Raw genomic sequence first — 230,686 nt, forward strand, 5'->3', positions numbered from 1 at the left:
GAATATATCGCAAAGCTATCGAGATGGCGCATATGAGACCTATCTTGAATATTATAATGGGACAAGGAGAATATCTCCAGATGAGGTCGTAGAGAGTGCCCTGAATGCACATTGTAAGTCTATTTCATATACATACACCGACCCGGCCGCCTTTTTCGACTATAGCATAGACGTAATGGTGCTTGCGCATAAAAACGGTTTAAAAAATGTATTTGTCACAAACGGCTATTATACGGAGGAGTCGGTCAATATGACAAAAGGGCTTTTAGATGCCGCGAATATAGATATAAAATTTTTTAACGACGATAGTTATAGAAGAATATGCGGCGGAAGGCTCGAGCCCGTACTGGAAGCGGTAAGGATGTTTCATGAAAATGGCGTACACCTTGAGCTGACTACGCTGCTTATAGACGGATATAATGACGCTTCGGCAGAAATTAGAGGTATAGCGGATTTTATCGTATCAATAGACCCAAATCTGCCGTGGCATATTTCAAGATTTTTTCCGCTTTATAAAATGAAGGACGGGCAGGTTACTCGGGGTGAAAATATTATAGAGGCATATAATGTAGGTAAGACTGCCGGGCTTAAGTATGTCTATGCGGGAAATGTTAAATTGGATAAATATGAAAATACTTATTGTCCGTCATGCAAAAGGCTTTTAATAAAAAGAGACGGATATAGTATCTCGGAAAATAATATTGTCTCAGATAACTGTAAATTTTGCGGATATAAAATTTACGGAGTATTTTAATTTTCATTATTAGCGAACTGCCTTGCCCTTACAGGTGAGGCTTTTTGGTTCGTTTTGTATCGCATATTATCATCTGCCTTGCAAAAGGGGAATTCTCGGCAATGTTTGTTAAAATTTCCTTGAATTAAGATACGGCAATATTATATAATCATACAAGCTGTTCGTTTGTTTGGGGGATCGTCTAGCGGCAGGATCTGGGACTCTGACTCCCATTACGGAGGTTCGAATCCTCCTCCCCCAGCCATTCATCGGAAAGGGGCAATAAGATACGTTTGAATTATAGGAAATATGATGATAAATCATGCTTCTCCTTGAATATATTTAATATCGTAATCCATACACCATTTGGCTTTTTCTAATTCTTTTCCGATATAGGCGGCATGAGTTAGTTCAGAAATTAATTCTTTTTCTACTATTGTTGAATAAATTGAAGGAACATCGCCCCCCTCAATAACATTTAATAATTCATTGTGGTAATTGTAAAATTCAACCGTTATCATTTTATTTGCAAACGAAGGTATTATTACGAAGTACCCCTTTTTGTCTAATTTTATCCTTTTCGGTTTTTTTGCAATTATTTTTTCTATAGGGGATGGACTAAAAATCCTATCGGTTATTTCGGGTGGTCTGGAGTTTTTAAAATCTTTTAAAAGTTCGCTTATTTTAAGTGCAATCGCGGCGGCATCCTCGCAGCCGATCATATTTATAACTTTAACCTGTTTTCTAAAAAGTTCTACCTCTTCGTAAGTTACGTTTTTAAGAATCGGTTTTTTACCGTTCGAACCGATTATTCTCATATTCTTGTCTACGCTATTTTTATATAAAGATATGAGTGTCTGACCGCTGCAATGTCCTTCGGATTCCCTTCCCGACACTATTAGATAATGCAGTGTGGAATTAGTTATAGTATTTTTTATAATTTTATCTATCCCGATATTTTCAGTCTCTGTTTTTCCGATAATACAAAGTCCTTTCGGTTTTAATTTTGACAATTCGCTGTATAAATCTAAGCTGGCAAGAGTAGATACCGCAACCGGACACCCTTCTCCGTCACAAAAGGCGCTATACTCGCCGGGAGAAACCGGCCATGAATCTAAGAATTCTAAGGAATCATGGTTGCCGCTGTCGTTCTCAGAATCGTTCCTAATTAAATATATGACGGCATCGGCTATAAAATTAGCAGCCACGGCGGGATAGCAGTGTTTACAGCCGAGGCATGAATACTCGACCGGTTTCAGCTCTAATTTTAATTTTTTTACCTCGTCCGATAACTTACGTGCTAAGCCGTTAGGGGTTTCGTTTTCTATTATCTTAAGATTTTCGATAACATCGTCTAACCCGTAAACCATGCATCCGCATTTCTTACATTTTTTTAATTTTATAGCGCTGAAAAGTTCATTTCTAATTTTATCATATAATTTTTCTGTTTCCAAAGTGCGCCGTGTGTCCATAAAATAAAGGATTGCCGATATTAATCAGACTAAATATTCTATGAGTTCTATCATAATGCCATTAGGGTCGTTAAGAAAAGCAATTTTCATACTTTTGTCCATGGAATAAAAGGGTTCTTTTGAAAAAGTCACCCCGTTCTCCTTAATGCTTTTCGCATCCCTATCTATATCATCCGTCATGAAAGCAAAATGGGCGAAAGAGTTTTCGCATTGGGCAAGCCGTTTCGGATTATCCTCCGCTATAAGTTCTATTTCAAAGCCGGTAGTAATATCCTTCAGGAAAACCAACGTAGTCCTATGAGCCTCTATATATCTCTTTTCACGCACTATCAGTCCAAAGACCTTGACATAAAAATCTATAGATTTGCTCAAATTTCCGGTTCTTATTGCAGAGTGAATAAATTTCATTTAACCGCCTTTTAATCAAATATAAAAATAGTATCGATGTCGCTTTCGTGTCTTATTTCATCAACCGGCTCTTTTTTACTTTTTCCCGCATACAGCTTGTTTGCGGCATTAATTACCAGACCGTTTTTTTCGCCGATATTTTTGTAAGCGTGAACTATACCGGGAGGAACTATAAGTGCGGCAGGTGTATTTTCTCCAAGAAACAGCACGGTTTTATGAAGATAAGTAGGCGAGTCTTTTCTATTGTCCCATAATATAATTTTAAAGTCAGACGGCCCCAGGAAACAAAAATAATCCGTTTGGCAGGTATGCTCGTGAGGTCCCCTTTTGATATTCGGCATGGTAAGAGATATGTATGCCATTTCAGGAAAGGCAGATTTATCTATCTCGTCGTTTCTATAAAGCTCGGCAAGCCAGCCCCTTTCGTCGACATGCTTTTTAATGTGCCTAATAAATACATCGTTAATTTCGGCTATTTTGAAACTAAAATCCATTTAAATTTGATTTATTTACATTAAATTATTTTGGTGAAACAATTAAATAAAAACATTATTGGGTTACAGTATATGCTATTGAATTTTTAATTTCAAGCGAACGAACAAGAGCGAAGAGGATCGGGTTCGGAATATAGTCTTAGAACATCAAACACAAAAATTTTACGAATAATGATATAATTACAAATTAATAGCCGATAATTATTTACTGGAAATTAAGACATGAAGAGAAGAAGGGGCTTTACCCTGGTCGAAATGATAATGGTGATTATTCTTCTGGGAGTTTTAGGTATTCTCGGGACGACAGGTCTTAATTCGGCGGTTTCGGGGGATAGGGGCATGTATGAGAAACAGCTTCAATCCGCGATCAGGTATGCCCAAAATTATGCAATGAGCCATTTTACGTATACCGCCGTCGTATTTTCCGTTTCGGGATCAAATCCTTCCTGCGTTCTGGGTGGTAGTGGCGCAAGCTATTCCGGTTATGCCGTGTGTGCCTGCAATCCTGCCACAGATAAACCCGAACCGCTTCCAAACCCGCTGGCGCAAACGACGGATAATTTTTACGTTGCCATGAATTACGGCATAAATTATAAAATAAGTACCGACTATAATTATATTGCTTTTAATTCCGCAGGGGAACCGGGGACATTCGGCAAGGATATATGCTCTGATTTTACGCCGTCCGATAAAACGATACATTCATCTTTCGGTGTTTCGTCGTCCAATTTAACCTTTTATATCTATCCGATAACCGGCCTTGTGAGCTATAACGGGAATTTGCAGTAGTTTTTATTATATTAAAAAGGTTCACAAATTAATCTACGAATGGTATAATGAGCAAAATAATTTTTAAAAATACTAAGGAGGGATTTAATCTATGAAAAGCCTTAAAAACCTTAAAATTTTAGCACTTCGGATTTCTTTATCTATTCTTGCTATTTCCTTGATTATACCCGTTTTTTCAGGTATATCTTTTGCCAAATTCTATTGTCCGCTTGGATATTCTTATAACTCAAAAATACATCTTTGCGTCGGAAAGAAGGGCTTGAAAGGGTACAACGCTATTCCTTCCACTAAAATAAACGTGGTTAAAGAAAAAAACCGTACCTATACATGTCCGAACGGATATGTATATTCAAAGAAAATGCAACTTTGCGAAGGTACGGGGCATTTTAAGGGAAACACCGCTCAGCCGACCGTTGAACCTATTGTGCAAAAGTAATCTATAATTTAAAAAAAATAGGAAAAAATCAAAATTAACAACGCCAAAGCGTTAAAAATAAATGAATATTATTGCGATATTGAGGTCGAAAGAGATGTTCGGCATTTTAAAGCCGTATCTTCCAGGACATAATATTGCTCATTATACCGATAAAAAAGATTTTCTGGATGATATCAAAGATGCCGGTCATAAAAATTTATCGGTTTTAGCGGATGATTTAATATTAATCGTTAATGCGGGAATAGAGATCGATAAAGACGTTTTGTCGTTTGCCGGGATCAAGCTGATTCAGCAGTTCGGTGTCGGCTATGAGAATGTTGATATAGATTATGCTTCTGAAAAAGGGATACCCGTATTTAATACCCCGACGGCAGGAACATATAACGCCGTTTCCGTTGCGGAACTTACTCTATTTTTTATTATTGCACTTGCGAGGGATTATAACGGTTGTATAAATGCTATTAATCACGGCGTTGCCAATCAGCCGATGGGTAGCAGCATCTTCGGGAAGAAATTCGGAATTGTCGGGCTCGGCGGGGTGGGGCTTGAAATCGTCAGATTATTAAAAGTCACAGGAGGCGAGATTTACGGTCTAAAGCATAACAAGCCCGCAGACGATTATGCCAAAAACCTCGGAATTAAGTTTGCAGGAACGATAGATAACGATTTTAAATATATGTTATCGCTTGTGGATTATGTTATTCTTGCCGTTCCTTTAGAAAAAAATACGGAAAATCTCATTAACGATGAAACCGTGGACTTGATGAAGACCGGCTCGTACATTATAAATACCGGAAGAGCGGGATTGATTAAAAAAAGCTCTCTTATAAATGGATTAAAAAGCGGTAAAATAAAAGGGGCGGGTCTTGACGTGTATTGGAAAGAACCCGTACATATAAGCGATGAAATATTTCATTTTAACGTTATTGCTACGCCGCATATAGGCGGAGCGACGTATGAATCTATCGGAGATATTTCGCGCATGTGTGCCGAAAATATAACCGGCTGGCTTGAAAAAGGGGATTTAACAAACTGCGTGAATAAGGATTTAATTACAAAAAACTAAATGGGATTATTATGGATTACAAAGATTCGTTGAACCTTCCGAAGACCGATTTTCCGATGAAGGCAAATTTAAAAGTTACCGAAGAAAAACTTCTTAAAGAGTGGGGAGAAAGCGAACTCTACAAAAATATTTATGAACATACGAAGAATAGTAAAAAGAAATTTATTCTTCACGACGGACCGCCGTATGCAAATGGTCATATTCACATAGGGACGGCTTTAAACAAGATTTTAAAAGATATAATAGTTCGGTTTAAATTAATGTCCGGATTTCATGTTCCGTTTATACCGGGGTGGGATTGTCACGGGCTTCCGATAGAACATAACGTAGATAAGACTTTAGAATCCAAAGATTCTATTGCTAAAAACGAAAAGAGAAAGCTGTGTCGCAAATATGCCGCCAAGTTTGTGGATATTCAGAGGGCTGAATTTAAGAGATTGGGAAGTATCGGAAGATATGACAGCCCTTATCTTACCATGGACTATTCCTATGAGGCGAATACAGTCAGGAAATTAGCTGATTTCGTCAAGAACGGAGGGCTTTATAAGGCAAATAAGCCTATATATTGGTGTTCATCCTGTAAAACCGCACTTGCGGAGGCAGAAGTAGAATATGCCGAAAGGGTATCCCCTTCGGTTTATATAAAATTTAGAATTAAATCCGATTTAAATAATATTATTGATTGTACCGAAATAGGCGATAAGGATATTTTTGCCGTAATCTGGACGACGACACCATGGACTATTCCGTCGAACCTTGCGATTTCGTTAAACCCCGACTTCGAATATTATTTTATAGATAACGGAAAGGATATTTTTATTCTTGAAGAAAGTCTTTCCAAAGAATTAATGGAAAAATTCGGGTATCAAGATTACAAGGTCGTAGCAAAAACGCAGGGTAAAAATTTAGAAAATAAAATTGCCGCTCACCCATTTATAGAGAGGGATTCTATTTTAATATTAGGCTCTCATGTCAAGAAAGATACCGGAACCGGGCTTGTTCATACGGCTCCGGGCCATGGGGACGACGATTATGCCGTAGGGCTTAAATATAATCTTCCGGCCTATGCTCCGGTTAACGATGAAGGCAGGTTTCTGAATGACGTAGATACTTTTGCGGGGATGCACGTATTTGAAGCTAATCCTTATGTGATCGAAAAGCTTAAAGACGTCGGGGCGCTGATTTTAGAAGGAAAAATAGAACATTCATATCCTCACTGCTGGCGGTGTAGCAGACCCGTTATTTTGAGGTCGACCAAACAATGGTTTATTTCTATGGATATAAATTCTTTGAGGGACAAATCCCTTAAAGAATTGGAAAACGTCAGGTGGATTCCTAAATGGGGCATAGATAGGATTTCGGGTATGCTTGAAACGAGGCCTGATTGGTGTGTCTCAAGACAGAGATCGTGGGGTGTTCCAATAACGGCATTTTGCTGCAAAAATTGCGGAGAAGCATTTATAGATTATGATATTTTTCTTAAAATAGCCAACGAATTTGAAAAATACGGAGCGGATTTATGGTTTGAAAAACCGGTAGATTATTTTTTAAATTTAAGTGAAAAAGAGGTTAAATGCAAAAAGTGCGGTTCGAAAGAATTTGAAAAGGAAGAGGATATACTTGACGTATGGTTTGACAGCGGAGTCAGTTATTTCTGCGTGTTGAAAAGCGATGAGGAAGTAAAAGATATCGGTTTTCCGGCAGATTTATACCTTGAGGGTTCGGATCAGCATAGAGGCTGGTTTCATTCAAGTCTTCTGATAGGAGTAGGAACAGATGACGGCGCACCCTATAAAACCGTTCTCACGCATGGATTTGTTGTCGATAGTTCCGGTAAAAAGATGTCTAAGTCGTTGGGTAACGTTATAAGCCCCGATGAAATTATAAACAAATATGGAGCCGATATATTAAGATTATGGGTTGCATCTGAGGATTATAGAAACGACATGAGGATATCTACCGAGATATTGCAGAGGCTTTCGGAGGGATACAGAAAGATAAGAAATACACTGCGTTTTATGCTTGGCAATCTATATGATTTCGATGAGAATATAAATTCGATTAAATACGAAAATATTGCAGAATTGGATAAATATGCGTTGCACAGATTGACATTGCTCTCTCAGAATATTTTAAAATATTACGAAAATTATGATTTTCATCAGGTATACCATGGCATATACAAGTTTCTTATTGAATTTTCTTCTTTCTATATTGATATCGTTAAAGATACGCTCTATACGGAAGGGAAGGATTCGATTAAAAGAAGGGCCGTTCAAACCGTGATGCATTTTGCTTTAAATATTTTTATAAAGTTCCTGTCCCCAATAATACCGTTCAGTACATCGGAAGCATGGGGATACTTCAAAAAGGGAGAAAAGCGGGAAAATATTTTTTTTGAAAAATTTGACGAACCTGATGAAAATTTAGTTAATTTTGATATTGAAGAAAAATTCGATAGATTGATAGGCATAAGGGGCATTGTTTTATCCGCGCTTGAAAAGGCAAGGAATGATAAGATTATAGGCAGTTCGCTTGAAGCTATGGTCATTTTAAACGCGAACAGCAGGGATTATGACTTATTGAGCGGGTTAGACGGCGAAGATTTAAAGGATTTGCTCATAGTATCTGGTGTCGTCTTGCAAAAAAACAGTACGCTGAATGTAGATATTACGGAAGCGGCAGTAGAAAAAGCAGGCGGAGAAAAATGCGCAAGGTGTTGGAAATATGATGTCAGCGTAGGGAGCCATTCCGATTATACAGATGTATGTGATAGGTGCAGCGGCGTGCTTGCAAATTCTCATGCAATATAAGATATAATTAATATAACGATAATACTTGATTATGAAAAAAAAGATAATTGCCGCAAATTTTAAAATGAATAAAACAAATCGAGATATAGAGGAATATTTCAATACTTTTGTGAACAACATGAATGAATTTAAAGGCAAAGGTCTTTTTGAGAATATAGGTTTAAATTCAGAAGCCGTTTTTGCTACTCCGTGTACCTCGCTTTGTGAATCTTATAAAATTATAAAGCCTTACGGAGACTTCATAAAACTTTCCGCCCAGGATATTTATTTTGAAAAGAATGGGGCATATACCGGAGAAATTTCCATAGATATGATTAAGGACTGTGGTTGCGAATATGCAATAGTTGGACATTCTGAAAGACGCCGGATTTTTAATGAAACCGATGAAACGATAGCAAAAAAAATGAGCGCTGTTTATAGTAGCGAAGGGGTAACTCCAATATTATGTGTCGGGGAAAACAAAGAGGTGAGAGAAAAAGATATGCAGTACGATTTTGTGAAAAAGCAACTGAAAACCGACCTTGAGCCGCTAAAAGCAAAAAGCGGAAAAGTTTATTCTTTAATAATCGCCTATGAGCCCGTCTGGGCAATCGGAACGGATCTGCCGATCAGACCGGAAGACGGCGATAAGATGCATAGGTTTATATACGATTATGTTCGTTCAAATTACGAGGTTGATGAATTAAGAATTATATACGGCGGTAGCGTTAAGGAATCAAATATAAAAGAGTTGATGGATGAGCCCTATATAAACGGCGTATTAGTGGGCGGAGCAAGTTTAGACCCCTCCGTTTTTTTAAATATCGTCAGACTCTCCAACGCTTAATGTTTGCGGGATATGTTATTTAACAAAAAAAATAAAAGGGAGGTATCCAAATGAAGTATGTCATTCAGTTCACAAACGGAACGATAATGCCGGGTCTTTTAATTAACGTGATTAAAAACATAAGCGCAATTGACGAAACGGAAGAGGTAAACGTCGTAATGTTCGGTCCCTCCGTCGTTTCGTTTCTTCACCATTCTAAGCTTAAAGAACAGTTAAAAGCCGTTATTACGAATAAGGTAAATGTTTTTGTTTGCCGTAACGCGATGAATATGTTTGAACTTAAGGATGGGGATATTCCGGATTATGCCCGGGTAGTTCCCGCCGGTGTGGAAAAAATCGCCAAACTTTCCAAGGAAGGCTGTACCTATATAGCCCTATAAAATTAAGTCAAATTATTTATTTATGAATAGACCCGTGCAACCCCCAAAGGGTACGAGAGATTTTCTACCGGAAGAAATGTTATTGAGAGGAAGGGTTATTGAGACCCTGAGGGAGTGCTTTGCGCTTTACGGTTTTATCGAGATAGATTCTCCGGTTTTTGAATATTTTGAGCTTCTTTCAAGGAAATGCGGCAGTGAAATAGAAAAAGAGATATATACTTTCGATGATAAGGCTAAAAGAAAGTTGGGATTAAGGTTTGAGTTTACTTCTCCGCTGGGAAGGTATTATGCGGCTAATCGCAGCAGACTTGTCAAGCCGTTCAAAAGATACGTAATCGGCAAAGTCTATAGATACGAAAATACGCAGGCGGGAAGATATAGGGAGTTTTATCAGGCGGACGCCGACATAATAGGCTCTTATTCGATGAACGTAGAGCTTGAACTGTTAAATTTAGCAATTTTTACCTTGTCTAAATTAGGATTCGGTGATTACGAAATTTTTATCAACGACAGAAAGATACTCGACGGAATTGTTAATGCCGCAGGAATCGGAGAAGATAAAAAAGACGCAGCACTTCGCGCGGTAGATAAAATGGCAAAAATAGGGGGACAAGGGGTAATAAAGGAGTTCGAGGAAAACGGTATAGCAGAGGATAGTTATAAGTCTTTTATGGAATTTATTGAATTAGATAAAGACCTGAGTGATATGGAAAAACTATCTGCTTTAGGCGGACGCATTAACGCCGCTGTTAAGGACGAATTTATTAAAAATAAAGCCGTAGAAGGAATAGATGAACTTTTATCAATACTGAAAAATGCAGAAGCAATAGGCTTAGACTTTATAACGTATGACCCTCTTTTAGTCAGGGGGCTTGGGTATTACACGGGGCCTATTTTTGAAATCAAATCTAAAGATGTAAGTATCGGCAGTTTCGCCGCCGGCGGAAGATACGATAATTTAGTCGAATTATACGGCGCCCGTCCGGAAGGCGCTTGCGGGATATCCTTTGGCGTAGAAAGAATAATAGATATCATAAAGGAGAGGGATGGAAAAACACTTAAGTCGCAGGCTTCCCCCATAAAATTATATGTTATTTATTTAAGCGAAGACGAACGGTCGTATGCTTATAGGAATGCCGAAGCACTTCGTTTAAACGGAATAAATACCGAATTATGCATCTCTAGCCGGCCCAATATCGGAAAAGAGATAAAATATGCCGATAAAAAAGGGATAGAATATGTTGCCGTAATAGGTGAAAAAGAAGCCTTTGAAAGAAAACTTACACTAAAAAACTTAAAAACGAGGGAGGAAAGGTTTTTGACCGTAGAAGAAACCGTCAAATTATTTAATAACGACAGGTAAGATAATGCCAGCTTTTATACATATGTGTCGGCAAATAATTGCATAAAATTCGTGTTTCGGTATACCGGCGGCAAAACTAATTTCATAACAAAAGGGTTAAAATCAGGGAGGCAAAAAATGTCTATGCATATAAAAACGATTTTTTTAGATATCGGGAGCGTATTGCTTACTAACGGATGGGATAGAAAATCAAGAAAACTTGCCTTAGAAAAATTCAATTTGAGCAGCGAAGATTTTGAACCGAGACATGAAGATATATTTGCCTTATACGAAGAAGGTAATGTTACATTAGATTATTACCTTGATAAAACCGTATTTTACAAAGAACGTCCTTTTTCCGTAGATGAGTTTAAAGCCTTTATGTTTGTCCAGTCTCGACCGTATCCGAAAATGATAGACCTGTTTACCCGTCTGAAGGATAAATATAAATTTAAATTGGTTTCGGTTAATAATGAAGGTTTTGAGTTGTCGGTCTACAGGGTAGACAAATTTTCTCTCGACACATTATTTGATTTTTTCATAACATCATGTTTCGTCCACATAAGAAAACCGGATAAAAGCATTTTCAAACTCGCTTTGAATTTATCTTATACAAAACCGGAAGAATCCATTTTTATAGACGATAGAACTTTTAACGTGGAAACGGCGATCAACCTTGGGTTCAATGCCTTTAGACACATTGACTACGAATCTACGAAAGAGGAACTCTCACGGTTCGGATTTAGCGGTTAATTGACTTTCTTTAAAAAATGGTTTACAATTAGCCATAGACTATTATTTATAAAAAGCTTATTGCCGTTTATTTTCCGCCAACGTAGTTTGTTTTTGCCGTTTACTAAGAAAACATTACCGTAATTTTATGAAAAAATTTAATAAAGTATTAATAGCCAACAGAGGAGAGATTGCTTCAAGGATAATAAGGGCATGCAAAGAGTTAGATATTAAAACCGTTGCAATCTATTCCGAAGCCGACAGTCATGCTTTGCACGTGAAAAAAGCCGACGAAGCATATCTCGTGGGACCGGGTCCCATATCTGGCTATCTCAACATTAATAGAATCGTAGATTTAGCAATTAATGCCGGTGCAGATGCCATACATCCCGGGTATGGATTTTTATCCGAAAATCCTAAATTTTCAGATGTTTGCGAGAAAAGAGGCATAATATTTATTGGTCCGTCGCATAAAACTATTGCGATGATGGGAGATAAAATAGAGTCTAAAAGGCTGATGCGGTCTGTCGGCGTTCCTGTAGTTGAGGGCTCCGAAAATGGTGTGGAATCTGAAGAGGAAGCAATTTCGATCTCGGAAAAGATAGGTTATCCGGTTATGATTAAGGCCTCTGCAGGCGGGGGAGGGAAAGGTATAAGAATTTGTTTCAATAATGACGAATTAATTAAAGGATTTTTCTTATCTCGTTCGGAGGCAGAAAAATCATTCGGCAATCCGGAAGTTTTTATAGAAAAATATATTGAAAGGCCTCATCACATAGAGTTTCAAATACTTGCCGATAATTATGGGAACATTATACATCTCGGCGAAAGAGATTGCTCTATTCAAAGAAGGCATCAAAAACTTATTGAAATAGCCCCGTCTCTCATTTTGAACGACGAACTTCGCAAAAAAATGGGTGAATCTTCGATTAAGGCGGCTAAGGCGTGCAATTACAGTAATGCGGGGACGATAGAATATATCGTCGATAAGAACGGCAATTACTATTTTATGGAGATGAATACCAGAATACAGGTAGAGCATTCCGTGACCGAAATTGTTACCGGGGTCGATATCGTGGGAGAGCAGATTCAGATAGCTATGGGTAAAAAGCTTGACATTAAGCAGGAAGACGTTTCAATGAGGGGGTATGCCATAGAGTGTCGGATAAATGCTGAAAACCCAAGAAAAGGTTTCGTCCCGAATACCGGCAGAATAACCGCTTATTATTCGCCGGGCGGTATAGGTGTCAGGATAGACGGCGCGGTTTATAAGGACTATGTTATTCAGCCGTTTTACGATTCAATGATTGCAAAGCTGACCGTTGGAGGAAGAACTTGGGAAGAAACGGTTAGAAGGGCGCGAAGAGCGTTGGACGAGTTTGTAATAAAAGGTATTAAAACTACGATTCCTTTTCATCTTAAAATAGTTCGGGACGAAGACTTTATCAAGGGTAATTTCGACACGCACTTTGTAGATGAGAGGTTGTATTTAAGAGATTATAAATTACAAAGAGATCCGTTTGATAAAATACTTGCAATTTCTGCGTCTATTGCTACCTATTACGGGATTTAGACACGGGTCCAATGAAGTTTGTTTAGTGCACACATAAAGTAAGTAATTTAATCATTATGGGTATATACATGGAAGAAAAAAAACATATTGGAAAAGTAGGCATAATGGAAACGGTTTTAAGGGATGCCCATCAATCTCTCTTGGCTACAAGGATGACTACCCCTGATATTCTTGGGATAGCGCATGTTTTGGATGATATAGGGTTCTGGTCGTTAGAGGTATGGGGGGGGGCAACGTTTGATTCATGCCTAAGATTTTTGAGGGAAGACCCGTGGGAAAGACTCAAGAGAATCAGAAAGGTTTACAAGAATTCAAGGCTGCAGATGCTTTTGAGAGGGCAGAACCTTGTAGGATACAGGCATTATGCGGATGATGTGGTAGAAAAATTTGTTTCTCTAAGCGCCGACAACGGAATAGATGTTTTTAGGATATTCGATTCCCTAAATGATTTTAGGAATATTAGAAAAGCGGTAGAAATTGCAAAGAAGAAAAAGAAGACGGTTGAAACGACAATTTGCTATACCACGAGTCCGGTTCATACAAACGAACTTTTTACCGACATGGCGGCAGAACTTGAAGAAATGGGTTCGGATATTATTTGCATAAAAGATATGGCGGGGCTTCTGTCTCCCAACAATGCTTATAATCTTGTATCAATGATAAAGAAAAGAGTTAGCGTCCCCATCCACGTTCATTCTCATTCTACCAGCGGTTTTGCTTCAATGTCTTTACTAAAGGCGGTAGAAGCCGGAGCAGATATCATTGATACTGCGATTTCCTCAATGTCTTGCGGGACATCTCATCCTCCTACCGAGTCGATGGTTTTTGCCCTATCAGAGATGGGTTACGACATTAACCTTGATTTGGAAAAATTAAAGGAAGTTGCGGATTATTTTAGAGAGGTTCGTAAAAAATATCGTTCTTTGGAAAGTGAATATACGAGTATCAATGCCGATATTATCGTAACTCAGGTTCCCGGCGGCATGATGTCCAACTTGGCAAGCCAGCTCAAAGAACAAAATGCATTAGATAGGATGGGCGAGGTTTTATATGAAGTTCCGCAGGTAAGAGAGGATTTCGGCTTTCCTCCGCTTGTTACGCCCACCTCTCAAATCGTCGGGACGCAGGCGGCCCTTAACGTCATTACGCGTGAAAAATATAAAGTAGTGACAAGCGAAACTAAAAATTATCTCAAGGGTCATTATGGCAAACCACCGGCACCCATCAATAAAGATGTACAAAAATCCGTGTTGGGCGGAGAGGATGTCATCAAAGTAAGGCCGGCAGATCTTATTGCGCCCGAGCTCTCCAACGAATATGAAGAAATTGAGAAATACAGCATATCTGATGAAGACATTATTACTTATGTCCTGTTTCCGAATGTTGCATTAGAATTTTTTAGGGATAGAAAGGAAGATAAACTTCCGGATTACTCTAAGCCTACAAAGAAGGGATTCGTTTTGCAGGATTCTCTGCCGCAGGAATTAAAGAAAGATGGCGGGCTTGCGCCAAGTGAGTTTAACGTAACCGTTCACGGCGAAAGCTATAGAATAAAGATTGCGGGCGTAGGGCATAAATCTGATCAAAAAAGGCCTTTTTTCTTAAACGTAGACGGAATATTGGAAGAGGTTATTATAGAATCTCTTACGGAGATAGTTCCCAGCGCGGGAGGAGAAATAGTCGGAGAAAGCATTGCAAGGTCTAAAAGACCGTCCCCCAAGAGAGAAGGGGATGTTTATGCCCCGATGCCGGGTAGGATTACTAAAATTATGACTAAGAAGGGCGACTCTGTAAAGACGGGTGATACAATTTTGATTGTTGAGGCTATGAAGATGGAAAACGAAATTCATACCCCTATTGACGGCATAATCAAAGAAATATATGTAAAAGAAGGGGATAGTGTCAATCCGGACGAAACTTTAATCTACGTAAAGGCGTGTGATACGTAATAAATATGTTTGCAGGATTACTGTTTCCGCAGGATGCGTTTGCCTTTTACGGTTTATGGTGTGCGTGATATAGTGAAACCGCCGAAGAGCTTTGCCGCTATGCGTGATAAAAAAGGGAGGTGAAAGCGATTTGATCAGAGAACCTGTTGCAATGGGTTATTTTTACCCGGAAGGTTTAAGCAATATAAGAAATTTGCTTAATTCCTTTAACGTTGTCCCGGCAAAAGAAAAAATAGATGCTTTCGGCATAATATCGCCGCATGCCGGTTATGTATACTCCGGAAAGACTGCTTACACCGGATATTCAAGGATTAACGTAAAAAATAATATTATCATTATAGGTCCGAATCACACGGGTATGGGTGCCGATTATTCGGTAATGGGTGAGGGTAAGTATGGTTTTAGAGACTTTAATATTTCCGTTAATTCCGAGCTGGCGGATGCCATAATAAAGGATAAAGGCAGTCCGTTTGCCTATGATGAGATTGCCCATACAAAAGAACACTCCGTCGAAGTGCAAATACCGCTCTTGTATAATTTTAAAAAAGATTTTTCTATAGTTCCTATCATAGTCTCTTTTATGAGATACAGCGATGCATTAAATGCTTCTGCGGCAATATTTAACGCAATAAAAGGGTTAGATCTGTTAAACGATGTTTTAATAGTTGCAAGTTCGGATATGACTCATTATGAACCTGCGGAGTCCGCCAGATTTAAAGACGATATAGCCATTAAGGAAATTTTGGATTTAAATCCCTCCGGTTTATACGACAAGGTGAGAGAATATAAAATTTCCATGTGCGGCTTCATTCCGGCGGCTATAATGCTTAATGTTGCCAAAATGGCGGACCGTACTAATGCAAGGCTGATAGAATATACTAATTCAGGGGAAGTTACAGGAGATTATACGAGCGTCGTTGGATATTCTTCTATCGTCGTGTATTAAATTATTTTATAACGATACGGTGAAATAAATGAACAATAACAATGAAGTGAGGACAAGATTTGCTCCGAGTCCGACGGGGTATTTGCATATCGGAGGGGTGAGGACGGCACTCTTTAACTATGTTTATGCAAAACATTTTGGTGGAAAGTTTTTTTTAAGGATTGAAGATACCGACTTGGACCGCTCTCGGAAGGAGTTTGATGTTGATATATTAGACAGCCTTAAATGGCTTTCGATTACTCCGGACGAAGATGCCGTTTATCAATCCAATCGGCTTGAAATTTATAAATCTTATGCGGATAGGCTGTTGAAAGAGGGCAAGGCTTATTTATGCTTTTGTTCTAAAGAACTTATAGAAGAAGATAGGGACAGGTTTACATCTGAAGGGAAAAGGCCTATGTATTCAGGCAGATGCAGGAATTTAAAGCCTGAGGAAAAAGATTATTTCATGCCTCATGTTATAAGATTTAAAGCGGAAAAAGGGGAAGGTCTCAAGACCGGTTTTAAGGACTTGGCGAGAGGCCGGTTTATCAACTTCAATAATAATGAAATAGACGACTTTGTAATCGTTCGCGGAGACGGTATTCCTACGTATAATTTTGCCGTCGTTATAGACGATGCCCTTATGGGAATAACACATATTATAAGGGGCGACGACCACGTAAGCAATACCCCCAAGCAGATAATGCTTTATAATGCGATGGGGTTTAATATCCCGGAGTTTGCGCATGTCTCAATGATACTCGGTTCGGACGGGAAAAGGCTCTCTAAGAGGCATGGCGCCGCCTCCGTAAATCAGTATAAAAAAGACGGATTTTTGCCGGAGGCTCTAAACAATTATTTGATAAGGCTTGGGTGGTCGCATGGAAATGATGAAATATTTTATATGAATGATATGATAAGATATTTTGATTTAAAAAATATAAGCAAGTCTGCCGCGGTATTTAATACTGAAAAGCTTTTATGGTTGAATTCCCGTCATATAAAATCTAAAGACCCCTTTGCATTGATAGACCTGACAAACGACATACGAGATGTTTCCCAAAAACCTTTAATTAAAGATATAAGAACCGTTGCGCTTGTAGAATCCCTTAAATCCAGGATTAAAACGCTTGTAGAACTCAGGCAAAAGTTAGACTTTTTTGTAAACGAATCCATCGAATATAAAAGCGAAATCTTGAATGAATTTACTTTTGATGAAAATAGCCTTATTTTCTTAAAAGCATTTAAGGGTTTTCTGAATGGATTAAATTCTAAAATTTTTGAACGCAATGTCGATTTGAGCAAAAAAAATGAAGCCCTCGAAATGCTAAAGAATTCCGTAGAATCTATAAAGGGAGAGTTTGGCGATTTTTTATATAGAAACAACTGGACTATGAAGGAAAAAGCGACGCCAATAAGATTGGCCCTTACGGGAGAAAAGATAAGTCCGCCGTTATACGAGGTTATATTTGCTGTCGGAAAAGAGAGATGCATCCAAAGGGTAGATAAATTTTGCGATTACATAGATATTAAACGTTAATGAACTAAAGTTATCTTAAATTTAAAATGCCTCTAAAAATATGTGGTATAGATGAAGCAGGCAGGGGTTGTCTTGCCGGTCCGGTAGTTTCGGCGGCAATAATAATCGATAAAGATAAAATTCCTTCCGGCGTTAAGGACTCAAAACAATTAACGGAGGCAAGAAGAAACGAATATTATAAAATACTCGTTTCGGAAGCCGTTTCTTATTCCGTCGGCATTGCATCTCACATAGAAATAGATAAAATTAATATTTTAAGAGCGGCTATGCTTTCTATGCAAAGGGCTTTTGATGGTTTATCCGTTAAACCGGATATAGCAATTATAGATGGTCCGACCATACCGGAGGGTTTGAATGATATTTCCGGATTAAAGGCTATTTCGGTTATTAAAGGGGACGACAGGGTTAAGGTGGTTTCTTGTGCTTCCGTAATAGCCAAGGTGTGCAGGGATAAAATGATGGTTTCGTTAGACGAAAAATACCCCTGGTACGGTTTTAAAAAACATAAAGGTTATGCAACCTTAGAGCACAAAAAAAATCTAATGAAATATGGATTAAGTGAAATTCACAGGAAAACTTTTAAATTTTAATATGCATAACCTGTAAAAAATGAATAAATATAGTAAAATCAGCGGCAAATCTTCAAATAAAGCTAAAGGAGATAGGGGAGAGATAATAGCTGCCGGGTTTTTAGAAAAAATCGGATATAAGATTATAAAAACAAAATTTGGAAAAGGACGCGGTGAAATAGATATTATCGCGGAAAGTGAAAGCGGAGTGCTGAATTTTATAGGAGTCAAAACAAGATTTGGAAGCAAATTCGGAAAACAGTATGAATCGGCAGATAAAAAGAAAATCATAGACGCATCTAATTTTTTTTTGATTAATTCCAATATCGACAGAGAAAAAAGACTCATAAATTACGGTATTATTTCTATAGAATATATAGAGTGCAATTCAATCAAACTAATTTTTTTTGAAAATATATTTGAATAATGAATTCCATAAAAACACTGCTTGCACAGACAAGTCCGGTAGTCGGGGATTTAAAGAAAAATATAGAGAATCATCTTGATATTGTTTCAAAAGCAAAAGATGAGGGGGCAAGCCTCGTCGTTTTTCCGGAACTCTCTTTAACCGGTTATTTTTTAAAAGACAGCGTTTACGATATCGGTATAAATATTAATAACCGCGAAGACGCATCGGTATTGGAGCCTATTTTTAAGGCGAGCATGGACCTGAATATATCCATTATTGCCGGTTTTATCGAAAAGGACGAGGATTATAATTTTTACAACTCTTCTCTCTGCGTTGCAGACGGCAAAATTATACATGTTCATAGAAAAGTTTATCTGCCTACATATGGAATGTTCGAAGAGTCGAGATATTTTAAACCGGGCGGAGAATTTGGCGTTTTTGACATAGGCGGTATTAAAATCTCCGTTTTAACATGTGAAGATGCTTGGCATCTTTCGTCGTCTTATATAGCCGTTAATAAGGGTGCGCATGTTATTATAGTAAATTCCGCTTCTCCGACAAGGGGCATCGTGAAAGGGATAGATAGGTTTAGCTCGATAAATATGTGGGAGGAATTGCTTTCGGTAATTGCTTTTTATTATAAAAGTTACGTAATATACGTTAATAGGGTAGGTTATGAAGACGGTATCGGATTTTCGGGCGGTTCATGTGTATTCAATCCTTCCGGAGAAATGGAACGGATAATGGATTATCTTGAAGAGGGAACGATGAAAGTCGAAATAAATTTAGATGTTTTAAATATTGAAAGATTTAAAACACCCCTGATAAGAGATGAAAATTTAAATTTGACCATGAAAGAGATCGAGGGTATCTTAAATGAAAAAAGAACTTCCTGAAATAGACGAGCATAATTTCCCTATTATCTTTAAACATCTTGCTTATTTTATAAAAGATGAGGTCTTGAAAACCGGGATAAATAAGGTCGTATTGGGGCTTTCAGGCGGTATAGACTCCGCCGTGGCCTGTTATTTAGCCTCCGCCGCCCTTGGAAAAGATAATGTTGCTGCCCTGCTTATGCCGTATAAGAGCAGTTCCGAGGCAAGCTTGAAAGATGCGTTGAAGGTAGTGGATGAACTTGGAATTAATTATTATACGGTTGATATCACAAAGCAGATAGATGATTATTTTTTGGCAGAAAAAAACGATACTTCCTTAGGCGATATCAATGTCAGGATGGGAAACAAGATGGCGAGGGAAAGAATGTCCGTTTTATATGATTATTCATATAGATTAAAATCTTTGGTTTTGGGAACGAGCAATAAATCGGAATTACTCCTGGGTTACGGTACGATTTACGGTGATATGGCGTCGGCCTTAAATCCCATCGGAGATATTTATAAAACTCAGATATATCGGCTTGCAAAACATCTGAGGGTCCCGGAAAGCATAATAAAGAAACCGCCTTCAGCGGATTTATGGGCTGAGCAGTCGGATGAAGCCGAATTAGGTTTTTCTTACGAACTTGCCGACGGCATAATGTACCTTTTGATAGATAAGATGTATAAGCCGAAAGTTATCGTATCGTTAGGTTATGATGAAAATCTTGTAAATAAAATATACCGCAAAATAAAAAAATCTCAATATAAAAGGCGGATGCCTTTAATAGCCAAAATATCGGAACGAACTATAAATATAGATTTCAGATATTTAAGAGATTGGTCTTAATCGGATGTCCGCTTTATACGTTGTTGCCACTCCCATAGGGAATCTTGAGGATATTACTATAAGGGCGCTTAAAGTAATGAGACGGGTAAATCTTATAGCCTGCGAAGATACGAGAAAAACAAGAATATTGACCTCGCATTATCACATAAAAACACGCTTGATTGCTTATCACGAATATAATAAGAGAAAGGCGGCAGACGGCATTATTGCTAATATAAAAAAGGGAAAAGACATCGCATTGGTGAGCGAAGCCGGAACCCCTTTAGTATCCGATCCGGGTTCATATTTGGTGAGATTATGCGTGGAACAAAGCGTTAAAGTCATTCCTATACCCGGTGCATCAAGCGCTTTGAGCGCCCTGTCGGCGTCCGGTCTTGACGTTGCCAGGTTTACGTTTGTAGGGTTTTTGCCGAAAAAGAGAGGCAAGAGAAAAAAATTTCTTGCCAAGCTTAAAGAGGAAGAAAGGGTTTTTATCGTGTTCGAACCCGCAAGAAGCGTCGAAAAATTGCTTGAAGACGTCACGGAGATATTTGGAAACGTAAAAATTTGCTATGCTAAAGAGCTTACTAAAATTTACGAATTTATAAAAACCCAAGATATAGAAATGCTAAAGGATGAAATTAAAAACTCTCCCGAATTATTAAGGGGAGAAATAACGCTGCTTATAGAACCCCTTCAATAAGGTCTCGTCTCGGCGGTTTATCGAATAACCTTAAAATCTTTAAAGTTCGACAGATTTTCCTGTTCATAAAGTTTGACTTCATTTACTATAGAATGAGGCGGTCCCGCATGAACTGCGAAAACCATTTCTTTTATCAGGTCTTCTTCTCCCTCTAAAAAAACCTCTACATGACCGTCGGCGGTATTCCTGACATAACCCTTTATGCCCACTCTATCTGCTTCAAGTTTGGTAAAATTTCTGAAATTAACCCCTTGGACGATACCTTTTATTACAGCTTTATATGATTTTACAGCCATTGTCTGTCGGTATAAGTTAATATTGTTATTTGGCGTATGTATTCAAATCTAATCTCTTTATTTTGGCTTCCTTACCCTTTTTCTTTCTTAAATAATACAGTTTTGCTCTCCTTACTTTTCCGCGATAAAGTAATTCTATTTTATCGATTAGGGGCGAATTAATTAAGAAAATTTTTTCTACGCCTACGCCGTAAGAATTTTTTCTCACGGTAAAAGAAGAGCGCAAGCCGCCGGCTTTTTTTGCTATAACCACGCCTTCAAAAACCTGAATCCTTTCTTTGTCTCCTTCTTTTATTTTTTGGTGCACCTTTACGGTATCTCCCGGTTTAAACGTCGGAATATCTGTTTTTAGAGATAAATTTTCAATTCTTTCAATGATATTCATTTAAGTCTCCTTTCGTATTTATTTTATATTTATAGCAAAAACTAAACCTGTTCCGTTTTTTTGTTAAGTAAGTCCAATCTGTTCTCTGCCGTTTTTTTTAAAGCCTCATCCATTCTCCATCCGCTAATTAATTTATGGTTTCCGCTAAGAAGAACATCCGGAACGGCATAGTCTTTTACGACCGTCGGTTTCGTATATTGAGGGTATTCCAACATTTTTTCAATATCCCCGGAAAGGCTTTCCTCTTTTAACGATTCTGAATTTCCGAGAAATCCCTTAAAGTAACGGCTTACTGTTTCTACTAAAATAATAGAGGCGATCTCTCCGCCGGATAAAATATAGTTACCTATAGATATTTCCATTCCGTTTATAATATCCGGCACTCTTGCATCTATCCCTTCATATCTTCCGCAAATTATTATAATATGGTCACAATCGGAAAAATCACGTGCTATTTTTGAGTTCAGCAGCCTCCCCGAAGCCGACATTATTACGGTAATGGTTTTATCACCTTTAAGTTTGCAATCATTCAAATCGCGTCTATCGTATTCGTTTATAGAATACTCGTATGCCTTGATAATCGGTTCTGCCATTAAAAGCTGCCCCGCACCCCCTCCGTAAATCTTGCCGTCTACCCTCCCGTGCCTGTCTTCTGAAAAATTTCTCGGATTAATAATATTTATTCGGATAAGACCGTTTTTAACGGCCCTTCCGATAAGTCCGACCTTGAGAAACGAATCAAAATATTCGGGCATAATCGAAATTATATCAATAACTTTTGCATTCCGGACCGCCTTGCTCTCATCGTTCATATTTTGTAGTCTTCTTCATTTTTTACGTTTATCTCTAAACTTTTTATATCTATGGATTTGATATTATTTTCAGTCATAGGGATCAAATAGATGTCTTTATCCGACGTAATTCCTACAACATCGGTTTCGCCGGAGTAAATTTCCGAAACGATTCCGATATTTTTACCGATTTCGTTGTAACAGTCTAATCCGATTAAATCGGAAATCAAATACTCGTCTTTATCGACGATAATGTCGGTTTTTTTTATGAATATCGGAACTCTTTTGAACTTTTCAGCTTCCTCTATAGAATTAACATCGCAGATTTTAATAAGATATCCCTTATTTACCGGTCTTATTTTTTCGATGTCTATAAATGAGTAACAGTCGGTTTTTTTTATAAATAAAGAAACATTCAACCCTATTGCATCCGTTAGGGGATTATAAGGAATAAACAGAAGCTCGCCATGAATTCCATGTGGTTTTGCAAATTCCCCAATACTTATATAGCCGTCTGTATAATTATCGCCGTTTTCACGGTTGTCGTTCATTTTCCTTGTTTTTTGACCAAAGACATAACGGTATCGCTGGGTTTTGCCCCCAGACTTATCCACTTGTCGAATTTATCTTTATTAATAGTAAATTGATTAGTGCTTGAGCATGGATTATACACGCCCAATATCTCAATAAACTTTTTTTGAACCGCTTTTTCTTTTGAAGCCGCTACAATTCTGTAAACAGGTTTTTTGTGAGAACCTACTCTTGTAAGCCTAATTGCTACCGTCACTTGAAATCTCCCTTGTTAAATATGTTTTTAATATTATTTATATTTTTTAAAGAACCCGATTTATTCTTTTTAAATGCTTTCATCATTTTTTTAACCTCTTCGAACTTATTTATAAATATATTGACGTCGTTTACCGCCGTTCCGCTTCCCGTTGCAATTCTTTTCCTTCTACCGCCGTTAAGAATGCCCGGGTTTATACGCTCTTTTTCGGTCATGGAGTTTATTATTGCCTTAATTTTCGATATTTCCTTTTCTGCTAACTCGGGATTAAATTTATCTTTTATTTTGGAAAAACCCGGAATCATTCCTGCTATTTTAGTAATGCCGCCTATTTTAGACATCATTTTAAGCTGTTCCGCAAAATCTTTTACGGTAAAGTTTTTTTTATTGAGAGAATTCTCGATAGATTGAGCGGATTTCTCGTCTATGGATTCCTGCGCTTTTTCTATCAAGCCAAGAATATCTCCCATGCCGAGTATCCTATCGGCAATTCTATCGCCGTAAAAAACCTCAAAATCGCTTAATTTTTCACCTACTCCGATAAATTTTATCGGTTTATTCACTGTTTTTTTAATAGACAGTGCCGCTCCGCCTCTTGAATCTCCATCAACCTTAGTTAAGATAATGCCTGAAATATTCAGTGCATCGTTAAAAGCCTTTGCTACCGTGACGGCGCTTTGACCCAGCATAGAATCTGCAACGAATAAAATTTCTTGTGGATTAAACTTATTGTTAAGCGATTTAAGCTCGTTCATAAGCGGTTCGTCGATTTCAAGCCTTCCTGCCGTATCGACTATCACCGTGTCGTAAGCCTGTTTTTTGGCAATGTTTAATGCGTTTTGCAGAATATTTTCCGGATTTTGCATAACTTTTCCGTTTTCTTCGGATGGTTCGTAAACGGGTATATTAATACTTGCGCCTATTTTTTTTAACTGCAGTATTGCGGCAGGTCTGTAAACATCTGCCGGAACCAAATAAACCTTGCGTTTCATTCTGTGCAGGTATAATGCAAGCTTGCCTGCGGTAGTAGTCTTACCGGAGCCCTGGAGCCCTATAAGCATAATAATTACAGGCGGTTTAGCCTTAATATTAAGGGGTTCGTTGTCGCCCAATAGAACGACCATCTCGTCTCTTATTATTTTTATTATCTGCTGGGCAGGGTTCAAGCTGTCGGCAACCTTTTCGCCTATAGCTTTATTTTTTACGTTCTCAATAAATTCTTTTACGGTAAGGTAGTTTACATCGGCTTCCAATAAAGATAGTTTTATTTCTTTAAGGCTACCTTCAATATTTTTCTCGGATAGCTTTCCGTAACCCCTAAGGTTTTTAAATACTCTTTCGAGTTTTGAACTTAGTCCGTCAAACATTTTGATATTTTATATGAGTTTAAATACAAATAACGTAATAATATTAAGAGTGTTATTTTATTATTTTTCGGAAAATATGTCAAGCCCGCGGAATACTCCTGAAATTGCCCGTAGAATCAGGTATTAACAGCTATATTGGTATCGGCACGCCCCGATTCTTCTCTTCGGATCTTATTTGGTAAAGATAAAAAGGCTTTAATAAGAATAAACCACCCCGCATAGATTAAAATTAAACCCAGGCCAAAAAATATGATTCCTACTGCACCCCAGAACATAAAACTTCCTGCCAATTTAAAAAATTTGTTGTTTGTATGAAGTGCAATTAAAACAAAACTTTTTTTATAAAAACTAGAGCCGATTATTATAAAGGGATAAATTATTAGGAAGCCGATTATTGCGGATATATACGATTTGAATTCAAAAAACTTAGGAAAGAAGATAAGGACGATCGCTACCCCAAAAAAAATTCCCGAAATTTCTATAATAAACCCCGTGAAAAATTTATGAAATATAGATTTGTCTCTTAAAATCTTTCCGGTTTTATATATAGCTATAAAAAATAATATACCGCCTATAGAATTGAATATATCGCTAAAATAAGGTATTACACCCAGAAAGATTAATATGCTTCCCGCAACTCCCAAAACCTTCAATGTTTTTAATGAATCCATAGGAATTATACAAAAACGTATTTGCCGCTCAATTTAAATCTCAAGTCGAATGCGGGTCGGTTAAACTTTCTTTAAAGTTTATGTATTAGCGTGATATAGCGAATCTTTTATTGAGAATAATCTTGCCATATGTCGACGTTGTTTGTCAAGTTAGCATAAAATAAATTCCTATTTTTGCCACACCTTATTCGATATATTCTTTTGCGTTATGCGGATATATGAGGATTAAAGAATATTCTATTATATTAATATATTAATATACTAATATTCAGGTAAAATAAAGGTTTTCATAATAAATATATATTTTATTTTTATAATTTTTTAATAATAAATTTTTATATTGACATACATAATCGTAATATGTTAAACTTTAATTAAATTAGACTAAACGGTTTACATTTTAGGTGCAGATAAAAATTTTGTAATCACATTTGAATAAGGGGCGGATAGATGAAAAAAATTAAATGGAAAAAAGTTTTTTTATTTGCGTTGATAGTGCCTTTTATTTTCGGCGCGGTTATTTTCAGCAGGTTATGGATGAGCAACTCCATCAAATCACATGTCGCTGTCAGCCGTAAAGCCCAGTCTAAAAGTCTTTCGTTAGGTCTTATTTCCGGCAAAGTTCTAAAGGGCTTTAAGACTCCCGTTGCCAACGCTTGCGGACTTGCGCCCTCAAGCTGCGTCGAATGTCATAGCGGGGGCATAGCGGAAAAGGATCTCGGGCCGATACATCATGTTCATCGTCCGGTGCGCAATATAAGTTGTATTACCTGTCATAAAGGGAATCATTTTGCAATCGCGAAAGGTATGGCGCATGCCAATTTGATAGCCGATCCCCTTAAGACTCCTAAGTTCTCGTGCGAAGCATGTCATACGTCCGATCTTTCGCAAATAGTTAAAAAAGCCGAATCTGAAGACAAGGCGTTTTACGCGGCGCATCCAAATGCCCCGAAACTTAAGGGTTGATTAGATGTTTTTTTGATAAATGTTGCAATGTACGTTAGAGATATCGATGATTAAAATCTAAGGGAGGGTTTTGTCGTGTCAAATAATAGTTCTTGCAGTGTTGGGGCCATGCAGGCTCCTAAAATTAAAAAGTTTCCGGTGGGCTTGATAACATTAGTGGTTTTAAGCATCATCGGCTCGGTAATGATGTATGACATTCACCATGTGTTTATATATCTTCTCGCTTATTACTGGTTTGGGTTAATATTCGGATTATTTCTTCAATACGGCCATTTTTGCATGGCGTCCGCTGTTCGCGACATATTCGCCGTTAAAGTCGTGAGAGTTGCTGCGGGGCTGATGATCGCTATAATAGTTTACGGTATCATTTCGGCAATAGTTACTGGATTCGACTTTCTTACTTTTTCGCCTAATCCATTCGCCGTCAGCGAATTAATCGGCGGGGCGATATTCGGGTTTGGTATTGTTTTTGCCGGGGGTTGTTCATCGGGTACGCTATACAAATCCGGAGAAGGGAACATGACTTCGTGGATAGTCCTTTTCAATTTGGCATTGTCGCAGATCGTGTTCGCGGCAACCAGTTTTGGTTTTTTGAATTATTTTATTCCTAAAGCATGGAAGGTGGCCGCTATTCAACAGGGAATACCCAAGGAATATTTACACACCTGGTACGACTACTTTATGGCCGGTTATGTTTTTACGCATAAAGGCTATACGATAGCGGATCTACTCAATTTTCACAATATATGGGCAAATGTTTTTATCAGCAATACTTTTATTAACGTTTTTATCCCGTGTGTAATTATTCTTATCGTAATATATTATTTGTATCATAGAAAACATTACATACATGAGAACAAATTTACGTCAAAAAATATAGGGTTTAAGAATGAGTTAAAAGGAATGTGGTCAATGCTCGTACAGGCTAAAAAGACCGTGTATGGCGGTATCGGTCTTGGAGTTTTTGCGGGACTCAATATGTTTGTGCTGAGCGATCTTCGCAAAGTATATCATTTTGTAAATTTTGGGCAGGTACTTGAGAGATTAGGTTATACCCATGGAATAGCACTTCAAGGCGTATTTGACCCGGGTTACTGGTATATTGCAACTCAGGAGGCTCAAGGACTGGCATGGGTGTTTCAAAAATTAGGGTGGAATTTGATGAATAACATGACCTTCGGTTTTGTAAACGGAATTCCAAACCCCTTGCTTAACCCCCCTCTGTTAATGTCTTTCGGAACGATTATCGGTGCGGCCATCATGGCGATTTCCTTTAAAGAATTCAGCTGGAAAATTCCAAATCTCGAAACAATCGCTTTTGCAACATTTGGCGGTTGGTTCATGGGCATCGGTGTGAGAATAGGGTTAGGATGTAATATCGGAGCATTCTTTGTTCCCGTCGTTAACGGAGACCCAAGCGGCTGGCTTTATTTTGTCGGTATGATAATAGGAAGTTATTTTGCGGTTAAAGTAATCGGTAAATGGATTAATTATAAGAGCGCCAAAGAGTTGAAAGAGTTGGATAATATAGAAGGTTTTATGTAATTATGCAACGGTGAGATAAAAATTATGAGCGAGGTCTTACGAAAACAATCCGAATATGTTTATGTGCTTGATTGCAGAAAGATGAGCGAAAAAAGAACGCAGGTATATGTTAAAAATGCGATAGGTAAACTCAAAGGCGGATTTCATTTAAAGGTGGTGGTAAAAGGCCCGTCGTGTGACGAGTGTTTCGGTATTACGGGATTGTGCGAAGTCGAAAAAAAATGTGAATTACTAAGCGTTACCGACGAGAAAGGAATATATACATACGAGATTCTCAAGGAATAAGTAAGGAATAAAACTAAATTAAAAGGGGGGATATAAACTATTATGGCGGTAAAATTCGAAAAAATAGACGATAACAACTATGTGTTAGATGTTACGGGTTATGTTTGTCCCGTTCCTCAAATGTATGCTAAAAAAGTTTTAGAAAAGATAAACAAGGGTGATCATGTAAATATTAAAATAAGCAATCCCTCCTCTCACGAGAGCATACTGCAAATGTGCAAAAACGAAGATCATTCCGTCGCAAATGAGATATTGGAGAAGGGCATTTATATTATTGAGGTCGTAAAGTGAGAATATCACGAATTTTGCATTATAATATGGGGGGTTCCATATGCACATCGGCGTAGTAATAACCGACGATAGATATATGAATAACGCGATAAACTTATTAAAAACAGCATCTTTAAAGGGTTTTGAGACTGAATGTTTTTTGACGGACAGGGGTATTTTGCTGTTGAACTCTGCTGATTTTATCGATTTAATAGATCAGATTTATTGCAAAGTTTCAATTTGCGAACATTCTATTGATAGGTTGGGGGAAACTAAAAATATCGAAAAATTCAAAGATAAGACGGTCATAGGCGGACAATATCAGGATGCCGAATTGGTTAACCGCTCAGATAAGGTAATCGTATTTTAAATTCATATAATTCTACGATAAAACTAAGGATAAATTATGGAAAATAAAGAGCCGAAACATATATTGGTAATATCGCAATTTAAAAAATACGAAGGGTTGAGAATGGCGAACGGTTTAATGTTATTGGACGACAGAGTAAGGGTAGTTGTCATTGGTGATTTGGAAAAAAACGAAAATATAAATATTCAGCTTGAGACTATCGAGTTCTGTGAAATCCCCTTGCAATACGTAAATCCCGATAGTGATTCTGATTTAAATAATTTAACCGATGAAGTACAAAATGCGGATGTGGTGTATATATTATGAGTAAAAAATTTTTGTTTTTATATGTTGATAGTCCAGAGATTGAGAGAGATAATGTCATGCATAAGGTTGCCGAAAATTTAAAAAAAAGAGGTTTGGAAGTTAAAGAGATTATAAAAAATAATGACGAAAGTATGATTTTAGATGAGATTTTATGGAGCGACGTTCCTATCGTTGTTAAAGGTTTGTGAGAGCGTTAACGTAAGTAATTGAACTTAATTTTTAATTCAGGAGAAAAGTGACATGAAAAAGTTAAAAATTTTAATAATTGCCTTTGCGGTAATGTTTTTATGGGTGGGTAGCATTTACGCCCTTAATGTTCCGAAGAATCATTTAGTCTCGCCGCACTGGGTTTATAACCATATACATAATAAGAATATGGTTATAGTAGATATAAGGGCTCCAAAAGCCTATGCATCCGGACATATCCCCGGGGCGGTAGACATACCGTTTCCTTCTATAATGCAGGATTATGTTGGTATCAAGGTTCTCGGAAATATTGCAAGTCCGCAAAGAATGACTGATATTTATAGGCATGCCGGTATAACCGATCGCAGCATAATCGTTTTCACCGGGGGCGGCTTATCCGAATTTCCGCTCGGTTACAGCAGTGAAACCAGGGCGCTATGGACGGCGTGGTTTTACGGATTAAGAAACACGGCGATATTAAACGGAGGATTAGCAAGGTGGATGTACGACAAGCTGCCTATTACCGTTAAACCTTCGCATCCTACGGAAAGTAATTTTAAAATCGCCGATATTAATTTGCATTCGCGTGCTCCGTATCAACGCATATGGAAATATTTAGAGACCAACGATGCCGTTTTGATAGATGCCCGCCCCTCGGCATGGTATGAGGGGATAGACCACGATAAGAGGTTCGTGAAGCACGGACACATACCTGGGGCAATCAATGTTCCGTTTAAAAGGTTTGAAAAAATGAATAAAGCAGGTTATTATGAATTTGTAACTCCTGCGGAAGCAAGGGCTGTGATGATAAAGGCAGGGGTAAGTTTTAGAAAGCCGGTAATTACCTATTGTAATACGGGATACTGGGCGAGCCTTGACTGGTTTGTAACTAAATTTTTGATCGGCAAAAACGATGTAGCCGACTATAACGGTTCATGGACGCAATATTCCAGGCTTCCCAACGCTCCCATAGTTGATTTACATATACATAATTATAAAAAATAAATAAGAGGGCAAAACCGTATGAAAAAGATTTTTTTGACCGCATTTTTGTTTTTGGCAGTATTTTTAGGTTTTAATATCAGCGGAGCGAATGCAAGTATGCCTACTAATGCATGTGCTATGAGCAAAACAAAAAAAACGCGGAATATGAAGAGATTTTTTAGGATGCATTCGTTAAACTTTAGATTTAATTTCTACATATTTCATCCGGGTCCTTTTTGGGTTTACAAGAATGCCAAGGTTTTAAAGTTAACGCCGGTGCAAGTTTTGCAGGAGAAGATGCTTGCAAAGGAGATGATGAATGATACGAAACAAGGCATCAAGACACTTAAGAAGGCGATACTCGGGTATAGAACCGCGTCTATGCAGAAAAATCCAAGTATAAAAGAATCAATAAGCCGCGTCAAAGCAGTAGGAGAGGCAGAAACATATCTCGGATACGTGATGATACCCTCCCATATTAAAGCATATAGATTGCTTGACCCGTCTCAAAGGATGATGTATTTAAAACTTGCAAAAATTAAGGCGGCAAAAATGCGGAAAATGATTCATTGAAAAATAAAGGTAAAGAGGGGGATTAGTTAATACGCCCCCTCTTTTATCGAAGAGGTATTCTTACCCGTTTTCTCCAGAGTAAATATTTACTGCCCTTGTCCTCTTTTAATGCCTTCAAAAAAATAATCCTTATGATTTTAGGCAACTGTTTCATCTTTAAGTATGCCTCGAAGAACCGCGTATAGTGAGATTCCGGTTTAACGGTGATCCATGCCTTTAAATATTTAGAGCCGTTAAGCAATGGATAATCATATATCAACATACCGGTTTGAAAAGGTTTTAACCGTGTGTCGAAATATTGTTTTTTTAAATTTAAACTTACACTCCAGCCTATTACATAATGTTTGACCGATTTACCTATAATGTTTCCGTCTACTTTCTCCTGCGCTATATTTAAAATTACCTTGGGCGTAGTATATGTGGGAAAATCATGTCCCACCCCGGAATTTGTTATGCTCAAAATCGTATTTACTCTGCCTGAATAAATTTTAACCCTTGTAAGACGTATGGTTATAGCTTTTAATATGAAATCTTTGTTGTAAATACTTTTAAAAGCCATTGAACCGCGCGGAGTATGACAAGTCTCACATGAAATACCTTTTTTTGCATAGATACTCTTTTTCCATTCGTAGTAGGTATTTTCGAATAATTTTCCCTTAAGCCTTCTATTATCCTGGGGAAGTTGATGACATTTTATGCAAAAGTAGGAACTTAAAAAGGCTTTAGAGGAAACAAATCCCCTGTGGGCAATCTTTCCTTCTTTAACATATTTTGCGACCGGAGGACCGAATCTGCGTAAGTATCTGACGTGGCAGGAAGAGCAGCTAACACTTGAGGCGCCGTTTTCCATTGGTATTTTTAAGGCATTCAGCGCTATAACCTTTGCCCTTTCTTCTTTCGTGCCGTTTTGCAGAATTTTCTTTTCTTTTGCACTCGGTCCTTTATATTCGGCAGGGTGCAGCACGTAATATCCGGCAACCGGCGAATGGCAGCTCAGGCAGCTAAGTACCCACGGTCTCCAGTGTTTTGATGTCATCTTTTTCAATAAAAGCTGTCCTATTACGCCGGCATCCATTGAATGTGCCATTCTTGATTTTTTCCATTCCGTATATTGTCTATAATGGCACGCCATGCAGGAAGAAGATGAAAGAGATTTTTGAATCTTCGGCCGGATAGGGAGCGGGTTCCCTTCATTAATAGGGGTTTTCCAATATGCGTCTAAAAATTTATGCGTGTTTTTATTTTTGGAAAGATTTTTTAAATATGAATATTTTTTATTAACCTTATTGGTTTTTGTTTTTGCACAGGCTGTTAGAGCAAAAAAGGAAACAAGCAGGACTAAAACTAAGGCTATCGGCAGATATAATTTTTTTTCTTTATGCATAAAAATAAGATGAAAAAATTAGTTGTCGGAAATAGATTTCAAATAGTTTATCATAGAATCGAAACAATTCCTTAATTTTTTCTTATCATGAGAGGATTTTGCCGCAAGAATGCATCCCTCCATTGAGGCTACCAAAAAATCGGCTACCTTCTCCGGATTGAAGTTAGCATTTAAAATCCCAAGCCTCAATGATTTATCTAAGGCTTTTCTAATATAAGACGACCACATTTTAAGGATGGAATCGGTCTTTTTGGAAAATTCAATATCTACTGAAGAAAATTCTACGATAAGATTGCCCAAAGGGCATCCGGTGGATGAATAATGATTACCTTTTTTATCGTAAGACATATTAATTTTTTTTATTATATTTTTAACCGGGTCCTCGCCTTTATGAACATTGCGCCAAACCGTAAGAAATTCCTCTTTTATTATTTCATCGATAATCGCCTTCGCAATATCTCTTTTTGATGCAAAATAGTAGTAAAAGGAGCCCTTAGATACACCTGCTTCATTTAAAATATCGTCTATCGTAGTACCCTTGTATCCTTTGTTTAGTATAAGGAGATAACTTTTTTTTATTATTCTGTTCCTTATGCTGTCGTTATTGGCCATAATCAATATACCAAAATTTAGGATGTTCAAAATTTTGCATTAATCTGATATATTAAAATAATATTTAATACATTAAATATTATTAAATCAAACTTTTTTGTTTTTGTAAATATAAATATGTGAATCTTTGTTTGCAACCGGTGTGAACAAAGATTCCAATAAATGTTACCCGAAACCGAAAAATATAAATCCCTGTTAAGTCTCTATATGTCTTATTAAAAACGTTAATAGCTCTATTTTACTATAAGATCTGATAAATTTCTTACGAAGAGGCTCCTGTCCGTTACAATTTCGTTATTAGCGGCATGTTTTTTGCAAACATCTAAGGTTGTCAAGGAATTATTATGCAGAGACATAAGGGAATATCGGTATATTAGAATATTTGAATAGTTTAATATGTATTAAAATAAAATTTTTATAAAAAATGAATAATTTTTCTTGACAATAGCGTTTAATGTATGATAATTTTTAACTTAAAGTTCATGATTTAGAGAGTAGGGATATCAATTATCTGAGTCAGAGTTTTTAACTTTCAGAAAAATTTAATTTAATATGGAGGTAAAGATGAGAAAAAATTTTTTAGCGCTGGCATTGTTTGTATTTGCAATTGCCGGTTTTTTAGCACTAGCGGCGACTTCGCCGTCTTTTGCCGCCTCGCAGGCAAATAAAGCGGGGGTCAGCTTTTCACTTAGCGGGCAATATGTCGGTAAACTTCTTTGGGCGCAGAATCAGGCTCAGGTATTTTCAAACAGTTCGAAGAGCGCGACACGCAACACCTTTCAGACCCTTCTTCAGAGGGTAAGATTAAACTCAAAGATTAGCTATGACAAGCTTTCCCACGGTATGCCGCTTGCCATGCTTGCCGTTCAAGTCGATTTAACCAATGCCTATAACGGAGTTACTAACGGTTTAGGGAGTAACGGCTGGTATGCCCTTGGCGGAACACCTGCACCTTTGGGTTTTGATCATGATTTTAATACATTCGGCTTAAGACTGGCTTATCTTAGGGTTATAACGCCGATAGGTGCTATTATGGTAGGTCGTATGCCCGTCAAATTCGGTCTCGGGATAGCGGTTAACACGGATGCCGACGGTTTGGGTGATTTTATGCCCATAGGCAATATAGGTATATTTGCGGGAGTATTATTCGGTTCCGAGGTAAGCACCTATAACGCACCGCAAGGTAAAAGTAAAGGCGGCAATAATGTATATAATGTTGGAATTTATCCTCCCACAGGTGAAGGTTATACGCACATGCAGGTAGGTACTATACCGGTAATAGAGGTTATGACCTTGAAGCCTATCAATAACATAAGTTACAGTGCATGGTTAAGCGAGGCGCATTTAAACCAATTCAAAGCGCAACTTTCTTATATAACTAAAATCAGTGGCGTTAAAGTTTATAGCCCGACAAGCACTATAAGTTCCTATTATCCGACGGCAAATATTACATTCGGCGGATTATCGGCAACGTATTCAAAGGCCGGAACAAAATTGGCGGGTGAGGTTGATTACTTTCAGGGCAGGATTATTGCGTCAAATCAGGCAATAGATACCGGTTTACCTCTATCTCGTTTTTTGCCCGTGTCTCCGTCAGGTAGCGATCAATACGACGCGGTAAATGCTTACGACTTGTACTTAACCGGCTCCAAAATGCTGTCGACACCTGTTTTTCCCGTGTCTGTAGGATTTAAATTCGGTATCGGAGCTCCTATTGCGATTGGTCATTATAACTTCACGTATTACTCGCAGATACAGCACACCAGAACGTTATTCGGTAACGTAATAGGTTCTAACTGGCAGGCAATTCAGATTAAAGCTCCCGGTGAGAGTTACATATACGGTCCTCCGCTTGGTACTAATTTAGCGAATAAGTATGGAATTATGGCAGATGCCCAGGAATTTCTTCCCTCCGGCAACACGTTGCAGGAATCATTGATTTACGCTGCATGGTTGCAGGATTCTTTAAACGGAGCGCAGGAATTCGGCGGTAAGGCTATCGGAACGGAGTTTGATATTAATTTTACCCATCACTTTACGAAAACGCTTGCATGGCAGGCATGGGGCGGTTACGTATGGACTGGAAACGGCGTAGAATCGGAGACTTCTACCTCTGCAAAACCTTTTGCAGGTGCCGAACATAAAGACATTACGGCATTAGGAAGCGCCTTTATATGGAACTTCTGATTTCTATAATGATTTAAGTACTAAAAATTAAGATGCCCCGAGGATATTCAAATATCTCCGGGGCATTTTTTATTCTGTTATGATAAGATCGTTATAATGAGGAACTTTATCAAAAATTTGAGTATAAAATGGAAAGTACTGCTTAGTGCATTCGCTATTTTTTTCTTTATGGCATTTATAAGTGACGGGGTATTTCTTTTTACTATATACAGAACATTGTCTTATAGGAATTATTTAAAAAACGAACGATGGGCTAATGTTTTGGCTTCGGAAATAGGTTATCTTTATCATTTGGGTAAAACTAAATTTGTTAAGCAATATTTATATTCCAATATAAATAATTATGGAATGGTGGAAGGCGTTTGGTTATATAATAATAAGAAAGAGTTAATAGTCGTTAAGAAAAATATTTTAATAAATGATTTTCAACATATTTTTTGTATAAGAAAGAACAGTAACAGAACTGGATTTCTTTTTGGATTATTCAATAATCTAAAGAATTTAGCTACGAGGTTTACGCTGTTAGGAAGTTACCATCATAGGCATAAATCCTACGAAGAATATTCTGTTTTGACTAAAAATCTCCAATATAACGGTAAGAATTTGGGTTTTGTTGCTATTAAATTTAACATAAAAAAGGAGATGAAAATTACCGATAGTCGTGTTTTTTGGGTCGGAGTCAGATTTTTAACGATAGCGGTTGTATTTATTATACTGGGACTTCTTATGTTTTATATAATGACGATTTTTCTGATGAAGCCGTTATCGGAAATAAAAGAAAATATAGAAAAAATAAAGAACGGCGATTACAAAATAATCTTTAAGAATAGGTCTAACGATGAGATAGGAGACGTGATAAACGCTATTGATTTAATGGCGCGGGCCATAGAGGACTATACAAAAAAAATAGATTCTGTAAATAAGGAAAAGGGCGAATTGAACTGTATGGCGGTTATGGGAGAAATGTCGGCGCATATTGCCCATGAAGTAAAAAATACGACATATATTATTTCGTCCGCAAACACTTATATAGCCAATGAATCGGAAAATAAAATTGTTTTAGAGCTTACGAATATTATAGACAAAGAGGTAAAAAGACTAAACAGAATGACCATGGATTTTTTAAGCTTTACAAGACAAAGGGATCCGGAGCTGACGACGATAGACATAAATAAATTGATAAACGAATCCTTGAGGGTATCGGAACTTGAATTATCCGGTTTAAACATAAAATTAATCAAAGATTTAACAGGTGACGATGTCGTTTTAATAAAAGGAGATCCTGAATTATTAAAACAGGTTATTCTCAACTTGATAGTAAATGCAATAGACTCAATTTGTATGCCGAACGTGTCAAAAAACGGGGTAATAGAAGTGCGGACGAGGGTTAAAGACGGTTTTGTAAATGTAGAAATCAGTAATAACGGATGTCCTATATTAAAAGAAAACTTAAACAAAATATTTCAACCTTTTTTTACGACTAAAAATACGGGTTCCGGTCTCGGTCTTCCGATATCCCTGCGCATAATGAAACTGCACAATGGAACGATAAATGTCTGCGGAGATGAAAACAGAACGGTTTTTACGCTTGTAATACCATTATTACGGCTACTTTAACGTAAATATTATTTTAAAAACGGGTAATCCATATTGATTAAAATCTTATTGGTGGATGACGAAAAAAATATTCTAAGAGTCGTAAGCTTAAATCTGATTAAGCGGGGATTTTTAGTAGATACGGCTATTAGTGCAGAGCAGGGATTTAATCTGTTTCTGAAAAACAGATACGATATAATTTTATGCGATTTAAAATTAGAGGGAATGAACGGGATAGAATTACTTTCTAAGGTCAGAAATTTTGATAAACGAGTTATATTTATAATAATTACGGCGTTTGGCAGTATTGAGCAGGCGGTTTACGCTATCAAAATGGGGGCTAACGATTTTATTTCTAAGCCGGTAGACATAGAGGGTCTTTCCGAAAATTTAAAGGTAATATTAAATAAAAATAAAGGCGAAAAACTTGACAACTCGGAATCGGAAAATGAAGAATCGGATTATATATCAAAAATTAAGGAAAATTTCATATTTGAAAGCCCCGTATTGGCAGAAATTTTACATGAGGCCTATTTGGCCGCCGAATTTAAGTCTAACATTTTAATAACCGGCGAAACGGGTACCGGAAAAGAGCTTGTCGCAAGAATAATGCACGATCTTTCCGGCAGAAGGGGGGAGTTTGTTCCGATAAATTGTAGCGCAGTGCCCATCGACCTTATGGAAAACGAATTTTTTGGGCATGAGAAGGGGTCTTTTACCGGTGCAATTTCAAGGCAAATAGGCAAATTTGAAACGGCTGAAGGTGGGACGCTTTTTTTAGACGAGATAGGGGATATGCCTCTATTTATGCAGGCAAAATTACTAAGGGTAATACAGGATAAAGAATTTTCGAGAATCGGTTCAAATGAAAAAATCAAACTTAATGCAAGAATCATTTGTGCCACTAACATAGAGCTTGAAAGAGCCGTTATAGAGAAAAAGTTCAGGGAAGACCTTTTTTATAGGATAAACGTACTTCATTTTAAGATTCCGCGCCTAAGAGAAAGAAAAGAGGATATAGCCCCGCTTGCAAATTTCTTTGTTAAAAAATATGGCAAGCTCAATAAAAAAAATATAAAATCTATTTCGGAAGAGGCAATTAAGATATTAATGGATTATGCGTTTCCGGGCAATATAAGGGAGCTTGAGAATTTTATCGAACGAGCCGTCATTGTTTCTCCTTATGACGTGTTGGAACCGTCAAGCCTTCCTAAAACAATAACATCCGGGCGGCTTGAAAACAAGGATGATGAAAACATAATCAGCTTAACGTCGGACAACTTGAGGCTTGAGGATGTGGAAATATACGTAATCAAAAATGCACTTGAAAAAAATGATTACAATCAGACCAAATCAGCGATTACACTTGGTATATCCAGGAAGCAGCTTATAACAAAAATGAAGAAGTATAATCTTTTCGGATAAATATAAAATTGTCCGTTTTTGGACAGCCGTCTGTCTGTTTTTGTCCTTTACCGTTTTATCCACACCTGACATACCCCTCTCATCAGCATAATAATTTTTTGCATTCATAAAGTAAATACCCTATATATGCGATTATTGCCCCATATTAAAAGAGATATGGAGACAATGTAATTGTTATCCAATATACGGCATGAACGTTGCACTTATAAGAATTATTCAAAATAAATAATAAAACTTTCATAATGGGGAGGAAAAAGTATGAGTAAACGGTTGAACGTAACGAGGAGAGATTTTATTAAAAAAACGGCGATTGTCACGGCCATCACCGTAGGTGCAGGTTCAATTATGAGTATTCCAAGAGATTCTTTTGCTAAAAAAATAACGCACAGGCTTCCTCCTATTGTTTTAAGCAATGTTGAAACCGTTAACGGCAAAAAAGTGAAATGGATCGATCATCCGACAAAAGAAGAAAAATTATTTATTCCAAGAGTCCGTCTTCCGTTAATTGCCCAGAACGGAGCCTTTGTTCCGATAACGATAGAAGTAGGAAACCCGCAAACTGATAAATTATACTTAAAAACTTTTTATATTTACGATCTTAACAATCCGTTTCCCCGTGCCGCTTCGTTTGACTTAACCCCGGGAAACGGCACAGCCTTTATTAAAACAAGGATTAAATTGCAACAGGAATCGTATGTCCAGGTTTTAGCGGAATATTCTAACGGCGATGTTTACGGCTATAAAAGAAAAATTAAGGTTACACTCGGCGGCTGTTAGGGAATATAAGTCGAACAGAGTTAATTTCATATATAGTCATATAACCAAAATAGGAGCATAATCATGAAAATAGGGACTATTTTAGTCAGGGTGCCTGGCAGCGTAGAGAAGGGAAAGATTTTTAAGGTGATGTCGTTGACTCATCATCCGATGGATACCGGTCTTAGAAAAAATAAAAAAACAGGTAAAATTATCCCTGAATGGATAATAAATAAGGTTGATATATATTATGACAAAAGGCTGATTACCAGATGCAATTACGGAATAGCGGTATCGGCTAATCCTTTTTTAGTTTTTGACGTAAGAGCCGGAAATAAAACGGCGCCTTTAGATTTTGTAATGTACGATACTAAAGGGAACATTTACAAGAAATCGGTTTCCATAAACGTTGCTTGACTTTCTGCCATAAGAGAGCAGAATAGTTGCCGATATTCATTAATAAATATTAAAAGTATAAAAGGAGATATTAAATATTATGTCCGGTGAATTATCCAGGAGAGACTTTTTGAAAACATCGTCAGTTCTTGCGGCTGGGGTTGCGATAAACCCTGTGAACCTTTTGAAATTTAAATCGGTAGGCAATTTGACTATCACATGGAATTCCGATTCTCATGCCCATTTAAAACCTACTTTATATATGGAGCCTTCCGTAAACATAGGCTGTAACAGCATGAACGGCAAACCGGGGCATTTAGTCGGAGACTCGTTTAATCTTTATTACGATATCAACCCAAAATCCGCTATGGGGTATTTTTGCTCATGCGTTGATTTTGTAAATTTAAACAAACGGTATGGTTATATGGGTGGCTATGCCCATATGGCATCTATTTTTAATAAGATAAAAGCCGAAAGATACAATAAGACCATACAACTCGATACGGGAGATTCATGGCAGGGTACGGGGATAGCACTTCTTACTAAAGGCATGGCGGTAGTGAATACTCAAAATGCCATGGGTTATGACGCCATGACGGGACATTGGGAGTTTACTTACGGCAAGAAGCAGCTCTTATCCAATATTAAAAAATTGAAGTTTCCGTTTATAGCTCAAAATGTCAAGGATTCGACATGGGGTAATCTTATATTCAAGCCTTATATAATAAAAGAGGTAAACGGCTTACGGGTAGGCATAATAGGTCAGGCTTTTCCGTACGTTCCGTTGGCTCACCCCGCCCATTTTGTCGAGAACTGGACTTTCGGCATAGACACCTATCATGCGCAGAAAATGGTAAATGAACTTAAAAATAAAGAAAAGGTAGATTTAGTCGTCGTTCTTTCGCATAACGGTCTTGAGGCAGATAGGAAGTTCGCGGCTTTAATTAACGGTATAGACTTAATAATAGGCGGGCATACCCATGATATACTCCCCGCTCCCGATATTATCAACAACACCATTATATGTCAGGCGGGCACGCACGGTAAGTTTATAGGAAAGATTGATTTAAACGTCAAGAATAAAAGAATAGTAGATTACGATCATAAATTAATACCTATTGTTACAAACTGGATTAAGCCCGATAAAGAAATACAAAGGATAATTGACGAGGAACATGCCCCCTATAATGACGTGCTTAATGAAAAATTGGGGATTGCCGAATCTTTGATTTATAGAAGGGCGACTTTTGTTTGTCCCGTTGATAGCCTCGCTGAACAAGCGTTTACGGAGCTATTTAATATGCCGTTATTTTTTGCTCCAGGTTGGCGTTGGGGGGAAACGCTTATTCCCGGTTCCGATATCACTATGGAAAATATTTACGGTTGGTACGGTACGACCTATCCGGAGGTTTATAAGACCAGATTGACAGGAAGACAGCTGTTATTTTCTCAATTAAGCGTTTTAAGCGATGTTTTTGCAAAAGACCCGTATTTACAAATGGGGGGCGACGCGACGCGCGTTTCCAATTCAAAACTTCATTTACTGCTGAACGAGTCGCTGAATAAGAGAATCAAAACATGGAAAATCAACGGAAAACCCTTGGATTTAGATAAAAAGTATTGGGCGGTATCAACCGGTATAAAAATGCAAAATATGAATACCGACAATAAAGGATTAACAAAATATAAGGCTTATGACGTTATAGCCGATTATGTTAGAAAACATGGAAATATTAAACCAGCGAAAACAGAAGTCGTAACATATAGGCATTCAAGGACGGCAGGTTAAGATTGTATATGAAATATACGGGATATTATAAACTATAAAAAGACGGGGGGCGAGGCGTTATCATGAAGATTAAAATTTTATTTATATTTGCCATATTAGGGATACTTGTTTCAACGGGTTTTCCGGTTAATTCGCATGCAAAGGGAAGGATTATAAACGTTTATAAATACTTCTCGCACCATCCGCTGAAAGAGATATATGTCGTAACCAGCTCTAATCCTAAAGAATGGGCATTAACGTTATCCGATGTTTCAAATGCGATAATATTGTCAAATCCGCATTTTATAAATTTAAAGATAGACGTAGTCGCGTATGCCCCCGGGGGAATGCGGTTTTTGATGAAAAAGTATGATAAGAAAAATTACCCGACGATTCAGAGCCTGCATGCTTACGGAGTGAAGTTTATCGCATGCTATAACACGATGAAGACGCTCCATATAAAACCTAAACAATTGTTCAATTTTGTGAAAATAGCTTATCCCGGAGCGGTTTTCTACATAGCCATGAAAGAAAGGGAAGGGTTTAGTTATATTAAAACCAACTAGGGTAATATATAAATAAATATTGGAGGTATTGAGATGCAGAAGAATAATAGTACACACTATGTAGGGCTCTTTGCTTTATTGCTTACTTTTGCCGTCGTTCCGATGCTTTATGGTGTTAATAATGCGTTTGCCGGACAACCTAAAAATTTTATGCAGGGTGTTAAATTGGGTAAAAAATATTATAAAACTCCGCTGGGGGCAAACGGTAAATCATGCGAAACCTGTCATACAATTGCCGATATTACGGGTAAAGGGGTAATAGGTTCGTTAGTCCCGATTCCTCCGTTCCCTGTCACTTACTATCCAAAATTTAAAAAAGCGAACGTATATTCAAATGAAAAAATTCCCTACTCAATACAAGACCAGTTGAGGCACTGTATACTGAGAGGAGAAGACGGCTTCAAATACGGTCCTCATTCAAAATATGTCGAATACTTATATCTTTATCTTGCATATATATCTAACGGACATGAAGTTAACGTTCCCATAAAGAAAAAAAGTTGAATAAAAAATAAAAGAAACTTATAAAAAACCGGAGGGATTAAAATGAAAAAGAACATATTGTTTTTATCGATAATTGCAGTGTTTGCTTTAATCATCGCATCTTTGTCGTCCTACGGCAACAATGCTTATGCGTTAAAGTACGGCCCATCTTCTTACAGTTCTTATCCTGCCTATTACAATACTCACCGATTACCGCCGCCTGCGTTTTTTAAGCATAAGGTCTTTAAAATGGTTGTAGAGGTTGATTCTGCCAATCCCAAAGTATGGAGGCAGACAATAAACAATGTTAGAAACGTTATGGCGACATTCGGAGATAACCCGTTTAAATATAGTATAGAGATTGTCGTATTCGGTCCGGGATTAAAACTTTTTATGAAAAAATTCGATAAAAAAAATGAGCCTATATTGCAAAGTTTAGCGGTCTACGGCTTGATGTTAAGGGCCTGTCATAATACTATGTTACATTTTCACGCAACGACCGAGTCGTTATTTCCTTTTGTAAAGGTCGTGCCTGCAGGCGTAGTCGAGATCGTAAGAAGGGAGACGCAGGGTTATTCCTTTTTAAAACCGTAATTTATATGGAATAACAATTACTTTGGCATAGTTTCTTCCCTACCAAGGGGAAGAAACTATGCTCTTATATACCGTTTTCGCAGATTAAATCGATACATATTCGTTTTGATTAAGCGGGCGATGATAACCGGAAGTGATCACATGTCGGGATGAAGGAAAAGAATGGCCTGTCAGTTTTTGTGCGGTATAAGGCTGCGCTATTATGGTGCAATGAATAACTGTGATATAATATCCTAAAAAATGGAGGTTTATTTATTTATGGATATAGGTACTTTTTTTGCGCCCAATGTTTCTCTTATAGTTGCATTCTTGGCAGGGCTCTTTTCGTTTCTTTCCCCATGTGTTTTTCCTTTAATACCCTCTTACCTGTCTTATGTGTCGGGCATGTCGGTGGATGAACTTACCGCATCTAAAACGACGCGGTTAAAGTTGACTGCAATTAAGCATTCTTTGATGTTTATTCTCGGTTTTACGCTCGTATTTGTTCTGCTCGGCGTGTTTTCAAGCGCAGTGGGAAGTCTGCTGCATTCTATATGGCTCATGAGAGTATCGGGCATCTTTATTATCCTTATGGGATTGTTTATACTGGGGGCATTTAACAAAATAAAATTTTTATCTTTTTTGTCTTCCGACGCAAATTTTAATTTAAAAAATAGACCGGTGGGATTAATCGGTTCGGTTTTAGTGGGTATTGTATTTGCCGCCGCATGGACGCCGTGTATAGGCCCTATACTTGCTTCAATATTATTTATTGCCTCTACTATGCATAACGCAAGCGAGGGGGGTGTGCTATTGTTCGTGTATGCTATGGGTCTTGCCGTTCCATTTTTAGCGGCGTCTTTTTCTTTGAACATTTTTCTATCTACATCTAAAAAGCTTCGACCGTTCATAAAGATTATTTCCGTTATAGGGGGTATTATCTTGATTATTGCGGGAATACTCATATTTTTTAATTATCTTGCGGTGATTTCTTTATATTTCGGAAACACTTTTCGTTACAACATTCCGTATAACGGATAATTTATAAATTTAATCGTAAATTGAGATAAAATAATAATATGCAAAAATTAAAATCATCCATAATACTTTCAATCGCCTTAATCGTTATATTTTCGATATTCGTATTTCCCGAAATATCTCTCGCTAAATCTAAGAAGGCTCCTAATTTTAGCTTGAAAGTGCTGAATCCTGATCTTTCGGGTTATAAGAATATAGACTTAAGATCTTTAGAGGGGAAGACCGTAATTATAAATTTTTGGGCGACATGGTGTCCTCCGTGCAGGGAGGAAATACCTCATTTTGTAAGTTTTTATAATAAAAATAAATCAAAAAAACTTGTGATAATAGGTATAAACGTAAACGTTACAACGGAAGGAGTGAGGGCATTTACGCATCAATATAAAATGGATTATCCGGTGGTTCACGCAACAAGTGAAGTATTGAGAGAGTATGGCGGCATAAAAGAAATTCCGCAAACCTTTTTTGTCTCTGAAAGCGGTATAATCGTGTTTCACTGGAAGGGCTATATGTATAAGGAGGTGCTAAATATCGTTTCGCAGCGCCTTATGCGAATGAGAATGATGAAGATTATGAAAATGATGAAAAAATAAAAGACGGGTTTATATTATTTTATTGTGATTTTTTGAAATGCCGGTGCGGGTGAGTAACAAAAAATAGCCCCCTCCATTATCCGTTTGTTGTGATATAATACTTTAAACAGTGTTTTAAAATATAAAAAATGGAGATAAAAATGAAAAAAGTTATTTTGGTGATAACAGCGGTTTTTTTGCTTTTTGGAATGACGCTGACGGGTAATGCTTATGCAATGGCTTACGGCAAGATTAATGTTGCCGGCATACAAAATGCCTGCGGTAAAAAGCAATCCTCAACTATGCAAAATACCGAAAGCACGAAGCAATCCTCGATGATACAAAATGCTTGTGGTAAGAAGAAATCTCCAAATATGCAGAATGCCAAGAGTAAGAAGAAATCTCCAAATATGCAGAATGCCAAGAGTAAGAAGAAATCCTCGATGATGCAAAATGCCTGCGGCAAACAAATTAAATAATCCGATTATTTATACACGGCGGACGGCACCTCGGTCAATTACTGATGATCGTATAGGTGGTATGTTTTTTAGATAAAATATTTAAGCCGAGGTTTGACATGGATATAAATTTAAGGGGTAAAAGGGCTTTGATAACGGGAGCGAGTTCCGGACTCGGCGAAGTTATTGCTAAAGAATTTGCCGCCTGCGGTGCAAAAATAGGTCTTAATTATCACTCGCATCCCGATGCAGCCGAAAAAATCGCGTCGGATATTAGAAATAATGGTTCCGAGGTTATTATTTTGCAATCCGATGTTTCAGACAGGAAATCGGTTGAAGCCATGGTGAATGACTTTGTAAAGAAATGGGGCGGGATTGATATTCTTGTCAATAATGCGGGGATAGATGGCACTCGCGCCCTCGTATGGGAGTCCGATATCTCGGAGTGGGAAAGGGTGGTTAAAATTAATCTATTCGGTCCGTTTTATTGTGCAAGGGAAGTCTTGAAGCATATGGTCAATCAAAAAAGCGGCGTAATTTTAAATGTAACTTCCGTTCACGAAAATATTCCATGGGCAGGATATAGCTCGTATACCGTTGCGAAAGCAGGGTTGTCAATGCTGACAAAAACCATGGCACAGGAGGTAGGCTCTTTAGGGATACGAATAATATCGTTAGCTCCCGGAGCTATTAAAACTCCTATTAACAAAAGTGTTTGGGAAAACCCTGAAACGTTTGCCGATCTTATCGAAAAAATACCGCTTGGAAGATTGGGCGAAAGAGAAGAAGTCGCAAAAACTGCCGCTTTTTTAGTTTCTGATGGCGCGTCTTATATAACCGGCAGCACTTTATTTGTTGACGGTGCAATGATAGACTATTCCAATTTTACACGCGGAGGTTAATCATGCACATTATATTCGGGAGATATTAAAATGCTTGAAGCAATTTGCGCTCCAGGATGGCCCGGCATTCCGGGGCGGTGGACAAGTGCCGATAAAAGCGGTGTAGGAACGGCTCTAAACGGGAGTCCGGTATGGTTTACCGTTTCTCACGGTATATTGAACGAGGTCTATTATCCCGGAATGGATGAAGCCGCTATTCGTGATCTTGGATTTATTATTACCGAAGACGGCGGGTTCTTTTCGGAAGAAAAGCGTCATGCGGGGCATTCATCTAATCTTATTTATGACGGCGTGCCGGCTTATCATATTGAAAGTGCATGTTTGAATGGGCGATATGAAATTGAAAAAGATATTATTTGCGACCCGGATAGGCCGGTCGTATTACTAAGAGTAAAATTTGTTGCTCTTAAACCCGGCAACTATAGACTTTTTACGATTTTAGCGTCTCATATCGGAAATCATGGAGCGGGAAATACCGCATGGATCGATAGCTACAAGGGAACGGCAGGGCTTTTTGCATTAAGGCGTCAAACTTCCCTCTGCCTTATGAGCGATATCGGTTTTAAGAATAGTTCTGTAGGTTTTGTCGGATATTCCGACGGATGGCAGGATCTAAAACGTAATAGTCGTCTTTCGTCTATTTACACGAGAGCTGAAAACGGTAATGTTGCGCTTATTGGTGAAATAGATCTAAAAAAAGGCGGTGAATTTGTCTTAGCTTTAGGATTTAGTCGTAATTTTACCGAGGCGGGACACCAAGCAAGGGCTTCGCTCGACGAGGGTTTTGGGCAGCTTTTGAAGTCTTATTCCGAACCATGGAAAGCATGGTTGAAAACATTAATTCCTTCCGGTAAAAGAAAATTATTCGCAACAAGTGCCATGGTCATACGAGTTCATAGGTCTAAAGACGTTCCGGGCGCGATTCTTGCAAGTCTCGCGGTGCCTTGGGGGTTTTCTAAGGGAGACGACGACTTAGGCGGCTATCACCTGGTATGGCCGCGCGATATGGTTGAAGCCGCCGGAGGGCTTCTTGCCGCAGGCAGCAAAAGCGAAATCAGGAAATCCCTTATATACCTTGAAGCAACTCAGGAAAACGACGGACATTGGCTTCAAAATATGTGGATTGACGGAACCTCTTACTGGCACGGAATTCAAATGGACGAAACAGCATTGCCCGTTATACTTTTCGACCTTGCCCGCAGGGAGGAAGCGCTTTTAGACGAAGATATAGGTCGTTTCTGGCATATGCTAAAAAAGGCATTAAAATATATAGTTCAGAACGGTCCGGTTACACAGCAGGATAGGTGGGAAGAAGACGGAGGCTATACCCCCTTTACGCTTGCCGCAGAGATATCGGCGCTTATTATCGGCGCCGAACTGGCTGAATTAGCCGGAGACGGAAGCATAGCTCCTTATTTACGGGAAACTGCCGACGCGTGGTATTCGTCTATCGATAGGTGGCTTTATATTAAAAACGGAGAATTTTCGGACAGAATTGGAGTCGACGGTTATTACGTGAGGGTTACTCCTCCCGATTTTGAAGAGGGGGATAATTTTGTGCCTATAAAAAACCGCCCTCCTTCAAGCAGCCATAAGCCCGCTTCCGCTGTAATATGTACCGACGCGTTATCCTTTGTCCGTTTTGGGTTGCGGGAAGCAAAGGATATTAGGATGCTTAATACATTAAAGGTTATTGACGGCATACTCAAAACGGAAACCCCTTCAGGTTCGTGCTGGCACCGGTATAACGGAGACGGTTACGGCGAACATTCCGACGGCAGTCCTTTTGACGGAACGGGTATCGGCAGAATCTGGCCTTTATTGACGGGAGAAAGGGCACATTACGATATAGCCGCGGGTAACCTTGGTGGTGCTGAAAAACTGCTTAAAACAATGGAGAATTTGGCTAATGACGGCGGCTTACTGTCCGAGCAGATATGGGACGCTGCCGATATTCCCGAAAGATCCCTTTTCTTCGGTCGGCCTTCCGGTTCGGCGACGCCTTTAGTTTGGGCGCATGCCGAATATTTAAAGCTTGTCCGTTCAATTACGGAAGAAAAAGTATTTGACACCCCTCCTCAAACTGTCGAACGGTATCTCAAGGATAAAACGGTATCGAATATTGTACAATGGCGGTTTAATCATAAAATACGTTCTTTAGAATCCGGCAAGACATTGCGTATCGAAGCCTTATCCCCTGCAATTATTCATTGGAGTTTTAATGGATGGCAAGATATTAACGATACTGAAACCCGTGAAACCGACCTTGGGGTTTACTATGTGGATTTGCCTTCTTCCGATATAGATAGAGGCGGCGAAATAACATTCACGTTTTACTGGCAATTAGCAGCCAGGTGGGAAGGAATAGATTTTAACGTGCGTATAATATAAAAATAATTTAAAGCTTTCCAAAATTTTTTCTGTAATTAATAGCTTCCGAAAGTGTATCCTTGTCGATGTATTCGAGGTCTGAGCCTATGGGTATCCCCCTTGCTAAAGCAGTGATATGAATATTATAGGGAGATAATATTTTTTGTATATAAATAGATGTGGCTTCCCCATTGGAATTAGGGTTTAAGGCGAGAATTATTTCTTCAAAATTGCCGTTTTCCACCCTATTGACGAGTTCTTTAATCTTAATATCTGAGGGAGTAGTTCCCTCTAACGGATTTATTACGCCGTGCAATACGTGGTAATGTCCGTTGTATTTACCGCTTTTTTCAAATACGTATATTATTTCAGGATTTTCCACTACACACAGCAACTTGGGATTACGGGACGAGCTTAGGCATATCGGACAAAGATCTTCCTCGCTTAAATTGAAACAATCCCTGCAAAGCTTAATATTGTGTTTTGCCTCTTTTATGGCTTCTGCAAGGCTATACGCGACCGATTCATCCTGAGACAATATATAAAAAGCAAGCCTTCTCGCTGACCTTTCACCTATTCCCGGGAGCTTTTTAAACGCCGATACTATATCTTTAATATGGTTGGATCGGTTTATAGACATAATTATAGATAACGGGTAAGTTAAAACATGCCCGGCAGGTTAAGTCCTCCGGTTAATTTTGACATTTCGCCTGAAACCATGTCCTTTGATTTAGTAAGGACCTCGTTGATAGATGCGACTATAAGGTCTTGAAGCATTTCTATGTCTTCCGGATCGACTACCGCTTTATCTATTTTTATTTCAATAAGTTCTTGTTTTCCGTTAACCCTTGCCGTAACCATACCGCCTCCGGAACTGGACTCGACAATTTTGGAACCTAATTCTTCCTGCATTTTAAGCATATCGGATTGAAGCCTTTGGGCCTGTTTTAACATTCCCGCCATATTTTTCGGCATTTCGTTATTCCTCCAAATTTTTTTGATTTAATGTATATATTCTATATTTTTTTAAAAAAAATAACAAGATAACCTGAAATTTTTTAACGAATTTTATTTTTTATCTATCCTTTCTATACTATTTCCGAATATTTCCTTTATGTTGTTTATGGCAGCGGATTCCGTGATATTTATCTTGTCGTCGTCATTTTGTTCGTTCAGCTTTTCATCGGTTTTAGAAAAATGTTCAAATAACTCCTTCTGCTCGCGAGGTATGTCGGGGCTGTGCACAATTTCATTTTTATTGTTATTTAAATTTTTAAAATCGGGGGAGGTGAATGTTCCCCCGGCTGTTTTGGGATTATTTTTATGGGTGATAAATTTATCAAGCCTGTTTATGAGTTCGTCAACACTATGTTTCGACGGAATATCCAAAAGTTTGAATATAGTAAGTTCCAGCATTAACAAGGGCGATGAAACCCTTTGATATTTAATATCGGCATTAAGCATAATGTCCATCATGTCTAAGAGCTCTTCGGTCGATTTTTGTTCGGCAAAGGGTATAAGCGCATTAATCTCTTCACTCGTCAAATCGTAAACCAAGTCTTTATATTTTAATTTTATTATTAAAATGTTTCTTATATAGAATGCCGCCTGCTTCATAAACTGTCTAATGTCTGTTCCGGAGTCGTATATTTCTTTTGCGGTTTTTACCGAGTTTTCGTAATCTTTTTGAAAAATAGCCTTGATGAGATTGAATATTATCGTCTTGGTCGTCAATCCGAGCACCGGCGATACGTCTTCTTTTATATTTTTTCCATAATATGATATTACGGTATCAAATACGGAGAGAGAATCCCTCAGTGAACCGTCGGCTAACGAGGCAATAATCATGAGGTTTTCGTCGGTGATAAAAACTCCTTCAGCGGTAGATACTTTTTTCAACCTATCGTAAATAATCTTAGCCGGTATTCTTTTAAAATTGAACCTCTGACACCTTGAAAGAATAGTCTCCGGAACCTTATGAATTTCAGTGGTCGCAAAGATAAACTTTGCATGAACCGGCGGCTCTTCAAGGGTTTTTAAAAGGGCGTTAAAGGCACTGTTGGAAAGCATATGAACTTCATCTATTATATATATCTTAAATTTAGAACTTTGCGGAGAATATATTATATTTTCCTTTAAATCTCTAATGGAATCTACTCCAGTATTAGATGCACCGTCTATCTCCATTACATCGACGGAATTTCCGTTTTGAATCTGAACGCAGGCGGGACAAATTCCACACGGATTAATCGTAGGGCCGTTTACGCAGTTAACTGATTTTGCAAGTATTCTTGCGATGGAAGTTTTTCCCACGCCCCTTGTTCCTGAAAATATGTAGGCATGTGAAACTCTATCGTTGATTACGGCATTTTTAAGCGTTTGAATTATGGAATCCTGACCGATAACTTCATCAAAAATTTTCGGTCTATATTTTCGCGCCAATACTTGATACATTTCTTTATTATAGCACAAGATAACTTTAATTTTACAAGTAAAGTTGATTTTTATATAAAAAATTGCTAAACTTTATAATCTATGCAAAAATCTAAATATGTTGATAATTTTACCGGTTTGAACTCAAATAATTTCCCTAAAAAATATGACTATCCAACGGTAGAAAAAAAAATAGCGCAATACTGGGAAGATAACGGAATTTATAAATTTGAACACGGAGCCGACAGCGGCAAAATTTATGCGGTGGATACGCCGCCGCCTTATGTTTCATCCGCGCATCTTCACGTCGGTCACGTTATGAGTTATTCTCAGGCGGAATTTATTATTAGATATAAGAGAATGAAGGGCTTTAACATTTTTTATCCGATGGGATTCGACGATAACGGTCTTCCTACGGAACGATATGTAGAGAAAAAATATAAGATAAATAAGTCCAAGATAACAAGGGAAGATTTTATCGATTTGTGCTTAAAAGAGACTAAAGCGGGTATCGAAACATATAAGTCTCTATGGAAATCCGCAGGAATTAGCGCAGATTATGGGTTGTCGTATTCGACTATAGACGAAAGAAGCAGAAAGACCTCGCAAAAATCCTTTTTGGCTCTTTATAACAAAGGGCTTATAGAAAAACGTAATGAGCCTATATTATGGTGTCCTAAATGCCGAACCTCGCTTGCACAGGCGGATGTCTTAATAGAGGAATCCGGCGGTGTTTTATATGATATAGAGTTTAATTCAATGTCGGGTAAAAGTCTTACAATATCTACTACGCGTCCGGAATTGCTCGGAGGGTGCGTCGCAATTTATGCTAATCCCGCAGATGAAAGGTACGAGTCATTAAGAGATGTCCGTATCAAAATTCCTTTATACGATAGAGATGTTTCGGTTAGATATGACGAATCGGTAGATATGAATTACGGAACCGGGCTCATGATGGTCTGTACGTGGGGAGATGCCTCTGACGTAATAAAGTGGAAAGAGGATAAACTTGACACCTTTATGATACTGGATGGAGCCGGAAGATTGAACGAACTATCCGGTAATTATAGCGGACTAAACGTTAAAGATGCGAAAAAGGCTATAGTGAGCGACTTACGGGGGTTGTCTCTGATAAAGGGAGAAAAACCTCTCGTGCATTACGTAGGCGTCCATGATAGGTGTGAAACACCGATAGAGTTTATCCTTGCGAAGCAATGGTTTGTGAAGATATTAGAGAATAAAGAAAGGTTTATAAATGCCGGCAATACTATGAAATGGCATCCCGAGTTTATGAAAACGAGGTACGACGAATGGATTAATAATTTAAAATGGGACTGGAACATTTCAAGACAGAGATTTTACGGTGTCCCTTTCCCTGTTTGGTATTGTTCCGATTGCGGAGAGGCTATCGTTGCAGATGAAGCCTCCATCCCCGTCGATCCCGTTACTAATCCGCCGCACATTGATAAATGTCCTAAATGCGGAGGAAAAGAGTTTAGACCGGAAACCGATGTTATGGATACATGGATGACATCCTCAATGACTCCGTTTATAAATACTTCCTGGGCTTACGGTCGGGATGCGGATAACGGTCTATTTAACAAGGTTTATCCGATGAGCTTGCGTCCGCAGGCTCAGGAGATTATCCGTACGTGGCTGTTTTATACGGTCGTAAAGTCCATTTATCATACCGATGCCGTTCCTTTTGAAAATATTATGATAAGCGGATGGGGTTTGGATAGAAACGGTAAAAAAATGTCCAAGAGTCAGGGAAATTTTGTAGATCCGGAAAATATTATAGCAAAATATTCTGCAGACGCTTTAAGATATTGGGCTTCCAAGGCAGGATTAGGGCAGGATTTACGCTTTAACGAAGAAGACGTTGTAAACGGCAGGAGGCTTTTAATAAAAATATGGAATGCTGCGAGATTCCTCATCACGAATGTTCACCCCGGATTTAATCCGCATGAAAAAAACATAACAGAGATTAAGATGGGTCAAGTGGATAAATGGATAATAACGGAGCTTGAAAACACCCTGAAGATTTGCGAAACGGATATGGAATCCTATAATTATTCATCAAGTTTGCGGACCGCAACAGATTTTTTTTATAATATGTATTGTGATAACTACTTAGAAATCATAAAAAATATTTTCTGGGAAGAAGACGGGAAAAATGATGATAGGAAAAATACGGTATTAAATGTTATGTATTTTGTTTCGCTGAATGCGCTAAAGATCTTTGCGCCGTTTCTGCCTTTTATCACGGAAGAATTATATTTATCTTTTTATAAAAACTTTGAGAACGATAAGAGTATCCATTTATCCGCTTGGCCGGAGTTTGATAAAGAGCTCATTTTCGACGACTCGGTAAAAATCGCCGGTATTTTATTAAATATTTTGGATGCCTCGAGAAAATTAAGAACCGGATTAAACCTTCATCAAAATCATAGAGCGAGCAAACTTTTAATTAAAACTCTGAATCCGGATTATATTGAAGTTATAAACGAAATATCGGGCGATATTATGTCTGCGGCGAGAGTTAGGCGCATTGTATTTTCAGATAAGGCAGATTTTAAAACCGGAGATGGCGCTCTTTTTATATCGATAGAAAAATGAAATTGACATTTTATAAAATTTAATTTAATAATATAGCATATAATTTAAAAAAAAGGAGAGATGCTTATATGGCAAATCCAAAAAAGAGACATTCAAAATGCAGAAGGGATAAAAGGAGGACACATGATAGGCTTACGCCGGTGAATTATTCGAAATGTCCGAACTGTGGAGAGCCGATTCTTCCGCATAGAATGTGCCCTAACTGCAAGACCTATAAGGGTAGGCAGATTATAGCCCTTAAAACGTCGGAAAAGTCTTGATTCATTACAATAATGCCGGCTTTTATCGCAATTGGAGAGACTATAAATGATTAGAATAGCTCTGGACGGTTTTGGTTCGGATAGGGCACCGGAATCTGAGATTATGGGGGCAATAGCCGCTGCAGAATCTAGTAAAGACTTAGAGATAATAATAACCGGGGACAAAACTATCTTAAAAAATGCCATAAATGCGGTTAAAAAGAATAATCGCAGGGTATCAGGAATTAAAATAGTGCATGCTTCGGAACGAATTACCATGGAGGATTCTCCTTCCTCTATAGTAAGGAATAAAAAAAATTCTTCATTACGTGTTGCTTATGAACTTGTTCAGAATAAAGAAGCGGATGCCGTCATCAGTGCCGGCAACAGCGGAGCGTCTTTAGCGATAGCGATGCTTGTTTTTAAGCGTATTAAAGGCATAGATAGACCTGCAATAGCTACGGTTATGCCTTCAGTCGGAGGTTATACGGTTTTAATTGATGCAGGTGCAAATGTCGATGTCAAGCCTCATCATCTTGCACAATTTGCCATAATGGGGGCAGAGTACACAGCATTTATGAAGGATATAAAAAATCCTAAAATAGGCATACTAAGTAACGGTGAAGAGTCTTCTAAAGGCAACGAGCTTACGAGAGAGGCTTATAAGATTATACAAAATACCGATTTAAATTTCTACGGGTATGTTGAAGGCAGAGAAATATTTAACGGAAGGGTAGATGTAGTGGTCTGCGATGGATTTACCGGCAATGTTATCTTAAAGGCATCCGAATCATTAGCGGAAATGATATTCAATTTGCTAAGAGAGGAAATAAATAAAAACTTCATGGCAAAGATAGGTTTTTTTATGGCAAAAAAATCATTAAAAAAATTTAAAAAGCTCGTCGACCATAACGAATACGGGGGAGCGCCGCTTCTCGGTGTTAATGGTGCCGCATTTATAGCCCACGGCGGCGCAAGCGCAAGAGCGGTAACGAGCGCTATTTTAGTTGCAAAACATTTTGTTGAAAAAGGGATAAATTCCAATATAGGTTGTAAAATAGAAGCTAATGCGAATAATATAAGTCATTAACACCGATAAGATATCGGCAAATAATTAATATAGAGGCGAAGGTTTAAAAAATTGGTATATTCTAAAATTATAGGGATAGGGTCTTTTGTTCCGGAAAAGGTGCTTACAAATGAGGAACTTTCTTCTATCGTGAATACGTCCGACGAATGGATTACTTCGCGGACGGGCATAAGGGAAAGGCACATTGCCGAGTCAGGTTTGACGACATCCGATATAGCCGCGGCCGCGGCAAAAGAAGCGATTAAGCTTTCCGGTTTAAATCTTGCAGATATAGAACTTATATTGGTGGGGACGGTTACGCCGGACATGGCATTTCCATCTACCTCGTGTATAGTGCAGGGAAAACTGGGGCTTACAAACGCAGCGGCCTTTGACGTGAGCGCCGGATGTAGCGGCTTTATTTATTCGCTATCCATTGCCGACAGTTTTATTAAATCCGGAAAATATAAAAACATATTAGTGATAGGCGTAGATTTACTTTCCCGAATTACTGATTATACGGATAGATCGACATGCGTATTATTTGGAGACGGCGGGGGTGCAGTAGTATTAACCGCAAATTTCGAAAATGATAGGGGTGTTTTATCGACACATTTGCATTCGGAAGGCGGGCATAACGATATCCTTGCGCTTCAGGCGGGCGGTTCGTTCATGCCTACGAGCCTCGAAACCCTGTCGAATCATGAACATTACATAAAAATGAAGGGTTCCGAACTTTTTAGATATGCAGTTAATTATCTTAAGGCGGTGGCGGAGGAAGCGATAAATTTTAATGGTTTAACGCCCGGAGATATTGATTTATTTGTTCCTCATCAGGCAAATATCAGAATCATAGAGGCTACGGCAAAAAAATTACATTTTCCTATGGAAAAAGTCTTCGTTAATTTGGAAAGATACGGAAATACCTCAAGCGGCTCAATACCTATTGCCCTTGACGAAGCGTATAAGTCGGGTCGCTTAAAGGAAGGACAACTTGTCTTGATAGATGCTATCGGTGCAGGGTTGACATGGGCATCTTCTATAATAAGATGGTAAATTTATATTTTTTATGGAGAAGATAAAATGATAAAAACCTCTATATGCGATAAGATTGGGATAAAATATCCTATTTTTCAGGGCGGCATGGCGTGGGCATCTGATTATGCCCTTGCAAGTGCCGTTTCTAACGTCGGAGGTCTCGGCATAATAGGTGCCGGACAGATGTCGCCGGAATTACTTGTTCGGGAAATTAAAAAAGCCAAAGAGAATACGGATAAGCCTTTCGGAGTCAATATTATACTTTATTTAACTTATATAGACGAGCTCGTAGACGCCATTATACATGAAGGTGTTTCCGTCGTCACGACCGGCGCAGGCAATGCGGGTACTTACATAAAGAAATTTCACGACGCGAATATAAAGGTAATTCCGGTTGTTCCTTCTACCGCTCTTGCAAAAAGAATGGAGAGGGCCGGTGCGGATGCTTTGATTGCGGAAGGGATGGAATCCGGAGGACATATAGGCGAGCTTACCACTATGGTAATAGTACCGCAGGTAGTTAACAGCGTTAACATACCGGTTATAGCCGCAGGGGGTATTGCGGACTACAGGGGATTCGTAGCGGCCTTATGTCTGGGCGCAAGCGGCATTCAGATGGGTACGAGATTTCTTGCAACTAAGGAATGTCATATACATCAAAACTGGAAAGATATGGTAATAAAGGCATCGGACAGAGATGCCGTCGTTACGGGAAGGCCGACTGGACACCCCGTCAGAGTATTGAAAAACAGGCTTGCAAAAATGTTTCTTGAATTAGAAGGCAAATGCTCTCCCCTTGCCGAATATGAAAAATTGGGAATGGGAAGTTTAAAGGCTGCTTCAATAGACGGCAACATCGAAATGGGTTCTTTTATGAGCGGTCAGATTGCGGGGATGATAAAAGAAGAAAAAACGGTAAAAGAGGTTATAGAGGAAATAGTTAGTGATGCAGAAGATTTAATTAGCGATATGTCTAAATTTATAAAAGGATAAATATAAATGGAAACTGAAAGGTTGATTGATTCCAATATTGCGTTTATTTTTCCCGGACAGGGTTCTCAGCATGTAGGTATGGGCAGGGATATTTTTGAGAATTTCGGGGAAGCGAGGCATGTATTGGAGGAATCTTCGGATACTTTGGGCATCAACATGAAAAAATTGATACTCGGAGACGACGAAGGAGCGCTTAATATGACCGAAAACACTCAACCGGCTATTTTAACCGTGAGCATGGCTATGCTTGCCGTAATGCGGAAAGAATACGACATTAAACCGGTTTGTACCGCGGGTCACAGTCTCGGTGAGTACGGTGCCAATGTTTTTGCCGGTTCCGTAGATTTTTATCATGCGCTTTTAATCACGAAAAAAAGGGGTTTTTTCATGCAAAATGCCTGCCCTCCTCTCTTTGGCAAAATGGCGGCCATAATAGGGCTTGACAAAAATATCATAAAATCTGTTCTAAGCGACATCAATGGTTCTGAGGATAAAGACGGCATATTTACGGCAAATTTTAATTCTCCCATTCAAATCGTTATATCCGGTTTATCCTTGCTTGTCGATGAAGCATGTGCTCTCTTAAAAGAGAAAGGGGCTAAAAGGATCGCAATTTTACCGGTAAGTGCTCCGTTTCATACGCCTTTTATGGAGGAAGCTAAAAAAAATCTATCGGACTATATGAATGGAGATTGGTTTTCGGATGCAAATTGCGAAATATTTTCAAATGTTACTTCATTAAATTATTCTGAAAAAAATGATGTAATTAATTTTCTCTTGGAACAAATGACTTCTCCGGTAAGGTGGAGCGAGTCTGTCTTGAATATGATAAAATCGTTTAATGTGAAAACTTTCATCGAGATCGGTCCGTCAAATGTTTTGAGCGGTCTAATAAAAAGAATAGATAAAAACACCGGTTCGTTTTCCGTTAATTCCGTCTCGACATTAAAGGAATTGGAGAAAAAATTGCCGATTAACAGTCGGTAAACATTTTAATTTTAATTATTTTATTAAGTTAAGTAAGCTTATGTCTTATTGTATAGATTTAACCGGCATCACGGTGCTTGTTACGGGTGGATATGCGGGAATAGGGCTTTCCATAGTCAAGACTCAGCTTTCGGCAGGGGCAAGGGTTATAATTCTCGGCAAATCTCATGATAAATTTTTGGCTGTTCGGGATGAAGTCAAGGCAATATCGGATAATTTCGACTTTTACGAGCTTGATATTAGAAATTCTAAGCAGGTAGCCGACATTATTCAAAGAATTGCGGTAAAAGAGTCTAAAATAGGTATTCTTGTTAATAATGCCGGTATTGTTAAAGATTCGCTTTTAATAAGAATGAGCGATGAAGACTGGCTTGACGTAATTGATGTCAACCTAAACGGTTTGTTTTATATTACTAAAAATGTTTTAAAATATATGGTAAGAGCTAAAGGCGGAAGAATAATAAATATAGCATCCGTAATCGGCAAAACGGGAAATGTCGGTCAGGCGAATTACGCCGCATCTAAGGCGGGGATAATTGCTTTTACCAAATCGATTGCCAAGGAATATGCGACGAGGGGGATACTCGTAAATGCCGTAGCTCCGGGTTTTATAAAGTCGTTTATGACGGACAAATTACCGGGGGATATAAAGGACGGAATAATAAAGACCATTCCCTTAAACCGTATTGGGGAATCCTCAGACGTTTCTAATACGGTGCTTTTTTTATCGTCGGTTTTATCCGAATATATTACCGGTTCCGTTATTGACGTAAACGGCGGAATGTTTATGTAACACATGCAGTTTAATTTTTAAATTCAAATTAAATAGGAAGGGGGGTGAAAATAGATGTCCGTAGAAAAAAAGGTTAAGGAAATAATCGTAGAGCAGCTCGGGGTTACACCCAGCGAGGTTGTGGATGAGGCTTCATTCGTTGAAGATCTGGGTGCCGATTCTTTAGATACCGTAGAATTGGTTATGGCATTCGAAGAGGAGTTTGGAATAGAAATATCTGACGAAGATGCAGAGAAAATAAAGACGGTAAATGATGCCGTATCATATATGGATGAACATACAAAATAGTTTAATATTATATCGGGTTTTTTTATTATGGCGAAAATTGATTGTAATAGAAGAGTCGTAATTACCGGGCTTTCTATAATTTCAGCGCTGGGCAATGATGTGCAGACCTGCTGGAACGGAATGAAAAATGGCGAAAGCGGTATAAGCTGTATTACCAGATTCGACACAGAAGGGTATGCTACCAAAATAGCGGGGGAGGTAAAGAACTTTGATCCGGAAAGGTTTATAGAGAAAAAAGAAGTCAAAAAAATGGATAGATTCATACATTATGCCCTTGCCGGATCCAAAATGGCATTGGATATGTCCGGGCTTAAGATTGCAAATGCCAATGCACATAGGGTGGGTGTTTGGATAGGGGCCGGAATAGGGGGTCTTACGACTATCGAAAAGTATCACACTATGCTTTTAAAAGGGGGACCTAAAAAGATTTCTCCTTTTTTTATACCCATGCTTTTGATAAATCTTGCGCCGGGGCAGGTTTCTATAATGACCGGTGCCAAAGGTCCCAATGCAAGCACCGTTTCCGCTTGTTCTACCGGAACCAATTCTATCGGGGATGCATATAGGATAATTGCAAGGGGTGATGCCGATGCTATGATAGCGGGAGGAACCGAATCTACGATAACGCCGCTTTGTATTTCAGGGTTTAATGCGATGAAGGCATTGTCGACGAAAAACGACGAACCGTCAAAGGCTTCAAGTCCGTTCGATAAAAATAGGGACGGTTTTGTGGTAGGCGAAGGGGCAGGTATAGTTGTTATGGAGGAGGCAAACTCCGCAATAGATAGAGGTGCGGAAATTATTGCTGAAGTGATAGGTTACGGCGTATCTTCAGATGCTTATCATCTCTCTACTCCCGCTCCTGATGCCGAGGGTGCATACTATAGCATGAAGAATGCAATAGATGACGGCGGCTTAACGCCGGACGATATAGACTATATAAATGCGCACGGAACATCAACCTACTACAATGATTTAAACGAAACTAAAGCCATTAAACAACTTTTTAAGGAAAAAGCTAAAAAACTTAAGATTAGTTCTATTAAATCCATGATAGGTCATGCGCTTGGCGCTGCCGGAGGGATAGAAGCGGTTGCTACTGCATTAACGGTAAGTACGGGGATAATACCCCCTACTATAAACTTGAATAACCCGGATGAAGAATGCGACTTGGACTATGTTCCTAACGTTATGCAAAAAGCGGATATAAGATATGCGATATCTAATTCTTTCGGATTTGGCGGAACTAATGCTACGTTAGTTTTTAAAAAATGGGAGGGTTAATATAAAATGATATTTTTAGGTTCGGACCATGCCGGTTTCGAGTTGAAGGAGTTTATAAAAAGCTTTCTTGAGAAAAAAGGCTTAAAATATCTTGATGCTGGAACAAACTCCTTAAAGAGTGTCGATTATCCGGATTATGCACTTAAGGTGGCAAAAAAGTTAATGGAGGATAGCGATAAAAGTTCTTTCGGCATACTTGTATGCGGAACTGGTATCGGTATGGAGATAGCCGCAAATAAAGTAACCGGTATTAGAGCGGCATTGGTTCACGATGAATATACGGCGGAAGTCGCCAAGAGACACAACAATGCGAATATTTTGACTTTGGGTGGCAGGACTACGACGCCTACCGAGGCGGAAAGGTTTATAGACAAGTTTATGTCGTTCGAGTATGAAGGCGGAAGGCATGGCAACAGAATTTCTAAAATTACTTTCATAGAAAAATTAGAATGTTAAAGATATGATATGTATGTTGCGGTATAAAATTAAACTTAAACTTTCAGGTAAAATAAATTGAATTGTAAAGATTTAAAGGATTTTGACGACGACATTTATAGTTTTATAGATGGAGAAATTAACAGGCAGAGGCATTCGATAGAACTTATAGCCTCCGAAAACTTTGTTTCTAAAGCGGTGATGCAGGCGCAGGGTTCTGTTCTAACCAATAAGTATGCCGAAGGATATCCTAAAAAGAGGTATTACGGTGGATGCAATTACATAGACGGTGTTGAACAGATTGCGATAGACAGGGTTAAAAAAATATTTAAAGCGGAATATGCAAACGTCCAGCCTCATTCCGGTTCGCAGGCGAATATGGCCATTTTTTACGCCTTTTTAAAACCGGGGGATACCGTTCTTGGTATGGATTTATCGCACGGCGGTCATTTAACGCATGGAAGTTCCGTGAATTTTTCCGGAAAATATTTTAATATCATACCGTACGGCGTAAATAAATCTACGGAGACGATAGACTACGACAAGCTTAGAAAATTAGCATTAGATAATAAGCCAAAGATGATAATAGCGGGTGCCAGTGCTTATCCGAGAATTATAGATTTCAAAAAATTTAGGGATATTGCAGATGAAGCAGGGTGTTATCTTATGGTCGATATGGCACACATAGCAGGACTTGTGGCGGTGGGTCTACACCCAAGCCCCGTTCCGTTTGCCGATTTCGTTACTACTACTACTCATAAAACTTTGAGGGGGCCAAGGGGAGGAGTTATTTTGGCTAAAGCCAAGTATGGAAAGGCTTTGAACTCCGCCATATTTCCGGGAATTCAGGGAGGACCGCTTGAACATGTAATAGCTGCAAAGGCTGTTGCCTTTAAAGAGGCTTTAAGCGAGGAATTTAAAGATTATCAAAGGCAGGTTGTTTTTAATGCCGCCGCTCTTGCAAATACGCTTAAGAATAACGGATTATCATTAGTATCCGGTGGTACGGATAATCATCTTATGCTTATCGATTTCAGAAAATCAGAAATGACGGGTAAACAGGCGGAAGCGCTTTTGGACGAGGCGGGTATTACCGTCAATAAGAATAAAATTCCGTTTGACGAAAGATTGCCATTCGTGACAAGCGGGATAAGGATAGGAACTCCTGCCGTCACTACGAGAGGCATGAAAGAAGGAGAAATGGTAAAAATAGGCGAACTGATAGCCGAAATTATTCAAAATTCCGATAACGAAACGATTAAAAATAACGTAAAAAAAGAAGTTCAAATGTTATGCGATAGGTTTCCTCTTTATGAAAATATTTGAACTATTTTATATTTTGTATTGCATATGAGGTGTCCATTCTGTTCCAACGATAACGACAAGGTTATTGATTCAAGAGTGTCTAAGGACGGTAAATCGACAAGACGGAAAAGGATGTGCAATGTTTGTGGCAATAGGTTTTCTACGGTAGAAACAGTCGTTGTTTTATCTCCCTTAATAGTTAAAAAGGATGGAAGAAGGGAGTCGTTTGACAGGCAGAAAATATTAAACGGCATTATAAAGGCTTGCGAAAAGAGACCTGTTCCATATTACGGTATCGAAGAAATGGTGCAATCCGTCGAGAGATGGATTGACGAAATAAATTTGAAGGAAATAAAGAGCGAAGATATAGGAAAATTTGTTCTTAACAAATTGAAAAGCCTTGATGCAATAAGCTATATCCGCTTCGCCTCTGTCTATCTCTCCTTTAAAGATATAAATGAACTTTACGAAAATGTCTCCGAACTCATCAGAAAGCAGTCTTAACGGCGAAAGTAAAAGTATAGACAAGTATTTTATTGCTAAGGCACTGAGTCTTGCAAAAAAAGCCCATGGGTTAACGTCTCCTAATCCCCTCGTAGGTGCCGTCGTAGTTAAAGATGGGACAATTATAGGAGCCGGATATCATAAAAAAGCGGGGTTGCCCCATGCCGAAATATCGGCGTTAAAAAAAGCGGGTTCAAATGCGAGGGGTGCTACGCTGTACGTAAATTTGGAACCGTGTAGCCACTTCGGCAAAACACCCCCATGTATTTATAAAATTAAAGAATGCGGAATAAAAAGGGTAGTTGCGGCGATTAGCGATCCGAATCCCTTGGTATCGGGAAAAGGCTTAGATTATTTGCACAATAATGGCATTGAGACGGTTTGCGGAGTTTTAGAGGAAAAAGCCAAAAAACTCAACGAGGTTTTTTTAAAATATATAGCGAGTGGTTCCCCCTTTGTCACTATCAAAGAGGCATTGACCTTAGACGGTAAAATCGGATATAGAAACGATAAGGGTAAATCTTATATTTCGTCGGAAAAATCGCTTGAATATACTCATGGCTTAAGATTTCTCAATGATGGGATAATGGTTTCCGCAAAAACCGTAATAAAAGATGACCCTATGTTGGACATTCGTTTAAATAGAAGGGGTATAAAAAATAAGCTTTTAAATAAAAGGTATACTAAAATAATATTAGATGCGGATTTATCCATACCTTTAAATTCAAGAATTTTTGATACATACGGCGATATTTTAATATTTGCTTCTATTGAATACGATAAAGAAAAGAGCGTAAAAAGATTGCTTTTAAAAGAAAAAGGTGCAATTATATGCGATGTATATTATAATAGCACAAGTATAGAGGGCAAAAGATTCTTAAATTTACGAGAAGTCTTTAAAAGATGCGGCGAGCTTAAAATAACGAGCATCTTTGTAGAAGCGGGGCCGATTCTTTTTAATTCTTTAATTCGCGAAAAACTTTTCGATAAGCTGGTAATTAATATGATGCCGTATATTTTGGGATACGAAAAGGGTCTCGGTTTGTTTGAATCTTTATCTTTAAGAGATAAAGATATGTTGAAATTTAAAGATTTAAGCGTTAAGAATATAAACGACGAACTGTTTTTATCTTATTATCCTGAAGTGTAAATAAATTGAATCATAATTTTCATTGCTTATGTTTAGCGGCATAATAAAAGAAAAGGGGACCGTTAAATTTATAAATAACGGTGTTCTATCGATAGTCGCCGAAATTGCGGGAAAAAATGCATATATCGGGCAAAGCATAGCCGTGAACGGCTTATGTCTTACCGTAAAAAAAATTAATTACCCCGTTTTGTTCTTTGACTTTACGCCGGAGACTTATCGTTCTTCTGCTCTAAAATATTTAAGAATAAGTGAAAAAGTCAATATAGAATCGGCTCTTTCCGTCGGTTCCGATATATCGGGGCATTTCGTGCTTGGGCATGTAGACGGAATAGGCAGAATAGTCGTTAAAAAACGGGTTGGTAATTCTATCGTAGTGGGTATAAAAATAGTTGATTCTATAGACGGAGATATTGACAAATATATAATAAAAAAGGGTTCTATCAGTGTTGACGGTATAAGTTTAACCGTAAATGAGCTTAAAGGGGATATATTTTTTGTAAGCGTAATTCCATTGACCTATGACGAGACAAATCTGAAATTTAAGGCAATCTATGATTATGTAAATCTTGAATCCGACATAATCGAAAAGACGGTTGCTATACGCATGAACGATAAAGCGGGTCTATATAGTAATAAAGGAGAGAAAATCAAAGGTAGTTTAACTTATGAATTTTTAGTGGAAAATGGTTTTAAATAGCATAAAGATAAAAAAATAATTTAAGAAGGTGAAAAATATTATGTACTTAGCAACGGTAGAAGAAGCTGCAAATGATATAAAAAACGGCAAGGCGATAATCCTTGTCGATGACGAGGACAGAGAAAACGAAGGGGATTTGGTTGTCGCCGCAGAGCATGTAACACCGGAAATAATCAATTTTATGACAAAATACGCAAGGGGATTGATTTGTTTAACGTTAACCGAGGAAAAAGCCGATAGTTTGGACTTGCCGCCTATGGTTGCAAATAACGAGTCTAAGTTTACTACGGCGTTTACCGTATCCATTGAAGCAAAAGAGGGCGTTACCACGGGTATATCCGCTCATGACAGAGCAAAAACCATACTGACGGCAATAAAAGATGATGCTACGCCGGATGATTTAGTCAGACCCGGACATATTTTTCCTTTGCGGGGAAAAACCGGCGGGGTCTTGACAAGAACGGGCCAGACCGAAGGTTCTATAGATATAGCGCGAATCAGCGGATTAAAACCGTACGGAGTTATATGCGAAATCATGAAGGACGACGGAACCATGGCAAGAATGCCCGATTTAATAGAATTTTCAAAAAAATTCAATGTAAAAATATTAACTGTTAAGGATTTAATAAACTATAGGCTTAAGCATGAAAAACATGTCAAAAGGCTTGTGGAGTCAGTAATCCCTACGGAATTCGGTAAGTTTAAGATTATGGTATATTCCAACGATATTGATTTTGAAGAGCATGTAGCTATCGTAAAAGGAGAAATCAACAGCGAGGAACCGATTCTTGTCAGGGTCCATTCTCAGTGTCTTACCGGAGATACATTCGGTTCTATAAGGTGCGATTGCGGAAATCAGCTAAGGACTGCCATGTTAATGATAGATAAAGAAGGCAAGGGTGTTATCCTTTATTTAATGCAGGAAGGCAGGGGCATAGGGCTTGTAAATAAATTAAAAGCATATAATCTTCAGGACGAAGGGTATGATACGGTTGAAGCGAATGAAAAACTGGGATTTAGGGCGGATTTAAGAGAATATGGAGTCGGAGCTCAGATCCTGGTAGATTTGGGTGTAGGTAAAATGCGTCTTATGACCAATAATCCAAAAAAAATAATCGGGCTTGAAGGTTACGGGCTTAGCGTAGTAGAGAGGGTTCCGATAGAGATATGTCCGAATGAAATCAATAAGCACTACCTTAAAACTAAAAAAGAAAAATTGGGCCATATACTAAAGATAAAATAGTAAAATTAAATTAGTAGGGGTATAAAGATGAACAATTTTCATTTAGTAGAGGGCGAACTTAAAGCTGCAGGTTTTAAATTCGGTATCGTCATATCAAGGTTTAATGATTTTATTAACGGCAAGCTTTTAGATGGTGCGTTAGATTTTTTAAAAAGAGCCGGCGCAAACGAGGACGACATATCGGTCATTAAAGTTCCTGGTGCATTTGAGCTTCCTATGGCTGTAAAGATGCTGCTGGATACGAAAAGATTTGATGCGGCGATTTGCCTTGGAACGCTTATAAGGGGTGAAACTACACATTTTGACCTTCTTTCTGCGCAGGTTACTAAATTAATATCGGAGCTTTCTATTCATTATAATATACCGGTAAGTTATGGAATTATAACGGCAGAATCTATTGAGCAGGCGATATCAAGGGCAGGTACGAAGATGGGAAACAAGGGTTTTGACGCCGCAATGTCCGCCGTTGAAATGGCAAACCTTTACGTAAAAATCAGAAATGTTTAAATATGAGAAATATACGGAGTTTAGGTTAACCTAATTTTATGACTAAAAGAAGAAAGGCGAGGGAGCTTGCTTTGCAGTTTTTATATGAGACGGATGGAGATATAAGCGATTTAGATTATAAAATGAGGAGTTTTTATAATTGTTTTGCTTCAGAGAGTCTTATGAGAGACGGGTTTGTAAAATCTAAAGAGAGTTTGAGCGGCGAAAAAGACATGGAACAGATCTTCGGCTTTTTCTCCGATATTTCACGCGGCTCATTATCTAATTTGGATAGAATAAATGATATTATTAAGGTTGTATCTAAAAACTGGACGATAGATAGGATGTCTCGTGTAGATAGGAATATTCTCAGAATGTCCGTTTATGAGATTTTGTTCCATCCGGAAATTCCTAATAATGTAATTATTAACGAAGCTATAGAAATAGCAAAAAAATTTGGGAACGATGAGTCGCCCTCTTTTATCAATGGTATTTTAGATGCGGCAATCAAGGTTGTTTAAACGAATAATCGTAAGGAGTTTAAAATGGAGACAGGGTCGGTTTTAAATTGCAGAACCGCTACTCTCGATATAAGAGGCCTTTGCTGAGGACCACCGGTATGGGCGGTCGTCCGTAAGCTTAAAGGATTAAATCAAGGCGACGTTTTAACGGTTGTTTCGGATAAGGATTCTTTGTTAAACGATATTCCTGCATTATGTTCGCTTGTTAACGTGAGATTAATAGACGTTATCGAGTTAAAAGACCTTTACATATTTTTCATTAAAAATAAGAAATGGGAGGAAATACTTTGACGAGGAAGAGAAATAGAATGTCCGATGAGCCCAGGAGTATGTCGATAACTCCTGCATATATGAAATATGCGGAGGGGTCGTGTTTAATCGAGGTTGGGGATACAAGGGTTATCTGTACCGCATCCGTCGATTATAAGGTGCCCCCCTTCCTTAAAGATAAAGGAGAGGGATGGTTGACTGCCGAATACTCCATGCTTCCCCGGTCCGTGCGAAACAGAATACCGAGGGATTCGACAAAGGGAAAGGTTAACGGAAGGGCGCAGGAAATACAGAGACTAATAGGCAGGTCGCTAAGATCTGCTGCTAATTTTTCTGATTTTCCTAACATAACCGTAGTAATTGATTGCGACGTTATAAGCGCCGATGGCGGAACGAGAACGGCTTCAATAACCGGGTCATATGTTGCGGCTTATCTGGCGTTTTTAAATCTTATTAAAAAGGGTGAGATCGAAAAGATGCCCTTTTACGACTCCGTTGCCGCCGTTAGTATAGGCATAGTAAACGGAGAAATCTTGCTTGACCTTGATTATTCGGAGGACTCCGTTGCCGAATTGGATTTTAATTTTGTCTTAACGGGTTTAGGAAAGATAATAGAAATACAGGGGTGTGCGGAAAAGACTCCGATTCAATTTGATGTATTAACTAAGCTTTACGATATCTCTAAGACTGCCGTATCAAAAATCACGAGTCTGCAAAACGAGACAATTAACGGTATAACGTAATTTTAAGGAATAAACGGCAAGCCATCATTATTTCTCGCAGACGTATATAGCGTAACGAATTGAGCTGTGCCGTTAATAAAATATTCCGTTTGCGAACCAAAGAGTTTTCCTTCACGAAAATTGAACTCTAAAAAAGGATTGCGGTTTACCCAGTAAATAGTTTGTGTTCCGTGGAGAGAACCGTTAATGTAATTTAGCTCGAAATGTTTGTTCCCGTTTTTAAACCATCCCTCCGATTTTCCGTTTAATCTACCGTCTAAATTAAGCCTGTATATCGACTTTATTTTAGTTCTTTCTTTGTCATAATAATTTATAATCTCTTTTGTTCCAGCGGTATAATTAACGTTTACAGAGATAAAAGCAGAGGCGTCGGAATTAGTTAAGGAGTTGATATTGAACATCGCATAGCCCGCCGTTTTTTTGGATTTTTTTAGTCTGATATATTCGCACATTATAACTTTCTCAGCACAAAATTGTCAAGAAGTATAGGACAAGAAGCATTTCCGACTTAAATTTGCGGGTCAAAATATAATGTGATATAATTTTTTGATGGTTGATATATTGATAGCTACTGGAAATTCGCATAAATTTCGAGAAATTAAATCTATAATGGGTGATTTCGCAGAATTAAACATTGTCTGCCTGGATAAGAGTTTTCAGATAGAAATAGTCGAGGACGGGGAGACCTACGAAGAGAACGCTAAAATTAAAACGGAAGGCTATATAAAATTTTTAGATGAAAACCCAGGATTGAAGTCGGAACTTAATTTGAGTTATATAGTAAGCGAGGATTCAGGGTTAGAAGTAGACTGTTTAAATGGAACCCCGGGTATTTTTACGGCAAGATATGCCGGAGAGAACGCTTCAGACACCGATAATATCAATGCATTGCTTAATGCAATAAAATCTAAAAAAAATTGTATGCAAAATAGGCATGCTAAATTTGTTTGTTTAACTTGTATGTACGATGTAAAAAAACATTCATTTCACTATTTCAGGGGAGAACTAAACGGTTTAATAGATAAAGAAGTAAGCGGGGCAAAGGGTTTTGGTTACGACCCTATATTTTTTGTTCCCGAATTTAATAAAACCGTTGCGCAGATTGATGCTTCGGAAAAAAATAAAATATCCCACAGGTCGATTGCCTTTAGGAGACTTGCGGAAACGATAAAAGAAAGCGGTCCAGCCTATGAATCAAAAACTTATAAAAGAATTTGAAAAACTGTTGGGAAAAAACCGAGTTTTATCCGAAACAGAAGAACTTTTATGCTATTCCTATGATGCCACGTCAAAAGAATTTATGCCGGATGTTGTAGTCTTTCCGCTTAATTCAAATGAGATTTCAAGCATCGTCAAACTGTGTTTGCAGTATGATACTCCCATTGTCGGAAGGGGCTCGGGGAGCGGGTTTTCCGGCGGCAGTTTACCCTTAAAGGGCGGGGTCGTGGTTTCATTTACGAAAATGAACCGTATTTTGGAATTAGACGAAGAAAATATGTTTGTAACAGTTGAACCCGGCATTATAAATGCGGACCTGAAATTTTATCTTGCGGATAAAGGTTATTTCTATCCGCCCGATCCGGCAAGTTATGAATTTTCCACAATAGGCGGCAATGTCGCCGAATGTTCCGGCGGGCCCCGCGCCCTTAAATACGGTGTTACAAAAGATTATGTCGTTGACATCGAGATCGTTACCGGGGAGGGCGAGATAATAAATAGCGGTTCTAAGGCAATTAAAGATGTTTCAGGATATAATATTACTCAGCTAATGGTCGGATCTGAAGGGACACTCGGTCTTTTTTCTAAGATTACGCTCAGATTCTTATTAAAGATCGGGGGTAGTTCGTTGATTCTCGTGTCGTTCGACGACACGGATAAAGGTGTTAAAGCGGCGATATCCTTGTTGAAACTCAGAAACAGGCCGTCAATGCTGGAATTTATGGATAAATTCTCCATAGAATCCGTGAGGAATTATTTTAAAAGTAACATAATAAAAATAGACGGGACTCTTTTGTTTATAGTAGAAGCCGACGGTTCCGAGTCGGATGTCGAAAAATCGGTTGCCGAGTATTCAAGGGTGCTGAAAGAATTCTCGCCGATTTCTCTATTTATCGCAAACGATGAAGGAGAAAAAAGGGTTATAATGGAGGCAAGAAAGGCAATTTCTCCATCCTTGCGAAGATACGGCAGCCTTAAGATAAATAACGATATAGCGGTTCCAATAGGTAAAATCAAAAATATGCTTTTTTATTTAGAGGGTATTGCGAAAAAATACGATATTCCGATAATAAATTTCGGCCATTTCGGAGACGGCAATATTCATGTAAACATTATGTTGGATAAAGAGAACGACGATATGATCAAAAAGGGAGAGGAAGCAAAACGCGATATCTTAAAAAAGGTCGTTGAATTGGGCGGAAGTTTATCCGGAGAACATGGGATAGGATTAGAAAAAAAGGAGTTTATGAAATTAAGATATAACACTTACCATATGGATATTTTGAAAAATATAAAAAAGGCATTCGACCCCCAAAATATAATCAATCCCGGAAAAATATTTTAAAATATTTTTCTTATCTAAAAATACCGTGCCCGCCCCTATTCCTAAATTATTTTTTCAGTCCGATAAATATTTATAAAAGGAGTTTTTATTGGAAAACGAAGATAAAAGTTACCTTAATTGTGTTCACTGCGGCAAATGCTTGCCTGTTTGTCCAACGTACAATATCGGCTTAAACGAGTTTTTTAGCCCGAGGGGAAGGATTAGGATAATTTCAGCCTTTAACGATAGAGTTTTACCGCTAAAGGCTTCAAAGGTTAAAGAGACCGTTTCCGCCTGCCTTTTGTGCGAGAGATGCGTTAAAATTTGCCCGAACAATGTTGAAACAGGTAGTCTGATAATAAACGAAAAGACTCGATTAAATAGATTTAAAGGCAATAAACTTTCTTTTGACAGGATAGCGTTGACAGTACTGAAAAATAAAAGAAAAGTTCTATTAAGGTCTGCGTTAGAATTATTAAATATGCCAATAATAGAACGTTTAAAAAAAAGATATACTCCGAAGCCGGACGAAAAACCATTTATCGGCATTGAGGATTTATACTTCAAGTCTAAAAACGGAAATGATTTAAAACCGGTAGGCTATTTTAGCGGCTGTGTATTTGACAGCATATATTCCGGGATATCTGTCGATACGGTATCGTCTTTAGTAGAAAACGGGGTTTCGGTTTTCGTTCCGCAGATGCAGGGTTGTTGCGGGTTGCCTTTTATATCGAGCGGAGATATCGGTTCGTTTAAAGACCTTGCGCTAAATAATGCCAATGCCTTTAAAAATAAGGATATAGATCATATAATCACTTCTTGCGCATCCTGCTCCTACTCTATAAATAATCTTTATCCCCTATATTTTAATAAAAACGATGAGGGTTATGGGGAAATTATGAACTTTTCCAAAAAATTGCTTAATATATGGTCGTTTTTTAAGATATTGGAGAAGAAGGGTATCGACATGATAAAAATGGGGCGTTTAAAAGAGGAAACCGATGCAGTATTCCATATCCCGTGCCACCTTTTAAACTCCCCTGGATTTCAACCCTCTTCCTATAACGAAATGTTAATCGGTGAGGCGGGATTTATTGCCGATAAAATTAATGGTTTAAAATTGAAGTCGTTGAAACATAACTATTGCTGCGGTAACGGAGGTATGTTCAACATAAGGCACTACGGCTTGTCTAAAAAGATTACGGGGAGAAAGTTTGAGGAGATTAAAGAAGCATCTCCCCAAACCATATTGACGTCGTGTTCCGGCTGTATTTTTTCCTTGAGTGATCAAAAAGGAATTTTAAAGGAAAAACAAGTCATGCCGGTTGATCACCTTATAAGTATTTATGCCCGAAGCCTGAGGAATTTAAAAGATTAAGGACGGATTTGCAAGCATAGTCGCGGCGTTGCTCACCTTTTCTATCTCAACCGGAAGTGTTCCGGCAAATTCTCCGTCGCATTGGTAGAATATGTTTTTATTTTGCTCGGGTTTTGAAGCCGAGACCGATATAATATCGGTCTTCAAATAAAAATCGGCATCATCGGCATGTATTCGATGAAAGCATAACGATTTTAATATAGAAAAAATTACGTCTATAGTGCCGCTTACATCACTAATTAATCTTATGTCGAACTTGTCGCTCAAAGGGGAGTTTTTCGGAAATATTTTAAATGGTCCGCCGTAATGCATTATGTTGGATACTATAATCTGTTTCACGCCGTAGTATTCCCGGAACAGTTCATGCCCGTCTAATGTTTTGTCTGTTGAATTTTTAATGATTTTCACATTTAGGTGAATATCCGGAAATTTGTAATTTCCGGATATTTTAATTATATTGAATATGTAATTCAGATATTTTATCGTATTATTGTACATTCTTTTTTTATTAATCCTTATTTTTTCTTCGATGTTTTTTACGATAAATGCGTCGAGACCTATTCCGGTCATGGCAAGAAAATATCTTCCGTTAGCCTTTCCGAGATTGACCTTGACCGGTTCATATTTATTTAATATTTCATTCAACGCCCCCTTTAATGAACGGGGAGTTTTGTTCTCTAACGCAAAAAGGTTAACCGTTCCCATAGGTAAATGGGCTATAGGGATCTCCGTGAAGGCAAAATGATTTATCACATGATTTAGACTTCCGTCGCCTGCCGCAACGAATATGGCGTCAAAGCAAGATGCGAACTTTTTATCTATATCGTCGGTTATCATATTCAGTGTCTTACTTTCAATCCCCTTGTTTTTTAAAAAACTTATAATAAATGACAGCCTTTTTTCGGAAAAACGCCCCGATTTTGGGTTGTAAACAATCAGAATTTTTTTTAAGCTGTATGGTTTAGATTTCATTAACTTTAGATTTTATTAAATATTGAAAATAAATTCAATAACCGAAAATAAAATTGACGCAGAAATGTGATAGGGGGGAGGGGTTGCCGTAAGCCCTTAATTTATCGATATATTCTTTTAATGAGCGCCCGTATTGATTTTTATTATCTCTAAATTGCGTAAAACTTGATACCTGGTACCGAATCTATTCTCTATTTTTATTACTTCTTACTTGTTTTATTGACTTTGTTAAGTTGTTATAGTATAAAAATATATGATATAATTAGTGAAGAATAAATAAAATTAGATCGCTAAATTGTGTGAATATGCGGAGGCTTTATGCACCACACCAACCCAAGTATTTTAGATAAAAAGGTTTACATACCTTACATGACGGATACGGCTTACGGCTTAAGCGCTGCATTCAGAAGATGCGGGGTAGATTCCGAGGTTATGGATGAACCCAACAAATCAACTCTTGATTTCGGACTTAAATTTACTAACGGCAATGAATGCATGCCCTGTTTCGTGACTACCGGCGATATTGTTAAGGTTATTGAGAAACCGGGTTTCGATGCTAAAAAATCTGTATTTTTTATGCCTACATCACCTGGTCCGTGCAAATTCGGTCAGTATAACAGGCTTCACGAGTTAGTGTTGAATAATATGGGCTATAAAGAGGTTGAATTTTTAGTGCCGAGCGCTCAAAAATCCTATACGGATTTTGTGGGGGATAAGGCGACTCTTTTTAGAAAAGCAGCCTGGGGGGGTTGTGTTACCATAGATACTTTAGAAAAAGCGCTTTATAGGGTCAGACCTTATGAGTTAAATAAGGGAGACACTGTTGCGGTTTATAAAGAATGCATTAAGTCAGTAGTAGATGCATTAGAAAATGGGAAGGATATTTATGATACCATGGGAATGTGCGCCAAAAAGTTTGAAAAAATCCCCAGGAAAGACGAAAACAAACCCATTATAGGCATTGTCGGCGAAATATTTTTAAGATTAAATAAATTTACTAATAATTTAACCATAGAAAAAATAGAATCTCTCGGCGGGGAAGTTTCCGTTGTTCCGGCTTATAAGTGGATAACGTTTACTACTCATGAATATGCGGTCAGGGCTTTTAGGAATAAGAAAGTAAAGGATATTTTTTTGAGTTTTCTTGTAAATTTTTATCAGAAAAAGGATGAATCAAATATATTCAAACCCTTCAAGAGTTTGCTTAGAAACCACAAAGAGACCAATATAAAAGATATACTTTCCTATTCTAAGAAATATTTAGATTTATCTCTTGGCGGGGAAGCAATTTTAACCGTTGGCGAGTCGATCGATTTTGCAAAAAAGGGTTGTTCAGGTGTCGTCAGTATTCATCCGTTTCATTGTATGCCGGGTTCGATAGTTCAAACCATTTCTAAAAGATTCAAGGAGGACCTCGGTAACTTTCCTTGGATAAATTTATGGTTTGACGGGCAGGAAAGCACAAGTCTAATGCTGAGATTAGAGGCATTTATGCATCAGGCGAAGCAGCGGATGGAGGCAAAGAATGTCCTTTAGGAGACTGCGTAGTCATTATATTGCTATACTTGCCGGAATATTTCTCGTATCTTTTTCTGTTTTTTTCTCATTTTGGCAGCCGTACGCATATGCCGGTTATACGGGAATAAGTAAAAGCGGGTCGATTATCGAGCGTCTTTTCAGCAAACTTAAGCCGAGTATCGTGCATATTAAGGTACTGGGGGTTACAAGGCTTAAAAACGGCGCTTTAATGCCGGAAGAAGACATAGGGACCGGATTTTTCATAAATAAAAACGGAGATATACTCACTAATTTTCATGTTGTCGGAAATGCCGGCAAGATCTATATAAGCTTCTTGAAGTATAAAAACATACCGGCAAATGTAGTAGGAACCGATCCTACATCGGATATAGCGGTTATTCATATCGATCCGAACGGAAAAGTCATAAATCCCGTAATTTTAGGGAATTCTGACAATTTAGAGGTTGGAGAGAGGGTTATGGCGATAGGTAATCCTTACGACCTTTATCAAACCGTCACTACGGGAATTATCAGCGGTCTCAAAAGGTCGCTTTTCCTTCCTTCCGCTAGGTTTTATAGAAATATAATACAGACCGATGCGGCAATTAATTTCGGTAACTCCGGAGGACCGTTAGTGGACTACAACGGTGAAGTTATCGGTATAAATACCGCAAAACTTGCAGATCATGCTCAGAATATCGGCTTTGCCATCCCTATAAATCTTGCAAAAAAGGATATTCCGGAACTTATACGATATGGAAGAGTGATAAAACCTTGGCTCGGTATAGAGGCGATAAAGCTAACCGGAAGTCTCTCCGTTCTTTTAGGCATTAAATATGTTAAGAGAGGGCTTTTAATAGAAAAGGTCTTCCCCAAAAGTCCGGCTTTCAGGTCGGGTCTCAGAGCAGGTAGCAGAATAATCGCGATGAAAAATATTACCTACATAGTGGGCGGAGACATCATAACAAGAATAAATGGCAACAAGGTATATTCGTTTTCTCGTCTTGAAGAGCTTATCAATACATTTACGCCGGGACAAATTATTGTTCTTAAGATTCATAGGGGTAAAACGATCAAATTTGTTAAAATAAGATTGACCGGCATGCCTTAAATTAAATTCAGTTATAAGGATTGTACGCTATGTTTTTAACCGAGAAGAAGGATTTAAAAGAGATAGACGAAGCATTAAATAAATATAAAAAGATTGGAATCGTAGGTTGCGCTTCCTGTGCTTCCGTTTGCTTGACGGGCGGGAGTAGGGAAGTTAAAGAAATGGAGAGGCATTTAACGGCCTCTGAAAAGGAGGTTACATTCACTATCTCCATAGACGAGCCTTGCGATAAAAGGGTTCTGAGGGAGGATATTCGTTTCGTAGAGGATGAAATGGACGATACCGAAGCCGTAGTGGTTTTGTCATGTGGTACGGGCGTTCAAACTATAGGCGAATTTGTAGGAAAAAAGGTTATATCCGGTACCGACAGCAGGTATATTGCCCAAACGGAGCATATAGGTAAATATAATGCCTTGTGCAGCGGATGCGATGAATGCAGGCTTAATTTTACCGGTGGCGTATGCACTATTACACTATGCCCAAAGGGCTTGCTAAACGGTCCCTGCGAGGGACATAACGGTGTTCATTGCGAGGTCTATGAGGATAGTGAATGCGTATTTATGAAGTCGTATAAATTGCTGTCTGAATATTCGGAAGAAGAAAATTTGAATCGGGTATTTGCCCCGAGAGATTACGGCTTATTATTAAAACAAATAAAAATATAAGTACTATTATTTATACCAACTCTTATGAGAATAATACCGCAGATAGAAACCCCCGCAAGTGAAAGCTATGCGAGTTTTGAAGAAAGTTTAATCAAAATAATAAACGGAATGAAAAAGTCCGGTCTAAGCGGGCTTGGCAGGCCGGAGGGTTTGCCTTCGGTAGTTTTGGAACAGAATTTTGGAATAAACACCTTAATATTGTGTAAAGATTTGAAGGATAGATATGAAAATCTCAATACGGCGTATGCATTTAATATGAGGGATAAGAATAGAATATCTATAGTATCCGATCTCATGACCCTCAAGCGGATAGGCGTTAAGGATATCATTGTTTCGGAGGGTTTGCACCCCTTAAAAACGATGTTTAAGTCCGCCAAGCCTGTTTACGATATAGATGTTTTTGGTTTGGCTTTGATACTAAAGAGGGATTTTATGAATAGTCTGCACGGCGTCGACGGTCTTGATTTTTTTAATCTTGGGGTAGTCATAGGGGCGTCCGCTCTTGCCGATGGACTGAAGGCCAAGAAACTTATCAAGACGGGCGTGGATAGGCTGATAGTAAGTTATGCCGGCGAAAATCCGGATGTGAATATGATTAACTACATCAAATCTGAGAATAAGGAAGTTTTTTTATACATTAGAGAGTCGGATATAAAATATCCGTTGGATGATTTTATAAAAAGTAATGAGGATTTGAATATAGACGGAATTATAGTAAAAGTCGTAAGCGAAAAGTCGAATATATTTACGCAATATTTTGAAAAAAACGGGATATGAATAAAAGCAATTTATTTATTGACGGAACCGCCGGCGATAAGGGCATAATGCTTGGAAATGAGGCCATAGCTCGCGGGGCATTAGAGGCAGGCGTTGGTTATGCTTCTATGTATCCGGGTACTCCTGCGTCGGAAATTATCGCAGCACTTGACAAAAATAAAGGAAATATAAAAGATTTATATACGGAATTTAGCTTAAATGAGCATATTTCTCTTCACGGCGCCGTGGGGGCTTCATGGTCCGGCGTGAGGGCGCTTTGTGCCATGAAAAACGTAGGGCTTAACGTTGCGAGCGAGCCTGCACAATTTTTATCCTATACCGGTGTGAAGGCCGGTCTTGTCATCGCTGTAGGGTCGGATCCCGGTGCAACGAGCAGTTCAAATGAACAGGATGACAGATGGTACAGCATGCATACTTACATGCCCATAATGGAGCCGTCGAATATTCAAGAGGCAAAGGATTTTACGAGGGACGCTTTCGATATATCGGAAGAGTTTTCTTTCGGAATCGTATTGATAGCCTCATCAAGGTTATGCCATAACGCGGGGGTACTTTATTTCGGAGATTTGAGGGATAGAAACATTAGCGGAAATTTCACAAAAGACCCCGAAAATTACCTGAACCTTTTTAATATGGCAGTAAAAAACCATGCTAAGTATTTAAATCGAAATGAGCTGTTAAAGAATTATCTTGCGGAATCCCGTTTTAATAAAATTATTAATGAAAATTCGTCAAAAATCGGTTTTATATCCTCCGGCGTCATTTATGCTCATTTAATGGAAGCTATGGATGTTCTAAATATTTATGACCATAGGATATTAAAATTAGGCTTCACTTTTCCGATATCGAATGAACTTTTAAATAATTTTTTTGACGGACTTGACGAGGTTGTAATTGTTGAAGAAGCAGAGGGTTTTTTAGAGTTTCAGATTAAGAAAATAGCTTATGAGCTGGGTTTTAAGGGTGTAATTCATGGTAAGGATATATTTAAGCAGACGGGTGAGCTAACCTTAGACGACGTTATATCCGGTGTAGGTAAATTTTTGAAAAAACCCCTTCCTGTTTTTTTTGATTTTGCCGTTAAAAGAGATAAAGAATTGCAGGAGATACTGCCTCCAAGATCGGGAACATTTTGTATAGGGTGCTCTCATCGAGCTGCATTTTATTCTATTCTTAAAGCGGCAGGTTTTTCAAATACCGAAGCAAAAGAAAGGGATGTAGTTATAGCCGGAGATATCGGGTGCTATACCCTCGGTCTTCTGCCGCCGTATAATGCGATGGATTTTCTTACCTGTATGAATGCCGGTTTAGGAATCGGTCAGGCAATAAGTATTTTTGATAAAAAGAAAAAGATTATAGCGCTTGTCGGCGATTCAACTTTTTACCATTCCGGCATACCTGTTTTGCTTAATGCCGTTCAAAATGGTGCAAATATTCTCTATATTATTTTTGATAACAGCTGGACCGCTATGACCGGGCACCAAAAAACGCCTTCCACTCAAAGGGATGTGGACGGCACACCTTATCCCAATCCGTTAAATTTGAAGGAATTAATAAAATCTTTGGGAGTAACTTATATTAAAAGTCTTGACCCTAATAGCGTAAAAAGGTTTGCTTCGCAGGTAAAAAGTGCATTGAAGGAACAGGGAGTTAAGGTACTGATCGCCAAAAGAGAATGTATTCTTCAAGAGATTAGAAGAAATAAGCTTTTAAAGAAAAAGGACACGGCGACTGTGAAAGCCCCCTCATCCTTTTATGAGATTCAAAAATTAAGATGTGTAAAATGCGACGAGTGTTTTGTAGAACTTGCATGCCCGGCCATTATTCTTAAAAAAGATGAGGGTGAAAGCAGGGAATATTATTATATTGACCCCGTTTCTTGCGTAAAATGCGGAGTCTGTTACGAGGTGTGCCCCAACAGTGCTATACGTAAAGTAGAATTTGCTTTAAAATCGAATTTAAGTAAAAAAATAAGCGGAAAAGAAGTTAACGGATTATTAGGGATTAATGCCTAAATGAAGAGATTTAATATTGCAATAATAGGTCTTGGCGGTCAGGGTATTATAACGATGGGAACGGTGCTGAAGAATGCGGCGTTGAATTCGGATTCGCAGGACGTATCCGGCTCGGAAAGAAGAGGGGGAGCGCAACGTGAAGGTTATGTCGAGACATTTGTTAAATATATTTTTTATGAGAACGAGTCGGAGCCTAATGATTCAAAAAGAAATATGCATTCCCCGATGATAGAGGCGGGCGGAGCGAATGTCTTGATATCTTTGGAACCAATAGAAACACTGAGGGGAGCGCGCTATCTGAACGAGAACTCGATCGTAATTTTTAACGAAAGGCCTTACATTCCTGTAAGCGTCAGGATGGGGCAGGCTTCATACCCTGATATTTCCTTTATAGTAGCAGAACTTAAAAAGATCACCAAAAATATATTTTTTTATGATTTGGATAAAATTTCTACCGATAATTTCAACTCGCTTACCCAAAGAAATATAATTGCCTTAGGTATCTTGTTTGCAAAGACGGATATTCCTATATCTCCGAAAACGATAGAGAATATTTTATTGGAGGGTAAAAGCGCCGACAATAATTTAAAGGCTTTTAATTTGGGATTGAGTTTTTGAATATCTATGATTATATGTTAACAAACGGCATAGACGATGATGGTTCGGAGATAGAACGGTTTCTTAAAGACGTTAAGTCTTTTATATCCCGCTATAAGGGATATTTTACCGTGATGTCCGTCGTATCTAACAAAAGGTTTTTGCCCGATTTAGAATCGTTTAGGATAAATAATAAAATGATAAATAAAAATAAGGCTGATTCAAGAACGGAGAGATTGATGGATTTAAATGAATCCGATGTAAACGGCTGTATAAAATGCGAACTGAATAAAACGAGAAAAAATATAGTTTTTGGAGAAGGCGACCCGGAAAGCAGATTGATGTTTATAGGAGAAGCCCCCGGCGCCGAGGAAGACAATACGGGAAGACCGTTTGTGGGCAGAGCGGGACGGCTTTTAACAAAAATCATAGAATCCATAGACATGAAGAGGGAAGATGTTTATATAGCAAATATAATTAAATGCAGGCCTCCGGAAAATAGAAATCCGCTAAAGGATGAGATAGCCGCATGTGCCCCCTTCTTAAGAGAGCAAATAACCATAATTAAACCAAAAATAATTTGCACCCTCGGCAAATTTTCTACGGAATTTATTATAGGAACGGATAAGGGAACTATATCAGCAGTAAGGGGTAAGGAGTTTGATTATAACGGCATTACCGTCATACCGACATATCACCCCTCTTATTTGTTAAGAAATCAGAGCGCTAAAAGGCAAGCCTGGGAAGATATGAAAAAAATAAGAAATTTATGCTCTAAAATTTGAATTTATGGTCTATTTTGCCGATATCTTAATATTTTTTGCTTTTATATTCGTTGTTGTAGATTTTTTTGCAATGAGTTACGGCATTTTTACTGCTTCAGGGGCTATTTTTTTTATCATAGGCTCGATACTCCTCTTCTATGTCATGCCTAACGTCCCCGGTTTTTTTGTAAGAATCGTCCTGCCGACCTATGTCACCCTGACGATATTCGTATCGGTTTCAGCTTATCTCGGATATAGGGCGCATATGTTAAGGGCAAAAGTAGGCATGACCGCTCTGTTAAATGAAGTCGGAGAGGTCACCCGAGATATCAAACCGGAGGGTGAAGGGAAAGTGCTTGTTAACGGTGAACTATGGACCGCTTTTTCCGATTATGAAATACTAAAGAATTCAAAGGTGATAATAACAGATGCAGATAATAGGTTAAGGCTTAAGGTTAAGCCTTTCAAAAATAATATATAATATGCAACGATTAAGAATTTTTTAATCGTTCAATCTGGAGGTTATATGAGTTTCGATGCCGTTTTTTTTGCTATTATAATAATTGTCGCGATTATTATAATTTTAAATGCTGTGAGAGTAATAAAAGAATACGATAGAGCCGTCATTTTTAGAATGGGTAGGGCGTTTAAGGTTAAGGGTCCGGGTATGATACTCTTGTGGCCTATTATCGATAGAATGACAAAGGTGACGTTAAGGATAATTACCCTTGATGTTCAGCCTCAGGATGTCATTACGAAGGATAACGTAACGCTTAAAATTAGTGCGGTGGTATATTACAAAATTGTCGATCCGCTGAATGCGATAGTTAAGGTTGAGGACTTTAATTATGCGGTATCGCAGCTTGCTCAAACTACCTTAAGGAGCGTATGCGGCGAGGGAGAACTCGACAAGCTTTTGTCGGAAAGAGAAAACATTAATATGGAAATTCAGGATATATTAGATAAGCATACCGGTCCATGGGGTGTTAAGGTCACCGTGGTAGAACTTAAACAGATAGATCTTCCGCAAGATATGCAAAGGGCAATGGCGAGACAGGCAGAGGCAGAAAGGGATAGGAGAGCGAAAATAATTAACGCCGATGGTGAATTCCAGGCATCTCAACGCTTAAGTGACGCAGCAAAAATTATAGCGGAAAATCCTATGGCGCTTCAACTTCGCTATCTGCAAACATTAAATGAAATTTCCTCTACAAATAATACCACGATGATAATACCAGTTCCTTTAGACGTTATAAGGGAAGTAGGAAAAAGTATGGCAGGTAATCCCGTTGGCAGTGTTGATTCAGTACCTAAATAGCGGTATAATACATAGTTGAGCATATAAAATAATTAAACCTTGAAAAAATAGGGGGTGCAAAAAATGGAATTAGGAATGATCGGATTGGGCAAAATGGGAATGAATATGGTTTTTAGACTTCTCGAAGGCGGGCACAGGGTGGTAGTTTTTAACAGAACTATCTCTAAAGAAAAAAATGTGATTAATAAAGGCGCCATAGGGTCGAATTCCGTTAAAGAATTAATAGAAAAACTTGCACCTCCAAGGGTTATATGGCTAATGGTTCCGAGTGGAGAACCCACCGACGATATGCTAAATGAGGTATTAAAATATGTCCGGGAAAACGATGTAATAATAGATGGAGGCAACTCATACTATAAAGATTCCGTTAGAAGATACGAAACCTGCAGCAAAAAAGGAGCCAAATTTTTGGATTGTGGGACAAGCGGCGGTATCTGGGGATTAAAAGAGGGTTATTGCGTTATGATCGGGGGTGATGATGATGCATTCGATCGGTGCGAGCCTATTTTTAAAACGCTTGCGCCTAAAGACGGCTATTTGCATACGGGAAAATACGGGTCGGGACATTTTGTAAAAATGGTTCACAACGCTATAGAATATGGAATGATGGAGGCTTATGCGGAAGGATTTGAAATAATGAAGACTTCCGATTTTGACGTTGATTTAGAAAAGGTTGCTTTTCTCTGGGACCATTCATCCGTTATTCGTTCATGGCTTTTGGAGCTTGCCTATAATGCGCTCAAGGGCGATCCGGAGCTTGACAACTTAAAGCCCATAGTAGATGATTCCGGCGAAGGAAGATGGACGCTTAAGGAGGCGATAGATAGAGCGGTTCCTGCCCCGGTTATAGCCGATGCGGTGTTTATGAGGTTCAGGTCGAGACAGGAAAACTCGTTTGCCGCAAGGATGTTAGCCGCATTAAGGCATCAGTTCGGCGGACACCCGATTCATAAGTAAATTTTATTTAATGTTCGCATTATATAATAAGTAATAAGAGGTAACCGAAATGTTTATCGATGTAAGTATGGATATAGAAGGCGGCATGCTTCACTGGCCGGCCGATCCCGGCGTTACGGTCAAGCACTTCTCGAATATTAAAAACGGGGATAGTGCCAATAATAGTGAAATTACCTGCGGGACGCATACCGGAACTCACATAGATGCCCCGCATCATTTTGTAGAAAGCGGAATAGGGATAGATAAGCTGAATATAAATACGTTAATAGGGCGATGCAGGGTTATAGAAGTTGGTAATTCCGTAAAAGTGATATCTAAAGAATTTCTTTTGCCTTACGATATAAAAGCGGGTGAGAGAGTGCTTTTTAAGACTAAGAATTCTTCATGGATAAGCAATAAAGATAATAATTTTCATCAGGATTATGTTTACGTCGGCGCGGATGCGGCATCTTATTTAGTTGATAACGATATAGCCTTAGTCGGCATCGATTATCTTTCCATAGAGGGTTATCATATAGGTCATGATACGCATAAAACGCTTTTGGGCGCCGGGGTTGTTGTAATAGAGGGTTTAAATCTTTTCAACGTCAAGCCGGGCGAGTATAACTTGATTGCTCTTCCGATTAAGATTAAAAATTCCGACGGGGCTCCGTCAAGGGTAATTTTAGAAAAATCTTAAAAAAAGGAGGGTAAGATGGGGGAATTAGATCCTTCTATCATTGTTATATTCGGTGCAAGCGGGGATTTGGCACATATTAAAATATTTCCGGCATTATATGCTTTGTGGAGCGAAGGTTTTTTTCCGGATAGTTTTTTTATTATAGGATTTGCCAGAACGGGAATGGACGATGAAACTTTTCGTAAAACGATTTTAGATGCTTTAAACGTAAATTGTAGAAAAAAACCCGTGAACGAAAATGATTTTCTTAATTTTTCTAAGCATATATTCTATCTGAAATCAAAATATGACGATAAAGCCAGTTATGAAAAGTTGGGTAAATTTGTTGAAGCTAAGGCATTAGAGTATAAGATACCGAAGAATATAGTCTATTATCTTTCTATCCCCCCGAGTATTTATGTTAACGTGATAGACGGGATTAAGAATGCAAACCTCACTGCCGATAATTTTAAAAAGGGCGGGTTTTCAAAGCTTGTTGTAGAAAAGCCTTTCGGATATGATTATGATAGCGCAAAAAGCTTAAACAGCGAAATTCTTTCCGTGTTTAAAGAAAAAGAGGTTTATAGGATAGACCATTATCTCGGGAAAGAAACCGTTCAGAATATATTTGCTTTCAGATTTGCCAACGCTATTTTTGAGCCTATTTGGAACAATAAATATATAGATCATATTCAGATATCCGCGTTGGAGTCTATAGGAGTGGGTTCCAGGTCGGGATATTTCGACGAATCCGGTGTTATAAGAGATATGATGCAGAATCATATGATGCAGCTGTTATCAGCCGTTGCCATAGAACCTCCGGCTATTTTCGATGCCGACGATATACGAAACGAAAAAGCGAAGTTATTGAAAAGCATAAGACCTTACAGTCTAAACGATGTAAAAAATTTTGTGATTAGAGGGCAGTACGATAGGGGAGAAGTCTGCAATAAACCGGTGGTTAGTTATAAGGAAGAGGCGGGGATGCCTAAGGATACGATTACCGATACTTATGTTGCGTTAAAACTTTTCATAGATAATTATAGATGGGCAGGGGTACCTTTTTATTTGAGATCGGGTAAACGATTGAAAAAACATAAGACCGAGATAGTCGTTTATTTTAAAAAACTACCTTATAGCCTTTACGGAAGAGACGGTGTAGAAAAGATTAAACAAAATTCCATAATCATTACCATTCAGCCAAATGAGGGGATTGTAATAAATTTCGGTGCTAAGATGCCTGGTTTTGAAATGGATATAGAGCCGGTAAGTATGGTATTTAATTATAAGTCTTCATTCAAATTATCTCCTCCCGATGCATATGAGAGGCTAATTTACGATATAATCATAGGCGACCAGACGCTCTTTGCAAGATACGACAGCACGCTGATAGCATGGCAATTTATTACGTCCATAATAAATGGATGGCGTAAAATAGATACGCCGGCATTTCCAAACTACGAAGCCAACTCTTGGGGACCAAAAAAAGCGGATAGACTAATTAACGCCGACGGCAGAGTTTGGAACAATAACTGAAAACTAAATCTTTATTTTATATTTCCTTTTTAGCCGCATTATATAAATCCTGAGGCGATAGCCCCGCTAATTTGTATAGCTCATTTGATTTTCCGGAAGAATTGTAGGATGTGGCGCCTAATTTTCTGAATTTTACGTTAATACCGTTTTCGGCAATAAGGGTTCCTATAGCGGTGCCTACTCCGGTTTTTACGTTATGGTCTTCTATCGTGATTATAAGACCGGTTTTTGCAGCCGACTTTAAATCTTCTACGTCGATGTCGCTAGGACAAGAGATATTGACAAGCGTCGGGTTTATGCCGTCTTTCTTAAGCATTTCAAATCCTTTTAACGCATGAGTAAGCATATTTCCGGTTGATATAATCGTCAAATCGTTTCCTTTCCTCACGGTGTCCATTTTTCCGTATTTGAATTCATAATTTTCGCCAAAAAAGGGCTGGCCCTCTTCATTTAAAATAACCGGAATAACCGACCTTCCCATTATCAAAACAAAATTGCCCTTATGAGAGGCAATGTATCTCACCGCTTTATCCGTTTGATTGGGGTCTGCCGGAATCATGACTTTGAATCCGAATGTAGAATTAATAATACCGAAATAGTCTATGCACTGATGAGTTTTTCCGTCTTCCCCCACGTCTATGCCGCAATGAGTACACACCACTTTCAGGTTCGAATTATTTATGTCGTTTAGCCGTTGCTGGTTGTAAACTTCATCTACTCCAAAAACCCCGAAATCGGCAAAAAACGTGAGTATGCTTTCGGATGATAATGCCCCGGATATCACGGCAGTATTATGTTCCTCTATACCGGATTCAAAAAAATTATCCGAAAATTCTTTTCTAAAAGCGCCGGTCTTGACCGATCCCTCAAGATCGCAATCAAAAACTGCAAAGGGTATATGCTGCGAATCGGTTTTTTTCTCATAATTTTTTGCTATGTCAAAAAGGGCGTTGCCGAACGCGGAGCGGTTGTCTGTGTTTTTATCCCTTGTGTAGATTATATTTCTGTTATCCGGTTCTAAAGCAAAGCGTTTATCGGTTCTTTTATTCAACGATTTTATTGGTTTATTCAGCTTTTTTTCGTTTATGAGTTCATCTATATCGTCTCGTTCGCCGAGTTCGTTTAGGGCTTTTTTACAATCTTCCGTGTTTAAAGTAGAGCCATGATATTTGGCCTGATTTTCCATAAACGAAACGCCCTTGCCCATAATCGTATTTGCGATAATGACGACCGGAGAATTTACAGTATGAGCTTTTTTTACTGCGGAATATATTTCATTAAAGTCATGGCCATCTATTTCTATAGCATGAAATCCGTCGGCTTCGAAATTTCCCTTTATGTTATCCGGCATTACTTCGGATGTTTTGCCGCCTATTTGTAATCCGTTTTTATCTACTATCACGGTTAAATTATTTAATTTATATTTTACCGCAAACCTTCTCGCTTCTCCTATTTGACCCTTTGCCTGTTCCCCATCTCCCATAACGCAGTAAATGTTATAATCAAGTTTATTTAAACGGGAGTTTAATGCAAATCCGCAGGCTGCGGAGAGTCCTTGTCCGAGATTTCCGGTGTTCCATTCTATCCCCGGCACCGATTTTTCCACATGGCCTTCGAATGGAGAGCCCGCCGTCCTAAAGTTCAATACGGCATCTTTTATGTCAAAAAATCCGTAATTTCCGAGGGCGGAGTATACTCCCGGAGTCGTATGCCCGTGGCTTATAACGATCCTATCTCTTTCGGGATTAAAAGGATCGGAGGGATATACGTTGCAAAATCCGTACAAAATAGCATAAATATCGATAGAGGACATAGAGCCCCCGGGATGCCCCGAAGTCGCAAGGGTGGTCATTCTCAATATATCGCCCCGGCATTTTTTAGTAAAACTTTTCAGAAATTCTATTTCTTCTTCCGTAAGACTGTTTCTGTCGAATGTCCTTTTGATATTCATAATATTAATTTCCTCCTGCATTATTATATATTTAATTGTGTTGCAATAACCGAAATGACGGTTATATGTTTCTTGAAATATTTTTGATAGAATCGAGAAGTTTATCATAGGAATTTTCAAAAGATTTTACGCCGTCTTCTTGCAATTTTTCGCCCACTTCATCTAAATCTATTCCTAATTCGGACAGTTCGGCTATTATCTTGTTTGAATTTTCAAGTTCTTGCGATACAGTATCCGGAGATAATTTGCCATGGTCCGCAATATGTTCGATTGTTTCATCGGGGAGCGTGCTTACGGTATTCCTGCCTATTAACGGTTCGACATATTTTAAGTCGTAATATGAAGGGTCTTTCGTACTTGTGCTGGCAAACAAAAGACGTTGCCTGGTAGCACCTTCCGCTTTCAAGGTTGTGAATTCGGCACCGCTAAAAGTTTCTTTATATTTATTAAAAATTATCTTGGAATTAGCAACGGCAGCCTTTCCTCTTAAATTTATGATCTTTTCTTTTTTTGCGGATGAGGCGTCCGTGCCGGTTATTAATTCATTCAGCAGTTTATCTACATACGTATCTACCCTACTGATGAAAATGCTTGCAACCGAGTGAATATCCCTTAAATTCAAGCCGGACTCAAGAGCCTTTTTGAGCCCCCCGATGTATGCATTTGAAACCGCTATATAGTGGTTACGTGAAAACATCAGTGTTGCGTTTACGTTTATGCCCTGGGATATAAGGGCGGAAATAACCTCAAGTCCCTCATTGGTGGCAGGTATTTTTATAAGTACGTTTTTTTCGTCTATGAGAGAAAATATTCTCTGTGCCTCGCTTATTGACGTAGAAACGTTTGTAGCAATATTCGGCGCAACTTCAATGCTGACAAATCCGTCTCGGCCACCGGATTTTTCATAAACCGGTTTAAGAAGAAGGGCTGTAGATTTTATATCATCTCTAGTGATTGCATCGTATATTTGAAAGGGTGTTAAGTTTTTTTGCAAAAGGCTTTTAATTGCTTCGGGATAGCCGCATTTTTCGGAGTTAATAGCTTTTTCGAATATTGAAGGGTTGGATGTTATTCCCGTTATTACGCCATTTTGGATCAATTTTTCAAGCTCGCCCGAATTTATCATACATCTCGAAATATTATCCAACCATGGGCTTTGGCCGTAAAATGTTAATTTTTTGAATTGCCCGCTTTTTGATGCGATAAAATCAATTTTCATTTTTTCGCCTCCCGCAAATTTTTTATTTTCTATTAACTGCAAAATATAGCATTTATCAAAAAATTATATCATAAAAATTGTCTCATTGTAAGTGGACATAAGTAGATTTTCGTGATAGAATTTTCATAATTTAATTGAAAATAACGATAACGCATGTGGCGGAACTAAAGAAATGAGCTATAGAAATTCAAATGTATGGAATGCTTTTTTGAGGATTTACGTGGGCTTGCTTTTTCTTTATGAGGTTCATTTTAAGTTGACCCCGGCTTTTTTTACGAATCTTCGTGGAAAACTATTATTTTTTGCTAATCATGGTCACTTGTGGTTTTATAATACCTTTTTAACTCATTTTGCCGTTCCTAACTCATTTTTGTTTGCCTTATTAATAATTATGGGAGAACTATTCGCCGGCATTTTTTTAACAGCGGGTTTTATTACTAAGGCTGCGGCACTTGTAGGGTTATTTTTGAATTTAAATTACTTATTTGCCATGTACTGGATCAGCCCGTCGGAATTAGGGATTAATCTCACTTTGATTATATGCGAATTGGTTATAATATTTACTGATTCGGGAAAAACGCTGGGTATTGACGCATTGTTTTGAATAAAATAAAGACGAAAAATAAAAATATATTTAAATTTAAGTCAAATTCTGATAAAATATAATAGTTAAAGGCAATATGTTCTTTTAATTTACGGTGGATGTAGCTCAGCCGGTAGAGCCCCGGATTGTGACTCCGGTGGTCGCAGGTTCAAACCCTGTCATCCACCCCATTTAAAGACGCAGTGTTAAGCCTTCTTAGAGATTTTTCTATTGACTGTAATACTTATCAAAATATAAAAATTTCTGCATGAGATATAGGATACATCTCACAAAATCTGGCAATCGGCACTAAAAACTAATTTTATCGGGTTTTTAATTTTATTCTGTCAGTTTGCCTTAATTCGTATTTTATAGCCATCATGCCCTATACCTCATAATTGTTTTTAACTTTACTATCTTATAGAAATTTTAATAAGAAATGACGTGAGGGAACGAATAAATTATTCCTTAGAAACCTGAGATAATTTATTATGCAAAATACACGAATAAACGTAAAAAAAATATTGACAAATAAACGAATATTTTGTTAATATTAAAGTTTCTAAACTTACAACAAGTTTTTTGGTATTATTTTGGATTTTGTAGGCTGGCGTAGCTCAATGGCAGAGCAGCTGATTTGTAATCAGCAGGTTGCGGGTTCGATTCCCATCGCCAGCTCCATAATAAAGGAAAAGCGGAGAGGTGCCCGAGTGGCTAAAGGGAACAGACTGTAAATCTGTCGACGCGAGTCTACGGAGGTTCGAATCCTCCCCTCTCCACCATGATTATGGCTTTATATAGTTTTTAATGCGGGAATAGCTCAGTTGGCTAGAGCGTCAGCCTTCCAAGCTGAGGGTCGCGGGTTCGAATCCCGTTTCCCGCTCCAAATTTTATCAATACGATGCCCATGTGGCTCAGTGGTAGAGCACTTCCTTGGTAAGGAAGAGGTCATCGGTTCGATCCCGATCATGGGCTCCATGTTATGGATTGTTGTATAAAAATATAAAAATGATTAATGTTTATCAGGAGGAGACTAAATGTCCAAAGAGAAATTTGACAGATCGAAGCCTCATATCAATATAGGCACAATCGGTCATGTCGATCATGGCAAAACAACGTTAACCGCCGCCATCACGAAGGTTCTTTCTAAGACGGGACAGGCTACCTTTAAGTCGTACGACCAGATAGACAATGCCCCGGAAGAAAAGGAAAGGGGTATTACGATAGCGACGTCTCATGTGGAATATACGACCAAAAAAAGGCATTATGCCCATGTGGATTGCCCGGGTCATGCCGACTATGTAAAAAATATGATAACCGGTGCCGCACAGATGGACGGAGCCATACTCGTAGTTTCCGCTGCAGACGGACCTATGCCTCAGACCCGCGAGCATATTCTTCTTGCCCGTCAGGTCGGAGTTCCTTATATAGTAGTATTTTTGAACAAAGTCGATATGGTCGACGATCCGGAGCTTTTAGAACTAGTAGAGCTTGAAGTAAGAGAGCTCTTAACCTCCTATAATTTTCCGGGGGATGATATTCCCATAATAAGCGGTTCCGCTCTTAAAGCCCTTGAAGCCGAAGACGATAACGAATGGACGCAGAAGATAATGGATCTCATGAACGCCATCGACGAATACATACCCGTTCCGAAAAGGGATATCGATAAACCCTTTCTTATGCCCGTAGAAGACGTATTTTCTATATCCGGCAGGGGAACGGTTGCTACCGGCAGAGTGGAGAGGGGCATAGCAAAGGTAGGGGATGAAGTGGAGTTAGTCGGAATGCTTTCCGCCACATCCAAGACCGTCATAACCGGTATAGAAATGTTCAGAAAACTCTTAGACGAGGGTCGTGCCGGAGACAATATAGGCGTTCTTTTAAGGGGTAAAAAGCGCGAAGAGATAGAAAGGGGTATGGTTTTAGCCAAACCCGGTTCCATTACTCCGCATAAAAAGTTTAAGGTTGAAGCCTATATATTGACCAAGGAAGAGGGTGGTCGTCACACTCCGTTCTTTAGCGGTTATCGTCCGCAGTTTTATTTTAGGACTACCGATGTTACCGGGGTCTGCACGCTGCCCGAGGGCGTAGAAATGGTAATGCCCGGAGACAACGTCGCAATGTCTGTGCAGCTTATTATTCCGATAGCTGCGGAAAAAGAGCTTAGGTTTGCTATAAGAGAAGGCGGACACACAGTAGGCGCCGGCGTCATAACCGAGGTTGTGGAATAATTCAATAATTAACTAACATGGAAACAAAAGGGGCAATTATATAAATAATGAGAGAAATAATAACATTGGCATGCGGTGAATGCAAACGAAGGAACTATACGACTACTAAAAATAAAAAACTTTCTTCGGAGAAGTTATCTGTGAAAAAATATTGTAGGTTCTGTAGAACTCATACGATTCACAAGGAAACGAAGTAAAAAATGAACTAATCGTAAATTTATAAATAGGCCAGTAGCTCCAACGGCTAGAGCATCGGACTCCAAATCCGAGTGTTGGGGGTTCGAATCCCTCCTGGCCTGCCAACATAACGTATAAGTAATTTAAATTAGGAAAATATTATTTTGGGACACTCAAAAATGAATGGTAATTCTGTTTCCGGGTTCATAAAAAAAACAAAACAATATTTGTACGAAGTAAAAGCGGAACTCGGTAAAATTGTGTGGCCGGAAAAGGATAGGGCGACAAAAACTACATATGTGGTGGTTATTTTTATAATACTTGTCACTACTTTTCTCGGTCTCGTAGATATTCTTTTTTCTAAAATGTTTTCTTATGTATTTCATATTTAATAATTTAATATATTTAATAAACCTAAAATAAACTTAATGGACAATAAAGAAGAACAAGAAAAAATAGATGAAAATCTTAAATCCGGCTTAGACATTACCCCGGATGATCCCATTGATGAAGATTCGGAAGAAATTCCTAAAAAATGGTATGCGGTTCATACATATTCCGGATTTGAGGATAATGTCAAACTTGCGCTTGAAGAAAGGATAGTTACAAGCGGGTCTAAAAAATATTTCGGAGAAATCATCGTTCCTAAGGAGGATGTATTCGAAAAAGGCGCAAAAGGCGGCAAAAAGAAGGTTAAAAGAAAATTCTTCCCCGGTTATATTTTTGTCAAAATGAATGTAAATACGGATTCATGGCATTTGCTCAAGGGAACACCAAAGGTTACAGGATTTGTGGGTAATCAGCTAAATCCCGTTTCGGTCGACGAATCGGAAATGGAAAAGATTGTTGCACAAATAACGGAAGGAGTTAAGAGACCGAAAGCCAAGATAGAATTCTCCAAGGGTGATACCGTTAAAATTACCGAGGGACCGTTTTCCGGTTTCAACGGGGTGATAGGCGATATAAGACCGGATAAAAGCAAGCTTGAAGTTCTTGTTTCCATATTCGGTAGGGCTACACCCGTAGAGTTGGATTTCACGCAGGTTGAGAGAAATTAAATAATAATGGAAATAGGATAAAATAGGGGATAGACATTATGGCGGTAAAAAAAATTCAGGCTATAGTAAAATTACAGATTACGGGTGGAAAAGCCAATCCCGCTCCGCCTGTCGGTCCTGCTTTGGGCCAACGCGGTGTCAATATAATGGAATTTTGTAAGCAGTTCAATGAAAAAACAAAATCTCAAGAAGGGACGATTATACCTGTCGTTCTTACCGTATATACGGATAGGTCATTCGATTTTGTCTTAAAAACACCGCCGGCTTCGGTTTTACTTAAACAAGCTGCGGGAGTAGATAAAGGGTCTAGTCAGCCGAATAAAAATAAAGTTGCCACATTGAACAGATCAAAAATAATGGAGGTTGCAAAGGTTAAAATGCCGGATCTCAACACAGATGAAATTGAGTCGGCTATGAGGATTATAGAAGGGACCGCCAAAAGTATAGGCATAGATATTACTGAATAGAAGATGGGGGGTATAAATATGAAAAAGAGGGGTAAAAAATATATGAATGCAGTGAAAAAGGCGGATGTCGCCAATAAATATTATTCGATAGATGAAGCCTTTGATATTATTATTGATTCTCATCATGTAAAATTTGATGAATGCGTAGATGTTGCAATGAATTTAGGGATCGATGTCAAAAAAAACGACCAACAGGTTAGGGGATCGGTATTGCTTCCCCACGGGACCGGCAAGTCGGTCAAGATTCTTGTTTTTGCAAAGGGCGAAAAAGAGCGCGAGGCATTAAACGCCGGTGCGGATTATGTCGGACAGGAAGATATGATTGCAAAGGTGCAGCAGGGCTTTATGGATTTTAACAGGGTTGTCGCGACTCCGGATATTATGTCTATCGTCGGTAAGCTTGGTAAAATATTGGGACCCAGAGGTTTGATGCCTAACCCCAAAGTGGGAACGGTTACTTTTGACGTCGGCAGGGCGGTAAAGGAGCTAAAAGCGGGTAAGATAGAGTTTAAGGCCGAGAAAAACGGGATTTTGCATGCATCGATAGGTAAGGTTTCTTTCGGTTCTTCTAAGCTTAAGGATAATTTTATAGCCCTGTTGGAAACTATAAACAGATTGAAGCCGTCTTCAAGCAAGGGTATATATGTAAGAAAGGTTTCCATGTCTTCCACAATGGGCTTCGGCGTCGCTTTAGACACGCTTAAGTTGAGGAATAACATGGTATAACAAAAAATATTATATTAAGTAAATTTAATATTGTCTATGACGGCAGGTTTATAAATCCTGTTTAGACGAATAGAGCTTTTTAACGACCCGGATCTGATTTTTTAAATTGCTCTTATTATGCCGTATTGACGTATTAGGAAAAATTTAAAAGAAAGGAGGGGAGATAAAATTGAAAAAAGACAGAAAGAACAAAGAGATTGAATTATTGAAAAATAATCTGGAGAGTAAGCAGAGTATTTTTATCAGCAAATATCAGGGATTAGGCGTTGAAAAATTCAGTCTTTTAAGAAAGGAAATCCGCAATAGCGGGGGTCAGCTCAAGGTATTTAAGAACACGCTGAGCAAGATAGCCTTTAGACAGACGCATCTGGAACCTTTGTCGGAATATCTTAACGAACCTAATTTTATAGTTTTTACCGACGATCCGCTTGCTTGTTCGAAAGTACTTTCTAAGTTTGCGCAGAAAAATCCTGAAAATATTGAAATTAAAGTAGGGTATTATCAAGCCGTTTTAGACAAAACGGCAATTATTGCTCTTGCCGCTTTACCTTTCAAAGATGTTTTAATAGGAAGGTTCATATCTGTCATCAGGTCACCTGAAATTCGCATGGTTTTTGCTTTAAAAATGCCTGTCTTAAGGTTGGTAAGGACTTTGCGTGCAGTAGAAGATGCTAAAAAAACGGCTGTCTAAATTCAAATTAATTAATTTTAAACGTTTGTAATATTATATCGGAGGAAAAATAATGGCTATAAGTAAAGATGATGTTCTAAACTATATTGAAAATGTTTCCGTAATAGAATTAAACGATCTTGTTAAATTAATAGAAGAAAAATTTGATGTTAAGGCAGATCAGTTTGCCGCGGCGGCGCCCGCGGGAGGAGTTTCTGCAGCTGTTGCTCCGCAGGTTGAGGAAAAAACCGAATTTGATGTCATTCTTTCCGGTGCAGGTGCAAATAAAATTCAAACCATTAAAGTTGTAAGAGAGCTTACGAGTTTGGGATTGAAGGAAGCAAAAGACTTAGTTGACAGTGCCCCTAAGGCGGTAAAGACCGGCATTAGCAAAGAAGATGCCCAAAAGATTAAAGCAAAGCTTGAAGAAGTCGGCGCCGGCGTCGAAATTAAATAAAAAAAATATCATATTTAAGTAAGAAATGCGGGAGTTGAAAGCTAAATGGCAAAAGCAAAATTAGAATTAAATTTAGAAGATAACATGCCCATAATCATAAGGAAAGATTTTTCCAAAATTAAGCAGGTTATTAATATTCCGAATCTTTTGGAAGTTCAGATGAGATCATACAAGAGGTTCTTGCAAAAAGGCTTGCCTCGAGATAAAAGGCTCAATAACGGACTTGAAGGGGTATTTAAATCTGTTTTTCCGATAGAGGGTGCAGGCAAAAATTTTTCTTTGGAATTTAAGGGTTATACCATCGGCGAACCAAAATACAGCATGTTTGAATGTAAGCAAAAAAGTCTTACATACAGCGCGTCGCTTAAGGTTCTTTTCGACCTTATCACATTTGAACCCAATATTGATATGGATGAAAAAGATTCACAAAGAGATATAAAAGATATAAAAGAACAAGAAATATATTTCGGCGAAATTCCGTTAATGACCCCGAACGGTTCTTTTATTATAAATGGCATAGAAAGAGTTATCGTGAATCAGTTGCAAAGGTCCCCCGGAGTTTTTTACGACAATGACAAGGTAAGAAGCCACGCTCAGGGTAAGCCTTTTTACACGGCCAGAATTATACCGTATAGAGGGTCATGGCTCGACTTTGAATTTGACCAGAGAGATATGGTTTTCGTTAGAATAGATAGAAAAAGGAAATTTCCGGTTACTATACTGCTTAAAGCTGCAGGGTATTCCAGGGATGATATTCTTGAAAGTTTTTATAAGACGGAAGTGTTTAAAATCGAGGACAGAAAATATTTTCGGAAAATTCCCAAAGATTTTCTCGTCTTTACGAGGGCATACAGGGACATCGTAAATCCTGAAACCAATGAAGTTTTGGTTAAAAAAAACAAGAGGATTACAAAGCATCTTGCGAGCAAACTTGAGGATGCCGGAATAGAATTTTTATCATGTGACGAGTCGAATATTATAGGAAAATATCTTAAAACGGATGTGCTTAGTTATGACGGCAAAGAGGTCATCGGTAAATCCGTGCAGCCTGTTACGCAGGCTCTTTTAGAGATATTTTATAATTCCGGAGTGAAGGAGTTTTCCGTTTATTTTATAGATAACGTAAACGTTTCTTCATCGATCCTGGAAACGATTTTGGCGGACAAGGTTAACACTAAAGAAGAGGCTATTATAGATATATACAAAAGGATGAGACCGGGTGAGCCGCCTAATCCCGCTTCTGCAGAATCCCACTTCGAAAATATGTTTTTTAACTCTGAAAGGTACGACTTATCCGAAGTAGGCAGGCTTAAAATAAACAATAAATTAAACTTGAATAAAAGTCTTGAAGACAGAGTATTATCTCCGGACGATATCCTAAGTGTTTTACAATATTTGATGGAACTTAAAGACGGAAGAGGTTCGATAGACGATATTGATCACCTTGGCAACAGAAGAGTCAAATCCGTCGGAGAGCTTTTGGAAAATCAGTTCAGAATCGGACTCGTGAGGATGGAAAGGGCTATAAAAGAAAGAATGACCACACAAAAATTGGATTCATTAATGCCCAATGATTTAGTCAATCCTAAGCCGGTAAATTCCCTGATAAAGGAGTTTTTTGGGAGAAGCCAGTTATCGCAGTTTATGGATCAGACTAATCCCCTTTCCGAAGTTACACATAAAAGACGTCTTTCCGCTCTTGGACCGGGAGGTCTTACAAGAGAAAGAGCCGGGTTTGAAGTGAGAGACGTTCATCCTACTCATTACGGTAGGATATGTCCGATAGAGACGCCGGAAGGTCCGAATATCGGTCTTATTTCCTCTCTAGCTTCTTATGCAAGGGTTAGTGAATATGGTTTCATAGAGACACCATACAGAAGGGTTAAGATGAACGAAGGCGGTGCTATAGTGACGAACGAAGTTGATTTTTTAACCGCCATGGAAGAAGAAAAGTATGTAATAGCTCAGGCTAATGCGGAAATAGATAAAAACGGCTATATTAAATATAAGTTGATTCCGGTGAGGAGAAGCGGAGAAATGGTAATGGCTTATCCGGACGAAGTGAACTATATAGACGTCTCTCCGATGCAGTTAGTATCTATTGCTACCTCGTTGATTCCTTTTTTGGAAAACGATGATGCAAATCGTGCCCTTATGGGATCCAACATGCAAAGGCAGGCAGTGCCTTTATTAATGCCGGATCCGCCTCTTATAGGCACCGGCATAGAAAGGATTACGGCTAAAGATTCCGGCGTTTGCATTTCAGCAACTCAAGCCGGAGTTGTAACCTATGTCGATTCCGCTAAAATCGTTATTACTTCCGATTTAGATGCCGAAAACGACGTAAAGGCAGGCGCCCTTACTGAGTGTTTTTATGATCTTATTAAATTTCAAAGGTCTAATCAAAATACATGTTTAAATCAGAGACCGTTAGTAAAAACGGGTCAAAAAGTTGTTGCCGGTCAAGTCATAGCGGATGGGGCATCTACAAAAGACGGGGAATTGGCCCTTGGACATAACGTTATGGTCGCATTTATGCCGTGGAACGGTTATAACTTTGAGGATTCCATACTGATAAGCGAAAGATTATTACACGAGGATGCGTTTACGTCTATTCATATAGAAGAGTTTGAAGCGGCATGCAGGGAAACAAAATCTGGCAAGGAGGAAATTACCGCTGATATTCCCAATATAAGCGAGGATGCATTAAAGAATCTTGACGAGAACGGGATTATCAGAATAGGTGCCGAGGTTCATGCGCAAGATATATTAATAGGAAAAGTTACGCCGAAAGGGGAAACGGTTCTTACTCCGGAAGAGAAACTTTTAAGGGCGATATTCGGAGAGAAGGCCAAAGAGGTAAAGGATACATCCTTGAGGGTGCCTCCCGGTGTTTCCGGCGTTGTCGTCGATATAAGAATTTTTTCAAGGAAAGGCATAGAAAAAGATTTCAGGGAAAAGGAGATAGAGGATGGCGAGGTAACTAATCTCATTAGGGAGTCGGAGGATAAGCAGCGGACCATTCTCAATAATGCGCTTAAAAAAATAAGACATCTGATAGTAAATAAAAAATGTGGAGCAAATGTAACTTTATCTTCCGGGCATAAACCCGTTTACATTAAAAAGGGCGATGTACTGAACGATAATATCGTTTCTAAGCTTAACAGAGACGACATATTTAGTATAGAGTTAGAAGGAAATACCAAAAGTATATACGACAAGTTGAAAAAAATAGACGACGAATCGATGGAAGATGCCGATTTGATGAAGTCCTATTATGAGGATAGAGTGGATAGGATACAGAGGGGCGACGAACTCCCCCCCGGTGTTCTTAAGACTATAAAGGTTTATATAGCTATTAAAAGAAGACTGTCAGTTGGGGATAAAATGGCGGGCAGACACGGCAACAAAGGCGTCGTATCCAGAATACTTCCGGTCAACGATATGCCGTTTATGCAAGACGGAAGAATAGTCGATATGGTACTGAATCCCCTCGGTGTTCCGTCCAGAATGAATGTCGGCCAGGTACTCGAAGTGCATTTAGGCTGGGCAGCACATAATATGGGTGTCCAAATAAGTAAGATTATGGAAGAAAATTTTGGTAGCAAAGCGATGAGGAAAAAACTGCTTGAAATATTTAACGAGCCTACTATAGTTAAATTTATTAATAAATTAAACGACGACGAGGTTATAGAATTTGCAAAGAAGTACAAGAAGGGTGTTTATATGTCAACGCCTGTTTTTGACGGAGCAAAAGAGAATGATATAAAAAATTGTCTTAAAATGTCGGGTGTAGAGGAAACCGGTCAGGTTACGCTTTATGACGGAAGAACGGGTGAACCCTTTGATAGAAAAGTTACCGTTGGGATAATGTATATGCTTAAACTTCATCATTTAGTCGATGATAAAATACACGCAAGGTCAACCGGCCCGTATTCGCTGGTAACTCAGCAGCCGTTAGGCGGTAAGGCGCAATTTGGAGGACAGAGGCTCGGAGAAATGGAAGTGTGGGCAATGGAAGCTTATGGAGCGGCACATACCCTTCAGGAATTTCTTACCGTTAAATCGGATGATTCCATTGGAAGGACAAGGATGTACGAATCTATCGTAAAAGGGGATACCACATTTAAAGTCGGTTTGCCGGAGTCGTTTAACGTCCTCATTAAAGAATTACAAAGTCTTTGCCTTAACGTAGAACTGTTAAAGGAGGGAGAGAATGCTGTTTGATAAAAATATATTTAGCAAGGATAAAGATATAGACGATAAATCTACCGTTAGTTTGAGCAACATTTCGGAAAACGAAAAAAAGTTGCCTACCGTTGCGGAAGAAAATGAACCGAATTTTAAAAAATTATTTAAGGGTATGAATAAGGGTGATTTTTTTACCAACGATAGAGAAGATACAAGAGACTCGCTCGGTTTTAGTTCCATAAAATTAGGAATAGCATCTCCTGATGTAATCAGAAAATGGTCTCATGGTGAGGTTAAGAAGCCGGAAACTATTAATTATAGAACGTTAAAACCTGAAAGAGGCGGGCTTTTTTGCGCTAGGATTTTTGGACCTATTAAGGATTACGAATGTAACTGTGGAAAATATAAAAGAATGAAGCATCGCGGCATAGTATGTGAAAAATGCGGCGTTGAAGTCATTTCGTCCAAGGTAAGGAGAGAGCGGCTTGGACATATCGAGCTTGCTTCGCCGGTGGCACACATATGGTTTTTTAAAAGCCTTCCGTCAAGAATAGGAAGTATTCTTAATATGACCCTTAAGGATATCGAAAGGATTTTATATTTTGAAGCCTATGTCATTATAGAGCCGGGAGACGCATCAAAAATAGGCCTAAAATATAAGGATTTATTAAGCGAAGAAAATTATCAAAAAATTCAAAAAGAAGGGTATGATTTTAAGGCAGGAATCGGTGCCGAGGCGTTGAAAGAATTGCTTAAGGGTATTGACGTGGAGTCGTTGTCTAAAAGTCTTAAGGAAAGTATAGTGAGTTTGCCTAACGGCATTAAAAAGAAAAAATTAGCGAAGCAACTGAAATTGATAGAGGCATTTAGGACATCTGGAAATAGGCCGGAGTGGATGATATTAGACGTTATTCCGGTAATTCCGCCGGATTTGCGCCCTTTGGTTCCGCTTGAGGGGGGCAGATTTGCCAGTTCGGATCTAAACGATTTATACAGAAGGGTTATAAATAGAAATAATAGATTAAAAAAGCTCATGGAACTTTCTGCTCCAGAAATAATAATTAAAAATGAAAAGAGAATGCTCCAGGAAGCAGTCGATGCACTATTCGATAACGGCAGACGCGGACGCGTCATAATGGGTTCGAATAAGAGACCGCTTAAATCTTTAAGCGATATGTTAAAGGGTAAAACAGGTAGATTTAGGCTTAACCTGCTGGGGAAAAGAGTGGATTATTCCGGAAGGTCGGTTATAGTTGTCGGTCCGGAATTAAAACTGCACCAGTGCGGTTTACCGAAGAAAATGGCCATAGAACTTTTTAAGCCCTTTATATTTAATAAATTATTACAAAGAGGCATAACGGATACCCTTAAGACTACAAAAAAGCTGGTCGACAGGGAGGCTCCGGAAGTTTTTGACGTTTTAGAGGATGTAATCAAGGAGCATCCAATTATGTTAAATAGGGCACCTACGTTGCATAGACTTGGAATTCAGGCGTTTGAGCCTATATTAGTCGAGGGAAAAGCCATACATCTGCATCCATTGGTATGCGCCGCATTTAATGCCGATTTTGACGGAGATCAAATGGCGGTGCATCTTCCGCTTTCCATAGAGGCACAGGTAGAAGCGAGGGTACTTATGATGGCGACCAATAATATACTTTCCCCCGCAAGCGGTAAACCTATCATAGTTCCGTCTCAGGATATAGTGCTTGGTTTGTACTATATGACCAGAGAAGTGCCCTTTGTCGAAGGGGAGGATAAGATATTTTCGGATCCTGATGAGGTTAAGTATGCTTACGATAACAGACGTGCAAGTTTGCATGCTCGTATTAAAGTCAGGATTAACGGTAAAATCGAGACGACGACGGTTGGAAGGGTTATTCTTTATGAAATAATACCCGATGAGATAGATTTTGCTCTTATAAATACTGTAATGTCGAAAAAGGAGATTACAAACTTAATAGATTATGCTTTTAGAATTTGCGGTCCCAAAAAGACTGTTATACTTGCGGATAAGTTAAAAACTATCGGTTACGAATATTCTACCAAATCAGGCATATCCATCTGCATAAGCGATATGGAGGTACCTGCCGAGAAAGGTGAGATTATTAAGGAAGCAACGGAAAGGATTGAAGAAATAGAGAATAACTATAAGGAAGGGCTGATAACGAACGGCGAAAGATACAACAAGGTTGTTGATACATGGGCGAACGTAACCGATGAGATAAGTAAGGTCATGATGAATAAATTAGGGGAGCAGGAATATTTAGACAGTAAAACGAATAAGACATTACGCGGAAAAAGTCTTAATTCTATTTTTATCATGGCGGATTCCGGTTCAAGGGGATCTGAAACGCAAATAAGACAGCTTGCCGGAATGAGAGGGCTGATGGCTAAGCCTTCCGGCGAAATTATTGAAACGCCCATAATAGCAAATTTTAGAGAAGGACTGACGGTTTTGCAGTATTTCATATCTACTCACGGAGCGAGAAAAGGGCTGGCGGATACCGCCCTAAAAACAGCTAACTCCGGATATTTGACGAGAAGATTAGTGGATGTTTCGCAAGATAATATTATAACCGAAGAAGATTGTAATACAATGGACGGAATAACAGTCTCAACCTTAGTGGAAAGCGGAGAAACAATAGAGCCTATTGAAGAGAGAATATTAGGCAGGGTCGCTTTGGATGATATAGTCGACCCATTTTCCGGAAAACTAATCGTCAAGGCTAACGAGGAAATTCAAGAATCTCATTTGGTTAACATAGAAAATGCATATATAGAAAGCGTTAAAATAAGGTCGGTATTGACTTGTAAGGCTAAAAGCGGTGTTTGCGTTAAATGCTATGGGAGAGACCTGGCCAGAGGGCATTTGGTTAATATAGGCGAAGCTATCGGAGTTATGGCGGCACAGTCTATAGGAGAGCCGGGGACTCAGCTCACTATGAGAACGTTTCATGTTGGAGGTACAGCATCAAGAAGAACGGAGCAGACAAGCATAGAAAATAAATACGACGGTATCGTTAAGTTTCAAAACCTTAACGTTATTAAAGATAGAGAAGGCGAATATATAGTAATGAATAAAAACGGCACTATAATTATAGCAGATGAATCGGGGAGAGAGTTAGAAAAAATCCAACTCGCATATGGTTCTAAAATTAAAGTCGAACCGGAAAAAGCGATTAAAAAGAATACGCTTTTAGCCGATTGGGATTCATATATCAACCCTATAATTTCCGATATATCCGGTAAAGTTAAATTTGACGATATAAGGGAAAATGAAACAATGCAGGAGCAGGTTGACGAAACATCGGGTTTATCAAGAAAGGTGATTATCGAGTCGAGAGATCAGACCTTAAAGCCTAAGATTATTATTAGATCTAAAAGTCAAGAAAAATCATATCTTATGCCGATGGGCGCGCATTTGTCCGTTCAAGACGGAGATGAGGTTTATGCGGGAGATATAGTGGCCAAGATTCCAAGGGAGACTACAAAAACTAAGGATATTACCGGCGGTTTGCCTAAGGTAGTCGAACTTTTTGAAGCGAGAAAGCCTAAAGAATGCGCAGTGATTACCGAAATAAACGGAATAGTATCGTTCGGACGGGATTTTAAAGGCAAGAGGCGTGTTATTATAACACCTCCGCATGGAGAACCGAGGGAATATTTTATTCCCAAAGGTAAACTTGTCAGTGTTCACGAAGGGGATTACGTAAACGCCGGAGAACCGTTGATGGATGGGTCTCCTAACCCTCATGATATATTAAAAGTTCTCGGAGAGAAAGAACTTGCTAAATTCTTGGTCGATGAAATACAAGAGGTTTATAGGCTTCAGGGTGTTAAGATCAATGATAAGCATATAGAGGTCATAGTTAAACAAATGCTTAAAAACGTTAGGATTAAAAATTCCGGCGATTCTAAGTTTTTTGAAGATGAGATTATAGATAAAAACATATTTGATGCAGAGAATGAACGGATAATAAGAAACGGAGAAACTCCAGCAATTGCCGAACCGGAATTAATGGGTATAACGAAGGCTTCTTTAAGTATGGAAAGTTTTATTTCTGCCGCTTCGTTTCAAGAAACTACAAAGGTTTTAACCGAGGCCGCAATACATTGTAAAATTGATAATTTAAGGGGTCTTAAAGAAAATGTAATTATGGGAAGGTTGATACCTGCGGGTACGGGTTTCAAGAAGTATTCGCATTTAGAGAGTGAAATATTATAAAAAGATGTTGACAAAAAATATATTAAACATTATAATTTAAAATTCCACTAACTAATTTATTAAAGTTGTTTTAGGATAAAATAAAGTATAATTCGTTTTTGTTAAGTATAAAGGAGAAATTGTGCCGACCATAAATCAGCTAGTTAGACATGCAAGGAAGAAGGTTATAAAAAAGACGTCCTCTCCGGCATTGAAGGGTTCGCCTCAAAAAAGAGGTGTCTGCCTCAGGGTTTACACTACTACCCCTAAAAAACCTAACTCTGCTCTTAGAAAGGTTGCAAGGGTTAAGTTAACCAACGGTATGGAAGTAACTTCATATATTCCCGGGGAAGGGCATAATTTGCAGGAGCATTCTGTTGTGTTGATAAGGGGCGGAAGGGTAAAGGATTTGCCTGGTGTCAGGTATCATATAATAAGAGGCGCACTTGATTGCGTCGGCGTCAACGGAAGAAAGCAGAGCAGGTCTAAGTACGGCGCTAAAAGACCTAAATAGGTCATATTAAGTATAAAAAGATAAGGAGCGAAAATTGTCACGTAGAAAAAGGGCAGTTAAGAGGGTCGTAGAAGGTGATTTTAAGTTTAATGACAAGGTTGTGCAGAAGTTCGTAAATAAACTTATGTACGATGGGAAGAAAAGTACAAGTGAAAGAATATTTTATAAATCTCTTGATATAATCCATGAAAAAACCGAAGATGACGGATTTAAGGTTTTTAAACAAGCAATTGAAAACGTGAAACCGGTTTTAGAGGTAAAAGCCAGAAGGATAGGTGGTTCAAACTATCAGGTGCCTGCTGAGGTTAGAAGCGATAGAAGGTTATATCTGGCAATAAGATGGATTATCGGCTATGCAAGGTCAAGAAAAGAAAAGTCTATGGAAGAAAACTTAGCGTTTGAGATAATGGATGCGGCGAATAACAAAGGCAGTTCTGTTAAAAAGAAAGAGGACACGTTTAGAATGGCTGAAGCCAATAAGGTTTTCGCTCATTTTAGATGGTAACGGGAGCTCAGATGGCGGATAAAATATCCTTAGAAAAAACAAGAAATATAGGCATTATGGCACATATCGATGCCGGTAAAACTACGACTACGGAGAGAATTCTGTATTACACCGGCGTTAACTATAAGATCGGTGAGGTCCATGAAGGAACGGCTACGATGGATTGGATGGAACAGGAGCAGGAAAGAGGGATAACTATTACTTCGGCTGCCACGACATGTTTCTGGAAAGACAATAAGATAAATATAATAGATACTCCGGGACATGTTGATTTCACGGTTGAGGTTGAAAGGTCTTTGAGGGTTTTGGATGGTACGGTTGCCGTTTTTGACGGGGTCTCCGGGGTTGAATCTCAGTCGGAAACCGTTTGGAGGCAGGCAGATAAGTACAAAGTGCCTCGGATATGTTTTGTTAATAAAATGGACAGAACCGGAGCTGATTTTTATAGATGTGTGGATATGATAAAAACGAGGCTTAATGCAACGCCTGTTATTATGCAAATTCCTTTGGGATCGGAAGATAATTTTAAAGGTATAATCGATATTGTTGCAATGAAGGCTTATTTATATAAAGACGAGACTCTCGGTGCGGAATATGACGTTGTAGATATTCCGGAGGAATACACTGCAGATTCAAAAAAATATCATGATGAATTTGTCGAAAAAGCATGCGATTTTAATGATAGCTTGATGGAAAGTTATTTGACCGGTGAAGACATAGATATAAAGTTGGCTAAAGATGTTATTAGAAAGGCTACGTTAGAGTTTAAAGTCGTTCCGGTATTTTGCGGATCGGCCTTTAAAAATAAGGGAGTGCAAATGTTGTTAGATGCGATAATAGACTATTTGCCGTCACCTGTCGACGTTCCGCCGGTTATCGGCATAAATCCTGAGACGGAAAAGGAAGAGATTAGGAATGCATCGGATGATGAGCCGTTTTCGGCACTGGCGTTTAAGATTGCGTCGGATCCTTATACCGGTCAGCTTACATATATCAGGGTCTACTCTGGAGTTCTCACGTCCGGTTCATATGTTTATAATTCTTCGAAGGATTCCAAGGAAAGAATCGGAAGACTTTTAAGGATGCATGCAAATAAAAAGGAAGAAGTGAAAGAGGTTCATGCGGGAGATATTGCCGCCGCCGTCGGATTGAAAAATACGACTACCGGAGACACCCTTTGTGATGAATCCAAAGCTATCATTCTTGAGTCTATGGAATTTCCAAATCCGGTTATTTCGGTTGCAATAGAACCCAGAACTAAAGCCGATCAGGAAAAGTTAGGTCTATCGCTTCAAAAGCTTACCGTAGAAGATCCGTCTTTTAAAGTAAAAACAGATTTGGAGACGGGACAAACCATAATTTCAGGAATGGGAGAACTTCATCTTGAAATCATAGTTGATAGGTTGACACGAGAATTTAAAGTTGATGCAGATATCGGAAGGCCGCAGGTTGCATATAAGGAAACTATTAACAAAAAAGTTAAATCTGAAGGTAAGTTTATCAAGCAATCGGGTGGAAGGGGGCAGTACGGTCATGTATGGCTTGAAATAGAACCCCTTGAAAAGGGTGGAGGTTATGAATTCGTAAATAAGATTAAGGGCGGAGTAATTCCGACCGAATATGTGCCTGCCGTAAATAAAGGTATTACGGAAGCTTTAACGAACGGCGTCTTGGCGGGTTATCCCATAGTCGATATTAAGGCTACGGTATTTGACGGGTCTTTTCATGAGGTGGATTCTTCGGAGATGGCGTTTAAAATTGCCGCCTCAATGGCATTTAAAGACGGTATAAAAAAGGCATCCCCTGCTCTTCTTGAGCCTATAATGAAGGTGGAAGTTTTAGTTCCGGAAGAATTTATGGGTGATATTATAGGAGATTTAAATTCAAGAAGGGGAAAAATTGTTAATTTAGAGTCTCGAAGCGGGGTACAGGTTATAAATTCAGATGTTCCTTTAGCTCAAATGTTCGGTTATTCCACCGATTTAAGGTCAAAAACGCAGGGTAGGGCCAATTACACAATGGAGTTTCTCAAATACGAACAGGTGCCCAAGGTTATATCCGATGAGATCGTTGCTAAATCACAGGGTAAGTAAATAGTTATTATCAGGAGGAGACTAAATGTCCAAAGAGAAATTTGACAGATCGAAGCCTCATATCAATATAGGCACAATCGGTCATGTCGATCATGGCAAAACAACGTTAACCGCCGCCATCACGAAGGTTCTTTCTAAGACGGGACAGGCTACCTTTAAGTCGTACGACCAGATAGACAATGCCCCGGAAGAAAAGGAAAGGGGTATTACGATAGCGACGTCTCATGTGGAATATACGACCAAAAAAAGGCATTATGCCCATGTGGATTGCCCGGGTCATGCCGACTATGTAAAAAATATGATAACCGGTGCCGCACAGATGGACGGAGCCATACTCGTAGTTTCCGCTGCAGACGGACCTATGCCTCAGACCCGCGAGCATATTCTTCTTGCCCGTCAGGTCGGAGTTCCTTATATAGTAGTATTTTTGAACAAAGTCGATATGGTCGACGATCCGGAGCTTTTAGAACTAGTAGAGCTTGAAGTAAGAGAGCTCTTAACCTCCTATAATTTTCCGGGGGATGATATTCCCATAATAAGCGGTTCCGCTCTTAAAGCCCTTGAAGCCGAAGACGATAACGAATGGACGCAGAAGATAATGGATCTCATGAACGCCATCGACGAATACATACCCGTTCCGAAAAGGGATATCGATAAACCCTTTCTTATGCCCGTAGAAGACGTATTTTCTATATCCGGCAGGGGAACGGTTGCTACCGGCAGAGTGGAGAGGGGCATAGCAAAGGTAGGGGATGAAGTGGAGTTAGTCGGAATGCTTTCCGCCACATCCAAGACCGTCATAACCGGTATAGAAATGTTCAGAAAACTCTTAGACGAGGGTCGTGCCGGAGACAATATAGGCGTTCTTTTAAGGGGTAAAAAGCGCGAAGAGATAGAAAGGGGTATGGTTTTAGCCAAACCCGGTTCCATTACTCCGCATAAAAAGTTTAAGGTTGAAGCCTATATATTGACCAAGGAAGAGGGTGGTCGTCACACTCCGTTCTTTAGCGGTTATCGTCCGCAGTTTTATTTTAGGACTACCGATGTTACCGGGGTCTGCACGCTGCCCGAGGGCGTAGAAATGGTAATGCCCGGAGACAACGTCGCAATGTCTGTGCAGCTTATTATTCCGATAGCTGCGGAAAAAGAGCTTAGGTTTGCTATAAGAGAAGGCGGACACACAGTAGGCGCCGGCGTCATAACCGAGGTTGTGGAATAATTCAATAATTAACTAACATGGAAACAAAAGGGGCAATATAAATTAAGATGGAAATTCAAAAAACAAGAATCAGACTTAAAGCATACGATCATAAACTGTTGGATCAGGCGGTTGCCGAAATTGTAGAGACGGCAAAGCTGACGGGTTCTAAAATCAGCGGACCTATACCCTTACCTACTAAAATTAATAAATATTGCGTTTTACGTTCTCCACATGTCGATAAAAAATCGAGGGAAGAGTTCGAGATGAGGACGCATAAAAGAATTATCGATTTGCTGGAGCCGAATCAAGCCACCATGGATGCATTGACGAAATTAGATTTATCTTCGGGTATTGATGTCGATATTAAGCAGATTTAATTGAGGGCTGGAGTTTTAATTATGATAAAAGCGTTAATTGGAAAAAAAATCGGAATGACTCAGATATTTAATCAGGAAGGCATGATAGTGCCGGTTACTGTTATTAAAGCGGGACCGTGTACCGTCGTCAGAAAAAAAATTAAACAGACCGACGGATATAATGCAGTGCAGGTCGGCTTTGGAGAGGCTAAGTCGTTTCGTCTAAAAAAGCCTGTTCTCGGTCAGTTTACGAAAAGCGGCATATCACCGTTGAAGATATTGAAAGAATTTAGGAGTTCGGAATCGGACGATTTAAAAGTCGGCGACACAATGGATGTTTCAATGTTTAATGACGTAAAATCAGTATCTATTAGCGGGGTTACAAAAGGAAAGGGTTTTCAGGGCGTTGTTAAAAGATGGGGTTTTGCCGGCGGTAAAGATACACATGGTTCCCGGTTTCATAGGGCACCGGGTTCAATAGGGCAATCGTCTTTTCCGTCTAAGGTGTTTAAGGGCATGAAAATGGCGGGTCATATGGGTACGGATAAATGTACCGTTTTAAATTTGAAGGTAGTAAAGGTGGATTCCGATGAGAATCTTTTATATGTCAAGGGTGCCGTTCCGGGTGCTAACAACGGTATAATATATGTATATGCGGCAGATAAATCGGGAAGAAAATTAAATAAATAATTTAAATTAAAAAAACGGGATCGATATAATGTCAGAAAATGCCGAAATATTAAACATTAAAAACGAAAATGCCGGCAATATTGCATTAAATGAAAAAGTATATTCCTATCCGGTCAAAGAGTCGCTGATAAAAGAATATGTTTTATTGACGCTGTCAAATAAAAGGCTAGGGTTAGCTTCCGTGAAGAACAGGAAAATCGTATCAGGTGGCGGAATCAAGCCGTGGAAGCAAAAGGGAACGGGTAGAGCGAGAGCGGGTTCAATCAGGTCTCCGCTATGGAAAGGCGGCGGAACTATTTTTGGTCCCGGAAACGAAAGAAATTACAAGAAGGATATGCCTAAAAAAGCCAGAAAGGCGGCATTGAAGTCGGCTTTGTCTTATCTTTTAAAGGAAGGGCGAATTATTTTTATGCAGGATTTTGAAATTCCGGAAATTAAGACCAAGCAGATGCAATTTATTTTTGTTAATTTGGGCATAAAAAAGGGTTTACTTGTATTGCCTACCGCAAATGCGGATAATAAGATAGCAAAATCTACAAAAAATCTTATGAATTATAAGGCAATTAGCATAAGCTCTCTCAATATTTTAGATTTACTTAAATACGAAAAAATACTTATTACAGTTAAGGCAAATGAAGAATTAGAGAGGAATCTTTCATTATGAAGGAATTAAATACGGTTGTGGAAAAAGCGATACTTTCGGAAAAAAGCTTGAAGATAAGAGAAATGACGAATACCTATGTTTTTAATGTCAATAAAAAGGCAAATAAAAAGGACATTAAGGATGCGATCGAGAAATATTTGAACGTCAAAGTGGAAGTAGTCAACACGATGATTAATCGAGGTAAATTTAGGCGGGTCGGAAAGTATACGGGTAAATTACCTAATTTTAAAAAAGCTTACGTAAAATTAAAAGAAGGTCAGAGAATCTCTGCCTTGGAAGCATAATCCGGAGACGATATCAATGCCATTAAAAAAATATAAGCCTACATCAAGCGGAAGAAGGTTTCAAACCGTTTCTGATTTTGCGGAAATTACTCGTGATTTTCCGGAAAAAAGTCTTCTTTCTAAATATAAAAAGAATGCGGGAAGAAATAATTACGGCAGAATTACCGTAAGGCATCAGGGCGGCGGACACAAAAAAAGATATAGAATTATTGATTTTAAAAGAGATAAAAGAGATATTCCTGCACGTGTCGCGGAAATAGAGTATGATCCTAACAGGTCGGCAAGAATTGCTCTTCTACATTATATCGATGGTGAAAAAAGATATATTTTGTGGCCCAACGGTTTAAAACAGGGAGATAGCATTATATCATCCGAAAAAGCCGATATTCAGCCGGGGAATTGTATTCCATTATATAATATTCCGGCAGGAACCATGATTCATAATGTAGAGATGAAACCGAATTCTGGTGGAAAACTTGTTAGAAGCGCAGGAACTTACGCGGAACTTCTCGGGAGAGACAGTGGGTATGCACAGATCAAGATGCCTTCGGGAGAATTCAGGTTGATTCTGGAAAAGTGTTATGCGACTATCGGTCAAATAGGAAATGTCGATCATGAAAATATAAGCATAGGTAAGGCAGGTAGATCCAGGTGGATGGGAATTAGGCCGTCGGTAAGAGGCGTCGCCATGAATCCGGTAGATCATCCGCATGGAGGAGGAGAAGGAAAGACGTCGGGTGGTCGTCACCCCGTTACGCCGTGGGGTATATCTACAAAGGGTCATAAGACCAGAAAAAATAAACGGACGTCTAAATATATTATTTCAAAAAGAAAAGGCAGATAATCTCGGTTAATTTGCCGACAAAATAAATTAGGAGAAATAAATTTGGCTAGGTCTATTAAAAAAGGTCCTTTTTCTGATGAGTCGCTTTTGAGAAAGGTTGAAAAGGCGTTTGATTCTAACGATAAAAAGATAATAAAAACATGGTCCAGGAGATCTACTATAATACCTTCTATGGTAGGGTTTACATTCGCTGTTCATAACGGAAAAAAATTTATACCTGTTTTTATAAGCGAAAATATGGTTGGACACAAACTAGGGGAATTTAGTGCGACTAGGACTTTTACTATGCATGCCGGAGATAGGAAAGCAAAAGTTAAGAGCAGCGGAAAAAAATAAAAATAAAGGGGTTGGGAAATGGAGTTCAAAGCAGAAGCAAAATACATTAAGGTGTCCCCTCAAAAAGCAAGGCTTGTAGTTGATCTTGTTAGGGGGAAAAAGGTCTACGACGCTATAAATATACTTAAGTTTACAAAGAAAAAGTCTGCCGTTTTTGTATACAAGCTGTTAAAATCCGCATTGGCTAACGCAGCCGGAACGGGAAGGGTAGATATAGATAATCTGGTTATATCTAAAATAAACGTCGATATGTCTTTATCCCTTAAAAGGCTCATGCCTAAGGCTATGGGTAGAAGCGCAATCGTTAAAAAGCGTATGAGTAGTATTAAAATAGTTCTTGAAGAAATTTAAAATCGGAGGTAGATTTTGGGGCAGAAAGTTAATCCAATCGGGTTTAGAATAGGCATAAATAGAACTTGGGATTCAAGATGGTATAGTGATCGTGATTATGCAAAATTTTTGCATGCCGATTTAAAAATCAGAGGTTTTTTAAAAAAGAAACTTTATTCTGCCGGTATATCGAAAATTAATATAGGTAGAAAAGCCGAAAAATTAATTATAGATATATTTTCTGCTCGACCAGGTATGATATACGGCAAGAGAGGTTCTTCGGATTTTGATAATCTAAAGAACGAATTAGCTAAAATCAGTACGATGAAGAATAAAGATATTAACGTAAATATACTTGAAGTCAAAAAACCGGAGTTAGATGCTGTTTTGGTAGCCGAAAGCATCGCATTGCAACTTGAAAAACGTATTGCTTTTAGAAGAGCTATCAAAAAAAGTATTACTATGGCATTGAAAAGCGGTTCAAAGGGTATAAAAATAGCCTGCGGCGGCAGGCTTGCCGGAGCTGAAATAGCAAGGACGGAATGGTATCTGGAAGGAAGGGTTCCGTTGCATACATTGAGAGCAAGTATTGATTATGGTACTGCCGAGGCCAATACGACGTATGGAAAAATAGGCATAAAGGTATGGATATATAAAGGGGATGTTCTTTAAAAATAACGGTAAAAGTAAAGGTGAGCAAAAATGTTAATGCCGGCTAAAACGAAATATAGAAAGCAGATGAAGGGGAGAATGAGGGGGAAAGCCACTCGTGGTAATTCTCTTGCATTCGGAGATTTTGGGCTTAAGGCCGTTGAGTGCGGATATATAACGTCAAGGCAAATTGAAGCTGCAAGAATTGCGATGACGAGATTTGTGAAAAGGGGCGGTAAGATCTGGATAAGAATGTTTCCGGACAAACCTATCACGAAAAAACCAGCAGAAACGAGAATGGGTAAAGGAAAAGGCAGTGTTTCCGAATGGGTATGTGTTGTTAGGCCGGGGCTGATCCTGTATGAAATGGAAGGAATATCAAAAGATATTGCTATGGAGGCATTACGGTTGGCATCTCATAAATTGCCTATTAAGACCATATTCATAGAAAGAGGAGAGTTTTGATATATGAAATTTAGCGAATTAAAATCAATGAGCGATGACGAACTTAAGGCTAAAGAAGCCGATTTTAGAAAAGAAATTTTTAATCTTACTATTCAAAAATCAATAGGCGCTTTGGAAAATCCAAAGAGGATTAAAACCGTAAAAAAGTCTATAGCGAGAATAAAGACAATTTTAAATGAGAAGAAGTAGGGGATAACTATGAAAAAAACATTTATAGGGGTTGTTTCATCGGATAAGATGGACAAGACTGCTGTAGTAAAGGTGTCTGATATGGTAAAGCACCCCATTTATAAAAAATATATTAAGAAGGTTAGGAAGTTTAAGATTCATGACGAAAAGAATGTTACACATATAGGAGATAGGGTTTCATTTGTGGAGACTCGCCCGTTATCTAAAGAAAAGAAGTGGAATCTTAAGGAGATTCTTTAATTTAACACATCAAATTAAAGAAATCATATGAGGCTATAAAAATGATTCAAATGCAGACAGTTTTAAAATCCGCCGATAATTCAGGGGCAAAAAAGCTTATGTGCATTAAGGTTCTCAGGGGCTCGGGACATAGGTATGCTAAGATTGGCGATGTGATAGTTGTTTCGGTAAAGGAAGCAATCCCTAATTCAAAGGTTAAAAAAGGCGACGTCGTTAAAGCCGTTATTGTGAGAACGATCAAAAAAACAAAACGTCCCGACGGAAGCTACATAAGGTTCGATAATAATTCGGCTGTTTTGATAAATAATCAGAATGAACCGATAGGAACACGTATATTCGGTCCGGTAGCAAGGGAATTAAGGGCAAAAAAGTTTATGAGGATTATATCCTTGGCTCCGGAGGTTTTATAATATGGCTATTAAATTAAAAAAGAACGACAATGTAATGATTTTAGCGGGCAAAGAGAAGGGTAAAACCGGGAAAATTATCAGCATAAATAGGGACGATAATAGGGTATATGTTGAAAAGATAAACATGGTAAAGAGGCACATGAAATCAGGAAGTGCTCAGAAGCCCGGAGGCATTGTCGATAAAGAGGCGCCTGTTAATATTTCCAACGTCGCATTGTATTGTTCCAAGTGCAAAAAAGCGGTCAGGTTTTCGGTCAAGCTTGGCGATGACGGAAAGAAGCTTAGACTATGTAAGAAATGCGGGCTAGAAGTTTAATTTTGGAGGATTAAAAATTGTTTTCGAGATATAAGGAATTTTATAAAAAAGAGGTTGTTCCCAGGCTGATAAAAGAGACGGGTTATAAAAACATTCATCAGATACCTAAATTAGAGAAAATTGTCATTAATATGGGGCTCGGAGAAGCGACATCTAATTCTAAAATCATAGAACAGTCAATTGCGGAGCTTGCTAAGATTTCAGGGCAGAAGCCTGTAATTGCAAAAGCCAGGAAATCTATTGCGGCGTTTAAATTGAGAGAGAATCAGGAAATAGGTTGTTTTGTTACGTTGAGAGATAAAAAAATGTATGATTTTTTTGATAGGCTCATAAATATATCGCTTCCGAGAGTTAGAGATTTTAAGGGGGTTTCCAAGAAATCTTTTGACGGTCGAGGGAATTATACCTTAGGGGTAAAGGAACAGCTTATATTTGCCGAGATAAGCTATGAACTTGTGGAAAAAATTAAAGGAATGAATGTAACGATAGTCACGACGGCAAAAAACAATGAAGATGGCTATAAACTTTTGAAAAGTTTTAATTTTCCTTTTAGAAATTAGGAGATAGGGGACATGGCAAAAAAATCTATGATATTTAAAGCATCTAAAAAGCCTAAGTTTAAAGTCAGGGTGCACAGCAGGTGTCCAATTTGCGGAAGACCCAGAGGCTATTATCGAAAATTCGATATGTGTAGAATTTGTTTTAGGACATTTTCTAATAAAGGGCTAATTCCGGGTGTTACTAAGTCAAGCTGGTAATTAATTTTAATATATTGTAAGCGAGGGTAAAGAGAAAAAATGACGCATCCGATTTCAGATATGGTTGTCAGAATCAAAAATGCATATAAGGTTGGCAAAGAGAGAGTGAGCATGCCTTATTCTAAGTTAAAGGAAAATATATGCGAGATTTTAAAGGAAGAGGGTTTTATTGATGATTTTACTATTGAAAATGTCGATTTAATTTCAGTTAAGAGTATCAGTGTAAAACTTGCATATTTCGAAAACGTAAAACCCGTCATTGTAGACATAAAAACGACAAGTACTCCGGGTATAAAGTTTTACAAGAAAGTCAAGGATATGAGGCGTTACAAGAATGGTTTGGGTGTTGAGATTTTTTCGACTTCATCCGGAATACTGACTGATGTTTCTTGCAGAAAAGAAGGGGTCGGCGGGCTTTCATTGTTAACAGTTTTTTAGTAATATATAAGGATAAAAAGGTGCTCATAAAATGTCGAGAATAGGTAAAAAAGCGATAGAAATTCCAAAAAGTGTTAAAGTAGAGATAAACGGAGATATGGTTACTTCTTCAGGACCGTTGGGAAAACTGACGAAGAAAATTCCAGAAGGAATTACTTTAGATTTGTCCGAATCGAGTATTGCCGTTAAGCTAAAAGATGACAATCCGAGTTTTGAAAAATATACCGGTTTAACGAGGACCATTATCGCTAATGCGGTAGTCGGAGTAGTAAATGGTTTTTCTAAGGATTTAGAGATAATAGGGGTTGGATACAAGGCGGAAGTAAAAAGCAAAAATCTTGTATTAAATTTGGGTTATTCTCATCAGGTAAATTTTATAATTCCTGAAGGAATTAAGGTAATCGTTAATAAAAATACATTGTTAAAGGTTTCCGGCATCGATAAAGAGCTTGTTGGATTTGTCGCTTCCAGAATAAGGGGATTAAGAAAACCCGAACCTTATAAGGGAAAAGGGATTAAATATTCGGATGAAGTTATAAAAAGAAAAGTCGGTAAGGCATCTGGAAAATAAATAATTTTAGAATAAGAAGGATTACTTATGAAGGATAAAATTAAAAAAAGATTACACAGGAAAGAGCACGTAAAAAAGACGATGAAAGATAATACGAGGCCGAGATTATGTGTTTTTAAAAGTTTGAATAATATATATGCTCAGGTTTTTTCCATTGATAATGACGTATTGGCACATGCTTCTTCGCTTTCTAAGGAATTGAGGGCAAAGATTAAAGGGCATAGCGGAAACGTGGATGCTGCGAAAATAGTAGGTGCAGAAATAGCTGAGCAATGCAAGCGAAAATCCGTGCATAGCGTTGCATTTGATAGAAACGGATATATTTATCATGGAAGAGTTAAGGCATTAGCTGATGCCGCAAGAGAAAACGGTTTAAATTTTTAGGAGGATGATTTGAAGAAATTAAGCGTCGAAGATTTAAATATTCAGGATAAAGTTATCCATATTTCAAGGGTTGCAAAGGTTGTTAAGGGTGGAAGAAGGTTTGGTTTTTCCGCTTTAGTCGTCGCAGGAGATCCCGATGCTAATTTTGTAGGCGTAGGTTTAGGCAAGGCCAAAGAGGTTCCGGAAGCAATCAGAAAAGGTACGGAACAGGCTAAGAAAAATTTGATAAGAGTTAAGGTTCATAAAAATACTATCCCCCATGAGCAGTATGGTAAAAGCGGAGCCGGTTATGTATTTATGAAGCCTGCACCGGAAGGGACGGGAATAATTGCCGGCGGAGCGATGAGGGCGATACTTGAGCTTTCAGGCATTAGGAATGTTTATGCGAAGTCGATAGGTTCGTCTAATCCTCATAATGTTGCGAATGCTACGTTGGAATGTATTTCATCGCTTTTCTATAAAGGTGAACTTATCAAAAGAAGAAAAAGAAGAATATAAACAAATATTTATTTTTAAGCAAGCATAGGGGATTAAAATTAAATGATTAATTTGAGTAAGTTTGGTAAATCTAATAATAGAAAGATAAAAAGATTGGGCAGGGGTTCCGGTTCCGGGCACGGTCAGACATCCGGAAAAGGAAACAAGGGTCAGAATGCAAGGTCCGGCGGGGGCGTAAGACGGGGGTTCGAAGGCGGACAAATGCCGTATATCAGAAGAGTTCCTAAAAGGGGTTTTAGAAATCCTTGCAGAGAGGAATTCGTAGTTATTAACTTAACGACTTTGGAGAATTTGAAGGATAGTGATATAAACATTGATATCTTGAAGAATAACAGAATCTTAAAAAAGAGCGACGATAAGTTCAAACTTTTAGGTTCCGGAGAAGTAAATCGCAAAATTAATGTGGTATGTAATAAGATTTCTAAAAATGCTAAAGAAAAGATTGAAAAAAATGGCGGAACAATAAGGATAATATAAATAATGGCGCAAGGTTTTGAAAATTTAGGAAAAATTCCGGAATTAAGAAATCGTATACTTTATACACTTTTAATGTTTGTTGTGTTCAGAGTAGGGGTTCATATAACTACTCCGGGTGTTAATCCTACCGCTTTAGCTCAATTTTTTAGCGCTTCCAACAGTAATCTGTTTGGGCTTTTCAATATGTTTACCGGAGGAGCGTTAGCTCGTTTTTCGATATTTTCTCTCGGTATTATGCCGTATATCAGTTCGGCAATAATATTCGAAATGCTTCCTATGGTTGTTCCGTCTCTTGATAGGCTACAAAAAGAGGGAGAGGCGGGAAGAAAGAAGTTTATGCAGTATATAAGGTACGGTACGGTTATTCTTTCATTGTTTCAAGCTATGGGAATAACCTACGGAATTGAGGTTATGCGGAGTCCGTCAGGCTTGCCGGTAGTTAGTCATCCGGGCTTGAGTTTTATGGTTATATCCGTTATAGCCCTTACTGCCGGAACCGTATTTGTAATGTGGATAGGCGAAGAAATTTCGGAGCATGGAATCGGAAACGGTATTTCGCTTATAATATTTGCCGGTATTGTTGCGGCTATCCCCGCAGCATTTATAAATGCGCTTAAAATGGTGCGGCTTGGCGAACTCAACATAATGCTGTTGATTTTAATTGTCGCAATGATGATTTTAGTCATTGGGTTTATCGTATTCGTCGAATCGGCACAAAGACGCATTCCTGTGCAATACGCGAAAAAAATGGTAGGGAGGAAATTATATTCGGGGCAAAGCAGCTATCTTCCGCTGAAGGTGAATACGCCCGGCGTTATTCCGCCTATTTTTGCTATGTCCATACTTCTGTTTCCTACTACTATCGCTAACTTTATTAAGATACCTATATTTGAGGGCGTATCTAGATATTTAAATCCTGCAGGAGTGCTTTATAACGTAATTTATGTTGTATTGATTTTTTTCTTTGCTTTCTTTTATACCGCGATTACGTTTAAAGTGGATAATGTTGCCGATGATTTACGTAAATACGGCGGTAACATTCCGGGAATTAAACCGGGTAAATCTACGGCTGCATATATAGATAGAATTTTAAACAGGGTTACGTTTATCGGAGCGACATATGTTTCGTTAGTTTGTTTATTGCCGACCATCTTGATTAACCAGATACATGTGCCGTTTTATTTTGGAGGTACGGGACTTTTAATAGTGGTAGTAGTTGCTATGGATACTATAGTGCAGATTCAATCTCATTTACTATATAGGAATTACGACAGCCTACTCAAGAAAGCATCTAAAAAATGAGAATGCCCCGGTTTTTATGGGTTAACAATATAATATTAAATAATAAAGAGGGAAAAAAAGATGAAAAGCAAAATTTATATTTTAATAGGTCCTCCGGGGGCAGGTAAGGGAACTCAGGCTAAAAATATTGCAAGTAATAAGGATTTTGTTCTTATTTCCACGGGCGATCTTTTAAGGGACAATGTCGGACGGAAAACCGAACTTGGCGTGATTGCAAAATCCTATATGGATAAAGGGGAACTTGTCCCTACTGAACTTGTTACTAAAATGATAAAGGCTAATATTAAACAAAACATTGGGAAAAACGGATTTTTATTTGACGGGTTTCCAAGGGATTTGTCTCAAAATTCTCTACTCGACGAAATGCTGAAAGAGTTTGACTTGGAAGTAGACAGGATAATTTATATTGACGTGAAAAATGAAACTATATACGAAAGACTTACTAACAGAAGGATATGTCCAAAATGTAAAGATGTTTACCATATGAAATATAATCCTCCCAAAAAGGACGAGTTGTGCGATAATTGCGGAGAGCAGCTGATAACGAGAGATGACGATAAGTTAGATGTTATCAAGAAGAGATTGGATGTTTATCATAATTCAACGCAGCCTTTAGTGGATTATTTTGAAAAAATGGGTAAGATAACCAAAATTAACGGAGAAAAAGCTCCAAAAGAGGTTGAGGCAGAGATTATTTCTAATATATAAGTAATAAATGATAAACCTTAAAAATAAAGCAGATATCGAAGGGATAAAAGATGCGGGGCAGATCGTAAAGAAGGTGTTATTAGAATTATCCGGTATTACGAAACCGGGCATTAAAACGATTGAATATGATATAAAATCGGAAGAGTTGGCGGCGTCATTAAATGCATCGCCGGCGTTTAAGGGATATAACGGGTTTCCGTATTCTGTTTGCGTATCTGTAAACGATGAAGTTGTTCACGGTTTTCCTTCTCAAAGGAGACTCAAGAACGGTGATATAGTTAGTTTAGATTTTGGTTCCTATTATAAGGGTTATTATGCGGATGCGGCGATTACTCTTGCCGTAGGGGATGTTTCGGATGCGGCGTCAGATCTTATGAGTGTTACCAAGAATGCTTTACATATTGGGATATCTAAGGCGGTTTGCGGGAATAAAATAAATGATATCTCTTCGGCGATAGAAGATTTTGTTGTAAGTAATAAATACTCGGTCGTAAAGGATTTTGTAGGTCACGGAGTCGGATTTAAATTGCATGAAGACCCGCAGGTTCCGAATTATTATATTAAAGGGAACGATATTTTGATAAAAGAAGGTTTGGTAATAGCCATTGAGCCGATGGTAAATGAGCTTGAATATAAAGTAAGGGTTAAGAAAAACAGATGGACGGTTGTTACTAAAGATAGAGGGTTCTCCGCTCATTTTGAGCATACCGTCGTGGTAACTAAAGAAGGACCGCAAATTCTAACATAGGAAAATTTATGGCAGGCAAAGAGGATCTGATAGAAGTTGAAGGGACGGTTGTTGAGCCGTTGCCTAATGCCATGTTCAGGGTTGAACTGGAAAATGGCTATAAGGTATTAGCTCATATATCCGGAAAAATGCGCATGCATTATATTAAAATTCTTTCTGGTGATAAGGTAACCGTACAATTGTCGCCTTACGATTTAAGCAGAGGACGCATCGTATTTAGAGGGAAATAATTTAAAAATAATGATAATAATTTCGATATGTGTTCTATCTAATGGGGTACATATTAGGGGAGTTAAAATTGAAAGTGAGATCTTCTGTAAAAAAAATATGCAGTAAATGCAAGGTTATAAGAAGAAAGGGAGTCGTAAGAGTGATATGCGAAAACCCTAAACATAAGCAGCGTCAAGGTTGAAAAGGGAGGCAATATGGCGAGAATTTCCGGTATAGATTTACCAAAAAACAAAAGAATTGAGATTGCCTTGACTTATATTTACGGTATAGGGCGGTCGTTATCTATTAGGATTTTAAACAAGGCCGATATCGACATAAATATCAAGACAAAAGATCTGACTGATATCCAGGTTAATAATATTAGACAAATAATAGATAACGGATATGAAGTAGAGGGAGATTTAAGAAGAGAAATACAGATAAACGTAAAACGGCTTATTGATATAGGCAGTTATAGGGGATTAAGGCATAGAAGAGGTTTGCCGGTAAGGGGGCAGAGGACTAAAACTAATGCAAGAACAAGGAAGGGGCATAGGAAGTCTTCAATGACGATGAAGATGACAAAGACAAAATAAGGTTAAAAAATTAATTTTTAATTTAAGGCGTATTCGAGGTATAGATGGCTAACACAAAGAAAAGGGCGGTAAAGAAGAGAAAAGAGAGGAAAAATATTCAAAATGCAATTGCTCACATAAGGTCAACGTTTAATAATACTATAGTTAGTATTACCGATTTAAATGGAAACGTTCTTTCATGGGCAAGCTCAGGCACAAGCGGATTTAAAGGCTCCAGAAAAAGCACCCCGTATGCGGGGCAGATGGCTGCCGAACAGGCGGCGAAAAAGGTATCGGATTATGGAGTTTCCAATATAGAAGTTTATATAAAGGGTCCGGGCGGAGGCAGGGAATCTGCATTAAGAGCTCTTCAGAGTTCGGGTCTTAATATTACGTTAATAAAGGATGTTACTCCCATACCTCACAACGGATGCAGACCTCCGAAAAGAAGACGGGTTTAAATCTTCAAAACGTTAAAAATTATAATTATTAAGTTAAGCAAGCTATGAAATTTATGAGGTGAAAAGGTGGCTAAGTACAGTGGCGCAGTTTGTAAATTATGCAGGAGAGAAGGCGAAAAACTCTTTTTAAAAGGAGACAGATGCTATTCCGATAAGTGTTCATATGATAAGAGAGAATATGCTCCGGGAGAGCATAAGAATATGAGAAGAAAGTTATCCGAATATGGAGGGCAGCTCAGAGAGAAACAGAAACTAAAAAGATCTTACGGACTTATGGAGAAACAGTTTAAAAAGACATATATAGTTGCAGAAAGAATGAGCGGAATTACAGGAGAAAACCTGCTTTCCCTATTGGAAAGAAGGCTTGACAATGCTGTTTATATGTTAGGATTTGCCGTTTCTCGCCGGCTCGGAAGACTTTTAGTTACGCACGGGCATTTCTTGGTTAACGATAAAAAGGTAGATATTCCTTCATTCGTTTTGAAACAGGGGGATAAAATCACTGTTCGCGAGAAAAGTAGAAAATACGATGTCATAAAAACTTCATTAGAGTCTGCCGCAAGAAGATCATGTCCCGAATATTTCGAATTGAATGCGGATGCCTACGAGGGCACGTTGAAAGCGATTCCAGAAAGGGATGAAATCATGTCTACGGTGGACGAAAAGCTTATAGTAGAACTTTATTCTAAGTAAGCGTCAAATAAAATTTTTTCGGAGGCGATATGAAAAAAGATTGGCTTTCGCTTATTAAGCCAAAGAAGATAGAATTCGAGAAGGAAACATATACCGATTATTATGGAAAATTAACGGTAGAGCCGTTGGAGAGGGGTCTTGGTATTACCATCGGCAATGCCGTTCGTCGGGTTCTTTTGTCATCAATAGTAGGATATAAAATATCCGAGATTAAGATTGAAGGTGTGTCGCATGAATTTACTTTTATTCCGGGAGTCGTAGAAGACATTACGGAGATTATATTAAACTTAAAAGACATCGACTTTGACATTACTTCCGATCAGCCCGAACCGGCATATATAGATATCGACGGGGAAGGCGATGTTTATGCCTCGGATATTAAAACATCGCAAAACATTGAGGTAGTAAACAAGGAAAAGAGGATTTTAAGGATAGCCGAAGGCGGTAGTTTTAAGGCTCAAATGCTTGTTGTCGGAGGCAGAGGATATGTTCCCAGCGAACTTAATTCTCGCGAGGAGGCCCCTATAGGGACTATTTTCTTAGACGTTTCTTTTTCGCCGGTCAAAAAAGTTACTATGGATGTTTCCTATGCAAGAGTCGGGGGGATAACGGATTACGATAAACTTGTAATGGAAATATTTACAAACGGATACATTACCCCGGAGGATGCTCTTACTTCCGCATCTTTAATGCTACAAGAACAAGTTGCGGTCCTTGCAACATTTGGAGAAATGGACCAATTATCAATATCGGATAAAAAGGTGCAGCCGGACGCAGAGAAGCTGTCGGAAGATTATTTGAACGAGAACTTGCTTAAGAACGTGGATGAGTTGGAGCTTTCCGTCCGATCTGCAAATTGTCTTAAGAATGCCGATATAAAAACAATCAATGAGTTGGTTCAAAAAACCGAAGGAGAGATGTTAAGAACAAAGAACTTCGGCAGGAAGTCCCTTAATGAGATAAAAGAGGTTTTATCTACTATGGGGTTAGGTTTTGGAATGAAGGTAGATGATGTAGCTATACGAAAACAAGAGAAATAATTTGTCAAATATTATATTTAGGGGTTAAAATGCGTCATAGAAAAATTAAGACAAGACTAAATAGAACGTCTTCGCATAGGGCTGCTTTACTTAGAAATATGGCATCTTCGCTTATAGAGCATGAAAGAATAGAAACAACCCTGCCTAAGGCCAAGGTTTTAAGGGGTTATGTGGAAAGACTTGTTACGCTGGGGAAATTAGACACTACGGCTAGAAGGCGAGCCGTATTCTCAAAGCTAAGAAGTAAAGAAGCGACTACTAAACTTTTTAATGATTTGGGGCAGAGATATAAAGATAGACCCGGAGGATACGTTAGAATAATCAAGACTGGTTATAGGGCTGGCGACGCTAGTCCTTTAGGGTTGATCGAATTTGTCGCGAGAAAAGAAGGATGAGCCGATTTGTAAGTAGGCATTAAACGACTATGATAAAGAAAAAAAATATGATATAATCTCCTACGTTATGCCTATTATAAATTATGAGGATGTTTTAAACACGCCGGAAGCATTCAATATAATTCCAGTTGTCTATGAAATTAGCGGCGATATGGAAACTCCGATATCGATGTTTTCGTCTTTCCACGGGGAGTCCTATGCGTTTTTTTTCGAGAGTACGGAAGGCATAGGAAAATGGGGGAGGTATTCCTTCATATGCTTGAACCCGTTTTTAACGATAAGCCTTCGGGGAGATGCGCTTAGCATTAATAATTTCACCGATTATCAACTTGAATTTCCTTCGAGTATAAGCCTTAAAAATTTAAACGGAGATGTTTTTTCATATATAAAGAAGATTCTGTCTCATTTTAAGCTGTATAAGAATGGATTGTCGGAAGATTTTATTGGAGGGTTGTTCGGTTATTTAGGATATGAAATAAACGGTCTTATCGAAAAATTGCCTCCGCAAAAAGCCGATATTACAGATGTTTATGATCTTTTTTTTATGCTTCCGAGAGATATAGTTGTTTATGACGCCTTAAATCATGCCATCAAGATAATATCTTTTTTGTTTAAAGATAATTCAGACAGAAAGCGGCTGAAAAAAGATTATGAATCGACGCTTCAGAGGATAGACAGGATATCCGACGTTATTAAAAAAAGGAAATTCGAATCTAAAAAAGACAAAAACGATGAGAATTCAGGTATAGAGATAGAAGATGAAACGGATTTTAACGAATTTAAGAAAAATGTTTTATCCGCCAAAGAATATATACTTCGCGGAGATATATTTCAGGTTCAGGTATCCCGCAGAAAAAAAATCATTAATCCCCCAGACCCTTTTCTCTTTTATCGCGCCCTTAGGCTTATAAACCCTTCTCCCTATATGTTTTATCTCAAGATCGGTGATTTTGTTATTGCCGGCTCATCTCCCGAAAACTTAGTAAAACTTACGAACCGCGATATCGAAACGAGGCCTATAGCCGGTACCATAAAAAGGGGTGAAGATTCTGCATCCGATGATATTCTTGCAGACGAACTGCTGAATGACCCTAAAGAACGAGCGGAACATATCATGCTAGTGGATTTGAGCAGGAACGACATAGGGAGGGTTTCCGAAAAAGGAACCGTTAAGATCGAAAAACTTATGTATATTGAAAAATATTCTCATGTTCAGCATATAGTTACAAGCGTCTTGTCTCAGATTAAAGACGGGTTGGATGCATTTGACTTGATTAAGGCAACGTATCCGGCAGGTACCGTTACCGGGGCACCGAAAGTAAGGGCCATGGAAATAATAAATGAGTTAGAGAATTCAAAGAGAGGGGTATATGCCGGGGGCGTAGGTTATTTCGATTTTTTAGAAGATAACGGTTGTCGGAAAATGGAATTTTGCATAACTATTAGGACGGCGTTATTTAAAAAAGGAGCGGCTTATATTCAGGCTGCAGGAGGTATAGTGTATGATTCCACCCCGGAAAACGAATTTGCGGAAACGGAAAATAAATTGAGACATTTAATAGCGGCATTTAATCTTTCGTACAGACTTAATTAAAAAATCATGATATTAGTTATAGATAATTATGATTCTTTTACCTATAATATAGTGCAGTATATAGGTGAATTAGGATATGACGTTTCGGTTTTCAGAAACGATGCCTTGGGGGTTTCGGATATTTCTGAAATGAATCCTGAGAAAATAGTCATTTCGCCGGGGCCTAAAACGCCTTCCGAGGCGGGAATTACGGTAGATATTATTCGGAATTTTCATCCGACGACACCTATACTGGGGGTTTGTTTGGGACATCAAGCTATAGGCGAGGCGTTCGGTGCAGATATAATAAGGGCGGAAAATATTATGCACGGAAAGGTTTCATCTATAAAGCACGATTCCTCTGTTATTTATAGAGATATACTAAATCCGTTCAATGCGACAAGGTATCATTCTCTTATAATAAAAAAAGAAAATCTTCCGGAAATTATAAAAATAACCGCTATGAGTTTGGACGATAACGAAATTATGGGTATAGAAATTAAAGGGTTTAGAGTTTACGGCGTTCAATTCCATCCCGAGTCGGTACTCACTTCATGCGGAAAGCAAATAATTAATAACTTTTTATCAATATAGCGGTATACCGATAAAAGGGAGACAAAATAGTAAATTAAATGAAGAAATATTTTATTAAAGACTTATTGGAACGCGTTATAGCCGGCCGTGATTTGAACAGAGATGAATCGTTTAATATCTTTAATATGATTCTAAGCGGAGAACTGACTAATGCTCAGATAGCTTCTCTTTTGACATCCCTGAAAATCAAGGGAGAAACCGTTGACGAGATAGCGGGTGCGGCGCTTGCAATGAAAGAAAATGCCGTTAAGATACCTTTGGGAAATAAAATTCAATCGGAACCGGTAGATACATGCGGAACCGGAGGGGATTCCAAGGATACTTTTAATATATCCACTTGTGCCGCTTTGATTGCAGCCGGCGCAGGCGTTAAAATAGCAAAACATGGAAATTATGCCGTTTCGTCTAAATCGGGAAGCGCTGATGTTCTAAAAGAGCTCGGAGTAAATATTTTTTTAGACGCAGAAGGGGTTTTGAGGTCGATAGAGTATGCGAATATAGGGTTTTTATTTGCCCCTGAGTTTCATACGGCAATGAAATATGTGGCTTCGGTAAGGAAAGAATTGGGATTTAAAACTATATTCAATATACTGGGTCCGTTGACTAATCCCTTATGCGTAAAAAAACAGGTAATGGGAGTTTATTCCAGAAGTCTATCTGAAAAAATAATCGAGGTTCTTAAAATATTTAATATCGGGAGGGCTTTTGTTGTGCATAGCAGGGACGGCATGGACGAGGTGGGCTTATCGGGCATAACCGATATTTATGAGTTAGACGCGGGCAGCATAAAATATTTTGAGTTTAATCCGAAAAAATACGGTTTTAATTTTTTTACGCCGGACGAATTTAAGTCATTATCGGTTGATTCAAGTGCGAAAATTATATATGATATCCTAAAGGGCAATGCCGGTCCAAAGAGTGATATCGCAATTTTAAATGCAGGATTCGCAATTTTGGTTTCCGGTACGGTAAATGATTTGCAGGATGCTTTTAGTGCGGCGAGACGTTCCGTAGAATCGGGCGATGCATTAAATGCCCTGAAAAATCTTGTTGAGATTTCTAATAAATAACTATTATTAATATAACGGTAAAAATGATTTTAGACGATATTTTAAGAGAAAAAACAATAGAGATAGAAAAATTTAAGGCATCTATAAATGAATCCAAATATAAAGCCGAAGCATACGGTGTTTTTAGGGGATTGAGAAGCCTAAGAGGGGCATTAAAACCGAGATCTAACGGTGAGGCGGTATCTTACCGAATCTGCAGTATAATTGCCGAAGTTAAAAAGACCTCTCCTTCCAAAGGAAAAATGGTATTTAATTATAAGCCGGATGAGATGTCCGTCGCCTATGAAAAAGGCGGTGCAAGCGCAATATCGGTTCTTACGGACAAGAGATTTTTCATGGGCAGCCCGTCGGATATACTGAAAGTGAGAGAATCCGTTAAACTTCCCGTATTGAGAAAGGATTTTATCATAGACGAAATTCAGGTTTTCGAATCAAAAATGATAGGAGCGGATGCAATTCTTTTAATACTTAAAGTGTTGACCGAGGTACAATACAAAAAACTTCTTACGCTCGCGGATGAACTTTCGTTGGATGTCCTTACGGAGATATCGGATGAGAATGAGTTGGAGACGGCGTATAAATATAATGCCGAGATTATAGGTATTAATAGCAGGGATTTAAGAACTTTCAAGACCGATTTGTTTAAGACTGCTGCCATTGCCGAAAAAATACCTCCCGGCAAATTAATTGTTGCGGAAAGCGGTATCAGTGGCAGGGGAGACATAGAGATGCTGATGAAAAGAGGGATAAACTCTTTTCTCATAGGAGAGGCAGTTGTCAAGTCGGAAGATGCTTCTAAAACATTGAAGGATCTTTTGTTTCCTTATACTATAAATAATTATTTGTAAATTTTAATGTCTCGTTTAACGTTTAACGTTCCTAAAATAAAAATATGCGGTATAACCAATCTGGGCGATGCCCGCAATGCATTGGAATGCGGTGCCGACAGTTTAGGTTTTGTCTTTTATGAAAAGTCTAAGAGGTTTATTTCGCCTGAAAAGGTTAAGCGGATCATATTTGAACTTCGAAGGGATAAAAAAGAATATTGCAGAGATTTCTTGTCAGTTAAGAGGAATGTTATAGTTACAGGCGTTTTCGTAAACGAGAGTATAGAAACCGTTAAAGCGCTGATGAATGATGCGGATATCGATATAATTCAGTTATCCGGGACGGAATCCTTAGAGTATATAGAAGAATTAGGTATATGCAAAAATGCGGTTTTAAAAGCAGTACGTATAGAAAAAGAAAAAGATATAGAAAAAATTTCTTATTATGAAAATGCCGGCGTTAATGTGCTCGTCGATACGTTTGCAGGGCGAGGTATATATGGAGGGACGGGTTCGTCTTTCAATTTAAATCTTTTGAAAAATATAAATCCTAAAAATTTGATTATAGCCGGCGGAATGGGTCCGGATAATATAAAAGATATTATTCAAACTGTGAGACCTTACGGTATAGACCTTTCTTCAAAAATAGAGGTCATGCCGGGTAAAAAAGATTACGACAAAATGGTTTTATTTTTTAGAAATCTTAAGGGGGGCTACATATGAAATTGCCCGATAAAAAAGGTCATTTCGGTGATTACGGCGGAAGATATATATCCGAAACATTGATGCCTGCCGTTATAGAATTGGAGAATTTTTATAAAGGTATACGGAACGATAAAGCCTTCATAAAAGAGCTTAATGATTATTTAAAAAATTACGTTGGCAGGCCTAGCCCGCTATTCCATGCAAAAAGGCTTTCCGAGGTTTACGAATCTGAGATATACCTTAAGCGGGAGGATTTAAACCATACCGGAGCCCATAAAATTAATAACACCGTGGGGCAGGCTTTGCTTGCAGTTAAAATGGGGAAAAAGAGGGTTATCGCCGAAACTGGAGCCGGTCAACACGGGGTCGCTACCGCTACCGTCTGTGCCCTTTTTGACCTAGAGTGCGAAGTATTCATGGGCAGAAAGGATATAGAAAGGCAGAAGCAAAATGTTTTTAAAATGGAACTTCTTGGCGCTAAAATAAATTCTGTAGAAGCAGGGGCGCAGACCCTTAAAGACGCCATGAATGAAGCGTTGAGAGATTGGATTACAAATGTCAAAACCACATATTACATGATAGGTACGGTTGCGGGTCCTCATCCATACCCTTTAATAGTCAGAGATTTTCAGTCGGTTATAGGAAAAGAGGTCTTGAAACAGATTGATAAGCTTCCGGATATCTTGATAGCTTGTATAGGGGGTGGAAGTAATGCCATGGGGTTATTCTATCCATTTCTGAAATACGACAGCATTGAGATGTATGCCGTGGAGGCAGGCGGTTTAGGGATTTCTACAGGAAAACACGCCGCTTCTATTTCCGGAGGCAAACCAGGGGTTTTACACGGAAATAAGACCTATCTCCTTCAGGATGAATTCGGAAGAATATCCGAAGCTCATTCAATTGCTGCCGGATTAGATTATCCGGGCGTAGGTCCTGAACACAGTTATTTTGCGGATAAAAAGAGGATTATTTTCGACAGCGTAACGGATGCGGAGGCGGTTTCAGCCTTTCAAATGTTATGCAAATCTGAGGGTATTATTCCGGCGCTGGAAAGTGCGCATGCAATCGCATATTTGGAAAAAATAAAGAAACAAATAAAAGGAAAAACTGTTATTATAAACCTTTCCGGCAGAGGAGACAAGGATATACACACTGTTTCCGATTATCTTTCATTTGGGAATAAGCAGGTAATATAAAGATGATAAAAGAAAACAAGATAGATAATATTTTTAATTTATTGAGATCTCAAAATAAGACTGCTTTTGTACCGTTTATATCCATAGGAGATCCGGATATCGAGACGTCGTTAGAGATAGCAAAGACATTAATAAACGCCGGCGCCGATATAATAGAATTGGGATTCCCTTTTTCCGACCCTATGGCAGACGGAAAGGTAATACAGAGATCTTACGAAAGGGCGCTAAAGAACAGAATTTCCATGGAAGATGCCTTTAATTTTATAAAAAGACTCAAGGCTTATCGGGATATACCGGTTATTTTTTTTACATATTATAATCCCGTTTTCGTAATGGGATCCAAATTTGCAGAAGATGCCGCGGATGCCGGAGTCGACGGTGTTTTGGTTGTAGATTTGCCCCCCGAAGAGAGTGATGAATTTAATAAATATATAAGAAAAAAGAAAATATATCAAATTTTTTTACTCACTCCCACGACGGGAATAGACAGAATGAGATACGTACTGTCTTATGCCAAGGGTTTTGTGTATTATGTCAGCGTTGCGGGGGTTACGGGGGCAAGAAAAAATTTGCCGGACGAAATTTGTTCCAATGTTAAGAATATTCAAGGCATAAGCACTATTCCTATTGGAGTGGGTTTCGGAATTTCCTCCGGAGAGCAGGCAAAAGCTATAAAAGAATATGCCGATGCTGTAATAATAGGCTCGAAGATTATCCAATTTATAGAAAGCAATATTGACGACAAATCCAAGATTCTCGAAAAAATAGCCGAATTTTCATATGGCATAAAATCCTGTCTTTAATTTAATCTATTCGCTTATAGGTCAACATGATATGCTTTTATTCAAAACAAAAAGCAAAAAAAAGGAACAGGGGAAACTTAACATACCGGAAGGGTTGTGGATTAAATGCCCCAGTTGCAGCGAGATTATTTATAAAAAGGAATTAGAAAGAAATCTTGAGGTTTGCCCAAAATGCGATTATCATTTTAGGCTTAAAGCAGACAGGAGAATAGAAGTAATATTTGATGAAGGCAGTTTTCAAAAGCTTTTTGAAGATATAATTGCGTTGGATTTGCTTAATTTTTCTGATACAAAAAAATATAAGGATAGGTTGAAAGAAGATAATGAAAAAACAGGGCTTTCCGATGCGGTAGTTTCCGGAGAGGGCAAGATTTACGGTATCAGGGTAGCTTCCTCTATCTTTGATTTTAACTTTATGGGCGGTTCTATGGGGAGGGTTGCTGGAGAAAAAATTGCAAAGACTTTCGAATATGCCATTTCAAATAAGCTTCCGGTGATAGTTTTTTCATCCTCCGGCGGAGCAAGAATGCAGGAGGGAATTTATTCGCTTATGCAAATGGCGAAGACCGTTTCCCTTGTTTCCGAATTTAATAAAACGGGAATTCCTTATATATCGGTTTTGACCGATCCGACAACCGGCGGCGTATCGGCAAGTTTCGCTACCCTCGGAGATATCATAATTGCGGAGCCGAGAGCCTTAATAGGTTTCGCCGGTCCCAGAGTCATAGAAAAGACCATCCATCAGAGTCTTCCTGAAGGGTTTCAAAGATCAGAGTACCTTTTGGAACACGGAATGATAGATATGATAGCGGAAAGAAAGGATTTAAAAGACATTTTAAAAAACCTGTTGATTCTTATTCGTCAATGAGTAGATTAGACACGGTTTATAATGCAGGCGGTTCTTTTATAAATTTAGGCCTTGAGAGAATAAAAGTGCTGTTGCATTATGCCGGTAATCCGCAAGATCGGTTAAAAACGATCCATGTAGCGGGAACTAACGGAAAGGGTTCCGTCAGCATGTTACTGTCCAATATTCTAACAGAGCATGGTCTAAGGGTGGGTTTGTATACATCTCCTCATTTAACGGCTTTCGCCGAAAGAATAACCGTTAATAATGAAAGAATAAAAGATAACGACATCGAAAGGCTTGATAGTTTTTTTCAAGACATTATTTTAGTAAACGATGATTTTAAGAGGCTAAGTACCCCGTCTTTTTTTGAACTTACGACAGCAGTGTGTTTTCAGTATTTTTTTGAACAAAAGGTTGATATAGCTATAATTGAAGCCGGTTTAGGAGGAAGATTAGATGCGACTAACGTAATAAAACAGCCGCTTATTTCCATAATCACGAATGTGGCGATGGACCATAAGAATATTCTGGGGAATTCTCTTAAAAAAATCGCATTAGAAAAGGCTGGTATCATAAAGAAAAACTCTGTTATCGTCTCTGGAGATAGAAGAAATAAGACAAAAAATATCATAGGAGAATATGCTTCAGGTTTAAATGCGGCATATTTTTCTGCGGATGACGTTAAAATAGTTAAGAAAAAAGATTTTTATGATTATTATGGTTTAAAATTAAGAATAAAAAATATATTATTGAACAACAAGGCATTGTATCAGAAATATAATTTAAGACTCGGAATCTTCTCGGCGGAGATTTTGAACAAGTGTTATGAAAACAGTTTAAACCTGAAATTAAACGAAAACTCTACAAGAAAGGGGATATCAAAATTTTACAATGAAGGAAGATTTGAGATAATAAAACATAAAAACAGCGATATTGTTTTAGACGGTGCTCATAATCCCGAAGGCATTAGATCTCTCATACTTTCATTGCGCAGGGTTTTTTCGAATAGGAATTTTATAATTATTTTTGCAGTTATGAAGGATAAAGATTATGAGACTATTTTAAGAAGATTGTCGTCGTTAAGCGGAGAATTATATTTTATAGCATTAAACGACGATAGGGCGCTAAGTAAAGAAGAATTAAACACGTTTTTAAAAAATAATAATTATTTTAAAAACGTGTTTATATTCGAGAGCGTAAAAGATGCATTGGAATCGGCGGTCCGTGATAAAAACAGGGATGACGTCCTTCTTGTTTGCGGCTCGTTTCGCCTTTTGGGAGAATTTAAAAGAACCGTTGTTAGTTAATTATTTATTTTAAAGGTCGTTTATGAGAAAGTTAACCGTTATATTATTTAGTCTTTGCATCTCCGTTATATTTTATTCTTACGGCATTAAGGAATCGTATGCCGTCCAAAAACTGCCCATATATATTTCGGCAAATAAGGTTGTTTACAATAAAAATAAGCATACATATATTTTTACGGGAGACGTAACGGTAACCCGCAAAACATTTCATCTAAACGCAAACAGGGTAACATATTTTTATAAGACGGATTTAGCGGTTGCCACGGGAAACGTTATAGTGCATTCCAAGGGTACGATCACGAAGGCTAAAGAGATTAGGGTGTATTTAAAGAGCAATATCGGAACCATATATAACTCTCATATACATTATCTTAATAAGAATATATATGTTTACGGAAAGAAAATTTATCATAGGGGTAAAGGGTTTTATCAGGTAAAGGACGGCTACTTGACCTCATGTGGAAGAAAGCCCCCCTCATGGAAAATATACTCGGGATTTTCCGACATATATGAGGGAAACTATGCTTACTCTTTTAATTCTATTTTCTATATTCATAATGTGCCGGTTTTTTATCTTCCTATCATGATTACGCCCATCAAGACAAAAAAATCTTCAGGGCTTTTGATTCCGACTATGGGCTATAGTACCATCAGAGGGTTTCAAGCCGGCGCCGGATATTATTTTGATTTGGGAAGGTCGCAGGATTTGACTTATTATCTGAATTATTACAGCATTTTGGGTTTTGGAAATTCACTAAAATACAGATATAGCCTCAGTCCGCACTCCCACGGATTTATTTACGGATTTTATATACATGAAAGAGACAACCGAAAAAGTCTTTCTAAGTCCCATGGTTTAACGAGATACCTTCTGTTTTCGCATAATATGTATTTCTTGAATAATTTAGCTATCAAGGCCAACGTTAACGTGCCTTCCGATAATGCTTTTTACTCTAATTTTTCTACAAATGTTTACCAGATGACGAAGCATAGACTGTCGTCTAATTTTTCCGTAACGGATAATTTTGGCGGTTATTCCGCCAGAATAAATTTTTTAAGATTTGATAATATATTTGTTCCGAATTATACCACGGTTAACGAATATCCTACTATTTCATTGGACGGAGAGTCGGAGATGGGGCATTTTTTGAATAATCCGCTATATTTTAATTTGCACTCGTCCATAAATGTTTTCAGGAGCGCCGCATATCTTAGCGACGACAGGATAGATATATATCCGTCGGTTTATATGCCCGTTAATATCATAAGCGGTATTCATATAACTCCGAAAGCGGGATTAAGGTATACGGGTTATTATGATATAAAAAACGGATATACCGGCGATTCTTACGCCGATAAGAACAGGCAGATTTATTATGCATCTGTGGATAGCAATACTACTCTTTTTAACGATTATATCACTTCTTCTAAAAAGAATGATGGTTATTTAGCGTTTTTAACGCCATATATAAATTACAATCTCATAAAACCGGTCAATCAGTCCGATATGCCATTAATAGACCAGGCCGATTATATCCCTTCAGAAAGCGCGTTCAAATACGGATTTAATTTTAATCTTGAGAGTTATACCGACAAAGGTATGAACAACTTGCTGAGATTAAGCCTGTACCAGTATCACTCTATTTCCGGCAATTTCATAAATCCGATAAACTATTTTAACTACGATAATGCAAACTCTGATATCATTGCCAGAATTAAAGTGCATCTCGTGCCGAACATATATATATTCGGTAGTGGAAGCTATGACGATTACAATTATATATTCCATAATTATAACATTAACTCTCAGGTAAGAGATTTCAGGGGGGATTCTTTCAGGATAGGTTATACGGAAATTAACGATATTCAGGGGTATCTTACTACATTAAACAAGTTCAATTCTACAGATCCACACTTGTTTCCGCAAACCGTGTCGGCTATCACCCGTCTCAACACGCTTTCATATGCAAGTCTGTCTGCAAAGTTAGATATTATCGACGGTTTCAGCATAAACGCTACGGAAAATATAGATTTGACGATACACAAAGATATATCTAATTCAGTAGGCATAACTTATCAAAACGGTTGTATAGGTTTCGTAGCCAACTACATGAATTTGCCATATTTTCACCAATGGGCCTTTTCTTTTGGCATAGTACTTAGGGGTATAGGGACATACGGATTCGGCAATATGATTTCGCCCGGGGCGTCAAAGTCCGGCTTAACGATGAGCGGTCCGAGCTTTAACAACAAATTTTGAGTATTGGCGGCTGACAACGTTAACTGACGGTAATTTAACGGATTTAATTTTGAGGTATCTCATGAAAACATATCTTGTAACCGGAGGTCTTGGGTTTATAGGTTCTAATTTTATACGGCATATCTTGGACAAGCGAGAGGAAATTACGGTAATTAACGTTGATAAAATAACGTATGCAGCAAATCCTGGAAATATTCCGAATGGAGTGAAGAATTACAGGTTTTATAAGACAGATATTGCGGATAATGTAGGATTATCTAAAGTTTTCGACGAAAACGATGTAGACTACGTAATTAATTTTGCGGCGGAATCACATGTAGACAGGTCTATAATGACTCCGGGGATTTTTATTAAAACCAATGTGGACGGAACGGCAAACCTGCTGGAATTATCCCTCAAACATAATGTTAAAAGATTCCTGCAGATTTCGACCGACGAGGTTTACGGTTCATTAGGTTCGACGGGAAAATTTAGCGAGACTACGCCGCTCGCACCGCGTAGTCCCTATTCTGCCTCAAAGGCTGCCGCAGACATGTTGGTTATGTCTTTTTTTCACACTTACGATATGCCGGTTTTAATATCAAGGTGTTCTAATAATTACGGACCGTATCAATTTCCGGAAAAACTAATTCCTCTTGCTATTATTAATGCGTTGCATGAGAAAGATATACCGCTTTACGGCGACGGAAGGAATGTTAGAGACTGGATATACGTTGCCGACCATGTTGCCGGAATATCCTTGATATTGGAAAAAGGGAAACCGGGCGAGACTTATAATATCGGCGGAGATTCCGAATTAGAAAATATAGATATAATAAATCATATACTGGATAGGCTTAACGGGTCGCATTCTCTGATAAAGTATGTAAAAGATAGACCGGGACACGATAGAAGGTATGCTATGGATTTCTCCAAGATTGCTTCTAAAATGGGATTTTCACCTAAATACGGTATAGATAAAGGGATAGAATATACGGTAAACTGGTATTTAAAAAATGAAAATTGGTGGAAGGAGATATTATCCGGGGATTATAGAGAGTATTATAAAAAAATGTATGAATATAGGTGAGGTTTCTTGATGATAAAGATTGCCCTTATCGGTTCGACCGGAATGTTAGGCATAGACGTGAATGCGGTGTTCAATGGGATGGGTTTCCTTATTAAAAATTTTAACTCCAAAAATTTAGATATAGCGGATGCTAAAGTAGTTCATGAAGCATTATGCGGCTTTAACCCAGATTATATTATAAACTGTGCCGCATATACCGACGTAGACGGAGCAGAGACGGAAAAAGAGAAGGCTAATGCGGTTAATAATATTGGTGTTCAAAATTTGGCCGATGCGGCTTTAATTTTAGGTGCTAAAATAATACATCTAAGTACAGATTATGTATTTGACGGGACAAAAAGGTCACCTTATCTTGAAGAAGATGCCCCTAATCCTATTAACGAATACGGATTATCAAAGCTTAACGGAGAAAGGGCGTTAAGAAAATCTGGAGCAAGCCATATAATATTGCGGACTTCATGGCTATACGGCAAAAACGGAAAAAACTTCGTAAACACGATATTGAAATTAGCAGACAACCGAAAAAAAGTAGAAGTCGTAGCCGATCAATTCGGATGCCCAACGTATACTAAAGACGTAGCTTATGCTATATTTAAAATCATTACGAAGGATAATTTTAAAAATGAAGTATATCATTTAACCAACTTCGGTCAGACATCCTGGTATGAATTTGCCGTTGAAATAGTGAGTGTCTTTAAAAGGGTTAATTGTGAAATATTGCCGGTAACCTCGGATAAGTTCTTAAGACCGGCTAAAAGGCCGACTTACGGCGTATTGGATAATTCTAAAATTAAAGGGGATTATGATATAGAGTTGAGGCCATGGAAGGACGCCGTTAAAAAATATTGTAACGATATAGGGTATTTTATTGCTTGAAAAATCTTATTTTAGATATATAATGTTTACTGTAGAATATATGCTGTCTCTAAAAATAGATCATTTTAAAGATAATTAATGTTATTCAAAGGAGGTTGTATGAAAAATCTTTTTCTGGCAGTTATTTTTATGTTAGCTTCATTGTTTTTGGTCGGCACTCTAATAGCTACTTCCGCAAATGCAGATACTGCGTCTATGCCTAATAACGCACAACTGATAATTAAGGGTAAAGGGCTGTTTTTTTCGAAGAGTATAGGGACCAATGGACTTTCATGTGCCTCTTGTCACGTTTACAGCGTGGGTACCTATATAAATATGCATGGCAAGGGAAAGGTTATAATGCCGATAAAAAATGCCGTTAAAGGACTTACGGCGATGTTCAAGAAACAACATGCACATACGACATTTGAAAAGAAAATAGATATGTGTGTTAGAATGGCACTTAAGGGACACTTATCTAAGGGAGATTTAGAGGCTTTAAGCGCCTACGTTAAGTCTCTAAAATAGATTTATTAAATAGTTTTTAAAAGCGCTTTTTTTTCACAAGAGGAAGCGCTTTATTTTTTTATAGAGATGATGAAAATGTATAAAACATTTGCAGGTGGTATAAAAAATAGATTTTTAGCCGGATTGACGGTCATTATCCCGGGTGCTATTACCGTTTTTATAATAGCATGGTTTCTCTGGGAAATTAACAGGATATTTAATCCGTTTTCTATATTTATAAAGCGCTATATTCACGTATATATACCCGATATCGGATTAATTCTATTATTTTTATTGGTGCTCGTTTCCGGTTTTCTCGTAACTCATTGGGTGGGTAGGGCGATTGTAAATTTATACGAAAACGTAATGCTTAAAATCCCAGTAGTAAATTTACTTTATAAGTCTACAAAACAATGGGTCGATATATTTTCTCCGGGCAAAAGCTCATTCAAAAAGTTTGTTTTAGTCAGATATGGGGGCGATAAATTTGTTTTCGGTTTTCTAACCTCATATACCGGAATTGACGGGGACAGCAAGAATGATTATGCGGTCGTATATATCCCTACTAATCATCTTTATATAGGTATAAATATAATTGCGAAAAGGGAAGATATAATAGAGACTAAACTTAAGGTAGAAGAAGGTATTCAGATAGTCCTTTCCGCGGGAATAGCGTTTCCGGAAAAGCTATAAAAAGGAAGCATACAATGAATATATTAGTAACCGGTGGGGCAGGATACATAGGAAGTCACACGATTATAAGCCTTATAGAAAACGGGTTTTCCGTTATAGCCTTGGATAATTTTTATAGTGGACATAAAGAGGCGGTCGATGCCGTAGAACAGCTTACGAAGGCAGATATAATGCTATATAACGGTGATTTTTCAGATATAAATCTGCTGGAAAATATAATTAAAAAACATAATATAAGCGGAGTTATTCATTTTGCCGCCCGTAGCCTTGTCGGCGAATCTATGAAAAGACCCGTCGAATATTATAAAAATAATATATCGGGAACTATTATATTTTTGGAATTTCTTAAAAAAAACGGAGTGAATAACATAGTTTTTTCATCTTCTGCCGCTGTTTACGGCATACCGGTTCAGATCCCCATAGTCGAAACAAGCCCTATTACTCCTATAAACGTTTACGGTTTTACGAAAACCGTGATAGAAAACATGCTTGAAAGCATGAGGGGTGCGTATGGATTTAATTATATATCGCTGAGGTATTTTAATGCGGCGGGGGCACATAAATCAGGTGTGATAGGCGAAGACCATAATCCCGAAACACATCTCATACCGAATGTATTAAAATCTATTGCATCCGGCGAAAAGAGGGCGACGGTATTTGGCAACGACTATCCGACCAAAGACGGGACGGCCATAAGGGATTATATACACGTAAGCGATCTGTCATATGCTCACGTAGTTGCCATTAAGCATTTAATAGAGAGTAAAAGGGGCATCGGCAATACCTATAATCTTGGTTGCGAAAAGGGGTACTCTGTTTTAAGTGTGCTTAGAAAGATAGAAGAAATAACCGGAAGAGCGTTGGATATAAAATTTGCGGCAAGAAGAGAGGGTGACCCTGCCGTATTAGTCGCAAGCTACGAAAAAATCAGGAGAGAACTCGGGTTTGAATTAAAATATAATATTGAAGATATTATAGGTTCCGCATGGAAATGGCATTCAAGCCGTTTAAACGGTTACGAAGGGGGTGTATGACAAATAAACTAAAAGCTTTCTCACTGTTCCCGGCGGTCTTTTCGTTTGTTATTGATAATAAGCTTAGAAGAATTTTAGAAAATATGGATAGAAAAATGATCCCCATGGGCGTTAAGCCTGGTATAAGAGTGCTTGAAATAGGCTGTGGAAGCGGATTTGTAACGGAATTTCTGTCTAATGCCGTCGGTGATGCCGGATTCGTTATTTCGATAGACGTTCAAGAAAATATGATAAAGAAAGCTAAAAAAAAGCGGGCTCATTTAAAAAATGTGGAATTTCTTATTCAGAATGTTTCCGATTTAAATACCATAAGAGACGAAGCAATAGACCTTGCTTTTTGTTATTACTCTTTTCATGAGGTAAGTGATAAAGAAAAAGCGGTTTCAGAGCTGTTACGCACTTTAAAGCATGGCGGTCTTTTGTCGATTAAAGAACCGAGATTAAGGGTTAAAGAAAAATACGTACGCTCCCATGAAGAATTTATCGCCGGCAAGGGTTTTCGGTTTGTCGAAAGCATTAAAAAATGTGATTTTTTAGGTTGTTATCTTAAATTTATCAAGGATTAAGTTCGATATCTATGACGCGATGCATAATAGATTTTATATACAAGAAAAAATAGATAACTGTTTTGGAGACGAAATTGTTTTAAAATCTATAACCGGTCATATTAAGGCATTTCGCAGGAAGATAGACGATAATATCGAGTTATACGACGGCTCTGGAAATGTATATTTTGCAAAAATAGTTCGGATTACTCAAAAAGATATTAACGTGGAATTAATATCAAAAAAAACTTATCCTGCAAGAAATGCAAAAATTTCGCTTTTCTTGCCCCTCATTACTTCGCATGTAATGGATCAAATTATTGCGAGGGTTTGCGAACTTGAGGTGAATAATATTTTTCCCGTAATCACTGAAAGGTCGATTAGTTTGAAAAGTGAAAAAGAAATAAATTTTAAATTGTCTAAATGGGATAAAATTTCCAAGGGAGCAATGATTCTTGCCGGAAAAAAATTTTCTACGACGGTAAACATACCGTTAACGTTGCCCGATTCATTTGAATTAGTAAAAGATTTCAGATTAAAATTAATAGCATATCCAAAGACCGACGTCTTTTTAAAGGATTATCTTACAGCTTTAGACTTTAGCCTAAAAAATATTTCAATTGGAATATTTATAGGTCCGGAGGGTGATTTTTCTCGTTTTGAAATGGAATTATCAAAAAAATATGCTATTATGCCTGTAAAGTTGTCCAATTATATTATGAGTACATTCGTTTCTTCTATTTATTCCATATCTAATTTAACATGTTTCGCCTTTTCAGAAAATAATTATGAATCTTAAATTTATAGAGCTATTCGGATTTAAAACATTTCCCGATAAGATTAGAATACCCTTTAATTCAGGTATCAATATAATCATAGGCCCCAACGGATGCGGCAAAACAAATATCGTCGACGCAATAAGGTTTATTTTGGGGGAGCGTAATTTAAAAGATTTAAGGCTTAAAAATATGAACGATATAGTATTTCACGGCTCAAACATTCGGAATCAATCATCCGTAGCCCTATGCAGAGGGGTTTTTGATAATAGTTCAAGGGCTAATTTTAGATATAAAGATTTTTCTGAAATAATGGTCGAAAGGAGGCACTTTAAAAATAAAGATACGGAATACAGGATTAACGGTATTTCGGTCCCTTATCAAGAATATGTCGATTTTTTTAACGAAAGCGGTTTGTCAAAGCACTATTCCATAATGGATTCGTCTAAAATCAATACTATTTTAAATTATAAACCCAGTGATTTAAGACTTTTTTTTGAAGAAGTCTCCGGAATAACAAAGTATAAGGTTCAAAAAAGAACGGCATTAAAAAAGTTAAGTGCCTCCAGATTGAATTTGTTAAGAGTTGGCGATTTATTGGGGGAGGTGGGGAGCCGGCTTGTTCTTTTAGAAGAAGCCTCTGAAAAAATGGAGGAATATAAAAGGATCGAAATAGAAAAAAAACGGTATGCTTTTGCCCTATATGATCGGACAAAAAGAAAAATAAATATAGAAATAGATAAATATACCAAAGAACTTGACATCTACTCCTTAAAGTCGGCGGCTGCATCCGCAAAAAGTAGTTCCGTTTTAAACGGCCTAACCGATTCAAAGGCGTCTTTTGATATTATGGAAGTGGAATATAAACATAGAATGAATGAGAAAAATAAAACCCTGATAGACTTGACGAAGCTTAATTCTGCCGTAGAATACGGCAATTTGACCGTAAAGAATTTAGAGTCCGAAATCCTGGAAAAGACCCGGGATATAACAGCACAGAATAAATTGAAAGACGAGGGCATTCTTAAGCTTGAAAGTTTTCAAAATAGATTAATTTCAGAAGAATTTGATATCAAAAAATTGCAAGAAAGGCTGAATATATTAAAAAAATTGACTGAGGAGAAAAAATTATTTGTCGTAAAAATCAAAGATGAAGCAGAGATTATAAGTAATGAAATTTTCAAGATCCTTGAAGGCTCCCAGAATAGCAACAATAAGTTAATTTTTAACGGCAAAAATATTAAAAACATCGAGACAAGGATTGACGACACAAAAAAATTTATAATAAAAATTTCTGTGGAGGTTAATGATGCCGAGAATGCTTTGAGCGAGAAAATGAAAGCAGTGAGGAATATAGCCGCCGTCATTGAAGGTCTAAGTAAAGAACATCATGACTGCAGCCAAAATTTATCGCAATTATCGGACGAACTGAGTGGATGCAGGATCAGGAAAGACGGCGTGGAAAAAGAGCTGATGAAAATAGATATAGACATATCTAAACTTACTGATTTTATAGATAATCACGAAGGATTTTCGGAGGGTGCGAAGAGATTTTTAAATGCCGCGAGAGATTATGAAATTCACCCCTTATCGGATTTAATTGAAGTTGAATCAGGGTTTGAAAATGCTGTGTGGGAAGGTGCAAGCGGAATACTTGAGTCATTTTTTGTGAATAATATTGCGGATGCCGAAAAAGCATTGCGCTATATAGGTGATAGCGGAATTGGAGAAATAAAAATTTTTATTCCGGACAAGAGGCGCAGCAAACCCTCTAATGGTAAAAATGAGGTTGGCAGAATCGACGAAAAGTTAGACGTTGTTCCGTTGGCGGATAAAATATCGTTTAGTTCACGAAAAATAGATTTAGAAGATATAGGGATGGATTTTTATTATTCTAAAGATATTGAAACCGTCTTAAAATATATAAGGGAAAAGGATTTTTTTCCCGAGGTTAATATTATAACTGATAACGGCACGATCTTTTTTTCTAACGGACTTATCATAAGCGGCAGGGATAAAAATATAGAAAGCCAAAATTTACTTCTTAACAAAAAGAAACTATCGGAATACAAAAAACTGATGGCACTAAAACAAGAAGAATTTAATAGGGAAGATTTGTTATTTAACAAAAAACAGTCGGCGATAAGCAAACTTAACCTTGAAATGGTTCGAATAGATAAAGATATTAAGGCAAAAGAAAGGGAAGAGCTAACGATAAAAAACGATATCAGATATTTAAAGGATCAGATAATTAAGTCCAAGGACAGGCTTAACGTATTAAAAAAAGAATTAAATAATCTAGAAACGGAAAAAGTAACGGCATACGGCGAAGAAGAGCGATTAAATGAAGAAATTGCAATTCTTGAAGACAAACTGAAGTCGAAATCGGACGAAAAGGTTATTATAGAAAAGAATTTACGGAACTTCGAAACAGAATTTGAGGGAGCAAGGGAAGACGAAGTAAAATTGAGAATAGAGATTAATTCGGCGGAACAAAGTATCAATTTTTTAAAAAAGCAGATTAATGATTTAGATTCCGGCATGCTTAATTATGATAAAAGAATTAAATCCTTAATAGCACAGAAAGAAGGATTGAAGAAGGAACTTGAGCGTATGACCCGTAGTCTGTCTGTCAAGCAAGATGATATTCTAATTCTGGATAAATCTATCAAGGCTATAGACGGTAATATTCATGAGATGGAGATTAATTTGGAAAATTTAAAAAACAATATAAATGATATGGAAAATGATATGGAGAATACGAACAGGCAAAAATTAAATATAGAGAGAAAGAGAGATGCAGTGTCGATGCGCATAAAAGTTAATGGAGAAAAACTCTCGGAATTAGATTCTGATAGGAATTTAAGCGGTCTTTCCATTGATTTTTCGGTAGAAGATGAAAATTTTATTCCCGTTGCAGAAGAAATAAGTGATGAGGATATTAAGCTAAACATAGAAGGACTTAACAAAAAAATAATTGATTTAGGCGATATAAATATGAATGCGACTAAGGAATATAATGGAGCATTGGAGAGATTAGACTTTTTACACAAGCAAAAAAAAGATCTCGAAAGTTCCATTGAAATATTGCAGGGAATAATCAAGAAACTTGATGCGGCGTCTAAGGAAAAATTTAATTCCGCCCTCGCGCGGATAAGGCAAAAGTTCAATGAACTTTTCGTATTTTTATTTGGCGGAGGTCACGCCGATATATTAAATGTCGAAGGTAAAGTGGAAGCGGCGGATGAAGAAGACGGACAGGGGGAGAATAATCTGCCGGGCATGGAGATCAATGTGCAGATACCGGGAAAAAAGTTTTCCGGTATAAATATTTTATCGCAGGGTGAAAGGGTATTGGTGGCGGTAGGCCTTCTTTTTGCCGTATTCTTCGTGAAGAAAACCCCGTTTTGCGTAATAGACGAAGTCGATGCACCGTTAGATTATGCAAATAACGCCAGATATAACAGATTGATAATGGAGGTGTCTAATTATTCGCAGGTAGTTTTAATAACACATAATAAAAAGACTATGGAAATAGGAAAAAATATTTTCGGGGTTACATTGAAACATCCGGATATTTCAGGTATAGTGTCCGTTTCCATGAATTAAACAAACGATTATAGACATAAGTAAAATTGATATCCTAAAATTTAAAATTTAAAGGAAAGTTTAAAGATGAAAATATTCGAAAAGTTTAAAAATTTAGCCGGAAGCCTTAAAAAAACAAAAGAAGGATTATCCGGCAAGATGAATGCTATTTTTAGTTCCGGTAAACTCGATAGTGAAGACCTAGACAAAATAGAAGAGGCGTTAATTTTATCCGATATATCATATCGAACGGCATCGGAGATAGCCGATGGAGCTAAAAAAAGAATGTTGGGATTTAAAGAATCAACTCCGGCTATTATTAAGGAAGTATTGAGAGATGAAATAAAATGTAAAATTTCTAAAAATTTTCCGGAAATTAATGTGAAAAGCGGAAAAAATATCTTTATGATTGTCGGAGTCAACGGGGTCGGTAAAACTACTACCGTAGGAAAATTAGGCAAGTACTATACCGAAAGGGGCAAGAAAGTTATTATTGCCGCATGTGATACGTTTAGGGCGGCGGGAAAGGAACAATTGGAAATTTGGGGACGCAGAACTGGTGTTGAGGTAATATCGGGAAAAGAAAACCAGGACCCGGCATCGGTCGCCCATGATGCTATTCAAAGATTAAAGGATAGAGATTTTGATCTTTTATTAATAGATACAGCGGGGAGACTCCATAACAAGAAACATCTCATGGAAGAACTGTCTAAAATAAAAAGAGTTGCGTCAAAATCGTTCGGCAGTGAGCTGGATGAGGTCCTTTTGATTATAGATAGCAGTTTAGGGCAAAATTCAGTAGTTCAAACTGAGCAGTTTAAGGCTGTTATTGACGTTAGCGGCGTTATAGTGACGAAATTGGACGGTTCGGCCAAGGGGGGGATGATTATAGACATTATACACAAGTTAGATTTGCCGGTGAGATTTGTCGGAACGGGAGAATCTCCAGATGAAATATCTGAATTTTCCCCCGAAGTATTCGTAAACAATTTATTTTAAATATTTATTTCTACTTTATCTCTATTTTTTTCGGCGAGGATGCTATACTCTTTTTGAGTACTATTTCAAGTTCACCATTTTTGAGAGAAGCGGTGGCGCTCTGTTTTTCCGCTTCGGCAGGCAAGTCTATAATTCGATAGAAAGAACCGTACTGAATCTCCTGGCGGTAAAAATTTTCCTTCTTCTCTTCTTTTTCCTGTTTATGCTCTCCTTTTATGATAAGCTGACTTCCATTGACTTCGATATTAATGTTTTCCTTAGGGATACCCGGTACCTGAGCCTTAACGACTATGTTTTCATCTTTTTCCAAGACATCCACCTCGGGTTCGATATAGCCGACTTTAGTTCTTATAACCGGATTAAAAAAATCAAAAAAACTTTTTTCGAACTCATTTCTTATAGGATAAAAAGGATCAAATTTAACAATCTTTTTCATGATTCAACCTCCTCTTATATTTTAATTTAAATGGTTACGTTATAAAAATACAAAAGTAAAATTACCATATATATATTTTGAGTATATCATAAAAAGTTTATTTTTCAATATTTGAACAAATCCCGTTAAATTTTACCTTGACAAACTTGTCAAAATAAATAATAATTAAGTAAAAATACATTACTAAATCAATAATGTATTTTTCAAAGACGATTAAATTACGATATAAATAATAAATCATAGATAAAATTAAAATAAATACATAAAGGGCATTCAACCTTTGATGAAAAATTCACAAACAGCTGAGATCAGTGAAGATGTCGAGAAAGGAGACGGAGGACACAGACACAAAAAAGAAAAAAAAACAAGATATAGATTTCCAATATTAGATAGGTTTTTTCATTTTTTTAAGGTTTTGGGTCCCGGCTTTATCGTCATGATTGCGGATATGGATGCAGGGTCGGTAACGACGGCAGGTGTTTCCGGGGCGCAATGGGGCTATAAGCTGATACCGCTTCAAATTCTTTTAATTCCGATATTGTATCTTATACAATCAATGACGTCGCGATTAGGATGCGTTACGGGAAAGGGACACGGAGAGCTTATACGCGAATATTATGGAGAAAAGTGGGCGATGTTTGCAACGGTTACCCTTTTTCTTGTTGTTTTTTCGGCATTAATAACAGAGTTTTCAGGCATCGCGGCAAGTGGAGAAATATTTGGAATACCGAAAATACTTACGGTTGGAGTAAGTTTTTTAGTGTTGCTTTTAGTTATATTTACAGGGAGCTATAAAAAGGCTGAAAGTATTGCTCTTATTTTTTCTCTATCCACGCTTATTTTCATTCCTGCCGCATTTTTTGTCCATCCAAATATTCATGAAATAGTTTTTAACGGATTGCTCGGTAAGCAGCCGTTGAACGATAAAAGATACATATGGCTTATAGCGGCCAATGCCGGCGCGGTCATAATGCCGTGGATGATATATTATCAGCAAAGCGCAACCGTGGAGAAAAATTTATGCAGAAAAGACCTCAAGCTCGCAGAGGTAGATACCCTGATAGGCAGCGTACTGACTCAACTTCTCATGATAGCGGTAATAGTTATGACGGCGGCAACGCTTTTTAAAGCCAATATCGTGCCTTCTACCGCTAAAGCAATCGGCATGTCGCTAATACCTCTTGCCGGAAAATATGCCGGTCTTCTTTTTTCAATAGGGCTTTTCACTTCAAGCCTGTTGGCCGCGTTTGTTGTTTCTATGTCTTTTACATGGGCAGCCGGTGAGACATGGGGGTACAAACACAGTCTGAGCCATAAATTCGGCGAAGCTAAAACATTTTACTTCGTATATGTCATTTTAATTTTTATTTCTGCTATGCTCGTTTTGATACCCGGGCTTCCCTTGGTGACTATAATGGTGGATGTTGAGGCGTTTAACGGATTTGTGCTTCCCGTGATTCTCGGTTTTTTAATAATGCTTGCGGGAAGCAAAAAGATTCTCGGAAATTATGTTTATTCTAAACCGGCGCTTTTCAGCGTAGGAATTTTGGGTGTAATAATGGTTGTACTTGGTATTATCACCGTATTACCCCAGGGTTGGTTTTCCTGGATTTGAGTTAAAAAGCGTAAGAAATATGCAAATATTTTGCCTCCCTTGTTCCATTTTCACGACAAGATAGCAATAAATGTGTCGTTACGGCTATCTTTTAAACCCGTTAAATTTTTATATTGCCCTATTACCGTCCTTATAAATCGCTGTAAAAACCTTCTAAATATACCTCCGGAGACGTTTCGTAATATTATCTTAATAAAAATTTAATCTAAAAGAAATATAATTTTCACAATACAGAAATATTTAAATCGTATAATTTTAGCTATAGGGCAGCCATAAAGATTGAAAAGCAAAAATAATAAATATTTGATTATTTAAGATTAAAATTTTATGAATATTAAATATGCCTTCGGTATTAAGATTTTTACGATTATTATTTTGTCGTGTATTATTCAGCTTTTATTTTTCAATATAAATTCAAATTTTGTTTACGGTAAAACAATGCAGGGGAATAAAAACAGAAATTTTAATATGTTGCTTAAAAAATACGGTATAAATCTTAAAAAGCCACAAGTCATTCCAATGAACAAGATAAGCAGCGGATATAATTATCAAAACCGTAGCGGTAATCGTTTACATAAAGCCAACATTAAACGGACTGTTATGCCAGTTTTTCTTAAGCAGAGGGTTTCACTATCGGGTGACGGAAATGTAAAATCCGCATTAATGCTTTTGTCTCGTGAAATAGGGATCCCCATAATATTTTATCGCGGTTTTCCGAATAAATTAAAAAATGAGGTTTATTATAAAAATATCCGATTATATAAGGTTTTGAACGGACTTATAACCGATAGCGGTTTTAAATATGTTTATAAAAACGGAGAAATAATTGTTTATGTGGTAGAAGAAAAAACCTTTCATATACCCGTTTCCGATCTATTATCCTCTTTTTCCTCTACGGTTGGAATGATGGGAATGAATATTCAAAATAATAACCCAAACAGCATGGCGGCAACAGGTTCTGGAGACGACAGCAATATAAAAGGAGGCGATAGCACTGCCGGAAGCGTCAAGACTCCGTCTAACCCCTCCGGCTCTCTTTCTTTGAGTTTATCGGAATCCGACAGTCTTTACAATATTATTTCAAATAACATAAAAGTAATGCTCGCAAAAGAAGGGAGATATTTTATTAATCGAAAAGACGGGGTCATATGGGTTAAGGGTAGAGTATCGAATGTAGAAGAGGTATCTCGTTATATAAAAAATATCGATAAATTTTTCTCCAAACAGGTTTTTTTAAAAGTGGAAGTAATAGATGTAAATTTGAATAGGGGATTTCAGACCGGCGTAAACTGGAATTTGTTATTCAATAAGGTGTTTAAAGCAAATACATTAGGGATGAGTGCGGTTTTTATATCCGCTCGGCTTGCTTCCGGAAACGGCATCAACGATAACGCCCCCTATATAGGATTCACCGGTTCCGGCAATAGTGCTGCCATTCTGAGTGCGCTTAAAATGCAGGGTTCGGTCAACGTTATATCCCAACCGAGATTGGTGCTGATGGATGGTCAGACGAGGCTGATATCTTCCGGAACTATTACACCTTACGTCTCAAGTGTTCAGACGATGGCATTAAGTTTATCTCAGACGGAGACTTATCCGGTTATATCTCAGGTGCAGACAGGACTTTCCATATCATTTACCCCACATATTAATTTTAAAGACGATTCGGTTTCGGTTACGTTAAGTTTGATAGATAATTCCATCACTGGATATCGGTCTTTCTCTATTAACGGGTCAAGTTTTAGCAACCCCATAATAGAGTCTAAAAGTTTTGCCGATACGGTAAACGTAAAATCCGGTTCCACTATACTCGTTGGCGGGATATTAACTACGGATAAAACCGAAAATAGCTACGGGATACCTCTGTTATCCAAAATTCCGCTAATCGGTAATTTATTTAAATCGATAAACAACAGAAGCCGTAAAGAAGATCTGCTTATTATGTTAACACCTAAAATTATTTCATAATATACTCATGAGAATCGGAGATTATTTAATATCAAAAGGGAAATTGACGGATTCACAATTAAAGGATGCGCTTCTTGTGCAGTCTATAAGTGGCGAGAAGTTGGGCGACATACTTGTTGGAAACGGTTATGTAAACGATATGGATATAATAGATTATTTGGTTAATGATTCGGGTAAGGAATTTTTTCAAGAATTATATAGCCTTTGTATAAATAAAAACGAAAATGAAAGGCTCGGATTTAGTTTTCTTTATAGTATTCCAGCAATAATCCTAACAAGGGGCGACGATAACTATATAGTTTGCAGCGAGATTACGGAAGACCTCTCGGAGAAAATGGCTTTTGATGAAAATTTGGCCGGATTCAAAATAGGATTATCGACAAAAAGAAAGATTTACGGAGCCCTTAACAGTACTTTTATCAGTAAATCCGGTTCTTCGGAAAAAGATATATTAGATGAGGCCATAGATAGCGCCTTATTAAAGGGTTCGCCAAATTTAAGGATTAAGCGTTCGGAAAGTTTTTACGCGGTAATAATGGATACAGATGCAAGACAGGAAACTATAAGGGTTTTAAGTATGGAGTCTGGTCAAAGAATAATTAATATCATAGCTGCGCACTGTCAGACAACATTAAAGAAAGGCGAGGGATTAGACGCTAAGTTTATATTCGTTTCCAATTTTTACAAGGGTGTTAAGGTTGATATAAGGGTTGCGTTCTTGCCTATTTCTTCCAAGTTAGATAAAGAGTTGGCGTTGTTTGAAGCCGTTTTGAGAATTCATGGTCTTAATAAAGTTATAGATTTTAAATATATCGGATTTTCGGACCGTAAAGCGGAATTATTGAAAAAGGCATATATATATCCGGATGGGTTGATTATTTCTACCGGACCGACAGGTTCCGGGAAAACTACCACATTTTATGCGATGTTGAAACTTTTGTCGCAAAAGAAAAAATCTATTATTACAATAGAAGATCCGGTTGAAATTGAACTTAGGGAGTCAAATATAACCCAGATGAATATATCGGATGATTTTGGATACGAGGAAGCTATCAGAGTCATGTTGAGAAGCGAGCCGGGTATAATGATGGTCGGTGAGATTAGGGACGAGACAACGGCAAAATATGCTTTAATTGCGGCGGAAACCGGACATCTTCTTCTTACTACGATGCATGCCAATTGCTCTCTTGCCATATTTAATAGGTTTAAGTCTTTGAATGTTGACTTATTGCAGCTTTTCTCGCTTTTAAGGTTCGTAACGGCGCAAAGACTTTATACGCCACTGTGTTCCTCCTGTAAAAAAGAGATTTCCTTTGAAAAATTACCGTCTTTATATAGAAATGCCATGAAGGAAAGACTTGAATCCAGTATCGATATGCTGTCTTCAGCGAGCTATGACTTTATAAAATCCGACAAAGTCATGGGGTTAGATTCGGTATATGTCGGGGGCAAAAGTCATTGTGTAGATTGCGGGGGGACAGGGTACGTTAAAAGGAAGCCCATTATTGAAATTGCGGAGTTTAACGATGCCGTGAAGGAGGAAATATACAAAGATCTATCCGTCTTATTTAATCATTCCAAATTGGAAGAAATATTACTAAACCTATCTGGCTTTGAATCGTTAAAAATTCAAGCGTTTCAAAAATTAATAAACGGCGAGATAGATCCGGAGACTTATTTTAATCTTTCAAATTAATTCTATACTGCTCTTAATTCAGGGTGTGATGTCATTATGAAAAATTTTTTAGTAAGATACTACGGTCCGGAAGGATGTGCTCTAATAAAAAATATTCAAGCGGAAAGATCGTCCGATGTCAGAATCAGGTTGACCTCGGAAGGTTATCTGCCATCATTTGTGGTGCCCAATATATTTTTGAATATATTTCATCCGATAAAAAATGCGGGAATGAAGGATAAAGAACTTGCCGCATTTTTTATCGAGCTTTATCAACTTGCGCAATCGGTCGGTTCTATCGGCAAGGCTTTTTATTATATAAATAAGAATAAAAAGGAGGGTAAGGAATCAAAAACAAATAAAAAATTGAAAGAAAAATTTATATACCTCGTAAAGTGGCTTTATAACGATCACAAGCGGGCAAAAATAAAAAACCGTAGAAAGTTTGTCGAAGATTGTACGGTTATGTTAGAGAGAGGATATACCTTGGGGGAAATTTTTAAGGTTCATTATTTTGAAGAATTAGTCCTGTCTTTAGTCGACTTGGCGGCTTCAACCGGTAATTATCCCGAGGTCTTTTTAAAAATTTCTGAATTCTTCGATGCCAAAGATTTATATAGAAAAAATGTCGTAGGGACGATGGCCTATCCTGCATTTCTGTTTTTTCTACTTTTTACGGCATTTACGGTATTTTTATACTATATAATTCCGACATTTGCTTCGTTTTTTAGCCAGTTTTCCCGAATACCCTCTTCGACCGAATATGTAATCTGGCTATTTACTTATATAAAAAGCATATTTATATACATTATAGTTTTAGCCGTTTCTATTTTTACAATAATAATTCTTGATCTATTTGAAATAAAATCAAGGTTACTGACGCTATTTTTAGATATTCCGACCATCAGAAATATTTTTAATTATAATTATCTTAGCTGGTTTTTTTACAGGTTTTCCCTCATGATTTCATCGGGACTTACGATTACTGTCATGTTCGATTATTTTAGAAACAATACAGAAAAGAGGTATTTTAAATATAAATTTGATTTGGCATACAACTCCTTGATGAGCGGTTTTACCTTACGGGATTCCTTAGACAATGCAGATTTTTTAAGTGAAGACGTCATAGAATCCATAGACTACGGGGAGATAGGGGGATTTTTGCCGGATACGATTCTGAGGTTGTCTAAGGATTTTAAAGAAAAATCGAGTTATACCATGCACTTATTTACTAAGACGCTGTTCTTTTTAGTCATGGCTTCCGTGGTATTTTTTTTACTTTTAATGTTCTTTTCGTTATTTTTGCCGCTTATACAGGGGATGGTCAGTCTGCCGGGGAATTATTAATAAGAATAATGAATAAATTTATTAAATTTCATCTATAAAAAGCATGCATGGGGAGGAACAAAAATATGATAAGGAGAGAAAATGCATCAGGATTCACTTTAATGGAAATAATAGTAGCAATGATTATCGTCGGCATATTGTCTGCCGGCGGATTAATGGTTTACAACGGACTTATCGGATCTTCTAACGTTACGGCGGCGGTCCAATCAATTTCCAAGCTCGAATCGGCAGTCAATTCATATGTGCAGGTAAATGGAGGAAGTATTATTCCCCCTGCCGGCATTACGTTACCGCATGCAATGCAGGAGAATAATTTGATTCCTGCGTCGTGGACAGTGAATGCAAGTGACGTAACTCCTCCCAATCAGGGTTTCGTGCAAAGTTATTACATTGCCACGAATGCAAGTCCAGGACGGTATGATTACGTCATAGGCATAGTCGCTCCGCAGATGACTAATGCACAGGCGCTAAATATATGTGATTCCTTAGAGAATTCTATCTCGGGCGTTAACGCAAACGAGAGTACCGGTTTTAATATAGGTAACGGGGGGACATGTTTAAGCAATTTATTCGGGGGTAATGCCGCTAATGCCAACAATTCTATTTTTCATGGAAATTTAACATTCACCTTTAATTAAAAAATATAAAATCCGCATTTATTAAACCTTAACCCTTTGATTATTATGAGATATTTTATACTGCTACTGCTATTATCGTCGTCATGGTCTGTCGTTTTTAATCTAAGCGTTTTTTTAAAATCATGTTATGGACTTAACGAGGGCAAGATCTATAACAGGCAGGCCCAAAATATCGTGAACACGGCAGACTTGATCATAAAGGCAGAGCATGCCCGCCTGTTTGACAAGGGGAGTTTCGCCGATTTAGACGATCTTGAAAGGGAAAGACCTCCCTATTTGAGTCCGATGGCTATTTACGATCGTAACGGTGAAGGATGTATTAAAAAGAAATTATTTAAAAATAGCGTTTATATTTGCATAGAGCTTAGAAATAAAAAAAATGAATTAAATATTTTTATACCGAAATATTCCGCTTCTTCCGATATCGTATCGCGGGAAATTAGCAAAGGCATTACGGGCGCGGTGGGACAAATTGTTTACAGCTCCGACGCGGCGAGAGTCTCATTTGCATTGAATAAATACGGCATGTCTCATGCCGATTCCGCTGTTACCGTCAGTTCAACTTTGATGAGTCCGAATGTGAATGGCGGCATAAGTTATGCCGATGCCGATATTGACGTAAAAAGCTCTCTTTTGAGCAAAATCGTAAAGACGACGGTTGGATTTTTAACCTCAATCTTAACCCTTTTTTAAAAAAAATATAAGAGAAGGAGGTGATAGAAGATGTTTATGCGATTTATCATTACAGGTATTATAGCGGGCAAGGGCAACAATAAAGGATTTTCACTAATGGGGGTCGTCGTTTCCATAATCGTCATTTCTATAATGGCGGTTATGTCGATGCCGGCGCTTAAAGGGGCGTTATTCGAGGACAGGGCCAATAACGTCTCCATACTTGCAAATACGCTGATAAACGCCGAAAGCACTTACGTAAATAATAACAGAAAGTTCGGCGACATATTGCCCCTTCAAGAAGCAGATTATTTACCTCAAGGACTTGGAATAAACCTTATTAAAGGTAAGTCTTATCCAAATTGTATATACGGTACCATAGAGTCTAAAAACGATACTAAAATATGCCTCAGTGTCAATAACGGCATCGTGAGCGGTACCCTCAGAGAAATAAGCTATGCGCTCACCATATCGGTTGCCGAAAATCACGTATCGGGTAACTATTACAACTATTACAGAGAGGTAAGCGATAATATACCTGGAAGTTCCATAATCAACGGCAAGGAAATAATTTATATAGATCCCATAGCCATAAGCAATTATGGTGGCGCTTACGATTCATATATAGGAAAAAATTTTTATATAACGGGAGCAACTTGCTATATCACGAGATATTACCGCATAAAGGAGAAGTTCGGTTATCATAAATACGAGAGAGTAGTGAGTGACGGGCCCCTTAAACTTTATTTTATAGTGGAGGCGGTAAAGGGTAACGAGGCAATATTAAGTTATGCCGATGATTCGGTCTTTCATTGCATTGATAAAAACATTCCGATTTACAAATATGGCGAGGGGGACTCTTATACCTCTGTTACAAGGATAAACGGGGCATTCCAAAATTCTTATCTTCCCGAAGTCAGGGGAATGGTCGAATATGAAAGTTGGAACAGAATTAGTGATATAGTAACCGACTATGTTCCAATAAGACCGTCCGGCTATGAAATAGAAATACCGGCAGATCACTTACCGAAACTGATAAATTTGAATCAAACCAATACGGAGAATTAAAATGCGTTAAATTTGGATCGCAAGGGTTTGAGCTTATAAACGTAAATAAAAATAATTATTAATTAAAACATGATTTTAAATGCCTAAAAATATAATTTATATAGAAGAGTACGGGATATACCAATACTTTGACGGCGACAAATCTGTTTTTTCGCACGATAATCCAAATGAGACCGAATACGGCGGAGGAGTTGCCGCGGTTGCCGTGATATCTAAAAATATAAATTTTTCGGTGATTTATAAAAAAGATATCGGGCGGGCAACGAAACCCGGTTCCAATAAATATCTCGGTAAGTATTACGGGAGTAAATCTTATTTTGTCGCTTTCAACGGTAGTAAAGAATACGGAATATATCATAGTCTACCCTCTAATATCAAGAAATATTATTTGTTAAAAGGTATTGATTTCGTTATACCTTACGATTATTTGGCAATATTATTTTTAAATTTTTTAAATGAAAAACTGAATGCAGATAAGTATGGCACATTCATGTTTATTGAAGAAACGGAAAATATTTATAAAATTACGGTAATTACAAATGGATTTAGCATATTTCCAGTGATTAGTTTTAAAGGGGACATGCTGAATGAAAATTTGACACTCCTGATAGCCAAACTGAATTATAAAGGAGTCAAAATAGAAAAAATATTTATAAACGGCAACGATGGGGATTTTAATCATAATATTAACGCATTATTCCCCGAAGCCGGAATAATTAATTTTAATACGGGAGATTTTTTTGAATTCTTTGATAATATGGAGAGACAGACGCCGCATTTCGAAAATCCTAATGTTAAATTAAAAGAGCTCCGTATTAAAAAAAATAGACTGAATAATATTTATATGGGGGTATTAATCGTTTTTATCATTATAATGCAATTTATCATCCTATCCGTAAACAAAAAAATATATACGGAAAGTCGGGGAATCAATGTTTTAAACAGTAATATCGGTCATTTATCAAGACAGATAAAATACGAAAGACAGAAAGCTTCTTTTAATGAACAATTTGAGTCCCCCTATATTCTTCCTTATTTAAAAAGGCTTATATCTATTTTTCCAAAGGGGATTAAAATAAAAAGTCTCGTCATAACAAAAGTAAAAAATTTATATGCGGTGAAGGGAACAGCTCTTGTTTTTGGCGGATATAGAAAGTTTGCCAAGAGTTACGATATGCTTTTAGAAAACGCGTCATCCTTGAAAAATATGCATTTTTCATATGATTTAGACAAATTTGAAAGACCCTATATTAAATTTTACGGAAACATAAAATGAAAAAATTTGAGAATGGCAAACCTATTGCAATAGCATTATTGTCTCTATCGGTTATTTATTTATTTTGTTTCAATTTATTTCCGCTAATTCATGATTATTACAGGTTAAATATCGTCTATATGAATAAAGCGCATAGAGAAAGATCATTAGAAGTCAGGCTGAGCAATTTGAAAAGAGTAAAGCTCGTAAGATTCAAGGCAGGATACCACAGGTTGTCTACCGATATTTTAACGATATTATCGTATATAAATTATCTGAAAAAAAGCGGTCTTGATATTGAAGTTAGAACAAATGCAAGGGTCCATAAAAATAATTCATCCTTGAATTCTAAGGACATAATAATATCGTTGAAAAAAATTTACAATATCGGAATCGTATTTTCATTTTTAAAAACATTTAACGCGTTTCCGATAGAGATTAAAAGAATATCTTTAGTATCTATTAAAAGCATGAATGCCGTTATGTACGTTAGGCTAATCGGATTAGTTAAAGAGAGAGGGGCTGCAAAGTGACTGTCACCGGTATTTTAAGCCTTTTTAAAGGCATAATTAAGTGGATTATACTCGTAGTTGTCGGAATTCTCATCATAGTTTTAATTATAGGGTCAATGAAAGGCGAATCCGGGGGATTAAAAGGTCATATGGTAAAATCCCGTCGTCATCTCGGTAGTAAAGAAAGGGACAGGGTCGTAACAAAAATGAAAAGAAAAGTCATGGCGAAAAGGTTGACGGGCAGTGTCGGCAATATTGCCAAGTTGAGGGATATATTCAATCTTCCGGACAGAAGAGATGTGAAGTTTAATTCTCGTTTTGTTCTTTCTGCAAAAAATAACGGAAGAGATTCTTCACGTCATTCGGGCAACGTATTGCCATATTTTTTTAATAATATAAAAATCAAAGAGTTTTCCCATGATATGATGCTACATCCGTCTTTAATATTCACGGGCGGCAAGGTTGCTTTAATCAAAATCGACGGAAAACCCTACTATGTTCATGCCGGAACAAACATAAAAGATATTTTTATAATAAAGGTCGGGTTATCCGGCATAAGCTATTCATATAAGGGAAAAATAAAATATTTAGGCTTCAAGTAAAAAAAGATCGTTAAAAATTCAAATGGTCGTAAATTCGAGACTGTTTATGGAAATTAATTCTAAAAGGGATATTATGTTGGAATAATACATAACTTGATTTTCGGGATTTGCAATATTAATATCATCTTTATTTTCGTAAACCGTATTTTGCATAAATTCATTCAATATTTTATGACCTAAGTACATTATTTTTTTTAATTTGATATTTGTTCTATTTTTTGTATCTATATTTTTTTCGCCGTTCAAGAAAAATATATCAATATTTTCTTTAAAAAAAGAGCTTACGGCAAGAGTAAAATTTGGAATATATGCCTGTTTTTTAAATGTAGGATACCCGTAAAGTTTGCCGATATTAAATTTTATTAAGACTATGGCATTATTTATGCTTTTTAAATTAGCGGTGAATTTTATCAATCGTACAATTTCGGGCAAAAATTTTTTGTAGTCAGCCATTTTTTTTTTATTTTTCGGTGAGATAGTAACTGCCGTCACAAGTTTGTTGATTTCATTGCATATTCTCATCGTATCATTTTTAATTATGGTTTCGAAGTCGACATTATGCTGCTTGTAATTATTAGATATAAGCTCGGTTAATATCTCCTCAAGGTCCTGCTCGACGATATCCGCAAATTCCGTTGCTTTTGCATCTAATATTTTCGTCATGTCATTGTCGTTTATCATTGTAAATATACCAAAAAATAAAAAATTACTTATATGTTATACATATATTATATTATACGATATAAAATTAGTATGTATTTATTGTACCCTACTTTGACGCATTGCCCAATTTAAATCGATAAAATGGCACGTTTTAATTTCTTTGAGGATTCAAAACATATTCAGGATAGAGACTACATTGGGATTCCGGAGTATTTAAATATGTCGAAATTTTGAGTATTTTTATGTATAATATTACGTGAAAGTTTACGTATTAGATTTATTTCTAATGTGTCCGTAGCTCATTTGGATAGAGCGCAGGACTCCGACTCCTGAGGCAGCGGGTTCGAATCCCGCCGGACACACCATTAAAAAGTAGGATGCGTATTCTATCGCGGTCAATAGAAATCAATACACATATGCAGGCATATTTAATAGCCCTTAACAGGAATCCCAATAGTTTTTAGCTGTTGGGTAGTTTACTAAAGACATTGAAAAACTCATAAAAGAAGAGATTTACGGTAACCGGTTTCATTTGTTGAAGAATGAGGACAATGGCACTGTTAAATCTCTGAATTGTAAATTTAGATCGGCGATAGAGAAGAATAAAGATTTGTGGCTTTTTCTTTTCACAAATACTAAAGTTTAATCTATTTATTTTTAAAAATATGGATATGGATGGTAAAAATTTCTTGCATTTTTATAGCATATTATATAAAATTTTCACATTCCTTTAGTTTAATTTTATGAAAATATATTATTTGTGTACACCATTAATTAAATGATTTCGGTTCCAATTTCAATCAACTTCGGCACTGACGGGTTCAGAGGCATTATCGGGGACAATTTTACATTTAAAATTGTTAATCGCATAAGCTTGTCGTTAGGCAGGTATTTAAACGGTGTCTCACGGAGTACCGTTGCAATAGGATACGACACGAGGTTTTTGTCTAAAGAATTTGCGATTACGGCTGCGGAAGCTCTTGCCTCTGCAGGTGTACGAACAATATTGAGCAATAATTTTTGTCCTTCACCTGTTTTATCCTATTTCGTTAAAAATAAGACATGTAGCGCCGGTATAATGATTACCGCAAGCCATAATCCGTATATGTTTAATGGATTAAAATTTAAAAGTTCTTTCGGCGGTTCCATGCTTGAGCGGGATGTGAAGGAAATAGAGAGAATTGCTAACGGCCCCGATTTTAATGAAGAAACCGCAAAAAGAAATTATTATGTCGCCTCAGACACCCTTAAAAGCTTTGACAACAATAGTTTCGAATATGCCGATTTTAAAAGCGATTATATAAAACATATTATAGAATTTACCGGCTTCGGAGATGCGATACACAATGCGGATAGGAATGATTTAAGGCGATTGGACGTCACGATAGACCCCATGTTTGGTGCCGGCATAGGATATTTATCCGATATATTAAATAGATTTTCGGTTAAATGCGATTTAATAAACGAAGGTGTTAACCCGTCTTTTCCCGGATTGAATCCGGAACCGATAGATAATAATCTGTATAAGTTAAAATCATTTCTTAAAAAAAAGGGTGCCGGAAACAAATTTGCCCTCGGTTTAGCTACCGATGGGGATGCCGACAGGATAGGAGCCGTTGATTTTAACGGACATTTTATCGATTCCCACAAGATTTTTTCTATTATTTTAAATTATCTTATCAAAGAGGGCTATTCGGGAAGCGTGGTCAAGACTGTTTCCGTATCTAAATCCATAGATAATATCTGCAAAAATCATGATTTGAAACTGTTTGAGGTACCCATAGGATTCAAAAATATTGCCGCCGTCATGATAAAAGACGGCAGTGATGTATTCATAGGTGGAGAAGAATCGGGAGGGATAGGGATAACATCCCATTTACCGGAAAGGGACGGCATACTTAATGCGTTAATGCTGCTCAAGATTATGCTTATCAGTCGAAAAAACATAAACGAACTTTTAAACGATATTTTTGATGAACCCTATCCATATTCATACAAGAGAGAGGACTTGCATTTGCCGAAAAAGGATAAGGAACGCTTGATAAACGATTTAAACAGCGGAGTTTTTAGGGTACCGTTCGAAAAAGACATAATTTCTACTAATTTTATGGACGGGTTTAAGTTCGAATATCGAGATGACTCATGGCTTTTAGTGCGTCCTTCAGGAACTGAGCCTGTTTTAAGAATTTATGCCGAAAGCAGAAATCAAAAGAGAACGGAATTGTTAATAAATACAGTAAAGAAAGAAATAGATGATTTGTAAAACAAATATCAATAAAATTTATTTTCGAAATACGAAAAAAAATGTTATAATACCACGATCATTATTTTAAGGTTAAGCAAAATTTGGAGGGCTATTTGCAATGAGTGAGATTATAGAGATTAAAGGCAGACAGATTTTAGACTCAAGAGGAAATCCAACCATTAGCGTCAAAGTTTCTTTAGAAAGTGGCATTAACGGATTAGCAGCCGTACCTTCGGGGGCGTCTACCGGAGAATATGAGGCTTACGAAAAAAGAGACGGCGGTTCCGCTTACGGCGGTAAATCCGTTCATTCCGCCATAGAAGGCATAAATGATATCATATCAAAATCTCTAAACGGAATAGACAGCTATTCGCAGAGGCTCATCGACGATATAATGATGAATCTTGACGGTACGCAAAATAAATCCAACCTTGGATCTAATGCAATTTTAGCCGTATCGTTAGCCGTAGCGGTTGCATCGGCAAATGAACTGGAAATTCCGCTTTATCGTTATTTAGGTGGTGCAAACGCGCATGTTTTGCCGGTTCCGATGATGAATATATTGAACGGCGGACAACATGCAAACAACATGCTTGATTTTCAAGAATTCATGATCGTTCCCGCGGGGGCAAAATCTTTTTATGAAGCCCTTAGAATGGGAGCGGAGGTATATCAGGAATTAAAAAAATTGCTTAACGAAAAGAATATGCCGACGGCAGTAGGCGATGAAGGAGGCTTTGCTCCGCATCTTCAGAACAATATGGAGGCAATAATCTTAATAGTTGAGGCCATAGAAAGAGCAAGGTATCAACCGGGAAAAGATATTTTTATCGCCCTTGATCCTGCGGCAAGTGAATTTTATTCCGACGGTAAATACATTCTTAAAGAGGCGGGTAAAGAAACGGCATTAGGAATTGATGAGATGGTTGAAATGTATGCCGGCTATGTGGATAAATTTCCAATCATATCCATAGAAGACGGAATGGCACAGGATGATTTCGCCGGATTTTCGCTTTTGCTTAAAGAGCTCGGTGGCAAGATTCAAATTATAGGCGACGACCTTACGGTAACGAACCAGAGTCGCATAATGAGAGCAGTTGATTCCCGCTCAATAAATTCCGTTTTGATAAAATTAAATCAAATAGGTTCGTTATCTCAAACGTTGGATGCGATTGAGTTGACGCAGAGAAATGATATGAGTGCCGTTATATCTCACAGGTCGGGAGAAACCGAGGATACCTTCATTGCAGATTTATCCGTTGCTGTGAATTCCGGATTAATCAAAACGGGTGCTCCGGCTCGCTCCGAAAGAGTCGCAAAATATAATAGGCTCTTGCAGATAGAAGAAGAATTAGGTTCTAATTCTTCATATAAGGGACTTAAAGCCTTTAAGGGTGTTAAAGTCATTTGAGCTAATACTCTAAAAATATACAAATAAATAACAATAAAAACTAATATTAAGGAGGTTGTTATGGCTTTTACTATTACCGATGAATGTATTGCTTGCGGTGTTTGCGTTCCGGAATGTCCGAACAGCGCAATCGCTGAAGGGGACATATATACTATAGACCCCGCTGTTTGTACGGAATGCTACGGATATTTCGATACTCAGCAGTGTGCTTCCGTTTGTCCCGTCGATTGCTGTATTCCGGATGAAAACCACAAGGAATCGAAGGATGAGCTTAAGGAAAAGGCGTTAAAAGCGCATCCGGATAAAAAAGACTGGAAGTTTTAATTAACCCGGTTTTATTTATAAATTGCATAGGTTTAAATTTTTTATATATTTATGGATATTTTATATTCCGAAATATGTCTATATAAAAAGAAAATATCGGGAGGTTTGAGCTTAATACTCTAAAATAAGTCGGAACCATGGTATTTTTTATGATTACCGGAGAATTTGCAGGTAGTTTCGACATTTTACCTCCCGTTATATTTTAATATATTAATTTTAATTTACAAAAGGCTGAGAGGGAATGATTAAGAACGATAACTGGATAGAAAAAATGGCAAAGGGCGGAATGATAAGCCCTTTCGAAAGTTCTCAGGTTAGAGACGGAGTCATATCTTACGGGGTTTCTTCTTACGGCTATGATTTGAGAATATCGAACGAGTTTAAAATATTTACCAATATAAACAATACTGTTGTAGATCCAAAGGAGTTTGATACGAAATCATTCGTCGACTTGGTATCAAACGTATGCATAATTCCTCCTAATTCTTTTGCTCTGGGGATGTCCGTAGAATATTTTAAGATTCCCAGGAACGTCATAACTATTTGCCTGGGAAAATCGACTTATGCGAGGTGTGGAATTGTAGTAAATGTTACGCCGTTTGAGCCGGAATGGGAAGGATTCGTAACCTTAGAGATTTCAAATACTACGCCTCTTCCCGCAAAGATTTATGCCAATGAGGGGATTGCGCAGGTTCTTTTTTTTGAAGGGGAAGAACCCAAAACATCCTATAAAGACAAGAAGGGCAAATATCAAGCGCAGGTCGGCATAACCCTTCCCCGCTTATAAACATAACAAGATTATCTCTCTTTTTTAAAAAAACGATATGTGAAGAAGCATTAGTTCTATCGTAATTATTAAATAAGCAAGTTCCAACGACACATACCGCAATTAATAGATATTTCAGAATATTGACAATCCCCGCGTAAGTTTAGATAAATTATGGTATTTTGCATTTAATGCCATATCATAAAAAAACTTTAAGCCAAAATTATTAAAATTAAAAATGATAATATGTTAATAAATCGATTAAATTAAAGGAAAATCGATTAAATTAAAGAAAATGTCAATTATATTGATTTGTTCTTTGGAATACATTAATATGACTGTAAATATATAAATATTACGGTATTGTTTTTTTAAAAACATAAGCGTATTATTAAATAAAGTTAGCACTCAATAGGTGTAAGTGCTAATTGCAAAAATATATAAAATTAAAATAATAATTAACAAGGAGAAGTAACTTATGAAGATTAAACCGTTGCAGGACAGGGTCTTAGTGGAAAGGCTCCAAGAAGAAGAAAAGACTAAAGGAGGGATTATTATTCCGGATTCCGCAAAAGAAAAGCCCATGCAGGGGAAGGTAGTTGCCGCTGGTGGTGGCAGGGTTTTAGAAGATGGAAAGAAGGTCCCGATGGACGTAAAAGTCAATGATATTGTCTTATTTGCTAAGTATTCAGGTAACGATGTTAAAATAGAAGATAAGGAATACCTTATCATGAAGGAAGATGATATCTTAGCTATTGTGGAATAACGAGGAGATATCTATTGAAATTTAACTTAACTATTATTTATTAATAATTTAAATTCGGAGGAATAAAGTAATTATGGCAAAGGAATTAAAATTCTCGTCAGAAGCTAGGGCCGATATTCTCAACGGCGTTAACATACTTGCAGATGCCGTTAAGGTTACGCTTGGACCAAAGGGCAGAAATGTTGTTATAGAAAAATCATTCGGTTCACCTACTATTACAAAAGACGGTGTTACTGTTGCTAAAGAAATAGAATTATCGGATAAATTTCAGAATATGGGTGCTCAGATGGTAAAAGAAGTAGCATCTAAAACTTCCGATACGGCAGGAGACGGAACTACGACTGCTACCGTATTGGCTCAGGCAATATATAAGGAAGGGGTAAGATATGTTACTGCCGGAGCAAGTCCTATTTATGTTAAAAGAGGAATAGACAAGGCTGTAAACGAAATCGTAAAGGAGCTTAAAAAAATATCTAAGCCCATAAAAGACCAGAAAGAAATTGCACAGGTCGGAATGATTTCCGCTAATAATGACGAAGCGATAGGCTCCATTATTGCCGAGGCAATGGATAAAGTCGGCAAGGAAGGCGTTATTACGGTTGAAGAGGCAAAGAGCATGGAAACAACGCTTGAGGTAGTCGAAGGAATGCAATTCGATAGGGGTTATTTATCTCCGTATTTCGTAACGGATTCCGAAAGAATGGAATGTATTATGGATGAACCTTATATCTTGCTTCATGAAAAGAAAATTTCGGCAATGAAGGACTTATTGCCTATCCTTGAGCAAATTGCAAAATCCGGACGTCCGTTTGTTATAATTGCGGAAGAGATTGAGGGTGAGGCGCTTGCTACGCTCGTAGTGAATAAATTGAGGGGTACGTTAAATTGCTGCGCAGTGAAAGCACCTGGATTCGGCGATAGAAGAAAAGCTATGTTGGAAGATATAGCAATATTAACCGGCGGTCAGGTAATTTCCGAAGATATAGGGGTTAAGTTGGAGTCTATTACGCTTAACGACCTTGGTCGCGCAAAAAGGATTACGGTAAATAAAGATAATGCAATAATCATTGACGGAGCCGGTTCAAAAGTCGATATCGAAAAGAGGGTGAGGCAGATTAGAGCTCAGGTAGAAGAATCCACTTCAGATTACGATAAGGAAAAATTGCAGGAAAGACTTGCAAAATTAATAGGCGGCGTGGCAGTTATAAACGTCGGCGCAGCTACGGAAACCGAAATGAAAGAGAAAAAAGCCAGAGTCGAAGATGCTCTTCATGCTACGAGGGCTGCCGTTGAAGAAGGCATCGTACCTGGAGGCGGCATTGCGCTGTTGAGGGCGACAAAGATAATAGATGAATTAAAGGGCGCAAGCGATGATGAAGATTCCGGTATTAAGATAATTAAAAGGGCAATGCAAGAGCCGTTGAGAATGATTGCTGAAAATGCAGGAGTAGAAGGCTCTATTGTTATAGAAAAAATTCTTAATAGCGATGTTGCCGATAGCTCTTTTGGATACAATGCTGCCGATAACAAATATGAGGATTTGATTAGCGCCGGCATTATAGACCCGACAAAGGTCGAGAGAACAGCTCTTCAGAATGCTGCAAGTGTTGCCTCGCTTATGCTTACGACTGAGGCAATGATAGTGGATAAACCTGATGAAAAAGATAAAGGCGGAATGCCCGGCGGTGGCGGAATGCCCGGCGGAATGGGTGGAATGTACTAATAAACCCACATGTTCGTAGCGTATAGTTTTTAACGCTTATAATATATTAAGAGATGATGCCGAAAGTGCGTGTAAGTTTGTGCCTTTCGGCATTTTTTTGTTTATTTGACTTTTTTTACGTAATAGTTTAAAATTCAATCACTATGGGGCATTTAGAACATAAAGAAGACGCAAAAGCCAATAAGCCGTTAAACATGTACGTTATTACTCTAAGCGACACGAGACGGGAAAACAGCGATGAAAGCGGGAAATATATAAGAGAACGGCTTGTCTCTTTTTCGCATAACGTTTCCGGGTATAGCATTATCAAAGACGATAAGGATTTGTTGGAGGGTCTTGTCGTTAAAATTTGTCTGCCGGATGCAAAATTACCGATAGATGCCGTAATAATAAACGGCGGCACCGGTGTTTCCCTCAAAGATATGACATATGAAACCCTTAGGGATATATATGATAAAGAGCTATACGGTTTCGGAGAATTATTTAGAAGTTTGAGCTATAACGAAATAGGGTCTTCGTCCATTATGTCTCGGGCTTCTGCCGGCATATACAACGGTAAGATAATTTTTTCCGTGCCGGGTTCCATAAATGCCGTAAAATTAGCGATGGAAAATATAATACTCGGCGAAATCGGTCATATTTATTATGAGATATCGAAACATCTTACTTAATTATTCTACTTTGTTTTTATAATGAGGCGGGTTTGACATAATATGATAAATGTAAATATCAGGTTTTTTGCAGCCTTTAAAGAATTAATAGGAAAAAATGAATTAAACATGAATGTTTCGGACGGCTCTTCCATAAAGGACGTTATGGCAAGTGTCGAGAAGACTTATCCGGAAGTAAGAGACATTCTTAATATTTCTAAGTTCGCAGTCAACATGGAATATCAAGATGTTTGCGTAAAGCTGTCCGACGGAGATGAGATAACTATTATTATGCCGGTTAGCGGCGGTATTTCCGATGCTTCCGAGAATGACTCATATGTGGAGATAACTTATGAAAAAATAGATACGGATAGGGTTTTCGATTTTGTTTCCGATCCTTCAGCCGGTTCCGTTCTTTTGTTTCATGGGACGGTAAGGGATAACGAGGAAGGGAAGCCGGTAAAATATCTATTTTACGAGGCTTATGAAGAAATGGCCATTAAAGAAATTCGTAAACTGATCAATATTGCCCGCGCCGATTTTAACATTACAAAAGTTGCCATTATACACAGGATGGGAAAAATAGAAATAGGAGGGATATCCATATCTATCGGAATTTCAAGCCCTCACAGGGTAGATTCTTATTTGGCATCCAGGTTTTTGATAGATAACATAAAAGAGACCGTTCCTATATGGAAAAAAGAGGTTTTCGACGATATGAGCAAATGGAAGCGGATATGAAAAGAAACTGAAAGCCATAGCGGAAGCGTCAAACGAGGTTTGTTTATAATGAAAGATTTATTTTTAGGTATAGATATTGGTTCTACAACCGTTAAATATGCCATTTTAGACGAAAATCTGAATGTTGTAAAAAAGAAATACGTTAGGTCGAACGGGGAGTCCGTTAAGACCGCCTATAATGTTTTAAGGGATGTTTTTAGTGAATTTCACGAGGATAGGTTTGCGGGAATAGGTGCTACCGGTTCCGGTTCGCGAACCATCGGAGAGATTCTGGAAATTCCTAATATAAACGAATTAGTAGCCCAAACGGAATCCGTAAAATATTTTTATCCGGACGTTAGAACGGTCATTGAGATGGGTGGACAAGATTCGAAGTTTCTTATCTTAAAAAAAAGCGAAGAGACGGGGCAGATTTTCCTTGAAGATTTCGGGTTAAATGATTTATGCGCGGCGGGGACGGGTTCTTTTCTTGACCAGCAGGCGGAGAGACTTAATATAAATATAGAAAACGAATTTGGGCAACTTGCCTTAAAATCAAAAAATCCCTCAAAAATAGCGGGAAGATGTACCGTGTTCGCAAAGTCTGATATGGTGCATCTTCAACAGATTTCCACGCCGGTCGAAGATATCGTGGCGGGCTTGTGTTATGCGGTTGCAAGAACATTTATCGGGACCATTGCAAAAGGAAGGAAATTCGAAAAACCCATTATTTTTCAGGGGGGAGTTGCGTTTAACCATGGGATGATTAAAGCCTTTGAGGATATTATAGGTATTGAGAGCGGAGAACTTATAATACCGGAACATCACACCATTATGTCGTCAATAGGAATTGCCATCATATCCCGGAGTAAAAAAGATTTTAAATTCAAAGGTCTGGAGCCCCTTAAAGACTTCATTGAGAAAAATAAGCTTACTGGTAGATATCGCGATAAATTAGATAGGAAGAACATTAACCACCGTGACACTTCAGATGTTGACGGTTTAAATACCCTTAAATCGTGTTCAGGCACTACTGTTCCGGTATCTATAGGTATAGACACCGGTTCCGTGTCGACTAATATTGTTTTATTAGATGAAAATAAAAGACTTTTAATCAAAAAATATAAAAAAACCAACGGAAAACCGATAGAGATGGTGAGGGATACTCTTTACGAAATTTATCTATTGTTAAAAAATTTCAATGTAAATGTTTCGGTTAAAGGGGTTTGTACCACCGGTTCCGGAAGATATTTGATTGCCGATTATATCGGCGCTGATATAGTAAAGAACGAGATAACCGCACAGGCGACAGCGTCTATTTTTATTGATAAAGATGTAGATACCGTTTTTGAAATAGGCGGGCAAGATTCTAAGTATATAAGAATAAAAGACAGAGTCGTGATAGATTTTGAAATGAATAAGGCATGCGCGGCGGGGACGGGTTCTTTCTTGGAAGAGCAGGCACAAAAGCTCAACATAGATATTATTAGTGAATTTTCCGATAAAGCCTTTAGCGCCGGTAATTCCTGCGATTTAGGCGACAGATGTACCGTTTTCATGGAGTCTGACCTTATTTCTCATCAGCAAAAAGGAGCAAATAAAGACCAGCTTATTGCCGGACTTGCATATTCCATCGTAGAAAACTATCTTAATAGAGTAGTTATGGGCAAACCGATAGGGGAACATATACTTTTTCAGGGCGGAGTAGCCTCTAATGAAGCCGTTGCAAGTGCTTTCGGAAGCATTTTAAACAAAAAAATAGTCATTCCGGAAAATAACGAAGTAACCGGAGCCGTCGGTGGTGCTCTTATCGCTTTTAAAAACAACGGTCCGTCAAAATTTGTCGGTTTTGATTTAAGAAACAGGGAATATTCTCAGGAATCATTTGAATGCACGAAATGCTCCAACCTTTGCGATGTCAATAAGGTAACGGTAGGACGGGAACCGTCTCATTATTACGGCGCAAGGTGTGATATATTCGAGATAGATAAGAGTAAAATAGAGAAAGGAGAAAACTTTTTTAAATTCAGAAAAGAGCTTTTATTGGAGGGGTATTCCGCCGAAAACGAAAATGATTTTTCAAGACCCCGCGTCGGGATTCCGTTATGCCTTGAGACATACGATCTGTTTCCATTCTATAATGAATTTTTTACAAGATTGGGTTTTAATGTCGTTTTATCCAACGAAACTAACAGGTCTATCGTTAATTTGTCCAATATGCTTTCGGTAGCCGATACATGTTTTCCGGTAAAAGTGATTCTTGGTCACGTAAGAAACCTGATGGATAAAAAAGTAGATGCAATTTTTCTTCCGGCATTAGTTAATAGAGAAAAAAACCATAATTTTCAGGCGAATACTTGTCAATGTCCATATATTCAGGGTATTCCGTTTATGATAAAATCGCTTATCGATTTTAGTCAAACAAAAGTCATATCTCCTAAATTGAGGTTATCCGGCAGCAATTATGACTATGATTTGACCGTGAGTAGCATCGTGTCACAGTTCAAAGACCTGCATATGCCTATTTCGAAGGGTAAAATAATAAATGCATTCAATCGCGCGGTCCAAAAGCAAAAAAGGTTTTTCGAAATCTTAAAAGATAAGGGAAGAGAAGTTTTAGATAAATATAATAATATTATCGTGTTGGTAGGCAGACCTTATAATACCCAAGATGAAGGGATTAATCTGTCTATTCCCAATAAGATAGCATCGCTCGGTTTAACCGTTGTTCCTATGGATTTTATTGATATTTCCGATGTTTCTATCTATAAAGAACATGACAATATGTTCTGGCATTCGGGGCATAAGATTCTTTCCGTGGCTAAAGTAATAATGGATAATCCGAAGCTTAATGCCGTTTATATTACTAATTACGCCTGCGGTCCGGATTCGTTTATTAAAACTTTTTTTGCCGACTACATGAAGCATAAGCCTTATCTCGAGATGGAAATCGACGAACATAATGCCGATTCGGGATATGTAACGAGACTTGAAGCCTTTTTCGACAGCGTATACAAATTCGGAATGGAAAATGTTTGACGATGGACATGGTATGTCTATATGGATTTAGATTATAGATTAAATGAGATTGTATTTAAAATAAAGAAATCAGGTTACAGCTTGACCCCTCAAAGACTAGCCATTATAAGAATAATCTCGGAATCAAAAAACCACCCGACTGCCATGGATGTGCATATCAAACTTAAAGAATTATATCCTATGATTTCTTTAAATACGGTTTATAAGAATCTTGCTATGCTTGCCTCTCTGCATGAAGTAAAAGAGATTAAAACTATGCAAAATTCAACCCATTACGATGGAGACATCACTGCTCACGGGCATGCAATATGCGAAAACTGCGGAAAAATAATCGATGTAGAGGTAAATAAATTAGATATTGAAGATTTTTTTGAAGCTAAAATAAATGAAAGCCTAAAAGAAAGCTATCACATAAGGAATTATGGAATTGAGATTTACGGTTTATGCAGCGGTTGTTATAAAAAACGGCTAACGGCTGACTGACCGGCGGTTAGCCGTTTTCTGCGGCATAATCATACCCCTTTAGAATAACTTGTATGATGTTTTTCTTTTCTGCATCGTTTTTTGAAAATAAAACGGCTTCTTTGCATACTGAATCTACGTCAAGTAACCCGCTTTTCGCTATAAAAGCCCCTATAAGTGCTATGTAAGAGCTTACCCTGTTTTTTCCCATAGCCTCTAAATCCACTATCTCCCTTAACGGTATTTTATAAATATTTTTAGTCTTCTCGCCTATTTTTTGCGTAACGATGTCGTTATCGGTAAGAAAATAATCACAGACGTTAAAAGTAGAGTAATCGGTAAAAATTAACGTATCTTTATTTATAAACGGGATATAGTTCAATATGGATTGGTAATCTAAACTTATAATTGCATTTATATTCTGAAGACAGCTCGTAGATTCTAATTTGCCTACTTTTATAACAGCATATGTGAGGCTGTAATTGGATATATTTGACGTGGGCTTAATTGTGAGCGACGTATCAAAGTTTTCGTTTTTTAACGAGAAATAAATAAACTTGCTCAGGTATTTAATTTCCTTAAAATCCGCACCGTTTAGTATGAGGCTGTAATTTATATTTTCCATATTTTGTTAAAGATTAATTTTGTTTTCAAGCGATTTTTTCACTCTAACCCTTTTTCTTCTTTTTGATTTTATTGCATTATGAGGGCATATATCCACACATAACCTGCAAAAATTACATATTTCAGCATCAATAACTATATTTTTATTATTGTTTATTTTAATTGCAGGGCATTTGGTCTTCTGATAACACAATTTGCATTCGAATTTATCGCAGACCTGGCTGTTTATGTAGAGATATGTAGTATAGTTTAAATTACGCCCGTTTTTTGCAAAATTTTTGCAATCGTTGTCTATAAATATAACCGATGCATTATGTCCGGCATTTGAGTCCTTAAGGCTCATTCCCTTCCGTATAATAGTCTTCTTAACGGTTTTCAATAAAGGATGAGACATTAAACTTTCCATATCGTAATCGAAGTCGTAAATAGATTCATACACGACGAATACCATCCCATCTTTTTTATTGAATTTTTCAATCTGTTCGGAAAATTTTAGCGAGGAAATAAAGACGTAAAATGTTTTGGTCAAATCTTTTGGGCTTAAATTAAACGTGAAATAAAGGGGATTGTCGATTATAAGTATATTCTGAAACGAAAATTTTAACGCACTTGAATTTAAAAGGGGAAAACAGTTTTTATCTCCTATTAAAATATAATTTTCGTTAGAATCAATCTTCTTTTCTAAATTTTGCAAAAAAACAAACATATTACAGCCTATACAAAAAGACGACGGGGTTTTAACCTCTGTCATTTTAAAATCGTCTATGCAGAAGCCGGGTATTATTTGACCGTTGTTCTTCGTTTTAATAAGTTTTAAACTTTTATATTTTAATACCGGTTTGTCGTTCTCCAAGAACATGCCTGGCAACTGACGGCGCAACAAGGTGGAATCATCAAACATATAAATATTTTTATAAAAATCCCTACAGTCGTCTTTTAACAATTTCTTGAAACCTACAGAATCAAAGGGATTTAAGAGATTGAATAGAATGATGTCCGAATTCCTTGAAAGTTCATCATTTTCGATAATACGATGAAAATATTTTGCATCCGTCAGCACAAGATTATTGCTGGTCTTTTTTTTGAATAACTCAATATGGTTGCCGGTATTTTTAAAAAATTGGATATTTTGCTTAACATCCGTAGGGGCATTTCTATTCCTGCTATCGCTGCAAAACAAGCGCGGTTTTGTAGCCGTTCGTTCGGAGTATCCTTTTTTTTCATCGTGGATATATTCATTCATAACCGAGTCGTTTAGGTAGATAAGAACCGGTAATTTCAATTTCTCTGAAAGTTCAAAATAATGGTGCATATATTGTAAAAAATCTGAGATTTTGCAGTAATTATAAATAGGGAAAATGCTTTCCAACGCGTAAGAAACCCTTTTTGCCCCTTTCTTTTTGAAAAGAAATATAACTATGCCGCCGTTGATATTTTTACCGTCGGTAAAATATTTTTCTAAATTAGTAAAATTAAAAAACGACCGGTCGTAAGCAAATCCCATAGCCCTTTTATTGGCGAGACTTAGGGAATATATAGAAGTCCATAAAAAATTCGCATCTGAATAAACCTTTAAAAGATTAGTCTCTGGAATTTCCGGTAAAAGAGATGTAATCTCTCCGTCAAAAAAGATATTGTCTATTCCGTTATTCAAAGCCGTTTTAGATAAAAATTCGATTCCGTTTATAATATTATAATTCCGTTTTTTAATGTTTAGGTGTATATTCTTTTTAAATATTTGCATAATAATCCATTGATTAAATTTGTTCTAAATTTTTGGTATTTGAAAAATGCCTTAATTGTATCATAAAAATGCAAAAATAACTATGACGATAAGATTGATAATCTAAGTGTATTTAATGATGAAACGTGTTATAATATAAAGTTGTGTTGTTCAAAACTATCCATACTATCCATTTGCTATTCATTTTCTTAATTTTAAAAAATAGGGGGGTACTATCTTGCATCTGATAATTTATTACTTGATCGCATTTTTATGGGCAATATTTACGGGTTTTATGTTTTCATCTACGGGAGCGGCGGGAGGAATACTTGCAAGTTTTGGTTTTATCACTATCCTAGGTGTTCAAGATGCCAATTCCATTAAGGTTATGAGCGAGATACTTGTGTTGATTTCTCCGATTGTTATCCTACATTTTTATTTAAGGCAAAAAAGATTTAAAAAATTAAAAAAAATACTGTTTTTAGTTGGCTCTACGCTTGGGCTTGGCGGACTTTTAGGTGCTTCGTTAGGTTCATGGATTTCAAAGTCATATCTTTCCGATCTTAAATCCTTCAAATATTTTTTCGGATATATAGCCTTTATGGTGGTCATATTAATGGTTTATAAAATGATTAAACAAAAACATAATAATAAAAACGGCAAAAGCAAAAAAATTGACGTCGATAAATTTAGCTCGCTGAAGGATGGAGAGATGAGTAAATTCTCTTTTAAAACAATTAATGTCAAAATTGACGGTGAGGTCTACCCCATACATCCGATTTTTATTTTTATCGCCGGGTTTTTTATAGCGATTCTGGCAGCGATGTTCGGAGTAGGCGGGGGATTTTTGTTTGTTCCGTTTTTAACCGACATAGTAGGGTTCCAGGTCTTTTTTGCAGCGGCAATAAGCATATTGTCGGTTTTAATTATTGCTGCCGTAAGCGTTTCCGTATATCTTTCGATGGGTGTTCATGTGATTGTGCCGCTTTTAGCGGTAAGTTTAGTCGGTATTTTAACCGGTTCCACGATAGGACCCAAGCTGTCGAGGCACGTTCCTAACGATTGGTTAAGATATGCCGTAATAGCACTGCTGCTCTTTATAGGCATCGCATATGTTTTTTGATAAACCGCCGGTATTATACTTATATTCTTGTATCGGACAATCTTATCCCAAGTTCTTTAATCTGTTTATCCTTAACGGCGGAAGGTGCATCAGAAAGGGGACAGTATGCCTTTTGCGTTTTTGGAAAAGCTATGACGTCCCTTATGGAATTTTCGTTTCTTAGGAGCATTAATATCCTGTCAATTCCGAATGCTATGCCTCCGTGCGGCGGTGCCCCAAAGCTTAAGGCGTCTAATAAAAAACCGAATTTAAGCCTTGCTTCTTCGTGGGAAATTGCAAGTATATCGAAAATTTTACTTTGCAATTTTGGATTATGAATCCTTATACTCCCTCCGCCTATTTCCTCTCCGTTAAGCACGAGATCGTAACTGTCCGATTTTGCCGATAGCGGATTTGATTCAAGCATTTCCAAGTCTTTTTCTGCCGGTGCAGTGAAGGGATGGTGGACGGCTACGGTCTTTTTTTCTTCCTCGGAATATTCGAATAAAGGAAAATCTACAACCCATAAAAGCTCAAATCTGTTTTCAGGAATGAGTTTGTATTTTTTTGCCAGGTAAAGTCTCAATCTTCCAAGAACCATATTGGCAGTCTTTTTTTCGTCTGCCTGATAAAATATTATATCGCCGCTTTTTGCTCCGATTTTTTCAATAACGGATATTTTCTCATTCTCACTTATGAATTTCGAAATTCCGCCTTCCAAAGCACTATTATCGGCAACTTTGGTCCATGCAAGTCCTTTTGCGCCGAAGTCCTTAGTTACGGCTAAAAGTTCGTCTATATCTTTTCTTGAAAGAATATTAGAGCCGCCCTGAAAACATATCGCCTTTATTGTTCCTCCGTTAGAAATGGTATTTTTAAATAAATTCATAGAAGAATTGCTGAAGATGTCCGATAGAGATGTGATTAAAAGTTCGAATCTCGTATCGGGTTTATCGCTTCCATAAATATTTACGGCATCGTCGTAATCTATAACCTTGAAAGGCAAATCCAATTTTATTCCAAGAAGAGATTCAAAGATGGTTTTGAAAAGTTCTTCGGTAAGAGACATAATATCTTCCATCTCCACGAAGGACATTTCCATATCTAATTGCGTGAATTCGGGCTGCCTGTCGGCTCTCAAGTCTTCGTCGCGGAAACACCTGACTATTTGATAATATTTTTCGAATCCGCCGACCATGAGGATTTGTTTAAACAATTGAGGAGACTGCGGAAGAGCAAAAAAATGTCCGCGGTTCAGTCTAGACGGAACTAAAAAATCTCTCGAACCCTCCGGAGTGCTTTTTGTAAGAAAAGGAGTTTCTATGTCTAGAAATCCCTTGTCGTCTAAAAATCTCCTTATAATATGATTAAATTTTGACCTGAATATCAAATTATCTTTTAATCTTTTGCTTCTCAAATCCAAATATCTATATTTAAGCCTTGTAAACTCGTTAACGTCTGCTTCTTCGTCTATCTGGAAGGGCAGGGTCTTACTTGCGTTAATAATTTGAATTCTCATTGCCGAGATCTCTATCATTCCTGTTTTTAATTCGGTGTTTTCCGTTCCCTCCGGTCTTTTTCCCACCGTCCCGGTAATTGATACCACATATTCGTTTTTTATTTTTTTTGCGGTTTTAAATGATTCTTTATCCAAATTTTCATCAAATACTACCTGCATTATGCCGGAATAGTCTCTCAAATCAATGAATATAAGTCCACCATGGTCTCTATAGCGCATAACCCAACCCTTGAGTGTAAATTCTTTGCCTATATCGGAATCCTTAACGTTTTCGCACAATGTTCTCAAGGGGCTTTTTAATTTATAAGCGGCTGTTTCCAAATCTTCTCCGATTAGTTTTAAAATGAACTATAAAAATTTAATTATTAAGTCTATAATTTTAGCATACCGCGTGTCAATAAGAATTTATCTATTTCTCTTTCGGTTGAAGGATTCTGATATAAAAAATCTATGTGATTTCCTGAGTTAATTTCGTGAATTTCCGAATTTACTATCTTTCGGTGCAATCTTACGACGCAGTCATATTTTACGATTTTATCTTCCTTTGAGCATATAAGGTCGAAAAAAATCTTGCCGGCATTAATATGATTTATGTCGATATCATAATGTTCGCTAAAATATTGAATATATTTGAAATCGTTTACCGTAATTCGCGGATCGGTTCTTTTTATGTCGGTTAAGGCATTATTTAAAACTTTTTTACTCTTTGTTGCGAGGGCATCTTTTAAAAAAATATTTATAGTCTTATCAAACGATTTCTCTAAGCTTTCTATAAAACTGTCTCTTACACGGGTTTCATGGCATCCGGCTATGAGCATGACTTTTTCTACCGCATGCGGAAATAGTGAGGCATATTTAATGCAGATTTGAGCGCCCATAGAGTGCCCTATTAAAATGAAAGCGCTGTATTCCCCGAATAGTTTTTTCAAAAAAACATTCATAATTTTCGCATAATAATTTATCCCGTCGCTAATAGGCATAGTTAAATATGTCGCATTATCGGTTCCGCATGCGATAAGACAAGATCTAAAGTGGCAGGGAAGGTCAAAAACCAATATGTTGAAAAGCTTACCATATTTTTTTCTTATATGGTTAAAAATAGAAAGCATAGAGATGTGATTTCCGCCGACTCCGTGGATTAAAACGACGAAGCCGGGCTTGTTCGCTGCGGAAGTTTTGTGTAATAAGTAAAAAATTCGTATGTCGTTTAATTCAATATACGGCATAGCATATAAGGTTAACAATATCAAAATTTAGATGTAATGAACAGGTCATCGGTTTAAAAAATTATCGAAATGTGATATATTAAAAGAAATAAAACAGCAGTATTCCGATATTTTTCATATCATCATTATTATTTTATTATAACATAAAATAATGACATTATTAAAAAAAATAATTTATTATTTTTATAGGGAAGGGCTTAAGAAAGACATTTTGCGTAATAAAATTCCGGAACATATAGGAATAATATTAGACGGAAACAGAAGATATGCTAAGAAATGTGGTCTCGAAAATATCTATAAGGGGCATAAAAAAGGAGCCGATAAATTAGACGAGGTTCTGTCCTGGTGTTTAGAGTTAAACGTCAAGATTGTTACGGTGTGGGCTTTTTCAACCGATAATTTCAAACGAAGCACAACGGAAGTAAATAATTTATTTAAAATTATTAAATGTCGGCTTGAGTGCTATATAAATTCCAGATTTATCAATGACAATGAAATAAAAGTTTCCGTTATTGGGAAGAAGAATCTTCTCCCTAAAGATTTAACGGCCGTAATAGATAAACTTGAGAAGAAAACCCAAAACTATTCCAATCTTAAAGTTTACATTGCTGTAGGATACGGCGGTAGGCAGGAGATATGCGATGCCATCGTAAATTTTATTTCGGACAATAATCCGACCGGAGATAATTCTCTTTGTTTGTCGGATTCTGTCGGAGATTGTGATTATTTATCTAATATTATCACAGTGGAAAACATATCTAAATATCTTTACTTAAAAGATTCCCCTGATCCGGATTTGATCATTAGAACAAGCGGTGAGGTTAGGCTTTCCGGGTTTCTTTTATGGCAGAGCGCATATAGCGAGTTTTATTTCTGTGATGCTTACTGGCCGGAGTTCAGGGAGATAGATTTTTTGAGGGCGATTAGGAGCTATCAATCGCGTCACTTAAGGGCAGGGAAATAGTTTAGGATTATAAATTTAGGAGTGCATGTGGCTTTTGACAAGACGCAAAAAAAGACGATTGCGGCGATGGGTTCCGTCGTCGGCTTGAGGATGCTTGCCGTGTTTCTTGTATTGCCTGTTTTTGTTTTATTTGCAAAAGAATTTACGGCAAATCTAATACTGATAGGGTTGGCATTCGGTATTTACGGTTTATCTAGGGCAATTTTTCAGATACCTTTTGGATATTTTTCCGATAAAATAGGAAGGAAAAACGTGCTGTTTTTCGGAATGCTATTATTCGGCGTTTTGACTTTTATAATAGGGTTTACCTCTAATATTTACGAATTGATTTCCTTGAGGTTCTTGCAGGGGGTTGCCGCCGAAAGTTCCGTTGCTTTCGCTTTAGTTTCCGATACCGTTTCAGAGAACGATAGGGCAAAGGCCCTTGCGTATCTGGGTATGCCGATAGGGCTGAGTTTTGTCGTGGGAATAGTGTTGGGTCCGCTCCTATCGTTTTATTTTGGTTACCCCTTTTTATTTTATCTATCCGGTATTTTAGGCATAATGTCTGCTTTTTCCATATTAATATGGGTGGAAGAACCTAAAAGCAGAAAAACGCTGAAGGAAATAGAGATTTCTTTCAAAGATGTCATAAAAATTTTTAAAAATAAAACGTTGGCGAATCTTTCCATGCAGGGTTTTCTGCTATCGTTTTTTATGACTATTTTCTTTTTTGCTATGCCGCTAATAGTTAAAAATGAACTTGGAACCGGTTATTACTATAAGATTCTCATTCCTATGGTGATTTTTTCGCTTTTTGCTATGATGAAGGCCTCTAAAAAAGCAGATATGGGGCATGAGGTTCGTCTTTTAAAGCTCAGTTATATACTAATGGCTATTTCTAGTATCTTTTTGTTTTTGAATTTTCACAACTATGAGCTGCCTATAATAGTCATAGGCGGTATTCTTTTTTTTACCGGCTTTTCTATTACGGAACCCATAATGCCTTCTTTGGTCTCAAGGTCATCGGATAAATCTTTCATCGGAACGTCAATGGGGCTTTATAACACGCTGCAATTTTCGGGAAGTTTTTTCGGCGGGAGCATAGCGGGACTCTTGTTCGAGGAATCCCGAGGCTCAATACCCATCATACTCGTCATAGCTTCTTTGATATGCTATATATTAATAATTAATATAAAAAATAATTTGAAGAGATAGAGAACCAATATTCATGAAGAAGTTAAGCATCCAACTCTTCCCCGACTAACTCTTCCTCCATTATCATTTTCATTTCTTCTTTTGTTACGGAGGAATTAATTGCGATAAAGTAAGATATGACGGCGATGAAAACAATGATGATTAAATCGTAAGGTGATTCAATCAAATTTTTTCCACCGAAATTTTTACTACCTAAAAATGATATCGTTAAAATAGCAATCATATAGAACAGAAACCATAGTCCCGGTATGAGCGTTTCCTTTAATTTATTTTTAATTTTATTAAAATTGGTAAAAAGAAAGAGTATAATCCCTGCCGATATGCCTATCTCGAGCTTCCATATGACTTCAAAACCAGACCAGTAAATTATCAGCGTTCCAACTATAAACGCCAGTAATGAAACGACACCGGCAAACGGCAGACGAAAAGGTCTCTTTCTATGCGGGTCCAATCTGCGGAAAGCCATGAGTCCTACGGGACCCAATATGTAAGTGAAAACCATTCCGGACGTAATTATCCCCACCAAAGAGCGCCAGCTCGGGAATGGAAGGAGGTACAAAGCGGAAAGTAAAAACGTAAAAATAAGAGAAATATAGGCCGTTCCATACTTATTAAGGTTTGAATGAAAACTTTTCGGTAAAAACTTCATTTTGGACATGGCATACGTTATCCTCGATGTTGTCCCCATATATACGAGTCCCGTTGCGAACGGAGATATTACGGCTCCGAATATTACAATTAAAGCGAATAGTGGGAATCCGTAAAGATTAAATAGATTCACGAAAGGGGATGAAAAATTTAACATATTCCATGAGTTGTTTTGCACATGAGGCACCGATATTATAAAGCCGAATGCAAGAATCGTATATGCCGCCATCCCTATAACAACCGATAATATAGTAGCAATAGGAACATCCCTCCCGGGGTTTTTGGCTTCCCCCGAAAGGTCGATAGCCTGTCTGAAACCTAAATAGGAAAATATGATCCCCCCCAGCGATATGCTTTTCATAATGCCTCCGTAGCCGTAAGGAATTAAATTGTAACTCGTAATATTTTTTACGTTCCCGTCTTTAACGGAAATATAGATTAGTGCGGTTGCGACGATTATTAGCACGGCAATTTTAAAATATGTAAGAAAGGTATTAGTTTTTGCAAAAATTTTAGCGCCGAACAGATTAAGCAAAAAGAAAAAAATAAGGATAGAAAAAGCAAAAATCAGCCCCAAAGGCGTAAGCGTTTTGCCAGAAAAAAGGTCGTGCATATAAAAATTTAAATACTGTACGGTCGCTTCAGTCTCAATGGTACTGACTGCGGCGCCTGCTATAATGAGTATCCAACTTGCTATAAATCCCAAAAATGCTCCATGGGTATATTTAGGGTATCTCGCAAGACCCCCCGTGGCGGGAATCATGGCGCCGAGTTCGCTGTAAACTAATGCTATGAGCATTATGGCAAACCCGCTTATAAACCATGAAAGGATAGAAGCCGGTCCTGCATATTTTGCGCTTACGTATATGCCTAAAAGCCACCCCGAGCCGATAATTGCACTTGTAGAGGCAAATGTCAATTGTAGCAGATTGAGAGATTTTTTCATTATTAACCCATTTGATTTAAAAGATTGTATGTGCTTTAATAAAAGCATTATTATATTGGTCACAGCCAAATAAAACAACATAAAAATCATAAAATAACGAAAAATATTTATATAAAAAGGAGGTAGATTAATGATTTACGACCTGATCATAATCGGCGGTGGACCGGCAGGTCTATCGGCGGCAATATATGGTCTGAGGGCTCGGCTTAATCTTATTTTAATTGAGAAAATGGCGGTAGGGGGGCAGATTGCACTTTCCGATAATATCGGAAATTATCCGGGTTTTCCCTCTCTTTCCGGTGTCGAGCTTATGCAAAAATTCGAAGAGCATGCAAAAGGATTAGGGCTTAACGTCGTATATGACGAGATAAAGGACGTAGTCGATGACGGTCAGTATAAAACACTAAGGGGTGTTAACGAAAATTATAAGGCAAAGACGGTAATAATAGCAGTAGGGGCGTCACCTAAGAGACTTAATATACCGGGAGAAAGGGAATTCACCGGTAGGGGGGTATCTTACTGCGCGACTTGCGATGGTCCGTTTTTTAATAACGAGGATATTGCTGTTATAGGCGGAGGAGATACCGCAGTCAAAGAGACCAACTATCTTGCAAAAATTGTTAAATCATTGGTTCTAATTCACAGAAGGAAGGAATTAAGGGCCGAAAAAATAATACAAGAAAAAATTCACAACGCAAAAAATATAGGCTTGGAATTAGAGCATGCTGCGGTATCCGTAAATGGCACAAAAGCCGTAGAATCTTTAACGATAGAAAACGTGAAAACCAAAGAAAAAAAGACGATTACCGTCAAGGGAGTTTTTATTTTTATAGGAATAAAACCTCAGACATCTTTTTTAAAGAATATAGTAAAAGACGAAAGCGGTTTTGTGAAGACTGATCCTTATACTTTAATGACATCCATGCCGGGTGTATTTTGCGCCGGCGATTCCCGTTCTAAAAAATTACTTCAGGTAGCGACTGCGGTCGGTGAAGGTACGCTTGCCGCGACTTCTGCAATAGATTTTGTTTGCGGCATGTGTTGAATAATAAAAAAGGATAAGATTAAAAGGGACGTATTTAAGCCGGCAGATTAGCGAGCAATAGGCTTTTAATACGAAAGGGTTTTGATATCGTCGTCCATCACCATTTCAATGACGTATGCCCCGCCCACTACGTCGCTGCATTCTTCTATCAGGTCGTCTTTTGTAAAACCGTTTAATTCAAGCGCGGGCGTGCATATTTTAAAAACAACGCCTGCATTATATGCGTCCTTGATAAAATCATATACCGATTTTGGGCTTCCTTCTTGAATCCTTAAGTTTTCAGCGACTCCCTTTTTCATTAGTAGACCCGCATCTGCCGTTAATACGATTTCGACTTCGTATTCCATAACCGCTGCGGCAGCCGCTTGAAAAAAGGGCGCCCCAAGCGTATGAGGACTGGAAGGTGAAGTATTTTGAAGCATAATAAAAAGTTTATTTGCCATTAGAATGAATCTCCCGTCTTAGTTTTTTGAAGTGTAATTCTCTAAGATAACTTGTTAATGTAAGATAACATTAAAAGTCCTTCGTTGCAATAATAAAATCAACTGAAGGAATATGATATTTTCATGGATTCTTTTGCCTCTCTAAGGGTGTCCGAAGCGATTAATCCGGCTTTTTTAGTTCCGGTAAACAATATATCCCATACTTCATCTTTGTTGTTTAGATAATAAGACCTCCTTTCATTCATCGGCTCGAGGAGTTCCTTAATGATTTTGAAAAGATTTTCTTTACATTTTACACACCCTATCTTTCCGTTTTTGCAGTCATATTCCGTTTCCCTTATGAGATTTTCGTTAGAAAAAGCCCTATGGTACGAATAAATAGTGCAAATTTCGGGATTACCTTTATCCGCAGGATGAATTCTGTTCTCGTCCGTTAGCGCAGACCTGATTTTAGTTTTTATTAAATCGAAATTGTCGGAAAGGTTAATTGCGTTTCCATATGATTTACTCATTTTTAGGTTTCCGTCAAGTCCGACTAATTTTGAGAATTTATCTATCAGAGCGAAGGGCTTCATCAAGTTACAGTTGTATAGTTCATTAAATTTTCTGACTATTTTTCTTGCAAGCTCGATATGTGGAAGCTGGTCTATGCCGACCGGAATTAAATCGGCCTTAAAAATTGCGATATCGGCGGTTTGACTTACGGGATAACCTAGAAAGCCGTAAGTTAATTCCTTATACCCCCTTTCTTTTGCCTCAGTTTTAATCGTAGGATTATGTCTTAAAGGATTAACCGAGACCAGCATTGAAAAAAACGCGGTAAGTTCGGCAATTTCGGGTATCATAGATTGTATGATTATGGTAGATAAATTCGGATTAATGCCGCATGCAAGGTAATCTAAAGCTACAAGAAAAATATTTTCCTTAAGCCTTTCGGGATGTTCGAAATTTGTCGTAAGCGCCTGAATATCGGCTATTAAAATGAAAGTTTCATATTTATCTTGCAGCCTTACCCTATTTTTTAACGAGCCGACGTAATGTCCGAGATGAAGCGGCCCAGTAGGCCTGTCTCCCGTTAAAATTCTTTCGTATTCAAATTTAGATTCATCGGCCACAGCCGCATTTTCCTTTATCGAATTCATTTTTGCACCTTTTTGACATTAATATGCCGGTTTATGTGTAAATTTAAATTATATTATGTTATAATAATAGAAACAAGTTTAAAATCCAACTAAAATCTTTCAAATGAGTCTTAAAATGATTAATTACAATAATTACGGCGATATAAAAACCAAACAAAAAATTATAGATGACCTTTTAAAAAAAAGGAACGCAATATTATTGGCGCATAATTATCAGCGGGACGAAATTCAGGAAATTGCCGATTTTCAGGGTGATTCTTTAGGACTTTCCATCGAAGCAAATAAAACCGATGCCGATATTATAGTATTCTGCGGTGTCAGGTTTATGGCGGAAAGCGCAGCAATTATGAACCCCGAAAAGACCGTTATTCTTCCCAATAAAGACGCGGGTTGTCCGATGGTTGATATGATAACGGCAAGGGATGTTCTTCGCTTAAAAGACGATTATCCGGATGCTCCGGTTGTTGCGTACGTAAATACGTCTGCCGAGTGCAAAGCGGTTTCGGATATATGCTGTACTTCCGCCAATGCGGTAAAGGTTGTTAATTCTCTGCCCGGCAAGAGGGTCATCATGATACCGGATAAAAATTTAGGAAATTACACCCAAAGGTTTACAGATAAGGATGTAATATGCTGGTCAGGGTATTGTCCTCCTCACAAAAGGACTAACCCCGAAGATGTTGAGGTTTTAAAGGAGAAATATCCCGGAGCGGTATTTGTAGCGCATCCGGAGTCGACGCCGGAAACAATAGACGTTGCCGACTATGTTTCTTCGACATCCGGCATGTATAAATTTGTAAGGGAGTCGAATGCAAAGTATTTTATAATCGGAACGGAAAGGGGAATAATGTATAAAATGAAGAAGGAAAATCCAGACAAGGTATTCATTTCTTCTAATAGCGGGCTTGTTTGTCCGAACATGAAAAAAACCCATCTTGACAACATAATAGACTCGCTTGAAAATATGAGAAATATTATAAAAATTCCTGAAGACGTCAGAATTCAAGCAAGAAAATCTATTGAAAATATGCTTGCCCTTTAGTATAATAAAGCGTTTTTATCTAAAAAATTTTAAAGGAAGAAACTATTAAAAACTTAGATTTTCAACGTTTAATATTCAAACTGCAAAGTTTTTGGTCTGATTTCGGGTGCGTAATCTTAGAGCCTTACGATATCGAAATGGGAGCCGCTACGTTTGCGCCTTATACGTTTCTTAAATGTTTGGAGGGCGAAGACTGGCGAACGGCATATGTGCAACCTTCCAGAAGGCCTACCGACGGTAGATATGGTCAGAATCCGAATAGATTGGGGCGTTTTTATCAATTTCAGGTTATTATTCAACCGTACGTAAAGAAGATCCAAGAGATTTACATGGACAGTCTCAAAAGCGTCGATATCAATCCCAATGTGCATGATATTAGATTTGTAGAGGATGACTGGGAATCTCCCACATTAGGGGCATGGGGTTTGGGCTGGGAAGTATGGATTGACGGCATGGAGGTTACTCAAATTACCCATTTTCAGCAGGTTGGAGGTATAGAACTCGTAAAGCCGGCGATAGAGATTACTTACGGATTGGAAAGAATTGCGATGTTCCTTCAAAATAAGGATAACGTGTTTGACTTACAGTGGAATAACTTTGTGAAATATGGCGATATCCACGAAAACGACGAGCTTCAATTCTCCGAATATAACTTTGAATATGCCGAAGGCGCAACATTGCACAAGTTGTTTGATATTTACGAAAATGAGTCCAAAAGGCTGCTTGCCTTAGGGTTAAAAGAGTTAGTCAAACCTGCTTACGAATTCTGCCTCAAATGTTCTCATATTTTTAATCTGTTAGATGCGAGAGGACTCATAAGCGTTTCGGAAAGGATGAACTTTATATTAAGGGTCAGATTTCTTGCAGAGGGTTGTGCAAAATTATACATAGGCAAGAAAGAAGCAAATATTGTTACCGATGCCGTAAAATTAATATAGAAAATATATTTTATAATTAGTTTAATTTAATAGGATTATTTATCGTGAGCGAATATCTGTTGGAAATAGGTTCAGGGGAGCTTCCTTACGGCGAAGTAAGGAATATACCTATAGCATTAAAGGGCTTATTGCAGGATTTTTTCGAAAATGGCGCCATGCTGTCGGAAAAGCCGGATATTTCCGTATTTTCGACCCCGAGGCGCGTTGTCGCTTTAGTCAAAGGCTTGCCGATAAAGACTTTAAGTGGCGAATCGGAAATAATAGGACCACCCTTGGGCATCTCCTATCGTGGGGATACCCCTGCGCCGCCGCTTATTCATTTTATGAAAAAGAACGGAATCTCAAATCGTAAAAAAATATATATTTTAAATCAAAAAAAAGGGGCATATATAGCCTATAAAAAGACGATTAAGGGTATTCCCGTAGTAGATTTGTTGCGTAGAAACATTCCGGGTATTATCAAAAACATTCCCTTTAAAAAAACCATGTTCTGGTTGAATAAGGATATAAGATACCCGAGGCCGATTTTGTGGATATCATCCATTTTTAACGGTAGAACTTTGTCGTTTGATTTCGGAGACGTCAAGCCCGCGGGTTTAACCTATATTAAAAAAACAAATTCTTATAAGTTGCGTCCGGTAAGGATATACAGTTCGCAGGATTATTTTGATGTTATTGAGTCGAATGGGATTATTTTAAAAAATGACGAAAGAAAAGAGTATATAAAAAGTGAACTCATGACGGCATCAAAAAAAATAAATGCGGACATGCCGGAATACGACGAAGATTTTCTAGATGAAATAGCCGGTTTAACCGAGACGCCTTATGCGGTAATAGGCGAATTCAACAAAAAATTTCTATCGATTCCCAAAGAATTATTATCGATTGTTATGCGCAAGCATCAGAGATTTTTTCCCTTAAGATTGAACGACGTCTTGTTGCCGTTCTTTATCGGCATTGCCGATATAAAACCTGATTCTTCGGTAAAAGAAACCATAGATTGCAATGTCAGAGCCGGTTATTCCAAGGTTTTGGCGGCAAGGCTTGCCGATGCCGATTTTTTCTTTAAAGACGATATTAAAAAGCCGTTATCGCACTTTGTTTCCGCTACAAAAGATATCTTATTCTACAAGGGATTAGGTTCATATTTCGATAAAACGGAACGTATAAGAGGGTTAGGTATTTTTATAGCGGGCAGATGTAATTTTGCGCCGGATATTTTGTCGGATTTTAAACGTGTATCCGGTTTATTAAAATTTGACCTTGCAACCCGCGTAGTATATGAATTTCCCGAAATGCAGGGTATAATAGGTAAAATATACGCGAAGATGTTGCAGGAGAACGAGCAGGTTTCTCTCTCTATCGAGGAGCATTATTATCCTGTTTCCAAGGCTAAAAAAAGGATTCTGCCATCGAATGATTTATCGGCTCTTTGCTCTATATCGGATAAATTGGATACGATTTTTTCGTTCGTGATGCTAAAAAGGCTTCCGACAGGAGAATCGGACCCTTTTTATTTAAGAAGGGCAATGATAGGCACAATAGAGATTATTTTAGATAAAAAATACAGGATAGACTTGACTGATATATTTGGATTTTATTTTAATAGTTTTTTTAATGAGCAAAGGCTTGACAGAGACAAATTGAAAGAGAGGTTTATAAACTTTGCGAATGCCAGATTTAAAAACTTCCTTATTTCCATGGGGTATAAATCTGATGAGATCGTATCGGTTCTGTCATCCACGGCATCTCAAGATTTTTATACCTCTTTTATAAAAATAGATTTTCTCTCTAAACATAAGTTGCGCGAAGAGATTTTTGAGCTGTCCCGCGTGTATAAACGAATCAATAATATTACTAAGCATGCCGTAGCAGGCGACTTTGATGCTGATAAACTTGTTACGTCTGAGGAAATGCATCTTATACGCGCTTTTGAATCAGTTAAGGAGAAAACCGGATATTTGATAGAGAAAGGTGATTTTTACGGCGTAATGAATGAAATGTATAAATTGAAAGAACCTATAGACGGCTTCTTTGATAAGATTTTAGTTCTAACCGAGGATAAAGATATCAGAAATTCGAGAATAGGCTTATTAGGCAGTATTTTAGATTTTCTTAGGGATTTTTGCAATTTTTCCGATTTATCTTATTAATATATCCTTATTTATTTGTTTTATATTTGAATATCATAATTTTTAGTTGGAGGGTGTTATGGTTAGATATGTTTATTTTTTCGGAGACAAGCATGCGGATGGCGACGGTTCTATGAAAAATCTTCTCGGCGGCAAGGGAACCGGTCTTGCGGAAATGACCAATCTCGGCATAAGGGTCCCCGCGGGATTTACTATTACTACCGATGTTTGTACGCATTATTATGAACACAATAAAAAATATCCCGAACAATTAGAGGGAGAGGTGAAAAGCAACCTAAAAAAGATGGAAGAAGCCATGGGGGCAAGATTTGGAGATGAACGTAATCCCCTGCTGGTTTCGGTAAGAAGCGGAGCCAGGGTTTCCATGCCCGGAATGATGGATACCGTTCTTAACTTAGGATTGAACGACGATACGGTTAAAGGGCTTATAAATAAATCCGGCGATAAAAGATTCGCCTATGATACGTATAGGCGATTTATTCAAATGTTTTCTAACGTAGTGCTTGGAATAGATTCAAGCGTTATGGAATCCATTTTGGAGAAAAAGAAGGAAGAAAGATCGGTAAGAAATGATAATGAGTTGACTTACGGTGACTTCGAGAGCCTCGTCGATGAATTTAAGGACGTAGTTAGAAAAAAAAGGGGGATCGAGTTCCCGAGTGACCCGGAGGAACAGCTATGGATGGGTATATCTGCCGTATTTGAATCATGGGACGTGCCGAGAGCCATAATTTATAGAAAGCTTAACAAAATTCCGGAAAACTGGGGGACGGCGGTTAACGTAGTATCGATGGTTTATGGAAATATGGGTGATACTTCTGCAACCGGGGTTGCTTTTACGAGAGACCCTTCAACCGGAGACAACGGTTTTTATGGAGAATATCTTATAAATGCTCAGGGTGAAGATGTAGTAGCCGGTACAAGAACCCCACAGCCCGTAAATGAAATTTCCAGAAAAAATCCGGATGATATTTCGCTTGAGCGTGTCATGCCTCGCGTGTATAAAGACCTTTTAGGATATGCAGATATATTAGAAAAATATTATAAGGACATGCTTGATTTAGAGTTTACGATACAGGAAGGTATTCTTTATATGCTGCAGGTTCGGACTGGAAAAAGAACGGCTAAGGCCGCCGTAAAAATTGCGGTAGATATGGAAAAAGAGGGAATGATAGATAAAAAAACAGCCGTTTTGAGAATAGACCCTTATTCTATCGTGCAGCTCATGTATCCTGCCGTGGACATTAAAGCCGATAAGGATGTCGTGGCAAAGGGGCTCCCGGCGTCTCCTGGGGCGGCGAGCGGAGAAGTGGTTTTTTCCGCAGAAGAAGCGGAAGAAGAGACAAAGAAGGGTAAAAAGGTAATATTGGTAAGGATTGAAACATCGCCGGAAGATATTCACGGAATGAGCGTGGCGGAGGGGATCCTCACAGCAAGAGGCGGAATGACTTCCCATGCTGCCGTCGTTGCCAGGGGTATGGGTAAGTGTGCAATAACCGGCTGTTCTTTCCTTGGAATAAACGAAAAAAACGGTGAGATAACGGTTGGAGACAGGATAATAAAAAGGGGCGATATAGTGACCCTAAACGGTTCCAATGGTGAGGTTTACTCCGGTTACGTGAGCATGGTGACTCCGGAGATTAATGAGGATTTTAAGTCCATAATGGAATTTGCGAATGAGTTTAGAAAATTAAAGATTAGAGCTAACGCCGATACACCGGAAGACGCAAGAGTTGCCCGAAATTACGGGGCGGAAGGCATTGGGCTTTGTAGGACCGAGCATATGTTTTTTAAGGGGGACAGGATAAAAGCGGTAAGAGAGATGATACTCTCGGAGACGTTAGAGGAACGCCGTAAGGCCCTTGCTAAACTTTTGCCCATGCAAAAATCCGATTTTCTTAAACTATACAGTGAAATGAAAGGTTATTCCGTTAATATACGATTACTTGACCCACCCCTTCACGAATTTCTGCCTAAAACCGAAAAAGAAATAAGAGAGCTTTCGGATATTATGCACGTATCTTACGAAAGATTGAAAGCCAAGGCGATATCGCTTCACGAAGTCAACCCGATGCTCGGGCATAGAGGATGCAGGCTTGGCGTAAGTTATCCGGAGATTTACGAGATGCAGGTTCGGGCAATTATGGAAGCGGCATGTGAATTTCATAATAGCGGTAACAAGATAACATTGGAAATTATGATTCCCGTAGTAAGTATTTACGAAGAGATAAAGTTATTAAAGGAATTGGTTAATAAAAAGACCAAAGAGGTAATGAAGGAATATGGAGTGGAATTTGAGTATCTCGTCGGAACCATGATTGAATTGCCGAGGGCATGCATGATCGCAGACGAGATAGCAAAGGAAGCGGAATTTTTCTCGTTCGGAACGAATGATTTGACGCAGACGGCTTTTGGATTTTCAAGAGACGATATCGGCTCGTTTTTGCCGGATTATCTGAATAAAAACATATTGAAAACCGACCCGTTTATAGAATTAGACAGAAGCGGAGTCGGAGAACTGATGAAAATAGCTGTGGATAAAGGTACGAGTGTAAGGCGGGATATTAAACTTGGGATATGCGGAGAGCATGGCGGGAATCCCTCTTCGATAGAATTTTGCCATAGTTTAAATCTTAACTATGTAAGTTGTTCTCCCTATATGGTTCCTATTGCGATTATTTCTGCCGCTCAGGCATCGCTTAAAGATTTGAGCAAATGAACCGGCAGGAGACTTTGAATTTTAACCGATGCAGTTGATTATAGCTAAGAATACGATATCAGAGCTAAAAAGGTCTAAAGCCGGCGATGCGGCGGCTTTTGCGCTTGACGTACTGTCATCGATAGAAACCTTTGATGGTATAACTGTTTTTCTATGCGATAGTTATGCTTCCGCCAATGATTTATATAAAAATATAACATTTTTAAAAAGCGTTCTTTATAATCATGATTCTGCAAAAAAAGTCTTTTTCTGCGAGGAGATAATTCCGGTAAGCTTGTTGTATGCTTTAAGGCATGAAAAAAATGCTATAGTAATATTGACTCCAAGTTCTTTCTTTTCTAAAGTCCCCGATCCCGACAGTATTTTAAAATCCTTCTTGAATATCAAGAAGGGTTCCAGTTTTTCCAGAGACAAACTCATAGAGACATTTGTGTCTTATGGTTATAAACGGCTTAATGAGGTCGAGAGTGAGAACGAATTTGCCGTCAGGGGTGAAATAATAGATATTTTTAACGGAGAAAGCCGATATCCCGTCAGGATGGATTTCTTTGATGAAACCGTTGAGGATATGAGGTATTTTGATTTAAACACGCAGAGAAGTTTAAAAAATATCGATAATTTCACGGTATTTCCTGTCAACCCGGATTATTATGAGAAGAGGTTGAACATTTTAGATATTGCGGAGAATCCGGTATTATACGTAGAAGAACCGGAGACGGAACTCTTGCAAGGCTTAGACAACAATGCGGCTAACAGAAATATTTTTAAGGAATCTCTGAAGAAAGCCGGCGAAATCTATTATTACGACATTAAGAAATCGACAATATATCACGGCGGCGAGAATTCAGAAAATTTTTGTAAAAAGATATTTCTCAACATAGAATACGGCAGTGTCGATTTCACAAAAAAACTCAGGTTTGAGAATGGCAGTTTAAATTTAGGTTTGATTAAAAAAATATTTTCCAATCTTATCAAAAAACAATATAGGGTAATTCTACCGTCCAAAAATAAAATTCATAGTGAAAGGCTTAAAAAAATATTCGAATCTATCGGTATATATGAAAATGAGAGCAAGGCAATCGGTGGATTTCGTATAATCGTCGGAGATATTTCTTCCGGAATAATATCAAAAAAGCACAAACTTTTTATGATTAAAGATGAAGAGCTTTTCAGAGAGCATACCGATTTGACGGCGGAATCAGCATATACGGGTTTTAAGCCGGATTTTTTAGAAGAGATAAAGAGGCTTAATACCGGAGATTTTGTGGTTCATGATGAGTTTGGTATTGCAAAGTTTGGTGAAATTAAAAAAATAACGGTTAAAGGTGTTTCATCGGATTATTTTGCTCTAATGTTTGACGGCGGAGACAAGGTTTTTGTTCCTGCCGATAAAATATACCTGCTTCATAAATATATTGCTTCCGAAAGTGATAACCCGCCTCAATTAAGCAGATTGAGCAGTAAATTGTGGGAGAAAGCCAAGACAAAGGCCAAGAAGAAGATAGAGGAAATAGCTGAAGATTTGAAGATTTTGTATGCCAAAAGAATAACAAACAGAGGGTTTGCATTTTCTGAAGAGGATGAAATTTATAGAGAATTCGAAGAAGACTTCGAATTTGAAGAAACTGAAGACCAGGCGAATGCAATAAGGGATGTCCTCTCCGATATGTGCAGCAATAAACCTATGGATAGGCTGATTTGCGGAGACGTAGGATACGGAAAAACGGAAGTTGCGATAAGGGCCGCATTCAAGGCGGCGATGGACGGCAAACAGGTGGCGCTTATTGCGCCTACTACGCTTTTAGTGGAACAGCACTACAGCAATTTTAAGAAGAGATTTGAAAAATATCCCATTAAGATAGCCTGCATTTCTCGTTTCACTAGGAGAGATGAAGAGGAAAAAATTCATAGGCAGGTCAAAAACGGAGAAATTGATATAATTATAGGTACACACAAGCTATTATCGAAAAAGATCATATATAGGGACATAGGTCTTTTAATCATAGACGAAGAGCAAAAATTCGGCGCCCTGCAGAAGGAAAAAATAAAAAAGATGAGGCACTCCATAGACGTATTGGCCATGAGTGCAACCCCCATTCCCAGGACGTTATATCTTTCTATGTCGGGGATAAGGGGTTTAAGTATAATAAATACGCCACCCGCGGGGAGAAAAAATATTATAACAAATATAGCGGAATACCAAGAGCAGGCCGTTAAGGATGTCGTTTTTAGGGAATTAAATAGAGGGGGGCAGGTTTATTTCATAGATAATCGGATATCACATATAGATGGAGTTTATGGTCGGCTTAAAGAAACAATGCCTGATATAAAGATAGGAATAGTTCACGGAAGGCTTGAATCCGGTCAGATTATGGATATCATGCATACCTTTTATAATAAGGGATACGATGTGCTTCTTTCTACAAATATTATAGAATCGGGGTTAGATAATCCTAATGTGAATACTATTATCATAAACAAGGCGGAACAATTCGGGTTAAGCCAGTTATATCAGTTAAGGGGAAGGGTCGGTAGGTCGCATATACAGGCTTACTGCCTGCTTGTCGTAGGGACAAGTATGGACAATCTTAGCATTGTTCAAAGAAAACGGCTAAATGCAGTTAGAGATTATAGTAAACTTGGTTCCGGCTTTAAGCTTGCTATGGCCGATTTGGAAATACGGGGAGCCGGAAATATCTTAGGAGATGCCCAATCCGGGCATATTGATGCCGTAGGGCTTGAAATGTGCATGCAAATGCTTCAGGAAGAGATAGAAAAGGTCAAGGGCGTCGTTCTTCCCGTTCAAATAGTACCGGAGGTGAGGGTAAATTTATCGGCATATATACCGGATTCTTACATAAAGGACGATAAAACAAAATTATATGTATACAGGAAACTTTCGAATTGTAATGTGCCGGAAGACGTGAACGCGATAAGTTCGGAACTAATTGATAGATTTGGCGGGATAGGGGATTCCGTAGAGAATCTCTTAAGGATAGCCGAATTAAAAAGTTATATGAGGAATTCAAAAATAAAACTTCTCGAAATAACGGAAAGGGATTTTGTATTGGAATTTCACGAGTCTGCGGATACTATTTTTGATTCGTTGGTCAGATTTGTAAACGGCAAGGAAGCATCTTCCGAATATATTATAAACTTTGCAGGGGAATTTAAAATGCGACTTAGATTGAAGAAGATTACGCAAAAAGAGGATAAACTCGACAGAGCTAAAATTATCTTGCAACGATTATATCGCTATGTTAATATTTAAGCATATTAAATATTTTTATATTTGCGAATTTTAATTTTAAAATATTGATACTTAAGAGGAAAAAATGAAAAAAATTAAGGGTTCTATTTTATTTATAGCATTATTTTCCGTTGCTATATCGGCAGGTCTTTACGGATGCGCCAAGAAACAGTCCGTTTCTCCCAAAATTATCGCCTCGGTCAACGGAAATCCCATCACTTTGCCTATGCTTAAAGATGAGATGTCAAAGTTTCCTTCTGCTTTAAGGGTATACTTAGAAACGCCTTCCGGCGAAAAAAGGTTGCTTAAAAGCCTTGTCGATAGACAAGTTTTAGTCAGCGAGGCATTAAAAAAAGGTATTAACGAATCAAAGGCATACAGGGCTAAAGTATTGGATTTCAAAAAAGGGCTTTTAGTCCAGATGCTTTTACACGAAGAGATTAAAAATAAAGTTGCCAATGTTACGGTAGGTGATGCAAAGGCTTATTATAAAAAACATTATTTGAATTTTAACGTACCTTCCAAAATTAATGCCAGTTATATACAGACAAAGTCGCTAAAGCAGGCAGAACTTGCGTATAAGATGCTTAAAAACGGCAAGCCTTTTAGCGCCGTTGTGCAGAAATATTCTATTGCTCCTAATGCCAAAAAAGGCGGTGTTTTGGGGTGGATAAAATTTCAGGAAACTACCCCTGCTTTTAACAATGCGGCCTTCAGTATACCGAAGGTAGGCGACATCTCAAGAATAGTAAAGGTCGGCAATAGTTTTGATATAATCAAGCTTAACGGCATTGTAGCCGGAAAATCTAAACCGTTTTCCGCTATTAAAAATGAAATTATCATTACAATGAAGCAGAAGTCGGCATCTAAAATTTTAAAGAATTTTGTAAAAAAATTAAGAGCAAAGTCTAAAATAAAATATTTTTATAACAATCTGCCGTTAGCCGGTTCTAATTTTAAGAATAAGAAAAAAGCAGCCCCGGTAGTCGGTAAAAAACAGGGTTAAAACGAGAATTCGTTTATCTACTTATGATAAGTTTAATGAAAAAGATTAAGATTTTTATGTTTTGCGTGATTTTAGCATTTTTTACTCTTTCTATATTTTTTACCGGAGTAAAAGACGCAAATGCCGTAATAGTCGACAAAATAATCGTCGTAGTCAATAAAACGCCGATAACTTTGTACGATTTTGCGAAATTCGACGTGATAGCCTTTAAAAATTACGAAAATATGCAAAATGATGCATCACGCGGTATTTTTACGCAATCCGACGTCGCTATTATGTCCAGGACTAAGGATGTAATTAATGTTTTGGTCGGCAAGGTTTTAATAAAACAGGAGGAGAAAAAGGCGGGTATTCATATTGCTCCCGAACAGTTAAATACTTATATAAAAAGCGTAGCCGCTTCAAATAACTTTACCGAAAAACAGTTTTTTATTTTTTTAAAAAAGAAGGGTATAAATAAGGATGCCTATATTAAGCAAGTCAGAAATCATTTTCTCGAATTGGAGCTCTTAAGAAAGATTTACGGTAATAAAATTGTCATAAGCAACAAACAGATGTTGGATTATTATCAAAAAAACATTGAAGAGTTCAGGGGTGAGCCGATGGTCAATCTGAAGCTCATATTTTTGTCCGTTCCCCCGGATGCAGGTAAAAAACTGAGGGCAAGCATATATGGAAAAATTTCTAAAATCAGATCAATGGCTGTTGTCGGCAATAAAAGTTTTTCCGAATTAGCGAAGAAATATTCAGAGGATCCTTCGGAGAAAAACGGGGGCAGTATAGGATATGTTTATAAAGACAAGTTATCACCTGATTTTTCCAAGGCGGCCTTTAAACTGCATGTAGGAGAAGTTAGCGGTGTAATTAAAACGCCATTCGGTTACGCAATACTTAAGTCAGTAGGGAAAAAAAGCGGTTCGTTTAAAACATTCAAACAGGTGAAGGCTAAAATATTTTCTATCCTTGAAAAATATAAAACTAATGAATACCTTGCAAAACTTTTAAAAAAGGTAAGAAAAAATTCTTATGTGAAGATGTTGATTGCCGCCTAATTTTAACGCAGATATATCTAATGCAACGGGCAATAACCGTAAAACATAAAGTTGTTAAAAAAAAGTAATTTCATTGGCATTACAATGGGCGATCCCGGCGGTATCGGGCCGGAGATATCCATTAAATCGTCTGAATATTTTATGAAAGTCGGCAGTCATATTATGCCGATTATTTTCGGCTCCCTTGAACATGTGAGCTATGTTTCAAAAAATATAGTCAAAACAAGTACCCCGATAAATTTAATCAAGCCGGAATCTTCATTCGAATATTTTTACAGAAGTGGCTTTTTAAATGTCGTAGATTTATCCTCAATATCTTATAAATTTGTTAAGTTAGGCAGGGTTAATCCGGAATATGCAAGGGATGTCGAGCGCTTTATAACCGCTGCGGTAGGTTTTTCATTGAAAGGTAAAATTGCCGGTTTTGCAACCGCTCCGATAAACAAAGCCATGATGATTCGAGGGGGGGCGAGATTCGGGGGGCATACTGAACTTTTGGGGTATTTAACCTCTTCTGAATATTTTGCTATGCTTTTTTATTCAAGAAAAATAATAACCGTCCTTGCGACTATTCACATTCCGCTTAAGGCGGTTTCGGCTGAGATTACCATAGAGTCTTTAAGGAAAACTATAAGCATATCCGTTAATTCTATGAAAATGGATTTCGGTAAGAATAATCCTAGTATTGCTGTATTGGGTCTAAATCCGCATGCCGGAGAGAACGGAGATATAGGCATCGAAGAAAGCGATACTATAGAATATGTTATAAAGGAATTCCGCAAAGAGGGGATAAATATCTCCGGTCCTTTTCCTGCCGATAGTTTTTTTGCTAAAAAATATAAAATGTTTGATTTAATAGTTTCAATGTATCACGACCAGGCATTAATACCCTTCAAACTGCTTTCGTTTGATAAAGGGGTAAACGTTACCTTAGGGCTAAAGATTATAAGAACGTCTCCCGTTCATGGCACGGCCTACGATATTGCGGGTAAAAGTTCGGCAGACTGTAACAGCATGATAGAATCGATAAAATTAGCAGACGATATATCGAGGAATAGACATAAATGGACAGAAAAATTGTAATAAAAGGGGCAAGGCAGCATAATTTAAAAAATATAAACTTAGAAATTCCGAAAAACAAGTTTGTCGTCATAACGGGTCTTTCGGGCTCGGGCAAATCGTCTTTGGCATTTGATACCATATTCGCCGAGGGACAGAGAAGATACTTGGAATCTTTATCTTCTTATGCAAGGCAGTTTATGGAACAGATGGACAAACCCGATGTCGATTCGGTGGAAGGACTCTCTCCCGCCATTTCCATAGAACAAAAATCTGTCAGTAAAAATCCTCGTTCGACTGTAGGGACTATTACCGAAATATATGATTACCTCAGGGTTCTTTTTGCCCGTACAGGGATTCCGCATTGCTATAAGTGTGGCAAAGAGATAGAGCTCAAGACTATTGACCAGATGGTAGGATCCGTTTATTCGCATAAAGCCGGCGAAAAATTAATTGTATTATCTCCAGTGGTGATAGATAGGAGGGGAGAATTTAAGGCAAAGTTTGAAGATTATCTTAAACACGGATTCTATAGGGTTTACGTAGATGGAAAGGAATATAATTTAGACGAATCCATATATATAGATAAGAAAAAGAAACATAATATTGATCTAGTTATAGACAGGATTATTATAAAAGAAGAAAATAAAAAGAGATTGGCGGATTCTATTGAACTTGCTTTGAAGTTGTCTCAGGGTATTTTAAAGTTGAAATACGAAGATAAAGAAGAAATATTGACGGAAAACTCGATTTGTCTGGAATGTGGCGTAAGCTACGGTAAGGCGGAGCCGGCGGCTTTTTCGTTTAACGGTCCTCAGGGTGCATGCCCGCACTGCGGAGGACTCGGTTATAAGGAATATTTCGATGAGGACCTCATAATTCCTGATAAAAGCCTTTCTTTAAGGGAAGATGCCGTAAGTATTTTTAAGCATTCAACCCCGGTGTATAAGAATCAAATAATAAGTGCCCTATCTGAATTTTACGGATTTAACCCCAATACACCTTATGGGCGCTTGAATGACGACGTCAAGTATGCCGTTTTGTATGGTTCCGGCGATGAAAAAATAAAGTTTTACGATGTTATGAGAGACAACAAGTCTTTCCATTTGAGATATTGGGAAGGGATTATTCCTATGCTTGAAAGAAACATAAAGGGAGGCAATTATTTACTCGACCCTAAAAAATATAAGGTTGAAAAGACCTGTCCCGATTGTATGGGTTTTAGATTAAGAAAAGAATCTTTAAGCTATAAAATAGGGGGGTTATCCATTGCGGATATAACAAACTTGAGCATTAAGGATGTATTAGGCTTTTTTACCGATTTGGATTTAACAGATTATGAAACAGGTGTTGCATCTAAGATTTTAACTGAGATTAGAAATAGGCTGCAATTTTTGGTTAACGTCGGACTCGGTTACTTAGCGCTTTCGAGACAGGCTCAGACGCTTTCCGGGGGTGAGTCTCAAAGAATAAGACTTGCTTCGCAAATAGGCTCCGGTCTTACCGGGGTTTTATATGTTATGGACGAACCGAGCATCGGTTTGCACATGCGGGATAACGAGCGGCTTCTCAAAACTATCATAAATTTAAGGGATAAAGGCAACAGCCTCATAGTAGTGGAGCATGATGAATATACCATGCTTAAATCCGATTATATCGTTGATATGGGCCCGGGAGCCGGTAAGAACGGGGGTTATGTGGTGGCCCAAGGAACCCCTGCCGAAATTATGCGTAACAGCGATTCATTGACGGGTAATTATCTTACCGGGAAGCTGAAAATAGATATACCGGAACGTAGGAGATACAGCCTTTCCGGTTTTTTGGAAATAAAAGGCGCAAGGATGAATAACCTGAAGAACATAGATGTAAGGATTCCGTTAAACAATTTTGTTTGCGTAACGGGGGTCTCCGGCTCCGGAAAAAGTACGCTTGTGATAGATAGCCTCTTTAAGGCTATGTTTGCTTATAAAAACAGTTATATAAACGATTTTAGCAAATTTAAGGTAGGCGATATAAAAAATGCAAATTATTTCGATAGGGTGATAAATATAGACCAATCCCCTATCGGCAGGACTCCGAGATCTAATCCGGCGACATATACCGGTATTTTTACGTTAATAAGGGAGATCTTTGCCGCAACTAAAGAAGGGAGAATAAGGGGCTATGATCCCGGAAGGTTCAGTTTTAACGTAAAAGGGGGCAGATGCGAAGCATGCAGCGGGGATGGAGTAAGGAGGATAGAGATGCTTTTCATGCCTGACGTGTTTGTCGTATGCGATGTCTGCAAGGGAAAGAGATATAACGCACCGACCTTGGAAATTGCCTATAAAAATAAAAATATTCATGATGTTCTTAATATGACGGTCAGGGAGGCACTCGAATTTTTTGAAGGCATACCGTCGCTTTTTCATAGATTGAAATTTTTAATGGATGTAGGATTAGATTATATAAATTTAGGACAGCTTGCGACTACGCTATCGGGCGGAGAAGCCCAAAGGATTAAGCTTTCCAAGGAGTTGTCCAAGCCGGGGTGTTTTAAAACCCTATATATACTTGACGAGCCTACGACAGGGCTTCATTTCGACGATATAAAAAAACTTTTAAATATATTAAATTTGTTAGTGGAAGCAGGCAATACCGTGATAGTCATAGAACACAACATAGACGTTATTAAATCTGCCGATTACATAATAGATATGGGGCCCGAAGGCGGAGACGAAGGGGGCTATATAATAGCACAGGGGACACCTGAAGAAGTTGCTTCAAGTGAAAGCTCTTTTACCGGTAAATATTTAGCGAACGTTGTTAAGCCGATTCGGAAGGCATAATAGGGTGAAAATAAAAAAAAGAATTGACTTTTTAGGGCTATAGTGATAAAAAAGATTATTTAGCACGCAATACAATCAAATACCGCGACAGTAAAATTTTTGAATAAATTATCGGAATTTAATTAATTAATATTTATATAATATAAATTAAGGGGGGGTTGAAATGGCAAAAAGTTCGGAAGAATCGCCTTCAAGGCGAACTTTTATGTTGGTCGTTATCGGTTTGATTTCGACTGTGATAGGCGTTGCATTGACAGTTCCTATTCTTGGAGATGTTTTAAATCCGCTGTTTAAAAAAAGAGATATTGTCTGGACTAAACTGGGTAAGGTTAGTGATTTTGAAAAGTTAAAACCATTGGCGCCTAAGTTCACTCCGGTTTATTTCAGAGTCAAAGAAGGGTGGTCGGTTAATACTCTTCCGAGGCAGGTCGTATTGGTTAAGGATGTTAGTGGTAATTTTAACTTCTTTTCGAATCAGTGTACTCATTTAGGGTGCCCTCTACACTGGGATTCGTTAAGGCAAGAATTTTTGTGTCCGTGTCACGGCGGTATGTTTAATGTTCTTGGAAAGGTTACCGGTGGTCCTCCACCGAGACCGTTATACAGATGGGTGCATAAAATAGAAAACGGCACGGTATTTGTTCAAAACAAGTATGTGTATAATCCAAACGAGAGGGGGATCTGATGTTTAAAAAAATTCAAAATTGGTTTGATGAAAGGATAGGGCTTACCAAACTCATAAATGAGTTTAACGGTGAAAGGATACCGAGTAAGGGCAGCTGGATTTATACGTTTGGAAGCCTTCTTGCGTTTCTTTTTATTGTTCAGGTTGTAACCGGAATATTTTTACTGTTTTATTACGTTCCGTATTTTCCGTTAGCAAGAAATTCTACGTATTTCATAAAGCATCACGTTCTCTTAGGCAATATACTCCTTGGAATTCATCTATGGGGCGCTTTTACGATGATATTTTTTCTCTTGGTTCATATGGCGAGGGTTTATTTTTCTGGAGCCTACAAAAAACCGAGAGAGCTTCAATGGGTTGCGGGTATGGTCTTGTTTAGTATCGTTATCGTACTCGGTTTAACCGGTTATATGTTAATAGGAAACGAGAACTCATGGTGGACTATTAACGTTCTTACAAACGTTGCCGCTCACGTTCCTCTCGTCGGCGGATTTTTAAGGATTATCGTAAGAGGAGGAACCGAAACGGCTACCTTGACGATGCAGCATATATTTGCTTTCCACGTATGGCTTTTGCCGATTGTCGCCATTATGTTTATTCCTATACATATATTTTTAGTAAGGATGACGGGAGAGCAGGGTATTGCTTTGGAATATAAAAACAGCAAATTGCCGGATAACGATGTAAACAAATGGAGTCATCCTGATAAAACGATTCCTTTTTTTCCGGATCAATTTTATAGGGATATGATAGTAGCTGTAGTTGTATTTGCGGTGATATATTTTCTCGCGGTTTATTACGGAGCAGCAATAGGTCCTATGTATAGACCATTGGCTCTTCATTTTGCTCCGGAATCGGATTGGTATTTCCTTGCCAACGAGGAATTATTAAAATATTTCCCCGGTCATGGATTAATCATATTCCCGACCTTTATTATTCCTACGATAGGATTCCTTATATTGTTTGCTATACCTTTTATTGATAATAAAGGGAGCGAAAGAAGCCCGTTGAAAAGACCGGCAGCTACGATACTGGGGATTTTGTTTCTCCTTCTGTTAGTTTATTTAACGTTAATAGGCGGCCAACCAAAAGCGCCTGCCGCTGTATAAAGTCAAAAGAGGAGTAAATACAATGAATTTAGGTGTTATTGATATAGTTAATTTATTCATAAATAGGCTGGCGCTGGGCTTCATGGCGATTGCCTTTATATCTCAGTATATAGGGATATTTAAAAGAGAGGATAGGTATTTTAGGCTAGCTAAATCGCTTATATTAATTTCTTTAATAATAGGTACTATCCAAACGATAGTATATTTCTATTTCTTAAGTATTTTGAAAAGCGGGATTCCTAATTTCTGGATTTTCATCAATAAGATTCAGCCGGGAGTCATAGGCTATTCCATGGATACACTGTTGATATTTCTGATACTTGGAGCAATATATTACTACGGATTTAAAGGCAAGGATTCCGAGCATCAGGGTTGGAATTTGTTTATAGGTATATTAGCTTTTCTTGCCGGCTTTACTTCGGACATATTCTATAGTATTTCCCAAAGCTATACGATTGGGCCGGATCCGAGTAATCCGATTAGAACTCCTATGGTTTTGCTTCTAATCATCGAAAAGAACATAGAGATCTTTGCTCTCGCGGGCGCATTGCTTGCTTTATGGGCGGGGGTAAAATATATTTTCTCTTCCGATCAGGTCAATAAGAAATATTACGACTGGCTCGGGTCTTTTTCCGGCATAATAACCCTCATGTTTTTAGTGACTTATCCGGTAGTTTATTTCGGATGGCTTAAGCATTTTAGAGCTACGTCCAGTGTCGGATTTAATAGGATAATGCTTGTCGGACAGTATCAGTGGATTATGTATGTGTTTACGGAGACGTTGGGTGGAGCTCTTGTACTGTATTACGTTTATATGCTTTGGAAACTGATAAACGGCAGGGATAAAAAAAGGCCGACTGTCTCCATAGGGCTTATAATTTTTCTGACGATAGTCGGGATCGTTTCGTTAATATTCGGAATACTTCCTCCGTCGGTAGGTGAATTAGGTAATATGCAGCCGGTTAAATATCTGGCTCTTACCGGTCTTTTTTTAACGAGCTTTTTGGTTCTCGGTTATTATCTTAAAGACCTTACGCCAAATTTTAAGTTCGGCTCCGTTTCCAAGTTTTCTCAAATATTCTTAATAGTGGCCGGATTGCTTGTTGCAATCAACGTTCCCGTTATGGGCTATATGAAAATTGCCGCAAGGGGAAATAATAGAATTATTTATCAGACGATGAATTTGAACGGAACTAAATATGTTCCGCCCGTTATTTATCCGTGGCCCGTTAAAAAGGGATATGCCCTTTTGCAAGATAAGTGCATTATTTGCCATTCATTAAATAGGGTCGAAAAATATAAGGGTGTTACATACGGGGATTGGAACAGGCTCGTTCTTCATCAAATGAAGGATGTTAATGGTGGTCCTATAACTACCGCCGAAGGTAAAGAGATAGCTAATTACTTAAAATCATTGAATATTATTGCTTACAACCGACATCTTACGAAAGAACATAAAAAATGGACGCCGCCCGCTTCGCTTCCATGGGGAAAGTCGGTAAAAAAGTAGGTTAAATCAATATATTACTTAAGTGTTTTTTTGTAAAAGAAAATTGCATTTATTATCGAGTGCTTGCTTGTTTATTTAAGCAAGCACTCGTTTTGTTTCAACTATAGAAAAGAAATAAAATGGATAAAGAATTTATAAAACAGATAACGAGGATGAGTTCTTTAGGGTTGAACCTTATTATATCTATTCTATTTGGAATTTTTATAGGGCTTGAACTCGATAAGTATTTTGGTTTTAAATATCTCTTCTTAATAATATTTGTGATCCTTGGTTTTTCAGCCGGAATTTATGAAATATATAGGGCAATCAAAAAAGAGTTTAACACAAAGCTTTAAGGAGAAGCCTTTAAAATTCAGGTTAGTTTTTTCGGAATTGATAATAGGCTTAATATCCATTTTAATAATTGCGGGCATTATTAAATTTTCTTTTGGAGTAAGCAATGTTTTCGCGAGTATTTTTTTGGGCTTTATATCTGCCTATTTTATGTTAATGGATACTGCTTTCTATCTATTTAAGCATTTTAAAAAATTAAGTATCCTTAAAATAAATTTTATCGTCATAAGAGACTTGCTCATTGTTCTATTATTTTTTATAATATCAAACAGGATGTTTGATATAAATTTTGTCATTGCGGCAATCGGGATTACGGTAGTGCCGTTTTCTTTAGTTATTTATTCATTAATTTCCCCTTCGTTAGATACATAGGCTATATAAATATATAAGCGGAAAATTAGAGGATATGTTAAAAGCCCCTATACTCATAAATATCCACGGAATACCGGAATATTGGACGATGACTATAATAGTCATGGGCTCAATATTGCTTGTTGCTTTTATTGTAGGCAGAAACTTGAAGGTCGTGCCGGGTGGTATACAGAGTTTTTTTGAATTAATATTTATAATGACCGAATATTTTCTAAAAGAGATCATAGGAGAAGAAGGGGCAGTTTATCTGCCACTGATCGCCTCTTTCGCTGTTTTTGTTCTTTTTTCCAATCTTATAGGCAGTATCCCCGGTTTTACTTCGCCTACCGATACCATAGATACCACCGTTACGTTGGCTCTAATAGTGTTTTTGCTTTCGCATATCGTAGGAATTAAAAAACATGGGGTTAGATATATCAAGAAATTTTTAGGTCCATTGATAATAATCGCACCTATAATGATAATTATAGAAATCATGTCCGCATTGTCGCGCCCTTTTTCCCATGCGTTAAGGCTATTTGCGAATATTTTTGCAGAAGAATTTATGGTTACGGTTTTATTGTTTTTGCTTCCATGGGCAATTCCGGCGGTAATGATGTATATGCAGGTCTTTACCGACTTAATGCAGGCATTTGTCTTTTATTTATTGTCAATTATTTATATTGCCTTATCCTTAGAAGAAGAACATTAATATTTATAGTATTATAAAATAAACAAAATTAGAGTCGGGGGTATTAAATGTTTAGATATTTTATTTCTTTTTTCTCATTCTTAACGGTATCTGCTTTTAGCGTTAACGCTTTTGCTTATAAGGCGCTAAGTAATGCCGCACCTGTTGATCATCATGCAGTTTACTCCGCTTTATTTGCGAAGAGCCTATTTTTCGGGCTGTCCGCGTTAGGCGGGGGGCTTGCAATAGGACTGGGCGTTATCGGTGCCGGTGTCGGAATGGGTCATGCCGTTAGGGGTGCACTTGAGTCAATGGGTAGAAATCCGGGCATGGAAAAAAAATTAATCGTCTGGATGATTACGGGTATGGCGATCATGGAGTCTTTAGCTCTTTATGCTCTTTTGATAACATTTATTCTTTTTTACGCAAATCCGTTTAAGGGAATATTTCTCAAATAGTCTGTTGCAAGATAAAAAGAATCTTGTATTCAGGCATCCATTTCGTTTATTTTTTTAAATTTTCAAAATCGGTGTTTTGGCGGATATATGATTCAAAAGATGAGAACTACTCGGAAAGACTTAATTTTTTGCTGCTTTAGGTGGTGCCGAGAGGCGGAATCGAACCGTCGACACGAGGATTTTCAGTCCTCTGCTCTACCGACTGAGCTATCTCGGCATAATTAAGACCACTTTTGAAACAACTGCATTCTATCATAAATAAAATTATAATTCAAATATCTTTTATCAATGTGAATTTCTCTGCTTTTACATATACCAAACAGCTATTATAGGTGAAGGGATCACAAAAAAAGTTCTTGATTTAAATAACCGTTTGTACTAACATAAGTCAAAGTAGGGTTGTTGTCCCGGTTTTTAAAATTTGGAAAAAATAATTTGGCGGGTTTTTTTTGCCTAAAAACAATAAAGGTTTATAATATATTGAAAAACATTACTTATTTTCCAGGTTGTGCAGGTTCTAAAAATAAAAGCTTAGGGGATGTATTTGAAAAATTAGGCTTAGAGGTTGAATTAATTTCTGATTGGAATTGTTGTGCCGCGCCTCAGTCTCATAATAGACCGAGTTTTTTCGATAAGGTAGTCATGCCTCTCAGAAACTTGGGTATTTCTCAGAAAAACGGCAGCGACTTTATATATTCGGGGTGTCAAGTTTGCGTCAGACAGATAAACGAAGCAGTTAAGACGATAAATTCGAATTCTATGCTTAGAAGCCAAGCAGAATACAGCCTCAAACCCTTTAATGCCAGTTTAAAAAATATCGAAAGCGATTCCACCGGAGCTATTCATCTTATGGATATTATTACCGATCCTGATGTAACGGTAAATCTTTTAAGTAATACCGTGAGGAACTTAAACGGTCATTCTATATTGCTTTATACGGGTTGTTATCATGATAACCGTAAAGTGGATGTCTTTAAAGAAATTTTAGAATCGTTCGGTGCTAACGTCAATATATATAAGGAATGTTGCGGGGGAGAAAAATTACAAAACACTACACCGATACATTCCAAGAGAGTTGAGAACGTTAGCGAGATTGATGCGTTTTTTAAAAAAATTAATCGTAAGGCCGATGAAATAAATTCCGATTATATAATAGCGATATGCTCTATGTGTGAAAAGAATATTGAGGACGGTGTAGAGCTATCCGATCTTGATGTTTTTGCCCCTGTAATCGGATTAACGGAATATATAGGTTTTTTGTTTGGTTTGCATAATTTCGGCGATTTAATAAGCTTAGTAGTTAATAATGATGGAAATGACGAAAAACGGAAGCTTTGCGTATAAATCTATAATGAAATGGAGGTAAACATGAATCTAGAGGAGTTAAAAAATGAGAAATTTTTGCGGGTAAGGGACAACAGGCTGATAAAGATAAAGCCTGACCATCGTCCGCAAGAATCATCGAAGGATTACGATACCGTTCGTTATTCTACTTGTACTAACATGTGCGAGAGCGGTTGCGGTCTTAAAATATTCTTAAAAGACGGCAAGATTGTCGACGTAATGGGTGATGCAGAACATCCCCAAAGCAGAGGTGGTCTTTGCTCTAAGGGTGTTGGGCAAATTCAATGGTGGTATGACCCGCTTAGAGTTCACCATCCGATGGTCAGAAAATCGTTGACCGATGATTTTAAGAGGGTCTCGTGGGACGATGCGCTTGATTTTGCTGCTGAAAAATTAATTAAATTATCTAAAGAGTATGGACCGGAAGCCCTTACGGTTTTTAGAACCGGAAGGTCGTCATTCGGAAATAAAGAGGGAGGGGCGAGATTCGCAAAAATATTCGGTACTCCTAATGTTTACGGTCAAGGGCCTATTTGCTGTGAAAGCCCCGGTGTGGCAATGAACTATGTTTTTGGCGCAAAAGGGTTAGGCAGGCTTATGAACCCGTCTCAAGATTGGAAGAATTCAAAATGTATTCTTGTCGTGGGCACAAACATGGCAGCACAGGAAACGATTACTATGACTCATATTTTGGATGCCAGGGATAACGGAGCATTTTTAATAGGAGTTGATCCGCGCTTTAACGCAACATTGTCAAAATGCGATATCGGAATGAGAATTCGTTCCGGTTCCGATGCTATTTTATTTCTCGCAATGGGTAACATTATTATTAAAGAGAAACTTTACGATAAAGGATTTGTTGATAAGTGGGTCTCCGGATTTGAAGAATACGCTAAAGAATGCGCTAACTGGTCTCCTGAAAGAGCAGAAAAGCTTACATATGTTCCTAAGGGAATGATTATTGAAGCGGCAAAAAGGTTCGGTGCAGCAAGACCTGCGTCTGTTATGGGTAATCTGGGTACTGCTCAGATTTATAACTCCAACAACGTAAACAGGGCTATTGCAGCTCTTCTTGCTTTGACCGGTTCCATAGGCGTTAAAGGCGGTGGTTGGAATTGGCTTCATAATTGCCGTCCCCCGTTAAATTACGGCAGCGATTTAAAGGTTTTGTCCGGTTCTAAAAGACCACAGATAACGGATAAATTAATATCTTGGGGAGATAGTTCAGTTCCCGCCATAATAAATGCAATGATATATGAGAAACCATATCCGGTTAAGGGTATTATCTGGAACGGAGATCACTTGCCGCAGTTTCCTAATTCTTGGAAAATGGAAGAGGCGATGAAGAAGAATATAATAAATATCCATCTTTCTATATATCCTAATCATACCTACATGTTCAGTCATGTTGCATTTCCGATAGCTATTTCTGCAGAAACCGACAGTATTTGCCATCACGGCAACAACAGGCTTCTTCAGTGGCATAACAAGGTCATACCGTATCAGCATGAACATAGAGCGGATATTGACGTGTTTGACGGTTTAGCGAAAAGGCTTAAAGGGCAGATAGGGCATTTTGACGAGGTAGAGTTTAATCCATGGGGATATTATAAAGATGGTCCCGACAAGGGAAGGGTTGACGAAATCAAAATGACCGACTTTTTCAATACTCAAGAGCCGGTTACGAGAGGCATCACTTATGATCTGTTAAACCCCGAAAAAAATCCGAAAGGTGGAATCATGTGGCCGGTTTTTTCAAAAGAAGAGGCCGTATTTCAAGATGATGAAGCAGTATTAAGGGGCAAATGGATAATGTATAAAGAGGGCGAAAATTACCCCGAAACTGATAAAAGGTTTCCTACCCCGTCTGGAAAAATAGAGATCACATCGGATGCATTAGAAAAGATAGGCTGGTATAAAGTCCCTACCCAGGTTGAAGGTTCGGAGTCGCCGCTTGGAAATTTTGAAAGAGCGGAGAAGTATCCGTTAGTCTTAAATACTACTCGTATCGCTCAATCATTTCATGAAGGCGGACATTGGTGGCCGTGGAACGATGAGCTTGAGCCGGATAGAAATATTGAGATAAATCCGGAGACTGCAGCGATTATGGGAGTAGAAGACGGAGATATGGTTATCGTAGAAAATGATAGGGGATGGGTAGAGGGTCCGGCATGGGTCACGGAAATGGTTCCGGAAGACGGTATATGGTCAAACTTTGGCTTCGATAGGTACCAACCGTTTCATCCGTATGAGTCTATTAATACCGTGATAGATGATATAATAAAAGACCCCGTTTACGGACAGATACAGTTTAAGGCGGTTCTTTGTAGTGTTTACAGAAAAGGCGATCCTGACCCGAAAGCTACGACGAAGAAGGTGCTGGAATTTCTTAAGAAGAAATTTCCTGAGGTTTGGGATCCTGCAAAACAGGATAAAGATATCATCGTCGGAAAATGGAAAGACCATTGGAAGGAATATCACGAACTCAGCATAGGATGGAAAAAGCTCGTGAACTTTAAAGAACCGGTGGAATGCACACCCGATTCCTGTGATATCCGCGAATATTAATCGTTGATTTAATTAAAATGAAATTCGTTAGGATTGCAGTGGTAAAGCCGTCGTAATCCTAACGAATTGAAACAGCTACAAAAATATAAAAATAGGAGTGCAAATATGTCGTATGAATATGGATTTGATAGATTTCATCTTGGGGAGGAAAGGGCTTCCAGAATTACTCTAAAATCATCCACTCCAAAATATTCGATGAAAGTAAATATGGATAGATGCATAGGCTGTATGTCGTGCGAGGTGTCATGTAAAAAGGAGCATAATCTTCCGGTCGGACCTCGTAGAATGAGAGTAATACAGGTAGGTCCTTATTTTGTAAAAAAAGGGCAGTTAAGAACGGTTTATCTTCCTATGAATTGCTTTCATTGCGATGATGCCGCGTGCGTAAAGGCTTGTCCTACAGGTTCTATGCAAAAGCGGGTCGACGGTATAGTTTTTAACGATCCCAATACGTGTATCGGCTGTAAATCTTGCATACAAGCTTGTCCTTTCGGTTCTCCGCAGTTTAACGATACAACCGGAAAGGTAACTAAATGTGATTATTGCAGGCACAGGATAGATAAAGAGCTTTTACCGGCTTGTGTTACCTTATGTCCTACCGATGCCTTGTGGTTTGGAAATATAAACAGAATATCGACGGTCGATAGAGAGAAAACGGCAAGAAAATTGACGGAGCATCTCTTTGGATTCGTTACTCCTCCTTCCGGCATGGGGACTTCTTCTGTTAATGATACCGATAACCCGGTTAAAGTAGGTTAAACCGGATATTTATATATTATAATTTAATAAAGATGGAGGTTGATTTTATGGCAGACATAGGGGTAATAGGAACTGTTTATAATGCTCCAATCAGGGTCGAATATATAAACGGAGATTTTGATAAAGCTGAAGAAATTTTAAAAAAAGTCGATATTCATATTTTAGGAAGAAACGTGGCGAGTGTAACGCCTTACCATGCTACCATATTTGTCGGCTTAGAGGATGAAGAAAAAGCATTAGGTTCAATTAAAAAAGCAGGCATTAAAACATACCCAATAGAGCCTTATTTTTGATATCTAAAATATTTATAGATAAAAGTAAGCCGCCGGTTTCTATCGGCGGCTTCTATATTTTAATATTTATGGTTATATATACTTATGAGCGATAAAACGGCAAAAAAATTATTTGAGATCGCAGAAAAAAATATTAAAAAAGTAAGCGGAGTTGAAAATATATCCGTTGAAGACGGTTTAGGCAGGGTTATAGATAAAGATATTGTTCCAGATAATGATGTTCCTCCTTTTACAAGGTCTGCAGTAGATGGTTTTGCCTTAATGTATTCCGATTTTTCCGACAAGAAACTAAAAACATTTAAGGTCAAAGATCAAATTACTGCCGGCTATTCTAAGGAATTGATGCCGTTAAATTCGGGGGAGGTAGCCTTTGTTACGACTGGAGCTCCGGTCCCTCCCAATGCCGACAGCGTCGTGTTGATAGAAGACGTAAAAGAATATTCTAACGGACTTATAACATATGAAAAAGAAGTAGAAAAGGGTTCCTATATATCGCCTATAGGCGATGATATCGCGGCAGGGGCAATATTGTTTAAAAAAGGTCACAGGATAAGATTTTGTGATATCGCGGCATTATCTGGTATAGGGTTAGATCATGTGTCTGTTTATAAAAAACCGGTAGTCGGAATATTGTCCGGAGGAAACGAGTTGGTTTCACCGGGGAAAAGACTCGGCAAAAATGAAATTTACGATATAAATACGACAGCGCTTAAATCTCTTGTTAAAGATGCAGGAGGTATTCCTGAGGTTATAGGCGTAGCAGAGGATAAATTAGAAAAATTGGTCGAGATTTTTAAAACTGCTGATAACTCCCAAAAATACGACTTAATAATTTCAACCGGTGGGACGGGTGCCAGTTTTTTGGTCTTAGAAAATAAAGAGATTACTAATTTTTATGATTTAGTCCCCTCTGCCATAGAGAAAACCGGTAAACTATTGTTTCACGGGGTTAGATTAGTACCTGGAAAACCAACTTCTTTTGGGGTCTTAGACAAAGGGACTCCCATATTTGCTCTTGCCGGATGGCCATATTCCGTTCTAATAACATTTGATCTTTTTGTAAGGCCGTATATTCAGAAATCAATGAACGCCGAAAACGCATATAAGAGATATCCGACCGTCAAGGCGGCTCTTAAAAAAGACGTTTTTAAAGAAGAAGGTGTTAGAAAATATTTTCAGGTAAAGTTGACTAAAGAGGAGAATGGTAGTTTGCTTGCTTCCGTGATGCCGGCTCCTAAGCCTCCTTCCGCAGCAAGGTCTTTAAGCCCTATGGTAAATGCGGACGGCAGTTTCGTTGCAAAAGAGTCCTCTACGTTTATTAATGCCGGTAGTATTATAGAGGTCGTGTTAAACGATTATGAGATTGACGATTAAAAATATGAAACAATATTTATTTAAAGCATTTGATGATATAGGGGATGAATATAGGCGAAATAGATTTGAATTTAAGGTTCCGTCTTTAAGGGTATCCTTGACGGGTGATTGCAATGAAAATTGTTTTTATTGTCACAACGAAGGAATCCCTAAGAAGTCGTCGTCGATTATCAGCACCGGAGATATTATAAATATAATCTACGCATTGAGAGGATATGGTCTTAAAAAGATAAAATTTACCGGCGGAGAGCCGCTTTTATTTGCGGATTTAAAAAATCTTTTATATAAAGTTAAGCATATTTCGGATATAAGCATATTTATTACTACAAACGGGACGCTGATAAAAAAAAGAATAAAGGATTTAAGCCCCAACATAATAAAAAAAATATCGGTAAGTCTTGACACGCTTGATGCTGGAATTTATAAATTTATAACTGGAAAGAATATGCTCGAGGATGTTTTAGCGGGTATTAATATATTAAAAAAAGATGGTTATGGTGTAGAAATAGACAATCTTTTACTGAAGGGTTTAAACACTAATAAAAAATGTTTGAAAAGGATAATGGATTATTGTACGGGAAATGGATTTGATTTGCAATTTATTGAGTTGTCGGATAAAATATCCGCCCCTTATTATCTAAAATATCATGCCGATCCCATAAGAATATTACAAAAAGCCGGTTTAAATTTTGATCCGGAAAGACCTAACGATAGACAATTTTTTAGGGTAAACGGGGTCAAGATGACCGTTTGCAGAAGCATAAAGGATTTGAACGAATCTTCAAACGGAAGATGTGGCGGCTTAAGGCTGCTGCCAAATGGTTTCTTAAAAGATTTTTTTTATGAATAATAATGAAAATAATATATTACGGGAAAGGTTGATGCTATGATCGTGGAGTTAATAGGGAAAGAAGCGGATTTAACATTTGAATGTATACATGTAGTCCCCGGCAGGGGAGATTGTTCCAGGATGCATCCGCATTTTCATTATGTGAATGTGCTGGTTGATGGCGAGTTTGACGACAAAAGAAGAATAGTTCATCTATACAATTTAAAGGCGATAATAAAAAGAATATGCTATACATTCGAGGATAAAATATTAGTCGCCGATTATCCCGAAGTAATTCAGCGAATTGTTGTTGAAGACTCACATTACCGAATAGATATAAATAATAAGTCTTATTTTATTCCCGAAGCCGATGTTTTTAAAATGAAGATTCCTTCCCTTAACATAGAAGACTTGACGGTTTATTTTGCGGACGAACTTGCAAAAGATTTAAAAAATAGTGGAATGACAAACACCTTAAACTATTTTGAAGTCGTTTTGAGTGAAGGCCACGGACAGAGAGGTAAAATCAGGATTGACTTGAAATAAAACGTAGATATGATAAGCAGTATTATACTTGCCGGTGGCGAGTCGAAAAGATTCGGTGAAGATAAGGCTTTTTTTAAGTTTGACGGTGCATCGTTTTTAGAAAGGGTTTTACGTGTTGCTGCGGAAGTTAGCGACGATATAGCCGTCTGTGTAAGAGAAGAAAGTAAAGTAAAGGATTATGATAGAGAAATAAAGAGGATTACGAAGAACGGCTTAAGGGGAAATGATAAAGATTTAGTTGTTAGAATAATTCCGGATGATAGAAATTGCGGCATTAAGGGTCCTATGAGGGGTATTTATAGCTCTATAGGGTATTTAAGCGGAGAATCAATTTTAGTTATGGAGTGCGATGCTCCTTTTTTTAATGCGGATGCGGCAAAAGAACTGATAAAAACAATAAAATCGGAAAGTGTTAAGGCTGTTGTCCCATTACAGCCGGATTCTACGGTGGAGCCTCTCCTTGCATGCTATAAAAGAAAAGACACACTTTGCCTGCTTGATATGTTGAATAATTATGCTTTGAACCTCGGGGATGATTTTTTGTTCAACGATTCCGTGAATATTTTAAGGCTTTTGTCATCTGTTTATTATTACAATATTTTAGATATGGTTAAATCTAATAAAAAATTAAGGCCTGATGTATTTATAAACATGAACAGCAAAAAAGAATTAAAAACATATATGTCCAATAAAAGAATACCGTGCAGGGGCATTGCAAAAAGCGTTAAAATTAAGAAGGCCAATAGATTTTTTGATTTAACAAGTCCTAAGGGCGCACCTTACGGAATATTAGCAAAAGCACTATATTACTGGTGGGTCTATGCCAAAACTAAAAATGACATATACGCCATAAAGTCATTTGAATATTTTAAAAAGGATGGTTCGATGTATTTCAATAACGGATTAGATTTTATGGGTGGTAAAATCTTAAAATTATTGCCTGATCGGTTCAATATCTTAATGCAAACAAAAAAAGAGGTTTTTTTATGAATAAAAATAAGCTTACAAATTTGAATGAAGATCTAAAGAAAAACCGGACGGAAATAATGCTGTATCCTTCTAAATGCGATGGCTGCGAAGGTGAAGGATTTATGGCGTGTGTTAAGGCGTGCGAAACGCACATGAATGAAAAATACGGTTCTAAATATACGGGAGCGCGTATTAATATAAAGAAAAAAGCGGGTAAATTTTTTCCGATAATATGTCGTAACTGCGAAGAAGCGCCTTGCGTTGACTCTTGTATGCCCGGTGCGAGATATAAAGACTTGGAATCCGGCTGGACTATAACCAATTATAAAAAATGTGTCGGATGTTGGATGTGTATAACGTCTTGTCCGTTTGGAGCGATTGAAAGAGTGAGCGACGGTCATTTTGCATCTAAGTGCGACGGGTGCGTGGGCGAAGACGTGCCAAAGTGTGTAGAGGCATGCAAAAAAGGGGCTTTAAAAAAGATGGGTATTAAAAGTTATTCATATGAAAGAAGGCTTATGGTAGCAAAAAAAATTTACGGACCGTATATAAAATCCAATACAAAAGAATAAAAAAGGGGATTAGATTATGAGATACGTTATTATTGGGAATTCATATGCAGGTTTGTCCTGCGCCGAGGCTATAAGGAGATTTGATAAAACCGGAGAAGTTATTATTATGTCCGATGAAAAACATAGAGCATACGCGAGGCCTCTTATATCATACTATTTAGAGGGCAAAGCAACTGATGATACCATTTGTTATAAGGACGAAGATTATTACGAAAAGAATAATTTTGCGCTGATGATTGGAAAGAAAGCGGTTTCCATTGATACTGTTGCTAAAAAAGTAATCATTGAGGGCGGTGATGAGTTAGATTACGATAAACTTTTCATAGGTCCGGGCGGAACTCCTTTTATACCGCCGATTGACGGGTTTAACCCCGACTCCCCTATGATGGGAACATTTACGAAATTTGACGATGCTAAAAAGATGGAAAAAGCGGCTAAAGATGTTAAGCGCAGGGAAGCTATAGTAATAGGCGGCGGATTGATAGGCTTAAAGGCATCAGAGGGGTTGAGAGCGTTGGGTCTTCATGTTACGATAGTAGAGCTGTTGCCACGCGTTTTGGGTCTGGCATTAGACGAGGTATCCGGAAATATCACGGCGAAAAGATTAAATAAAAACGGTATAGATACCGCAACGGGCGAAACCGTTACAAAAATTAATTTAGACGAATCGGGTAACCCGACGAGCGTAGTATTGAAAAGCGGTAAGGAATTGCCGGCAGATATCGTAGTAGTCGGCGTAGGCGTAAGACCCAATATCGGATTTCTTGAGGGTAGCGGAATAAAAATAGATAGGGGTATTATTGCAGATAAGACAATGATGACAAGTGTCAAGGACGTTTATGCGGGCGGAGACGCTACCGTTATTTATGATGTAATAAATAAACGCCCGAATATTATCGCGATTGTTCCGCTTGCATGCGAAGAAGGCAGAGTGGCAGGCACGAATATGGCGGGTGTTTATAGGGAATATCCCGGCGGAATGGGGTTAAATTCGGTTGAGATATACGGGTTGCCTATAGTAACTATAGGGCTAACGAATCCGGCTAACGAATCGCAGAAGACATATGTCTTTCAGAATGATAATATTTACAGAAAATTTGTTTACGATGGAGAAGTTCTTGTAGGGGCTATTTTACTTGGGGATATTGCCGGAAGCGGAATATTGTCTGCAATTATTAGACAGGGCTTGAAATGTCTTGAATATAAAGATAAATTTTTGAACGGAAATATATACTCGTTTGTCATAGATAACGAATCTGAGATATATGATATCAACAAAGGATATGCCGTAAAGAGTTATCCTGAAGATTTACCGGAGTTTTCAAGAACAAATTGGAGATAAAAACCGTATGGATTTTAATAGCTATTCCGGCGGAAACGAAGCTGAATTGAAAATAATTATTGAACAATTATTGCTTGAGGCAAGGAATGTTGACGAGGAAAATTTCGGCAAATGGTACGAAAAAAAGAGAAAAATTTTCAATATAGGCGTTAAAAAAGCCCCTGCTAAAGAAGAATTTATGAAATATCTTAATTGTGTGCTAAGTTCTTATTTAAGCGGTAATACGCCGTATTCTATTTAGCGTTTAAGTATTAAGGAAATAAAGGCGGTTTAATATGTCGAAAGATATTAAAGACGTAAACGGTATTGTGGAAAAAGCGCCCAATGTAGTTTCGTTTGTCGCTAAATCGGGTACCGGAAAAACCACTCTTATAGAAAAAATAATAAAAATATTATCGAAAAAGGGTTATAGAGTCTCGTCTATTAAGCATACAGACCATGACTTCGATGCGGATATACCGGGGAAGGATTCATGGAGGCATAAAAACGCCGGTGCATATTCGACCATGATTCTTTCCGGCAGTAAAATGGCCTTTTTCAGCGATATTGATTCCTCGCTTAAAATTATCGATATGATTCCAAAATATTTTAGGGGTTCCGATATAGTCATAATTGAAGGATTCAAGGATATTGATATAAGAAAAATAGAATTGTTCAGGAAAGAATTAAATCCGGACTTAAAACTGCGATTCGGTAACGACTCTAATCTGCTGCTTATCTGCAGTGATGAGTTCATAGACGGTATAAAAACCCCTCAGATAAATATAAACAATGCTCAAGAAATAGCCGATTATATAGAATGTAATATTATTTCTCGGGTAGATTCTTAAATTTTAACCCTGCATATATTTCTCGATCCTATCCGACATCATCTCTCTTTCGTCAATCACTTATCGTACGTATCTGCTTGAATTAAAAGATAAAATCATTTTTTAAAAAAATATTGCAAAAAAAATAAGATTGTGCATATATTAAAAAAGTGAGCATATTATATTTAGTAATAGATATTATTTGCTAAAATTTATTAATTAAATTCACTTTTTAAGAGAGGGGGAGTTTAATATATGTCGACGAGCCAAGTTACTTCTAAGGGATTGAGCAGCGAAGAAGCAGGAAAACTCATGGAGCAGTATGGTCCCAATGAGATTATCGAAAAACGTGTCAGTCCTTTTTTGCTTTTTTTAAAGAATTTTTGGGGATTTGTTGCGTGGATGCTTGAGATTACGCTTATAGTGGAACTATTTTTTGGGAAGTTCCTTAACGCCGAAATAATCGCGTTTTTACTTATTTTTAATGCGGTATTAGGTTTTATCCATGAACAAAAAGCCCAGAGTACCGTAGAACTTTTAAAAAAGAAACTGCAGGTTAAGGCTAGAGTTTTAAGAGACAATAATTGGGCCATGATGCCGGCGCGGGAGCTGGTTCCTGGAGATTATGTCCGCTTGCGCATGGGAGATTTTGCGCCTGCCGATATGGAAATTGTCGAAGGCAATATTGACGTAGATCAGTCCGCTTTGACCGGAGAATCGCTGCCTGTCGAAAGGGTGCCGAAGGATACGGTATATTCCGGTTCCGTCATCAAAAGGGGAGAAGCAAGCGGTACTATCACGGCAACCGGATCCAAAAGTTATTTCGGGAAAATGGCGGAACTCATAAAATTAGCGAAGGTACCGAGTCAGGCCGAAATGCTTATTATATCCATAGTTAAATATCTCCTTATTATGGATGGAATACTCGTGGTTGCTATCGTGATATTTGCAGCTGTTGTAGGAATACCTATGGATGAAATGATACCGTTTGCACTCATACTGATAATAGCCTCGATTCCGGTCGCACTTCCGCCGGTATTTACGCTATCTAACGCGATAGGCTCAATGGCATTATCAAAGGAAGGAGCGTTGACTACCCGGCTGAGCGCAATTCAGGATTCTGCTGCAATGGAGATTTTATGCAGCGATAAGACCGGGACATTGACTCTTAACAAACTTACGTTGTCTACAGTCAGGCCTCACGGTGATTTTACCGAAACGGACCTGTTAAAAATGGCCTCCATTGCATCGGAAGAGGCAACTATGGATGCTATAGACGAGGTTATCCTCAACAGAACAAAAGAAATGAGCGTAAGCATTCCGAATAAAACTAAATTTATTCCCTTCGATCCGGCTACCAAGCGTTCCGAAGCCAGATACGAAGAAGACGGGAAACATTATGTGGCCATAAAGGGTTCTCCGCTGATTATAGAGGAATTTGATTCAAGCATCAACTGGGAAAAAGAGTCTGAAGAATTTGCAAAGAAGGGAGAAAGGACGATTGCGGTTCTCGGCGGAGAAGAAGGTTCCGTTATAAAATTTTATGGGTTGTTGGGTTTATCGGATCCGCCCCGTCTCGACTCTAAGGATGTCATATCTAAACTTAAGGACTTAAATGTGAACGTTAAAATGTTGACGGGAGATAATCCCGCTACGGCGCTTCATATATCTGAAAAATTAGGTATAAACGGGGTGATTTGCGATTATAACGGTCTGAAAAAGAAAGGAAAGGTAGAGTTAAAGCCGGATGTCTTAAATTGTGCGGTATATGCAGGTATTTTTCCCGAAGATAAATATAATCTTGTTCGTGCGCTTCAGAAAGAAGGGAAAGAAGTCATAGGGATGACTGGAGACGGCGTGAACGATGCCCCCGCCCTTAAACAGGCCCAGGTCGGTATCGCGGTATCAAATGCTACGGATGTTGCAAAAGCAGCAGCAAGCCTCGTTTTGACAAACCCGGGATTATCGGGAGTGGAAGTCGCAGTAGAAACGGGGAGAAGGGTTTATCAGAGGCTGTTTTCATATATATCAAACAAAATAGTAAAAACGATACAGATAGGATTTTTTTTGGCACTGGGAATTTTAGTGTTCAAAAAGTTTGACGCTACGCCGCTTATAATTCTTTTGCTTATTTTTACTAATGATTTCGTAACTATGTCTCTATCTACGGATAATGTCAGGTACTCAAAGAAGCCCAATAAATGGAATATAAAGGAACTAATGGGAATTTCACTTGCATTCGGCATCGGCTGGCTTGTTTATATTTTAGGGGTATATCTTTGGGCATGGAAAATTCTCGATTTGCCGTCCAATTCCGGCACTTTATATTCTTTAGTGTTTTTGGGATTAGTTTATTCGGGTCACGCAAACATATTTATGGTTAGGGAAAGATCGCATTTTTGGCATTCCATGCCGTCTCTTACCCTCTTGATAACTGAGGCGGGCGGCTTAACCTTGGCGACGTTGATGGTTGTATTCGGATGGTTAGTAGCTCCGGTGCCCTTAATTTTAGTTTTCTATATGATAGTCATATCTTTCATCTCTATGGTTGTCCTTGATTTTGTAAAGGTACCCATTTTAAAGAAGTTTGCTCAATAAAGATTTAAGAAAAAGAATAGTCGTAAAAAGAGGGTCGGATTTCTAATCCGACCCTCTTTTATTTCTCGTAGATTTAAAATTACAGGCTTGTTATAATATAAAATAAAAATGGTTAAAATTGATTTCGGCGAGTCCATTCTTGCACCCATGGCGGGGATAACGGGATTTCCCTTCAGAAAAACGGCGCTCAAATACAGAGCGGATTTTTGTTTTACCGAGATGATCAGTGCATTGGGTTTCTTGCACAATGATAAGCGTACGATTGAGTTAACCGAAGCCGGAAACTACATTGAAAGGACAGGGATTCAACTTTTCGGAAGCACTCCCGATATTTTGGCCCGGGCTGCTGAGAAAGCGGTAGATAAAGGTTTCAAGGTCATAGATATCAATATGGGGTGTCCGGTTAAAAAGGTTGTAAAAACCGGTGCCGGCAGTGCAATATTAAAAGATATAAACGTATTTTATCTTATAGTTGAAGCCGTTAGACGGGCCATAAAAGATTCTGTCCTTACGATTAAAATAAGGAGCGGATTTGATGAAAGTTCGGTCAATTTTATAGAAATCGCTAAAATTGCCGAATCTTCCGGGGTTGATGCTATATTTTTCCATCCGAGAGCAAGATCCTTAATGTTTAGTGGGGTTGCAGACCACTCTCTGACTAAGATGCTCAAAAATACGGTAAATATTCCCGTGTATGCCAGCGGGGATGTTTTTTCCGTAGCGGATGCCGTGAGGATAAAGCAATATACCGGTGCCGACGGCATTATATTTGCAAGAGGCGCAATCGGCAAGCCATGGATATTTACGGAATATGTAGATACCGTAAAATTAGGCGGTATAACACAACCGATAAAAAATAAACAAAAAATAGATATAATGATTGAATTAACTGAAGCGGTAAGTTCGTTTTACGGTAAAGAGAGGGGATGCGGTATTATGAAGCCGCATCTGTATAGTTTTTTAAGGGGATTTAAAGGGTCTAAGGCATTGAGGGTCATGGTTAACAATGCAAGGAATGAAGGGGAAATAATAAATATACTAAAAATATCGATCGAAGAAGAACTTTCGGGCGACTAAATCGGTTTATCATATTCATATGAACATGTTGAGTTTATTGGGAAAATTATTGTATGCGGGCAGCGATGTTTCTATAGCTATAAATCCTGATTTTTGCGTAAGGCTTGAGACTCCTATGTCCGGTTGTTATGAGTGTATAAACAGATGCCCCGAATTATCGATAGAAATAACCGATAGCGATATTAAAATATTAGAAAATTGTACAAATTGTGGTGCGTGTCTATATATGTGTCCTAATTCCGTTTTTTATTCTAAGGGTAAAAAAATAACCAATTACGAGTATACAATTTTGGAATCGAAAAACATCTATTTTTTCTGTTCTAAAATAGACTCCAAAATAACCGAAAGCAACAAAAACATTAAATTTATCGATAAAATTAATAAAATAGGATGTCTTCACGAGATTGACGACATAGATATAATCAGTTTTATCAAGAATGAAAAAAAGTTATTTTTTATAGAAGGAAATTGTAAATCATGCAAGTTTAAATATTTTTACGGAAAAAAGGTCAAAAGACTTAATGAAATCAAAAAATTTTTAAATTGTGAAGAAAATATAGTGGAGGTAAATATCGAGGATTTTGATGTCTGCAAGATAATTGCGGAGGAAAATTTGCTGATTTGCTCGAATGATATTAATGCCGATACAGAAAAAGACGATAAAAAAAAGGATGAAGCACATATATTGGGCAGGAGAGAGTTTTTTAAACATTCGTTTAGCGGCATAAAAGAGAAAGCCGGAGAAATGATGAACAATATTACTGTGGAAGACCTGCCGCTTGTCGGAATTTACTCCAATTATATAGACCTGGGAGATGGAAATGGCGGAAAGTCCAATAAATTACTCGTAGAAAGACAAAAAAAGCAATATATTTTTTTAAAAGAAAATGAAGATTTATTATCCTTGATTAATATCAGATTGCCTAAATTGAACAATAACTGCGTGTTTTGTTCTAATTGCTGGGAGTTATGCCCGACGGATGCATTGTCATTTAAGAAAAACGCAATATTACTTGAGCCGTTTTTATGTACCGGATGTGATCTGTGCAGAGATATATGCAGTTTTGGCGCCGTTAGAATGTACAAGGCTAAAAGCCTTAAGGATGTTGATAGACAAAAGGTTTTACTCCTGCAAAATGAAACCTCGTAAATTAGCATACCTCAAAATATTACGTTTATCGGCTATATAACGGCAAAAATAGGGTGACGGGATTAATGTGGTATTGGCTTTACGATAGAGTAAGTTTTCACCGGTTTATTATTAATGTAAATATGGAAATCTTAAAAAACTCTTGACAAAAAAATAAATTTATTAAATAATATAGAACTACGCTTGAGTTATAAATAAAAAATAAAAGAAACCACGGGAGATAGATACATGGTAGAAAGCAAATGGATTATCATAGACGCAGACGGTATCAGCTTAGGTAGGGTTGCAAGTTTTGCCGCAATAAGGCTTATGGGAAAGTATAAGTCTGATTGGACACCTTACGCCGATAACGGAGATTTTGTCGTTATAGTAAACAGTTTGAAAGCTAAATTGACCGGCAGAAAAAAAACCGATAAAGAATATCATTTTCACAGCGGTTACCCGGGAGGACTCAAGACGTTCAGCTATAGAGATATGATTAAAAAAGACCCGACTTACCCCATTTTTCAGGCGATAAAGGGAATGCTTCCGAAAAACAAACTTTCTAATGCCGTGTTGAAAAAGGTTAAAATATATCCCGACGAAAATCATCCTCATCTTGCTCAACAGCCAGTTAGGGTAGAAATTAAAAAGTAAATTAAACTAAAAATAAATAGCAGGTAATTTAGTTATGGCGAAAAAGAACATTATACACTCTGTAGGAAAGAGAAAAACCAGTATAGCAAGGGTGTATTTCAAGGAAGGAACCGGTAAAATAACGGTCAACGGAAGGGATTTTGATAAGTATTTTCCCCTTGAAAGTCTGAGGGTAGCTGCCGTAAAGCCGTTAGTATTATATCCCATAGAGGATAAATTTGATGTATACGTCAACGTCATCGGGGGCGGACCCAGCGGTCAGGCCGGCGCTATTAAGCTTGCATTTGCCAAGGCGATTCTTTTAATTAACCCCGATCTTAAAGAAACTCTTGCAAAAGCATCTATGCTTACAAGAGACCCAAGAGTGAAGGAAAGAAAGAAATACGGTCAAAAAGGGGCTCGAGCAAGATTTCAGTTTTCTAAAAGATAATTTTGCTATTATCTCTATGATAAAAGTTTCCATCGTAGGCGCATCCGGTTATAGCGGTATTTATTTAATGCATGCCTTATCTTTAAGGCATGATGTTTCTATATCCCTTATAACATCGCAGAGTTTTTCCGGTAAAAAACTTTCGGAAATATTTCCGTTGTTTGCAAATTCCGGGCATAAAAAAAATCCTCTGTCCAATATGCAATTCAGCTCTTTTAATGCTGACGATATAGCTTTGTCTTCCGATATCATATTTTTTTGTCTGCCTCACGGAGAGAGTTCTAAGCTCATTTCCGATATTATAAAAAAAAGCAGTAAGACGAAAATAATAGATATCGGGGCCGATTATAGGTTTGATAATTTAAAAACGTATGAAGAGTTTTACGGAAAGAATAACTCGTCTAATGAGCTCAATTCTGAATTTAATTACGGTCTTTGCGATATTTTTTACGATAAAATTAAAAACTCTCGGTTCGTTTCTAACCCCGGTTGCTATCCGACCGGAGCACTGTTACCGACGTTACCCCTCATTTTCAAAGATGCCGTAGATTTTAAAAATCCAGTTATAATTGATTCGTTATCCGGAATTTCCGGCAGGGGCAGGGGGGCGAAATTATTTAATATTTTTTGTGAGGTAGAAAATTCGGTTAATGCCTATAATGTATGGACGCATAGGCATCTCCCGGAAATTAAGGAAAAAATAGTCGGAGCATTTTTAAGCGGCGGTAATTTATCCGATGATTTGCAGAGAGACCCTGCTTTGCCGAATATTATATTCACTCCGCACGTTATTCCGGTCGTTAGGGGTATATTGACCACGATATATTTGAAAATAAAGGATGATATATCGGAAAACGATATATTTAACATATATGATGCTTTTTATAGCGACAGTCCGTTTGTTTCAATATTAAAAAACATTGAGGATTGCAGTATAAAAAATGTGATTTATTCTAATAATTGTCATATAGCATTCGAAATAGGTAAAAACGAAAACGAAAGAATGATAAAGATCGTAAGTGCCATAGATAACTTGGGCAAAGGGGCTTCATTGCAGGCTATGCAGAATATGAACCTCATGTTTGATCTCGAACCCGATTTCGGGATACCGGGGTATTCTCCGTTTCCGTAATTACTGTAATAAGGGGTATATCCCTTAATCCCTACTTTTCTCTCCTGTATAATCCACTTTTTCCGCCCTCTTTTTCAATAAGATAAACTTCGGATATTTCAATGGATTTATCTACAGCCTTTAACATATCGTAGACGGTCAATGCGGCGACGGACGATGCAACCAAGCTCTCCATTTCAACCCCGGTTTTACCGGATATTTTGACTATTGATTTTATATCTATCGTGTTTTCTTTTTCATTCGGCTCAAATATAATGTTACAGTCTTCAATATTTAACGGATGGCATAAGGGAATTAAGCCGGAAGTCTTCTTTGCCGCCATAATGCCCGCAATTTTAGCCGTACCGAATACATCCCCCTTTTTACCGCCCTTACTTACGGCAAGACCGAATGCTATTTCAGACATTGATACCTTTGCGTGGGCGGTTGCAATCCTGACTGTTTCTATTTTTTTTGAAACATCTACCATTTTCGGCATGCCTTTTTCGTCGATGTGAGTTAATTCCGCTCCCTCTTTTTTCATAAACATTCCTCCTTCTTTAATTTAAAAATTTAATAAGTAAAACCGGTATAATACCAATTTCTTATGTCATATCCTATGCCTGCCGGAGCCGGCTTGATGCCATGAATGTCGGCCATTACTACCGGCATTGCATATGGTATATATAAAAAGGTATATGGTGCTTCTATTGCAATAATTCTCTGTATTTTAAAGTAGTATTTCCTTTGTTTTTTTAGATTGAACGTCGAGCGGGCTTTTCTGAATAAATTGTCTATTTCTGCATCTTTAAAAGATGTGAAGTTCAAGCCGTTCGGGACAATATCGGAACTCATAAATATAGAAGCGTTATCATACGGGTCGGGGGTTATGGTAAACCCGAGAAGAACCGCCTGAAACCTCTTCTTCATAATAAATTCCGATATCAAAGACGTCCATTCCATAACCCTTATGTCTACCTTAATACCTATTTTTCTAAAATTCTGCTGCATAATTTCAGCCGCAGATAACCTTTCAAGATTTCCCTGGGGGGTCAATATGGTGAACTTAAACGGAGCCCCGTTTCTTCTTAGAATCCCATTTTTTAAATGCCACCCTTTTTCACTTAATAACATTAATGCCTTGTGGGGATTATAGGGATATTTCTTTATATTTCTATTGTAAAAGTATGTTCCCGGCATAAAAGATCCGTAGGACGGCATCCCGAGTCCGAGAAGCGCTCCCTTTATTATTTCCTTTTTATTTACGGCATAGCTTAAAGCTTGCCTAACTTTGATGCTCTTAAAGAGAGGGTCTAAAAGATTGTATCCCAAGAATGTGAAGCTTAAAGACGGGTGTATGTATTTCACATACCGGGAGAGAAATTTTTTACTATCCGATTCATATTTAAACTGTATAGGATTTAGTCCCATATAGTCTATGCCGTTTGATTTAAGCATTAAGAACATGGCGGAAGAATCAGGAACTATTCTATATATCAATCGTTTTATATGGGGTGCGCCCATAAAATAATGCGGGTTTGCTTTTAATATGATTTCATATCCGTGTATCCATTTATAAAACTCGTATGGTCCCGTACCGACGGGGCGGCTCCGGAGCTTAGTAGTCATGAGGTTTTTTCCCTTGAGTAATTTTTCCGGCAAAATACTTAATCCCCATGAAGATAAAGCCGGTGCATAAGGTTTTTTATAAACTACCCTAAAGATATATTTTCCGATAGCCTTAGCTTTGTAAACCCTAAGATATTCGGCGGCATATGGGGTAGGGGTTTTAGGATTTACCATTAAGCGGTATGTAAATAGAACGTCTTTCGCGGTGAATTTTTGTCCGTTTTGCCAGTAGACGTTGCGGCGTAGGTAAAACGTTATTATTTTTCCGCCGTCGCTGATTTTCCATGATTTTGCCAAGTCTGAAACTATCTTGAGATTTCTGTTATAGCGAATAAGACCGTCATAAATCTGAGATGTTATTTCTGCAGTAGGGGCGTCTGCCGCCATATTGCCGATAAGATTGGTAGCATCCGCCGGAAGTCCGATAATTAACGTATTTTTTAATGCGTTAATGCCGGTCTTGCCCTGCTCTTTATATACGCGGCATCCGCTTAAAACTGTTGCCGAAGCAATAATGGATAAGCACAAGGCAGAAAATGTCGATAAAACACGTATAAATTTTGTTTTATTTTTTAATATCATACCCTATTTATTATCTCAAATTATAAGACATTTTTTCAAGAAAAAACAAGGGTATAAAAAATTTATTGCAAATAGGTGCGGTTTAATTTATAATGTAAAAAAAATATTTTTTACATTATAAATTAAAGTAAAGATTATAGAAAATAGGGGCAGATGAATGTTAAGGCATGACGTAGTTATTGTAGGAGCGGGGCTTGCAGGATTGAGAACCTGCGTTGAACTTAGAAAAAAAGGGATAGATGCAATAATAGTTAGCAAGGTCTATCCGACAAGGTCTCATTCCGGAGCGGCACAGGGCGGGGTTAACGCTGCATTTGATGAAAACGATTCGTGGGAATCGCATTTTTTTGACACGGTTAAGGGTAGCGACTATCTGGGAGATCAGGATGCCATTGAGATTTTAACGAGTGAGGCATCCGCAAATATATTGGAGCTTCAGAAAATGGGCGTCGTCTTTAATAGAAACGATGCCGGCGGCATTGCACAAAGGCCGTTTGGCGGACAAAGTTTTCCGCGTTCCTGTTACTATGCAGATGCAGTCGGACATATGATGCTCCACGGGCTTTTCGATAACGTCCTTAAATATAATACTAAAATTTTATATGAATATTTCGTTACAAGTTTAGTCGTTGATAACGGGAAAGTGAGCGGTATAGTTGCTTATGATATAAAAAACGGAAAGTTTGAAGGTATTTCTGCGAAGGCGGTATTGTTTGCTACCGGCGGTTATGGGCAAGTTTATTCGTCCAATACGAACGCGCTTATAAATACCGGAGATGGCATGGCTGTTTCAATTAAGGCGGGTATCCCGCTTATGGATATGGAATTCGTTCAGTTCCATCCGACTACACTTAAAAGCACGGGGATATTGGTAACCGAAGGTGCAAGGGGTGAAGGTGCTTATCTTTTGAACTCGCTTGGTGTTCGGTTTATGTCCAAGTACGCTCCGAAAACCATGGAGCTTGCGCCGAGGGATTTAGTAGCCAGAGCCGAACAGACTGAGATAAACGAGGGGAGAGGTGTTGACGGGGCTATATTATTGGATGTTCGTCATCTCGGCAAGGAAAGGATTATGGAAAAACTTCCGCAAATAATGCAGCTTTCTATAGATTTTGAAGGAGTTAATCCTATTTACGAGCCGATTCCTATAAGGCCGGGTGCTCATTATTCAATGGGCGGCATAAAAACTGATAATAACTGCAGAACGATAATCGAAGGGTTTTATTCGGCAGGAGAATCTGCATGTGTCAGCGTTCACGGGGCTAACAGGCTTGGAGGCAATTCCCTGCTTGATACCGTCGTATTCGGAAGAAGGGCTGGTATAGATATTGCCGAATATATAAAAGGGGCTGTTTACGGCAAGTTTGATGAATCGATATTAAAAAGAGACGAGGAAATTTTTGAGAACCTTAAAAAATCTTCCGGAAAAGAAAGACACGGTTTGCTTAAAGCGGAGCTTCAGGAAGAAATGAGAGCCGATGTCGGGGTTTTTAGGGAAGAAATAGCCATGAAAAAAGCTATTGAGAAAATAGAAGGACTTAAGGAACGCGCCAAAAGTATCGGCATAGACGATAAATCTAAAACGTTTAATACCGATATAGTAGAAGCTTTTGAGTTTAACAATATCTTGCTGATGGCGGAAGTTATAGCGAGGGGAGCCGTTTCAAGAAAAGAATCCAGAGGGGCACATTACAGGACCGATTTTCCGGAAAGAGACGATGCGAATTGGCTCAAACACACATTAGCGACCTTGGACGATAAGGGGAATATAAAATTTGATTTTTCAAATGTTTCTATTTCAAAATTTGAACCTAAACCGAGAACATATTGATGCCTACTTCAATTCGGGTGAGTATAATTTACGATTTAAATATATAAAGATTTACTTAATTAATGCTATGTGAAGGGGAAATATAATGGAATTTAAGGTTGAAGTATACAGATTTAATCCGGAATTTGACGACAAGCCTTATTATAAAGACTATGTACTGGAAGATTTTCCCGGCATGACCGTCTTGAATGCACTGATTAATATAAAATCGGAGATTGATGGGACGCTGAGTTTTAGGAGGTCGTGTAGGAGCGCAATATGCGGCTCATGTGCAATGAAAATAAACGGCATATCTAAGCTCGCATGTAAAACGCAGGTTAATCCCGAAATAGAAAAGTTCGGGATTATAAAAATAGACCCCCTTTCCAATATGCCGATAATCAGAGACCTTGTAGTAGAACAGGAAGGTTTTTTCGACAAGATCAAGGAGATTCAACCGTATCTTATGGGCAAGAGTGACGTTGGAGAACATGTCGACGATTTTCATGCCTTAAAAGAAGGGGAGAAGATAACCCAGCCTGTTTTTTATAAGTCTGAATTTAGAAATCTAACCGGAAATAACGATACGCCTAATTGTATTTTGTGCGAATGCTGCTATTCTGAGTGCGGAGGCGTAGCGGGAAATAAAGATTATTTAGGCCCCGCCGCATTAGCTAAACTTTACAGATATAGCGAAGACCCGAGAGATAACGATAAAAACGGATCTCGTCTCGTAAACGGTTCCAAACCGAACCGTATGTGGGATTGTGTTCACTGTCAGGCGTGTGAAGAATTTTGCCCTAAGGGGATCTCGCCCGTGAAATCAATAGTAAAACTGCATGAAAAGGCAATAAAAAATTCTATAAATTTTTCAAATGGCGCAAAGCATATTATTTCAATAGCTAAATCTATCGGAGAGACCGGGGGGCTTGACGAAATCAAGGTCGCTTTAGATACCGGCGGTATTACAGGGCTTATAAACGATTTGCCGATGGCTTTCGGTGCCGGACTTAAAGGGAAGATTCCGCCCATCAGGCTTAAATTAATAAAAGATATGGAAGATATAAGACTTGCGTATAAGATATTGGACCTGGAGGAAAAATGATTACCTATGCTTATTATCCCGGCTGTGTAGCTCAGGAAAGCGGGAAGGAACTTGATAATACGACCAAATTTATTGCAAAAAAATTAGATATTAATCTGATTCCGATGCCGGAGGCTTCATGTTGCGGCGGAGGCGTTATAGATGGATTCGACGAAAATTTAAAACTTTTTATTAACGGTAGAACTCTTGCGTTGGCGGAAAAGGAAGGATTGGATATAATGACCGTTTGCAATACTTGTACCCTTACCCTTAGCGAGGTTAACGAGGAGTTGATAAATAATGCGGAATCTTTAGAAAAGACGAATGCATATCTTGCGCAAATAGGTCTCAAATATTCAGGAAAGGTTAAGGTGAAGCATCTATTGTATGCGATAAGAGACGATGTGGGTTTTGATAATCTTAAGCAAAAAGCAGTGAGGAGCTTAAAGGGGGTTCACATTGCCCCATTTTACGGTTGCCATATATTAAGACCGTCGAGCGTGGTAAAGTTCGATGACGTGGAAAATCCGAGGGGATTGGAAGAACTGATAAAGGTGCTGGAAGGGGAGCCTGTGTCTTATGTTCGCCGAACAAAATGTTGCGGTTTTCAGACGATACTCGTAAACGAAGCCACCTCTACTTCATTAGCGGGAAACGCTATTTTTGAAGCACAGGAGAAAGAGGCAGACGTTATGGTTACTCCATGTCCGCTTTGTCATTTAAGTTTAGATACATATCAGACCGTTGCGGCAAAAAACATAAACAAAAAATTGTCTTTACCGATAATACATCTCCCTCAGTTAATAGGGCTTGCGTTAGGAGGGGATTATGCAGAAATGGGTTTTTCGAGGCATAATATATCCCTTAGAAGTGTTATGGCAAAAATAAGACAAAATGAGATTTGATAGCTGTTTGTATTTAATTAAATTAATAAATTATTTTAATGAGGAAGGTAAAGATGTCGGATAATATAAATTTAGTTCTTAAAGCGCTTAAGGGTATTTCTATTCTTGCTCAGGAAAAGTTGGACGATTATGTTGATATATCTGATAAAGAAAGTAGGGAAGCGGCTGATCAGATTATAGAAACGCTGCAATATGAATCCGGTGTTATTTTTAAAGCCGTAAAAGAAAAATTAGCCGATATTTTATTAGACGAGATGCATTTTGCTTCAACGTACGATATAGAGGAGCTTACAAAGAAAATTCAAAAATTAGAGAATAAATTAGACGAGCTTTCAGAGAAGGTTAAGTAGTATATTTTTTATATTCGATAATCACTTCTACATTTGATTTTATCTTAAATTTTTCTTTAATGCTATTTCTCAAAAACTTTATATCTGCCATGCCGAATGTTTTTCCCTTGTTGCCTGTAAATAGAAGGAATGTCGGAATATCTTCGCCCTCCCTCTGAACTCCATAATTTATATGTTTATATATTCTGGAGTTTTTGCTATCTGTTTTTGCCTCCTCTATAAATCCGTTAAAATCTTTTGTCCTTATTTTCATTTTTTTCGTATTATTTATTTCTATCGATAAATCTAACAGTTTATATAAATTTTTATTCACCTTAGATGAAATGAATATAAAGGGTATTCCGGAAAACTCTTTTAGTTCGAACAGAATGTCTTTTCTTAACTCTGCAACCCCGCCGCTTTTATCTTTTAAATCCCATTTGGTGAAAGCTATCATGAGGGTTTTCTTTTCCAATACGACTCTTTTTAAAAGCGAAAGGTCATCGCGGGTTATATCCCCGTTAACATCTATAAAGACTATTGTTACGTCGGCTCTTTTTATTTGACTCATGCTCTGTTCTTGAAAAGCCGCCGGATTTACGTCTAATCTGGATTTTTTCCTGATCCCGGCAGTGTCTATCAGGGTTATCGAATATCCTTTATATTTGATACAGGTATCTATGGAGTCTCTCGTCGTGTGAGGTTTCTCGTCCACAAAAAGCAAATCCTCCGTTAATACGGAGTTTATGTATGTCGACTTTCCGCTATTGGGTCTTCCTATAATCGCAATTTTAAAAGCGTCTCTCTCATAATTTTTTATGGGTTTAACAGGTCTTTTTAGGTTTATTTCTTTGGCTACCCCTTCGAGCACTTCATCTATGCCGATCCCCCTTTCTGCGCTTATGGTGATACTTTCTTTTATGCCTAAATTTGAAAATTCGGCAAGAGCATTTCCTACATCTTTTAATGAATCTACTTTATTAATGATAAGGATAATATTTGCTTCATTTTTAATTAAGTTAAGATAAATCTCTTTGTCTTCAGGTACAAATCCGCTCTTGTAATCTACTACAAATAAAACTACACCTGCCTTCTTAGAATATTCCAAGACTTTTTCCTTAATTTTTCTCTCGATCTCGGTTGCCGGAGAAATATTAAATCCACCGCTATCGGAGATAAGAAAATCGGCTTCGCCGTAAGAGATATCCTTTATGTTAAGGTCTAGCGTGGTTCCTGCAATTTTTGAAGATAAGGCGGAAGTTTTGCCAAGTATTTTGTTAAATATCGTGGACTTGCCGACATTAGGTCTCCCTATCAATATTACGAAAAAATCATTCTTTTTTATCATTTAATCTTCCTCGAAATTTTTTTGAGTGCTTTTTTTGCAGCATTCTGCTCTGCGTTTTTTTTAGAAGGACCATCCCCGTATCCGAAAATTTCGTTATCTATTTTAACACATACCGTAAAAATAGAATGATGGTCGGGTCCCTTTTTTTCGATTACATGATACTTAGGGGTATTACCTGTTTTTTTTTGAATTGCCTCCTGCAAAGTAGTTTTAAAATCTACATTTACAATAATCTCTTCATTAATGTCCGGATTAAATCTTGAGATATGAGATAACAGTATTTCTTTTGCCTTCTCATATGACGAATCTATAAATATGGCCCCTATTACAGCCTCATAAACATTGCTTATAATTCTCTTGTTCACCTTATTCATCGTATCGTCATCCCGTTCTTTTAAAATAAATTCCTGAATTTTAAGTCCCTCCGCCATCTTGCATAAATTTTCCAGCCTTACGAGTATGGCCCTGTATTTTGAAAGTTCTCCTTCGGGTAAATCGGGGAAATTATAATATAAATATTCTCCTACCGCCGTACCTATCACCGCATCGCCTAAAAATTCCAATCTTTCATAATTTTTAAGCTGATCTGACGATTTATGCGTAAATGCGAAATTTATCAAATCTTTGTCGTTGAATGAATAGCCTATTCTATGTTCTATTGTAACATAATCCATATTATGACCTTTTATATACAATCGTAGATTTGCCTCCAATCCATATACCTCGTTTCTATTCTTTTTTGAAAAGAGATATCTTTAATTTCGTCGGCTTTACAGATTGATGATTTCAAAACTGTTATTTACGCTATAATTCCGCCGCCTATTACCTTGATCCCTTTGTATAATACGGCGGATTGTCCCGGCGTTATAAATTTAACCCTGTTTTTAAATACAATTCTAATTGTATTGCCTTCAGAAACGGACGCCTCACATCCATAATTCAAGGAAGAGTATCTTATCTTTGCCGTCAGGTTCATTTTTGACAGTCTGCCCCTGTCTTCTGGGTCTATGAAATTAAAATTATTAATATATAAATTATCTGCAAAACAGCTTTCTAAATCCCCGACTATTATTTCGTTATTCTCGGCAGAAATTTTTACGACGTAAAGGGGGGTGCCGGAGGATATGCCGAGCCCTTTTCTCTGCCCAACGGTATAATTGAATATGCCTTTATGCTCACCTATGACCTTACCGTTTAAATCCCTAATCAAACCCTTACCTCGTGAATCATTGCAAGAATAATTCTTTTGTTTGCCAATAAAACCGGCATAATCATTATCCGGAATAAAGCATATTTCCATACTGTCCCTTTTAACCCCTATCTTGCCCAGCCCGTTTTCCACCGCAATTTTTCTTGTATATCTTTTGTCCATATTGCCTACCGGAAATATGATGTTTTTAAGGCTTTCTTGTGTCATATCGTATAGCGCATAAGACTGGTCTTTGGCCGAGTCTCTTGATTTTAAGAGAAAATATTTGTTAAAAATGTTTTTTGTTATACGGGCATAATGCCCGGTTGCCAGAAACTTTGCATCCAATTCTTTTATTCTTTTAAGCAGTGCGTCGAATTTTATAAGACAATTACATAAAATACAAGGATTAGGGGTTTTTCCGACGAGGTATTCGGAGACGAACCGATCAATCACGCCGGTTTTAAACTCATTTTCAAGGTTTATAACGAAATGAGGTATACCTAATTTGGCGCAAACCCTTTTGGCGTCCAATATATCATCCGTACTGCAGCACGTTTTGAGGTCGTTAGAACCGGGCTCTTCCTGAAATAAATGCATAGAGACGCCGATCACCGGATATCCGCTTTTTTTAAGAAGAACTGCGCTTACCGAGCTATCGACGCCGCCGGACATGGCGACGGCAACGGTTTTTTGTGTTTTTAGAAGCATTTATATTTTTATAAGGGATTGGCTCTTAATTTTAATACGCCCTTTTTAATGGCACTTACGGCGTATTCTATGTCGTTTCGGGTCGTAAATCTCCCTATGCTGAATCTTATAGCCGATTCTATTCTTTTAATGTCGTAACCGTGAGCCCTTAGGACGTGGGACGGCGAAATTACTCCCGCATTACAGGCAGAACCGGCGGAGGCGCTGACTCCGTAAAGGTCAAGATTAAACAGCAGTGTCTCCGATTTGACGCCGTCAAAAGATACGTTTATGGTATTTTTTAATCTGTTTACCGGATGCCCGTTGAGCTTAATGCCTTCTATGCTGTAAAAAAGTTTATCTAAGAATAGGCTTCCGAGAGTATTTATTTTTTTTAATTCTTCATTCATGCCGGTTTTAAGGACGTCTAATCCTTTCGCTATTGAAACAATGCCCGCCGTGTTTTCAGTCCCTGCCCTCAAACCCCGTTCTTGATGTCCGCCGTGTATTATAGGATTTATTTTTACTCCTTTTTTAATATACAAAACTCCGCATCCCTTTAATGCATAAAATTTATGTCCGGAAAAACTGCACAAATCCAGCGGTATGTCCTTAATGCTGAAACTATTTTTTCCTATAACCTGCACTATATCACTATGAAACAATACCTCTTCCCTTATATTTTTTACCTCTTCTAATATTTGTTTTATTGGAAATATCGTTCCGGTTTCGTTATTTGCTCCCATTATAGAGACAAGAACGGTATTTTCTTTTATAGAAGACAGGAGGTCGTCTAAAAGCAATTCTCCAAATTCGTTGACGCCTATATAGGTAGTTTCGACCCCTTGTTGCTCTAAAAATCTAAACGTATTAAGGACGGCAGGGTGTTCAACTTGGGATGTTATAATGTGGGGTATTTTTTTTTCTCCGTTTTCCATGTACGCAAAAACGGAACCGGACACGGCAAGATTAATGGATTCCGAACCGGATGCGGTAAAAATTATCTCCCCGGAATTGTCGGCATCAAGAAACGACTTAACGAACTCTCTGGAGTCCTCTATCAGGATCCTTGCCGCTCTTCCCTCTTCATAAACGGAAGAAGGGTTCCCCGGATAGTTTTTTAAAGTATTTATCACCTCTTCTAAGACCGAAGGGTCTAAGGGAGTAGTAGCGTTATAATCTAAATAAATTCTGGGCATATGGTAAGTTAACGTTAATGTTTTTAATCCAATAGATAGTCAGCAATTCTTTGTTTCCGTGCTGTTTTCTGCGGATTTTTCAGATAATTTATGCATCGTTTTTTGTTTATACCTATATTCGCTTATTACATCTTCTATCGTAATGGAGTTAAGAAATTCTATTATTTTGCCCGATATAGAATTCCACATATCAAAGGCAAGACATATAGATTTTCTGTCACATTCCTTTTTACTCTCGGTTTTACTTGTGCAACTCATGATATCAATAGACTCTACCGAAGATATTATATCGCCTATTAAAATATCGGACGGTTTTTTATTAAGCAGATATCCGCCATTAGGTCCCCTCAGGCTTCTGACTATCCCGGCTTTTTTTAAGATAAAGAATATCTGTTCGAGATAATGTATAGAGATAGATTCTCTTGTCGATATATCCTTTAAGCTCACGGGCAGCATGTTGTCTTTTGAATAATACGACAAATCTATTATAGCCCTGACCGCATATTGTCCTTTAGATGAAAGTTTCATTCGTTACCTTATATATTAATTTAATTATTGTGATTTTCTATATCTTTAATCCTTGCTTCAAGTTCCGATATTTTGGTTTTTAAAAGCAATATTTCGTAAAAAGCGGGGTCAAACAGCCTGTCATGCTCAAGATCGACATTATCATGGACCTCCGATTCATCTCTTTTTGTAGATTTTGCAGGTATCCCTACAACCGTAGAATGAGGCGAAACTGCATTTACGACGACAGAGTTTGCCCCTATCTTAGAATCATTTCCGATAGTTAGGGGTCCCAATATCTTTGCGCCGGTTCCTATTATAACCCTATCCCCTATTGTGGGATGCCTTTTTTCTTTTTTCCAGCTTGTTCCTCCAAGGGTTACGCCATGATAAATTGTAACATCGTCTCCTATCTCAGATGTCTCCCCTATAACTACGCCCATTCCGTGGTCTATAAAAAATCTCTTGCCTATCTTTGCTCCCGGGTGAATCTCTATGCCTGTTATAAACC

The 230,686-nt window shown here is 37.9% G+C and carries 235 protein-coding genes, 9 tRNA genes and 2 pseudogenes (2 of these 246 only partly in view); 209 read left to right on the forward strand and 37 right to left on the reverse strand.

Going from position 1 to position 230,686, the window contains the following annotated elements; translation table 11 throughout:
- Together amrS and ACMCNP_RS05050 are read left to right on the forward strand one after the other, a co-directional pair.
- On the forward strand, positions 1-754 hold the 3' portion of the coding sequence (amrS, locus tag ACMCNP_RS05045) for an AmmeMemoRadiSam system radical SAM enzyme (protein WP_419314682.1). Its footprint begins 272 nt before the window's first position; 754 of the gene's 1,026 nt are visible here — the last part of the coding sequence; its start codon lies beyond the left edge, outside the window; the stop codon is at positions 752-754.
- Between the two features lie 170 nt (positions 755-924).
- Positions 925-998, forward strand: a tRNA-Gln gene (locus ACMCNP_RS05050).
- A 55-nt stretch (positions 999-1,053) separates the two neighbouring features.
- Here ACMCNP_RS05050 and ACMCNP_RS05055 read toward each other — a convergent pair.
- Genes ACMCNP_RS05055 through ACMCNP_RS05065 form a run of 3 tightly spaced genes read right to left on the reverse strand, consistent with a single transcriptional unit; the run spans position 1,054 to position 3,107 of the window.
- A complete protein-coding gene (locus tag ACMCNP_RS05055) occupies positions 1,054-2,187 on the reverse strand; it encodes a DUF4346 domain-containing protein (protein WP_419314685.1) in 1,134 nt (377 codons plus the stop codon).
- A 42-nt stretch (positions 2,188-2,229) separates the two neighbouring features.
- Positions 2,230-2,613: a VOC family protein gene (locus ACMCNP_RS05060; protein WP_419314688.1), complete on the reverse strand. Its 384-nt coding sequence runs from the start codon at positions 2,611-2,613 to the stop codon at positions 2,230-2,232.
- A gap of 11 nt (positions 2,614-2,624) precedes the next feature.
- Positions 2,625-3,107, reverse strand: a complete 483-nt coding sequence (locus ACMCNP_RS05065) for a dTDP-4-dehydrorhamnose 3,5-epimerase family protein (protein WP_419314691.1) — start codon at positions 3,105-3,107, stop codon at positions 2,625-2,627.
- Between the two features lie 222 nt (positions 3,108-3,329).
- Between ACMCNP_RS05065 and ACMCNP_RS05070 the strand changes: the two genes are divergently transcribed.
- From ACMCNP_RS05070 to rsmI, 17 genes are all read left to right on the forward strand, one after another.
- Positions 3,330-3,896 carry a pilus assembly FimT family protein gene (locus ACMCNP_RS05070; protein ID WP_419314694.1) on the forward strand — a complete coding sequence of 189 codons (567 nt, stop codon included), beginning with the start codon at positions 3,330-3,332 and terminating at the stop codon, positions 3,894-3,896.
- A 91-nt stretch (positions 3,897-3,987) separates the two neighbouring features.
- Positions 3,988-4,332, forward strand: coding sequence for a hypothetical protein (locus tag ACMCNP_RS05075; protein ID WP_419314696.1), 345 nt, complete (start codon positions 3,988-3,990; stop codon positions 4,330-4,332).
- Between the two features lie 61 nt (positions 4,333-4,393).
- On the forward strand, positions 4,394-5,398 hold the full coding sequence (locus tag ACMCNP_RS05080; RefSeq protein WP_419314699.1) for a 2-hydroxyacid dehydrogenase: 1,005 nt from the start codon (positions 4,394-4,396) through the stop codon (positions 5,396-5,398).
- Positions 5,399-5,409: 11 nt separating this feature from the next.
- Positions 5,410-8,211 (forward strand): isoleucine--tRNA ligase, encoded by a 2,802-nt coding sequence (ileS, locus tag ACMCNP_RS05085; protein ID WP_419314701.1) that lies wholly within the window; start codon positions 5,410-5,412, stop codon positions 8,209-8,211.
- 31 nt (positions 8,212-8,242) lie between these two features.
- Complete coding sequence (gene tpiA, locus ACMCNP_RS05090; protein WP_419314704.1) at positions 8,243-9,037, forward strand: triose-phosphate isomerase; 795 nt, start codon at positions 8,243-8,245, stop codon at positions 9,035-9,037.
- Between the two features lie 50 nt (positions 9,038-9,087).
- Entirely contained in the window at positions 9,088-9,417 is a 330-nt protein-coding gene (locus ACMCNP_RS05095; protein WP_419314706.1) for a DsrE family protein, read from the forward strand.
- Positions 9,418-9,439: 22 nt separating this feature from the next.
- Entirely contained in the window at positions 9,440-10,780 is a 1,341-nt protein-coding gene (gene hisS / locus ACMCNP_RS05100) for a histidine--tRNA ligase (RefSeq protein WP_419314708.1), read from the forward strand.
- 123 nt (positions 10,781-10,903) lie between these two features.
- The gene (locus ACMCNP_RS05105) at positions 10,904-11,512 is read left to right on the forward strand and encodes an HAD-IA family hydrolase (protein WP_419314711.1); all 609 of its coding nucleotides are present in this window, start codon (positions 10,904-10,906) and stop codon (positions 11,510-11,512) included.
- 127 nt (positions 11,513-11,639) lie between these two features.
- Positions 11,640-13,064: an acetyl-CoA carboxylase biotin carboxylase subunit gene (accC, locus tag ACMCNP_RS05110; protein ID WP_419314714.1), complete on the forward strand. Its 1,425-nt coding sequence runs from the start codon at positions 11,640-11,642 to the stop codon at positions 13,062-13,064.
- A gap of 68 nt (positions 13,065-13,132) precedes the next feature.
- Positions 13,133-15,013, forward strand: a complete 1,881-nt coding sequence (gene oadA / locus ACMCNP_RS05115) for a sodium-extruding oxaloacetate decarboxylase subunit alpha (RefSeq protein ID WP_419314716.1) — start codon at positions 13,133-13,135, stop codon at positions 15,011-15,013.
- A gap of 130 nt (positions 15,014-15,143) precedes the next feature.
- Positions 15,144-15,959: an AmmeMemoRadiSam system protein B gene (gene amrB, locus ACMCNP_RS05120; protein WP_419314717.1), complete on the forward strand. Its 816-nt coding sequence runs from the start codon at positions 15,144-15,146 to the stop codon at positions 15,957-15,959.
- A gap of 28 nt (positions 15,960-15,987) precedes the next feature.
- Positions 15,988-17,481, forward strand: coding sequence for a glutamate--tRNA ligase (gltX, locus tag ACMCNP_RS05125; RefSeq protein WP_419314720.1), 1,494 nt, complete (start codon positions 15,988-15,990; stop codon positions 17,479-17,481).
- A 26-nt stretch (positions 17,482-17,507) separates the two neighbouring features.
- Positions 17,508-18,071, forward strand: a complete 564-nt coding sequence (locus tag ACMCNP_RS05130) for a ribonuclease HII (protein WP_419314722.1) — start codon at positions 17,508-17,510, stop codon at positions 18,069-18,071.
- Between the two features lie 19 nt (positions 18,072-18,090).
- On the forward strand, positions 18,091-18,477 hold the full coding sequence (locus tag ACMCNP_RS05135; protein WP_419314725.1) for a YraN family protein: 387 nt from the start codon (positions 18,091-18,093) through the stop codon (positions 18,475-18,477).
- Positions 18,477-19,355: a nitrilase-related carbon-nitrogen hydrolase gene (locus ACMCNP_RS05140; protein ID WP_419314728.1), complete on the forward strand. Its 879-nt coding sequence runs from the start codon at positions 18,477-18,479 to the stop codon at positions 19,353-19,355. The genes ACMCNP_RS05135 and ACMCNP_RS05140 overlap by 1 nt, the downstream gene beginning before the upstream one ends.
- A complete protein-coding gene (locus tag ACMCNP_RS05145; RefSeq protein ID WP_419314731.1) occupies positions 19,336-20,184 on the forward strand; it encodes an NAD+ synthase in 849 nt (282 codons plus the stop codon). The genes ACMCNP_RS05140 and ACMCNP_RS05145 overlap by 20 nt, the downstream gene beginning before the upstream one ends.
- Positions 20,185-20,188: 4 nt before the next feature.
- Complete coding sequence (rsmI, locus tag ACMCNP_RS05150) at positions 20,189-20,866, forward strand: 16S rRNA (cytidine(1402)-2'-O)-methyltransferase (protein ID WP_419314732.1); 678 nt, start codon at positions 20,189-20,191, stop codon at positions 20,864-20,866.
- A 17-nt stretch (positions 20,867-20,883) separates the two neighbouring features.
- Here rsmI and ACMCNP_RS05155 read toward each other — a convergent pair whose 3' ends face one another.
- From ACMCNP_RS05155 to ACMCNP_RS05185, 7 genes are all read right to left on the reverse strand, one after another.
- Positions 20,884-21,162, reverse strand: coding sequence for an acylphosphatase (locus ACMCNP_RS05155; protein ID WP_419314735.1), 279 nt, complete (start codon positions 21,160-21,162; stop codon positions 20,884-20,886).
- A gap of 25 nt (positions 21,163-21,187) precedes the next feature.
- Entirely contained in the window at positions 21,188-21,547 is a 360-nt protein-coding gene (gene rplS / locus ACMCNP_RS05160) for a 50S ribosomal protein L19 (protein ID WP_419314737.1), read from the reverse strand.
- A 41-nt stretch (positions 21,548-21,588) separates the two neighbouring features.
- The gene (gene trmD, locus ACMCNP_RS05165; RefSeq protein WP_419314740.1) at positions 21,589-22,359 is read right to left on the reverse strand and encodes a tRNA (guanosine(37)-N1)-methyltransferase TrmD; all 771 of its coding nucleotides are present in this window, start codon (positions 22,357-22,359) and stop codon (positions 21,589-21,591) included.
- The gene (rimM, locus tag ACMCNP_RS05170) at positions 22,356-22,889 is read right to left on the reverse strand and encodes a ribosome maturation factor RimM (RefSeq protein ID WP_419314742.1); all 534 of its coding nucleotides are present in this window, start codon (positions 22,887-22,889) and stop codon (positions 22,356-22,358) included. The genes trmD and rimM overlap by 4 nt, the downstream gene beginning before the upstream one ends.
- Positions 22,886-23,125: a 30S ribosomal protein S16 gene (gene rpsP, locus ACMCNP_RS05175; protein ID WP_419314745.1), complete on the reverse strand. Its 240-nt coding sequence runs from the start codon at positions 23,123-23,125 to the stop codon at positions 22,886-22,888. Before rpsP ends, rimM begins: the two co-directional genes overlap by 4 nt.
- Positions 23,122-24,492, reverse strand: a complete 1,371-nt coding sequence (gene ffh, locus ACMCNP_RS05180) for a signal recognition particle protein (RefSeq protein WP_419314748.1) — start codon at positions 24,490-24,492, stop codon at positions 23,122-23,124. Before ffh ends, rpsP begins: the two co-directional genes overlap by 4 nt.
- Positions 24,493-24,608: 116 nt before the next feature.
- The gene (locus tag ACMCNP_RS05185; protein ID WP_419314750.1) at positions 24,609-25,163 is read right to left on the reverse strand and encodes a DUF996 domain-containing protein; all 555 of its coding nucleotides are present in this window, start codon (positions 25,161-25,163) and stop codon (positions 24,609-24,611) included.
- 450 nt (positions 25,164-25,613) lie between these two features.
- Between ACMCNP_RS05185 and ACMCNP_RS05190 the strand changes: the two genes are divergently transcribed.
- The 9 genes from ACMCNP_RS05190 (at position 25,614) to ACMCNP_RS05230 (ending at position 30,648) form a co-directional block, all read left to right on the forward strand.
- Positions 25,614-26,129, forward strand: coding sequence for a multiheme c-type cytochrome (locus tag ACMCNP_RS05190; protein WP_419314753.1), 516 nt, complete (start codon positions 25,614-25,616; stop codon positions 26,127-26,129).
- Between the two features lie 75 nt (positions 26,130-26,204).
- Complete coding sequence (locus ACMCNP_RS05195) at positions 26,205-27,674, forward strand: YeeE/YedE family protein (protein ID WP_419314756.1); 1,470 nt, start codon at positions 26,205-26,207, stop codon at positions 27,672-27,674.
- 24 nt (positions 27,675-27,698) lie between these two features.
- Positions 27,699-27,959 carry a hypothetical protein gene (locus ACMCNP_RS05200; protein ID WP_419314759.1) on the forward strand — a complete coding sequence of 87 codons (261 nt, stop codon included), beginning with the start codon at positions 27,699-27,701 and terminating at the stop codon, positions 27,957-27,959.
- Between the two features lie 42 nt (positions 27,960-28,001).
- Complete coding sequence (locus ACMCNP_RS05205) at positions 28,002-28,250, forward strand: sulfurtransferase TusA family protein (RefSeq protein WP_419314762.1); 249 nt, start codon at positions 28,002-28,004, stop codon at positions 28,248-28,250.
- Between the two features lie 40 nt (positions 28,251-28,290).
- Positions 28,291-28,599, forward strand: a complete 309-nt coding sequence (locus ACMCNP_RS05210; protein WP_419314765.1) for a DsrE family protein — start codon at positions 28,291-28,293, stop codon at positions 28,597-28,599.
- Positions 28,600-28,635: 36 nt separating this feature from the next.
- Positions 28,636-28,905 (forward strand): hypothetical protein, encoded by a 270-nt coding sequence (locus ACMCNP_RS05215; protein WP_419314768.1) that lies wholly within the window; start codon positions 28,636-28,638, stop codon positions 28,903-28,905.
- Positions 28,902-29,093 (forward strand): hypothetical protein, encoded by a 192-nt coding sequence (locus ACMCNP_RS05220; RefSeq protein WP_419314771.1) that lies wholly within the window; start codon positions 28,902-28,904, stop codon positions 29,091-29,093. Before ACMCNP_RS05215 ends, ACMCNP_RS05220 begins: the two co-directional genes overlap by 4 nt.
- A gap of 52 nt (positions 29,094-29,145) precedes the next feature.
- Positions 29,146-30,096, forward strand: coding sequence for a sulfurtransferase (locus ACMCNP_RS05225; protein ID WP_419314773.1), 951 nt, complete (start codon positions 29,146-29,148; stop codon positions 30,094-30,096).
- An 18-nt stretch (positions 30,097-30,114) separates the two neighbouring features.
- On the forward strand, positions 30,115-30,648 hold the full coding sequence (locus ACMCNP_RS05230) for a hypothetical protein (protein ID WP_419314776.1): 534 nt from the start codon (positions 30,115-30,117) through the stop codon (positions 30,646-30,648).
- Between the two features lie 43 nt (positions 30,649-30,691).
- Here the strand turns inward: ACMCNP_RS05230 and ACMCNP_RS05235 are convergent, their stop codons facing one another.
- Both ACMCNP_RS05235 and ACMCNP_RS05240 read right to left on the reverse strand, forming a co-directional pair.
- Positions 30,692-32,032: a multiheme c-type cytochrome gene (locus tag ACMCNP_RS05235; protein WP_419314778.1), complete on the reverse strand. Its 1,341-nt coding sequence runs from the start codon at positions 32,030-32,032 to the stop codon at positions 30,692-30,694.
- 18 nt (positions 32,033-32,050) lie between these two features.
- On the reverse strand, positions 32,051-32,644 hold the full coding sequence (locus ACMCNP_RS05240) for a TetR/AcrR family transcriptional regulator (RefSeq protein ID WP_419314780.1): 594 nt from the start codon (positions 32,642-32,644) through the stop codon (positions 32,051-32,053).
- Positions 32,645-33,208: 564 nt separating this feature from the next.
- On the opposite strand from ACMCNP_RS05240, the gene ACMCNP_RS05245 reads away from it, so the two are divergent.
- From ACMCNP_RS05245 to ACMCNP_RS05310, 14 genes are all read left to right on the forward strand, one after another.
- On the forward strand, positions 33,209-34,831 hold the full coding sequence (locus ACMCNP_RS05245; RefSeq protein ID WP_419314783.1) for a hypothetical protein: 1,623 nt from the start codon (positions 33,209-33,211) through the stop codon (positions 34,829-34,831).
- A 117-nt stretch (positions 34,832-34,948) separates the two neighbouring features.
- Positions 34,949-36,448 carry a sensor histidine kinase gene (locus tag ACMCNP_RS05250; protein WP_419314786.1) on the forward strand — a complete coding sequence of 500 codons (1,500 nt, stop codon included), beginning with the start codon at positions 34,949-34,951 and terminating at the stop codon, positions 36,446-36,448.
- A gap of 33 nt (positions 36,449-36,481) precedes the next feature.
- Positions 36,482-37,852 (forward strand): sigma-54-dependent transcriptional regulator, encoded by a 1,371-nt coding sequence (locus ACMCNP_RS05255; RefSeq protein ID WP_419314789.1) that lies wholly within the window; start codon positions 36,482-36,484, stop codon positions 37,850-37,852.
- Between the two features lie 258 nt (positions 37,853-38,110).
- Entirely contained in the window at positions 38,111-38,629 is a 519-nt protein-coding gene (locus tag ACMCNP_RS05260) for a thiosulfate oxidation carrier protein SoxY (RefSeq protein ID WP_419314792.1), read from the forward strand.
- Positions 38,630-38,692: 63 nt separating this feature from the next.
- Complete coding sequence (gene soxZ, locus ACMCNP_RS05265) at positions 38,693-39,025, forward strand: thiosulfate oxidation carrier complex protein SoxZ (protein ID WP_419314795.1); 333 nt, start codon at positions 38,693-38,695, stop codon at positions 39,023-39,025.
- Positions 39,026-39,104: 79 nt separating this feature from the next.
- On the forward strand, positions 39,105-40,793 hold the full coding sequence (soxB, locus tag ACMCNP_RS05270) for a thiosulfohydrolase SoxB (protein WP_419314798.1): 1,689 nt from the start codon (positions 39,105-39,107) through the stop codon (positions 40,791-40,793).
- Between the two features lie 62 nt (positions 40,794-40,855).
- Positions 40,856-41,338, forward strand: a complete 483-nt coding sequence (locus ACMCNP_RS05275) for a DsrE family protein (RefSeq protein WP_419314800.1) — start codon at positions 40,856-40,858, stop codon at positions 41,336-41,338.
- Positions 41,339-41,371: 33 nt separating this feature from the next.
- Positions 41,372-41,842, forward strand: a complete 471-nt coding sequence (locus tag ACMCNP_RS05280; protein WP_419314802.1) for a hypothetical protein — start codon at positions 41,372-41,374, stop codon at positions 41,840-41,842.
- 42 nt (positions 41,843-41,884) lie between these two features.
- The gene (locus tag ACMCNP_RS05285) at positions 41,885-42,415 is read left to right on the forward strand and encodes a DsrE family protein (protein WP_419314805.1); all 531 of its coding nucleotides are present in this window, start codon (positions 41,885-41,887) and stop codon (positions 42,413-42,415) included.
- Between the two features lie 258 nt (positions 42,416-42,673).
- On the forward strand, positions 42,674-43,435 hold the full coding sequence (locus ACMCNP_RS05290) for a cytochrome c biogenesis CcdA family protein (RefSeq protein WP_419314808.1): 762 nt from the start codon (positions 42,674-42,676) through the stop codon (positions 43,433-43,435).
- 38 nt (positions 43,436-43,473) lie between these two features.
- Positions 43,474-44,025: a TlpA family protein disulfide reductase gene (locus ACMCNP_RS05295; protein ID WP_419314810.1), complete on the forward strand. Its 552-nt coding sequence runs from the start codon at positions 43,474-43,476 to the stop codon at positions 44,023-44,025.
- Positions 44,026-44,165: 140 nt separating this feature from the next.
- Complete coding sequence (locus ACMCNP_RS05300; protein ID WP_419314813.1) at positions 44,166-44,483, forward strand: hypothetical protein; 318 nt, start codon at positions 44,166-44,168, stop codon at positions 44,481-44,483.
- A gap of 98 nt (positions 44,484-44,581) precedes the next feature.
- The gene (locus tag ACMCNP_RS05305) at positions 44,582-45,364 is read left to right on the forward strand and encodes a glucose 1-dehydrogenase (RefSeq protein ID WP_419314816.1); all 783 of its coding nucleotides are present in this window, start codon (positions 44,582-44,584) and stop codon (positions 45,362-45,364) included.
- A gap of 30 nt (positions 45,365-45,394) precedes the next feature.
- A complete protein-coding gene (locus tag ACMCNP_RS05310; protein ID WP_419314817.1) occupies positions 45,395-47,755 on the forward strand; it encodes a glycoside hydrolase family 15 protein in 2,361 nt (786 codons plus the stop codon).
- Positions 47,756-47,762: 7 nt separating this feature from the next.
- Here the strand turns inward: ACMCNP_RS05310 and recR are convergent, their stop codons facing one another.
- The 3 genes from recR to dnaX form a co-directional block, all read right to left on the reverse strand.
- Positions 47,763-48,374: a recombination mediator RecR gene (gene recR / locus ACMCNP_RS05315; protein WP_419314820.1), complete on the reverse strand. Its 612-nt coding sequence runs from the start codon at positions 48,372-48,374 to the stop codon at positions 47,763-47,765.
- Between the two features lie 20 nt (positions 48,375-48,394).
- Complete coding sequence (locus ACMCNP_RS05320; RefSeq protein WP_419314822.1) at positions 48,395-48,709, reverse strand: YbaB/EbfC family nucleoid-associated protein; 315 nt, start codon at positions 48,707-48,709, stop codon at positions 48,395-48,397.
- A gap of 93 nt (positions 48,710-48,802) precedes the next feature.
- Positions 48,803-50,206 (reverse strand): DNA polymerase III subunit gamma/tau, encoded by a 1,404-nt coding sequence (gene dnaX, locus ACMCNP_RS05325; protein WP_419314825.1) that lies wholly within the window; start codon positions 50,204-50,206, stop codon positions 48,803-48,805.
- 63 nt (positions 50,207-50,269) lie between these two features.
- On the opposite strand from dnaX, the gene ACMCNP_RS05330 reads away from it, so the two are divergent.
- The 19 genes and pseudogenes from ACMCNP_RS05330 to rph all read left to right on the forward strand — a co-directional run bounded on the left by ACMCNP_RS05330 (position 50,270) and on the right by rph (position 66,831).
- Positions 50,270-52,786 carry a valine--tRNA ligase gene (locus ACMCNP_RS05330; protein ID WP_419314827.1) on the forward strand — a complete coding sequence of 839 codons (2,517 nt, stop codon included), beginning with the start codon at positions 50,270-50,272 and terminating at the stop codon, positions 52,784-52,786.
- Between the two features lie 68 nt (positions 52,787-52,854).
- The gene (gene rpmF, locus ACMCNP_RS05335) at positions 52,855-53,046 is read left to right on the forward strand and encodes a 50S ribosomal protein L32 (RefSeq protein WP_419314828.1); all 192 of its coding nucleotides are present in this window, start codon (positions 52,855-52,857) and stop codon (positions 53,044-53,046) included.
- A gap of 49 nt (positions 53,047-53,095) precedes the next feature.
- Positions 53,096-54,115: a phosphate acyltransferase PlsX gene (gene plsX / locus ACMCNP_RS05340; RefSeq protein ID WP_419315899.1), complete on the forward strand. Its 1,020-nt coding sequence runs from the start codon at positions 53,096-53,098 to the stop codon at positions 54,113-54,115.
- A 51-nt stretch (positions 54,116-54,166) separates the two neighbouring features.
- Positions 54,167-55,150, forward strand: a complete 984-nt coding sequence (locus ACMCNP_RS05345; RefSeq protein ID WP_419314831.1) for a beta-ketoacyl-ACP synthase III — start codon at positions 54,167-54,169, stop codon at positions 55,148-55,150.
- A gap of 27 nt (positions 55,151-55,177) precedes the next feature.
- Positions 55,178-56,125 carry an enoyl-[acyl-carrier-protein] reductase FabK gene (gene fabK / locus ACMCNP_RS05350; protein WP_419314834.1) on the forward strand — a complete coding sequence of 316 codons (948 nt, stop codon included), beginning with the start codon at positions 55,178-55,180 and terminating at the stop codon, positions 56,123-56,125.
- A 6-nt stretch (positions 56,126-56,131) separates the two neighbouring features.
- Positions 56,132-57,112 carry an ACP S-malonyltransferase gene (fabD, locus tag ACMCNP_RS05355; protein ID WP_419314837.1) on the forward strand — a complete coding sequence of 327 codons (981 nt, stop codon included), beginning with the start codon at positions 56,132-56,134 and terminating at the stop codon, positions 57,110-57,112.
- A gap of 40 nt (positions 57,113-57,152) precedes the next feature.
- A complete protein-coding gene (gene fabG / locus ACMCNP_RS05360) occupies positions 57,153-57,905 on the forward strand; it encodes a 3-oxoacyl-ACP reductase FabG (RefSeq protein ID WP_419314839.1) in 753 nt (250 codons plus the stop codon).
- Positions 57,906-57,959: 54 nt separating this feature from the next.
- A complete protein-coding gene (locus tag ACMCNP_RS05365; protein WP_419314842.1) occupies positions 57,960-58,193 on the forward strand; it encodes an acyl carrier protein in 234 nt (77 codons plus the stop codon).
- A 27-nt stretch (positions 58,194-58,220) separates the two neighbouring features.
- Positions 58,221-59,477, forward strand: a complete 1,257-nt coding sequence (gene fabF / locus ACMCNP_RS05370) for a beta-ketoacyl-ACP synthase II (RefSeq protein WP_419314844.1) — start codon at positions 58,221-58,223, stop codon at positions 59,475-59,477.
- Between the two features lie 6 nt (positions 59,478-59,483).
- On the forward strand, positions 59,484-59,933 hold the full coding sequence (gene rpiB / locus ACMCNP_RS05375) for a ribose 5-phosphate isomerase B (protein ID WP_419314847.1): 450 nt from the start codon (positions 59,484-59,486) through the stop codon (positions 59,931-59,933).
- A gap of 57 nt (positions 59,934-59,990) precedes the next feature.
- A complete protein-coding gene (glyA, locus tag ACMCNP_RS05380) occupies positions 59,991-61,238 on the forward strand; it encodes a serine hydroxymethyltransferase (RefSeq protein ID WP_419314850.1) in 1,248 nt (415 codons plus the stop codon).
- A 24-nt stretch (positions 61,239-61,262) separates the two neighbouring features.
- Positions 61,263-61,721 (forward strand): transcriptional regulator NrdR, encoded by a 459-nt coding sequence (nrdR, locus tag ACMCNP_RS05385; RefSeq protein WP_419314854.1) that lies wholly within the window; start codon positions 61,263-61,265, stop codon positions 61,719-61,721.
- Positions 61,675-62,871 (forward strand): bifunctional diaminohydroxyphosphoribosylaminopyrimidine deaminase/5-amino-6-(5-phosphoribosylamino)uracil reductase RibD, encoded by a 1,197-nt coding sequence (ribD, locus tag ACMCNP_RS05390; protein ID WP_419314856.1) that lies wholly within the window; start codon positions 61,675-61,677, stop codon positions 62,869-62,871. Before nrdR ends, ribD begins: the two co-directional genes overlap by 47 nt.
- A 28-nt stretch (positions 62,872-62,899) precedes the next feature.
- The gene (gene ribE / locus ACMCNP_RS05395; RefSeq protein ID WP_419314859.1) at positions 62,900-63,568 is read left to right on the forward strand and encodes a riboflavin synthase; all 669 of its coding nucleotides are present in this window, start codon (positions 62,900-62,902) and stop codon (positions 63,566-63,568) included.
- 40 nt (positions 63,569-63,608) lie between these two features.
- Positions 63,609-64,811 carry a bifunctional 3,4-dihydroxy-2-butanone-4-phosphate synthase/GTP cyclohydrolase II gene (locus ACMCNP_RS05400; protein ID WP_419314861.1) on the forward strand — a complete coding sequence of 401 codons (1,203 nt, stop codon included), beginning with the start codon at positions 63,609-63,611 and terminating at the stop codon, positions 64,809-64,811.
- 27 nt (positions 64,812-64,838) lie between these two features.
- Positions 64,839-65,318 carry a 6,7-dimethyl-8-ribityllumazine synthase gene (ribH, locus tag ACMCNP_RS05405; RefSeq protein ID WP_419314864.1) on the forward strand — a complete coding sequence of 160 codons (480 nt, stop codon included), beginning with the start codon at positions 64,839-64,841 and terminating at the stop codon, positions 65,316-65,318.
- A gap of 38 nt (positions 65,319-65,356) precedes the next feature.
- Entirely contained in the window at positions 65,357-65,818 is a 462-nt protein-coding gene (gene nusB, locus ACMCNP_RS05410; RefSeq protein ID WP_419314866.1) for a transcription antitermination factor NusB, read from the forward strand.
- Between the two features lie 105 nt (positions 65,819-65,923).
- Positions 65,924-66,109, forward strand: a pseudogene (locus tag ACMCNP_RS05415) (sulfurtransferase TusA family protein); the annotation flags it as partial.
- Positions 66,106-66,831 (forward strand): ribonuclease PH, encoded by a 726-nt coding sequence (gene rph / locus ACMCNP_RS05420; protein ID WP_419314868.1) that lies wholly within the window; start codon positions 66,106-66,108, stop codon positions 66,829-66,831. The pseudogene ACMCNP_RS05415 and the gene rph, both read left to right, overlap by 4 nt.
- 2 nt (positions 66,832-66,833) lie before the next feature.
- Here rph and ACMCNP_RS05425 read toward each other — a convergent pair whose 3' ends face one another.
- Positions 66,834-67,283 (reverse strand): toxin-antitoxin system YwqK family antitoxin, encoded by a 450-nt coding sequence (locus ACMCNP_RS05425; RefSeq protein ID WP_419314871.1) that lies wholly within the window; start codon positions 67,281-67,283, stop codon positions 66,834-66,836.
- Positions 67,284-67,380: 97 nt separating this feature from the next.
- Between ACMCNP_RS05425 and rdgB the strand changes: the two genes are divergently transcribed.
- The 3 genes from rdgB to ACMCNP_RS05440 all read left to right on the forward strand — a co-directional run bounded on the left by rdgB (position 67,381) and on the right by ACMCNP_RS05440 (position 70,751).
- Positions 67,381-68,049: an RdgB/HAM1 family non-canonical purine NTP pyrophosphatase gene (rdgB, locus tag ACMCNP_RS05430; protein WP_419314874.1), complete on the forward strand. Its 669-nt coding sequence runs from the start codon at positions 67,381-67,383 to the stop codon at positions 68,047-68,049.
- Positions 68,021-69,394: an FAD-binding oxidoreductase gene (locus ACMCNP_RS05435; protein ID WP_419314877.1), complete on the forward strand. Its 1,374-nt coding sequence runs from the start codon at positions 68,021-68,023 to the stop codon at positions 69,392-69,394. Before rdgB ends, ACMCNP_RS05435 begins: the two co-directional genes overlap by 29 nt.
- Before the next feature lie 88 nt (positions 69,395-69,482).
- Positions 69,483-70,751, forward strand: coding sequence for a (Fe-S)-binding protein (locus ACMCNP_RS05440; RefSeq protein ID WP_419314880.1), 1,269 nt, complete (start codon positions 69,483-69,485; stop codon positions 70,749-70,751).
- Here the strand turns inward: ACMCNP_RS05440 and ACMCNP_RS05445 are convergent.
- Positions 70,740-71,723 carry a diacylglycerol/lipid kinase family protein gene (locus ACMCNP_RS05445; protein WP_419314883.1) on the reverse strand — a complete coding sequence of 328 codons (984 nt, stop codon included), beginning with the start codon at positions 71,721-71,723 and terminating at the stop codon, positions 70,740-70,742. The genes ACMCNP_RS05440 and ACMCNP_RS05445 overlap by 12 nt on opposite strands.
- Before the next feature lie 318 nt (positions 71,724-72,041).
- Between ACMCNP_RS05445 and ACMCNP_RS05450 the strand changes: the two genes are divergently transcribed.
- The 12 genes from ACMCNP_RS05450 (at position 72,042) to zwf (ending at position 83,639) form a co-directional block, all read left to right on the forward strand.
- Entirely contained in the window at positions 72,042-73,259 is a 1,218-nt protein-coding gene (locus tag ACMCNP_RS05450) for a hypothetical protein (protein ID WP_419314885.1), read from the forward strand.
- Positions 73,249-74,352: a S1C family serine protease gene (locus ACMCNP_RS05455; RefSeq protein ID WP_419314887.1), complete on the forward strand. Its 1,104-nt coding sequence runs from the start codon at positions 73,249-73,251 to the stop codon at positions 74,350-74,352. Before ACMCNP_RS05450 ends, ACMCNP_RS05455 begins: the two co-directional genes overlap by 11 nt.
- Before the next feature lie 29 nt (positions 74,353-74,381).
- Positions 74,382-75,017, forward strand: a complete 636-nt coding sequence (locus ACMCNP_RS05460; RefSeq protein ID WP_419314891.1) for a methylenetetrahydrofolate reductase C-terminal domain-containing protein — start codon at positions 74,382-74,384, stop codon at positions 75,015-75,017.
- Between the two features lie 24 nt (positions 75,018-75,041).
- A complete protein-coding gene (locus tag ACMCNP_RS05465) occupies positions 75,042-75,794 on the forward strand; it encodes a hypothetical protein (RefSeq protein WP_419314893.1) in 753 nt (250 codons plus the stop codon).
- Positions 75,791-77,809, forward strand: coding sequence for a thiamine pyrophosphate-dependent enzyme (locus ACMCNP_RS05470; RefSeq protein WP_419314895.1), 2,019 nt, complete (start codon positions 75,791-75,793; stop codon positions 77,807-77,809). The genes ACMCNP_RS05465 and ACMCNP_RS05470 overlap by 4 nt, the downstream gene beginning before the upstream one ends.
- Positions 77,810-78,427 carry a 2-oxoacid:acceptor oxidoreductase family protein gene (locus ACMCNP_RS05475; protein ID WP_419314898.1) on the forward strand — a complete coding sequence of 206 codons (618 nt, stop codon included), beginning with the start codon at positions 77,810-77,812 and terminating at the stop codon, positions 78,425-78,427. It abuts the gene before it with no gap.
- Entirely contained in the window at positions 78,424-79,191 is a 768-nt protein-coding gene (locus ACMCNP_RS05480) for a uracil-DNA glycosylase (protein WP_419314900.1), read from the forward strand. The genes ACMCNP_RS05475 and ACMCNP_RS05480 overlap by 4 nt, the downstream gene beginning before the upstream one ends.
- Before the next feature lie 4 nt (positions 79,192-79,195).
- Positions 79,196-79,651: an NfeD family protein gene (locus tag ACMCNP_RS05485; RefSeq protein ID WP_419314903.1), complete on the forward strand. Its 456-nt coding sequence runs from the start codon at positions 79,196-79,198 to the stop codon at positions 79,649-79,651.
- A 45-nt stretch (positions 79,652-79,696) separates the two neighbouring features.
- On the forward strand, positions 79,697-80,488 hold the full coding sequence (locus tag ACMCNP_RS05490; RefSeq protein WP_419314906.1) for a slipin family protein: 792 nt from the start codon (positions 79,697-79,699) through the stop codon (positions 80,486-80,488).
- A gap of 63 nt (positions 80,489-80,551) precedes the next feature.
- The gene (gene gnd, locus ACMCNP_RS05495) at positions 80,552-81,445 is read left to right on the forward strand and encodes a phosphogluconate dehydrogenase (NAD(+)-dependent, decarboxylating) (RefSeq protein WP_419314910.1); all 894 of its coding nucleotides are present in this window, start codon (positions 80,552-80,554) and stop codon (positions 81,443-81,445) included.
- Positions 81,446-81,494: 49 nt separating this feature from the next.
- The gene (locus tag ACMCNP_RS05500) at positions 81,495-82,124 is read left to right on the forward strand and encodes a cyclase family protein (RefSeq protein ID WP_419314913.1); all 630 of its coding nucleotides are present in this window, start codon (positions 81,495-81,497) and stop codon (positions 82,122-82,124) included.
- A 15-nt stretch (positions 82,125-82,139) separates the two neighbouring features.
- Positions 82,140-83,639 carry a glucose-6-phosphate dehydrogenase gene (gene zwf / locus ACMCNP_RS05505; protein WP_419314916.1) on the forward strand — a complete coding sequence of 500 codons (1,500 nt, stop codon included), beginning with the start codon at positions 82,140-82,142 and terminating at the stop codon, positions 83,637-83,639.
- A 16-nt stretch (positions 83,640-83,655) separates the two neighbouring features.
- On the opposite strand, the gene ACMCNP_RS05510 is transcribed toward zwf, so the two are convergent.
- Entirely contained in the window at positions 83,656-85,590 is a 1,935-nt protein-coding gene (locus tag ACMCNP_RS05510; protein ID WP_419314918.1) for a transketolase, read from the reverse strand.
- A gap of 61 nt (positions 85,591-85,651) precedes the next feature.
- The gene (gene tal / locus ACMCNP_RS05515; protein WP_419314921.1) at positions 85,652-86,809 is read right to left on the reverse strand and encodes a transaldolase; all 1,158 of its coding nucleotides are present in this window, start codon (positions 86,807-86,809) and stop codon (positions 85,652-85,654) included.
- Positions 86,810-86,981: 172 nt separating this feature from the next.
- Between tal and ACMCNP_RS05520 the strand changes: the two genes are divergently transcribed.
- From ACMCNP_RS05520 to ftsY, 70 genes and pseudogenes are all read left to right on the forward strand, one after another.
- Entirely contained in the window at positions 86,982-87,413 is a 432-nt protein-coding gene (locus ACMCNP_RS05520) for a TQO small subunit DoxD (protein ID WP_419314923.1), read from the forward strand.
- Positions 87,414-87,507: 94 nt separating this feature from the next.
- Positions 87,508-87,583, forward strand: a tRNA-His gene (locus tag ACMCNP_RS05525).
- A 415-nt stretch (positions 87,584-87,998) separates the two neighbouring features.
- Positions 87,999-88,073, forward strand: a tRNA-Thr gene (locus ACMCNP_RS05530).
- Between the two features lie 15 nt (positions 88,074-88,088).
- A tRNA-Tyr gene (locus ACMCNP_RS05535) sits at positions 88,089-88,174 on the forward strand.
- 27 nt (positions 88,175-88,201) lie between these two features.
- Positions 88,202-88,278: transfer RNA gene (locus ACMCNP_RS05540), tRNA-Gly, on the forward strand.
- Between the two features lie 17 nt (positions 88,279-88,295).
- Positions 88,296-88,370: transfer RNA gene (locus ACMCNP_RS05545), tRNA-Thr, on the forward strand.
- A gap of 59 nt (positions 88,371-88,429) precedes the next feature.
- Positions 88,430-89,623, forward strand: coding sequence for an elongation factor Tu (tuf, locus tag ACMCNP_RS05550; protein WP_419314926.1), 1,194 nt, complete (start codon positions 88,430-88,432; stop codon positions 89,621-89,623).
- Positions 89,624-89,670: 47 nt separating this feature from the next.
- On the forward strand, positions 89,671-89,820 hold the full coding sequence (rpmG, locus tag ACMCNP_RS05555) for a 50S ribosomal protein L33 (RefSeq protein WP_419314929.1): 150 nt from the start codon (positions 89,671-89,673) through the stop codon (positions 89,818-89,820).
- A gap of 28 nt (positions 89,821-89,848) precedes the next feature.
- Positions 89,849-89,925, forward strand: a tRNA-Trp gene (locus tag ACMCNP_RS05560).
- Between the two features lie 54 nt (positions 89,926-89,979).
- Positions 89,980-90,192, forward strand: coding sequence for a preprotein translocase subunit SecE (gene secE / locus ACMCNP_RS05565; protein ID WP_419314932.1), 213 nt, complete (start codon positions 89,980-89,982; stop codon positions 90,190-90,192).
- Between the two features lie 132 nt (positions 90,193-90,324).
- On the forward strand, positions 90,325-90,858 hold the full coding sequence (gene nusG, locus ACMCNP_RS05570) for a transcription termination/antitermination protein NusG (RefSeq protein ID WP_419315902.1): 534 nt from the start codon (positions 90,325-90,327) through the stop codon (positions 90,856-90,858).
- A 38-nt stretch (positions 90,859-90,896) separates the two neighbouring features.
- A complete protein-coding gene (gene rplK, locus ACMCNP_RS05575) occupies positions 90,897-91,325 on the forward strand; it encodes a 50S ribosomal protein L11 (protein ID WP_419314934.1) in 429 nt (142 codons plus the stop codon).
- An 18-nt stretch (positions 91,326-91,343) separates the two neighbouring features.
- Complete coding sequence (gene rplA / locus ACMCNP_RS05580) at positions 91,344-92,051, forward strand: 50S ribosomal protein L1 (protein ID WP_419314937.1); 708 nt, start codon at positions 91,344-91,346, stop codon at positions 92,049-92,051.
- A 169-nt stretch (positions 92,052-92,220) separates the two neighbouring features.
- Positions 92,221-92,742, forward strand: coding sequence for a 50S ribosomal protein L10 (gene rplJ, locus ACMCNP_RS05585; protein ID WP_419314939.1), 522 nt, complete (start codon positions 92,221-92,223; stop codon positions 92,740-92,742).
- A 52-nt stretch (positions 92,743-92,794) separates the two neighbouring features.
- Positions 92,795-93,178, forward strand: coding sequence for a 50S ribosomal protein L7/L12 (gene rplL / locus ACMCNP_RS05590; RefSeq protein ID WP_419314942.1), 384 nt, complete (start codon positions 92,795-92,797; stop codon positions 93,176-93,178).
- Between the two features lie 84 nt (positions 93,179-93,262).
- The gene (gene rpoB / locus ACMCNP_RS05595; protein ID WP_419315905.1) at positions 93,263-97,405 is read left to right on the forward strand and encodes a DNA-directed RNA polymerase subunit beta; all 4,143 of its coding nucleotides are present in this window, start codon (positions 93,263-93,265) and stop codon (positions 97,403-97,405) included.
- 136 nt (positions 97,406-97,541) lie between these two features.
- Positions 97,542-101,582: pseudogene (gene rpoC, locus ACMCNP_RS05600) on the forward strand (DNA-directed RNA polymerase subunit beta'); the annotation flags it as partial.
- 136 nt (positions 101,583-101,718) lie between these two features.
- Positions 101,719-102,090, forward strand: coding sequence for a 30S ribosomal protein S12 (gene rpsL / locus ACMCNP_RS05605; RefSeq protein WP_419314945.1), 372 nt, complete (start codon positions 101,719-101,721; stop codon positions 102,088-102,090).
- Positions 102,091-102,124: 34 nt separating this feature from the next.
- The gene (gene rpsG / locus ACMCNP_RS05610) at positions 102,125-102,595 is read left to right on the forward strand and encodes a 30S ribosomal protein S7 (RefSeq protein ID WP_419314948.1); all 471 of its coding nucleotides are present in this window, start codon (positions 102,125-102,127) and stop codon (positions 102,593-102,595) included.
- A gap of 11 nt (positions 102,596-102,606) precedes the next feature.
- Complete coding sequence (gene fusA / locus ACMCNP_RS05615) at positions 102,607-104,688, forward strand: elongation factor G (RefSeq protein WP_419314950.1); 2,082 nt, start codon at positions 102,607-102,609, stop codon at positions 104,686-104,688.
- 25 nt (positions 104,689-104,713) lie between these two features.
- Positions 104,714-105,907, forward strand: a complete 1,194-nt coding sequence (gene tuf, locus ACMCNP_RS05620) for an elongation factor Tu (protein WP_419314926.1) — start codon at positions 104,714-104,716, stop codon at positions 105,905-105,907.
- A 47-nt stretch (positions 105,908-105,954) separates the two neighbouring features.
- Positions 105,955-106,266: a 30S ribosomal protein S10 gene (gene rpsJ, locus ACMCNP_RS05625; RefSeq protein WP_419314954.1), complete on the forward strand. Its 312-nt coding sequence runs from the start codon at positions 105,955-105,957 to the stop codon at positions 106,264-106,266.
- 21 nt (positions 106,267-106,287) lie between these two features.
- Positions 106,288-106,935 carry a 50S ribosomal protein L3 gene (gene rplC, locus ACMCNP_RS05630; protein ID WP_419314958.1) on the forward strand — a complete coding sequence of 216 codons (648 nt, stop codon included), beginning with the start codon at positions 106,288-106,290 and terminating at the stop codon, positions 106,933-106,935.
- Between the two features lie 28 nt (positions 106,936-106,963).
- Entirely contained in the window at positions 106,964-107,599 is a 636-nt protein-coding gene (gene rplD, locus ACMCNP_RS05635) for a 50S ribosomal protein L4 (protein ID WP_419314961.1), read from the forward strand.
- Positions 107,596-107,883, forward strand: coding sequence for a 50S ribosomal protein L23 (gene rplW, locus ACMCNP_RS05640; protein ID WP_419314964.1), 288 nt, complete (start codon positions 107,596-107,598; stop codon positions 107,881-107,883). Before rplD ends, rplW begins: the two co-directional genes overlap by 4 nt.
- 16 nt (positions 107,884-107,899) lie before the next feature.
- Positions 107,900-108,727, forward strand: coding sequence for a 50S ribosomal protein L2 (gene rplB, locus ACMCNP_RS05645; protein WP_419314967.1), 828 nt, complete (start codon positions 107,900-107,902; stop codon positions 108,725-108,727).
- Between the two features lie 42 nt (positions 108,728-108,769).
- Positions 108,770-109,063, forward strand: coding sequence for a 30S ribosomal protein S19 (gene rpsS / locus ACMCNP_RS05650; protein WP_419314970.1), 294 nt, complete (start codon positions 108,770-108,772; stop codon positions 109,061-109,063).
- Between the two features lie 18 nt (positions 109,064-109,081).
- Complete coding sequence (gene rplV / locus ACMCNP_RS05655) at positions 109,082-109,414, forward strand: 50S ribosomal protein L22 (RefSeq protein WP_419314973.1); 333 nt, start codon at positions 109,082-109,084, stop codon at positions 109,412-109,414.
- Positions 109,415-109,429: 15 nt separating this feature from the next.
- Positions 109,430-110,065, forward strand: a complete 636-nt coding sequence (gene rpsC, locus ACMCNP_RS05660) for a 30S ribosomal protein S3 (RefSeq protein WP_419314976.1) — start codon at positions 109,430-109,432, stop codon at positions 110,063-110,065.
- Positions 110,066-110,095: 30 nt separating this feature from the next.
- Complete coding sequence (gene rplP, locus ACMCNP_RS05665; protein WP_419314979.1) at positions 110,096-110,509, forward strand: 50S ribosomal protein L16; 414 nt, start codon at positions 110,096-110,098, stop codon at positions 110,507-110,509.
- Positions 110,510-110,512: 3 nt separating this feature from the next.
- Positions 110,513-110,698, forward strand: coding sequence for a 50S ribosomal protein L29 (gene rpmC, locus ACMCNP_RS05670; RefSeq protein WP_419314982.1), 186 nt, complete (start codon positions 110,513-110,515; stop codon positions 110,696-110,698).
- A gap of 9 nt (positions 110,699-110,707) precedes the next feature.
- Positions 110,708-110,938, forward strand: coding sequence for a 30S ribosomal protein S17 (rpsQ, locus tag ACMCNP_RS05675; protein WP_419314985.1), 231 nt, complete (start codon positions 110,708-110,710; stop codon positions 110,936-110,938).
- A gap of 41 nt (positions 110,939-110,979) precedes the next feature.
- Positions 110,980-111,348, forward strand: coding sequence for a 50S ribosomal protein L14 (gene rplN / locus ACMCNP_RS05680; protein ID WP_419314988.1), 369 nt, complete (start codon positions 110,980-110,982; stop codon positions 111,346-111,348).
- Between the two features lies 1 nt (position 111,349).
- Complete coding sequence (rplX, locus tag ACMCNP_RS05685) at positions 111,350-111,664, forward strand: 50S ribosomal protein L24 (RefSeq protein ID WP_419314990.1); 315 nt, start codon at positions 111,350-111,352, stop codon at positions 111,662-111,664.
- Positions 111,665-111,681: 17 nt separating this feature from the next.
- The gene (gene rplE, locus ACMCNP_RS05690; protein ID WP_419314994.1) at positions 111,682-112,224 is read left to right on the forward strand and encodes a 50S ribosomal protein L5; all 543 of its coding nucleotides are present in this window, start codon (positions 111,682-111,684) and stop codon (positions 112,222-112,224) included.
- Between the two features lie 12 nt (positions 112,225-112,236).
- The gene (locus tag ACMCNP_RS05695) at positions 112,237-112,422 is read left to right on the forward strand and encodes a type Z 30S ribosomal protein S14 (RefSeq protein WP_419314997.1); all 186 of its coding nucleotides are present in this window, start codon (positions 112,237-112,239) and stop codon (positions 112,420-112,422) included.
- A gap of 39 nt (positions 112,423-112,461) precedes the next feature.
- Positions 112,462-112,860 carry a 30S ribosomal protein S8 gene (gene rpsH, locus ACMCNP_RS05700; protein WP_419315000.1) on the forward strand — a complete coding sequence of 133 codons (399 nt, stop codon included), beginning with the start codon at positions 112,462-112,464 and terminating at the stop codon, positions 112,858-112,860.
- Positions 112,861-112,891: 31 nt separating this feature from the next.
- Entirely contained in the window at positions 112,892-113,431 is a 540-nt protein-coding gene (rplF, locus tag ACMCNP_RS05705; RefSeq protein WP_419315003.1) for a 50S ribosomal protein L6, read from the forward strand.
- A 27-nt stretch (positions 113,432-113,458) separates the two neighbouring features.
- Positions 113,459-113,815: a 50S ribosomal protein L18 gene (gene rplR, locus ACMCNP_RS05710; protein ID WP_419315005.1), complete on the forward strand. Its 357-nt coding sequence runs from the start codon at positions 113,459-113,461 to the stop codon at positions 113,813-113,815.
- Between the two features lie 9 nt (positions 113,816-113,824).
- Positions 113,825-114,313 carry a 30S ribosomal protein S5 gene (rpsE, locus tag ACMCNP_RS05715; protein WP_419315007.1) on the forward strand — a complete coding sequence of 163 codons (489 nt, stop codon included), beginning with the start codon at positions 113,825-113,827 and terminating at the stop codon, positions 114,311-114,313.
- Positions 114,314-114,355: 42 nt separating this feature from the next.
- A complete protein-coding gene (rplO, locus tag ACMCNP_RS05720; RefSeq protein ID WP_419315010.1) occupies positions 114,356-114,790 on the forward strand; it encodes a 50S ribosomal protein L15 in 435 nt (144 codons plus the stop codon).
- Positions 114,791-114,793: 3 nt separating this feature from the next.
- The gene (gene secY, locus ACMCNP_RS05725) at positions 114,794-116,092 is read left to right on the forward strand and encodes a preprotein translocase subunit SecY (protein ID WP_419315013.1); all 1,299 of its coding nucleotides are present in this window, start codon (positions 114,794-114,796) and stop codon (positions 116,090-116,092) included.
- A 60-nt stretch (positions 116,093-116,152) separates the two neighbouring features.
- Positions 116,153-116,800: an adenylate kinase gene (locus ACMCNP_RS05730; RefSeq protein WP_419315015.1), complete on the forward strand. Its 648-nt coding sequence runs from the start codon at positions 116,153-116,155 to the stop codon at positions 116,798-116,800.
- Between the two features lie 7 nt (positions 116,801-116,807).
- Positions 116,808-117,548, forward strand: coding sequence for a type I methionyl aminopeptidase (gene map / locus ACMCNP_RS05735; RefSeq protein WP_419315018.1), 741 nt, complete (start codon positions 116,808-116,810; stop codon positions 117,546-117,548).
- Between the two features lie 8 nt (positions 117,549-117,556).
- Positions 117,557-117,778: a translation initiation factor IF-1 gene (infA, locus tag ACMCNP_RS05740; RefSeq protein ID WP_419315021.1), complete on the forward strand. Its 222-nt coding sequence runs from the start codon at positions 117,557-117,559 to the stop codon at positions 117,776-117,778.
- Between the two features lie 68 nt (positions 117,779-117,846).
- Positions 117,847-117,960 (forward strand): 50S ribosomal protein L36, encoded by a 114-nt coding sequence (rpmJ, locus tag ACMCNP_RS05745; protein ID WP_419315024.1) that lies wholly within the window; start codon positions 117,847-117,849, stop codon positions 117,958-117,960.
- A gap of 13 nt (positions 117,961-117,973) precedes the next feature.
- Positions 117,974-118,354 (forward strand): 30S ribosomal protein S13, encoded by a 381-nt coding sequence (gene rpsM, locus ACMCNP_RS05750; RefSeq protein ID WP_419315027.1) that lies wholly within the window; start codon positions 117,974-117,976, stop codon positions 118,352-118,354.
- Positions 118,355-118,398: 44 nt separating this feature from the next.
- Complete coding sequence (gene rpsK, locus ACMCNP_RS05755; protein ID WP_419315028.1) at positions 118,399-118,794, forward strand: 30S ribosomal protein S11; 396 nt, start codon at positions 118,399-118,401, stop codon at positions 118,792-118,794.
- 66 nt (positions 118,795-118,860) lie between these two features.
- Positions 118,861-119,487, forward strand: coding sequence for a 30S ribosomal protein S4 (gene rpsD, locus ACMCNP_RS05760; protein WP_419315031.1), 627 nt, complete (start codon positions 118,861-118,863; stop codon positions 119,485-119,487).
- A gap of 29 nt (positions 119,488-119,516) precedes the next feature.
- Positions 119,517-120,527, forward strand: a complete 1,011-nt coding sequence (locus tag ACMCNP_RS05765) for a DNA-directed RNA polymerase subunit alpha (protein WP_419315034.1) — start codon at positions 119,517-119,519, stop codon at positions 120,525-120,527.
- Between the two features lie 29 nt (positions 120,528-120,556).
- Positions 120,557-120,922, forward strand: a complete 366-nt coding sequence (rplQ, locus tag ACMCNP_RS05770) for a 50S ribosomal protein L17 (protein WP_419315037.1) — start codon at positions 120,557-120,559, stop codon at positions 120,920-120,922.
- 67 nt (positions 120,923-120,989) lie between these two features.
- The gene (locus ACMCNP_RS05775) at positions 120,990-122,516 is read left to right on the forward strand and encodes an anthranilate synthase component I family protein (RefSeq protein WP_419315040.1); all 1,527 of its coding nucleotides are present in this window, start codon (positions 120,990-120,992) and stop codon (positions 122,514-122,516) included.
- Positions 122,517-122,522: 6 nt separating this feature from the next.
- Positions 122,523-123,089, forward strand: coding sequence for an anthranilate synthase component II (locus tag ACMCNP_RS05780; RefSeq protein WP_419315043.1), 567 nt, complete (start codon positions 122,523-122,525; stop codon positions 123,087-123,089).
- A 38-nt stretch (positions 123,090-123,127) separates the two neighbouring features.
- On the forward strand, positions 123,128-124,159 hold the full coding sequence (trpD, locus tag ACMCNP_RS05785; protein WP_419315046.1) for an anthranilate phosphoribosyltransferase: 1,032 nt from the start codon (positions 123,128-123,130) through the stop codon (positions 124,157-124,159).
- A 23-nt stretch (positions 124,160-124,182) separates the two neighbouring features.
- Positions 124,183-125,007: an indole-3-glycerol phosphate synthase TrpC gene (trpC, locus tag ACMCNP_RS05790; protein ID WP_419315049.1), complete on the forward strand. Its 825-nt coding sequence runs from the start codon at positions 124,183-124,185 to the stop codon at positions 125,005-125,007.
- Between the two features lie 6 nt (positions 125,008-125,013).
- On the forward strand, positions 125,014-125,709 hold the full coding sequence (locus ACMCNP_RS05795) for a phosphoribosylanthranilate isomerase (RefSeq protein WP_419315052.1): 696 nt from the start codon (positions 125,014-125,016) through the stop codon (positions 125,707-125,709).
- Entirely contained in the window at positions 125,706-126,890 is a 1,185-nt protein-coding gene (gene trpB / locus ACMCNP_RS05800) for a tryptophan synthase subunit beta (RefSeq protein ID WP_419315055.1), read from the forward strand. Before ACMCNP_RS05795 ends, trpB begins: the two co-directional genes overlap by 4 nt.
- A 2-nt stretch (positions 126,891-126,892) precedes the next feature.
- Entirely contained in the window at positions 126,893-127,693 is an 801-nt protein-coding gene (gene trpA, locus ACMCNP_RS05805; RefSeq protein WP_419315058.1) for a tryptophan synthase subunit alpha, read from the forward strand.
- Between the two features lie 31 nt (positions 127,694-127,724).
- A complete protein-coding gene (accD, locus tag ACMCNP_RS05810; RefSeq protein ID WP_419315061.1) occupies positions 127,725-128,561 on the forward strand; it encodes an acetyl-CoA carboxylase, carboxyltransferase subunit beta in 837 nt (278 codons plus the stop codon).
- A complete protein-coding gene (locus ACMCNP_RS05815; protein WP_419315063.1) occupies positions 128,558-129,850 on the forward strand; it encodes a bifunctional folylpolyglutamate synthase/dihydrofolate synthase in 1,293 nt (430 codons plus the stop codon). The genes accD and ACMCNP_RS05815 overlap by 4 nt, the downstream gene beginning before the upstream one ends.
- Positions 129,851-129,872: 22 nt before the next feature.
- On the forward strand, positions 129,873-132,110 hold the full coding sequence (locus ACMCNP_RS05820) for an LPS-assembly protein LptD (RefSeq protein ID WP_419315066.1): 2,238 nt from the start codon (positions 129,873-129,875) through the stop codon (positions 132,108-132,110).
- Between the two features lie 61 nt (positions 132,111-132,171).
- Entirely contained in the window at positions 132,172-133,179 is a 1,008-nt protein-coding gene (rfbB, locus tag ACMCNP_RS05825; protein ID WP_419315069.1) for a dTDP-glucose 4,6-dehydratase, read from the forward strand.
- Between the two features lie 9 nt (positions 133,180-133,188).
- On the forward strand, positions 133,189-134,055 hold the full coding sequence (gene rfbD, locus ACMCNP_RS05830) for a dTDP-4-dehydrorhamnose reductase (protein WP_419315072.1): 867 nt from the start codon (positions 133,189-133,191) through the stop codon (positions 134,053-134,055).
- A 99-nt stretch (positions 134,056-134,154) separates the two neighbouring features.
- Positions 134,155-134,562 (forward strand): hypothetical protein, encoded by a 408-nt coding sequence (locus tag ACMCNP_RS05835; protein WP_419315075.1) that lies wholly within the window; start codon positions 134,155-134,157, stop codon positions 134,560-134,562.
- Between the two features lie 75 nt (positions 134,563-134,637).
- Positions 134,638-135,234 carry a DUF502 domain-containing protein gene (locus ACMCNP_RS05840; protein WP_419315078.1) on the forward strand — a complete coding sequence of 199 codons (597 nt, stop codon included), beginning with the start codon at positions 134,638-134,640 and terminating at the stop codon, positions 135,232-135,234.
- Positions 135,235-135,248: 14 nt separating this feature from the next.
- On the forward strand, positions 135,249-136,268 hold the full coding sequence (gene galE, locus ACMCNP_RS05845) for a UDP-glucose 4-epimerase GalE (protein WP_419315080.1): 1,020 nt from the start codon (positions 135,249-135,251) through the stop codon (positions 136,266-136,268).
- Entirely contained in the window at positions 136,265-136,834 is a 570-nt protein-coding gene (locus ACMCNP_RS05850) for a class I SAM-dependent methyltransferase (protein ID WP_419315083.1), read from the forward strand. The genes galE and ACMCNP_RS05850 overlap by 4 nt, the downstream gene beginning before the upstream one ends.
- A gap of 19 nt (positions 136,835-136,853) precedes the next feature.
- Positions 136,854-137,612, forward strand: coding sequence for an RsmE family RNA methyltransferase (locus ACMCNP_RS05855; RefSeq protein ID WP_419315086.1), 759 nt, complete (start codon positions 136,854-136,856; stop codon positions 137,610-137,612).
- Entirely contained in the window at positions 137,602-141,198 is a 3,597-nt protein-coding gene (gene smc / locus ACMCNP_RS05860; RefSeq protein ID WP_419315089.1) for a chromosome segregation protein SMC, read from the forward strand. The genes ACMCNP_RS05855 and smc overlap by 11 nt, the downstream gene beginning before the upstream one ends.
- A gap of 66 nt (positions 141,199-141,264) precedes the next feature.
- Positions 141,265-142,176: a signal recognition particle-docking protein FtsY gene (gene ftsY / locus ACMCNP_RS05865; protein ID WP_419315092.1), complete on the forward strand. Its 912-nt coding sequence runs from the start codon at positions 141,265-141,267 to the stop codon at positions 142,174-142,176.
- Between the two features lie 10 nt (positions 142,177-142,186).
- Here ftsY and ACMCNP_RS05870 read toward each other — a convergent pair whose 3' ends face one another.
- Positions 142,187-142,612, reverse strand: a complete 426-nt coding sequence (locus ACMCNP_RS05870) for an Hsp20/alpha crystallin family protein (RefSeq protein WP_419315094.1) — start codon at positions 142,610-142,612, stop codon at positions 142,187-142,189.
- Between the two features lie 283 nt (positions 142,613-142,895).
- On the opposite strand from ACMCNP_RS05870, the gene ACMCNP_RS05875 reads away from it, so the two are divergent.
- From ACMCNP_RS05875 to ACMCNP_RS05920, 10 genes are all read left to right on the forward strand, one after another.
- Complete coding sequence (locus tag ACMCNP_RS05875; protein WP_419315097.1) at positions 142,896-144,227, forward strand: NRAMP family divalent metal transporter; 1,332 nt, start codon at positions 142,896-142,898, stop codon at positions 144,225-144,227.
- 327 nt (positions 144,228-144,554) lie between these two features.
- Positions 144,555-146,195 carry a type II secretion system protein GspD gene (locus tag ACMCNP_RS05880; RefSeq protein WP_419315100.1) on the forward strand — a complete coding sequence of 547 codons (1,641 nt, stop codon included), beginning with the start codon at positions 144,555-144,557 and terminating at the stop codon, positions 146,193-146,195.
- 43 nt (positions 146,196-146,238) lie between these two features.
- Entirely contained in the window at positions 146,239-147,891 is a 1,653-nt protein-coding gene (locus ACMCNP_RS05885) for a GspE/PulE family protein (RefSeq protein ID WP_419315102.1), read from the forward strand.
- A gap of 36 nt (positions 147,892-147,927) precedes the next feature.
- Complete coding sequence (locus ACMCNP_RS05890) at positions 147,928-149,217, forward strand: type II secretion system F family protein (RefSeq protein ID WP_419315105.1); 1,290 nt, start codon at positions 147,928-147,930, stop codon at positions 149,215-149,217.
- 65 nt (positions 149,218-149,282) lie between these two features.
- Positions 149,283-149,855 (forward strand): type II secretion system protein, encoded by a 573-nt coding sequence (locus tag ACMCNP_RS05895; protein ID WP_419315108.1) that lies wholly within the window; start codon positions 149,283-149,285, stop codon positions 149,853-149,855.
- Between the two features lie 45 nt (positions 149,856-149,900).
- Complete coding sequence (locus ACMCNP_RS05900) at positions 149,901-150,548, forward strand: hypothetical protein (protein ID WP_419315110.1); 648 nt, start codon at positions 149,901-149,903, stop codon at positions 150,546-150,548.
- 30 nt (positions 150,549-150,578) lie between these two features.
- Positions 150,579-151,595, forward strand: a complete 1,017-nt coding sequence (locus ACMCNP_RS05905; protein ID WP_419315113.1) for a hypothetical protein — start codon at positions 150,579-150,581, stop codon at positions 151,593-151,595.
- Positions 151,596-151,674: 79 nt separating this feature from the next.
- Entirely contained in the window at positions 151,675-152,871 is a 1,197-nt protein-coding gene (locus tag ACMCNP_RS05910; protein ID WP_419315116.1) for a hypothetical protein, read from the forward strand.
- Positions 152,868-153,383: a hypothetical protein gene (locus tag ACMCNP_RS05915; RefSeq protein WP_419315118.1), complete on the forward strand. Its 516-nt coding sequence runs from the start codon at positions 152,868-152,870 to the stop codon at positions 153,381-153,383. The genes ACMCNP_RS05910 and ACMCNP_RS05915 overlap by 4 nt, the downstream gene beginning before the upstream one ends.
- The gene (locus ACMCNP_RS05920) at positions 153,380-153,964 is read left to right on the forward strand and encodes a hypothetical protein (protein WP_419315121.1); all 585 of its coding nucleotides are present in this window, start codon (positions 153,380-153,382) and stop codon (positions 153,962-153,964) included. The genes ACMCNP_RS05915 and ACMCNP_RS05920 overlap by 4 nt, the downstream gene beginning before the upstream one ends.
- 18 nt (positions 153,965-153,982) lie before the next feature.
- Here ACMCNP_RS05920 and ACMCNP_RS05925 read toward each other — a convergent pair whose 3' ends face one another.
- The gene (locus ACMCNP_RS05925; RefSeq protein WP_419315124.1) at positions 153,983-154,645 is read right to left on the reverse strand and encodes a hypothetical protein; all 663 of its coding nucleotides are present in this window, start codon (positions 154,643-154,645) and stop codon (positions 153,983-153,985) included.
- A 270-nt stretch (positions 154,646-154,915) separates the two neighbouring features.
- Here ACMCNP_RS05925 and ACMCNP_RS05930 point away from each other — a divergent pair.
- The 11 genes from ACMCNP_RS05930 (at position 154,916) to ACMCNP_RS05980 (ending at position 166,754) form a co-directional block, all read left to right on the forward strand.
- Positions 154,916-154,992: transfer RNA gene (locus ACMCNP_RS05930), tRNA-Arg, on the forward strand.
- Between the two features lie 413 nt (positions 154,993-155,405).
- Positions 155,406-156,890 (forward strand): phosphohexomutase domain-containing protein, encoded by a 1,485-nt coding sequence (locus tag ACMCNP_RS05935; protein ID WP_419315127.1) that lies wholly within the window; start codon positions 155,406-155,408, stop codon positions 156,888-156,890.
- A 100-nt stretch (positions 156,891-156,990) separates the two neighbouring features.
- On the forward strand, positions 156,991-158,283 hold the full coding sequence (eno, locus tag ACMCNP_RS05940) for a phosphopyruvate hydratase (RefSeq protein WP_419315130.1): 1,293 nt from the start codon (positions 156,991-156,993) through the stop codon (positions 158,281-158,283).
- Between the two features lie 60 nt (positions 158,284-158,343).
- Positions 158,344-158,607, forward strand: coding sequence for a YfhL family 4Fe-4S dicluster ferredoxin (locus ACMCNP_RS05945; protein ID WP_419315133.1), 264 nt, complete (start codon positions 158,344-158,346; stop codon positions 158,605-158,607).
- 241 nt (positions 158,608-158,848) lie between these two features.
- Entirely contained in the window at positions 158,849-159,394 is a 546-nt protein-coding gene (gene dcd, locus ACMCNP_RS05950) for a dCTP deaminase (RefSeq protein ID WP_419315136.1), read from the forward strand.
- A gap of 457 nt (positions 159,395-159,851) precedes the next feature.
- Positions 159,852-160,139, forward strand: a complete 288-nt coding sequence (groES, locus tag ACMCNP_RS05955; RefSeq protein WP_419315139.1) for a co-chaperone GroES — start codon at positions 159,852-159,854, stop codon at positions 160,137-160,139.
- 73 nt (positions 160,140-160,212) lie between these two features.
- On the forward strand, positions 160,213-161,862 hold the full coding sequence (groL, locus tag ACMCNP_RS05960) for a chaperonin GroEL (RefSeq protein WP_419315142.1): 1,650 nt from the start codon (positions 160,213-160,215) through the stop codon (positions 161,860-161,862).
- A gap of 143 nt (positions 161,863-162,005) precedes the next feature.
- The gene (locus tag ACMCNP_RS05965) at positions 162,006-162,533 is read left to right on the forward strand and encodes a MogA/MoaB family molybdenum cofactor biosynthesis protein (protein WP_419315145.1); all 528 of its coding nucleotides are present in this window, start codon (positions 162,006-162,008) and stop codon (positions 162,531-162,533) included.
- A 42-nt stretch (positions 162,534-162,575) separates the two neighbouring features.
- Entirely contained in the window at positions 162,576-163,253 is a 678-nt protein-coding gene (locus tag ACMCNP_RS05970) for a molybdenum cofactor biosynthesis protein (RefSeq protein WP_419315148.1), read from the forward strand.
- A 48-nt stretch (positions 163,254-163,301) separates the two neighbouring features.
- A complete protein-coding gene (locus tag ACMCNP_RS05975; RefSeq protein ID WP_419315151.1) occupies positions 163,302-166,271 on the forward strand; it encodes an acyl-CoA dehydratase activase in 2,970 nt (989 codons plus the stop codon).
- Between the two features lie 21 nt (positions 166,272-166,292).
- A complete protein-coding gene (locus ACMCNP_RS05980) occupies positions 166,293-166,754 on the forward strand; it encodes a Fur family transcriptional regulator (protein WP_419315154.1) in 462 nt (153 codons plus the stop codon).
- Positions 166,755-166,761: 7 nt separating this feature from the next.
- Here the strand turns inward: ACMCNP_RS05980 and ACMCNP_RS05985 are convergent, their stop codons facing one another.
- Together ACMCNP_RS05985 and ACMCNP_RS05990 are read right to left on the reverse strand one after the other, a co-directional pair.
- A complete protein-coding gene (locus ACMCNP_RS05985) occupies positions 166,762-167,358 on the reverse strand; it encodes a hypothetical protein (RefSeq protein ID WP_419315157.1) in 597 nt (198 codons plus the stop codon).
- A 6-nt stretch (positions 167,359-167,364) separates the two neighbouring features.
- A complete protein-coding gene (locus ACMCNP_RS05990; protein WP_419315160.1) occupies positions 167,365-169,101 on the reverse strand; it encodes a 4Fe-4S binding protein in 1,737 nt (578 codons plus the stop codon).
- A gap of 217 nt (positions 169,102-169,318) precedes the next feature.
- On the opposite strand from ACMCNP_RS05990, the gene ACMCNP_RS05995 reads away from it, so the two are divergent.
- Positions 169,319-170,203 carry a sulfite exporter TauE/SafE family protein gene (locus tag ACMCNP_RS05995; protein ID WP_419315161.1) on the forward strand — a complete coding sequence of 295 codons (885 nt, stop codon included), beginning with the start codon at positions 169,319-169,321 and terminating at the stop codon, positions 170,201-170,203.
- Between the two features lie 19 nt (positions 170,204-170,222).
- Here the strand turns inward: ACMCNP_RS05995 and aspS are convergent, their stop codons facing one another.
- Together aspS and ACMCNP_RS06005 are read right to left on the reverse strand one after the other, a co-directional pair.
- A complete protein-coding gene (gene aspS, locus ACMCNP_RS06000; RefSeq protein WP_419315165.1) occupies positions 170,223-172,022 on the reverse strand; it encodes an aspartate--tRNA ligase in 1,800 nt (599 codons plus the stop codon).
- A 50-nt stretch (positions 172,023-172,072) separates the two neighbouring features.
- Positions 172,073-172,927 (reverse strand): alpha/beta fold hydrolase, encoded by an 855-nt coding sequence (locus ACMCNP_RS06005; RefSeq protein WP_419315167.1) that lies wholly within the window; start codon positions 172,925-172,927, stop codon positions 172,073-172,075.
- 151 nt (positions 172,928-173,078) lie between these two features.
- Here ACMCNP_RS06005 and uppS point away from each other — a divergent pair, with 151 nt between their 5' ends.
- Both uppS and ACMCNP_RS06015 read left to right on the forward strand, forming a co-directional pair.
- A complete protein-coding gene (gene uppS, locus ACMCNP_RS06010; protein WP_419315170.1) occupies positions 173,079-173,891 on the forward strand; it encodes a polyprenyl diphosphate synthase in 813 nt (270 codons plus the stop codon).
- Positions 173,892-173,918: 27 nt separating this feature from the next.
- On the forward strand, positions 173,919-175,088 hold the full coding sequence (locus ACMCNP_RS06015; protein ID WP_419315173.1) for an MFS transporter: 1,170 nt from the start codon (positions 173,919-173,921) through the stop codon (positions 175,086-175,088).
- Between the two features lie 22 nt (positions 175,089-175,110).
- Here ACMCNP_RS06015 and ACMCNP_RS06020 read toward each other — a convergent pair whose 3' ends face one another.
- Positions 175,111-176,682, reverse strand: a complete 1,572-nt coding sequence (locus ACMCNP_RS06020; protein WP_419315176.1) for an APC family permease — start codon at positions 176,680-176,682, stop codon at positions 175,111-175,113.
- Positions 176,683-176,812: 130 nt separating this feature from the next.
- Between ACMCNP_RS06020 and trxB the strand changes: the two genes are divergently transcribed.
- Complete coding sequence (gene trxB / locus ACMCNP_RS06025) at positions 176,813-177,727, forward strand: thioredoxin-disulfide reductase (RefSeq protein WP_419315179.1); 915 nt, start codon at positions 176,813-176,815, stop codon at positions 177,725-177,727.
- A 65-nt stretch (positions 177,728-177,792) separates the two neighbouring features.
- Here trxB and ACMCNP_RS06030 read toward each other — a convergent pair whose 3' ends face one another.
- Both ACMCNP_RS06030 and trpS read right to left on the reverse strand, forming a co-directional pair.
- Positions 177,793-178,170 carry a DsrE family protein gene (locus tag ACMCNP_RS06030; RefSeq protein WP_419315182.1) on the reverse strand — a complete coding sequence of 126 codons (378 nt, stop codon included), beginning with the start codon at positions 178,168-178,170 and terminating at the stop codon, positions 177,793-177,795.
- Between the two features lie 98 nt (positions 178,171-178,268).
- A complete protein-coding gene (trpS, locus tag ACMCNP_RS06035; RefSeq protein ID WP_419315184.1) occupies positions 178,269-179,312 on the reverse strand; it encodes a tryptophan--tRNA ligase in 1,044 nt (347 codons plus the stop codon).
- A gap of 115 nt (positions 179,313-179,427) precedes the next feature.
- Between trpS and nadA the strand changes: the two genes are divergently transcribed.
- The 16 genes from nadA to atpE all read left to right on the forward strand — a co-directional run bounded on the left by nadA (position 179,428) and on the right by atpE (position 200,496).
- Positions 179,428-180,354 carry a quinolinate synthase NadA gene (gene nadA, locus ACMCNP_RS06040; RefSeq protein WP_419315187.1) on the forward strand — a complete coding sequence of 309 codons (927 nt, stop codon included), beginning with the start codon at positions 179,428-179,430 and terminating at the stop codon, positions 180,352-180,354.
- Between the two features lie 44 nt (positions 180,355-180,398).
- A complete protein-coding gene (locus tag ACMCNP_RS06045; protein ID WP_419315908.1) occupies positions 180,399-181,292 on the forward strand; it encodes a glycine--tRNA ligase subunit alpha in 894 nt (297 codons plus the stop codon).
- 44 nt (positions 181,293-181,336) lie between these two features.
- Positions 181,337-183,445 carry a glycine--tRNA ligase subunit beta gene (gene glyS / locus ACMCNP_RS06050; protein WP_419315190.1) on the forward strand — a complete coding sequence of 703 codons (2,109 nt, stop codon included), beginning with the start codon at positions 181,337-181,339 and terminating at the stop codon, positions 183,443-183,445.
- 58 nt (positions 183,446-183,503) lie between these two features.
- Positions 183,504-186,164 carry a pyruvate, phosphate dikinase gene (gene ppdK / locus ACMCNP_RS06055; RefSeq protein WP_419315193.1) on the forward strand — a complete coding sequence of 887 codons (2,661 nt, stop codon included), beginning with the start codon at positions 183,504-183,506 and terminating at the stop codon, positions 186,162-186,164.
- A 28-nt stretch (positions 186,165-186,192) separates the two neighbouring features.
- A complete protein-coding gene (mfd, locus tag ACMCNP_RS06060; protein ID WP_419315195.1) occupies positions 186,193-189,435 on the forward strand; it encodes a transcription-repair coupling factor in 3,243 nt (1,080 codons plus the stop codon).
- Positions 189,436-189,499: 64 nt separating this feature from the next.
- Entirely contained in the window at positions 189,500-190,420 is a 921-nt protein-coding gene (locus tag ACMCNP_RS06065) for a peptidylprolyl isomerase (protein WP_419315198.1), read from the forward strand.
- 35 nt (positions 190,421-190,455) lie between these two features.
- The gene (locus ACMCNP_RS06070) at positions 190,456-191,472 is read left to right on the forward strand and encodes a peptidylprolyl isomerase (RefSeq protein WP_419315201.1); all 1,017 of its coding nucleotides are present in this window, start codon (positions 190,456-190,458) and stop codon (positions 191,470-191,472) included.
- A gap of 84 nt (positions 191,473-191,556) precedes the next feature.
- Positions 191,557-192,555: a 4-hydroxythreonine-4-phosphate dehydrogenase PdxA gene (gene pdxA, locus ACMCNP_RS06075; RefSeq protein ID WP_419315204.1), complete on the forward strand. Its 999-nt coding sequence runs from the start codon at positions 191,557-191,559 to the stop codon at positions 192,553-192,555.
- Positions 192,537-195,359, forward strand: coding sequence for an excinuclease ABC subunit UvrA (gene uvrA, locus ACMCNP_RS06080; protein WP_419315207.1), 2,823 nt, complete (start codon positions 192,537-192,539; stop codon positions 195,357-195,359). Before pdxA ends, uvrA begins: the two co-directional genes overlap by 19 nt.
- A gap of 163 nt (positions 195,360-195,522) precedes the next feature.
- On the forward strand, positions 195,523-196,044 hold the full coding sequence (locus ACMCNP_RS06085; protein WP_419315210.1) for a Rieske (2Fe-2S) protein: 522 nt from the start codon (positions 195,523-195,525) through the stop codon (positions 196,042-196,044).
- A complete protein-coding gene (locus ACMCNP_RS06090) occupies positions 196,044-197,153 on the forward strand; it encodes a cytochrome b (RefSeq protein WP_419315213.1) in 1,110 nt (369 codons plus the stop codon). Before ACMCNP_RS06085 ends, ACMCNP_RS06090 begins: the two co-directional genes overlap by 1 nt.
- A 22-nt stretch (positions 197,154-197,175) precedes the next feature.
- Positions 197,176-198,663, forward strand: coding sequence for a hypothetical protein (locus ACMCNP_RS06095; RefSeq protein WP_419315215.1), 1,488 nt, complete (start codon positions 197,176-197,178; stop codon positions 198,661-198,663).
- A 119-nt stretch (positions 198,664-198,782) separates the two neighbouring features.
- Entirely contained in the window at positions 198,783-198,998 is a 216-nt protein-coding gene (locus tag ACMCNP_RS06100; RefSeq protein ID WP_419315217.1) for an AtpZ/AtpI family protein, read from the forward strand.
- The gene (locus ACMCNP_RS06105) at positions 198,952-199,368 is read left to right on the forward strand and encodes a hypothetical protein (RefSeq protein ID WP_419315220.1); all 417 of its coding nucleotides are present in this window, start codon (positions 198,952-198,954) and stop codon (positions 199,366-199,368) included. Before ACMCNP_RS06100 ends, ACMCNP_RS06105 begins: the two co-directional genes overlap by 47 nt.
- Positions 199,369-199,402: 34 nt before the next feature.
- Positions 199,403-200,059: a F0F1 ATP synthase subunit A gene (gene atpB, locus ACMCNP_RS06110; protein WP_419315223.1), complete on the forward strand. Its 657-nt coding sequence runs from the start codon at positions 199,403-199,405 to the stop codon at positions 200,057-200,059.
- Positions 200,060-200,106: 47 nt separating this feature from the next.
- A complete protein-coding gene (gene atpE / locus ACMCNP_RS06115) occupies positions 200,107-200,496 on the forward strand; it encodes an ATP synthase F0 subunit C (RefSeq protein ID WP_419315226.1) in 390 nt (129 codons plus the stop codon).
- Between the two features lie 141 nt (positions 200,497-200,637).
- Here the strand turns inward: atpE and ACMCNP_RS06120 are convergent.
- A tRNA-Phe gene (locus ACMCNP_RS06120) sits at positions 200,638-200,713 on the reverse strand.
- 263 nt (positions 200,714-200,976) lie between these two features.
- On the opposite strand from ACMCNP_RS06120, the gene ACMCNP_RS06125 reads away from it, so the two are divergent.
- From ACMCNP_RS06125 to argC, 18 genes are all read left to right on the forward strand, one after another.
- Positions 200,977-201,840, forward strand: coding sequence for a heterodisulfide reductase-related iron-sulfur binding cluster (locus tag ACMCNP_RS06125; RefSeq protein WP_419315228.1), 864 nt, complete (start codon positions 200,977-200,979; stop codon positions 201,838-201,840).
- A 24-nt stretch (positions 201,841-201,864) separates the two neighbouring features.
- Positions 201,865-204,408, forward strand: a complete 2,544-nt coding sequence (locus tag ACMCNP_RS06130; protein WP_419315232.1) for a molybdopterin-containing oxidoreductase family protein — start codon at positions 201,865-201,867, stop codon at positions 204,406-204,408.
- Positions 204,409-204,513: 105 nt separating this feature from the next.
- Positions 204,514-205,167, forward strand: coding sequence for a 4Fe-4S dicluster domain-containing protein (locus ACMCNP_RS06135; RefSeq protein WP_419315234.1), 654 nt, complete (start codon positions 204,514-204,516; stop codon positions 205,165-205,167).
- A 47-nt stretch (positions 205,168-205,214) separates the two neighbouring features.
- Positions 205,215-205,460, forward strand: a complete 246-nt coding sequence (locus ACMCNP_RS06140) for a hypothetical protein (protein ID WP_419315237.1) — start codon at positions 205,215-205,217, stop codon at positions 205,458-205,460.
- 84 nt (positions 205,461-205,544) lie between these two features.
- Positions 205,545-206,834, forward strand: coding sequence for a molybdopterin molybdotransferase MoeA (locus tag ACMCNP_RS06145; RefSeq protein WP_419315240.1), 1,290 nt, complete (start codon positions 205,545-205,547; stop codon positions 206,832-206,834).
- Positions 206,818-207,684 (forward strand): radical SAM protein, encoded by an 867-nt coding sequence (locus ACMCNP_RS06150; protein WP_419315244.1) that lies wholly within the window; start codon positions 206,818-206,820, stop codon positions 207,682-207,684. The genes ACMCNP_RS06145 and ACMCNP_RS06150 overlap by 17 nt, the downstream gene beginning before the upstream one ends.
- A 36-nt stretch (positions 207,685-207,720) precedes the next feature.
- On the forward strand, positions 207,721-208,209 hold the full coding sequence (locus ACMCNP_RS06155) for a 6-carboxytetrahydropterin synthase (RefSeq protein WP_419315246.1): 489 nt from the start codon (positions 207,721-207,723) through the stop codon (positions 208,207-208,209).
- Positions 208,210-208,218: 9 nt separating this feature from the next.
- Entirely contained in the window at positions 208,219-209,199 is a 981-nt protein-coding gene (gene mobA / locus ACMCNP_RS06160) for a molybdenum cofactor guanylyltransferase (protein ID WP_419315249.1), read from the forward strand.
- Positions 209,196-209,750 carry a 4Fe-4S dicluster domain-containing protein gene (locus ACMCNP_RS06165; protein WP_419315252.1) on the forward strand — a complete coding sequence of 185 codons (555 nt, stop codon included), beginning with the start codon at positions 209,196-209,198 and terminating at the stop codon, positions 209,748-209,750. The genes mobA and ACMCNP_RS06165 overlap by 4 nt, the downstream gene beginning before the upstream one ends.
- Before the next feature lie 16 nt (positions 209,751-209,766).
- Positions 209,767-211,092: an NAD(P)/FAD-dependent oxidoreductase gene (locus tag ACMCNP_RS06170; protein WP_419315255.1), complete on the forward strand. Its 1,326-nt coding sequence runs from the start codon at positions 209,767-209,769 to the stop codon at positions 211,090-211,092.
- 7 nt (positions 211,093-211,099) lie between these two features.
- Complete coding sequence (locus ACMCNP_RS06175; protein WP_419315258.1) at positions 211,100-211,333, forward strand: hypothetical protein; 234 nt, start codon at positions 211,100-211,102, stop codon at positions 211,331-211,333.
- Positions 211,334-211,367: 34 nt separating this feature from the next.
- Positions 211,368-211,922, forward strand: a complete 555-nt coding sequence (mobB, locus tag ACMCNP_RS06180) for a molybdopterin-guanine dinucleotide biosynthesis protein B (protein WP_419315260.1) — start codon at positions 211,368-211,370, stop codon at positions 211,920-211,922.
- Positions 211,923-212,156: 234 nt separating this feature from the next.
- Positions 212,157-214,499, forward strand: coding sequence for a plasma-membrane proton-efflux P-type ATPase (locus ACMCNP_RS06185; RefSeq protein ID WP_419315263.1), 2,343 nt, complete (start codon positions 212,157-212,159; stop codon positions 214,497-214,499).
- A gap of 108 nt (positions 214,500-214,607) precedes the next feature.
- Positions 214,608-215,576, forward strand: coding sequence for a tRNA dihydrouridine synthase (locus ACMCNP_RS06190; RefSeq protein ID WP_419315266.1), 969 nt, complete (start codon positions 214,608-214,610; stop codon positions 215,574-215,576).
- Between the two features lie 19 nt (positions 215,577-215,595).
- Positions 215,596-216,726: a 4Fe-4S binding protein gene (locus ACMCNP_RS06195; RefSeq protein WP_419315268.1), complete on the forward strand. Its 1,131-nt coding sequence runs from the start codon at positions 215,596-215,598 to the stop codon at positions 216,724-216,726.
- 228 nt (positions 216,727-216,954) lie between these two features.
- A complete protein-coding gene (gene rplM, locus ACMCNP_RS06200) occupies positions 216,955-217,362 on the forward strand; it encodes a 50S ribosomal protein L13 (protein WP_419315271.1) in 408 nt (135 codons plus the stop codon).
- Positions 217,363-217,396: 34 nt separating this feature from the next.
- Entirely contained in the window at positions 217,397-217,792 is a 396-nt protein-coding gene (gene rpsI, locus ACMCNP_RS06205) for a 30S ribosomal protein S9 (RefSeq protein ID WP_419315273.1), read from the forward strand.
- A gap of 16 nt (positions 217,793-217,808) precedes the next feature.
- Complete coding sequence (gene argC / locus ACMCNP_RS06210; RefSeq protein ID WP_419315276.1) at positions 217,809-218,924, forward strand: N-acetyl-gamma-glutamyl-phosphate reductase; 1,116 nt, start codon at positions 217,809-217,811, stop codon at positions 218,922-218,924.
- A 31-nt stretch (positions 218,925-218,955) separates the two neighbouring features.
- On the opposite strand, the gene moaC is transcribed toward argC, so the two are convergent.
- Together moaC and ACMCNP_RS06220 are read right to left on the reverse strand one after the other, a co-directional pair.
- Positions 218,956-219,447 carry a cyclic pyranopterin monophosphate synthase MoaC gene (gene moaC / locus ACMCNP_RS06215; RefSeq protein ID WP_419315279.1) on the reverse strand — a complete coding sequence of 164 codons (492 nt, stop codon included), beginning with the start codon at positions 219,445-219,447 and terminating at the stop codon, positions 218,956-218,958.
- A gap of 29 nt (positions 219,448-219,476) precedes the next feature.
- Positions 219,477-221,114: a peptide-binding protein gene (locus ACMCNP_RS06220; RefSeq protein WP_419315282.1), complete on the reverse strand. Its 1,638-nt coding sequence runs from the start codon at positions 221,112-221,114 to the stop codon at positions 219,477-219,479.
- Positions 221,115-221,271: 157 nt separating this feature from the next.
- Here ACMCNP_RS06220 and ACMCNP_RS06225 point away from each other — a divergent pair, with 157 nt between their 5' ends.
- The 4 genes from ACMCNP_RS06225 to ACMCNP_RS06240 all read left to right on the forward strand — a co-directional run bounded on the left by ACMCNP_RS06225 (position 221,272) and on the right by ACMCNP_RS06240 (position 225,263).
- Positions 221,272-222,945: an FAD-binding protein gene (locus ACMCNP_RS06225; RefSeq protein WP_419315285.1), complete on the forward strand. Its 1,674-nt coding sequence runs from the start codon at positions 221,272-221,274 to the stop codon at positions 222,943-222,945.
- Positions 222,946-223,030: 85 nt separating this feature from the next.
- A complete protein-coding gene (locus ACMCNP_RS06230) occupies positions 223,031-224,029 on the forward strand; it encodes a succinate dehydrogenase/fumarate reductase iron-sulfur subunit (RefSeq protein ID WP_419315287.1) in 999 nt (332 codons plus the stop codon).
- Entirely contained in the window at positions 224,026-224,913 is an 888-nt protein-coding gene (locus tag ACMCNP_RS06235; RefSeq protein WP_419315290.1) for a CoB--CoM heterodisulfide reductase iron-sulfur subunit B family protein, read from the forward strand. Before ACMCNP_RS06230 ends, ACMCNP_RS06235 begins: the two co-directional genes overlap by 4 nt.
- A gap of 53 nt (positions 224,914-224,966) precedes the next feature.
- A complete protein-coding gene (locus tag ACMCNP_RS06240; protein WP_419315293.1) occupies positions 224,967-225,263 on the forward strand; it encodes a hypothetical protein in 297 nt (98 codons plus the stop codon).
- Here ACMCNP_RS06240 and der read toward each other — a convergent pair.
- From der to cysE, 6 genes are all read right to left on the reverse strand, one after another.
- Positions 225,256-226,590, reverse strand: a complete 1,335-nt coding sequence (gene der / locus ACMCNP_RS06245; RefSeq protein ID WP_419315295.1) for a ribosome biogenesis GTPase Der — start codon at positions 226,588-226,590, stop codon at positions 225,256-225,258. The genes ACMCNP_RS06240 and der overlap by 8 nt on opposite strands.
- Positions 226,587-227,264: a ribonuclease III gene (gene rnc / locus ACMCNP_RS06250; RefSeq protein ID WP_419315298.1), complete on the reverse strand. Its 678-nt coding sequence runs from the start codon at positions 227,262-227,264 to the stop codon at positions 226,587-226,589. The genes der and rnc overlap by 4 nt, the downstream gene beginning before the upstream one ends.
- Before the next feature lie 125 nt (positions 227,265-227,389).
- A complete protein-coding gene (gene mnmA, locus ACMCNP_RS06255; RefSeq protein ID WP_419315301.1) occupies positions 227,390-228,490 on the reverse strand; it encodes a tRNA 2-thiouridine(34) synthase MnmA in 1,101 nt (366 codons plus the stop codon).
- An 8-nt stretch (positions 228,491-228,498) separates the two neighbouring features.
- The gene (locus ACMCNP_RS06260) at positions 228,499-229,668 is read right to left on the reverse strand and encodes a cysteine desulfurase family protein (protein ID WP_419315304.1); all 1,170 of its coding nucleotides are present in this window, start codon (positions 229,666-229,668) and stop codon (positions 228,499-228,501) included.
- 39 nt (positions 229,669-229,707) lie between these two features.
- Positions 229,708-230,196, reverse strand: coding sequence for an RrF2 family transcriptional regulator (locus tag ACMCNP_RS06265; protein ID WP_419315307.1), 489 nt, complete (start codon positions 230,194-230,196; stop codon positions 229,708-229,710).
- Between the two features lie 20 nt (positions 230,197-230,216).
- Positions 230,217-230,686, reverse strand: the 3' portion of a protein-coding gene (gene cysE, locus ACMCNP_RS06270; RefSeq protein ID WP_419315311.1) for a serine O-acetyltransferase. 181 nt of this gene lie beyond the right edge of the window; 470 of the gene's 651 nt are visible here — the last part of the coding sequence; the start codon falls outside the window, past its right edge; its stop codon occupies positions 230,217-230,219.

Origin of the sequence: Candidatus Acidulodesulfobacterium sp. H_13 (assembly GCF_048541835.1) — a bacterium.
GTDB lineage: Bacteria > SZUA-79 > SZUA-79 > Acidulodesulfobacterales > Acidulodesulfobacteraceae > QIJE01.

Excerpts from the sequence above, each read along its gene's own strand:
- hisS (WP_419314708.1), top strand. The coding sequence starts at position 9,440 with ATGAATAGACCCGTGCAACCCCCAAAGGGTACGAGAGATTTTCTACCG.
- ACMCNP_RS05890 (WP_419315105.1), top strand. The coding sequence starts at position 147,928 with ATGAAAAATTTTTTAGTAAGATACTACGGTCCGGAAGGATGTGCTCTA.
- accD (WP_419315061.1), top strand. The coding sequence starts at position 127,725 with ATGCTTTTATTCAAAACAAAAAGCAAAAAAAAGGAACAGGGGAAACTT.
- mnmA (WP_419315301.1), bottom strand. The coding sequence starts at position 228,490 with ATGCTTCTAAAAACACAAAAAACCGTTGCCGTCGCCATGTCCGGCGGC.
- rpoB (WP_419315905.1), top strand. The coding sequence starts at position 93,263 with ATGCCCATAATCATAAGGAAAGATTTTTCCAAAATTAAGCAGGTTATT.
- ACMCNP_RS05855 (WP_419315086.1), top strand. The coding sequence starts at position 136,854 with ATGCATAATAGATTTTATATACAAGAAAAAATAGATAACTGTTTTGGA.
- rplB (WP_419314967.1), top strand. The coding sequence starts at position 107,900 with ATGCCATTAAAAAAATATAAGCCTACATCAAGCGGAAGAAGGTTTCAA.
- ACMCNP_RS05820 (WP_419315066.1), top strand. The coding sequence starts at position 129,873 with ATGAGAAAGTTAACCGTTATATTATTTAGTCTTTGCATCTCCGTTATA.
- trxB (WP_419315179.1), top strand. The coding sequence starts at position 176,813 with ATGATTTACGACCTGATCATAATCGGCGGTGGACCGGCAGGTCTATCG.
- ACMCNP_RS06240 (WP_419315293.1), top strand. The coding sequence starts at position 224,967 with ATGTCGGATAATATAAATTTAGTTCTTAAAGCGCTTAAGGGTATTTCT.
- trpB (WP_419315055.1), top strand. The coding sequence starts at position 125,706 with ATGAAATTGCCCGATAAAAAAGGTCATTTCGGTGATTACGGCGGAAGA.
- ACMCNP_RS05300 (WP_419314813.1), top strand. The coding sequence starts at position 44,166 with ATGAAAAAAGTTATTTTGGTGATAACAGCGGTTTTTTTGCTTTTTGGA.
- oadA (WP_419314716.1), top strand. The coding sequence starts at position 13,133 with ATGGAAGAAAAAAAACATATTGGAAAAGTAGGCATAATGGAAACGGTT.
- ACMCNP_RS05365 (WP_419314842.1), top strand. The coding sequence starts at position 57,960 with ATGTCCGTAGAAAAAAAGGTTAAGGAAATAATCGTAGAGCAGCTCGGG.
- fabD (WP_419314837.1), top strand. The coding sequence starts at position 56,132 with ATGGAAACTGAAAGGTTGATTGATTCCAATATTGCGTTTATTTTTCCC.
- groES (WP_419315139.1), top strand. The coding sequence starts at position 159,852 with ATGAAGATTAAACCGTTGCAGGACAGGGTCTTAGTGGAAAGGCTCCAA.
- ACMCNP_RS05780 (WP_419315043.1), top strand. The coding sequence starts at position 122,523 with ATGATATTAGTTATAGATAATTATGATTCTTTTACCTATAATATAGTG.
- ACMCNP_RS05235 (WP_419314778.1), bottom strand. The coding sequence starts at position 32,032 with ATGCATAAAGAAAAAAAATTATATCTGCCGATAGCCTTAGTTTTAGTC.
- ACMCNP_RS05500 (WP_419314913.1), top strand. The coding sequence starts at position 81,495 with ATGTTTATCGATGTAAGTATGGATATAGAAGGCGGCATGCTTCACTGG.
- ACMCNP_RS05060 (WP_419314688.1), bottom strand. The coding sequence starts at position 2,613 with ATGAAATTTATTCACTCTGCAATAAGAACCGGAAATTTGAGCAAATCT.
- rplD (WP_419314961.1), top strand. The coding sequence starts at position 106,964 with ATGTCAGAAAATGCCGAAATATTAAACATTAAAAACGAAAATGCCGGC.
- infA (WP_419315021.1), top strand. The coding sequence starts at position 117,557 with ATGGCAGGCAAAGAGGATCTGATAGAAGTTGAAGGGACGGTTGTTGAG.
- rsmI (WP_419314732.1), top strand. The coding sequence starts at position 20,189 with ATGTCCGCTTTATACGTTGTTGCCACTCCCATAGGGAATCTTGAGGAT.
- ACMCNP_RS05285 (WP_419314805.1), top strand. The coding sequence starts at position 41,885 with ATGAAAAAGAACATATTGTTTTTATCGATAATTGCAGTGTTTGCTTTA.
- ACMCNP_RS05475 (WP_419314898.1), top strand. The coding sequence starts at position 77,810 with ATGAAGAGATTTAATATTGCAATAATAGGTCTTGGCGGTCAGGGTATT.
- ACMCNP_RS06030 (WP_419315182.1), bottom strand. The coding sequence starts at position 178,170 with ATGGCAAATAAACTTTTTATTATGCTTCAAAATACTTCACCTTCCAGT.
- ACMCNP_RS06005 (WP_419315167.1), bottom strand. The coding sequence starts at position 172,927 with ATGCCGTATATTGAATTAAACGACATACGAATTTTTTACTTATTACAC.
- recR (WP_419314820.1), bottom strand. The coding sequence starts at position 48,374 with ATGTCTATAAACCGATCCAACCATATTAAAGATATAGTATCGGCGTTT.
- ACMCNP_RS06090 (WP_419315213.1), top strand. The coding sequence starts at position 196,044 with ATGTTTAAAAAAATTCAAAATTGGTTTGATGAAAGGATAGGGCTTACC.
- ACMCNP_RS05510 (WP_419314918.1), bottom strand. The coding sequence starts at position 85,590 with ATGAATATCAAAAGGACATTCGACAGAAACAGTCTTACGGAAGAAGAA.
- ftsY (WP_419315092.1), top strand. The coding sequence starts at position 141,265 with ATGAAAATATTCGAAAAGTTTAAAAATTTAGCCGGAAGCCTTAAAAAA.
- ACMCNP_RS05070 (WP_419314694.1), top strand. The coding sequence starts at position 3,330 with ATGAAGAGAAGAAGGGGCTTTACCCTGGTCGAAATGATAATGGTGATT.
- ACMCNP_RS06145 (WP_419315240.1), top strand. The coding sequence starts at position 205,545 with ATGAGCGATAAAACGGCAAAAAAATTATTTGAGATCGCAGAAAAAAAT.
- ACMCNP_RS05065 (WP_419314691.1), bottom strand. The coding sequence starts at position 3,107 with ATGGATTTTAGTTTCAAAATAGCCGAAATTAACGATGTATTTATTAGG.
- groL (WP_419315142.1), top strand. The coding sequence starts at position 160,213 with ATGGCAAAGGAATTAAAATTCTCGTCAGAAGCTAGGGCCGATATTCTC.
- ffh (WP_419314748.1), bottom strand. The coding sequence starts at position 24,492 with ATGTTTGACGGACTAAGTTCAAAACTCGAAAGAGTATTTAAAAACCTT.
- ACMCNP_RS05775 (WP_419315040.1), top strand. The coding sequence starts at position 120,990 with ATGCCTATTATAAATTATGAGGATGTTTTAAACACGCCGGAAGCATTC.
- ACMCNP_RS05485 (WP_419314903.1), top strand. The coding sequence starts at position 79,196 with ATGGTCTATTTTGCCGATATCTTAATATTTTTTGCTTTTATATTCGTT.
- tuf (WP_419314926.1), top strand. The coding sequence starts at position 104,714 with ATGTCCAAAGAGAAATTTGACAGATCGAAGCCTCATATCAATATAGGC.
- ACMCNP_RS05905 (WP_419315113.1), top strand. The coding sequence starts at position 150,579 with ATGTTTATGCGATTTATCATTACAGGTATTATAGCGGGCAAGGGCAAC.
- rpmC (WP_419314982.1), top strand. The coding sequence starts at position 110,513 with ATGAAATTTAGCGAATTAAAATCAATGAGCGATGACGAACTTAAGGCT.
- ACMCNP_RS05840 (WP_419315078.1), top strand. The coding sequence starts at position 134,638 with ATGTATAAAACATTTGCAGGTGGTATAAAAAATAGATTTTTAGCCGGA.
- ACMCNP_RS05490 (WP_419314906.1), top strand. The coding sequence starts at position 79,697 with ATGAGTTTCGATGCCGTTTTTTTTGCTATTATAATAATTGTCGCGATT.
- rplC (WP_419314958.1), top strand. The coding sequence starts at position 106,288 with ATGATAAAAGCGTTAATTGGAAAAAAAATCGGAATGACTCAGATATTT.
- ACMCNP_RS05310 (WP_419314817.1), top strand. The coding sequence starts at position 45,395 with ATGCTTGAAGCAATTTGCGCTCCAGGATGGCCCGGCATTCCGGGGCGG.
- secY (WP_419315013.1), top strand. The coding sequence starts at position 114,794 with ATGGCGCAAGGTTTTGAAAATTTAGGAAAAATTCCGGAATTAAGAAAT.
- rplQ (WP_419315037.1), top strand. The coding sequence starts at position 120,557 with ATGCGTCATAGAAAAATTAAGACAAGACTAAATAGAACGTCTTCGCAT.
- ACMCNP_RS05145 (WP_419314731.1), top strand. The coding sequence starts at position 19,336 with ATGAAAAAAGAACTTCCTGAAATAGACGAGCATAATTTCCCTATTATC.
- ACMCNP_RS05200 (WP_419314759.1), top strand. The coding sequence starts at position 27,699 with ATGAGCGAGGTCTTACGAAAACAATCCGAATATGTTTATGTGCTTGAT.
- ACMCNP_RS05910 (WP_419315116.1), top strand. The coding sequence starts at position 151,675 with ATGCCTAAAAATATAATTTATATAGAAGAGTACGGGATATACCAATAC.
- rplK (WP_419314934.1), top strand. The coding sequence starts at position 90,897 with ATGGCGGTAAAAAAAATTCAGGCTATAGTAAAATTACAGATTACGGGT.
- nrdR (WP_419314854.1), top strand. The coding sequence starts at position 61,263 with ATGAGGTGTCCATTCTGTTCCAACGATAACGACAAGGTTATTGATTCA.
- nadA (WP_419315187.1), top strand. The coding sequence starts at position 179,428 with ATGATTAATTACAATAATTACGGCGATATAAAAACCAAACAAAAAATT.
- rdgB (WP_419314874.1), top strand. The coding sequence starts at position 67,381 with ATGGTTGATATATTGATAGCTACTGGAAATTCGCATAAATTTCGAGAA.
- ACMCNP_RS06140 (WP_419315237.1), top strand. The coding sequence starts at position 205,215 with ATGGCAGACATAGGGGTAATAGGAACTGTTTATAATGCTCCAATCAGG.
- ACMCNP_RS05130 (WP_419314722.1), top strand. The coding sequence starts at position 17,508 with ATGCCTCTAAAAATATGTGGTATAGATGAAGCAGGCAGGGGTTGTCTT.
- rplO (WP_419315010.1), top strand. The coding sequence starts at position 114,356 with ATGATTAATTTGAGTAAGTTTGGTAAATCTAATAATAGAAAGATAAAA.
- ACMCNP_RS06225 (WP_419315285.1), top strand. The coding sequence starts at position 221,272 with ATGTTAAGGCATGACGTAGTTATTGTAGGAGCGGGGCTTGCAGGATTG.
- tal (WP_419314921.1), bottom strand. The coding sequence starts at position 86,809 with ATGAAAATTGATTTTATCGCATCAAAAAGCGGGCAATTCAAAAAATTA.
- ACMCNP_RS06195 (WP_419315268.1), top strand. The coding sequence starts at position 215,596 with ATGAACATGTTGAGTTTATTGGGAAAATTATTGTATGCGGGCAGCGAT.
- gnd (WP_419314910.1), top strand. The coding sequence starts at position 80,552 with ATGGAATTAGGAATGATCGGATTGGGCAAAATGGGAATGAATATGGTT.
- ACMCNP_RS05215 (WP_419314768.1), top strand. The coding sequence starts at position 28,636 with ATGGAAAATAAAGAGCCGAAACATATATTGGTAATATCGCAATTTAAA.
- eno (WP_419315130.1), top strand. The coding sequence starts at position 156,991 with ATGAGTGAGATTATAGAGATTAAAGGCAGACAGATTTTAGACTCAAGA.
- ACMCNP_RS06065 (WP_419315198.1), top strand. The coding sequence starts at position 189,500 with ATGAAAAAAATTAAGGGTTCTATTTTATTTATAGCATTATTTTCCGTT.
- moaC (WP_419315279.1), bottom strand. The coding sequence starts at position 219,447 with ATGAAAAAAGAGGGAGCGGAATTAACTCACATCGACGAAAAAGGCATG.
- ACMCNP_RS05980 (WP_419315154.1), top strand. The coding sequence starts at position 166,293 with ATGGATTTAGATTATAGATTAAATGAGATTGTATTTAAAATAAAGAAA.
- ACMCNP_RS06105 (WP_419315220.1), top strand. The coding sequence starts at position 198,952 with ATGAAATATATAGGGCAATCAAAAAAGAGTTTAACACAAAGCTTTAAG.
- ACMCNP_RS06175 (WP_419315258.1), top strand. The coding sequence starts at position 211,100 with ATGGATTTTAATAGCTATTCCGGCGGAAACGAAGCTGAATTGAAAATA.
- rpmG (WP_419314929.1), top strand. The coding sequence starts at position 89,671 with ATGAGAGAAATAATAACATTGGCATGCGGTGAATGCAAACGAAGGAAC.
- ACMCNP_RS05220 (WP_419314771.1), top strand. The coding sequence starts at position 28,902 with ATGAGTAAAAAATTTTTGTTTTTATATGTTGATAGTCCAGAGATTGAG.
- ACMCNP_RS05190 (WP_419314753.1), top strand. The coding sequence starts at position 25,614 with ATGAAAAAAATTAAATGGAAAAAAGTTTTTTTATTTGCGTTGATAGTG.
- ACMCNP_RS06185 (WP_419315263.1), top strand. The coding sequence starts at position 212,157 with ATGTCGACGAGCCAAGTTACTTCTAAGGGATTGAGCAGCGAAGAAGCA.
- ACMCNP_RS05140 (WP_419314728.1), top strand. The coding sequence starts at position 18,477 with ATGAATTCCATAAAAACACTGCTTGCACAGACAAGTCCGGTAGTCGGG.
- ACMCNP_RS06155 (WP_419315246.1), top strand. The coding sequence starts at position 207,721 with ATGATCGTGGAGTTAATAGGGAAAGAAGCGGATTTAACATTTGAATGT.
- ACMCNP_RS05965 (WP_419315145.1), top strand. The coding sequence starts at position 162,006 with ATGGGGCATTTAGAACATAAAGAAGACGCAAAAGCCAATAAGCCGTTA.
- soxB (WP_419314798.1), top strand. The coding sequence starts at position 39,105 with ATGTCCGGTGAATTATCCAGGAGAGACTTTTTGAAAACATCGTCAGTT.
- ACMCNP_RS06165 (WP_419315252.1), top strand. The coding sequence starts at position 209,196 with ATGAATAAAAATAAGCTTACAAATTTGAATGAAGATCTAAAGAAAAAC.
- ACMCNP_RS05210 (WP_419314765.1), top strand. The coding sequence starts at position 28,291 with ATGCACATCGGCGTAGTAATAACCGACGATAGATATATGAATAACGCG.
- accC (WP_419314714.1), top strand. The coding sequence starts at position 11,640 with ATGAAAAAATTTAATAAAGTATTAATAGCCAACAGAGGAGAGATTGCT.
- secE (WP_419314932.1), top strand. The coding sequence starts at position 89,980 with ATGAATGGTAATTCTGTTTCCGGGTTCATAAAAAAAACAAAACAATAT.
- tpiA (WP_419314704.1), top strand. The coding sequence starts at position 8,243 with ATGAAAAAAAAGATAATTGCCGCAAATTTTAAAATGAATAAAACAAAT.
- ACMCNP_RS05425 (WP_419314871.1), bottom strand. The coding sequence starts at position 67,283 with ATGTGCGAATATATCAGACTAAAAAAATCCAAAAAAACGGCGGGCTAT.
- ACMCNP_RS05245 (WP_419314783.1), top strand. The coding sequence starts at position 33,209 with ATGAGAAAAAATTTTTTAGCGCTGGCATTGTTTGTATTTGCAATTGCC.
- mobA (WP_419315249.1), top strand. The coding sequence starts at position 208,219 with ATGATAAGCAGTATTATACTTGCCGGTGGCGAGTCGAAAAGATTCGGT.
- ACMCNP_RS05765 (WP_419315034.1), top strand. The coding sequence starts at position 119,517 with ATGAAAAAAGATTGGCTTTCGCTTATTAAGCCAAAGAAGATAGAATTC.
- ACMCNP_RS05970 (WP_419315148.1), top strand. The coding sequence starts at position 162,576 with ATGATAAATGTAAATATCAGGTTTTTTGCAGCCTTTAAAGAATTAATA.
- ACMCNP_RS05185 (WP_419314750.1), bottom strand. The coding sequence starts at position 25,163 with ATGGATTCATTAAAAACATTGAAGGTTTTGGGAGTTGCGGGAAGCATA.
- ACMCNP_RS05450 (WP_419314885.1), top strand. The coding sequence starts at position 72,042 with ATGCACCACACCAACCCAAGTATTTTAGATAAAAAGGTTTACATACCT.
- rfbB (WP_419315069.1), top strand. The coding sequence starts at position 132,172 with ATGAAAACATATCTTGTAACCGGAGGTCTTGGGTTTATAGGTTCTAAT.
- ACMCNP_RS05205 (WP_419314762.1), top strand. The coding sequence starts at position 28,002 with ATGGCGGTAAAATTCGAAAAAATAGACGATAACAACTATGTGTTAGAT.
- rimM (WP_419314742.1), bottom strand. The coding sequence starts at position 22,889 with ATGAACGACAACCGTGAAAACGGCGATAATTATACAGACGGCTATATA.
- ACMCNP_RS05880 (WP_419315100.1), top strand. The coding sequence starts at position 144,555 with ATGAATATTAAATATGCCTTCGGTATTAAGATTTTTACGATTATTATT.
- ACMCNP_RS06100 (WP_419315217.1), top strand. The coding sequence starts at position 198,783 with ATGGATAAAGAATTTATAAAACAGATAACGAGGATGAGTTCTTTAGGG.
- rpmF (WP_419314828.1), top strand. The coding sequence starts at position 52,855 with ATGGCAAATCCAAAAAAGAGACATTCAAAATGCAGAAGGGATAAAAGG.
- uvrA (WP_419315207.1), top strand. The coding sequence starts at position 192,537 with ATGGACAGAAAAATTGTAATAAAAGGGGCAAGGCAGCATAATTTAAAA.
- trpS (WP_419315184.1), bottom strand. The coding sequence starts at position 179,312 with ATGAATTCGATAAAGGAAAATGCGGCTGTGGCCGATGAATCTAAATTT.
- rpsJ (WP_419314954.1), top strand. The coding sequence starts at position 105,955 with ATGGAAATTCAAAAAACAAGAATCAGACTTAAAGCATACGATCATAAA.
- rpsQ (WP_419314985.1), top strand. The coding sequence starts at position 110,708 with ATGAAAAAAACATTTATAGGGGTTGTTTCATCGGATAAGATGGACAAG.
- atpB (WP_419315223.1), top strand. The coding sequence starts at position 199,403 with ATGTTAAAAGCCCCTATACTCATAAATATCCACGGAATACCGGAATAT.
- nusB (WP_419314866.1), top strand. The coding sequence starts at position 65,357 with ATGACTAAAAGAAGAAAGGCGAGGGAGCTTGCTTTGCAGTTTTTATAT.
- ACMCNP_RS05935 (WP_419315127.1), top strand. The coding sequence starts at position 155,406 with ATGATTTCGGTTCCAATTTCAATCAACTTCGGCACTGACGGGTTCAGA.
- ACMCNP_RS05230 (WP_419314776.1), top strand. The coding sequence starts at position 30,115 with ATGAAAAAGATTTTTTTGACCGCATTTTTGTTTTTGGCAGTATTTTTA.
- atpE (WP_419315226.1), top strand. The coding sequence starts at position 200,107 with ATGTTTAGATATTTTATTTCTTTTTTCTCATTCTTAACGGTATCTGCT.
- ACMCNP_RS05075 (WP_419314696.1), top strand. The coding sequence starts at position 3,988 with ATGAAAAGCCTTAAAAACCTTAAAATTTTAGCACTTCGGATTTCTTTA.
- ACMCNP_RS06235 (WP_419315290.1), top strand. The coding sequence starts at position 224,026 with ATGATTACCTATGCTTATTATCCCGGCTGTGTAGCTCAGGAAAGCGGG.
- trmD (WP_419314740.1), bottom strand. The coding sequence starts at position 22,359 with ATGAACGATGAGAGCAAGGCGGTCCGGAATGCAAAAGTTATTGATATA.
- ACMCNP_RS05875 (WP_419315097.1), top strand. The coding sequence starts at position 142,896 with ATGAAAAATTCACAAACAGCTGAGATCAGTGAAGATGTCGAGAAAGGA.
- rpsI (WP_419315273.1), top strand. The coding sequence starts at position 217,397 with ATGGCGAAAAAGAACATTATACACTCTGTAGGAAAGAGAAAAACCAGT.
- trpD (WP_419315046.1), top strand. The coding sequence starts at position 123,128 with ATGAAGAAATATTTTATTAAAGACTTATTGGAACGCGTTATAGCCGGC.
- ACMCNP_RS05870 (WP_419315094.1), bottom strand. The coding sequence starts at position 142,612 with ATGAAAAAGATTGTTAAATTTGATCCTTTTTATCCTATAAGAAATGAG.
- ACMCNP_RS06265 (WP_419315307.1), bottom strand. The coding sequence starts at position 230,196 with ATGAAACTTTCATCTAAAGGACAATATGCGGTCAGGGCTATAATAGAT.
- dcd (WP_419315136.1), top strand. The coding sequence starts at position 158,849 with ATGATTAAGAACGATAACTGGATAGAAAAAATGGCAAAGGGCGGAATG.
- ACMCNP_RS05105 (WP_419314711.1), top strand. The coding sequence starts at position 10,904 with ATGCATATAAAAACGATTTTTTTAGATATCGGGAGCGTATTGCTTACT.
- pdxA (WP_419315204.1), top strand. The coding sequence starts at position 191,557 with ATGGGCGATCCCGGCGGTATCGGGCCGGAGATATCCATTAAATCGTCT.
- fabF (WP_419314844.1), top strand. The coding sequence starts at position 58,221 with ATGGCGAAAATTGATTGTAATAGAAGAGTCGTAATTACCGGGCTTTCT.
- fusA (WP_419314950.1), top strand. The coding sequence starts at position 102,607 with ATGGCGGATAAAATATCCTTAGAAAAAACAAGAAATATAGGCATTATG.
- ACMCNP_RS05900 (WP_419315110.1), top strand. The coding sequence starts at position 149,901 with ATGAGATATTTTATACTGCTACTGCTATTATCGTCGTCATGGTCTGTC.
- ACMCNP_RS05400 (WP_419314861.1), top strand. The coding sequence starts at position 63,609 with ATGTACTTAGCAACGGTAGAAGAAGCTGCAAATGATATAAAAAACGGC.
- galE (WP_419315080.1), top strand. The coding sequence starts at position 135,249 with ATGAATATATTAGTAACCGGTGGGGCAGGATACATAGGAAGTCACACG.
- ACMCNP_RS05520 (WP_419314923.1), top strand. The coding sequence starts at position 86,982 with ATGAGCTATAGAAATTCAAATGTATGGAATGCTTTTTTGAGGATTTAC.
- fabK (WP_419314834.1), top strand. The coding sequence starts at position 55,178 with ATGATAAAAACCTCTATATGCGATAAGATTGGGATAAAATATCCTATT.
- ACMCNP_RS06095 (WP_419315215.1), top strand. The coding sequence starts at position 197,176 with ATGAATTTAGGTGTTATTGATATAGTTAATTTATTCATAAATAGGCTG.
- fabG (WP_419314839.1), top strand. The coding sequence starts at position 57,153 with ATGTCTTATTGTATAGATTTAACCGGCATCACGGTGCTTGTTACGGGT.
- ACMCNP_RS05455 (WP_419314887.1), top strand. The coding sequence starts at position 73,249 with ATGTCCTTTAGGAGACTGCGTAGTCATTATATTGCTATACTTGCCGGA.
- ACMCNP_RS06130 (WP_419315232.1), top strand. The coding sequence starts at position 201,865 with ATGAATCTAGAGGAGTTAAAAAATGAGAAATTTTTGCGGGTAAGGGAC.
- ACMCNP_RS05460 (WP_419314891.1), top strand. The coding sequence starts at position 74,382 with ATGTTTTTAACCGAGAAGAAGGATTTAAAAGAGATAGACGAAGCATTA.
- ACMCNP_RS05795 (WP_419315052.1), top strand. The coding sequence starts at position 125,014 with ATGTCTCGTTTAACGTTTAACGTTCCTAAAATAAAAATATGCGGTATA.
- ACMCNP_RS06150 (WP_419315244.1), top strand. The coding sequence starts at position 206,818 with ATGAGATTGACGATTAAAAATATGAAACAATATTTATTTAAAGCATTT.
- ACMCNP_RS05850 (WP_419315083.1), top strand. The coding sequence starts at position 136,265 with ATGACAAATAAACTAAAAGCTTTCTCACTGTTCCCGGCGGTCTTTTCG.
- smc (WP_419315089.1), top strand. The coding sequence starts at position 137,602 with ATGAATCTTAAATTTATAGAGCTATTCGGATTTAAAACATTTCCCGAT.
- ACMCNP_RS05975 (WP_419315151.1), top strand. The coding sequence starts at position 163,302 with ATGAAAGATTTATTTTTAGGTATAGATATTGGTTCTACAACCGTTAAA.
- ACMCNP_RS05445 (WP_419314883.1), bottom strand. The coding sequence starts at position 71,723 with ATGAAATCTAAACCATACAGCTTAAAAAAAATTCTGATTGTTTACAAC.
- ACMCNP_RS05990 (WP_419315160.1), bottom strand. The coding sequence starts at position 169,101 with ATGCAAATATTTAAAAAGAATATACACCTAAACATTAAAAAACGGAAT.
- ribH (WP_419314864.1), top strand. The coding sequence starts at position 64,839 with ATGAACAATTTTCATTTAGTAGAGGGCGAACTTAAAGCTGCAGGTTTT.
- rpsK (WP_419315028.1), top strand. The coding sequence starts at position 118,399 with ATGGCTAACACAAAGAAAAGGGCGGTAAAGAAGAGAAAAGAGAGGAAA.
- rplA (WP_419314937.1), top strand. The coding sequence starts at position 91,344 with ATGAAAAAGAGGGGTAAAAAATATATGAATGCAGTGAAAAAGGCGGAT.
- soxZ (WP_419314795.1), top strand. The coding sequence starts at position 38,693 with ATGAAAATAGGGACTATTTTAGTCAGGGTGCCTGGCAGCGTAGAGAAG.
- ACMCNP_RS06135 (WP_419315234.1), top strand. The coding sequence starts at position 204,514 with ATGTCGTATGAATATGGATTTGATAGATTTCATCTTGGGGAGGAAAGG.
- tuf (WP_419314926.1), top strand. The coding sequence starts at position 88,430 with ATGTCCAAAGAGAAATTTGACAGATCGAAGCCTCATATCAATATAGGC.
- rnc (WP_419315298.1), bottom strand. The coding sequence starts at position 227,264 with ATGGATTATGTTACAATAGAACATAGAATAGGCTATTCATTCAACGAC.
- rplS (WP_419314737.1), bottom strand. The coding sequence starts at position 21,547 with ATGAATATCATTGAAAGAATTGAAAATTTATCTCTAAAAACAGATATT.
- rpsM (WP_419315027.1), top strand. The coding sequence starts at position 117,974 with ATGGCGAGAATTTCCGGTATAGATTTACCAAAAAACAAAAGAATTGAG.
- rpiB (WP_419314847.1), top strand. The coding sequence starts at position 59,484 with ATGATATTTTTAGGTTCGGACCATGCCGGTTTCGAGTTGAAGGAGTTT.
- ileS (WP_419314701.1), top strand. The coding sequence starts at position 5,410 with ATGGATTACAAAGATTCGTTGAACCTTCCGAAGACCGATTTTCCGATG.
- rplL (WP_419314942.1), top strand. The coding sequence starts at position 92,795 with ATGGCTATAAGTAAAGATGATGTTCTAAACTATATTGAAAATGTTTCC.
- trpA (WP_419315058.1), top strand. The coding sequence starts at position 126,893 with ATGATAAAAGAAAACAAGATAGATAATATTTTTAATTTATTGAGATCT.
- ACMCNP_RS05895 (WP_419315108.1), top strand. The coding sequence starts at position 149,283 with ATGATAAGGAGAGAAAATGCATCAGGATTCACTTTAATGGAAATAATA.
- rplN (WP_419314988.1), top strand. The coding sequence starts at position 110,980 with ATGATTCAAATGCAGACAGTTTTAAAATCCGCCGATAATTCAGGGGCA.
- ACMCNP_RS05945 (WP_419315133.1), top strand. The coding sequence starts at position 158,344 with ATGGCTTTTACTATTACCGATGAATGTATTGCTTGCGGTGTTTGCGTT.
- ACMCNP_RS05275 (WP_419314800.1), top strand. The coding sequence starts at position 40,856 with ATGAAGATTAAAATTTTATTTATATTTGCCATATTAGGGATACTTGTT.
- rplV (WP_419314973.1), top strand. The coding sequence starts at position 109,082 with ATGGAGTTCAAAGCAGAAGCAAAATACATTAAGGTGTCCCCTCAAAAA.
- ACMCNP_RS05155 (WP_419314735.1), bottom strand. The coding sequence starts at position 21,162 with ATGGCTGTAAAATCATATAAAGCTGTAATAAAAGGTATCGTCCAAGGG.
- map (WP_419315018.1), top strand. The coding sequence starts at position 116,808 with ATGATAAACCTTAAAAATAAAGCAGATATCGAAGGGATAAAAGATGCG.
- ACMCNP_RS06190 (WP_419315266.1), top strand. The coding sequence starts at position 214,608 with ATGGTTAAAATTGATTTCGGCGAGTCCATTCTTGCACCCATGGCGGGG.
- ACMCNP_RS05925 (WP_419315124.1), bottom strand. The coding sequence starts at position 154,645 with ATGATAAACGACAATGACATGACGAAAATATTAGATGCAAAAGCAACG.
- ACMCNP_RS05280 (WP_419314802.1), top strand. The coding sequence starts at position 41,372 with ATGCAGAAGAATAATAGTACACACTATGTAGGGCTCTTTGCTTTATTG.
- rplM (WP_419315271.1), top strand. The coding sequence starts at position 216,955 with ATGGTAGAAAGCAAATGGATTATCATAGACGCAGACGGTATCAGCTTA.
- ACMCNP_RS05135 (WP_419314725.1), top strand. The coding sequence starts at position 18,091 with ATGAATAAATATAGTAAAATCAGCGGCAAATCTTCAAATAAAGCTAAA.
- ACMCNP_RS05240 (WP_419314780.1), bottom strand. The coding sequence starts at position 32,644 with ATGGCCAATAACGACAGCATAAGGAACAGAATAATAAAAAAAAGTTAT.
- trpC (WP_419315049.1), top strand. The coding sequence starts at position 124,183 with ATGATTTTAGACGATATTTTAAGAGAAAAAACAATAGAGATAGAAAAA.
- ACMCNP_RS05435 (WP_419314877.1), top strand. The coding sequence starts at position 68,021 with ATGAATCAAAAACTTATAAAAGAATTTGAAAAACTGTTGGGAAAAAAC.
- ACMCNP_RS05225 (WP_419314773.1), top strand. The coding sequence starts at position 29,146 with ATGAAAAAGTTAAAAATTTTAATAATTGCCTTTGCGGTAATGTTTTTA.
- argC (WP_419315276.1), top strand. The coding sequence starts at position 217,809 with ATGATAAAAGTTTCCATCGTAGGCGCATCCGGTTATAGCGGTATTTAT.
- ACMCNP_RS05835 (WP_419315075.1), top strand. The coding sequence starts at position 134,155 with ATGAAAAATCTTTTTCTGGCAGTTATTTTTATGTTAGCTTCATTGTTT.
- ACMCNP_RS05695 (WP_419314997.1), top strand. The coding sequence starts at position 112,237 with ATGGCAAAAAAATCTATGATATTTAAAGCATCTAAAAAGCCTAAGTTT.
- ACMCNP_RS06230 (WP_419315287.1), top strand. The coding sequence starts at position 223,031 with ATGGAATTTAAGGTTGAAGTATACAGATTTAATCCGGAATTTGACGAC.
- ACMCNP_RS05320 (WP_419314822.1), bottom strand. The coding sequence starts at position 48,709 with ATGCCGAAAAATATGGCGGGAATGTTAAAACAGGCCCAAAGGCTTCAA.
- ACMCNP_RS05305 (WP_419314816.1), top strand. The coding sequence starts at position 44,582 with ATGGATATAAATTTAAGGGGTAAAAGGGCTTTGATAACGGGAGCGAGT.
- ACMCNP_RS06260 (WP_419315304.1), bottom strand. The coding sequence starts at position 229,668 with ATGCCCAGAATTTATTTAGATTATAACGCTACTACTCCCTTAGACCCT.
- mfd (WP_419315195.1), top strand. The coding sequence starts at position 186,193 with ATGCAGTTGATTATAGCTAAGAATACGATATCAGAGCTAAAAAGGTCT.
- der (WP_419315295.1), bottom strand. The coding sequence starts at position 226,590 with ATGATAAAAAAGAATGATTTTTTCGTAATATTGATAGGGAGACCTAAT.
- rplF (WP_419315003.1), top strand. The coding sequence starts at position 112,892 with ATGTCGAGAATAGGTAAAAAAGCGATAGAAATTCCAAAAAGTGTTAAA.
- gltX (WP_419314720.1), top strand. The coding sequence starts at position 15,988 with ATGAACAATAACAATGAAGTGAGGACAAGATTTGCTCCGAGTCCGACG.
- ACMCNP_RS05080 (WP_419314699.1), top strand. The coding sequence starts at position 4,394 with ATGAATATTATTGCGATATTGAGGTCGAAAGAGATGTTCGGCATTTTA.
- ACMCNP_RS06220 (WP_419315282.1), bottom strand. The coding sequence starts at position 221,114 with ATGATATTAAAAAATAAAACAAAATTTATACGTGTTTTATCGACATTT.
- rfbD (WP_419315072.1), top strand. The coding sequence starts at position 133,189 with ATGATAAAGATTGCCCTTATCGGTTCGACCGGAATGTTAGGCATAGAC.
- ACMCNP_RS06170 (WP_419315255.1), top strand. The coding sequence starts at position 209,767 with ATGAGATACGTTATTATTGGGAATTCATATGCAGGTTTGTCCTGCGCC.
- ACMCNP_RS05470 (WP_419314895.1), top strand. The coding sequence starts at position 75,791 with ATGAATAAAAGCAATTTATTTATTGACGGAACCGCCGGCGATAAGGGC.
- ACMCNP_RS05095 (WP_419314706.1), top strand. The coding sequence starts at position 9,088 with ATGAAGTATGTCATTCAGTTCACAAACGGAACGATAATGCCGGGTCTT.
- ribE (WP_419314859.1), top strand. The coding sequence starts at position 62,900 with ATGTTTAGCGGCATAATAAAAGAAAAGGGGACCGTTAAATTTATAAAT.
- ACMCNP_RS05290 (WP_419314808.1), top strand. The coding sequence starts at position 42,674 with ATGGATATAGGTACTTTTTTTGCGCCCAATGTTTCTCTTATAGTTGCA.
- ACMCNP_RS05330 (WP_419314827.1), top strand. The coding sequence starts at position 50,270 with ATGCAAAAATCTAAATATGTTGATAATTTTACCGGTTTGAACTCAAAT.
- ppdK (WP_419315193.1), top strand. The coding sequence starts at position 183,504 with ATGGTTAGATATGTTTATTTTTTCGGAGACAAGCATGCGGATGGCGAC.
- zwf (WP_419314916.1), top strand. The coding sequence starts at position 82,140 with ATGGGGGAATTAGATCCTTCTATCATTGTTATATTCGGTGCAAGCGGG.
- rplW (WP_419314964.1), top strand. The coding sequence starts at position 107,596 with ATGAAGGAATTAAATACGGTTGTGGAAAAAGCGATACTTTCGGAAAAA.
- ribD (WP_419314856.1), top strand. The coding sequence starts at position 61,675 with ATGAACTTTACGAAAATGTCTCCGAACTCATCAGAAAGCAGTCTTAAC.
- ACMCNP_RS05260 (WP_419314792.1), top strand. The coding sequence starts at position 38,111 with ATGAGTAAACGGTTGAACGTAACGAGGAGAGATTTTATTAAAAAAACG.
- ACMCNP_RS05295 (WP_419314810.1), top strand. The coding sequence starts at position 43,474 with ATGCAAAAATTAAAATCATCCATAATACTTTCAATCGCCTTAATCGTT.
- ACMCNP_RS05730 (WP_419315015.1), top strand. The coding sequence starts at position 116,153 with ATGAAAAGCAAAATTTATATTTTAATAGGTCCTCCGGGGGCAGGTAAG.
- ACMCNP_RS05465 (WP_419314893.1), top strand. The coding sequence starts at position 75,042 with ATGAGAATAATACCGCAGATAGAAACCCCCGCAAGTGAAAGCTATGCG.
- mobB (WP_419315260.1), top strand. The coding sequence starts at position 211,368 with ATGTCGAAAGATATTAAAGACGTAAACGGTATTGTGGAAAAAGCGCCC.
- rpsH (WP_419315000.1), top strand. The coding sequence starts at position 112,462 with ATGACGCATCCGATTTCAGATATGGTTGTCAGAATCAAAAATGCATAT.
- ACMCNP_RS06085 (WP_419315210.1), top strand. The coding sequence starts at position 195,523 with ATGGCAAAAAGTTCGGAAGAATCGCCTTCAAGGCGAACTTTTATGTTG.
- rplR (WP_419315005.1), top strand. The coding sequence starts at position 113,459 with ATGAAGGATAAAATTAAAAAAAGATTACACAGGAAAGAGCACGTAAAA.
- ACMCNP_RS05915 (WP_419315118.1), top strand. The coding sequence starts at position 152,868 with ATGAAAAAATTTGAGAATGGCAAACCTATTGCAATAGCATTATTGTCT.
- uppS (WP_419315170.1), top strand. The coding sequence starts at position 173,079 with ATGACATTATTAAAAAAAATAATTTATTATTTTTATAGGGAAGGGCTT.
- ACMCNP_RS05815 (WP_419315063.1), top strand. The coding sequence starts at position 128,558 with ATGAGTAGATTAGACACGGTTTATAATGCAGGCGGTTCTTTTATAAAT.
- ACMCNP_RS06020 (WP_419315176.1), bottom strand. The coding sequence starts at position 176,682 with ATGAAAAAATCTCTCAATCTGCTACAATTGACATTTGCCTCTACAAGT.
- ACMCNP_RS05985 (WP_419315157.1), bottom strand. The coding sequence starts at position 167,358 with ATGGAAAATATAAATTACAGCCTCATACTAAACGGTGCGGATTTTAAG.
- rplX (WP_419314990.1), top strand. The coding sequence starts at position 111,350 with ATGGCTATTAAATTAAAAAAGAACGACAATGTAATGATTTTAGCGGGC.
- ACMCNP_RS06070 (WP_419315201.1), top strand. The coding sequence starts at position 190,456 with ATGAAAAAGATTAAGATTTTTATGTTTTGCGTGATTTTAGCATTTTTT.
- rplP (WP_419314979.1), top strand. The coding sequence starts at position 110,096 with ATGTTAATGCCGGCTAAAACGAAATATAGAAAGCAGATGAAGGGGAGA.